The sequence below is a fragment of the Streptomyces parvulus genome (assembly GCF_014648855.1).
Lineage (GTDB): Bacteria > Actinomycetota > Actinomycetes > Streptomycetales > Streptomycetaceae > Streptomyces > Streptomyces parvulus.
In genome coordinates, this window is record NZ_BMRX01000010.1 from 1 (window position 1) to 227249 (window position 227249).

The 227249-nt window shown below is 73.2% G+C and carries 207 protein-coding genes, 7 tRNA genes and 1 riboswitch; of the genes, 67 read left to right on the forward strand and 147 right to left on the reverse strand.

Annotation, left to right across the window (positions count from 1 at the left end; all coding sequences use genetic code 11):
• The first annotated feature begins 509 nt into the window (after nt 1-509).
• The gene (locus IE108_RS20275; RefSeq protein WP_064726819.1) at nt 510-959 is read left to right on the forward strand and encodes a PTS sugar transporter subunit IIA; all 450 of its coding nucleotides are present in this window, start codon (nt 510-512) and stop codon (nt 957-959) included.
• A 77-nt stretch (nt 960-1036) separates the two neighbouring features.
• Complete coding sequence (ptsP, locus tag IE108_RS20280; protein ID WP_064726820.1) at nt 1037-2707, forward strand: phosphoenolpyruvate--protein phosphotransferase; 1671 nt, start codon at nt 1037-1039, stop codon at nt 2705-2707.
• A 69-nt stretch (nt 2708-2776) separates the two neighbouring features.
• Here ptsP and IE108_RS20285 read toward each other — a convergent pair whose 3' ends face one another.
• Complete coding sequence (locus IE108_RS20285) at nt 2777-3667, reverse strand: DUF8829 domain-containing protein (RefSeq protein WP_064726821.1); 891 nt, start codon at nt 3665-3667, stop codon at nt 2777-2779.
• Between the two features lie 121 nt (nt 3668-3788).
• Entirely contained in the window at nt 3789-5765 is a 1977-nt protein-coding gene (locus IE108_RS20290; RefSeq protein ID WP_064726822.1) for an acetoacetate--CoA ligase, read from the reverse strand.
• Between the two features lie 213 nt (nt 5766-5978).
• On the opposite strand from IE108_RS20290, the gene IE108_RS20295 reads away from it, so the two are divergent.
• Nucleotides 5979-8348, forward strand: a complete 2370-nt coding sequence (locus IE108_RS20295) for a glycoside hydrolase family 31 protein (protein ID WP_064726823.1) — start codon at nt 5979-5981, stop codon at nt 8346-8348.
• Here IE108_RS20295 and IE108_RS20300 read toward each other — a convergent pair.
• Nucleotides 8339-8875 (reverse strand): NUDIX domain-containing protein, encoded by a 537-nt coding sequence (locus IE108_RS20300; protein WP_064726824.1) that lies wholly within the window; start codon nt 8873-8875, stop codon nt 8339-8341. The two genes, IE108_RS20295 and IE108_RS20300, sit on opposite strands and share 10 nt — an antisense overlap.
• Before the next feature lie 46 nt (nt 8876-8921).
• Nucleotides 8922-9731, reverse strand: a complete 810-nt coding sequence (locus IE108_RS20305) for a M15 family metallopeptidase (RefSeq protein ID WP_064726825.1) — start codon at nt 9729-9731, stop codon at nt 8922-8924.
• 149 nt (nt 9732-9880) lie between these two features.
• Between IE108_RS20305 and IE108_RS20310 the strand changes: the two genes are divergently transcribed.
• From IE108_RS20310 to glpK, 3 genes are all read left to right on the forward strand, one after another.
• Entirely contained in the window at nt 9881-11506 is a 1626-nt protein-coding gene (locus IE108_RS20310; RefSeq protein WP_064726826.1) for a GGDEF domain-containing protein, read from the forward strand.
• A 318-nt stretch (nt 11507-11824) separates the two neighbouring features.
• Complete coding sequence (locus IE108_RS20315) at nt 11825-12583, forward strand: MIP/aquaporin family protein (RefSeq protein ID WP_064726827.1); 759 nt, start codon at nt 11825-11827, stop codon at nt 12581-12583.
• 52 nt (nt 12584-12635) lie between these two features.
• Nucleotides 12636-14171 carry a glycerol kinase GlpK gene (glpK, locus tag IE108_RS20320; RefSeq protein ID WP_064726828.1) on the forward strand — a complete coding sequence of 512 codons (1536 nt, stop codon included), beginning with the start codon at nt 12636-12638 and terminating at the stop codon, nt 14169-14171.
• Nucleotides 14172-14244: 73 nt separating this feature from the next.
• Here glpK and IE108_RS20325 read toward each other — a convergent pair whose 3' ends face one another.
• The 4 genes from IE108_RS20325 to IE108_RS20340 are packed head-to-tail and all read right to left on the reverse strand — an operon-like array spanning nt 14245 to nt 18439.
• Nucleotides 14245-14850, reverse strand: a complete 606-nt coding sequence (locus tag IE108_RS20325) for a GTP-binding protein (RefSeq protein WP_064726829.1) — start codon at nt 14848-14850, stop codon at nt 14245-14247.
• 46 nt (nt 14851-14896) lie between these two features.
• Nucleotides 14897-15292: a DUF742 domain-containing protein gene (locus IE108_RS20330; protein ID WP_064726830.1), complete on the reverse strand. Its 396-nt coding sequence runs from the start codon at nt 15290-15292 to the stop codon at nt 14897-14899.
• Nucleotides 15293-15302: 10 nt separating this feature from the next.
• Nucleotides 15303-15737, reverse strand: coding sequence for a roadblock/LC7 domain-containing protein (locus tag IE108_RS20335; RefSeq protein WP_064726831.1), 435 nt, complete (start codon nt 15735-15737; stop codon nt 15303-15305).
• Nucleotides 15734-18439: a sensor histidine kinase gene (locus IE108_RS20340; RefSeq protein ID WP_064731665.1), complete on the reverse strand. Its 2706-nt coding sequence runs from the start codon at nt 18437-18439 to the stop codon at nt 15734-15736. The genes IE108_RS20335 and IE108_RS20340 overlap by 4 nt, the downstream gene beginning before the upstream one ends.
• A 427-nt stretch (nt 18440-18866) precedes the next feature.
• Here IE108_RS20340 and IE108_RS20345 point away from each other — a divergent pair, with 427 nt between their 5' ends.
• Nucleotides 18867-19433, forward strand: coding sequence for a hypothetical protein (locus IE108_RS20345; protein WP_064731666.1), 567 nt, complete (start codon nt 18867-18869; stop codon nt 19431-19433).
• 78 nt (nt 19434-19511) lie between these two features.
• Here the strand turns inward: IE108_RS20345 and IE108_RS20350 are convergent, their stop codons facing one another.
• Both IE108_RS20350 and IE108_RS20355 read right to left on the reverse strand, forming a co-directional pair.
• Nucleotides 19512-20717, reverse strand: coding sequence for an NAD(P)/FAD-dependent oxidoreductase (locus IE108_RS20350; RefSeq protein WP_189397716.1), 1206 nt, complete (start codon nt 20715-20717; stop codon nt 19512-19514).
• A complete protein-coding gene (locus tag IE108_RS20355; protein WP_064726832.1) occupies nt 20714-21037 on the reverse strand; it encodes a bifunctional 3-phenylpropionate/cinnamic acid dioxygenase ferredoxin subunit in 324 nt (107 codons plus the stop codon). The genes IE108_RS20350 and IE108_RS20355 overlap by 4 nt, the downstream gene beginning before the upstream one ends.
• 285 nt (nt 21038-21322) lie before the next feature.
• Between IE108_RS20355 and IE108_RS20360 the strand changes: the two genes are divergently transcribed.
• From IE108_RS20360 to IE108_RS20380, 5 genes are all read left to right on the forward strand, one after another.
• Nucleotides 21323-22066: an IclR family transcriptional regulator gene (locus IE108_RS20360; RefSeq protein WP_064731668.1), complete on the forward strand. Its 744-nt coding sequence runs from the start codon at nt 21323-21325 to the stop codon at nt 22064-22066.
• A gap of 241 nt (nt 22067-22307) precedes the next feature.
• Nucleotides 22308-23393: an S-(hydroxymethyl)mycothiol dehydrogenase gene (locus tag IE108_RS20365; RefSeq protein ID WP_064726833.1), complete on the forward strand. Its 1086-nt coding sequence runs from the start codon at nt 22308-22310 to the stop codon at nt 23391-23393.
• Nucleotides 23390-25843 carry a GcvT family protein gene (locus IE108_RS20370; protein ID WP_064726834.1) on the forward strand — a complete coding sequence of 818 codons (2454 nt, stop codon included), beginning with the start codon at nt 23390-23392 and terminating at the stop codon, nt 25841-25843. The genes IE108_RS20365 and IE108_RS20370 overlap by 4 nt, the downstream gene beginning before the upstream one ends.
• A 17-nt stretch (nt 25844-25860) precedes the next feature.
• Entirely contained in the window at nt 25861-27030 is a 1170-nt protein-coding gene (gene solA, locus IE108_RS20375) for an N-methyl-L-tryptophan oxidase (RefSeq protein WP_064726835.1), read from the forward strand.
• Nucleotides 27027-28148, forward strand: a complete 1122-nt coding sequence (locus IE108_RS20380; protein WP_064726836.1) for an aromatic ring-hydroxylating oxygenase subunit alpha — start codon at nt 27027-27029, stop codon at nt 28146-28148. The genes solA and IE108_RS20380 overlap by 4 nt, the downstream gene beginning before the upstream one ends.
• Here IE108_RS20380 and IE108_RS20385 read toward each other — a convergent pair.
• The 4 genes from IE108_RS20385 to IE108_RS20400 form a co-directional block, all read right to left on the reverse strand.
• Nucleotides 28137-32780, reverse strand: coding sequence for a coiled-coil domain-containing protein (locus tag IE108_RS20385; RefSeq protein WP_064726837.1), 4644 nt, complete (start codon nt 32778-32780; stop codon nt 28137-28139). The genes IE108_RS20380 and IE108_RS20385 overlap by 12 nt on opposite strands.
• A 77-nt stretch (nt 32781-32857) precedes the next feature.
• Nucleotides 32858-33739 carry a hypothetical protein gene (locus IE108_RS20390; RefSeq protein WP_064726838.1) on the reverse strand — a complete coding sequence of 294 codons (882 nt, stop codon included), beginning with the start codon at nt 33737-33739 and terminating at the stop codon, nt 32858-32860.
• A 163-nt stretch (nt 33740-33902) separates the two neighbouring features.
• Nucleotides 33903-35429 (reverse strand): hypothetical protein, encoded by a 1527-nt coding sequence (locus tag IE108_RS20395; protein ID WP_189397718.1) that lies wholly within the window; start codon nt 35427-35429, stop codon nt 33903-33905.
• A 114-nt stretch (nt 35430-35543) separates the two neighbouring features.
• Nucleotides 35544-36239 (reverse strand): GntR family transcriptional regulator, encoded by a 696-nt coding sequence (locus IE108_RS20400; protein ID WP_064726840.1) that lies wholly within the window; start codon nt 36237-36239, stop codon nt 35544-35546.
• A 118-nt stretch (nt 36240-36357) separates the two neighbouring features.
• On the opposite strand from IE108_RS20400, the gene IE108_RS20405 reads away from it, so the two are divergent.
• From IE108_RS20405 to IE108_RS20425, 5 genes are read left to right on the forward strand one after another with little or no spacing between them, the layout of a single operon-like run.
• Nucleotides 36358-37677: an MFS transporter gene (locus IE108_RS20405; RefSeq protein ID WP_064726841.1), complete on the forward strand. Its 1320-nt coding sequence runs from the start codon at nt 36358-36360 to the stop codon at nt 37675-37677.
• Complete coding sequence (locus tag IE108_RS20410; protein WP_064726842.1) at nt 37674-38507, forward strand: putative hydro-lyase; 834 nt, start codon at nt 37674-37676, stop codon at nt 38505-38507. The genes IE108_RS20405 and IE108_RS20410 overlap by 4 nt, the downstream gene beginning before the upstream one ends.
• Nucleotides 38508-38552: 45 nt before the next feature.
• Entirely contained in the window at nt 38553-39311 is a 759-nt protein-coding gene (locus tag IE108_RS20415) for a LamB/YcsF family protein (RefSeq protein WP_064726843.1), read from the forward strand.
• Nucleotides 39308-39934 carry a 5-oxoprolinase subunit PxpB gene (gene pxpB, locus IE108_RS20420; RefSeq protein ID WP_064726844.1) on the forward strand — a complete coding sequence of 209 codons (627 nt, stop codon included), beginning with the start codon at nt 39308-39310 and terminating at the stop codon, nt 39932-39934. The genes IE108_RS20415 and pxpB overlap by 4 nt, the downstream gene beginning before the upstream one ends.
• On the forward strand, nt 39931-40800 hold the full coding sequence (locus IE108_RS20425) for a 5-oxoprolinase subunit C family protein (protein WP_064726845.1): 870 nt from the start codon (nt 39931-39933) through the stop codon (nt 40798-40800). Before pxpB ends, IE108_RS20425 begins: the two co-directional genes overlap by 4 nt.
• A gap of 66 nt (nt 40801-40866) precedes the next feature.
• Here the strand turns inward: IE108_RS20425 and IE108_RS20430 are convergent, their stop codons facing one another.
• The 5 genes from IE108_RS20430 to IE108_RS20450 all read right to left on the reverse strand — a co-directional run bounded on the left by IE108_RS20430 (nt 40867) and on the right by IE108_RS20450 (nt 46337).
• Nucleotides 40867-41727: an SGNH/GDSL hydrolase family protein gene (locus IE108_RS20430; RefSeq protein WP_064726846.1), complete on the reverse strand. Its 861-nt coding sequence runs from the start codon at nt 41725-41727 to the stop codon at nt 40867-40869.
• A complete protein-coding gene (locus tag IE108_RS20435; protein ID WP_064726847.1) occupies nt 41724-42881 on the reverse strand; it encodes a glycosyltransferase in 1158 nt (385 codons plus the stop codon). The genes IE108_RS20430 and IE108_RS20435 overlap by 4 nt, the downstream gene beginning before the upstream one ends.
• Nucleotides 42878-44005, reverse strand: a complete 1128-nt coding sequence (locus IE108_RS20440) for a glycosyltransferase family 4 protein (protein WP_064726848.1) — start codon at nt 44003-44005, stop codon at nt 42878-42880. The genes IE108_RS20435 and IE108_RS20440 overlap by 4 nt, the downstream gene beginning before the upstream one ends.
• A gap of 188 nt (nt 44006-44193) precedes the next feature.
• Nucleotides 44194-45612: a hypothetical protein gene (locus IE108_RS20445; RefSeq protein ID WP_064726849.1), complete on the reverse strand. Its 1419-nt coding sequence runs from the start codon at nt 45610-45612 to the stop codon at nt 44194-44196.
• A gap of 332 nt (nt 45613-45944) precedes the next feature.
• Nucleotides 45945-46337 carry an ankyrin repeat domain-containing protein gene (locus tag IE108_RS20450; RefSeq protein ID WP_064726850.1) on the reverse strand — a complete coding sequence of 131 codons (393 nt, stop codon included), beginning with the start codon at nt 46335-46337 and terminating at the stop codon, nt 45945-45947.
• 269 nt (nt 46338-46606) lie between these two features.
• Here IE108_RS20450 and IE108_RS20455 point away from each other — a divergent pair, with 269 nt between their 5' ends.
• The gene (locus IE108_RS20455) at nt 46607-46801 is read left to right on the forward strand and encodes a hypothetical protein (protein ID WP_003977410.1); all 195 of its coding nucleotides are present in this window, start codon (nt 46607-46609) and stop codon (nt 46799-46801) included.
• Nucleotides 46802-46853: 52 nt separating this feature from the next.
• Nucleotides 46854-48668 (forward strand): P-loop NTPase family protein, encoded by a 1815-nt coding sequence (locus IE108_RS20460; protein ID WP_064726851.1) that lies wholly within the window; start codon nt 46854-46856, stop codon nt 48666-48668.
• A gap of 74 nt (nt 48669-48742) precedes the next feature.
• Here the strand turns inward: IE108_RS20460 and IE108_RS20465 are convergent, their stop codons facing one another.
• Nucleotides 48743-50245, reverse strand: a complete 1503-nt coding sequence (locus IE108_RS20465) for an SCO1417 family PLP biosynthesis transcription factor (protein WP_064726852.1) — start codon at nt 50243-50245, stop codon at nt 48743-48745.
• A 98-nt stretch (nt 50246-50343) separates the two neighbouring features.
• Here IE108_RS20465 and yczE point away from each other — a divergent pair, with 98 nt between their 5' ends.
• From yczE to IE108_RS20485, 4 genes are all read left to right on the forward strand, one after another.
• Nucleotides 50344-51015, forward strand: a complete 672-nt coding sequence (gene yczE, locus IE108_RS20470; protein ID WP_064731669.1) for a membrane protein YczE — start codon at nt 50344-50346, stop codon at nt 51013-51015.
• Nucleotides 51012-51788, forward strand: coding sequence for a glycerophosphodiester phosphodiesterase family protein (locus tag IE108_RS20475; protein ID WP_064726853.1), 777 nt, complete (start codon nt 51012-51014; stop codon nt 51786-51788). Before yczE ends, IE108_RS20475 begins: the two co-directional genes overlap by 4 nt.
• Nucleotides 51789-51838: 50 nt before the next feature.
• Complete coding sequence (locus tag IE108_RS20480; RefSeq protein ID WP_064726854.1) at nt 51839-53185, forward strand: MFS transporter; 1347 nt, start codon at nt 51839-51841, stop codon at nt 53183-53185.
• Nucleotides 53186-53461: 276 nt separating this feature from the next.
• Nucleotides 53462-53836: an RNA polymerase-binding protein RbpA gene (locus IE108_RS20485; RefSeq protein ID WP_003977404.1), complete on the forward strand. Its 375-nt coding sequence runs from the start codon at nt 53462-53464 to the stop codon at nt 53834-53836.
• Between the two features lie 121 nt (nt 53837-53957).
• On the opposite strand, the gene fxsA is transcribed toward IE108_RS20485, so the two are convergent.
• The 4 genes from fxsA to IE108_RS20505 form a co-directional block, all read right to left on the reverse strand.
• Nucleotides 53958-54530, reverse strand: a complete 573-nt coding sequence (gene fxsA / locus IE108_RS20490) for an FxsA family membrane protein (protein ID WP_064726855.1) — start codon at nt 54528-54530, stop codon at nt 53958-53960.
• 46 nt (nt 54531-54576) lie between these two features.
• The gene (locus IE108_RS20495) at nt 54577-55434 is read right to left on the reverse strand and encodes a polyprenol monophosphomannose synthase (RefSeq protein ID WP_064731670.1); all 858 of its coding nucleotides are present in this window, start codon (nt 55432-55434) and stop codon (nt 54577-54579) included.
• A 526-nt stretch (nt 55435-55960) separates the two neighbouring features.
• A complete protein-coding gene (locus IE108_RS20500; RefSeq protein WP_064726856.1) occupies nt 55961-57565 on the reverse strand; it encodes an amidohydrolase in 1605 nt (534 codons plus the stop codon).
• Between the two features lie 75 nt (nt 57566-57640).
• Complete coding sequence (locus tag IE108_RS20505; protein ID WP_019325021.1) at nt 57641-58081, reverse strand: Lrp/AsnC family transcriptional regulator; 441 nt, start codon at nt 58079-58081, stop codon at nt 57641-57643.
• Nucleotides 58082-58348: 267 nt separating this feature from the next.
• On the opposite strand from IE108_RS20505, the gene IE108_RS20510 reads away from it, so the two are divergent.
• Together IE108_RS20510 and IE108_RS20515 are read left to right on the forward strand one after the other, a co-directional pair.
• A complete protein-coding gene (locus IE108_RS20510) occupies nt 58349-58783 on the forward strand; it encodes a hypothetical protein (protein ID WP_064726857.1) in 435 nt (144 codons plus the stop codon).
• A 181-nt stretch (nt 58784-58964) separates the two neighbouring features.
• Nucleotides 58965-59282: a hypothetical protein gene (locus tag IE108_RS20515; protein WP_064726858.1), complete on the forward strand. Its 318-nt coding sequence runs from the start codon at nt 58965-58967 to the stop codon at nt 59280-59282.
• Here IE108_RS20515 and IE108_RS20520 read toward each other — a convergent pair.
• The gene (locus tag IE108_RS20520; RefSeq protein WP_064726859.1) at nt 59245-60417 is read right to left on the reverse strand and encodes an acyl-CoA dehydrogenase family protein; all 1173 of its coding nucleotides are present in this window, start codon (nt 60415-60417) and stop codon (nt 59245-59247) included. The two genes, IE108_RS20515 and IE108_RS20520, sit on opposite strands and share 38 nt — an antisense overlap.
• A gap of 358 nt (nt 60418-60775) precedes the next feature.
• On the opposite strand from IE108_RS20520, the gene IE108_RS20525 reads away from it, so the two are divergent.
• Nucleotides 60776-62023 (forward strand): glycoside hydrolase family 18 protein, encoded by a 1248-nt coding sequence (locus IE108_RS20525; RefSeq protein ID WP_064726860.1) that lies wholly within the window; start codon nt 60776-60778, stop codon nt 62021-62023.
• 54 nt (nt 62024-62077) lie between these two features.
• On the opposite strand, the gene IE108_RS20530 is transcribed toward IE108_RS20525, so the two are convergent.
• The 3 genes from IE108_RS20530 to IE108_RS20540 all read right to left on the reverse strand — a co-directional run bounded on the left by IE108_RS20530 (nt 62078) and on the right by IE108_RS20540 (nt 64522).
• A complete protein-coding gene (locus IE108_RS20530) occupies nt 62078-62737 on the reverse strand; it encodes a TetR/AcrR family transcriptional regulator (protein WP_064726861.1) in 660 nt (219 codons plus the stop codon).
• Between the two features lie 82 nt (nt 62738-62819).
• Nucleotides 62820-62966 (reverse strand): SCO1431 family membrane protein, encoded by a 147-nt coding sequence (locus tag IE108_RS20535; RefSeq protein WP_107420086.1) that lies wholly within the window; start codon nt 62964-62966, stop codon nt 62820-62822.
• A gap of 164 nt (nt 62967-63130) precedes the next feature.
• Nucleotides 63131-64522 (reverse strand): C39 family peptidase, encoded by a 1392-nt coding sequence (locus IE108_RS20540; protein WP_064726862.1) that lies wholly within the window; start codon nt 64520-64522, stop codon nt 63131-63133.
• A gap of 187 nt (nt 64523-64709) precedes the next feature.
• Between IE108_RS20540 and IE108_RS20545 the strand changes: the two genes are divergently transcribed.
• Together IE108_RS20545 and IE108_RS20550 are read left to right on the forward strand one after the other, a co-directional pair.
• Nucleotides 64710-65363: a uridine kinase family protein gene (locus IE108_RS20545; RefSeq protein ID WP_373297028.1), complete on the forward strand. Its 654-nt coding sequence runs from the start codon at nt 64710-64712 to the stop codon at nt 65361-65363.
• Nucleotides 65364-65793: 430 nt separating this feature from the next.
• Entirely contained in the window at nt 65794-67650 is a 1857-nt protein-coding gene (locus IE108_RS20550) for an AAA family ATPase (RefSeq protein WP_064726864.1), read from the forward strand.
• Here the strand turns inward: IE108_RS20550 and IE108_RS20555 are convergent.
• The 9 genes from IE108_RS20555 to IE108_RS20595 all read right to left on the reverse strand — a co-directional run bounded on the left by IE108_RS20555 (nt 67568) and on the right by IE108_RS20595 (nt 74962).
• Entirely contained in the window at nt 67568-68683 is a 1116-nt protein-coding gene (locus IE108_RS20555; protein ID WP_064726865.1) for a hemolysin family protein, read from the reverse strand. The genes IE108_RS20550 and IE108_RS20555 overlap by 83 nt on opposite strands.
• Nucleotides 68680-70011, reverse strand: a complete 1332-nt coding sequence (locus tag IE108_RS20560; protein WP_064726866.1) for a hemolysin family protein — start codon at nt 70009-70011, stop codon at nt 68680-68682. The genes IE108_RS20555 and IE108_RS20560 overlap by 4 nt, the downstream gene beginning before the upstream one ends.
• Before the next feature lie 204 nt (nt 70012-70215).
• The gene (locus IE108_RS20565; protein ID WP_064726867.1) at nt 70216-70683 is read right to left on the reverse strand and encodes a PH domain-containing protein; all 468 of its coding nucleotides are present in this window, start codon (nt 70681-70683) and stop codon (nt 70216-70218) included.
• 20 nt (nt 70684-70703) lie between these two features.
• Nucleotides 70704-71561 carry an ATP phosphoribosyltransferase gene (gene hisG, locus IE108_RS20570; RefSeq protein ID WP_064726868.1) on the reverse strand — a complete coding sequence of 286 codons (858 nt, stop codon included), beginning with the start codon at nt 71559-71561 and terminating at the stop codon, nt 70704-70706.
• 45 nt (nt 71562-71606) lie between these two features.
• Complete coding sequence (locus tag IE108_RS20575; RefSeq protein WP_030951748.1) at nt 71607-71879, reverse strand: phosphoribosyl-ATP diphosphatase; 273 nt, start codon at nt 71877-71879, stop codon at nt 71607-71609.
• A gap of 34 nt (nt 71880-71913) precedes the next feature.
• A complete protein-coding gene (gene ribH, locus IE108_RS20580) occupies nt 71914-72399 on the reverse strand; it encodes a 6,7-dimethyl-8-ribityllumazine synthase (RefSeq protein ID WP_064726869.1) in 486 nt (161 codons plus the stop codon).
• Between the two features lie 24 nt (nt 72400-72423).
• Nucleotides 72424-73713, reverse strand: coding sequence for a bifunctional 3,4-dihydroxy-2-butanone-4-phosphate synthase/GTP cyclohydrolase II (locus IE108_RS20585; protein WP_064726870.1), 1290 nt, complete (start codon nt 73711-73713; stop codon nt 72424-72426).
• Nucleotides 73710-74354 carry a nicotinamide mononucleotide transporter family protein gene (locus IE108_RS20590; RefSeq protein ID WP_064726871.1) on the reverse strand — a complete coding sequence of 215 codons (645 nt, stop codon included), beginning with the start codon at nt 74352-74354 and terminating at the stop codon, nt 73710-73712. Before IE108_RS20590 ends, IE108_RS20585 begins: the two co-directional genes overlap by 4 nt.
• Nucleotides 74351-74962 (reverse strand): riboflavin synthase, encoded by a 612-nt coding sequence (locus tag IE108_RS20595; RefSeq protein WP_064726872.1) that lies wholly within the window; start codon nt 74960-74962, stop codon nt 74351-74353. Before IE108_RS20595 ends, IE108_RS20590 begins: the two co-directional genes overlap by 4 nt.
• 149 nt (nt 74963-75111) lie before the next feature.
• A riboswitch (FMN riboswitch) is annotated at nt 75112-75242 on the reverse strand.
• A gap of 215 nt (nt 75243-75457) precedes the next feature.
• Between IE108_RS20595 and IE108_RS20600 the strand changes: the two genes are divergently transcribed.
• The 3 genes from IE108_RS20600 to IE108_RS20610 all read left to right on the forward strand — a co-directional run bounded on the left by IE108_RS20600 (nt 75458) and on the right by IE108_RS20610 (nt 79183).
• Nucleotides 75458-77821: a chitinase C-terminal domain-containing protein gene (locus tag IE108_RS20600; protein ID WP_064726873.1), complete on the forward strand. Its 2364-nt coding sequence runs from the start codon at nt 75458-75460 to the stop codon at nt 77819-77821.
• Nucleotides 77822-77990: 169 nt separating this feature from the next.
• Nucleotides 77991-78752: an SDR family oxidoreductase gene (locus IE108_RS20605; RefSeq protein ID WP_064726874.1), complete on the forward strand. Its 762-nt coding sequence runs from the start codon at nt 77991-77993 to the stop codon at nt 78750-78752.
• Nucleotides 78749-79183, forward strand: a complete 435-nt coding sequence (locus tag IE108_RS20610; RefSeq protein ID WP_226486285.1) for a hypothetical protein — start codon at nt 78749-78751, stop codon at nt 79181-79183. The genes IE108_RS20605 and IE108_RS20610 overlap by 4 nt, the downstream gene beginning before the upstream one ends.
• A 19-nt stretch (nt 79184-79202) precedes the next feature.
• Here the strand turns inward: IE108_RS20610 and IE108_RS20615 are convergent, their stop codons facing one another.
• The gene (locus IE108_RS20615; RefSeq protein ID WP_064726875.1) at nt 79203-80390 is read right to left on the reverse strand and encodes an ROK family transcriptional regulator; all 1188 of its coding nucleotides are present in this window, start codon (nt 80388-80390) and stop codon (nt 79203-79205) included.
• A gap of 112 nt (nt 80391-80502) precedes the next feature.
• On the opposite strand from IE108_RS20615, the gene IE108_RS20620 reads away from it, so the two are divergent.
• Together IE108_RS20620 and IE108_RS20625 are read left to right on the forward strand one after the other, a co-directional pair.
• Nucleotides 80503-81714 (forward strand): MFS transporter, encoded by a 1212-nt coding sequence (locus tag IE108_RS20620; RefSeq protein ID WP_064726876.1) that lies wholly within the window; start codon nt 80503-80505, stop codon nt 81712-81714.
• A 126-nt stretch (nt 81715-81840) separates the two neighbouring features.
• Nucleotides 81841-83247 carry a uracil-xanthine permease family protein gene (locus IE108_RS20625; protein WP_064726877.1) on the forward strand — a complete coding sequence of 469 codons (1407 nt, stop codon included), beginning with the start codon at nt 81841-81843 and terminating at the stop codon, nt 83245-83247.
• 33 nt (nt 83248-83280) lie between these two features.
• Here the strand turns inward: IE108_RS20625 and IE108_RS20630 are convergent, their stop codons facing one another.
• Entirely contained in the window at nt 83281-84399 is a 1119-nt protein-coding gene (locus IE108_RS20630; RefSeq protein WP_064726878.1) for a glycoside hydrolase family 6 protein, read from the reverse strand.
• 171 nt (nt 84400-84570) lie between these two features.
• Between IE108_RS20630 and IE108_RS20635 the strand changes: the two genes are divergently transcribed.
• Nucleotides 84571-85266, forward strand: coding sequence for a DUF5995 family protein (locus tag IE108_RS20635; protein WP_064726879.1), 696 nt, complete (start codon nt 84571-84573; stop codon nt 85264-85266).
• Between the two features lie 103 nt (nt 85267-85369).
• Entirely contained in the window at nt 85370-86299 is a 930-nt protein-coding gene (locus IE108_RS20640) for an LLM class F420-dependent oxidoreductase (protein WP_064726880.1), read from the forward strand.
• Between the two features lie 28 nt (nt 86300-86327).
• On the opposite strand, the gene IE108_RS20645 is transcribed toward IE108_RS20640, so the two are convergent.
• From IE108_RS20645 to fmt, 11 genes are all read right to left on the reverse strand, one after another.
• Nucleotides 86328-88025 carry a flavin monoamine oxidase family protein gene (locus tag IE108_RS20645; protein WP_064726881.1) on the reverse strand — a complete coding sequence of 566 codons (1698 nt, stop codon included), beginning with the start codon at nt 88023-88025 and terminating at the stop codon, nt 86328-86330.
• Between the two features lie 50 nt (nt 88026-88075).
• Nucleotides 88076-88864: a carbon-nitrogen hydrolase family protein gene (locus IE108_RS20650; RefSeq protein ID WP_064726882.1), complete on the reverse strand. Its 789-nt coding sequence runs from the start codon at nt 88862-88864 to the stop codon at nt 88076-88078.
• A 180-nt stretch (nt 88865-89044) separates the two neighbouring features.
• A complete protein-coding gene (locus tag IE108_RS20655; protein ID WP_064726883.1) occupies nt 89045-90289 on the reverse strand; it encodes an MFS transporter in 1245 nt (414 codons plus the stop codon).
• A gap of 139 nt (nt 90290-90428) precedes the next feature.
• Entirely contained in the window at nt 90429-90881 is a 453-nt protein-coding gene (locus tag IE108_RS20660; RefSeq protein ID WP_064726884.1) for an Lrp/AsnC family transcriptional regulator, read from the reverse strand.
• Nucleotides 90882-90896: 15 nt separating this feature from the next.
• On the reverse strand, nt 90897-92387 hold the full coding sequence (locus IE108_RS20665) for an amino acid permease (protein ID WP_064726885.1): 1491 nt from the start codon (nt 92385-92387) through the stop codon (nt 90897-90899).
• Between the two features lie 400 nt (nt 92388-92787).
• Nucleotides 92788-94230 carry a GuaB1 family IMP dehydrogenase-related protein gene (locus IE108_RS20670; protein WP_064731671.1) on the reverse strand — a complete coding sequence of 481 codons (1443 nt, stop codon included), beginning with the start codon at nt 94228-94230 and terminating at the stop codon, nt 92788-92790.
• A 108-nt stretch (nt 94231-94338) separates the two neighbouring features.
• Nucleotides 94339-94692 carry a barstar family protein gene (locus tag IE108_RS20675; protein WP_064726886.1) on the reverse strand — a complete coding sequence of 118 codons (354 nt, stop codon included), beginning with the start codon at nt 94690-94692 and terminating at the stop codon, nt 94339-94341.
• A gap of 64 nt (nt 94693-94756) precedes the next feature.
• Nucleotides 94757-95800, reverse strand: a complete 1044-nt coding sequence (locus IE108_RS20680) for a sugar-binding transcriptional regulator (protein WP_064726887.1) — start codon at nt 95798-95800, stop codon at nt 94757-94759.
• Between the two features lie 77 nt (nt 95801-95877).
• The gene (rpe, locus tag IE108_RS20685; protein WP_064726888.1) at nt 95878-96564 is read right to left on the reverse strand and encodes a ribulose-phosphate 3-epimerase; all 687 of its coding nucleotides are present in this window, start codon (nt 96562-96564) and stop codon (nt 95878-95880) included.
• Nucleotides 96565-96700: 136 nt separating this feature from the next.
• Nucleotides 96701-98128 carry an RsmB/NOP family class I SAM-dependent RNA methyltransferase gene (locus IE108_RS20690; RefSeq protein WP_064726889.1) on the reverse strand — a complete coding sequence of 476 codons (1428 nt, stop codon included), beginning with the start codon at nt 98126-98128 and terminating at the stop codon, nt 96701-96703.
• Between the two features lie 77 nt (nt 98129-98205).
• Nucleotides 98206-99138, reverse strand: a complete 933-nt coding sequence (gene fmt / locus IE108_RS20695; RefSeq protein ID WP_064726890.1) for a methionyl-tRNA formyltransferase — start codon at nt 99136-99138, stop codon at nt 98206-98208.
• A 334-nt stretch (nt 99139-99472) separates the two neighbouring features.
• On the opposite strand from fmt, the gene IE108_RS20700 reads away from it, so the two are divergent.
• Complete coding sequence (locus IE108_RS20700) at nt 99473-100024, forward strand: hypothetical protein (protein ID WP_064726891.1); 552 nt, start codon at nt 99473-99475, stop codon at nt 100022-100024.
• A gap of 84 nt (nt 100025-100108) precedes the next feature.
• Here the strand turns inward: IE108_RS20700 and IE108_RS20705 are convergent, their stop codons facing one another.
• The 14 genes from IE108_RS20705 to pyrR form a co-directional block, all read right to left on the reverse strand.
• Nucleotides 100109-102259, reverse strand: a complete 2151-nt coding sequence (locus IE108_RS20705; RefSeq protein ID WP_064726892.1) for a primosomal protein N' — start codon at nt 102257-102259, stop codon at nt 100109-100111.
• A 173-nt stretch (nt 102260-102432) separates the two neighbouring features.
• Complete coding sequence (gene metK / locus IE108_RS20710) at nt 102433-103641, reverse strand: methionine adenosyltransferase (RefSeq protein ID WP_064726893.1); 1209 nt, start codon at nt 103639-103641, stop codon at nt 102433-102435.
• Nucleotides 103642-103883: 242 nt separating this feature from the next.
• Nucleotides 103884-105086, reverse strand: a complete 1203-nt coding sequence (gene coaBC / locus IE108_RS20715) for a bifunctional phosphopantothenoylcysteine decarboxylase/phosphopantothenate--cysteine ligase CoaBC (RefSeq protein WP_064726894.1) — start codon at nt 105084-105086, stop codon at nt 103884-103886.
• Nucleotides 105087-105209: 123 nt separating this feature from the next.
• Nucleotides 105210-105482 (reverse strand): DNA-directed RNA polymerase subunit omega, encoded by a 273-nt coding sequence (gene rpoZ, locus IE108_RS20720; protein ID WP_003977348.1) that lies wholly within the window; start codon nt 105480-105482, stop codon nt 105210-105212.
• Between the two features lie 51 nt (nt 105483-105533).
• Complete coding sequence (gene gmk / locus IE108_RS20725) at nt 105534-106127, reverse strand: guanylate kinase (protein ID WP_064726895.1); 594 nt, start codon at nt 106125-106127, stop codon at nt 105534-105536.
• 37 nt (nt 106128-106164) lie between these two features.
• Nucleotides 106165-106488 (reverse strand): integration host factor, encoded by a 324-nt coding sequence (locus tag IE108_RS20730; protein WP_003977346.1) that lies wholly within the window; start codon nt 106486-106488, stop codon nt 106165-106167.
• Nucleotides 106489-106721: 233 nt separating this feature from the next.
• Complete coding sequence (gene pyrF / locus IE108_RS20735; RefSeq protein ID WP_064726896.1) at nt 106722-107567, reverse strand: orotidine-5'-phosphate decarboxylase; 846 nt, start codon at nt 107565-107567, stop codon at nt 106722-106724.
• Nucleotides 107564-108670, reverse strand: a complete 1107-nt coding sequence (locus IE108_RS20740; protein ID WP_064726897.1) for a quinone-dependent dihydroorotate dehydrogenase — start codon at nt 108668-108670, stop codon at nt 107564-107566. Before IE108_RS20740 ends, pyrF begins: the two co-directional genes overlap by 4 nt.
• A gap of 51 nt (nt 108671-108721) precedes the next feature.
• Complete coding sequence (carB, locus tag IE108_RS20745; RefSeq protein ID WP_064726898.1) at nt 108722-112030, reverse strand: carbamoyl-phosphate synthase large subunit; 3309 nt, start codon at nt 112028-112030, stop codon at nt 108722-108724.
• Complete coding sequence (gene carA, locus IE108_RS20750) at nt 112023-113165, reverse strand: glutamine-hydrolyzing carbamoyl-phosphate synthase small subunit (RefSeq protein ID WP_064726899.1); 1143 nt, start codon at nt 113163-113165, stop codon at nt 112023-112025. The genes carB and carA overlap by 8 nt, the downstream gene beginning before the upstream one ends.
• Nucleotides 113162-113728 (reverse strand): PH-like domain-containing protein, encoded by a 567-nt coding sequence (locus IE108_RS20755; protein ID WP_064726900.1) that lies wholly within the window; start codon nt 113726-113728, stop codon nt 113162-113164. Before IE108_RS20755 ends, carA begins: the two co-directional genes overlap by 4 nt.
• Nucleotides 113725-115011: a dihydroorotase gene (locus IE108_RS20760; RefSeq protein ID WP_064726901.1), complete on the reverse strand. Its 1287-nt coding sequence runs from the start codon at nt 115009-115011 to the stop codon at nt 113725-113727. The genes IE108_RS20755 and IE108_RS20760 overlap by 4 nt, the downstream gene beginning before the upstream one ends.
• Before the next feature lie 5 nt (nt 115012-115016).
• Nucleotides 115017-115997, reverse strand: a complete 981-nt coding sequence (locus IE108_RS20765; protein WP_064726902.1) for an aspartate carbamoyltransferase catalytic subunit — start codon at nt 115995-115997, stop codon at nt 115017-115019.
• Nucleotides 115998-116111: 114 nt separating this feature from the next.
• Nucleotides 116112-116690 carry a bifunctional pyr operon transcriptional regulator/uracil phosphoribosyltransferase PyrR gene (gene pyrR, locus IE108_RS20770; protein WP_064726903.1) on the reverse strand — a complete coding sequence of 193 codons (579 nt, stop codon included), beginning with the start codon at nt 116688-116690 and terminating at the stop codon, nt 116112-116114.
• Between the two features lie 297 nt (nt 116691-116987).
• On the opposite strand from pyrR, the gene bldD reads away from it, so the two are divergent.
• Nucleotides 116988-117491: a transcriptional regulator BldD gene (bldD, locus tag IE108_RS20775; RefSeq protein WP_189397724.1), complete on the forward strand. Its 504-nt coding sequence runs from the start codon at nt 116988-116990 to the stop codon at nt 117489-117491.
• Between the two features lie 205 nt (nt 117492-117696).
• Here bldD and nusB read toward each other — a convergent pair whose 3' ends face one another.
• The 13 genes from nusB to IE108_RS20840 all read right to left on the reverse strand — a co-directional run bounded on the left by nusB (nt 117697) and on the right by IE108_RS20840 (nt 130770).
• Nucleotides 117697-118140, reverse strand: a complete 444-nt coding sequence (gene nusB, locus IE108_RS20780; protein WP_064726904.1) for a transcription antitermination factor NusB — start codon at nt 118138-118140, stop codon at nt 117697-117699.
• Nucleotides 118141-118142: 2 nt separating this feature from the next.
• Nucleotides 118143-118709, reverse strand: a complete 567-nt coding sequence (gene efp / locus IE108_RS20785) for an elongation factor P (protein ID WP_064726905.1) — start codon at nt 118707-118709, stop codon at nt 118143-118145.
• 63 nt (nt 118710-118772) lie between these two features.
• Nucleotides 118773-119879: an aminopeptidase P family protein gene (locus IE108_RS20790; RefSeq protein WP_064726906.1), complete on the reverse strand. Its 1107-nt coding sequence runs from the start codon at nt 119877-119879 to the stop codon at nt 118773-118775.
• Between the two features lie 170 nt (nt 119880-120049).
• On the reverse strand, nt 120050-120949 hold the full coding sequence (locus IE108_RS20795) for a Pro-rich N-terminal domain-containing protein (protein WP_064726907.1): 900 nt from the start codon (nt 120947-120949) through the stop codon (nt 120050-120052).
• 163 nt (nt 120950-121112) lie between these two features.
• Nucleotides 121113-122204 (reverse strand): 3-dehydroquinate synthase, encoded by a 1092-nt coding sequence (gene aroB / locus IE108_RS20800; RefSeq protein WP_064726908.1) that lies wholly within the window; start codon nt 122202-122204, stop codon nt 121113-121115.
• Nucleotides 122201-122686, reverse strand: coding sequence for a shikimate kinase (locus IE108_RS20805; protein WP_107420382.1), 486 nt, complete (start codon nt 122684-122686; stop codon nt 122201-122203). The genes aroB and IE108_RS20805 overlap by 4 nt, the downstream gene beginning before the upstream one ends.
• Before the next feature lie 32 nt (nt 122687-122718).
• Nucleotides 122719-123903 carry a chorismate synthase gene (gene aroC / locus IE108_RS20810; RefSeq protein WP_064726910.1) on the reverse strand — a complete coding sequence of 395 codons (1185 nt, stop codon included), beginning with the start codon at nt 123901-123903 and terminating at the stop codon, nt 122719-122721.
• 181 nt (nt 123904-124084) lie between these two features.
• On the reverse strand, nt 124085-124924 hold the full coding sequence (locus tag IE108_RS20815) for a shikimate dehydrogenase (protein WP_064726911.1): 840 nt from the start codon (nt 124922-124924) through the stop codon (nt 124085-124087).
• Nucleotides 124905-126656 carry an endolytic transglycosylase MltG gene (gene mltG, locus IE108_RS20820; protein ID WP_064726912.1) on the reverse strand — a complete coding sequence of 584 codons (1752 nt, stop codon included), beginning with the start codon at nt 126654-126656 and terminating at the stop codon, nt 124905-124907. Before mltG ends, IE108_RS20815 begins: the two co-directional genes overlap by 20 nt.
• Nucleotides 126657-126784: 128 nt before the next feature.
• Nucleotides 126785-127249 carry a Holliday junction resolvase RuvX gene (ruvX, locus tag IE108_RS20825; RefSeq protein ID WP_064731672.1) on the reverse strand — a complete coding sequence of 155 codons (465 nt, stop codon included), beginning with the start codon at nt 127247-127249 and terminating at the stop codon, nt 126785-126787.
• Between the two features lie 47 nt (nt 127250-127296).
• Nucleotides 127297-129969 (reverse strand): alanine--tRNA ligase, encoded by a 2673-nt coding sequence (gene alaS / locus IE108_RS20830; protein ID WP_064726913.1) that lies wholly within the window; start codon nt 129967-129969, stop codon nt 127297-127299.
• The gene (locus IE108_RS20835; protein WP_064726914.1) at nt 129969-130313 is read right to left on the reverse strand and encodes a hypothetical protein; all 345 of its coding nucleotides are present in this window, start codon (nt 130311-130313) and stop codon (nt 129969-129971) included. Before IE108_RS20835 ends, alaS begins: the two co-directional genes overlap by 1 nt.
• Nucleotides 130314-130320: 7 nt before the next feature.
• Nucleotides 130321-130770, reverse strand: coding sequence for a DUF948 domain-containing protein (locus IE108_RS20840; RefSeq protein WP_079163446.1), 450 nt, complete (start codon nt 130768-130770; stop codon nt 130321-130323).
• Nucleotides 130771-130943: 173 nt separating this feature from the next.
• Between IE108_RS20840 and IE108_RS20845 the strand changes: the two genes are divergently transcribed.
• Complete coding sequence (locus IE108_RS20845; protein ID WP_064726916.1) at nt 130944-133130, forward strand: ATP-binding protein; 2187 nt, start codon at nt 130944-130946, stop codon at nt 133128-133130.
• Nucleotides 133131-133161: 31 nt separating this feature from the next.
• On the opposite strand, the gene rpsD is transcribed toward IE108_RS20845, so the two are convergent.
• The 5 genes from rpsD to IE108_RS20870 form a co-directional block, all read right to left on the reverse strand.
• A complete protein-coding gene (rpsD, locus tag IE108_RS20850) occupies nt 133162-133776 on the reverse strand; it encodes a 30S ribosomal protein S4 (protein ID WP_007447552.1) in 615 nt (204 codons plus the stop codon).
• 294 nt (nt 133777-134070) lie between these two features.
• The gene (locus tag IE108_RS20855; RefSeq protein WP_064726917.1) at nt 134071-135426 is read right to left on the reverse strand and encodes a replication-associated recombination protein A; all 1356 of its coding nucleotides are present in this window, start codon (nt 135424-135426) and stop codon (nt 134071-134073) included.
• Nucleotides 135427-135482: 56 nt separating this feature from the next.
• Nucleotides 135483-136145 (reverse strand): vitamin K epoxide reductase family protein, encoded by a 663-nt coding sequence (locus IE108_RS20860; protein ID WP_064726918.1) that lies wholly within the window; start codon nt 136143-136145, stop codon nt 135483-135485.
• Between the two features lie 201 nt (nt 136146-136346).
• Nucleotides 136347-137609, reverse strand: a complete 1263-nt coding sequence (hisS, locus tag IE108_RS20865) for a histidine--tRNA ligase (protein ID WP_064726919.1) — start codon at nt 137607-137609, stop codon at nt 136347-136349.
• Between the two features lie 13 nt (nt 137610-137622).
• A complete protein-coding gene (locus IE108_RS20870) occupies nt 137623-138330 on the reverse strand; it encodes an MBL fold metallo-hydrolase (RefSeq protein ID WP_064726920.1) in 708 nt (235 codons plus the stop codon).
• 183 nt (nt 138331-138513) lie between these two features.
• Here IE108_RS20870 and IE108_RS20875 point away from each other — a divergent pair, with 183 nt between their 5' ends.
• Complete coding sequence (locus tag IE108_RS20875; RefSeq protein ID WP_064726921.1) at nt 138514-139338, forward strand: peptidylprolyl isomerase; 825 nt, start codon at nt 138514-138516, stop codon at nt 139336-139338.
• A gap of 135 nt (nt 139339-139473) precedes the next feature.
• Nucleotides 139474-140703 carry a DUF349 domain-containing protein gene (locus tag IE108_RS20880; RefSeq protein ID WP_064726922.1) on the forward strand — a complete coding sequence of 410 codons (1230 nt, stop codon included), beginning with the start codon at nt 139474-139476 and terminating at the stop codon, nt 140701-140703.
• A 76-nt stretch (nt 140704-140779) separates the two neighbouring features.
• On the opposite strand, the gene relA is transcribed toward IE108_RS20880, so the two are convergent.
• The 15 genes from relA to pgsA form a co-directional block, all read right to left on the reverse strand.
• Nucleotides 140780-143320: a GTP pyrophosphokinase gene (relA, locus tag IE108_RS20885; protein ID WP_064726923.1), complete on the reverse strand. Its 2541-nt coding sequence runs from the start codon at nt 143318-143320 to the stop codon at nt 140780-140782.
• A gap of 172 nt (nt 143321-143492) precedes the next feature.
• The gene (locus IE108_RS20890) at nt 143493-144041 is read right to left on the reverse strand and encodes an adenine phosphoribosyltransferase (RefSeq protein ID WP_064726924.1); all 549 of its coding nucleotides are present in this window, start codon (nt 144039-144041) and stop codon (nt 143493-143495) included.
• Nucleotides 144038-145159, reverse strand: coding sequence for a protein translocase subunit SecF (secF, locus tag IE108_RS20895; protein ID WP_064726925.1), 1122 nt, complete (start codon nt 145157-145159; stop codon nt 144038-144040). The genes IE108_RS20890 and secF overlap by 4 nt, the downstream gene beginning before the upstream one ends.
• A 1-nt stretch (nt 145160) precedes the next feature.
• Nucleotides 145161-146951, reverse strand: a complete 1791-nt coding sequence (gene secD, locus IE108_RS20900) for a protein translocase subunit SecD (protein ID WP_064726926.1) — start codon at nt 146949-146951, stop codon at nt 145161-145163.
• Nucleotides 146952-147092: 141 nt separating this feature from the next.
• Entirely contained in the window at nt 147093-147599 is a 507-nt protein-coding gene (yajC, locus tag IE108_RS20905) for a preprotein translocase subunit YajC (RefSeq protein WP_064726927.1), read from the reverse strand.
• 175 nt (nt 147600-147774) lie between these two features.
• Nucleotides 147775-148869, reverse strand: a complete 1095-nt coding sequence (gene ruvB / locus IE108_RS20910) for a Holliday junction branch migration DNA helicase RuvB (protein ID WP_064726928.1) — start codon at nt 148867-148869, stop codon at nt 147775-147777.
• A gap of 28 nt (nt 148870-148897) precedes the next feature.
• On the reverse strand, nt 148898-149503 hold the full coding sequence (gene ruvA, locus IE108_RS20915) for a Holliday junction branch migration protein RuvA (protein WP_064726929.1): 606 nt from the start codon (nt 149501-149503) through the stop codon (nt 148898-148900).
• A complete protein-coding gene (gene ruvC, locus IE108_RS20920; RefSeq protein WP_064726930.1) occupies nt 149500-150075 on the reverse strand; it encodes a crossover junction endodeoxyribonuclease RuvC in 576 nt (191 codons plus the stop codon). Before ruvC ends, ruvA begins: the two co-directional genes overlap by 4 nt.
• A gap of 108 nt (nt 150076-150183) precedes the next feature.
• Complete coding sequence (locus tag IE108_RS20925) at nt 150184-150936, reverse strand: YebC/PmpR family DNA-binding transcriptional regulator (RefSeq protein WP_064726931.1); 753 nt, start codon at nt 150934-150936, stop codon at nt 150184-150186.
• 78 nt (nt 150937-151014) lie between these two features.
• A complete protein-coding gene (gene pdxT / locus IE108_RS20930; protein WP_064726932.1) occupies nt 151015-151620 on the reverse strand; it encodes a pyridoxal 5'-phosphate synthase glutaminase subunit PdxT in 606 nt (201 codons plus the stop codon).
• A gap of 13 nt (nt 151621-151633) precedes the next feature.
• On the reverse strand, nt 151634-152545 hold the full coding sequence (gene pdxS, locus IE108_RS20935) for a pyridoxal 5'-phosphate synthase lyase subunit PdxS (protein ID WP_064726933.1): 912 nt from the start codon (nt 152543-152545) through the stop codon (nt 151634-151636).
• Nucleotides 152546-152679: 134 nt separating this feature from the next.
• Nucleotides 152680-153222: a LemA family protein gene (locus tag IE108_RS20940; protein ID WP_064726934.1), complete on the reverse strand. Its 543-nt coding sequence runs from the start codon at nt 153220-153222 to the stop codon at nt 152680-152682.
• 31 nt (nt 153223-153253) lie between these two features.
• On the reverse strand, nt 153254-154417 hold the full coding sequence (locus tag IE108_RS20945; RefSeq protein ID WP_064726935.1) for a glycosyltransferase family 4 protein: 1164 nt from the start codon (nt 154415-154417) through the stop codon (nt 153254-153256).
• Nucleotides 154414-155346 carry a phosphatidylinositol mannoside acyltransferase gene (locus IE108_RS20950; protein ID WP_064726936.1) on the reverse strand — a complete coding sequence of 311 codons (933 nt, stop codon included), beginning with the start codon at nt 155344-155346 and terminating at the stop codon, nt 154414-154416. Before IE108_RS20950 ends, IE108_RS20945 begins: the two co-directional genes overlap by 4 nt.
• Complete coding sequence (gene pgsA, locus IE108_RS20955; protein ID WP_064726937.1) at nt 155343-156011, reverse strand: phosphatidylinositol phosphate synthase; 669 nt, start codon at nt 156009-156011, stop codon at nt 155343-155345. Before pgsA ends, IE108_RS20950 begins: the two co-directional genes overlap by 4 nt.
• A 262-nt stretch (nt 156012-156273) precedes the next feature.
• On the opposite strand from pgsA, the gene IE108_RS20960 reads away from it, so the two are divergent.
• A complete protein-coding gene (locus IE108_RS20960; protein WP_064731673.1) occupies nt 156274-158472 on the forward strand; it encodes an elongation factor G-like protein EF-G2 in 2199 nt (732 codons plus the stop codon).
• A 220-nt stretch (nt 158473-158692) separates the two neighbouring features.
• Complete coding sequence (locus IE108_RS20965) at nt 158693-160354, forward strand: AbeC-like domain-containing protein (protein WP_064726938.1); 1662 nt, start codon at nt 158693-158695, stop codon at nt 160352-160354.
• Between the two features lie 23 nt (nt 160355-160377).
• Here the strand turns inward: IE108_RS20965 and IE108_RS20970 are convergent, their stop codons facing one another.
• The 4 genes from IE108_RS20970 to IE108_RS20985 all read right to left on the reverse strand — a co-directional run bounded on the left by IE108_RS20970 (nt 160378) and on the right by IE108_RS20985 (nt 164949).
• Nucleotides 160378-160929, reverse strand: coding sequence for an HIT family protein (locus tag IE108_RS20970; RefSeq protein WP_064726939.1), 552 nt, complete (start codon nt 160927-160929; stop codon nt 160378-160380).
• Between the two features lie 77 nt (nt 160930-161006).
• A complete protein-coding gene (gene thrS / locus IE108_RS20975) occupies nt 161007-162983 on the reverse strand; it encodes a threonine--tRNA ligase (RefSeq protein WP_064726940.1) in 1977 nt (658 codons plus the stop codon).
• A 134-nt stretch (nt 162984-163117) separates the two neighbouring features.
• Nucleotides 163118-164386: a hypothetical protein gene (locus tag IE108_RS20980; protein WP_064726941.1), complete on the reverse strand. Its 1269-nt coding sequence runs from the start codon at nt 164384-164386 to the stop codon at nt 163118-163120.
• The gene (locus IE108_RS20985; RefSeq protein WP_064726942.1) at nt 164383-164949 is read right to left on the reverse strand and encodes a DUF4365 domain-containing protein; all 567 of its coding nucleotides are present in this window, start codon (nt 164947-164949) and stop codon (nt 164383-164385) included. The genes IE108_RS20980 and IE108_RS20985 overlap by 4 nt, the downstream gene beginning before the upstream one ends.
• Before the next feature lie 171 nt (nt 164950-165120).
• On the opposite strand from IE108_RS20985, the gene IE108_RS20990 reads away from it, so the two are divergent.
• The gene (locus tag IE108_RS20990) at nt 165121-165846 is read left to right on the forward strand and encodes a 3'-5' exonuclease (RefSeq protein WP_064726943.1); all 726 of its coding nucleotides are present in this window, start codon (nt 165121-165123) and stop codon (nt 165844-165846) included.
• Nucleotides 165847-165933: 87 nt separating this feature from the next.
• On the opposite strand, the gene IE108_RS20995 is transcribed toward IE108_RS20990, so the two are convergent.
• The 4 genes from IE108_RS20995 to IE108_RS21010 form a co-directional block, all read right to left on the reverse strand.
• Nucleotides 165934-166005: transfer RNA gene (locus IE108_RS20995), tRNA-Val, on the reverse strand.
• Between the two features lie 39 nt (nt 166006-166044).
• Nucleotides 166045-166503: an SRPBCC family protein gene (locus tag IE108_RS21000; RefSeq protein WP_064726944.1), complete on the reverse strand. Its 459-nt coding sequence runs from the start codon at nt 166501-166503 to the stop codon at nt 166045-166047.
• 251 nt (nt 166504-166754) lie between these two features.
• Nucleotides 166755-166826, reverse strand: a tRNA-Val gene (locus tag IE108_RS21005).
• Between the two features lie 79 nt (nt 166827-166905).
• A complete protein-coding gene (locus IE108_RS21010; protein WP_064726945.1) occupies nt 166906-167358 on the reverse strand; it encodes a TIGR02611 family protein in 453 nt (150 codons plus the stop codon).
• A gap of 191 nt (nt 167359-167549) precedes the next feature.
• On the opposite strand from IE108_RS21010, the gene IE108_RS21015 reads away from it, so the two are divergent.
• Nucleotides 167550-167963 carry an SsgA family sporulation/cell division regulator gene (locus IE108_RS21015; protein WP_004002642.1) on the forward strand — a complete coding sequence of 138 codons (414 nt, stop codon included), beginning with the start codon at nt 167550-167552 and terminating at the stop codon, nt 167961-167963.
• Nucleotides 167964-168241: 278 nt separating this feature from the next.
• Nucleotides 168242-168802, forward strand: a complete 561-nt coding sequence (locus tag IE108_RS21020; RefSeq protein ID WP_064726946.1) for a CGNR zinc finger domain-containing protein — start codon at nt 168242-168244, stop codon at nt 168800-168802.
• 87 nt (nt 168803-168889) lie between these two features.
• Here IE108_RS21020 and IE108_RS21025 read toward each other — a convergent pair whose 3' ends face one another.
• Together IE108_RS21025 and IE108_RS21030 are read right to left on the reverse strand one after the other, a co-directional pair.
• Nucleotides 168890-169069, reverse strand: coding sequence for a hypothetical protein (locus tag IE108_RS21025; RefSeq protein ID WP_064726947.1), 180 nt, complete (start codon nt 169067-169069; stop codon nt 168890-168892).
• 159 nt (nt 169070-169228) lie between these two features.
• Entirely contained in the window at nt 169229-169678 is a 450-nt protein-coding gene (locus tag IE108_RS21030) for a hypothetical protein (RefSeq protein ID WP_064726948.1), read from the reverse strand.
• A gap of 189 nt (nt 169679-169867) precedes the next feature.
• Here IE108_RS21030 and IE108_RS21035 point away from each other — a divergent pair, with 189 nt between their 5' ends.
• Nucleotides 169868-170392, forward strand: coding sequence for a DsbA family protein (locus tag IE108_RS21035; RefSeq protein ID WP_064726949.1), 525 nt, complete (start codon nt 169868-169870; stop codon nt 170390-170392).
• Nucleotides 170393-170438: 46 nt separating this feature from the next.
• Here the strand turns inward: IE108_RS21035 and IE108_RS21040 are convergent, their stop codons facing one another.
• Genes IE108_RS21040 through IE108_RS21050 form a run of 3 tightly spaced genes read right to left on the reverse strand, consistent with a single transcriptional unit; the run spans nt 170439 to nt 173181 of the window.
• Nucleotides 170439-171263, reverse strand: a complete 825-nt coding sequence (locus IE108_RS21040) for a GNAT family N-acetyltransferase (RefSeq protein ID WP_064726950.1) — start codon at nt 171261-171263, stop codon at nt 170439-170441.
• A gap of 47 nt (nt 171264-171310) precedes the next feature.
• On the reverse strand, nt 171311-172132 hold the full coding sequence (locus IE108_RS21045; RefSeq protein ID WP_064726951.1) for an aminotransferase class IV: 822 nt from the start codon (nt 172130-172132) through the stop codon (nt 171311-171313).
• Nucleotides 172129-173181: a chorismate-binding protein gene (locus IE108_RS21050; protein ID WP_064726952.1), complete on the reverse strand. Its 1053-nt coding sequence runs from the start codon at nt 173179-173181 to the stop codon at nt 172129-172131. The genes IE108_RS21045 and IE108_RS21050 overlap by 4 nt, the downstream gene beginning before the upstream one ends.
• A gap of 177 nt (nt 173182-173358) precedes the next feature.
• Here IE108_RS21050 and IE108_RS21055 point away from each other — a divergent pair.
• From IE108_RS21055 to IE108_RS21075, 5 genes are all read left to right on the forward strand, one after another.
• Nucleotides 173359-173431, forward strand: a tRNA-Gly gene (locus IE108_RS21055).
• A gap of 38 nt (nt 173432-173469) precedes the next feature.
• Nucleotides 173470-173543 (forward strand) — tRNA-Cys (locus tag IE108_RS21060).
• A 1-nt stretch (nt 173544) separates the two neighbouring features.
• Nucleotides 173545-173616 (forward strand) — tRNA-Val (locus IE108_RS21065).
• Between the two features lie 36 nt (nt 173617-173652).
• Nucleotides 173653-173724: transfer RNA gene (locus IE108_RS21070), tRNA-Val, on the forward strand.
• A gap of 21 nt (nt 173725-173745) precedes the next feature.
• Nucleotides 173746-173817, forward strand: a tRNA-Val gene (locus tag IE108_RS21075).
• An 80-nt stretch (nt 173818-173897) separates the two neighbouring features.
• Here the strand turns inward: IE108_RS21075 and IE108_RS21080 are convergent.
• The 3 genes from IE108_RS21080 to IE108_RS21090 form a co-directional block, all read right to left on the reverse strand.
• Complete coding sequence (locus IE108_RS21080; RefSeq protein ID WP_064726953.1) at nt 173898-174191, reverse strand: TFIIB-type zinc ribbon-containing protein; 294 nt, start codon at nt 174189-174191, stop codon at nt 173898-173900.
• Nucleotides 174192-174292: 101 nt separating this feature from the next.
• Nucleotides 174293-175225 carry a phosphotransferase family protein gene (locus tag IE108_RS21085; protein WP_064726954.1) on the reverse strand — a complete coding sequence of 311 codons (933 nt, stop codon included), beginning with the start codon at nt 175223-175225 and terminating at the stop codon, nt 174293-174295.
• 155 nt (nt 175226-175380) lie between these two features.
• Nucleotides 175381-175563 carry a hypothetical protein gene (locus IE108_RS21090; RefSeq protein WP_064726955.1) on the reverse strand — a complete coding sequence of 61 codons (183 nt, stop codon included), beginning with the start codon at nt 175561-175563 and terminating at the stop codon, nt 175381-175383.
• Between the two features lie 589 nt (nt 175564-176152).
• Here IE108_RS21090 and IE108_RS21095 point away from each other — a divergent pair.
• Nucleotides 176153-177550 carry a serine/threonine-protein kinase gene (locus tag IE108_RS21095; protein ID WP_064726956.1) on the forward strand — a complete coding sequence of 466 codons (1398 nt, stop codon included), beginning with the start codon at nt 176153-176155 and terminating at the stop codon, nt 177548-177550.
• Between the two features lie 27 nt (nt 177551-177577).
• Here IE108_RS21095 and IE108_RS21100 read toward each other — a convergent pair whose 3' ends face one another.
• From IE108_RS21100 to IE108_RS21140, 9 genes are all read right to left on the reverse strand, one after another.
• Nucleotides 177578-178396, reverse strand: coding sequence for a TrmH family RNA methyltransferase (locus IE108_RS21100; protein WP_064726957.1), 819 nt, complete (start codon nt 178394-178396; stop codon nt 177578-177580).
• Nucleotide 178397: 1 nt separating this feature from the next.
• Nucleotides 178398-179630, reverse strand: a complete 1233-nt coding sequence (cobA, locus tag IE108_RS21105; protein ID WP_064726958.1) for a uroporphyrinogen-III C-methyltransferase — start codon at nt 179628-179630, stop codon at nt 178398-178400.
• A 190-nt stretch (nt 179631-179820) separates the two neighbouring features.
• Nucleotides 179821-183483: a nicotinate-nucleotide--dimethylbenzimidazole phosphoribosyltransferase gene (cobT, locus tag IE108_RS21110; RefSeq protein WP_064726959.1), complete on the reverse strand. Its 3663-nt coding sequence runs from the start codon at nt 183481-183483 to the stop codon at nt 179821-179823.
• A 347-nt stretch (nt 183484-183830) separates the two neighbouring features.
• Nucleotides 183831-185051: a precorrin-6y C5,15-methyltransferase (decarboxylating) subunit CbiE gene (gene cbiE / locus IE108_RS21115; RefSeq protein WP_064726960.1), complete on the reverse strand. Its 1221-nt coding sequence runs from the start codon at nt 185049-185051 to the stop codon at nt 183831-183833.
• A gap of 118 nt (nt 185052-185169) precedes the next feature.
• Nucleotides 185170-185808 carry a GNAT family N-acetyltransferase gene (locus IE108_RS21120; protein WP_064726961.1) on the reverse strand — a complete coding sequence of 213 codons (639 nt, stop codon included), beginning with the start codon at nt 185806-185808 and terminating at the stop codon, nt 185170-185172.
• 135 nt (nt 185809-185943) lie between these two features.
• Nucleotides 185944-186771, reverse strand: a complete 828-nt coding sequence (locus tag IE108_RS21125; RefSeq protein WP_064726962.1) for a MetQ/NlpA family ABC transporter substrate-binding protein — start codon at nt 186769-186771, stop codon at nt 185944-185946.
• A 68-nt stretch (nt 186772-186839) separates the two neighbouring features.
• Nucleotides 186840-187574, reverse strand: coding sequence for a methionine ABC transporter permease (locus tag IE108_RS21130; protein ID WP_064726963.1), 735 nt, complete (start codon nt 187572-187574; stop codon nt 186840-186842).
• Nucleotides 187571-188617, reverse strand: a complete 1047-nt coding sequence (locus IE108_RS21135) for a methionine ABC transporter ATP-binding protein (protein ID WP_064726964.1) — start codon at nt 188615-188617, stop codon at nt 187571-187573. The genes IE108_RS21130 and IE108_RS21135 overlap by 4 nt, the downstream gene beginning before the upstream one ends.
• A gap of 419 nt (nt 188618-189036) precedes the next feature.
• On the reverse strand, nt 189037-189687 hold the full coding sequence (locus IE108_RS21140; RefSeq protein ID WP_064726965.1) for an HAD family hydrolase: 651 nt from the start codon (nt 189685-189687) through the stop codon (nt 189037-189039).
• 95 nt (nt 189688-189782) lie between these two features.
• On the opposite strand from IE108_RS21140, the gene IE108_RS21145 reads away from it, so the two are divergent.
• Both IE108_RS21145 and IE108_RS21150 read left to right on the forward strand, forming a co-directional pair.
• On the forward strand, nt 189783-190142 hold the full coding sequence (locus tag IE108_RS21145; RefSeq protein WP_064726966.1) for a hypothetical protein: 360 nt from the start codon (nt 189783-189785) through the stop codon (nt 190140-190142).
• Entirely contained in the window at nt 190123-190560 is a 438-nt protein-coding gene (locus IE108_RS21150) for a hypothetical protein (RefSeq protein ID WP_264200787.1), read from the forward strand. The genes IE108_RS21145 and IE108_RS21150 overlap by 20 nt, the downstream gene beginning before the upstream one ends.
• Before the next feature lie 25 nt (nt 190561-190585).
• Here the strand turns inward: IE108_RS21150 and IE108_RS21155 are convergent, their stop codons facing one another.
• The 3 genes from IE108_RS21155 to IE108_RS21165 all read right to left on the reverse strand — a co-directional run bounded on the left by IE108_RS21155 (nt 190586) and on the right by IE108_RS21165 (nt 192885).
• Nucleotides 190586-191083 (reverse strand): GNAT family N-acetyltransferase, encoded by a 498-nt coding sequence (locus IE108_RS21155; protein WP_064726968.1) that lies wholly within the window; start codon nt 191081-191083, stop codon nt 190586-190588.
• 45 nt (nt 191084-191128) lie between these two features.
• Nucleotides 191129-191635 carry a sigma-70 family RNA polymerase sigma factor gene (locus IE108_RS21160; RefSeq protein WP_064726969.1) on the reverse strand — a complete coding sequence of 169 codons (507 nt, stop codon included), beginning with the start codon at nt 191633-191635 and terminating at the stop codon, nt 191129-191131.
• A 74-nt stretch (nt 191636-191709) separates the two neighbouring features.
• Nucleotides 191710-192885, reverse strand: a complete 1176-nt coding sequence (locus IE108_RS21165; RefSeq protein ID WP_064726970.1) for a glycerophosphodiester phosphodiesterase — start codon at nt 192883-192885, stop codon at nt 191710-191712.
• A 506-nt stretch (nt 192886-193391) separates the two neighbouring features.
• Between IE108_RS21165 and IE108_RS21170 the strand changes: the two genes are divergently transcribed.
• Nucleotides 193392-194063, forward strand: coding sequence for a lysophospholipid acyltransferase family protein (locus tag IE108_RS21170; RefSeq protein WP_064726971.1), 672 nt, complete (start codon nt 193392-193394; stop codon nt 194061-194063).
• A 109-nt stretch (nt 194064-194172) separates the two neighbouring features.
• Here the strand turns inward: IE108_RS21170 and IE108_RS21175 are convergent, their stop codons facing one another.
• The 4 genes from IE108_RS21175 to argH form a co-directional block, all read right to left on the reverse strand.
• Complete coding sequence (locus IE108_RS21175; RefSeq protein WP_064726972.1) at nt 194173-195705, reverse strand: MFS transporter; 1533 nt, start codon at nt 195703-195705, stop codon at nt 194173-194175.
• Nucleotides 195702-196253, reverse strand: coding sequence for a TetR/AcrR family transcriptional regulator (locus tag IE108_RS21180; protein WP_189397726.1), 552 nt, complete (start codon nt 196251-196253; stop codon nt 195702-195704). Before IE108_RS21180 ends, IE108_RS21175 begins: the two co-directional genes overlap by 4 nt.
• A 91-nt stretch (nt 196254-196344) precedes the next feature.
• Nucleotides 196345-197316, reverse strand: a complete 972-nt coding sequence (locus tag IE108_RS21185) for an aldo/keto reductase (RefSeq protein WP_064726974.1) — start codon at nt 197314-197316, stop codon at nt 196345-196347.
• 110 nt (nt 197317-197426) lie between these two features.
• A complete protein-coding gene (argH, locus tag IE108_RS21190; RefSeq protein ID WP_064726975.1) occupies nt 197427-198854 on the reverse strand; it encodes an argininosuccinate lyase in 1428 nt (475 codons plus the stop codon).
• A gap of 119 nt (nt 198855-198973) precedes the next feature.
• On the opposite strand from argH, the gene IE108_RS21195 reads away from it, so the two are divergent.
• The 6 genes from IE108_RS21195 (at nt 198974) to IE108_RS21220 (ending at nt 204150) form a co-directional block, all read left to right on the forward strand.
• Nucleotides 198974-199561, forward strand: a complete 588-nt coding sequence (locus tag IE108_RS21195) for a pyridoxamine 5'-phosphate oxidase family protein (protein ID WP_064726976.1) — start codon at nt 198974-198976, stop codon at nt 199559-199561.
• A gap of 3 nt (nt 199562-199564) precedes the next feature.
• Nucleotides 199565-200281 (forward strand): L,D-transpeptidase family protein, encoded by a 717-nt coding sequence (locus tag IE108_RS21200; RefSeq protein ID WP_064726977.1) that lies wholly within the window; start codon nt 199565-199567, stop codon nt 200279-200281.
• An 88-nt stretch (nt 200282-200369) separates the two neighbouring features.
• Nucleotides 200370-201752, forward strand: coding sequence for a ferredoxin reductase family protein (locus IE108_RS21205; protein WP_064726978.1), 1383 nt, complete (start codon nt 200370-200372; stop codon nt 201750-201752).
• A 27-nt stretch (nt 201753-201779) separates the two neighbouring features.
• A complete protein-coding gene (locus tag IE108_RS21210) occupies nt 201780-202601 on the forward strand; it encodes an FMN-binding protein (protein WP_064726979.1) in 822 nt (273 codons plus the stop codon).
• A 55-nt stretch (nt 202602-202656) separates the two neighbouring features.
• Entirely contained in the window at nt 202657-203394 is a 738-nt protein-coding gene (locus IE108_RS21215; protein ID WP_064731674.1) for an FAD:protein FMN transferase, read from the forward strand.
• Nucleotides 203395-203457: 63 nt separating this feature from the next.
• Nucleotides 203458-204150: a haloacid dehalogenase type II gene (locus IE108_RS21220; RefSeq protein WP_064726980.1), complete on the forward strand. Its 693-nt coding sequence runs from the start codon at nt 203458-203460 to the stop codon at nt 204148-204150.
• A 12-nt stretch (nt 204151-204162) separates the two neighbouring features.
• On the opposite strand, the gene IE108_RS21225 is transcribed toward IE108_RS21220, so the two are convergent.
• From IE108_RS21225 to argC, 5 genes are read right to left on the reverse strand one after another with little or no spacing between them, the layout of a single operon-like run.
• Nucleotides 204163-204702 carry an arginine repressor gene (locus IE108_RS21225; RefSeq protein WP_064726981.1) on the reverse strand — a complete coding sequence of 180 codons (540 nt, stop codon included), beginning with the start codon at nt 204700-204702 and terminating at the stop codon, nt 204163-204165.
• Between the two features lie 7 nt (nt 204703-204709).
• The gene (locus tag IE108_RS21230; RefSeq protein WP_079163447.1) at nt 204710-205939 is read right to left on the reverse strand and encodes an acetylornithine transaminase; all 1230 of its coding nucleotides are present in this window, start codon (nt 205937-205939) and stop codon (nt 204710-204712) included.
• Nucleotides 205936-206835: an acetylglutamate kinase gene (gene argB, locus IE108_RS21235; RefSeq protein WP_064726982.1), complete on the reverse strand. Its 900-nt coding sequence runs from the start codon at nt 206833-206835 to the stop codon at nt 205936-205938. Before argB ends, IE108_RS21230 begins: the two co-directional genes overlap by 4 nt.
• On the reverse strand, nt 206832-207983 hold the full coding sequence (gene argJ / locus IE108_RS21240; RefSeq protein WP_064726983.1) for a bifunctional glutamate N-acetyltransferase/amino-acid acetyltransferase ArgJ: 1152 nt from the start codon (nt 207981-207983) through the stop codon (nt 206832-206834). Before argJ ends, argB begins: the two co-directional genes overlap by 4 nt.
• Nucleotides 207980-209020, reverse strand: a complete 1041-nt coding sequence (gene argC, locus IE108_RS21245; protein ID WP_064731675.1) for an N-acetyl-gamma-glutamyl-phosphate reductase — start codon at nt 209018-209020, stop codon at nt 207980-207982. Before argC ends, argJ begins: the two co-directional genes overlap by 4 nt.
• 296 nt (nt 209021-209316) lie before the next feature.
• On the opposite strand from argC, the gene IE108_RS21250 reads away from it, so the two are divergent.
• Nucleotides 209317-209826, forward strand: coding sequence for a DUF6314 family protein (locus tag IE108_RS21250; protein WP_079163805.1), 510 nt, complete (start codon nt 209317-209319; stop codon nt 209824-209826).
• Here the strand turns inward: IE108_RS21250 and IE108_RS21255 are convergent.
• On the reverse strand, nt 209732-210352 hold the full coding sequence (locus IE108_RS21255) for a histidine phosphatase family protein (protein WP_064726985.1): 621 nt from the start codon (nt 210350-210352) through the stop codon (nt 209732-209734). The two genes, IE108_RS21250 and IE108_RS21255, sit on opposite strands and share 95 nt — an antisense overlap.
• A 51-nt stretch (nt 210353-210403) precedes the next feature.
• On the reverse strand, nt 210404-211867 hold the full coding sequence (locus IE108_RS21260) for an aminotransferase-like domain-containing protein (protein ID WP_064726986.1): 1464 nt from the start codon (nt 211865-211867) through the stop codon (nt 210404-210406).
• Here IE108_RS21260 and IE108_RS21265 point away from each other — a divergent pair.
• Both IE108_RS21265 and IE108_RS21270 read left to right on the forward strand, forming a co-directional pair.
• Nucleotides 211866-212792 (forward strand): DMT family transporter, encoded by a 927-nt coding sequence (locus tag IE108_RS21265; protein ID WP_064726987.1) that lies wholly within the window; start codon nt 211866-211868, stop codon nt 212790-212792. The two genes, IE108_RS21260 and IE108_RS21265, sit on opposite strands and share 2 nt — an antisense overlap.
• Before the next feature lie 36 nt (nt 212793-212828).
• The gene (locus IE108_RS21270) at nt 212829-213023 is read left to right on the forward strand and encodes a DUF1918 domain-containing protein (protein ID WP_064726988.1); all 195 of its coding nucleotides are present in this window, start codon (nt 212829-212831) and stop codon (nt 213021-213023) included.
• 35 nt (nt 213024-213058) lie between these two features.
• Here the strand turns inward: IE108_RS21270 and IE108_RS21275 are convergent, their stop codons facing one another.
• Nucleotides 213059-214300, reverse strand: coding sequence for a glycoside hydrolase family 10-like protein (locus IE108_RS21275; protein ID WP_064726989.1), 1242 nt, complete (start codon nt 214298-214300; stop codon nt 213059-213061).
• Between the two features lie 176 nt (nt 214301-214476).
• On the opposite strand from IE108_RS21275, the gene IE108_RS21280 reads away from it, so the two are divergent.
• Nucleotides 214477-215349 (forward strand): 3-hydroxybutyryl-CoA dehydrogenase, encoded by an 873-nt coding sequence (locus IE108_RS21280; protein WP_079163448.1) that lies wholly within the window; start codon nt 214477-214479, stop codon nt 215347-215349.
• A gap of 183 nt (nt 215350-215532) precedes the next feature.
• Complete coding sequence (locus tag IE108_RS21285) at nt 215533-215790, forward strand: hypothetical protein (RefSeq protein WP_064726990.1); 258 nt, start codon at nt 215533-215535, stop codon at nt 215788-215790.
• On the opposite strand, the gene IE108_RS21290 is transcribed toward IE108_RS21285, so the two are convergent.
• From IE108_RS21290 to infC, 9 genes are all read right to left on the reverse strand, one after another.
• Nucleotides 215787-216350, reverse strand: coding sequence for an NUDIX domain-containing protein (locus tag IE108_RS21290; RefSeq protein WP_064726991.1), 564 nt, complete (start codon nt 216348-216350; stop codon nt 215787-215789). The genes IE108_RS21285 and IE108_RS21290 overlap by 4 nt on opposite strands.
• A 120-nt stretch (nt 216351-216470) precedes the next feature.
• Nucleotides 216471-217811: an NsdA family TPR-like regulatory protein gene (locus tag IE108_RS21295; protein WP_064726992.1), complete on the reverse strand. Its 1341-nt coding sequence runs from the start codon at nt 217809-217811 to the stop codon at nt 216471-216473.
• Nucleotides 217812-218266: 455 nt separating this feature from the next.
• Complete coding sequence (gene pheT / locus IE108_RS21300; protein WP_064726993.1) at nt 218267-220789, reverse strand: phenylalanine--tRNA ligase subunit beta; 2523 nt, start codon at nt 220787-220789, stop codon at nt 218267-218269.
• On the reverse strand, nt 220789-221910 hold the full coding sequence (gene pheS, locus IE108_RS21305; RefSeq protein ID WP_079163449.1) for a phenylalanine--tRNA ligase subunit alpha: 1122 nt from the start codon (nt 221908-221910) through the stop codon (nt 220789-220791). The genes pheT and pheS overlap by 1 nt, the downstream gene beginning before the upstream one ends.
• A gap of 150 nt (nt 221911-222060) precedes the next feature.
• Nucleotides 222061-223200 carry a sensor histidine kinase gene (locus IE108_RS21310; RefSeq protein WP_064726995.1) on the reverse strand — a complete coding sequence of 380 codons (1140 nt, stop codon included), beginning with the start codon at nt 223198-223200 and terminating at the stop codon, nt 222061-222063.
• 50 nt (nt 223201-223250) lie between these two features.
• Entirely contained in the window at nt 223251-224099 is an 849-nt protein-coding gene (locus IE108_RS21315; RefSeq protein WP_064726996.1) for a TrmH family RNA methyltransferase, read from the reverse strand.
• Nucleotides 224100-224281: 182 nt separating this feature from the next.
• A complete protein-coding gene (rplT, locus tag IE108_RS21320) occupies nt 224282-224665 on the reverse strand; it encodes a 50S ribosomal protein L20 (RefSeq protein WP_004002577.1) in 384 nt (127 codons plus the stop codon).
• Between the two features lie 99 nt (nt 224666-224764).
• Entirely contained in the window at nt 224765-224959 is a 195-nt protein-coding gene (gene rpmI, locus IE108_RS21325) for a 50S ribosomal protein L35 (RefSeq protein WP_003977225.1), read from the reverse strand.
• A 107-nt stretch (nt 224960-225066) separates the two neighbouring features.
• Complete coding sequence (gene infC, locus IE108_RS21330; RefSeq protein WP_107420387.1) at nt 225067-225723, reverse strand: translation initiation factor IF-3; 657 nt, start codon at nt 225721-225723, stop codon at nt 225067-225069.
• 384 nt (nt 225724-226107) lie between these two features.
• On the opposite strand from infC, the gene IE108_RS21335 reads away from it, so the two are divergent.
• Nucleotides 226108-226464 carry a DUF1844 domain-containing protein gene (locus IE108_RS21335; protein WP_064726998.1) on the forward strand — a complete coding sequence of 119 codons (357 nt, stop codon included), beginning with the start codon at nt 226108-226110 and terminating at the stop codon, nt 226462-226464.
• On the opposite strand, the gene IE108_RS21340 is transcribed toward IE108_RS21335, so the two are convergent.
• Nucleotides 226455-227201 (reverse strand): SseB family protein, encoded by a 747-nt coding sequence (locus IE108_RS21340; RefSeq protein ID WP_064726999.1) that lies wholly within the window; start codon nt 227199-227201, stop codon nt 226455-226457. The two genes, IE108_RS21335 and IE108_RS21340, sit on opposite strands and share 10 nt — an antisense overlap.
• Nucleotides 227202-227249: the final 48 nt, after the last annotated feature.

The window sequence follows — 227249 nt, forward strand, 5'->3', positions numbered from 1 at the left end:
TCCACAGCGTCCTCGCTGTGTGTATTTCAAAGGAACCTCAACCTGAACCGGAAGACCGGTCAGGCCGGAGGTATCAACATATCTGGCGTTGACTTTTGGCACGCTGTTGAGTTCTCAAGGAACGGACGCTTCCTTTGTACTCACCCGAGAATTACTCTCGCGGTTTTCCTCTGGGCGCTTCCCTTCGGTGTTTCCAACACTATCAGGCTTTCCCGGTGCCTCTGACCACCGTCCTGCGAGCACGCAGAAGGCGATCCAGCGATAGGATCTGATGAGTTGGTTGCTGCCGGGCGAGGACATGTTGCTTCGCATCGCTCAACCGCTGGCAGGAGTGACAACCGTACACGGGGCTGCGGAACGGGTGCAAATCCGTGGCGAGTGTGGTCTAGACCTCTATTCGGAAGACTCATGCGGAACCGGTACTTCCTATGACATACGCTGCTGCCACAGTGTGCCGTCCGGGACAGCCAGTGACGGCTCGTACAGATCCCCGCCCTGGGAGGCTTCCCATGACCACCGTCTCGTCCCCGCTCGCAGGACGCGCCATCGGCCTCGCCGCCGTGCCGGACCCCGTCTTCTCCGGGGCCATGGTCGGCCCGGGTACCGCCATCGACCCCGTGCGCGAACCCTCCGAGGCGGTCTCCCCCGTCGACGGCGTCATCGTCTCCCTGCACCCGCACGCCTTCGTGGTCGTCGACGACAGCGGGCACGGGGTGCTGACCCACCTCGGCATCGACACCGTGCAGCTCAACGGCGAGGGCTTCGAGCTGCTGGTGAACAAGGGCGACACCGTGGTCCGCGGTCAGAGCGTGGTGCGCTGGGACCCCGCCGCCGTCGAGGCCGCCGGCAAGTCGCCGATCTGCCCGATCGTGGCTCTGGAGGCGACGGCCGAGGCGCTCACCGAGCTGCGTGAGGACGGCGATGTGAAGGCCGGCGAGAGCCTCTTCCTCTGGAAGTGACGCCGGCGCCGTCCACCGACGGCCGGCAGGACAACCACCGCGGCGGCGGGACCCGCCGCATTGATGGGACGGGTGAGATGGAGACAACGCTGCGAGGCGTCGGGGTGAGCCACGGCGTGGCGATCGGCGAGGTTCGGCACATGGGGACGGCGGTCCTGGAGCCGCCCGCCAAGCAGATCCCGGCCGAGGACGCCGAGCGTGAGCAGGGGCGTGCCCGCAAGGCCGTGGAGGCCGTGGCCGCCGACCTCATGGCGCGCGGCAACCTGGCCGGGGGCGAGGCGCAGGCGGTTCTCGAGGCGCAGGCCATGATGGCGCAGGACCCCGAGCTGATGGCGGACGTGGAGCGGCGGATCACCGTCGGCAGCTCCGCCGAGCGGGCGGTCTACGACGCGTTCGCCGCGTATCGCGCGCTGCTGGCCGGTGCCGGTGAGTACCTGGCCGGGCGGGTGGCCGACCTCGACGACGTGCGCAACCGCATCGTCGCCCGGCTGCTCGGGGTGCCGATGCCGGGTGTCCCGGACAGCGACGAGCCGTACGTCCTCATCGCCCGGGATCTCGCGCCGGCCGACACCGCGCTGCTCGACCCGACGCTGGTCCTCGGTTTCGTCACCGAGGAGGGCGGGCCGACCAGTCACAGCGCGATCCTCGCGCGGGCGCTCGGTGTGCCCGCCGTGGTGGCGCTTCCGGGGGCGGGTGAGATTCCCGAGGGCACGGTCGTGGCTGTCGACGGGAGCACCGGTGAGATCTTCGTGAACCCCGGTGAGGAGAAGAAGGCGCGGCTGACCGCGGAGGCGGCCGAGCGCAAGGCGGCGCTTGCGGCAGCGACCGGTCCGGGGGCGACGTCGGACGGGCACAAGGTGCCGCTGCTCGCGAACATCGGCGGTCCCGCCGACGTACCGGCGGCGGTCGAGGCCGGGGCGGAGGGTGTCGGTCTCTTCCGTACCGAGTTCCTCTTTCTGGACGACAGCAAGAACGCGCCGACGGAGGAGAAGCAGGTCTCCGCCTACCGGCAGGTGCTGGAGGCCTTCCCCGAGGGCCGGGTCGTGGTGCGGGTGCTGGACGCCGGCGCGGACAAGCCGCTGGACTTCCTGACCCCGGGCGACGAGCCGAACCCGGCGCTGGGTGTGCGCGGTCTGCGGACGCTGCTGGACCACCCGGACGTGCTGCGGACGCAGCTGACCGCGCTGGCCAAGGCGGCGGAGGGGCTGCCGGTCTACCTCGAGGTCATGGCGCCGATGGTGGCGGACCGGGCCGACGCCAAGGCGTTCGCGGACGCGTGCCGCGAGGCGGGGCTGCGGGCGAAGTTCGGCGCGATGGTGGAGATCCCCTCGGCCGCGCTGCGTGCGCGCTCAGTGCTCCAGGAGGTCGAGTTCCTGTCGCTGGGGACGAACGACCTCGCGCAGTACACCTTCGCCGCCGACCGTCAGGTGGGTGCGGTGTCCCGGCTGCAGGACCCGTGGCAGCCCGCGCTGCTCGACCTGGTCGCGCTGTCCGCCGAGGCGGCGAAGGCCGAGGGCAAGAGCTGCGGAGTGTGCGGTGAGGCCGCGTCGGATCCGCTGCTGGCGTGTGTGCTGACGGGGCTGGGCGTCACCTCGCTCTCGATGGGTGCCGCGTCGCTGCCGTACGTGCGGGCGACGCTGGCGAAGTTCACGCTGGCGCAGTGCGAGCGGGCGGCCGCGGCCGCCCGGGCGGCGGAGAGCGCCGAGGAGGCGCGCGACGCCGCCCAGGCGGTGCTGTCGGGCGAGTAGGTCCGGCGGAACCGCGGCCGTCGCCGTGGTGCGGGGCGTTCCACCTGCGGGTGGGGCGCCCCGCTGTCGTCAGTGGTGGTGTCCCGGTGGCAGGTCGTCGGCTCCGAGGTCGGGCGGAGCGCAGTAGTCGACGTTGGACTCCGGGGAGATGAGGTCGCCGTTCTCGACGTCGGTGCAGTAGGCGTCGAAGACCTCTCCCGCGGTGAGGGGGTGGAGGCCGTATCCGCGCAGTCGCCAGCCGTGGATGCGGTCGGGGCCGCCCTCCCGGCTGATGCGCATGACGAGTCCGCCGGGGCTGTGGGTGGCCAGGCCGAGGGCGAGGACGCTGGTGAATTCGAGGGCCTCGGCCTCGTCCACGTGCGGGCTGCCGTCGATCTCCTCGTCGGCGTGCAGGACGGAGACGAGGTCCTCCGGGGATCCCGAGACGCTGCACACCAGGTGCCGCTTGCCCGGTGGGGCGGTCCGCAGGACCTGGTACAAGAGGCGCGAGGCGCGGGTGAAGGCGGCTCGGCCGAGGTCCTCTCCGCAGGTGGAGCAACTGCCGAGGCGGGCGAGGAGGGTGGCCGCGTACTCCCAGGTGGCCTGGCGGACGGCTTCGTCGACCAGGGTGGGGAGCAGGTCGGTGAGGGGCTGGCCCTCGTAGGGGACGGTGGGGCCGTTGGTGGCGAGTTCGGCGGTGAAGCGGGTCCGGCTGGCGGGGGCGTCGGGGTCGAGGCCGGCCGCGTCGCAGTACTCGGCGTACTCCTCCGGGTCGAAGAGGGCGATGGTGGTGTGGGTGCCCTCGGCGGCGCGGGCCTTCAGTACGGCCTCGATCTGGCGGAGGTAGGCCGTGTGGTCGTGGAAGGTGAAGGTGCGGTAGCGCCGCATGGCGCGGAAGTCGTGTTCGTCGGTGAGCAGTCCGATGGTGCCCGCGATTTCGCGGCGCAGGACGCGTCGCATGGTCTGGTCGGTGTGCGCCATGTGTCCCCCTGTGCACGGTCGATCAATGCTCACTCACAGTAATCGGCGGCACTGACAACGGCGTGGGGCCGGGCGCGCGGGCCGGCCGCCGTCGGGGGCGGCCGGCCGGTCGAGGGGCTGGTCAGGAGCGTTTGCGGGCCAGTTCCTCGTAGAAGTGGAGCAGGTCGAGGTTGTCGATGGAGCCGGGGTTGACGGCCTTGTCCAGGGGGGTGCCCTGGAGGAGGCGTTTGACCGGGACCTCGATGCGCTTGCCGGTCAGGGTGTGCGGGATGCCGGGCACTTCGATGACCTCGTCGGGGACGTGGCGCGGTGAGAGCTGTTCGCGGATGGTGCGCTTGATGCGGTCGAGCAGGGTGTCGTCGAGCGTGCTGCCGGGGGCGAGGTGCACGAAGAGTGGCATCCAGTAGCCGCCGTCCGGCTGCTCGACTCCGATGACGAGGGACTCCCTGATCTCGGGGAGGCGTTCCACGGCTTCGTAGATGTCGGCGGAGCCCATGCGGACGCCCTGCCGGTTGAGGGTCGAGTCGGAGCGGCCGTGGATGACGACGGAGCCGCGCGAGGTGACGGTGATCCAGTCGCCGTGCCGCCAGACGCCGGGGTAGGTGTCGAAGTAGCTGTCGTGGTAGCGGCTGCCGTCGGGGTCGTTCCAGAAGCGGATCGGCATCGAGGGCATGGGGTTGGTGACGACCAGTTCGCCGACCTCGTCGGTGACGGGGTTGCCGTGGGGGTCCCAGGCCTGGAGGTCGGTGCCGAGGCAGGGGGCCTGGAGTTCGCCGATGTGGACGGGAAGCGTGGGGACGGCGCCGGCGAAGCAGGAGCAGACGTCGGTGCCGCCGCTGACGGAGGCGATCCACAGGTCCGCGCCGCTCTCGGCGAACTCGTCGTGCAGCCAGCGGAAGCCGTCGGGCGGGAGCGGGGAGCCGGTGGTGGCGACGCACTGGACGCGAGAGAGGTCCAGGTCGCGGGCGGGGTGGACGTCGGCCTTGCGGCAGGCCATGACATAGGCGGCGGAGGTGCCGAAGAGGGTGGCGCCGGTGCGTTCGGCGACGCGCCACTGGGCGTCCGTGGCCGGGAAGCCGGGGCTGCCGTCGTAGAGGACGACCGTCGTTCCGGTGAGGAGGCCGGAGACGAGGAAGTTCCACATCATCCAGCCGGTCGACGTGTACCAGAAGAAGCGGTCCTCGGGGCCGAGGTCGCAGTGCAGGCCGAGCTGTTTGAGGTGCTCGACGAGGATGCCGCCCTGGGACTGGACGATGGCCTTGGGCAGGCCGGTGGTGCCGGAGGAGTAGAGCACCCACAGCGGGTGGTCGAAGGGCACCTGCTCGAAGACGGGTTCCGTGTCGGCGGCCGTGAGGGATGACCAGTCCAGCGTGCCCTCGGGTGCCTCCGTGCCCAGGAGCGGGATGTGGACCACGGCGCGCAGGGTGGGCAGTTCCCGGCGGAGTTCGGCGACGGTGTCGCGGCGGTCGTGCTCCTTGCCGCCGTAGCGGTAGCCGTCGACGGTGAACAGCACGACGGGTTCGACCTGCTGGAAGCGGTCCAGGACGCTGCGGGCGCCGAAGTCGGGGGCGCAGGAGGTCCAGACGCCGCCGACGGCCGCGGTGGCGAGGAGGGCGACCACGGCCTGGGGGATGTTCGGGAGGTAGCCGCTGACGCGGTCTCCGGGGCGGACTCCGAGGGCGCGCAGTTCGGCGGCGAGCGAGCCGACCTGGCGGCGCAGCGCCGCCCAGGTGACGGGGACCGTCTCGTGCGTCTCGTCGACGTACAGGAGGGCCGGCTCGTCCGCGCGGGTGTCCGTCGCGCGCAGGGCGTGCTCGGCGTAGTTGAGGGTGGCGCCGGGGAACCACTGGGCGCCGGGCATGGCGCGGTCGCCCAGCACGCGCGCGTAGGGGGTGGAGAAGCGTACGTCGAACCATTCGGTGACGGCTTTCCAGAAGGTGTCCGGCTCGTCCACGGACCAGCGGTGCAGCGCGGGGTAGCCGCCGTCGGCGGGGGCGCCGTGGTGCTCGGCGGCCCAGGACTGGAACCTGGTGATCCGCGCCTGGGCGACGCGCTGCGGGTCGGGCTGCCAGAGCGGCTGGGGGCGGTCGGTCGACATGGGGCGGCTCCCGGACTGTGCGCGTCGTGTGCGTCCTCCGCGCACGGGCTGGGGTGTGCGCGTGACGCGGCTGACACGGACGATGCCATGTGATCGACTTCCGCACCAGGGCGCGCCCCACATAGTCGGCGTCGTGAAGATGTGGTCCCGTCACGGGTGAACGGCAGTTGAACGACACCCCTGGGCGCGTGGGCGGGTGGCAGGGTGAGCAGCATGGACGGTCGTGACCTGGTGCGTTCGATGAAGGCGTTCGGTTCTGCGGGGGCGGCGCAGGGGTTGCGCACCGTGCGGGCGGCGTGGCGCCGGAGGCGGGCCGATGCCGTGGGGCTGCCGGCGCGTGGTGCGGAGCGGGCGCGGGTGCCGGGCGCGATGCGGGAGGTGGAGCCGGGGCCGGGGGGCGGGGTGCTCCGGTTCGAGCGGTCGGAGCTGCGTGTCCTGGTCGCGGTGAACGGGGCGGTGTTCTGGGGCTGGGACGGGGCGGGTCCCGAGCCGTCGTACGCGTTGGCGGGCCGCTGTCCGGAGCCGGACCCGCGGGCGGTGCTGGAGCCGGACAAGGACGGCGGCTGGCGGGTGGTCGCGGAGCGGGCGACGGTGGCCGTGTCCCGGCACGGGGCGGTGGAGGTGCGGACGCCCGGGGGTGTGGTCCTGCGGCGTGAGCTGCCGCCGCGCTGGTGGGAGCCGGAGGGCGGCGGACCGGCGCGGTGGACGCAGCGGTCGGAGGTGGCGGCTGACGCGCGGTTCTTCGGGCTCGGCGGGCGGTCCGCGGGGCCGCGGCTGCGGGAGGGCACCTACCGCCTGTGGAACGAACCGCCCGCGGTGCCGGGCGCGGATGCGTCGTCGGTCGCGATGCCGGTGCAGCTGGTGGTGGCCGATGCCGGGACGCACCTGGTCTTCCACGACAGCACGTGGGACGGCTCGGTGTCGTTGCGGGAGGGCGAGGAGGGGGCGGGCTCCGGGCACGACCGGCCGGGGCGGAGTGTGGTGCGGATGGACGGGGGTCCGCTGCGGTGCTGGGCGATGGTCGGCACGCCCGCGCGGGTGCTGCTCGCCTGGGCCTCGCTCACGGGCGCGCCCGCGCTGCCGCCCGCGTGGGCGCTGGGCCACCAGCACGCGCCGTGGGACGCCGGCGACGAGCAGGAGGTGCGGCGGGTCGTCGCCGGCTGCCAGGAGCGCGACCTGCCGCTCGACGTGGTGCACCTGGACATCGGTCACGCGGACGGGCAGCGGGTGTTCACGGTCGACGAGGAGCGGTTCCCCAAGTTGGCCGTGCTCGCGGAGGAGCTGCGGCAGGACGGGATCCGGCTGGTGTCGGTCGTCGAGCCGGCGGTGTCCGCGGCGCCGGGTGACGCGGTGTACGACGGCGGGCGGCGCGAGGACGTGTTCGTGCGGGAGGCGTCCGGGCCGGTCGTGCGCGGGGCGGGGCGTGCGGGTGAGGTGGTCTTTCCGGACTTCACGCACGCGCGTGCGCGCGCGTGGTGGGGCGGGCTGTACGAGGAGCGGCTCGGGCGGGGTTTCGCCGGTTTCTGGCACGACCTGGACGCGCCGACGTCGTTCGCCGCGTTCGGCGAGCGGACGCTGCCGCGCTCGGCACGCCACTGGCTGGACGGGCGGGGCGGTGACCACCGGGAGGCGCACAACGTCTACGGGCTGTGCATGGCCCGGGCCGCGTACGAGGGGCTGCGGGCCCTGGCTCCCGGGGAGCGGCCGTTCGTCGTCTCCCGCTCCGGGTGGGCGGGGCTTCAGCGGTACGGCGGCTCGTGGTCCGGTGACGTGGAGGCGGGCTGGCCGGGGCTGCGGGCGTCGCTGGCGTCGGTCCTGGGGCTCGGGCTGTGCGGGGTGCCGTACTCGGGACCGGACGTGGGCGGGGGCGCCGGCGGCGTGTCGCCGGAGCTGTATCTGCGGTGGTTCCAGCTGGCCGCGTGGTTCCCGCTGTTCCGCACCCGCGGGTGGACGCGGGCCGGGACAGGGGAGCCGTGGGAGTTCGGTGCCGGGGTGCTGGAGCACGCGCGCGTGGCGCTCGCGGAGCGGCGGCGGCTGCTGCCGTACTTCGTGACGCTGGCGCACCTGGCCCGGCGTACGGGCGCGCCGTACGTGCGTCCACTGTGGTGGTCGACGCCGGAGGAGCGGTCGTTGCGGGACTGCGAGGACGCGTTCCTGCTGGGCGACTGCCTGCTGGTGGCGCCGGTGCTCGCTCCGGGGGCGGACCGGCGTGCGGTGCGGCTGCCGCGGGGGCGGTGGTACGACGTGGTGACGGAGCGGGTGTACGAGGGGCCGGCGCAGGTGCTGGTCGAGGCGCCGTTGGCGCGGATCCCGGTGTTCGCGCGCGCGGGGGCGGTGATTCCGGTGCGCGGGGAGGACGGTGCCGCGGTGCTGGAGGTGTGGGCGCCCGCGCGGGGGCGGACCGGCGGTGGGCTGGTCGTGGAGGACGCGGGCGACGGGTGGGCGGAGCCGGAGATCGAGCGCTACGTGTCGCGCTGGGAGGGCGGGCGGGTGGTCGTGCTGCGCGAGGGCGGGGACGGCGCGGCCGGGCCGTCCCGCCCGGTGCGCGTGCGGGGGCTGGTCGAGCCGTCGGCTCAGAGGTAGCGGCCCTCGAACCAGTGCCGTACGGCCCTGGTGTGGAGCGGGAAGGCGAGGTCGTCCGCGCGCCGCAGGAGGTGCCAGCCCTCGGTCTCGTCGGTGGCGTGGGAGTCGGGCAGGCTGTCGGCCGGCCGCTCGGGCAGGGAGCCGAAGAGCAGCAGGTGGCCGTCGGGCGAGCTCATGGCGTCGGCGAGGCGCACGTCGTGGCCGGCCGCGTCGATGCCGGTCTCCTCCTTCAGCTCGCGGACGACGGCCTGCCGCCAGTCCTCCCGGTCGTCGATGTAGCCGCCGGGCAGGGCGACGCCCCCGCGCGCGGGTGCCACGGTGCGGGTGATGACCACCAGGGCGGTGCCCTGCGTGTCGTACACGGGCTGGAGGGCCACCGCGACCGGCAGTGGGTTGCGGTAGGCCACGGTGCCGCACGCGGGGCAGGTGCGGGGCCAGCCGGAGACGCCCTCTCCGTAGGGCGTGCCGCAGCTCGAACAGTGGGAGTTCGGCGCGGAGTTGGGAACGGAGGCTTGAGTTTCGGACACGCGGCGGACTGTATCCGATCACGGAGCGGGCGGCTCCGGCAGGCCGTCAGCGGCGGCCGGTGAGGGACCTCGCGGAGACCGGGAAGTCGAAATAGGTGTCCGGGTGGGGCTCCGGGCGGTAGGTGAAATGCCACCACTCCTCGGGGAGGTTCACCAGTCCGACGTCCTCCAGGGTGTTCTTGAGCAGCAGCCGGTTGGCGCGCGCGCTGCCCTGGATGCGGGGGTCGAGGGTGTGGGAGCGGGTGTCGAAGCAGTCGTAGCCGGTGCCCATGTCCACGGAACTGTCGGGGAAGCGCTCGCTGCGGGGGGCGAAGCAGGACACCAGGGGCTGTCCGGGCCGGTACGGCGGGGTGGGCCCGGCCGGGAGGCGCACGATCGTCAGGTCCATGGTCGAGCCCCGGCTGTGGCCGGACTTCTCCGCGATGTAGCCGTCGTCGAAGAGGCGGGTCTTGTCGACCTCCGGGTAGAACTCGGCCTTCATCCTCTGGTCGTCGAGGTCTTCGGCCCAGCGGACGAAGTGGTCGACGGCGCGCTGCGGCCGGTAGCAGTCGTACACCTTCAGGGAGTAGCCCTGGCGCAGCAGCCGGATCTGGGCCTTGTGGAGGGCCTTGGCCGCGGGTCGGGTGAGGATGCACAGGGGCTGCCGGTAGCCGTCGACCCGCTCGCCGACGAAGTTGTGGGGGGTGACATAGCGGATCTCCTCGATGATCGTCGGGTCGACGCTCCGGAGGGCCACGAAGTCCTCGGGGGCCCGTGGTTCGGGCCGGGCCTGCGCGCCGGCGGGGACGGCCGTGACGGCGAGCAGGGCAGTGAGGGCGGTGACCAGAGCGCGCAGCGGGGTCGGGAGTCGTGTCATGTTCCCTGCGTCTATCAGGGCCGGCTCGGGCGGGGGAAGGGGGCGGGCCGTCCGCGGGGCACGCGGGTGCGGCGCCGGCCGGTCGGAATCCCTCGTGAACGTCTCATGAACTGGGCCCACGCGGGTGCCGACGGCGCAATCCTGCTCCCGTGCGCTCCTGGACGGACACTCTCCGCTTCGCCTTCCAGCCGGTGGTCAATCTGCTGACCGGCGGGGTCGCGGCGCTGGAGATACTCGCCCGTCCGGAGGGGGGCGACATCCTCGCCGAGGCGCGCCGCGACCCCGAACTCGACGGCCGCCTCGCGGTGTCGGCGCTGCGCGCGGCGGTGCGCCGGGAGACGCTGCTGCCGCTGCACGTCAACGTGTTCGCGGGCACCCTCGCCGACCTGGGCGGACTGCAACCGCTGCACGACGCGGTCCGGGAGGCGAGCCGGATGCCGTGGGAGGTGACGCTGGACGTCTGCCCGCCGTACACGCACGTGCCGCGCAAGGCGCTCCTGGACGCGCTGGCCGGGCTGCGGGGGCAGGGGTTCCGGATCTGCGCGGACGGCGTCGGGGACGGGGACGCGCCGCTGCGGCTGCTGACGGACCTGGCACCGGAGCTGGTCAAGCTCGACGCGTCGCTGCTGGCCAGGCCGGCGGCGGTGCGGGCGATGCGGGTGCTGTGCGACGGGATGGGGGCGCTGCTGTCCGTCGAGGGGGTGGAGACGGAGGGGCAGTGCGCCGTCGCGCGGGCGGCCGGGGCGCAGTTGGCGCAGGGCGAGCTGTTCGCGCCGCCGGCCCGGCTGCCGGCGGCCGACGTGTACGTCCCCTCCGGCTCGCCCGGCGTTCTCCCGGCGCCCCGCTCCGGGCCGCCGGTGCGGCAGTTCGTGCGCCCCGCGGCGCTGCTGCCCGCGACGGCCTCGGCGGGGCAGGTGCGTGCCCTGCTGACCGGGTCGCCCGACGTGTCCGGGGTGCTGCTCGTGGACCGCGCCGGCGTGCCGGTGCGCTCGGTGCACCGCTCGCGCTTCCTGCTGTCCATGTCGGCGCGCTACGGGCACGCCCTGTACGCCGACCGCCCCGCCGCGAAGCTGGGCGACGCGCCGCGGACGGTGGGCGTCGACGCGACGGCCTGGGAGGTGCTGGAGGTGGTGGCCGTCGGCGGCCGGGACCGCACCTCGGACGACGTCGCCGTGGTCGACGCGCACGGGCGGTGCGTGGGCGTGGTACGGCTGGCCGACCTGGTGCGGGCGCTGGCGGAGAGCCGGGTGGAGGAGGCGGCGGGACTCAATCCGCTGACCCGGCTGCCCGGTTCGGACGCAATCACGGTCGAGGTGGACCGGCGGATCGCGGCTGGGCGGCCGTTCGCGCTGAGCTGGCTCGACGTGGACCGCTTCAAGGAGGTGAACGACGGGGCCGGGTTCGCCGCCGGCGACGAGCTGATCCGGTCGGTCGGGCAGGCGCTGCTCCGCTCGGCGCAGGGCACCACGCGCGTGGGGCACATCGGCGGGGACGACTTCCTGGTGCTCACCGAACCGGAGGGGCTGGATCCGCTGGCGGCCGCCGTGCTCGACGTGCCCTGGTCCGCCGGGGGCCTGGCCGTGACGCTCTCCCTGGCGACCGTCCTGTGCGCGCCGGGCACCGTCCCGGACCACCGGTACGCCGCGGCGGGCCTGGCGCCGCTCAAGAAGGCCGCCAAGGCGCTGCGCGGCGCCAGCTGGGTGCTGGGCCGGGCGGGCGCGCCGGGGTACGAGGTGCGGCGCGGCTCGGAGGTCTCGGCGGCGGCCGCGGGCTGAACGGCCCCGTCCCGGGCCGCGGGCGGGGCGGAACGTCGGCCACGCGCGCGGGGTGACGCGTCGTCGCAACGGTTGCCGTCGCCCACCTTGACGCTCCCCGGGCGCCGGTGAACACTTCCGGTGTCGGTCGACATCGCCGTACATCTCGGCGTATTCCGGCGCCGCGTCGCGCGGGCTCCCCACTGTCGGGGGGCCGCTCCCCCGCGGCCGCTACGGCACGCTCGTCACCCACGCCCCCGCGGCGGAACCCGCCATGGGAACGCACCCCGCACGTGAGGACCGGGGCCGACCGTCCCGGGCCAGGCCCCAGGAGCCGCCATGAGCAACGGAGACATCTTCGTCGGCGAGATCATCGGCACGGCGATCCTCATCCTCTTCGGCGCGGGCGTCTGCGCCGCCGTGACCCTGCGCCACAGCAAGGCGCGGGCGTCGGGATGGGTGGTGATCGCGTTCGGCTGGGGGTTCGGTGTGCTGGCGGGCGCGTACACCGCGGCGCCGCTGTCGGGCGGGCACCTCAATCCCGCCGTCACCCTGGGGATCGCCGTCGACACCGGCGAGTGGGGCAAGGTGTGGGTCTACCTGCTCGGGCAGTTCGCCGGGGCGATGCTGGGCGCGGTCCTGTGCTACCTCACGTACTTCGCCCAGTTCCAGGCCAACGTCCGCCGGACCGACGGTACCGACGCCACCGACGCCACCGACGACGGGCCCGTGCCGACGCTCGGTGTCTTCTCCACGATCCCGGAGATCCGGAACCCGGTCGCCAACCTGGTCACCGAGATCATCGCGACCGTGGGGCTCGTGCTGCCGGTCCTGGCCTTCGGACTCACCGAGGGGCTCGGCGAGTCCGGGACACTGGTCCTGATCGTCTCCCTGCTCGTGGTCGGCATCGGACTCTCCCTCGGCGGACCCACCGGATACGCCATCAACCCCGCGCGCGACCTCGGCCCCCGCATCGTGCACACCTTCCTGCCGATCCCCAACAAGGGCACCTCCGACTGGGGTTACGCCTGGATCCCGGTGGCCGGACCGCTGATCGGCGGGGCGTTGGCGGGGCTCGTCTACAACCTGGCCTTCTGAAGCACGGCCCTCAGCACGGCCCTCTGTCCCGGAACCCAGCCAAGGGGTAGCCATGACGGACCACTCCACCAAGTACGTCGCCGCGATCGACCAGGGCACCACCTCCAGCCGCTGCATCGTCTTCGACGCCGACGGCGCGATCGTCGCGGCCGACCAGCGCGAACACCGGCAGATCTTCCCCAAGCCCGGCTGGGTGGAGCACGACGCCACCGAGATCTGGTCCAAGGTGCAGGCGGTGGTCGCCGGGGCGATCGCCCGGGCCGGGCTGCGCGCCGACCAGCTCAGCGCGCTGGGCATCACCAACCAGCGCGAGACGACGGTGCTGTGGGACCGGGCTACCGGCAAGCCGGTGCACAACGCCATCGTCTGGCAGGACACCCGTACGTCGGCACTGTGCCGCCAGCTGGGCGGCACCGACGGGCAGGACCGTTTCCGCGGGACGACCGGGCTGCCGCTGGCCAGCTACTTCTCCGGACCCAAGGCCGCCTGGCTGCTCGACAACGTGCCCGGCCTCAGGGCCCGCGCCGAGCGGGGCGAGATCGCCTTCGGCACCGTCGACTCCTGGCTGATCTGGAACCTCACCGGCGGCACCGAAGGCGGACGGCACGTCACCGACGTCACCAACGCCGGGCGCACCATGCTGATGGACCTGCGGGCCCTCCAGTGGGACCCGGCCATCCTCGCGGCGATGAACATCCCCGAGGCCGTGCTCCCCGAGATCCGTTCCTCGGCCGAGGTGTACGGCACCGCCGTCGGCCCGCTCGCCGGCGTGCCCGTGGCCGCCGCGCTCGGCGACCAGCACGCGGCCGTGTTCGGGCAGGCCTGCTACGACGTGGGCTCGGCCAAGAACACCTACGGCACGGGCAGTTTCCTACTGCTCAACACCGGTGACCGGCCGGTGCCGTCGAAGAGCGGGCTGCTCACCACGATGGGCTACAAGATCGGCGACGAGGCCCCGGTCTACTGCCTGGAGGGCTCGATCGCGGTCACCGGTTCCCTGGTGCAGTGGTTCCGCGACCAGCTGGGCATCATCCGCGACGCGGACGAGATCGAACCCCTGGCGGCGAGCGTGGCGGACAACGGGGGCGCCTACATCGTGCCCGCGTTCTCGGGGCTCTTCGCGCCGTACTGGCGCTCCGACGCCCGCGGTGTCGTCACCGGCCTCACCCGGTACGTCACCAAGGCGCATCTGGCCCGCGCGGTACTGGAGGCGACGAGCTGGCAGACACGGGAGGTCGTGGACGCGATGTACGAGGACTCCGGCGTGCGCATCACGACCCTGAAGGTGGACGGGGGCATGACGGGGAACGGCCTGCTGATGCAGCACCAGGCGGACGTGCTCGGCGTGCCCGTGATCCGGCCCCGCGTCTCCGAGACGACCTGCCTCGGCGCCGCGTACGCGGCCGGCCTGGCCACCGGCGTGTGGAACGGCCTGGACGAGCTGCGGGCGCACTGGCGGCGGGACGCCGAGTGGGCACCCGCGATGGAGCGGGCGGTGCGTGAGCGCGAGTACCGCAACTGGCGCAGGGCGGTGGAGCGGAGCTTCGGGTGGCTGGAGGACGAGGACGGCCGGGGCGCGTCGGGCTGAGAGACGGCCGGGCACGCACGGGGCGCGGGCCGTTTCGGCGCCCGCGGCCCGTGGTCCGCGGCCGGCGCGCCGGTCAGGTCGTGACGGCGCGGCGGCGGTCGGCGGCCTGGGCCATCGCGTGCTGGACCACGCCGACGAGCACCTCCTTGACCGACTCCCGGTCGCGGGCGTCGCACATCACCACGGGCACGTCGGGATCGAGGTCGAGTGCCTGGCGGACGGTCTCGGCGGGGTAGCGGGCCGAGCCCTCGAAGCAGTTGACGCCCACCAGGAAGGGGATGCCGCGGCGTTCGAAGTAGTCGACGGCGGCGAAGCAGTCCTCCAGGCGGCGGGTGTCGGCCAGCACGACCGCCCCGAGCGCCCCTTCGGACAGCTCGTCCCACATGAACCAGAACCGCTCCTGCCCGGGCGTGCCGAACAGGTAGAGGACCAGGTCCTCGCGCAGGGTGATGCGCCCGAAGTCCATGGCCACCGTGGTGGTGTGCTTCTGCTCCACGCCGCTCAGGTCGTCGACGGGCCGCCCCGCCTCGGTGAGCAGTTCCTCGGTGCGCAGCGGCCGGATCTCGCTGACCGCGCCGACCAGGGTGGTCTTGCCCACGCCGAAGCCGCCGGCCACCAGGATCTTGAGCGTGACGGGCTCGACCGGCGGCTTCCCGCGCTGGGAACGCCCGAAGATCATCGGTTTTCTCTCCTCACGATGCCGCCCGGCCCGGAGCCGGGAGGTGTCACAGTGCCCTCAGTCCGCTGATCACGTCGCGCAGGATGTTCTCGTCCGGCAGCTCGGCGGGAGGCACGGGCCGGTTGACGTGGACGAGGTCCTCGTCCACGAGGTCGCCGACCAGGACCCGTACGACCCCGACCGGCAGGTCGAGTTCGGCGGCGAGTTCGGCGACGGACTGCGGGGCCTGCCGGCACAGGCCCACGATGTCCACGTGCTCCGGCGAGAGGCTGACGTCCGCCTCGGGATCGTCCGCGTGGGGCTCCGTCACGACCACCGCGATCAGGTCGAGGCGGTGCTGGGCCGCGCTGGTGGTGCGGCCGCGCGTCATGGCGTACGGACGGACGACGGGGCCGGCCTCGTCGTCGAACCAGTGGTTTCTTCCCTGACCGTCTGCGCTCATGTCATCCCACTTACCCGCCCGAGGGCACATCGGTGCGTGGAGCGGTGGCCAGGTGTGCGCCGACCCGCTTGACGAGGAGGGTCATCTCGTAGGCGACCTGGCCGACGTCCGAGTCCGCGTCGGAGAGCACGGCGAGGCAGCTGCCGTCGCCCGCGGCGGTGACGAACAGGAAGGCGTCGTCGAGTTCGACGACCGTCTGCCGGACGCTGCCCGCCTCGAAGTGGCGTCCCACGCCCTTGGCGAGGCTGTGGAATCCCGACGCCACGGCGGCCAGGTGCTCGCTGTCCTCCCTGGTCAGGTCCTTGGACGCGCCCGTGGCCAGGCCGTCGCCGGACAGCACGACTGCCTTGCGGATGCTCGCGACCCGGTCCACCAGGTCGTCGAGGAGCCAGTTCAGCTCCCCGGACTTGGTCGCGCTGTGGCCGGTCGCCTTCGGTGCGGTCATCGACCGTCCCCCTCTGTCGTTCCTCGTGGTGCTGTTGGTGCGGTGCCGCCGGGGACCTCGTCACCCGCGGCGTTCTCCTCGCGGCCGCGCCGCCAGCCGCGCTGGAGCGAGGCCATCCTGCTGCGGACCTCGTCGGCGTCGCGGTCGGCGGGGTCGGAGCGGTCCTCGGCGGACGGTTCGGGACCCTGCCGGAGCTGGGGCGCGAGGTTGGCCTGCCGTACACGCCGGGGCAGCGCGCCGGACGCGGCGGCGTCGCCGTCCCCGGTACCGCCGGCGGGGGCGGCGCCCGTGTCGCCGGCCGCGGGGTGCGCGCGGCGCCGTCGGGAGGGCAGCGCGGGCGGTTCGTCCCCTCGGGCCCGCGGTGCGGCCGGGGTGTGCGGCCCGTCGGGGCCGGTGTCCGCCGGGCGGCGGTCGGCCGCGCCGTCCCGGGGGTCGCGTGCGGGGACCGGACGGCCGTGCGAGCTGACCAGCTTGGGGGTGCGGCGGCGCGGCAGCGGGAGGGGCGCGTCGTCGTCGGTCCGGTCGTCGTCCCGGTCCGGCCGGGCGTCGTCGGCCGCGGCGAGGGAGCGGCGCGGGCGGAACAGGCCGCCCCCTTCGCCGTCCTCGTCGTCGAGCGGGCCGGGAAGTCCGTCCAGGGCGTCCAGGTCGACGGGTGCCTCCAGTTCGACCGGACCGTCCAGCAGCGCGGCCGGACGCTCCGGCAGCCGCGCGGGTACGTGGGACAGGGCCGAACGGCGGCTCTCGTCCCGCCCCTTGTCCGCGACCTGCCGGGGCCGGTCGAGGCGGAAGCCGACGCCGTTGGTGTCCGGGGCGTCGTCCGAGAGCAGTGCGTCGGGTACGAAGACGACCGCGGTGGTGCCGCCGTACGGCGAGGGCTGGAGGGAGACCCTGACGTTCTGCCGCTGGGCGAGCCGGCTCACGACGAACAGGCCGAGCCGGTCGGTGTCGGACAGCTCGAACTCGGGGGTCTCGGCGAGCCGGAGGTTGGCGTCCAGGAGGGCATCGGCGGCCATGCCGAGGCCGCGGTCGTGGATCTCCAGGGTGAAGCCGTTGGCGACGCGCTCGCCCAGGACCTGGACGGCGGTGTGCGGCGGCGAGAACACCGTGGCGTTCTCCAGGAGTTCGGCCACGAGGTGGGTGAGGTCGGCGACGGCCGGGCCGGTCACGGCCACCCGCGGCAGCCTGCGGACCTCGATGCGCTCGTAGTCCTCGACCTCGGCGACGGCGGCCCGCACCACGTCCATGAGCTGCACGGGCTTGCGCCACTGCCGTGAGGGGGCGGCGCCGGAGAGGATGACCAGGCCCTCGGCGTGCCGGCGCATGCGGGTGGTCAGGTGGTCCAGGCGGAACAGGTCGGCGAGTTCCTCGGTGTCCTCGGTCCTGCGCTCCATGGTGTCCAGCAGGGTGAGCTGCTTGTGCAGCAGCACCTGGCTGCGCCGCGCGAGGTTGACGAAGACCTCCGAGACGCCGGCGCGGAGTTCGGCCTGCTTGACCGCGGCTTCCACGGCGGCCCGCTGCAGCGTGTTGAGGGCCTGGCCGACCTCGCCGATCTCGTTCCTGTCGTACTCCAGGCGCGGCACCTCGGTCTCCACGTCGACCTCCTCGCCGGCGGAGAGGCGCCGCATGACGCTGGGCAGCCGGACGCCGGACGCCTCGTGGGCCTCCAGCCTGAGCTGCTTGAGGTCGCGGATGAGGGAGCGGCCGACGCGCACCGACAGGAACAGGGAGTAGAGGAGGGCGATCAGGCCGAGCGCGCCGGCGACGATCACCTTGGCGATGACGTTCCTCGCGACCGGGTCGACCCGGTCCTGGTAGCGGTCGGCCGCCTGGTCGTCGAGGTCGGCCAGTTCCGCCAGGACCCCGCCGGCGGCGGTGTCCCAGCTCTTGGCGGTGACCCCGCGGGGCGTGCCGGAGCCGGCGGCGAGGGCGGCCTCCTCGGCGGTGCGCAGCGGGGCGGAGGAGGCGTTCTTCCAGAAGCGTTCGTAGCGGCCGCGTTCCGCGGAGGGCAGCAGCGGCAGGTTGACGCCGTACATGACGGTGCGCTGCGCCACCAGGTCGGAGACGTCGCGGACCTCGGCGGCGGTGAGCTTGCCGGTGACCAGGGCGGAGCCCAGCAGGGCGTCCTCGCGGGAGAGGAGTTCGCGGGCGCGGGAGAGGTTGACGAGCGCGCGGTACTGCTTGTCCAGGCCGACGTTGTCGACGACCTCGAGGCTCGCGAGGAGATCGTGACAGGGGTCGATCAGGCGGTTGTAGAGGCCGAGCGCCTGGGCGCGGTCGACGGTGCCGTCCTCGACGCTGCGGCGCAGCGAGCCGATGCCGTCGAAGGCGTCCAGTACGGCGGTGAGGCGCTCCTCCTCGGCCGGGCCGAGATCGTCGCGCACCTCGGCGTCGGCGGCGTTGCGGCGGATCTCGGCGACGGCGTCGTCCGTGGCGGTGCGGCTGCGCTGGAGCGCGGCGAACCCGTCGGAGGCGCGCGGGTCGGCGAGGTGGACGAGGGTCTGGCGGCGTTCCTGCTGGAGGACGCGGACGGTGTCCTCCATCGGGTAGCCGATCTCCTCGACGACCGTGGAGACGCTGAACAACCGTTCCGCCTCGCGTCCCGTGAGCACCGTGGCGAACGCCCAGATCGCGGTCAGGGAGACCAGCGGCACGAGAAGCAGCGCCACGATCTTCCGGCGGATCGACTTCCCGCGAAAGCGCATGGCCTCCCCCAGCTCGACCCCCTGCGGCCGGGGGTACACATGTGCGTCAACAAACGGCGCGAGCCTACTACTGACGCACAGGTAACTCGAAGGCCCGTCCCGTGGCCGAACCTCTGCGCCAGGGCGCCACGATGGTCAGTTGTCCGGTCATTGCGGGAGATTGCGTCCCCGGTTGGGGGCGTGCGGGGAGGGTTCGGTTCCGGCGGGGCCGGGCGGATTGGCCGAAATTCTTCGCCTGCGCGGGCCTTTCGGGAATCTTGAGGATCCTTCGTTCGTCGTTCACTACGGGAAATGGAGGCGGAATCGGCCACAGGAGCCGCATCCTGCCTCTGGGCGGCGTAAAGCAACGCAAGCCGGGCAGCCAGAGGGGAGCCGTGTCGTGTGACGCGGTCGGAGCTGTCTGCTGGCGGTGGGGAGTGACATGTCGATGGGCACGGCGGAGCGGCGCGGGGCGCCCGAGGACGGCGGTGCGGCGCGGGTGACCGCCCGATCGGCCCCCGAGGCACCGGAGCGCGAGATTCCGGCAGCCGTTGCGGGCAGACCGGCGCGGGAGCGGCCGGACCGGCCGGAGGAGCGGGAGGCACGCGAACGGCCCTCGGGCTACCGGCCGTTGTGGCGGGAGGAGCCCGCGCGGCGACGCCGGCTGCCGGATCCGGTGCGGACGGCGGCCGTGCGCGCGGTGATGGTGGTGGCCGTGACGCTGATACTGGCGATGGTGGCGTTCCTGAGCACGATGGCGGAGTCCTGGCTGGCCTTCCCCATGGTGATCGCCAGTGTGGCGGGCACCGTGGTGGCCACCTGGGGCGTGCTGGACGTGTGGGTGACGCGGCAGGTGTGGAACCAGCGGCACGGAGTGGTGTCGATGCCGAGCAGCACGGCGCGTGCCATGCGCCGCGAGCGTCGCCGGGCCCGGCGCCAGGCACGGTCCGCCGAGCGCGGTCAGGGGCGGATAGCCCGGCGGGGCGGGGGCGCGGGGCGGCTTTCGCATTCGTGAGCCCGGGGCCGGGGGGGGGAGGCATGACGCGGGGGTGCGATCCGGATCGCCCTTCCGCGCCCCCGGAAGGACCGCCCCTCAGGTGGCGCCCGGTCTCGGCCCGCCCGCGGTCGCGGGTGTGCCCGTGGTCTGCGCGGCGAGTTCGCGGCGGGCCCGCATGAAGGAGCGGGGCCGGTCCACGGCGAGCACGGCCGTCGTCCGCCCGGCACGCTCGTAACGGGCGAGGAAGCCGCCCCCTTCGGGCACGCCGTCGGCGATCGTGCCCTCCTCGACGCGCACGGTGTCGCCGTCCCGGCGCCGGCCGGCGAACTGTACGCGGGAGCCGTACTGGTCGGACCAGAAGTACGGCACCGACCGCGCGCTCCGCACCGTCCGCCCGGCGAGGAGGTTGCGGACCGCGGCCCGGGGCTGCGAGGTGGCGGAGGTCCAGTGCTCCGCCCGCAGACCGCCGGCGCGGGCCACGTCGCCCACGGCGACCACCTGAGGCAGCGCGCTCACGCAGCCGTCGTCGCACAGGACGCCGTCGTTCAGGAGCAGGGGCGACCCCGCCAGCCAGGCGGTGTTGGGCACGGCGCCGATGCCGACGACCACCACGTCCGCCGGCAGGGTGCGTCCGTCGGTGAGGGCGACGCAGGTCACCGCCGTCGTTCCGCGCAGCCCGGCCACGGACACGCCGGTGAGCAGCCTTACCCCGGCCCGGCGGTGCAGGGTGGCGCACACGACGGCCAGTTCGGCCCCGAGTTGCGGCACGAGCGGCGTCGCGGCGGCCTCGACGACGGTGACGTCGTGGCCGAGCGCGGCGCACGACGAGGCGGTCTCCGCGCCGACGAAGCCCCCACCGACCACGACGACCCGGCAGGGACCGCGGGTGAGTTCGGCGCGCAGCGCGCGGGCGTCGTCCAGGGAACGCAGGGTGTGGACCCCGGCGCGAGGTCCGCCTGCCAGGTGCCGCGCCGCGGCTCCGGTGGCGACGACGACGCCGTCCGTGGACACCGTGCGGCCGTCGTCGAGCAGCACGGTGCGGCCGCGCGCGTCCAAGCCGCGGGCGCGTACCCCGAGCAGCCACCGGGCGTCGAGTCCGGCCAGTTCCCCGGCGTCGGTGAGTGCCAGGTCCGCCTCGTCGGCCCGCCCGGTGAGGAACTCCTTGGACAGGGGCGGCCGGTCGTAGGGCTCGTGGGATTCGTCGCCGACCACCACGAGGCGGCCGTCGAACCCCTGGGCCCGCAGTTCCCGGGCGGCGTACAGGCCGGCGAGGGAGGCGCCGACCACGGTCACGGTCCTCATGCGGCGCTGCCCTCCTCGGCGGCGACGTGGACATGCACGAGGCCGTCCTCGACGCTGACCCGGTGGGTGCGCACCGGCCGGCGGGCCGGGAGACAGGTCGGCAGCCCCGTACGCAGGTCGAACGAGGCCGCGTGCAGGGGGCATTCGATCAGGCAGCCCTCCAGCCAGCCCTCGGAGAGCGAGGCGTCCTGGTGGCTGCACGTGTCGTCGACGGCGTAGAGGCCGCCGTCGTCGGTGTGGAAGACGGCGATCGGCGGATTCGTCGCGACGCGGGCGGACTCGCCCTTGGGGAGGTCTTCGAGACGGCAGACGGGAATCATGGGCTCCCCCTCTCGGTCCGGAACGCGTGGTTCGGAGGGTGCGGAGCGCGTACCCTTCCGGGATCCGGACGCTTCGGTAACATGATGTTTCACATGGCGCACTGGAGAGCGCTATACGCAACAGAATCCGGGCGGGTGCCCGCGGCGTCAAGGGCTTCCCGCAGATGCGGCCCGATCGGGCCGCAAGGTGGTGGGAGTTGAGCCATGACCCGCACACGGCAGCAGCACGAACCCGGTGAGGACCGCGTGGAGAGCAAGCAGTCAGGCAGGGGCGCGGTGAGCGGCGTGCAGTCGGTGGACCGCGCCGTGACCGTGCTGGAGATCCTCGCCCGGCTCGGGGAGGCGGGCGTCACCGAGATCGCGGACGAGCTGGACGTGCACAAGTCCACGGCGTTCCGGCTGCTCGGCGTGTTGGAGAACCGGGGTCTGGTGGCCCAGGAGAAGGAGCGCGGCAAGTACTACCTGGGCGCCGGCGTGCTGCGCCTGGCCGGGGCGGCCGCGGTGCGGCTGGACATCTCGCAGGAGGGCGTGCCGGTCTGCCGCGAACTGGCCGACGAACTCGGCGAGACGTCGAACATCGCGGTGCTCGACGACGACGCGGCCGTCAACGTCATGCAGGCCCGCGGCACCGCCTCGGTGACCGCGCAGAACTGGCTCGGCCGGCGCACCCCGCTGCACGCCACCGCCAGCGGCAAGGTCCTGCTCGCCCACCTGCCGACCACCCTGCGCGAAGGACTCCTGGCCCGTCCGCTGCACCGGTTCACCGAGCACACCGTCACCGGCGCGGCGGTGCTGCGCGGCGAGTTGGAGAAGGTGACCGGGCAGGGATACGCGATCACCCAGGAGGAGCTGGAGATCGGGCTCGCGGCCGTCGCGGCGCCGGTGCGTTCCCACGACGGCAAGGTCATCGCCTCGATCAGCGTCTCGGGCCCGGTGTACCGGCTGACCCCGGACCGGCTGCCGGACCTGGCCCGGCGCGCGCTCGCCGCGGGGGTCGAGCTGTCCCGCCGCATGGGCTACGGCGGCTGACGCCCTCCGCCCCCGCGGATGCGGGGCGCCCCCCGTCTGACGGCGCGGGATCCGGACTCCCCCTTGGGGAGCGGGTCCCGCGCCGTCGTCGTGTGTCCGGGGCGTTTCGCACCCCGCGCTCGCCGCCCCGCCGTTTTGCCAAGGGTTAACCCGCACCTCTTGACGGCCCCTCGACGGCGTTCCCACTATGTTTCTCATCGCGCAACCCATCGTGCAATGCGCAACAGCAGAGGAGCTTCTCGTGTCACACGAGGTCCGTGCCGTAGTCGCTGAGAAGAGGGGCGCACCCGTCGAGGTGCGGACGATCGTCGTGCCGGACCCGGGGCCCGGCGAGGTGCTGGTCGCGGTGCAGGCCTGCGGGGTGTGCCACACGGACCTGCACTACCGCGAGGGCGCGATCACGGACGACTTCCCGTTCCTGCTGGGCCACGAGGCGGCGGGCACGGTCGAGGCGACCGGCGAGGGCGTCACCGGCCTCACGCCCGGCGACTACGTGGTGCTGGCGTGGCGGGCCCCCTGCGGCGGCTGCCGCTCCTGCCGCCGCGGCCGCCCCTGGTACTGCTTCGACTCGCGCAACGCCGCCCGGCCCATGACGCTCCCGGACGGCACCCCGCTGACCACCGCGCTCGGCATCGGCGCCTTCGCCGAGAAGACACTGGTCGCCGCGGGCCAGGCGGTGAAGGTCGACCCGGCCGCCCGGCCCGAGGCCGCCGGTCTCGTCGGCTGCGGCGTGATGGCCGGTTACGGCGCCGCCGTCAACACCGGCGGCGTGGGCCGCGGCGACTCGGTCGCCGTGATCGGCTGCGGCGGCGTCGGCGACGCCGCGATCGCCGGTGCCGCCCTGAACGGCGCCATGAAGATCATCGCGGTGGACGTGGACGGCCGGAAGCTGGACCGGGCCGAACGCTTCGGCGCGACGCACACCGTCGACTCCCGCGGTACGGACCCGGTCGAGGCCGTCCGCGCGCTCACCGACGGCCACGGCGTGGACGTCGCGATCGACGCCGTCGGGCACCCCGAGACGTTCCGCCAGGCCTTCTACATGCGCGACCACGCGGGCGTGCTGGTCCAGGTCGGCGTGCCTGCACCGGAGACGACGGTCGAACTGCCGCTCCTCGACGTGTTCTCGCGCGGCGGCGCTATCAAGTCGTCCTGGTACGGGGACTGCCTGCCGAGCCGCGACTTCCCGTTCCTGATCGACCAGTACCTGTACGGGCTGCTCGACCTGGGCGCCTTCGTGTCGGAGACGACGACCCTGGACGGGGTGGAGGAGGCGTTCGCCAGGATGCGCCGCGGCGAGGTGCTGCGCTCGGTGGTGGTCCTATGAGCGCCCCCGCCCCCCGGACCCCGCCCCGCGTGGTCGTGATCGGCGCGGGCGTCGTCGGCTGCTCCCTCGCCGACGAACTGACCGCGCGCGGCTGGACGGACGTCACCGTCCTCGAACAGGGCCCGCTGCCCGCGCCCGGCGGCTCGACGTCGCACGCACCCGGCCTCGTCTTCCGGACCAGCCCGTCCCGCACCCTCACGGCCTTCGCCCGGTACACCGTCGAGAAGTTCACCGACCTCACCTGGGACGGCGCCCCCTGCTTCCAGCGGGTGGGCGGCCTGGAGCTGGCGACCACGCCGGAGCGCCTCGCCGACCTGCACCGCCGGGCCGGGTACGCGGCCTCCTGGGGCGTGCACGGCGAGATCGTCGACGCCCGCCGCTGCCGGGAACTCTGGCCGCTGCTCGACGAGTCGGTGGTCCTCGGCGGCTTCCACACCCCCGGGGACGGGCTGGCCCGCGCCGTGCCCGCCTGCCGCGCGCAGCTGGACCGCGCCACCGCGCGCGGCGCCCGTGTCCTGGACCGGCACACGGTCACCGGTGTCGAGCGCCGGGACGGCAGGGTCACGGGCGTCGTCACCGACCGCGGCACCTTCCCCGCCGACCACGTAGTGTCCGCAGCCGGCTTCTGGGGTCCGGTGATCGGCCGCATGGCGGGCGTCGACGTGCCCCTGCAGCCGCTGGCCCACCAGTACGCGAGGACCGGTCCGCTGCCCGAGCTGAGCGGCGCCACCGAGGAGGCCTCGAAGCCCATCCTCCGCTTCCAGGACCGCGACCTGTACTTCCGCGAGCACGGCGACCGCCTCGGCATCGGCTCCTACGCCCACCGCCCGCTGCCCGTGGACCCGTTCGCCGTGCCCGGCTACGACGCGTCCCGCGCCCGGAACATGGACATGCCGTCGTCGTACCCCTTCACCCCGCGGGACTGGGCGCCGAGCTGGGAGGACTGCCGGGAGCTGATGCCGGCCCTGCGGGACGCCTCGGTCGAGACGGGCTTCAACGGCGTCTTCTCCTTCACCCCGGACGGCATGCCGGTCCTCGGCGAGTCCCGTCACCTGCGGGGCTTCTGGCTCGCCGAGGCGGTGTGGGTCACCCACTCGGCCGGGGTGGCCAGGGCCGTCGCCGAGTGGATGGTGGACGGGCGGCCGTCGCTCGACGTCCACGAGTGCGACCTCACCCGCTTCGAGGAGGCGCAGCGCTCGCCGGCGTACGTCCGCGAGCGCGGAGCGCAGCAGTTCGCCGAGGTGTACGACGTGATCCACCCGCTCCAGCCGGTGGAACGGCCGCGTCCGCTGCGCGTCAGCCCGTTCCACGTCCGCCAGCGGGAACTGGGCGCGTACTTCCTGGAGGGCGGCGGCTGGGAGCGCCCGCACTGGTACGAGGCCAACGCGGGGCTCGTCGACGACGTCCCCGTGCCCGGCCGCGACGCCTGGTCGGCGCGCCACTGGTCGCCGATCGCGGCGGCGGAGGCGCGCGCCACCCGCGAGCGGGTCGCCCTGTACGACATGACGCCGCTGCGCCGCCTGGAGGTCGCCGGACCGGGCGCCCTCGCCTTCCTGGACCGCATGACCAGCAACAACCTCCGCAAGAAGCCCGGCGCCGTCACCTACACCCTGCTCCTCGACGAGTCCGGCGGCATCCGCTCCGACCTCACCGTCGCCCGCCTCGCCCCCGACCGCTTCCAGGTCGGCGCCAACTCCCCCGCCGACCTGGACCATCTGCTGCGCCACGCGCCCGACGGGGTGCACATCCGGGACATCACGTCCGGCACCTGCGGCGTCGGCGTCTGGGGCCCGCTCGCCCGCGACCTCGTCCAGCCGCTGACGCCGGACGACTTCTCGCACGAGGCGTTCGGCTACTTCCGCGCGCGCCAGACGTACGTCGGCCACGTCCCGGTGACCGCGCTGCGCCTGAGCTACGTCGGAGAACTGGGCTGGGAGCTGTACACCACCGCCGATCTGGGCCTGCGGCTCTGGGACACGCTGTGGGAGGCCGGCCGGGACCTCGGTGCGATCGCCGCCGGACGCTCGGCCTTCAACTCGCTGCGCCTGGAGAAGGGCTACCGGGCCTGGGGCACCGACATGACCGCCGAGGACAACCCGTACGAGGCCGGGGTCGGCTTCGCGGTCCGCATGGACAAGGCGGACTTCGCCGGCCGGGCCGCGCTGGCCCGCGCGGGCGAACCCGGCCGGCGGCTGACCCCGCTGCTCCTCGACGACCCGGCGGCCGTGGTCCTCGGCAAGGAGCCGGTCCACGTCGGCGGCGTGCCCGCCGGGTACGTGACCAGCGCGTCGTACGGCTACACACTCGGCCGCTGTGTCGCCTACGCCTGGCTGCCCGCGGGACTGGCCCCCGGCACCGGCGTGCACGTGGAGTACTTCGGCGAGAAGGTACCCGCCACCGTCGCCGAGGAACCGCTGTTCGACCCCGGGATGACCCGGATCCGCCGCTAGGACGCCAGGAGGCCCTCTTGTCCCCCACCTACGACGTGATCGTCATCGGACTCGGCGGCATGGGCGGCGCCGCCGCCCACCACCTGTCCGCGCGCGGCGCCCGCGTGCTGGGCCTGGAGCGGTTCGGCCCCGTGCACAACCGGGGCTCCAGCCACGGCGGTTCGCGCATCACCCGCCAGTCCTACTTCGAGGACCCGGCGTACGTCCCCCTGCTGCTGCGCGCCTACGAGCTGTACGCGGACCTGGAGCGGGCCTCCGGCCGCGACATCGCCCTGCTGTGCGGGGGCGTGATGGTGGGCCGCCCCGACTCCCGGACCGTATCCGGCTCCCTGCGGTCGGCCCGCGAGTGGGACCTGCCGCACGAGGTGCTGGACGCGCGGGAGATCCGCCGCCGGTTCCCGACGCTCGCCCCGCGCGCCGACGAGGTCGCCCTGTACGAGGCCAAGGCCGGGCTGCTGCGCCCCGAGAACACGGTCGCCGCGCATCTCCAGCTCGCCACCCGGCAGGGCGCCGACCTGCACTTCGAGGAGCCGGTGACGCGCTGGGAGCCGTACCGGGACGGCGTGCGCGTCCACACCGCGGAGGACACCTACACCGCCGGCCGGCTGGTGATCTGCCCCGGCGCCTGGGCGCCCCGGCTGCTCGCCGACCTCGGGGTGCCGTTCACCGTGGAGCGGCAGGTCATGTACTGGTTCCAGCCTCGCGGCGGCGTCGGCCCCTTCCTCCCGGCCCACCACCCGATCTACGTCTGGGAGGACGCGGACGGCGTCCAGGTCTACGGCTTCCCCGCCATCGACGGCCCGGACCACGGCGCCAAGGTCGCCTTCTTCCGCAAGGGGGAGGTGACCACCCCGGACTCCATCGACCGGACCGTGCACGACCACGAGGTCGCGGCCATGGCGGACCACATGTCCGGCCGGCTGCCCGACCTGCCCGGCACCTTCCTCAAGGCGGCCACCTGCATGTACACCACCACGGCCGACGAGCACTTCGTCATCGCCCGCCATCCCGCACACCCCGGATCGGTCACGGTGGCCTGCGGGTTCTCCGGACACGGCTTCAAGTTCGTGCCCGTCGTCGGCGAGATTCTCGCCGACCTGGCCCTGACCGGCTCCACCGCGCATCCCATCGGCCTCTTCGATCCCGCTCGCCTCACCGCCGCGCCCGCCCTAGGAGCCAGCACGTGACGACGACCCCCCTGTCCCCCAGCCTCATCGCGACCCTGCCGGGCCGGTACTACACCGACCCGGAGATCTTCCGCCGGGAGCAGCGGGAGGTCTTCGAATCGCTCTGGTTCTGCGCCGTGCGCTGCGCCGACCTGGAACGGCCGGGTGCCTTCCGCACGGTGCAGGTCGGCGGCGAGAGCGTCGTCGTCACCCGGACCCGGTCGGGGGCGCTGCGGGCCTTCCTCAACATCTGCCGGCACCGCGGGGCCCGGCTGTGCCTCCAGGAGTCGGGCGAGGTGCGCCGCAACCTCCAGTGCCCGTACCACGCGTGGACGTACGACCTGGACGGCCGGCTGGTCGCCGCGCCCGGTCTCACCGGCATGCCGGACGTCGACCGCGTCTCGTACGGACTGCACGAGGTCGCCCTGCGGCAATGGCTCGGCTACGCCTGGGTGTGCCTCGCCGACGAGCCGCCCTCCTTCGAGGAGACGGTGCGCGGCGCCGTCGTCGAACGGCTCGGCGACCCGGCGGCCGTCGAACGCTACGGCACGGAACGGCTGGCGCTCGGCCGGCGCGTGCGGTACGACGTGCGGGCCAACTGGAAGCTGATCGTCGAGAACTTCATGGAGTGCTACCACTGCGCCACCATCCATCCCGAACTCACCGACGTGCTGCCCGAGTTCGCCGAGGGTTACGCCGCGCAGTACTACGTGGGCCACGGCGCCGAGTTCGGCGAGGACGTCAAGGGCTTCACGGTCGACGGCGGCGAGGGCTTCGGCCGGCTGCCCGAGGTCGCGGAGAGCCAGGACCGCCGCTACTACGCCGTCACCGTCCGGCCGACGGTCTTCGTCAACCTCGTGCCGGACCACGTGATCCTGCACCGCATGTTCCCGCTCGCCGAGGACCGCACGGTCGTCGAGTGCGACTGGCTGTACGCCCCCGACGTGGTGGCGTCGGGGGCGGACCTGTCCCGGTCGGTGGAGCTGTTCCACCGGGTCAACACGCAGGACTTCGAGGCGTGCGAGCGGACCCAGCCGGCGATGTCGTCCCGCGCCTACCGCGACGGCGGCGTGCTGGTGCCGACCGAGCACCACATCGGGCTCTTCCACACGTGGCTGCTGGAACGGCTAGGAGGCTGACGGCGCGGGGCGCTTGAACATCCGGGTCGCCGTGATCTCGCTGTGCACCGCCTCCCCCTCCCCCTCGGCGGCCGGGACCGGCTGCGGCAGGCCGGGCCGCAGGTGCTCCTCGACGCTGATGTACTTCAGGCCCGCCCTGAGGTCGGCGTCGTTGCGCAACCTGATGACCAGCGGGAACTCGGCGAGGGCGGTCGTGTCGAACAGCCCGGTGGTGTACAGCAGCTGGACGCCGAGGGCGTCGGACACGGCGCGCTGGAGCTCCAGCAGGTAGGTGGCGTTGGCCCGCCCGATGGGATTGTCGAGGAACAGGGTGCCGGCGTGGCGGTGCCGGTCGCGGCCCCGGTCGTTGCTGCGCAGCGCGGCCATCGTGCAGTACAGGGCGATGGCCGCGGTGAGCAGCTGGCCGCCGGAGAAGACGTCGCCCATCTGCCCGACCGGGACGCGCTCGGCGCGCAGCACGGCGTCGGGCTTGAGGATCTCGACGGCGACGCCCTTGGGCGCCAGGGCGGCGGCGACGCCCCGCAGCAGCAGGGACATGCCGTCGCGGCGCAGGTCGGAGTTCTTCTTCACGGCGGCCCGGGTGGCCTCGTCGACCACCTCTCCGAGCCGTTCGGTGAGGGTGGCCTGGTCGGGTTCCTCGAAGCGGATGCGCAGGAACTCCTGCCCCGACCACTCCCCGAGCCCTTCCGGCAGCCGGGAGAGCCGCTGGGCGGAGCGGAGGGTGGCGAGGGCCGACTCGACCAGGCCGCGCAGCCGGTCCACGATCGAGTCGCGGTTGCGCTCCAGCTGCGCCAGTTCGTCGGTGAGGACGCGCAGCCGGGGCGCGAAGGCGTCGGCCCACTTGGCCGCGTGCTCGGGCAGCGCGGCGGCCGGCAGCTCGCGGATCTGCTGCCGCGCGGGGGTGCGGACCTGCTCGTAGCGGGTGGAGTTGGCGTGCCGGACCAGTACGTCGCTCGCCTCGCGGACCCCGGACTCCGCCGCGGACAGGTCGGCGGCGCAGCCGCGCAGCGAGCGGCGGGCCTCGCCTGCCGAGCGGCGGGCCTCGTCCAGATCTCCCGGGTAGGGCTCGGGCTCCTCCTGCTCCTCGTCGGGGGCGTGCTCGCGCAGCAGGTCGCGGAGCATGGCGGCGGTCTCGTCGAAGCCGCCGGCGGCGTCCTCGGCGGCGCGGTGCGCGTCGAGGAGTTCGGCGTGCGCGTCCCGGGCGCCGGCGAGTGCCTCGCTGTGGGAGGCGAGTTCGCCGGTGGCGGTGCGCAGCAGGGTCTGTGCGTGGTCGGCGTCGCGCGGGAGGAGGTCCCCGGGCAGCTCGGTGTGGGCGTCGCCCTCCTCGGGGGCGTGCCGTTCGGCCTCGCCGCGCAGCCGGCCGAGCTGTTCGCTCGCGTGGGACATGCGGGTCTCCAGGAGCTGGACCAGTTCCTCGGCGCGGGCGGCGGCCGCCTGCCGGGAGGGCCCGTCGGAGCCGTCGGGCGACTCCAGGAGCTGTGCGGCGCGGGTGCGGACCTTGTTGCTGAGCCGGTCCAGCTCGCCGCGCGCTGCGCTCTCGTCGCTCTCGGCGCGGGCCTGTTCGGCCCGCAGGTCGGCGCCGACGCCGACCTTCTCGTACACCTGGGACGCGGCCCGGTAGGCCTCGCGCAGGTCGGGCAGGGACGCCTTGGACGCCTCCGGCCCGTCCTCGGGCACGTCGTCGGGGGCGCCGGCGATCTCGGCGCGTTCGGCGCGCAGCGCGCGGGCGGTGCGGCGGGCGTCGTCGGCGGCGCGCTGGGCGGCGCGGCGGTCCTCGTCGGCGGCGCGGGCCCGATCAAGGTTGGCCTGGGCGCGGGCCTCGGCCTCGGCGCCCTCGTCGGCCAGTTCCCGCAGGCGGACCTGCCAGCCGGCCCGCTCGCGCAGGCGGAAGGCGAGTCCGGCGAGGGCGTCGGCGGCGCGGCGCGCCTTCTGCGCGGCCTCCTGCCGCTCGTCCCGCAGGTGCACGGCCTCCGCGGCGGCCTCGTCCGCCTCGGTGCGCGCGGTGCGCGCCTCGGCCAGCTCGGCCTCGGCCTCCTCGGCGAAGGCGCGCGCCTCCTCGGCCGTCCGCGCCAGCTCGCCGAGGCGGCCCGCGGGGCAGCCGGTGCGCCAGGAGGCGAGGCGGGCGGCCAGCTCGCGGTCCTTGCCGAGCCGCGCGGCGAGGGTGCGGATCTCCTCGTCCCGCCGCGTGGCCCGCGCGCGCAGGGCGTGCCGTTCCTCGTCGGCGGCGTGTTCGTCGTGCATCGCCGGGTTCGGCGGTACGAGGAAGACGTCGCCGGTGTCGGATCCGACGGCCGGGGCGGGGGCGAGCAGGGCGGCGGCGGTGCCGACGGCGACGGCGGAGCGCGGGAGCAGGGCGGCCTCGCCGAGGGCCTCGCGCGCGCGGGTGTGCGAGTCGGGATCGGTGATGATGACGCCGTCGACCAGCTCGGGCCGGGCGGCCAGCACGCGCGCGTGGTCGGCGGGGTCGACGGCCTGTGCGAGGTAGCGCCAGCCGGGCAGGGCGGGGATGCCGTGTTCGCCGAGGAACTCCACGGTGGCCAGCACGTCCGGACCCGGGGGCAGCAGTCCGCCGTCGCCGAGGGCGCCGAGGATGCGGGAGTCGTCGGCGGCGGCGGTGCGCAGGTCGAACAGCTGGCGTTCGGCGGAGGAGACGGTGTCGTCGAGCAGCTCGCGCAGCTCGTCGGCGAAGCGGTCGAGCTCCTGGGCCGTGAGGGTGCCGTCGGCCCGGACGGGCGCGGAGTCGTGGTCCTCGTCCTGGCGGGGCTGCGGAATGCCGGGGCGGGCGTCGGCGGCGAGGCCGAGGAGTTCGGCGAGGCGGTCCTCGGCGGCGAGTGAACCGGCGGTGCGGCGCTCGGCCTCGTGGGCGCGTTCGGCGGCGGTGGCCGCGTCGGCGGCGCGGGCGGCGGTCAGTTCGGCGCGGCTCTCGGCGGACGCCGCCTCGCGCGCGTGCTCGGTGGCCCGGCGTGCCGTCTCCCGGGCGGTGTCCCAGGCGGCGACGGTGCTCTTCTCCGCGTCGCTGGCGGCGAGCGCCGCGCGGGCGGGGTCGGCGTCGGGGGCGCTGTCGTCGAGCCAGCCGGCGCGGACCGCCTCGGCGGTCTCCTGCTCGACCTCGGTGAGGCGCTGGCGCAGGTGCCCGGCCTCGCTGCGGGCGCGCTGCGCCTCGGTGGCGGCGGTGGTGGAGTCGCGGTGGGCCGCCTCGCCGACCTCCTGGAGGGCGGCGGACCGCTCCTCCTCCTCGTTGGCGTGGCCCTCGGCCCGGCCGGCCGCGGCGTGCAGGGCGCGGACGAGGTCGACGGCGGCCTTGGCGCGGGCGGCGAGGGCGGGTGCCGCGTCCCGCTCGGCCTCCTGGATGGCGGCGGAGACCCGGGCGACGCGGTCGGCGGCGGCGCGGTGGCGCAGTACGGCCTCGGCGGCCTGCCAGGCGGAGTGCAGGGTGCGGGCGTCGGCGAGTTCGCGTTTCTGGGCGGCGGCGGACTTCTCGGCGCCGGTCAGGGCCAGGGAGGCGTGCCGGTAGGCGAGTTCGGCGGCGATGAGGGAGCTGCGGTCGCGGGCCGACTCGGCGTGGGTGACGGCGCGGGCGGCGGCGGTGACCCGCTGGGCGAGGTCCGAGGTCCTGACGCGCTCCCGGGCGCCGCGCGCGGTGAGCCGCCGGGCGAGGGTCCGGGTGCGGCGCTCGGCCGCGGTGTGGATGTCGCGCGCGCGGCCGCGGACCTCGGCGGCGTCGACGATCCGGCCGAGGAGGTCGACGGACCCGGCCGTGAAGTCGCGTTCGGCGATCAGCTCGGCGCGCCGGCCCAGCTTGTTGCCGAAGCCGCTCACCAGGTCGGCGAGTCCGTCGGTGTCGCGGGTGTCGGTGACCGCGCGCAGCAGCAGGTCGGTGAAGTCGGCGTCCTTCTTGACGGCGAAGAGGCCGGCGGCCTCGCCCTCGTCGGCGTTCATCTCGCGCTGGTAGCGGAAGAGTTCGGGGTCCAGGCCGAGATCGCCGAGGTGCTCGATCCAGCGGTCGTGGATCTCCTCCCAGTGCACCTCCAGGTGCGGGTAGGCCTTCGCGGACTCGGTGAGCGCGTCCCGGAAGCCCTTCATGGTGCGCCGGCGGCCCTGGGCACCGGAGACGCCCTCCCCGCGCGGGCGTACGGCGGTGGCCTCGGCGACGGGCAGGTTGTCGAGGGTCAGTCCGGGGCCGGGGCGGAAGGAGTACCAGGCCTCGGCGAACTTGCGGGGGTCGTTGGAGACCTGGCGGCCGCGCCACTCGCTGGCCTTGCCGACGACGACGCACTCGCCGCTCTGGACGTGCTGCCACTCCAGCGCGACGTGTCCGCAGTCGTCGGCGAGCAGGAACTTGCGCAGCACGCCGGAGCTGGCGCCGCCCAGGGTGTTGCGGTGGCCCGGCAGCATCACCGAGAAGATCAGTTTGAGCAGGACGGACTTGCCGCCGCCGTTCTCCAGGAAGAGCACGCCCGCGGGTGCGGGCCGACGCGGCGGGCCGACCGGCTCCTCCGCGAAGAACTCCGCCTGCGTGGGCGCGGGGTCGGGCACGGGCTCGCCCACGCCGCGCAGGTCAAGCACGGTGTCGGCGTAGCGGGCACCGGCGGGTCCGATGGAGTAGAGGCGGACCCGGGACAGCTCGTACATGGCGGACTCTCGTAAGTCTTCGGGAAGTCGGGGAGGCGGGCGCGGTGGTGAGCCCGGTGGTGGACGCGGTGCGCGGGTCAGGGCGAGTGGAACGGCAGTCCGGCGTCGGCCACCAGTTCCAGGTCCTCCGTCTCGTCGGCGGGCAGCAGCGTCGCCGTGCCGTCGGTGACCGGGACGACCCCTAGCTCCAGCAGCTCGGCCATCGCGGCGCCGCCCGCCATGTCGCGCACCTGGAGCTGGTAGCGCGCGGTGGTGCGGTAGGTGCCGCCGCCGTCGTCGCCGGTGCGCTGGAGGAAGCCGGACTCGGTGAGGAAGGCGGCGGCCTTGCCGACGATGCCGGTGGTGGAGCCGGGGAGCCTGCGGGCGTCCTTGGTGGCGCCGGTCGCGCTGCGTCTGGCCCAGATCCGCCAGGCGGCCTCCAGACCGGGGGCGTCGGTGGCGGGGTCGGTGTTCTCGCCCTGCTCGTCGGCGCGCTCCTCCAGGCGGCGGCAGGCCTGGCGGACGAAGGCGTCCACTCCGTTGACCGTGACGCGGCCGATGTAGCCGTCGTCGGCGAGGTCCTCGGGGCGCGGGTAGGCCATGGCGGCGACGGCGAGGTGGGCGAGGCCGTGCAGGAAGCGGTCGCCGGAATCGGTGGCGGCGCGGCGCGCGTAGTCGCCCATGCGGACGGCGAAGACCGAGTCCTCTGCGGCGGTGACGGCCATCCCCGCGCGGGGGGACACCTCCAGGACGACCAGTCCGAGTCCGGCCGCGACGGCGTCGGCGAGGCGCGCGAAGGGCGGGTCCTCGCGGTACCGGCGCAGCAGGTCGGCGTACTCCTGGTCGCGGGCGGGCAGCAGCTTGGGCTGGAGGCCGAAGGCGACGAGCCGCGCCGCGTCCGCGGCGTCGGCGGGCGTGACGGCCGCGGTGGCGGGCGCGGCACCCGCCTCCGGTTCGCTCCGGTCGACGTGCTCGGTCACGGTCGGTACTCCTTGCTGTGCGGTCGCCGGGCGCGGTGCGCACGCCCGGCGTGGTCCTGACGCCGGTCGCCGCCGGGGTGCCCCACGTGGTTCTGGCGGCCGCCGCCGTGCGGTCGCCCGGCGTGGCGGTGGCGGTGGCGGTGGCGGTGGCGGTGGGGGACGGTCACGCCGCCTCCGTCCGGGCCGCGGCCATGCCCGCCGCGTCCAGCAGCGCGGTGCCGACGATGAGGTCGGCGCCGCCGAACTCGTGGTCGTCCAGCTCGGTGCCGTCGTCCACGGCGAACAGCAGCTTGGGTTCGCCCTGCCGGTAGGCGGTGCCGACCGGCGGGCTGGCCGCGTGGACGGCCAGCAGGGCGACCAGGTAGGGCAGTTCGGGGTCCTGGGCGCGGGCGTCGGCCAGCAGCCCCGAGAGCCGGCGCGGGGCGTCGTGCGGGAGGTCGAGCAGCTCCGTCGCGGCCGCGAGCTGCTCCTCGCTGAAGCGGCTGTCGTCCGGGGTGGCGATCAGGTCGGGTTCCGGCATCTCGGCGCCCAGGTGCTCCCGCTCCACCGGCGGGGTCAGCAGTAGGTCGACGAGGTCGCCGACCCGGACCGAGACGGGCGTGCGCAGCCCGGTGCCGCGGGCGAAGAAGGCGTCGGTGACGCGCAGCGCCCGCTCCAGGGGCAACGGCAGGACGGGGGCGACCAGATGGCCGTACAGATCGAGGCCGGAGGTGGTCAGGGGGGTGGCGAAGGCCTGCCGGTCCTGCTCGGCGCGGAAGAGGGGGCCGGCCTCCAGGAGGCGGGACTGGAGCTGGGTGTGGCGGCGGATGCAGTCCTTGACGATGTCGACCAGCTCGGCCGCGCGGCGCTTGTGCTCGGGGTCCTCGGTCTCGTCGCGGGCCTTGCGGATGTTGGTGAGGATCGCGTTCTCGTGCCGGTAGCGGTCGGCGACGTGGTCGAGGGCCTCGGCGATCATGTCGGGGACGGCGCTCAGCCAGTCCACCGCCCGGACGTTGCGCCGGGTGGCGTCCAGGGCGCGGCGCAGGGTCTCGGAGTACTGCACGGTCCGGTACCTGGCCTGCTCGGCGGCGAGCTGGGCGTCGGCGAGGCGGCCCCGGCTGATCAGCACCTCCAGCTTGACCTCGGCGGCGATCTGGGCGCTGGTGACATCGGTGTCCAGGGCGCCGACCAGGACGTTGACCGCCTCGTCCGTGGTGCGCAGGTACACGGTGCCGCCGGGGCCGGGGACCTCCTCCAGGAGCTTGAAGTCGTAGTCGCGGCGCACGTAGGTGCCGTCCGGTCCGAACGTGCCGTACACGGCGCGGAACCCGCGGTCGACGCTGCCGACGTTGATCAGGTTCTCCAGGACCCAGCGGGCCACCCGCTCGTGCTCGCCGGCGGGGCGGCGCGGGGCCTGCGCGGCGACGCGCGGGATCAGCCTGGCCACTATCTGGTCGTGGTCGGCGCCGGTGTCGAAGTCCATGTTGAGGGTGACGAGGTCGATGGCGGCGAGGGCGACCTCGGCCATCCCGTACACCGAGTACTCGCCCGCGAGGTTGGCCTTGCGGTTGTCGAGGTCGTGCAGCGGCGCCGTGCAGGCGAGCGCCCGCAGCCGCCGTGCCAGCCCCTCGTCGGCGGCCGGGCCCGGGGCGGGGCGCGGCCCCGCGCTGAGCTGGGGCGGAACGCTGTCCGTCGGTGCAGGCGAAGTCACGGTGCACAGACTAGGTCCTCGGTCTGACATCGACCCAAACGACGCAGATGCGGCCCGTCCCGGCGGGGCCGGAACGACGCAGATGCGCCCCGTCCCGGCGGGGCCGGCACCGGCCTATCCGTCGTCGCCCACCCGGCGCAGATAGACCTCGACGACGCGCTCGAGCGAGTCGTCGAGGTAGGCGGCGAGCAGTCGCTCCGCCGTCTCCCGCCCGCCGTCCTCCAGGGCGGCCAGGATCTCCGCGTTCCGCGCGATGTACGGCTCGTGCAGGCGCCGCGGGTCGTCCACCACGTGGAAGGCGAGACGCAGTTCGGCGAAGACGCTGCGCATCAGCTCGTCGGTGCGCTCGCTGCCGGCGAGGGCGACCAGCTCCCGGTGGAAGTGGATGTTGGCCGTACCCACGCCTTTCCAGTCACCTTCGCGGGCCGACCGGCGCCCGTCCTCGACGGCCTCGGCGAGGCCGTCGAGGGCGTACGGGGGCTCGCCGAGGCCGCGTACGACCGCGCACTCGACGAGGGAGCGGGTGCGGTAGATGTCCTCGACGTCCTCGACGGTCAGGACCCGGACGAAGACGCCCCGGTTCAGTTCGTGGACGAGCAGGCGCTCGTGCGTGAGCAGCCGGAACGACTCGCGCAGGGTGTTGCGGGAGACGCCGAGGGCGCCGCCGATGCTGTCCTCCGACAGCCGGGTCCCGGGCGGGAAGTACCCCTCGGCGATCCGGCTCCTGAGGATGTCCGAGACCCGCTCGGCGGTGCTGGTCCGGCCCAGGAGGGCGCGGTCGTCGGCCAGTCCCGTCAACTGCTCTGCCATGCCCGGAATTCAATCGCAGATACCAGAACGAAACAACAGGGGTATTGAGGGATCGTTGAACGATCCCTACGGTGTCAGGAAGTGCACGCACCCTCCGTCCTCCCCCTGCGAGGTGCCCATGAGCACAACCCCTCCCCCGCGGATCCTGCCCACCGGCACGCAGCCCGGCGCGGGCGAACCCACCGCGGAAGAAGGCCCGTTCGGCTGGCTGCGCGCCCTCGGCCCCAGGGGCCGGCGCGCCTTCGGCGGCGCGTTCGGCGGGTACGCCCTCGACTCGTACGACTACTTCACGCTGCCGCTCACCATGGTGGCGCTGGCCGCGTACTTCGGCCTGGACAGCGGCCAGACCGGGCTGCTCACCACGGTCACCCTCGTCGTCTCGGCGATCGGCGGCGCCCTCGCGGGCGTGCTGGCCGACCGCGTCGGGCGCGTCAAGGCGCTGCTGCTCACCGTGATCACCTACGCCGTCTTCACGGTGGCCTGCGGCTTCGCCCCCAACTACGAGACGCTGCTGGTCTTCCGCGCCCTCCAGGGGCTCGGCTTCGGCGGCGAGTGGGCGGTCGGCGCGATCCTGGTGGCCGAGTACGCGAGCGCCCGGCACCGGGGCCGCACCCTCGGCGCGATCCAGAGTTCCTGGGCCGTGGGCTGGGCGCTGGCGGTGGTCGTGTACACCCTGGTGTTCTCACTCGCGGGCGACGACCTGGCCTGGCGTGTCATGTTCTGGACCGGCGCGCTGCCCGCCCTGCTCGTGGTCTGGATCCGGCGCAGCGTCCACGACGCGCCGAGGGCCGCCGAGGCCCGTGCGAAGGACGCCGGCCGGGGCTCCTTCGCGGCGATCTTCAAGCCCGGCACGGCCGGGGCCCCCGGTCTGCTGCGCGTCACGCTCTTCGCGAGCCTGCTCTCCACCGGCGTCCAGGGCGGCTACTACACCCTGGCCACCTGGGTGCCGACCTATCTCAAGGACGAGCGGGACCTGTCCGTCGTCGGCACCGGCGGCTATCTGACCTTCCTGATCTCCGGCGCCTTCATCGGCTACCTGACCGGCGGTTACCTCACCGACGTACTGGGCCGCAAACGCAACATCTGGCTCTTCGCCCTGCTGTCCGCCGTCTGCATCCTGGCGTACGCCAACATCCCCGACGGCGCCAACACCCTGCTCCTGGTGCTCGGTTTCCCGCTCGGCTTCTGCATGTCGGCCATCTTCAGCGGCTTCGGCTCCTACCTGAGCGAGCTGTATCCGACGGCGGTGCGGGGCGCGGGCCAGGGCTTCACGTACAACACCGGACGCGCGGTGGGCGCCGTCTTCCCGACCACGGTCGGCTTCCTGGCCGACAGCTGGGGCGTGGGCGGCGCGCTGGTCTTCGGCGCCATCGGCTACGGCATCGCGGCCCTCGCCCTGCTGGGGCTGCCGGAGACGCGCGGAAGGGAACTGGCATGACGCACTCCCGACCGGTGGCCGAGGACCGGCCGCTCGCCCTCGTGGAGCGGCACGCGCCCGCGTGGAGCCCGAGAACCGCCCGCGCCCGCTTCCGGAAAGGGCTGACCGGCCCCACGGCGGGCGTCGCGGCCGGCCACACCCAGGCCAACCTGATCTCGGTGCCCGCCGACTGGGCGTACGACATGCTGCTGTTCTGCACCCGCAACCCGCAGCCCTGCCCGGTGCTCGACGTCACCGACGCCGGTTCCTGGACCACCGTGCTCGCCGACGGCGCGGACCTGCGCACCGATCTGCCCCGCTACCGGGTGTGGCGGGACGGCGAGCTGGTGGAGGAGCCGACCGACGTGCGGGCGCACTGGCGGGACGACCTGGTGACGTTCCTGATCGGGTGCAGCTTCACCTTCGAGTGGGCCCTGTCCTCGGCCGGCGTCCCGATCCGGCACGTGGAGCAGGGGCGCAACGTCCCGATGTACGTCACCACGCGCCAGTGCCGTCCGGCGGGCCGGCTGCACGGTCCGATGGTGGTGTCGATGCGGCCCGTGCCGCCCGCGCACCTGTCGGCGGCGATCCACGAGACCAGCCTGCTGCCGGCCGTGCACGGCGGCCCCGTGCACTGCGGCGACCCGTCGGCGCTCGGTGTGGCGGACCTGGACCGGCCGGACTTCGGCGACCCGGTGGACGCCGGGCCGGACGACATCCCGGTGTTCTGGGCCTGCGGGGTCACTCCGCAGGCGGCCGTGATGGCCTCGCGCCCGCCCTTCGCCCTGACCCACGCGCCGGGCCAGATGTTCCTCACCGACGCGCGCGACGAGCAGTACCGCGTCGTCTGACGCCGGGCGCCCCCGCGGGCGCCCGAGACCGGAGACACTGGAGTCATGACCTCGATCGACCTCAACGCCGACCTCGGCGAGGGCTTCGGCCGCTGGCGGCTCACCGACGACGAGGGCCTGCTCTCGATCGTCACCAGCGCCAACGTCGCGTGCGGCTTCCACGCCGGGGACCCGCCGACCATGCGGCGGGTGTGCGAGCTGGCGGCCGAGCGGGGCGTGACGGTCGGCGCCCAGGTCTCCTACCGGGACCTCGCCGGCTTCGGCCGGCGGGCCATGGACGTGCCGCCCGCCGAGCTGGCGGCGGAGGTGGCCTACCAGATCGGCGCCCTGGAGGTCTTCGCCCGCGCGGCGGGCACGCGCGTGGCCTACGTCAAACCGCACGGTGCCCTGTACAACCGGGTGGTCCGGGACGAGGAGCAGGCCGCGGCGGTCGTCGACGGCGTGCTGCTGGCGGGCGGCGCGCTGCCCGTGCTGGGACTTCCCGGCTCGCGCGTCCTGGAGCGCGCGGCGGGCGCCGGGCTCCCGGTGGTGCCGGAGGCGTTCGCCGACCGGGCGTACACGGACCGGGGCACGCTGGTGCCGCGCGGGCAGGAGGGCGCGGTGGTCGCCGAGCCGGAGTCCGTCGTCGCCCGTTCCGTGGAGCTGGCCCGCTCCGGCACGGTCACCGCCCTGTCGGGCGCCGTCGTCGAGGTCCGCGCGCGCTCCCTGTGCGTGCACGGCGACACGCCGGGCGCGGTGGACCTGGCCCGCCGGGTGCGGGAGCGGCTGGAGGCGTCGGGGGTCCGGGTGGAGGCGTTCGCGTGAACGTCCTGCCGGTCGGCGACGACGCCCTGCTGGTCGAGGTCGCCTCGGGCGAGGAGGCCGAGGCACTGCACGCGGAGCTGCTGCGGCGCCGCACCGAGGGAGCGCTCGCCGCCCGGGAGATCGTCCCGGCGGCGCGCACCGTCCTGCTCGACGGCCTCGCCGACCGGGCCCGCGTCGCGGCGGAACTGGCCGCCGCCGAGGTGCCTCCGGCTCCCCCGCGCGCGGGGCGGATCCTCGAGATCCCGGTCCGCTACGACGGCCCGGACCTGGCCGACGTGGCCGCGCACTGGGGCGTGGCGCCGCGGGAGGTGGTCCGGGTCCACACGGACACCGAGTTCCTGGTCGCCTTCTGCGGGTTCGCGCCCGGCTTCGGCTACCTGACCGGGCTTCCCGCCCGCTACGACGTGCCGCGCCGGGACACACCGCGCACGGCCGTGCCGGCCGGCTCGGTGGCGCTGGCGGGCCCCTACACGGGCGTGTACCCGCGGTCGTCGCCGGGCGGCTGGCAGTTGATCGGCACCACCGACGCCGTGCTGTGGGACCACACGCGCGTGCCCGCGGCGCTGCTGTCGCCCGGCACGCGCGTGCGGTTCGTCTCCCGGGGGCACCGGGGGGACGGATGACGGACCGTGCGCTCGCCGTCGTGCGGGCCGGTGCCCTGACCACCGTGCAGGACCGGGGCCGCCCGGGTCACGCGCACCTCGGCGTCCCCCGGTCCGGGGCGCTCGACGCGCCCGCGGCCGCGCTGGTCAACCGCCTGGTCGGCAACCTGCCGGGGGCGGCCGTCCTGGAGACCACGCTCACCGGGTGCGCGCTGCGCCCGCGGTGCGCGGTGACCGTGGCGGTCGCCGGCGCGCCCTGCCCGGTGACCGTCGACGGGCGGCCGGTGTCCTGGGGCGCCCCGGTCGGCGTGCCGGCGGGCGCGCTGCTCGACGTCGGCCCGGCCGGTTCCGGCGTCCGCTCCTACGTGGCCGTCTCCGGTGGCGTCCTCGTCGAGCAGGTCCTCGGCAGCCGCTCCACCGACCTGCTGTCCGGCCTGGGACCGCCGCCCCTCTGCGACGGCGCGGTGCTCGCCCTCGGCCGGCCCGGCGGGCGGCGCGCCCGGGTGGACGTCGCGCCGCAGCCGGCGCCCCCGGCCGAGCTGGTCCTGCGGGTGGCGCCGGGCCCGCGCGCCGACTGGTTCACGCCCGGGGCGGTACGGACGTTCACCTCGCGCGCGTACCGGGTGTCGCCGGCGAGCAACCGCATCGGACTGCGGATGGAGGGACCCTCCCTGGAGCGGGCCCGGCCGGGCGAACTCCCCAGCGAGGGCATGGTGCTGGGCGCGGTCCAGGTGCCGCCGGACGGCCGCCCGGTGGTGTTCCTGGCCGACCATCCGACGACCGGCGGCTACCCGGTGATCGGCGTCGTGCGCCCGGCCGACCTGCCGGCGGCGGCCCAGGCGGTGCCGGGGACGCCGGTGCGATTCGTGGCGGTGGGCGCGCGCTGACGCGGGCCGCGGTGGTCGAGAGCCCGGCGGCGGACCGGCCTCCGAGGGCCCGCCGGTGACGGCCCGTCAGGCGGCCTCCGCCTCGGCCTCCGGGTGGACGTTCGGAGACAGGGCCGCGAGGGCGGCGGCGACCGCGGCGGTGGCGTGCAGGTCCAGCCGGGCGCTCGTCCCGCGCGCGTGGTGGCGCAGTTCGCTCGCCGCCAGGGCCAGCAGCTGGGGCAGCAGGTCGGTGCAGCGACGGGCCACCCAGCCGGTGCCCGCGGTGGCGAACCACCACAGGCTCGCGGCCCTACCGGGGGCGTCGAACTCGCTGTCGGGCGAGGGCGCGGGGCCGGTGGCGGCGCCCCGCTCGGCGAGGAGGGCGTGGAAGCGCAGGGCCAGCTGGCGGTGGCCCCGCTCGCCGGGGTGCAGCCGGTCCGCGCTCCACATCGAGCGGTCCGTCGTCCACTCCCCCTCGCACGCGTGCAGGTGCACGGCCCCGTAGCGGTCGGACAGGGCGTGCACCACGTCGTTGACCGCCCGCTGCCGCCGGGCCAGCGGACGGGCGAGCGGGCCCGGCAGCCCCAGCATCTCCCCCGGGTCGGGCAGACACGCGGTGAGCAGCAGCGCGCCGTGCCCGGTGCAGGCGGCGTACACCGTGTCCAGGCGGGCGGCGACGGCGCCGAGGTCGAAGGTGCGGCGCAGGGTGTCGTTGACGCCGACGACGACGGACACGAGGTCGGGCCGGAGGGCGAGCCCGGCCGGCAGCTGCCGCTCGGCCACGTCACCGGTCTGCGCCCCGCTGCGGGCGAGGTTGGTGAAGTGGACGGGCTGCTCGGCGAGCCCGGCGGCGAGGAGCGCGGCCCAGCCCCGCCGGCCGCGCCCCACCGGATCGCCCACCCCCTCGGTCAGCGAGTCGCCGAGGGCCACGAAGCGGACCGGTCTCATGACACCGTCTCCGGCAGTGCGGGCAGCGTCGGCACGGCCGCGTCGTGCGCGGCGAGGAACGCCTCGACCGCCGTGCCCCAGCCGAAGCACTCCGCACGCGCGCGTGCCCTCGCGCGGCGGTCCGTTTCCCGGCGGGCCAGCAGTGCCTCCACGGCGTCCGCGAAGGCTTCCCCGCGGTCGGCGGCGACGGCACCGGCTGAGCCGATCACCTCGGGCAGTGCGGACGACGCGCTGGCGACCACGGGCGTGCCGCAGGCCATCGCCTCCAGCGCGGCCAGTCCGAAGGTCTCGGCCGGTCCGGGGGCCAGGCACACGTCGGCGGAGGCCTGGAGTGCGCCGAGCAGGCCCGGGTCGGCGACGTGGCCGAGGAAGACCACCGGCAGCGCCCGCTCCCGCGCGCGTTGTTCGAGCCGGCCCCGCAGCGGCCCGTCCCCGGCCACCACCAGCACCGCCCGGACGCCTCGCCGGCGCAGCGCGTCGAGGGCGTCGAGGGCGGTGCCGGGCCGCTTCTCCACGGACAGCCGGGAGCACGTCGCGAGAAGGATCTCGTCCCCGCGCGCGAAGCGTGCCCGCAGACCGGGGTCGCGCAGCGACGGGTGCCGTCCGGCGAGGTCGACGCCCAGCGGGGCCCGTACGACGTTGCGGGCCCCGACGCGGACGAACTCCCGCTCGGCGAACTCGGTCGTGCACACCACGCGCGCGTACGTGTGCGCCGTGCGGATGTTGAGCGCGTCGGCGGCGCGCCGCGCGGCGGGTTCGGGCAGGCCCCAGGTGCGCAGGACGCCGTCGGTGGTCTCGTGGGAGACCATCACGGCGGGGACCCGCGCCCTCCGGGCCCACCGGCCGGTCCAGCGCAGCGTGGTGCGGTCGGACACCTCCAGCCGGTCGGGGGCGAGGTCCTCCAGGAGCGTGCTCACCCGCCGCTTGTCGGTGAGGACGCGGTAGCCGCCGGTGCCGGGCAGCAGCGGGCCGGGCAGGGTGATCACCCGGCCCTGCGCGGTCTCCCGGTCGTCGGCGTGCTCGCCGGGAACGACGAGGACGGGGTCGTGTCCTGCCGCCCGGTATCCCCTGCCCAGCTCGCGCAGCGCGGTGCGCAGGCCGCCCGAGGCGGGGGCGACGAAGTTGGCGAGCCGGACGATCCGCAGTGCGTTCATGCCGCCAGCACCGCCTTCCGCGACGCGAGCACGTCTCCGTAGTGGCCGATCAGCCGGTCGCCGACCGCCGCCCAGGTGCGGCCCTCGACCTTCGCCCGGCCCGCCGTCCCGTAGGCCGCCCGCAGCACGGGGTCCGCGGCCAGCGACCACACCGCGTCCCGTACGGCGGCCGCGTCGCGCGGCGGTACCAGCAGGCCGGTGCGGCCGTGGTCCACCAGGTCGAGCGGTCCGCCCGCCGCGGGGGCGACGACGGGCACGCCGGCGGCCATGGCCTCCTGCACGGTCTGGCAGAAGGTCTCGAAGGGACCGGTGTGCGCGAAGACGTCCAGGGAGGCGAAGATCCGGGCCAGTTCCCCGCCGGTGCGGCGGCCCAGGAAGACGGCGCCGGGCAGCGCCTGCTCCAGACCGGGGCGGCTGGGCCCGTCCCCGACGACCACCACGCGCACGCCCTCCAGGGCGCAGGCGCCGGCGAGCAGTTCGACCTGCTTCTCGGGGGCGAGCCGGCCGACGTAGCCGACGATCAGCTCACCGTTCGGGGCGAGCCGGCGACGCAGCTCCTCGTCCCGCAGGCCCGGCCGGAAGCGGTCGGTGTCCACCCCGCGCGGCCACAGGCTGACCCGGGGCACGCCGTGGGCCCGGAGGTCGTGCAGGGCGGCGGTGGAGGGGGCGAGGGTGAGGTCGGCGGCGGCGTGCACGGAGCGGATGCGGCGCCAGGCGGCCGCCTCGCCCGCTCCCATGTAGGTGCGGGCGTATCCGCCGAGGTCGGTCTGGTAGACGGCCACGGCGGGCACGCCGAGCCGGGCGGCGGCGGCCATGCCGCGGACGCCGAGGACGAAGGGGCTGGCCAGGTGGACGACGTCCGCGCGGTGTTCGGCGATGGCCGCGGCGACGCGCCGGCTGGGGAGGGCGACGCGCACCTGGGGGTAGCCGGGGAGCGGAAGGGAGGGGACCTTGACGACCGGGCACGGCGCGGACGTGTCCGCCGGCCCGCCGGGCGCGGTGGCCGGGGCGACGACGACGCACGAGTGGCCGCGGTCGACGAGGTGCCGGGCGGTCTGGAGCGCGCAGTGGGCGACGCCGTTCACATCGGGGGGAAAGGATTCGGTCACGATGACGACACGCATACCGGTGTTGTCGCCGGACTGGACGTGCTCGCGTCAACGTCGATCTTTCCGGCCGGGGAACGTCCCATGAGCGTTGCCCCGTACGGCCTGGGCGGTCGGCCGTCGGCCATGTGCGTCGGGCCCGCGGGTCATCCGTCGTTCACGCGGGAGGGTGGCGCCGCCCCGTGCGCCACCCTTCTCCGGGCGTCTCACACGGCGGGCGCGTCCGGTCCGAAGCGGCTGCGTACGGCCGTCTGGACCTCGTCCTCCTCGGCCGGATCGGCGGCCAGCCTGCGCAGCCGTTCGACGACGCGGTTGTCACCGGTCTCGGCGTGGCGTGCGGCGACCTCGCGGGTGGTCTCCTCGCAGTCCCACAGGCACTCGATGGCGAAGCCGGCGGCGAAGGACGGGTCGGTGGCGGCCAGGGCGCGGGCGGCCCGGCCCCGCAGGTGGGAGGAGGCGGTCTCGCGGTAGATGTGGCGCAGGACGGGGGCGGCACAGGCGATGCCGAGGCGTCCGGTGCCGTCGACGAGCGTCCACAGGGTCGGCGCGTCGGGACCCTCGCCCCGTACGGCCTCCCGCAGAGCGGCGAGGACGAGGTCGCGGTCCTGGGCGGCGCCCCGGCAGGCGAGCACACGGCCGGCGGCGGCGCCGAGGGCGTCGGGGCGGTGCGCCCAACCGCGGGCCCGGTCGACGGCGGCGAGGCTGCGCATGCGCTCGTAGGCGGCGACGGCGGCCTCCACGACCGGCGTCGGACCGGTCGCCGCGGCGCCCTCGATCAGGTCGAGCGCCTCGGGGTCGTGGGCGTCGGCGAGATAGTGCAGGGCGGTGCAGCGGGCGCCCTCGGTGCCGGACCGGGCGGCCTCGACGATCTCGGACCGGTCCTCGGGGCCGGCGACGGCGGTGAGGCAGCGGGCGGCCGGCACATGGAGCGCGGTGCCCCGCTCGACGCCCTGCTCGGCCCATTCGAAGACGGCCCGCACGCTCCAGCCCGGACGCGGGCCGGTGCTGTTCATCTGCCGCTGCCAGCGGTCGAAGCTGCCCGTCTCGTGGGCGGCACGCACCCGCGTGGCGATCGATTCGCGCGGGTCGTCGGCCCACAGCCGCCAGGGCCGGGGCTCGAAGGCGTCCCGCACGGCGACGGCCAGCTCGGCGTCGCCCTCGGGATCGCGCGGGAAGCGCGCCAGCACGGGCGCGGCGAGGGCGCGCAGCCCGGCGTCGTCGTCGCGCAGCGCCAGCTCGTCCAGGGCCCACGCCCAGTTGACGCCGTGCGCGGCGTAGCGGCGCAGCAGTTCGAGCGCGTCGGTCCTGCCGTAGGACGCGAGATGGCCGAGGACCGCGAGGGCCAGCCCGGTGCGCGACTCGTCGGCGTTCAGGACGTCCTCGGGGTCGAAGAGGTGGGCCTCGACGGCGTCCAGGCCGCCGGCCAGGTCGAGGTAGAGGCGGGCGTAGTAGAGGGAGCGGTTCTCGACCTGCCAGTCGTGGCGGGGGTCGTGGAGTACGCAGTGGTTCAGCGCCGCCAGCGCCTCGGGGCGCGGGGCGGTGAGCGCGTGCAGCGTGCCGTCGCCGCGACCCCGCTGCAGCAGGCCGAGCAGCGTACCGCTGGGCGCTATGACCGGATCGAACATGGGAAACAGCCTCACATCAAGCGTCGACGCAACCGGGGAACACGCGTTACCTGGCCGTGCGCCAACACGTCGGAGCGCCCGCCGTCTCTTGCTTGCTGAAGACCATGTTCCTGCCTCTCGTCGGTGGCCCTTGCGAGCCGTGTCACGGCCCGCGCGGTGCGGCAACACCTGCCCAGCCATCACGTCCGTGAACCACGTCGTCATGATGGCCCGGCGGTCACATCTGCCGCGACCGAAATTTCGGCGGCCTTGTACCGCCTCCCCCGTTTTCAGTGTTTTGCCTGGTCAGAACGGACGGACCGGATCCGCTTGGGTTCCGGTCCGGCGTCCGCTCACTGCGCGCCGAACAGCTCCAGCAGGTCCGTACGGCCGAACATCCGCGCCGTGTCGACGGCCGACGGGGTACCGGCGGCCGGGTCCGCGCCGGCCTCCAGGAGCGCCTTCGTCACGTCCGTCTCGCCCTTGAATACCGCTCCGGCGAGCGGGGTCTGCCCCCGGTCGTTGACCCGGTCCGCGTCGGCGCCGCGGTCCAGCAGGGCGCGTACCGCCTCGGCGTGGCCGTGGTAGGCGGCGAGCATGACGAGACAGTCCCCGCGGTCGTTGGTGAGATCGGCCGGCACGCCGGCGTCCACGTAGGCCACCAGCTCCTCGGTCCGCCCCTGCCGGGCCAGATCGAAGATCTTGGTCGCCAGCTCCACGACCTCGGGGTCGGGGGCTTCACTCATCGGCCGGACCGCCTCTCACTGCGAACGTTGGGGACTGCGGGGACTGACTGGGTACTCCCGGGTACTGCCACGTACGGCGGCGAGCGGTGCCGCCGTGCGGGTGAATCGCCAGGGTACTGGCTCGCGTGCCACTCGTCCGGCCCAGCAAACACGCCGCCAATCGTGGGATTTCTGCCGAATTTCCCCCATTTGCACCTTTTATCGTATGGATACATGCTGTGAGCCTGGAAGTACTCATGGTGACTGTCCCCGTGAACCAGGAGAACTCAATGATCCTCTCGATCTCAGGCGTGGTCCTGCTCGGCATCGTCGTCTTCATCTTCTTCCGCAAGGACGGCCTCAAGGCCTCGCACGCGCTCGTCGCGGTCCTGTTCGGGTTCTATCTCGCGAGCACGGCCATCGCCCCGAGCATCAAGGCGGGCGGCGAGAGCCTGGCGGGGCTGCTCGGCGGAATCAAGTTCTGACGCCCCCTCACCCACCCGACCCCCCTCACGTACGCACTTCCAGGAGGCAGCAGTGGCCCGGCGGCCCCTCCCCCGCATTCTGAGCAACGGCGGCGCACAGCTCGCCCGGAGCCGGGAGCTGGCCCGGACGGCGGCCGACAGCGCCACCGACGTCCTCCAGCCGCTGATCACGATCGGCCGCGGCCTGCGCAGGCTGGCCGCAGCCGGGCGGCGCAAATGGACCGAGACCCCCAAGGACCGCCGCGGTGCGCTGCTGTTCCTGGCGGCCTCGGTGGTCCTGGTCGTGGCGCTCGTGCCGTACGGCCCGCTGCTCGCCGTCATCGCCCTGATGGCGGCGGCAGCCTGGCAGGGCAGGGACCGCACCCCGCCCGAGCCCGAGGGCCCCGACGACTCCCAGACCCAGCGCCTCCAGTCCCTCTACGAGGCCCTGGTCCCGTACTTCTCGCTGGCTGAGGACCCCGACCCCCTCTACGCCCACGGCGGCGCGTGGGAGAAGGCGTTCCCGGCCTACGAGTTCGACGACGGCGGCCGCTTCACCCACCTGGTGATCCGCTACCCCGCCTACTTCACCGACGGTGAGGCCGGCGCCCGGTCCCGCATCGAGCACCTGCTCACCGCGAAGTCCGGCCGGGGCCGCGAGTACCACTTCACGTGGGACGAGGAGGCCAACCACCTCTCCGTCGACGTGCTCCCGGCGCTCCCCACCGACATCGCCGCCCAGCGATTCGTCACCGCGCCCGGCGAGACCGTCCTCGGCTTCACCGACCCGACCCGGGTCCAGCGCACGCTCCCGCTCACCCACGGCGAGGAGCGGCGCGACGTCCCGCCGGTCGTCTGGCGCACCGGCGTCCGCTCGACCGAACCCCACCTGCTGGTCCTGGGCCAGCCCGGCACCGGCACCTCCACCCTGCTGCGCTCGATCGCCCTCCAGGCGCTGCACCACGGCGACCTGCTGATCGTCGACGGCGGCGGCACCGGCGAGTACGCCTGCCTGGTCGGCCGGGACGGCGTCCTGGCCGTCGAGTCCGGCCTCACCGGAGCGCTCACCAGCCTGGAGTGGGCCGCCGCCGAGACCGAGCGCCGGCTGATCTCGGTCAACCGGGCACGCCAGGAGGGGCAGGCTCCGCCGGACGACACCCGGCGGCCCCTGTGGGTCTTCCTGGACCGCCCGAGCGCCTTCAGCCACCTCGCCACCGCCGAGGGCCGCAGGGACCCGCAGTCCCTGCTCCAGGTCCCGCTGCGGCACGGCCGCGCCGCACACGTGACCGTGGTCGTCGCGGACCAGCTGGACGCCCTGGAGGGCCTAGGCGACGGCGTACGGCAGCACACCCGCGCCCGGGTCGTGCTCGGCCCGGCCACGGCGGACGAACTGACCGCCGCGCTGGGCGCTCCCCCGCACACCACGCCCGTCGACCAGGTTCCCCCCGGCCGGGGGTACGCGCGCCTGGGCAACGGACCGGTGCACCGCCTCCAGGTCCCGGCCACCCCCGACCCCTACGACGACGCCACGAGCGACGCCCACCGGCAGGCGGTGCTCGACCTCCTCCCCCCGCGCACCACACCGGCGGACGGTGAGCGGGCGCCGGTCCCTCCGGAGGCGGAGGCCGCCGGGGAGGCGGCGGAGCCCGAGCCGGTGTCGATGGCGAAGCAGGACCCGCCGGCCCGGAGCGGGGCCGAGCAGGACCCGCCGGACGACAGCGGACCGGCGGCCCACGCGCCGGAGCCCCCGGCCGGGGAGACGACGCGGGGTACGGGGACACCGGAGTTCACGGCGGTGCCGGGCGCACCGGGCGTGCCGGAGGCGGCGGGCGACCCGGCTCCCGTGGAGCCGGTCCCCGTCAAGGCCGCCGCGGCGGAGGGTTCCTGAGGCGCCGGCCGGGGCGGAGCGACCCATCGCCGCGCCCCGGCCGCCCGCCGCACCCCATCCGTGGCCGCCTCCCGCTACGCCACGAAAGTCCGCGGAGGCTCGCCGCCGCTCCCGGCCCCGCCGCTCTCCACCAGCCGCGCCGCCGCGGCCAGCCGGACCGCCGCCTCCTCGGCCACCGCGCCGCCGACGGTGAACGGCAGCCGGACGTACCCCTCGAAGGCACCGTCGACGCCGAAGCGCGGACCGGACGGGACCCGCACGCCCACCCGCTCCCCCGCCTCCGCGAGCCGGGAGCCGGACAGGCCGCCGGTGCGCACCCACAGGGTGAGGCCGCCCCGCGGCACCTCGAACTCCCAGTCCGGCAGCGCGCCCCGTACGGCCGCCACCAGCTCGTCCCGGTTCTGCCTGGCCTGCTCCCGGCGCACCGTGACGGCCTGCTCCCAGCCGCCGGTGCTGAACAGCCAGTTCACGGCCAGCTGCTCCAGTACGGGCGTGCCCAGGTCGGCGTAGGCGCGCGCGGCGACCAGGCTGCGGATGACGTCCGGCGCGGCGCGGACCCAGCCGATGCGCATCCCGGCCCAGAAGGCCTTACTGGCCGAACCGACCGTGACGACGGTGGACCCGGCCGGGTCGAAGGCGCACACCGGACGCGGCATCTCGACGTCGTCGTCCAGCCACAGCTCGCTCATCGTCTCGTCGGCCACGAGCACGGTGCCGGCCGACCGGGCCGCGTCCACGAGCCGGCGCCGCTGGTCGTCGTCGGCGAGGGCTCCGGTGGGGTTGTGGAAGTCGGCGACGACGTAGGCGACGCGCGGGGCGGCATCGCGCAGCACCTGGCGCCAGCGGTCGACGTCCCATCCGGTCAGCCCCTCGGCCATCGCGACGGGCACGAGCCGGGCGCCCGCCTCGCGCATCAGCTGGAGGATGTTGGCGTAGGAGGGGGACTCCACGGCGATGCGCTCCCCGCGGCCGCCGAAGAGGTGGCAGATGGCGTCGATCGCGCCCATCGCCCCCGTGGTCACCATGATCTGCTCGGGCATGGTGGGGATGCCCCGCGCGGTGTACCGCTCGGCGATCATGGCGCGCAGGGCGGGCAGTCCGGCCGGATAGTCGCCGTGCGTGTGCGCGTACGGCGGCAGCTCCTCCAGGGCACCCTGCACGGCGCGGGTCAGCCAGGGCTCGGGCGCGGGGAGCGCCGCGCAGCCCAGGTCGATCATCGAACCGAGGGCCTCGGGCGGCAGCGGCTCCAGTCCGCGGGCCGGGAGCGGGTTCCCGGCCGGCACGGCGGTCCAGCTGCCCGCGCCGCGCCGCGACTCCAGGAAGCCCTCCGCGCGCAGCGCCTCGTAGGCGGCGGCGACGGTGGTGCGGCTGACCGTCAGGGCGAGGGCCAGCTCGCGTTCGGCGGGCAGCCGCGCGGCGACCGGTACCCGGCCCTCCAGGACCAGCAGCCGGATGCCGTCGGCGAGCGCGCGGTAGGCGGGCGGGCGGCGGGTGCCGGGCCCGGCGGGGCGGTCCTGCTGGGAGCCGAGCAGCCGGGCGAGCTGACCGGCCCCCACGGCTGAAGTCCACTGCGTCATGGAAATCAGTCCACCTTCCCGGAATTGGCCATAGTTGCCTCTGCTTCTCAAGCCACAGGGTGTCATGCAGCAGGCCACTACCACCACTTAGGGGGCAGATCGTGTCCAGGCAGGCCGGGATCCGGCACCGGCACCTCACCCGTCGGTTGACCCAGCTCTACGGCGGACTCGTGCTCTACGGCGCGAGTTCGGCCCTGCTGGTCCGCTCCGGCCTCGGCCTGGAGCCGTGGAACGTGCTGCACCAGGGAGTGGCGGAACGCACGGGCCTGTCGATGGGCGTGGTGCTGACGGTGCTGGGCGCCGCCGTGCTGCTCCTGTGGATCCCGCTGCGCCAGCGGCCGGGCCTGGGCACGGTGTCCAACGTGCTGGTGATCGGCGCCGCGATGGACGCGACGCTGGCCGTGCTGCCGGACGCCGAGGGCCTCCCCCTGCGCATCGCCGCGATGGTGGCGGCGATCGTCCTGAACGGGGCGGCGACCGGGCTGTACATCGCCGCGCGGTTCGGTCCGGGCCCGCGCGACGGTCTGATGACCGGCCTGAACCGGCGCACGGGGCTGTCGGTGCGCCTGGTGCGTACGGCCGTCGAGATCACCGTCGTGGCCACCGGCTTCGCCCTCGGCGGCACGGTCGGCGTCGGCACGCTGCTGTACGCGCTGTCGATCGGCCCGCTCGCCCAGGTGTTCCTGCGCGTCTTCGCCGTCCACCCGGCATCTTCCGGCAGCACGGTGGTTGCCGCCGGTGAACCCCGGCGCGCGATACTGCGTCGGTGACCACCCCGATACCCCGCCCCCGCCACCCCTATCTGGACCACCCGGGCCCGATCCCCTTCGCCCACCGGGGCGGATCGGCGGACGGCCTGGAGAACACGCTGCGGCAGTTCCGGCGCGCCGTCGAGGCGGGCTACCGGTACATCGAGACCGACGTCCACGCCACGCGGGACGGCAGGCTCGTCGCCTTCCACGACGCGACCCTGGACCGGGTGACCGACGGCGCGGGACGGATCGCCGACCTCCCCTGGAATCGGGTGCGGCAAGCGCGCGTGGCGGGCGAGGAACCGGTGCCCCTCTTCGAGGAGCTGCTGGAGGCCTTCCCCGAGGTGCGCTGGAACGTCGACGTCAAGGCGGAGCCCGCGCTGGCGCCCCTCCTGGAGCTGATCGGGCGGACGAACGCCTGGGACCGGGTCTGCGTCGGCTCGTTCTCGGAGGCACGCGTGGTGCGCGCCCAGCGGCTGGCCGGCCCCCGCCTGGCCACCTCGTACGGCGTCCGCGGCGTCCTCGGGCTGCGGTTGCGCTCCTGGGGCGTCCCGGCCGGCCCGCGCCGCTCGCCGGTGGCGGCCCAGGTCCCGGAGACCCAGTCGGGCGTCCGGGTGGTCGACCGCCGATTCCTCGCCGCCGCCCACGCGCGCGGCCTCCAGGTGCACGTCTGGACGGTGAACGATCCGGACCGCATGCACCGGCTCCTGGACCTGGGAGTGGATGGCATCATGACCGATCACATCGACACACTGCGCAAGGTCATGGAGGAGCGCGGCGTCTGGGTCTGAGTCCCGGCCGGCCGCCCGGGGACGGTGCGCTACGGGGAGGCGAGGCACGGGTGGGCACCGACACCCTGCGGACGGACGCGGCCGACGGAGCCGCCGGCCGACGGCGCGAGCAGCGCGGCTGGTACTTCTACGACTGGGCGTGCTCGGTCTACTCGACGAGCGTGCTCACCGTGTTCCTGGGGCCGTACCTGACGTCGGTCGCCGAGTCCGCCGCGGACGGTGACGGCTACGTCCACCCGCTCGGGATACCGGTGCGCGCGGGGTCCTTCTTCGCGTACTCGGTCTCCCTCTCGGTGATCGTGGCGGTCGTGGTGATGCCCCTGGTAGGGGCCGCCGCCGACCGCTCGGGCCGCAAGAAGCCCCTGCTGGCCGCCGCCGCGTACACCGGCGCGGCGGCCACCACCGCCATGTTCTTCCTGGACGGCGACCGCTACCTGCTGGGCGGCCTGCTGCTGGTCGTCGCCAACGCGGCGCAGTCCGTGGCGATGATGCTCTACAACTCCTACCTGCCGCAGATCGCGCCGCCCGAGGAGCGCGACGCGGTCTCCTCGCGCGGGTGGGCCTTCGGATACGCGGCCGGGGCCCTGGTCCTGATCGCGAACCTGGTCCTCTACACCGCCCACGACTCCTTCGGGCTCAGTGAGAGCGCCGCGGTCCGGATCTGCCTGGCGTCGGCGGGACTGTGGTGGGGCGCCTTCGCCCTGATCCCCCTGCGCAGGCTCCGCGACCGCGGGGCTCCCGCGCACCGGTCGGCGGCGACCGGCTGGAAGCAGCTCGCGGCGACGGTCCGCGACATGCGGCGCCACCCGCTGACACTCGCCTTCCTGCTGGCGTACCTCGTCTACAACGACGGCATCCAGACCGTGATCACCCAGGCGTCGGTGTACGGCTCCGAGGAGCTGGGCCTCGGGCAGTCGACCCTGATCGTGGCGGTGCTGCTGGTGCAGGTGCTCGCGGTGGCGGGGGCGCTGGCGCTGGGGCGGCTGGCCAGGACCTACGGGGCCAAGCGGACGATCCTCGGGTCGCTGGTGGCCTGGACCCTGACCCTGGCCGCCGGGTACTTCCTGCCGGCCGGCGCGCCCGTGTGGTTCTTCGTGCTGGCCGCGGGGATCGGGCTGGTCCTCGGCGGCAGCCAGGCGCTGTCCCGCTCGCTCTTCTCCCACCTGGTACCGCCCGGCAAGGAGGCCGAGTACTTCTCGGCGTACGAGCTGAGCGACCGCGGGATGAGCTGGCTCGGGCCGCTGCTCTTCGGCCTCACCTACCAGCTGACCGGGAGCTACCGGGACGCCATCATCTCGCTGGTGGCCTTCTTCGTGATCGGATTCGTCCTGCTCGCGCGGGTACCGGTACGGCGTGCGATCGGCGACGCGGGCAACCCGGTACCCGAAAGGATTTAGCACTCGGCGCGAAAGCGCTGTAGTGTACGCGTTTGGCCTGCCAGGCGGACCGTTACTGCGCGTCAAAGGTGCCGAAACGCTATGTCACATCTGTTGCCAGAGGTGACAAACCGGACGTCGGCGGGTACTGCACTGGTTGCAAGGCTGCGGCTGCGACGGCGACGCAGGCCCGGATCGCAAGTCGGGACGGGAATCTTTACCGCCGCCCGGACGTTGACCGGATGACGACGACAGCGACACCTGTCCTGTGGGCGACAAGCCCGGGAGGCACGATTCATGAGTGAGCGAGCTCTTCGCGGCACGCGCCTCGTGGTGACCAGCTACGAGACGGACCGCGGCATCGACCTGGCCCCGCGCCAGGCCGTGGAGTACGCATGCGAGAAGGGGCACCGGTTCGAGATGCCCTTCTCGGTCGAGGCGGAGATTCCGCCGGAGTGGGAGTGCAAGGTCTGCGGGGCCCAGGCACTCCTGGTGGACGGCGACGGCCCTGAGGAGAAGAAGGCCAAGCCCGCGCGTACGCACTGGGACATGCTGATGGAACGGCGCACTCGCGAGGAACTCGAAGAGGTCCTCGAAGAGCGGCTGGCCGTGCTGCGCTCCGGCGCGATGAACATCGCGGTACATCCGCGAGACAGCCGCAAGAGTGCCTAACGGCAATCCGTAGGCGACACAACCGAACACCGCGGGTGCCGCACGTGGACTCCACGTGCGGCACCCGCGGTTTTGGTGCGCCCGGACGCGGGACCGGCCCGGCCCCGCGTCCCCGGTGTGCTCAGTGGGTCAGCGGCGGGCGGGGGTCCTGCGGCGCGTCACCCGGCTCGTCGCGGATGACCTCGCCCTGGACCACCTTGCCGTCCGGACGGTGCATCCGGGCCTGACGGAAGGCGTCACCCAGGGTGCCGGGGCCGGCGTCGCGCATCCTGCGCTCCACCGTGCGCTGCGCGGAGCGGCTGACCACCTTCTGCACCGGCGGCAGCAGCATCAGCAGGCCGAGCGCGTCCGAGATCAGACCGGGCAGGATCAGGAGCAGCCCGCCCAGCATCATCAGCCCGTTGCCCTCGCTGTTCGCGCGGGGCCGCGGCGGCGCGCCGGACTGCTGCTGCTGAAGCGTCTCCGTGAGGTTCCGGAAGGCCCGGCGGCCCGCCGCCTTGATGACCACGGAGCCGAGGACGACGCCCGCGACCAGCAGCAGAAAGACCACGAAGCCGCTGGACGCCCCGGCCACCACGGTCAGCAGCCAGATCTCCAGGACGAGCCAGGCGGCGACGGCGAGCGGCAGGAAGGTGCGCAGCCGGGAGCGCGGAGGCCGGGCGGGGGACCTGGGGGTCTGGGCGCCAGTCGTCATACCCCCAGTGTGCCTGGCCCCGGCTCAGTGCGGCGTAAGGGGACGATCAGGCGTTCCTGTCCGACGCCTGTGTCGACTTGTCGGCCTTCGCGGCCGACCGGTCCGGCACACCGGGCTGCCGGTCGCGTCCCAGGACCTTGCCGACCCTCTCCCCCACGCCCCAGGTGGTGACCCGCCACAGCGCTTCGACGAGGATGTCGCGGCTCATCTTGGAGTCGCCGTGCTCTCGCTCGACGAACGTGATCGGCACCTCGACGACGTGGTACCCGGCCTTGATCGCCCGACGGGCGAGGTCGACCTGGAAGCAGTAGCCCTGGGAGGCGACCTCCTCCAGGCCGAGCCCCTCCAGGGTCTCGGCGCGGAAGGCGCGGTAGCCGCCGGTGATGTCGCGCAGCGGCAGATCCAGCGCCAGCCGCGAGTACATGCTGCCGCCGCGGGAGATGATCTCGCGGGACCTGGGCCAGTTCACCACCCGGCCGCCGGGCACCCAGCGGGAGCCGAGCACCAGGTCAGCCCCCTTGAGGGCGGTCAGCAGGCGGGGCAGCTCCTCGGGCTGGTGGGAGCCGTCGGCGTCCATCTCGACCAGCACGCCGTAGCCGTGCTCCAGGCCCCAGCGGAAGCCCGCGAGGTAGGCGGCGCCCAGCCCCTCCTTGCCCTTGCGGTGCAGGACCTGGACGTGGTCGTCGGCCGCCGCCAGCTCGTCGGCGAGCTTGCCGGTGCCGTCGGGGCTGTTGTCGTCGGCCACGAGCACGTGGGCCTCGGGGACCGCCTCGCGCACGCGCGCGACGATCGCCTTGATGTTCTCCGCCTCGTTGTAGGTCGGGATGATCACCAGGACCGTGCCCAGGGGGCCGAACCGCCTCCCCTGCCCCGCTTCCGCGGGCGTCCCGTCGCCGTCGTTCACCACTGCCCCTTCGTGTCCGTACGCAGAGCACCACCTTAATCGCCGTCGCCTGCGCCGACGTGACAGGACGTGCGTACGGTGGTGTCGCTTTCCCGGGAGCGGGGTAGGGATGGTCGATTCGGGCCGTTTGCGCGGCGGATGGGGGCCCGGCGCCCTTCGGGCCGACCTGGGGCCCGCTGGCTGCGGGTCGACCTAGAGCCGTTGTCTACTGAGCGCCCGGGCCCCACCCGGGGTCACACCTCCCGAGCGGCCGGAACGTTCCCTCGTCGTGGCGCGAGCGCTGAGCCTGGCTGCCAGTGGCGGTGGACCGGAGCGGCACACCGTCCCTGACTCAGCGGCGCCTCGACGGTGTGCGGAAGGTTCCCCCGTCGGGCGTCCGGTGGTGGACCCGGCCGAACCTACCGGCCCACGGCCGCAGCCTGTCAACAGTCGTTCGACCTGCGTCTTTCGCGTCAAAGCCCAGGTCAGCGCCGAGGATGCGCAGGTCGCACCCGGGAGAAGATCATCGCCCCGTCGGCCGTGGAGATCACTCGCCCGGCCCTACGAACACGGTGCGGCCGCCGACCACGGTGCGCAGGCAGACCGGCAGGTCCCGGCCCGGGGTCAGGTCGGGCAGGCCCGGGGTGCCGGAGCGCGGGTCGGTGGACCAGCGGGCGACCCGGTCGTCCGGGGCCTGGACCACGAGTTCGCCGGTGCGCCAGACGGCGTAGTCGGCGGGTGCGCCCGGCACCAGCACGCCCGCGTCGTCCCGGCCGACCGCCCGCCAGCCTCCGCGCGTGTGCGCGGTGAACGCCGCGCGCACGGAGACCCGGTGCTCCGGCGTGCGGTGGAAGGCGGCGGCCCGGACGGTGCCCCACGGGTCCAGCGGGGTGACCGGGCTGTCGGAGCCGAAGGCGAGCGGGACGCCCGCGCGCAGCAGGGCCGAGAAGGGGTTGAGCGTGCGGGCCCGGTCCGCTCCCAGCCGCCGCGCGTACATGCCGTCCTCGCCCCCCCATAGCGCGTCGAAGGCCGGCTGGACGGAGGCGGTCAGCCCCAGTTCGGCGAAGGCCGCGACGGTCTCCGGGGTGAGCATCTCGGCGTGTTCGACGCGGTGGCGGGCGGCGCGCAGCCGGGCGAGGCCGGCCTTGTCGGCGGCGGCGCGGACGCCCTCGACGACGGTGGCCACGGCGGCGTCGCCGATGGCGTGGAAGCCCGCCTGGAGCCCGGCCTCGGTGCAGGCGACGACGTGCGCGGCGACCGCGGCGGCGTCCAGGTGGGCGGTGCCGGTGTGGGCGGCGTCGGCGTACGGCTGGTGCAGGCAGGCGGTGTGCGAGCCGAGGGAGCCGTCGACGAAGAGGTCGCCGGCCGCACCGACCGCGCCCAGGTCCCGCGCCTTGTCGACGTCCTGCTCGGCCCAGTAGCCGATCACCCGCGGGCCGGGCTCCTCGGCCGACAGGCGCAGCAGACCGGTGAGGTCGTCCTCCGAGGAGATGTCCGGCCCTGCGCATTCGTGAACGGTTCCGATGCCGAGGGAGGCGGCGTGCGCCAGGGCCGCGCGCTGGGCCGCGGTGCGCTGGGCCGGGGTGACGGCGCCGAGCGCGGCGGCGCGTACCGCGTGGTGGTCGTCGCCGGTGAGCGGACCGTCCACGCGGGCGGCCGAGCCCGGGGTCAGGTCGAGCAGGGCGGTGGTGACGACGGCCGAGTGGACGTCGATGCGGCTGAGATAGAGGGGCCTGCCGCCGGTGGCGCGGTCGAGTTCGGCGCGGGTGGGCGCGGTGCCGTCGGGCCAGCGGGAGGCGTCCCAGCCGTGGCCGAGGAGGACCCGGTCGTCCGGGCGGGCGGCGGCGAAGTCCCGCACCAGGGCGAGGGCGGCCTCGCGGCTGGGGGCCGCGGAGAGGTCCAGGCCGGTGAGGGCGAGGCCGGTCGCGGTGGTGTGCACGTGTGCGTCGGTGAACGCGGGGGTGACGAGTGCGCCGTCCAGGTCGACCACCTCGTCGACGCCGTCCGCGAAGGCGTCCGCGGCGCCCTCGGAGCCGACCCAGGCGACCTGGCCGTGCTCGACGACCATGGCGGTGGCGAAGGGGTCGGCGGGACTGTGGACCTCGCCGCGGCGCAGCAGGACGGTCGAGGGCGGGGCGGTGGACTCACTCATGGGCACCAGTCTCGCCCCTCGCGGGCGCCGACCGGCACGCGGGGCGGCCACCCGGGCGGGCGCGCGGCCCGGGGATCAGACGCGCGGCGGGCGGGCCTCGTACGGCGTGGAGAGCACCACCGTGGTCCGGGTCGACACACCCGCGAGCGAGCGCACCCGGGCGAGCAGTTCCTCCAGCTCGTGCGGGGTGGAGACGCGGACCTTGAGGATGTAGTTCTCGTCGCCCGCCACGCTGTGGCACGCCTCGATCTCGGGGACGCCGGCCAGGCGGTCGGCGATGTCGTCGGGGGCGCTGGGGTCGAAGGGTTTCACGGAGATGAAGGCGGTCATCGGCAGCCCGACGGCCTCGGGGTCGACGACCGCGGCGTATCCGCGGATCACGCCGCGCTGTTCCAGCCGCCGCACCCGCTGGTGCACGGCCGACGTGGACAGGCCCGTGGCCTTGCCCAGGTCGGTGTAGCTCATCCGCCCGTCCTTGACGAGCAGCTGCACGATCTGTCGGTCCAGCTCCTCCATGGCGCAAGAACCTACAGGGCGGTTGATCTCCCCGGATACCCGAGCGGTCCGGGGCATGTCCGGTGGGTGACGTGACGGGGCGCGGGCCGCGCTCCGGGCCGGGACAAAACCGCCGCACGGGACACCTGGGACAGGGATGTGACGAAGACCACACCGCCTGGGCGGTCTCCGTGATGTTCGCGTGGTTACCGCCGAAGGGCGGCGGGAAGTGCTTGCTGTGGTCGAGGCCGCAGTGCCGTCCCGGCCCAGCCCGAGGGGGAGAATCCCATGCAGAGTCTTAAGCGCCCTGGTCGTACCGCGTCCAAGCGGCAGCAGCCGGTCGTCGAGCCCGTATCGGAGGGCGTCGAACCCGACGCCTACGACGAGGACCTCGACGCCTACGACACCTTCGAGATGTACCGGGTGATCTGCCCGGACTGCGCGCAGCCCATCGCGCTGTTGGCGGACGAGCGGGAACTGCCGGAGCACGCGCTCTGCGCCTCGCCGTGGAACCCGTTCGGGCTCACGGTCTGCGCCGGCACCGGCCGCCGGGCCACGGACGCGCGCCCCGCGGACGAGTCCTCCCGGCCCCACGAGCAGGACACCGCCCTGCTGCTGACGCTTCCCCTGGGCCTCGACTGGCGGACCCAGCCCTTCTCCCACGTCGGCGGCCCGGGCTCGCGCCCGATGCGGATGCCGGCGATGCGGGACCAGGCGGCCTGAGGCCGCCGGGCACCCCGTTCGGGGGACGCCGCCCGGTCCGTTCACCACCACCCGTGCCCCGTCCCCCCAGGGCGCCGCGGCGCGGGTCGGCGGGCTCGCGTCCGGGCCACCGGACAGCCGTGAACGCACGCTCGATTGCGTTCGGCGGTGACCTGTCCGCACTGCGCCGCGTTGCCCTGGTATGACCCACACGTACACGGCGACCGGGAGTCGGCGCCGCGTGTTCGTCCCGGTGCCCGCCGGATCGCTGCCACCGGCCCCGCAGATCCCCGACCCGCCCATCTACCGCGAGCTGATGCGGACCTGGGCGGACGGCGGCCGCACTCTGCCGGGGCGGCACGACCCGGAGTGGATCAGGCTCGCCGAACCCCCGCGCGGACTCGGGGACTTCTTCGCCGCCGCCGACACCCGCGCCTCCGGCGACTCGCGCGTCACCGGAGGCTTCACCGTCACGGGTGACTTCAGCGTCCCTCGGGACCCGCGAGGTGACGGGCGATGACCATGCGCTGGATCTGGTTGGTGCCCTCGACGATCTGCAGCACCTTCGCCTCGCGCATGAGCCGCTCGGCCGGGAAGTCCGCGGTGTAGCCGTACCCGCCGAGGACCTGCACGGCGTCGGTGGTGACCGCCATCGCTGCGTCGGTGCAGAAGAGCTTGGCCATGGCCGCCTGCTTGGCGAACGGGCGCCCGGCGTCCCGCAGTCGCGCCGCCGCCAGGTAGAGCGCGCGCCCGGCCTCGATCCGGGTCGCCATGTCGGCCAGCATGAAGCGCAGCCCCTGGAAGTCGGAGATCGGCTTGCCGAACTGCCGCCGCTGCGCCGCGTAGGCCACCGCCTCGTCCAGTGCCGCCTGGGCGACGCCGATGGCGCAGGCGGCGATGCCGAGCCGGCCCGAGTCGAGCGCGGACAGCGCGATCGCGAAGCCCTGCCCCTCGTCGCCGAGCCGGCGGTCGTCCGGGACCCGCACGCCGTCGAAGTGGATCTGCGCGGTGGGTGAGCCCTTGAGCCCCATCTTCTTCTCCGGCACCGCGGCGCTGAGCCCCTCGGCGTCGGCGGGCACCAGGAAGGCCGTGATGCCGCGCGGGCCGTCCTCGCCGGTCCGGGCCATGACGGTGTAGAAGTCCGCCACGCCGCCGTGGGTGATCCAGGCCTTGGTGCCGTCGATCACCCAGTCGTCGCCCTCGCGCACGGCCTTGGTGCGCAGCGAGGCGGCGTCCGAACCCGAGGCGGGCTCGGAGAGGCAGTAGGCGCCGAGCAGACCGCCGCCGAGCATGGCGGGCAGGTGGTCGGCCTGCTGCTCCTTGGTGCCGTAGGCGGCCAGCGCGTAGCAGGCGAGGGTGTGGACGCTGACGCCGAGGCCGACGGTGAGCCGGGCGGCGGCGAACTCCTCCAGGACCTGGAGGTAGACCTCGTACGGCTGCTCGCCGCCGCCCGACTGGGCGTCGTAGGGCAGGCCGAGCAGGCCGGATTCGGAGAGCAGGGCGAAGACTTCGCGCGGAAAGCGTCCGGCGTCCTCCTCCTCGGCCGCGCTCGGGGCGATCTCACGCTGCGCGATGTCGCGGACGAGTGAGATCAGATCCCGTGCCTCGTCCGTGGGCAGTTGCCGGTCCACCGGCTGCGGGGCGCGGTCGGGCATGGCGACGCTCTCCTCCCTGTCGGGCGCAACGGCGGGTGCGCGCCTTGGGTGGAGGCGGGTCCGCCGGGTCGTTCGGGCCTGGCCGATGCTTGCACTCCCGGGTCGCGGAAGCGGCTGACCAGCGGCTGTGCGCTGTGAGTATGCCCGATCGGACGCATCGAGTCACCAGTTAACGACCGCTTACTTCAAGAAATGCCGCGGGCGGCCGCGAAGGGCCGGAAACCGCCGTCCGGAGCCGAAAATGGTCCGCACCATTGACCCAACTGGTCTAGTCCTTCTACCGTGACGGCCCGAACGCGTTACCGCGTTCATGCCAATCGGCGCGCGTTTCCCTCTTCCCCCCACGAGGAGACACCCGATGCACGTCCCCCACCTCCCGCGCGCCCGCTCGCTGCGGGCGCTCTTCTCCGCCCTGTGTTCCGTCGCCCTCGGCGCGGGACTGCTGGCCGGCGCCGGCACGGCCACGGCGACCACCGCGCAGGCGCCCGCCACGCAGGCCGCGGCCGGCTCCAAGGTCGTCGGCTACTTCACCGAATGGGGCACCTACGACCGGAAGTACTACGTCAAGAACGTCGAGACCTCCGGTTCCGCCGCCGAACTGACGCACATCAACTACGCGTTCGGCAACGTCACCGGCGGCAAGTGCGCGATGGGCGACGCCTACGCGGCGACCGACCGGGCGTACACCGCGGCCGAGTCCGTCGACGGGACCGCCGACACCTGGGACCAGCCGCTGCGGGGCAACTTCAACCAGCTGCTGAAGCTGAAGCAGAAGCACCCCGACCTCAAGATCCTCTGGTCCTTCGGCGGCTGGACCTGGTCCGGCGGCTTCACCGAGGCCGCCAAGGACCCCGCCGCCTTCGCCCAGTCCTGCTACGACCTGGTCGAGAACTCCAAGTGGGCCGACGTCTTCGACGGCATCGACATCGACTGGGAGTACCCCAACTCCTGCGGCCTGAGCTGCGACGAGAGCGGCCGCGACGCGTTCCCGAAGCTGATGGGCGCGCTGCGCGCCAAGTTCGGCCAGGACTACCTGGTGACCGCGGCCATCACGGCCGACGCGACGGCCGGCGGCAAGATCGACGCGGCCGACTACGCGGGCGCCGCCCAGTACGTCGACTGGTACAACCCGATGACGTACGACTTCTTCGGCGCCTGGGACACCACGGGCCCGACCGCGCCCCACTCGCCGCTGACCTCGTACTCCGGCATCCCCAAGGCGGACTATCACTCCTCGGCGACCATCGCGAAGCTCAAGGGCCTCGGCGTCCCGGCCTCGAAGCTGCTGCTCGGCATCGGCTTCTACGGCCGCGGCTGGACCGGCGTCACCCAGTCGGAGCCCGGCGGCACCGCGACCGGCCCGGCCAAGGGCACGTACGAGAACGGCATCGAGGACTACAAGGTGCTGAAGCAGAGCTGCCCGGCGACCGGCACGGTGGCCGGCACCGCGTACGCCAAGTGCGGCAGCGACTGGTGGAGTTACGACACCCCGCAGACCATCGCGACCAAGATGTCGTACAAGAACGAGCAGGGTCTGGGCGGGACGTTCTTCTGGGAGCTGAGCGGTGACACCGGCGACGGCGAGCTGATCAAGGCGATCGACTGAACCACCCGGCGCACGGGGGCGGGGGCGGAGGCCGGCTCGGGCCTCCGCCCCTCGTCACGCGTCGCGGCGGGCGGGCGCCGGGGCCGGGTAGGCGGGGTCCAGTTCCTCGATGGCGCGCAGGGTGCCGCCGAGCGACTTGACCAGCAGCTCGCGCATGGTGTCCCGGGGCAGTCCGGGCCGGCCGATCCAGTCCAGGGTGGCGCCCTCGACGCTGCACACCCAGGCGAGCAGGCCCATGCGGGCCAGCGGCCCGATGTCGGAGCGGCCGTACGCGCCCTCCGCGATGGTCGCGACGATGGCCTCGCGCACGCCGTCCCGGATGGCGTGCACCTCCGCGTCGAAGCCGACCCCGCCGCTGACGATGGTGCGGTAGGCGGCCTGATTGTGCTCGGCGTAGCGGAGGTAACCGTCCATGGTGCGCTGCACGCGGCCCACCTGCGGCAGTTCGGTGCCCCGCGCCGCGGTGTCGACCAGGTCGGCGACGGAGTCCTGGATGATCGCCAGGTAGTAGCCCCGCTTGGACTGGAAGTAGTAGTAGATCAGCCCCTTGGCGACATGCGCCTGGCGGGCGATGTCGTCCATCGAGAGCGCGTCGTAGGAGGTGTCCGCGAACAACCTCCGCCCGATGGCGATGAGTTCGGCGCGGCGGGCCAGCGAGCGCTCGGTGCCGCGGGCCCGGGGACGGGCTGCGGCACGCTGTTGACTGATATTCAATTTCGACCCTGGTTTCCTACGGGCGGCGGGACATCCGCAGTATGGCAGGTCGGTTCGTGGGGCAGGTCACACGCCGGTCACGTCACAGCAGCCCCAACTGGACCACCAGCATCGCGATCACCACGACGAGGGTCCAGCCCATGACGTGCTCGAGGATCTTCGGACCGTCGTCCTGGGGACCGCCGGTACGGGCACGGGCGGCGGTGGCGGTGGCGGTGTGTGAGGTCATGGCTTCTCGCTGATCTCGGGCCTTCGGTGGACTCCCCGGCTCCCCGGCTCGCTCCCCGCCCCGGCAGCCCTGTCCACCTTGCCACCGGTGGCGGCTTTCGCGGCCGAGAGCTTGGTCACAGCGAGGGGCCCCGGCGGATCACCGCCGGGGCCCCTCGCCGGGCGTCAGCGCACGCCCACCGCCGCGAGCGCCTGGCGCTGCCGGGCGCTCGGGTGGGCCGGGAAGTACAGGTAGCAGACGCCGCCGGTGCCGGAGACGACCTTGCCGTCGGCGTTGTACCGCTTGGTCCGCAGCCAGATGTTCTCCCACTCGCGCCGCTTGTAGACGCGCCGCACCGCCTCGTTGTCGTCGGAGGCGGGGTCGTTGGCGATCACGTCCCCGTCGGCGGTGAAGCCGATCACGGTCATCAGGTGGCCCGAGGTGCCGTACCCCGCCCCGGTCAGCTCCTTCTCCAGGAACGACTGGGACGTTATGGCCGGGATGCCGGCCGCGATCAGCCGCTCCAGGTCGGCGAGGGAGCCGAGGCGGGTGACCACGCCCTGCAGGCCCTTGAAGGTGGCCGCGTAGGCGGCGTTGAAGGGCCAGTTGCCGCAGCCGGAGTACTGGTTGTCGTAGGTGTACCGGGCGGCGTGGCAGACCTGCGGGTCGGCGTAGGAGGGGTCGACCCAGGAGAGCTGGTCCTCGGTGAGCCGGCCGCCCCAGTACTCGATGATCATCTGCGAGGAGGTGGGGCTGCACCAGGCCTCGCCCCCGTTGTCGTACTCGGGGTACTGCCCCTTGTGGATCTCCTGCGAGTAGCGCGGGACGCGCAGTTCCCGGGCGAGGCCCGGGGTGGAGGCCGGGACGGTGAATCGGTCGGGGATGTCGGAGCCCATCGCGCCGAGCCGCCAGACGGTGGGCGCGCTCCGGGTGCCGGGGCGCCGGTACAGGGTGAGCCGGAGCCGGTAGGAGGCGAGCCGCAGGCCCGAGGCGGCGTCGTCGACTGCGAGGGTGTCCGTCCAGACGCTGCTCCTGCCGTCCCCCTGGTCGTCGACCGAGGTCCGGCGGATGTCCTGGTCGCCGTCGCCCGCCGTCCAGCGGCCCAGCACGTACCAGGGGGTGTCGGTGCCGTCGGAGTAGGTGCCCCGCAGCTCGACCTGGATCCAGGTGCCGGCCGGGGTGTGCGCGTTCCAGGACGCGATGGCCTCCGTCGAGGGCACGGCGAGGCGGTGGACCGGGGAGGTCCAGGTGGCGTACTCCCAGGCGGCGGTGGTGCCGGTGTGCGGGTCGGTGTAGTCGGCGGTGCCGGCCGGGGTGCCGATCGTGACGCCGGGCCGGGAACCGGCGACGACCCGGGCGCCCCGGGCGGTGCCGCGCCGCCAGTCGTCGTGCGTGGTCCAGGCGCGGTAGTCGACCCGGCGGGCGGGGGCGCGGCCGCCGTCGCCGGCATCGCCTCCCGCGTCCGGGCCGGGCGCGGCGGCCTCGGCCGCGGCGGGGAGGGCGCCGCCTGCCACGGCGGCCGCGGCGACCGCCGCGGCCAGGACGGCTCGGCGGGACGGCTGTTCGGCTCTGCTCATGGGCGGAAGACCCCCAGGTGTCCGAGTCGGGCGGGTCCGTTGCACGGTCGTGCGCCAACTATGACCGCAGCCGCCCGCTCCTGCCAGCACTTCCGCGCACGCCACGCCATGAACATTGGTGTCGACCACTGGCGGGAACGTCGAGGTGGGGGCGGGTCGGGCGCGCGGTTAGAGTGCGGGACGAACCCTGCCCGCACCCTCGCACCGCACTGGATCCGCCATCCACGACCTCGCCGCCCGGCTCCGCCGGCTACCCCCCTCCTGCGGGCCCGTGCGCCTGATCGGCGTCGACGGCCACGCCGGGTCCGGGAAGTCCACGTTCGCCGGGCGGCTGGCGGCGGAGCTGGGCGGCGCCCCGGTCCTGCGCCTCGACGACGTCGCCAGCCACGACGAGCTGTTCGGCTGGACCGGGCGACTGCTCGACCAGGTGGTCGGGCCGCTGCGGCGGGGCGACACCGCGCACTACGCCCCCTACGACTGGCGGTCCCGGCGCTTCGGGCCGCCGCGTCCCCTGCCGGCGGCTCCGGTGGTGCTGGTCGAGGGGGTCGGCGCGGGCCGCCGGGCGGTGCGCCCGCACCTGGCGCTGCTGTTCTGGATGGACCTGCCCGCCGAGGAGGCGTGGGCCCGCGGCCGGGCGCGCGACGGAGCGGAGCAGCGGGAGTTCTGGGACGGCTGGATCCCGGCGGAGCGCCGCCATCTCGCGGACGACCCCTCGCGCCCCTTCGCGCATCTTCTGGTACGGCAGAGGGAGGCGGGGTACGAGGTGCTGCCGGGGCCGGCGGGGACGTCTTGCGAACCCCACTTTTTCACTCAGGGTGACGGACCGTCGGCAATGTGCTGAACTCGTGAAGATCACTTCCCGGCAACGCGCGCGTGCGCCCCAACTCCGCTTGACCCAGGGGCCGTACAGGTCTTACGTTCTGAACGCGCGGTAGTTCTAAGCCGCCGACAGACGCGAAGCCCCCGGTTGTTCCCCCGTGATCGGGGGCTTCGTTCTGCCCTGAGCCCGCTTTCCGGGTGCTCCGCGGCGCCATACGCTCACCCTCGGTCACCGTCCGGCCGACCGTTCCGGCCACCGCCGGCTCGCGTGACGACCGCTCCCCGCACCCTTCGGAGGACCCCCGCCCGCGGGTACGATGCCCTCGGTGCGACCTACGGGCGTTTGCCGCGCGCACCTGCAACTCCGGTCCTCGGTGCAGCCGTTGACCGAGGCGGCCGGCGGGCGACGGCCCGGCGGCATACCGACGGGGGCACGGTACGTGGGGGACGGGATGGACTTCGGCGCGCGGGGCCCGCAGGCCCCGGCCGACCTCGCCTGGCTGCGCGGCGTGGACGCCTACACCATGGGGGCCTACCCGCAGGCGGAGGAGGAGTTCCGGACCGCCGTACGCATCGACCCCGCCATGGCCGACGGCTGGCTGGGGCTGCACGCCCTGCGCGTCGACACCACCAACGCCCTGCTGCGGATGTTCCGCAACCGGGACCGCTTCGGCGAGCAGCGCGCCCGGCACCGACGGACGCTCAACTCCTGGTACTGGCTGGGCTGGTGGGTGCAGCCGGTGCTGGAGAATCCGCGCGACCTGCTGCTCGCCCACGCCTCCCACTGGCTGGACGGCCGCCACGTCCCGGAGCTGGACCGTGCCCTGGCGGGGCTGCCGCCGGTCGACACCGACCCGCAGGTCCGCTTCCTGCACGCCTGCCGCGCCTACCTCGTCAAGGACTGGGAACAGCTGGTCCGGCACACCGACCCCCTGCTCGGCGATCACCTGCTGGGCATCGAGGCCGGTCTGTTCAGCGGGATGGCCCGGGTGCGGCTGGAGATGTTCGGCCAGGCGGAGCCGCTGCTGTCGGCCGCCCTGATGCGGTGCCGCAGCGAGCAGCCGCAGCGCAAGGAGCTGCGGTACTGGCTGGCGCGGGCCCACGAGGGCACGGGCCGCAGCGCCGCGGCGCTCCCCCTGTACCGGGCGGTGCACCGTGTGGACCCGGCGTTCATGGACACCTCGGCCCGGCTGGCGGCGATCGACGAGAGCGACGGCTACGACGACGACACCGACCTCGCGGGCCTCACCGGGACGGGTCTCGGCGTGGAGGGGCTGGACGGCCTCGACCCGCTCTTCGGCACCGAGGAGCGCGACCTCAAGGTCTCCGCGCCCGGGTCCCCGCCCACCGCGCCGCTGACCACGCTGAGCGGGCCGCCGGTGCGCGCGAAGGCCGACGGCGCGGACCCGGCGCTGCCCACCGGGCCGACCGACCCCGCGCTGCTGGAGGAGGCGCTCGCCGAACTGGAGCGCATGGTGGGGCTCGAACCGGTGAAGCGTCAGGTCAAGGCGCTGTCCGCGCAGCTCAACATGGCGCGGCTGCGGGCCGGGCAGGGCCTGCCGGTCCAGCCGCCCAAGCGGCACTTCGTCTTCTCCGGGCCCTCCGGCACCGGCAAGACCACCGTGGCCCGCATCCTGGGCCGCGTCTTCTACGCCCTCGGCCTGCTCGGCGGCGACCACCTGGTGGAGGCGCAGCGGGCCGACCTGGTGGGCGAGTACCTCGGCCAGACCGCGGTGAAGGCGAACGAGCTGATCGACTCGGCCCTCGGCGGCGTCCTCTTCGTCGACGAGGCCTACTCGCTCTCCAACTCCGGCTACGGCAAGGGCGACGCGTACGGCGACGAGGCGCTCCAGGTGCTGCTCAAGCGGGCCGAGGACAATCGCGACCACCTGGTGGTGATCCTGGCCGGCTACCCGGAGGGCATGGACCGGCTGCTCGCCGCCAACCCGGGCCTGTCCTCCCGCTTCACCTCCCGGGTCGACTTCCCCTCGTACCGCCCGCTGGAGCTGACCTCGATCGGCGAGGTGCTCGCGGGCGAGAACGGCGACGTGTGGGACGAGGAGGCCCTGGACGAGCTGCGGTCGATCGCCGGGCACGTGGTCGACCAGGGGTGGATCGACGAGCTGGGCAACGGACGGTTCCTGCGGACGCTGTACGAGAAGAGCTGCGCCTACCGGGACCTGCGGCTGTCGGTGTACCCCGGGGCGCTGACCCGGGACGACCTGGCTACGTTGCGGTTGCCGGACTTGATGCAGGCGTACGGGGAGGTGCTGTCGGGGCGGGGGCCGCAGGATCCGCCGGCCGGGTGAGGGGCGGGGCCGCCATCCGGTGGGCCGGGTCCCTGACCTCCCCGACCAGCAGCTCCAGTACGTCCTCCAGCGCGACCAGGCCCAGCACCCGGCCGGACGCGTCCGTCACCTGGGCCAGGTGGGTGGCCGCGCGCCGCATCACCGTGAGGGCGTCGTCCAGGGGCAGTTCGGGGCGCAGCGTGGTCATCGGACGCCAGAGCTGCTGAGGGACGGCCCGTTCCGACTCCTCCAGGTCGAGGACGTCCTTGACGTGCAGGTATCCCATGAAGGCGCCCTGTCCCGCGGCGACCGGGAAGCGGGAGTACCCGGTGCGGGCGGTCAGCGCGACGATCTCGGCCGGGGTGGCCGAGGGGCTGACCGTGACCAGCGACTCGCGCCGCAGCAGGACGTCGGTGACCGGGCGGGAGCCCAGCTCCAGCGCGTCCTCCAGGCCGGCCTGCTCCTCCGGGTCGAGGAGCCCGGCCTGACCGGCGTCCTCCACCAGGCGGTTGAGCTGCTCGCTGGTGAAGACGGCCTCGACCTCGTCCTTGGGCTCCACCCGGAACAGCCGCAGGACGCCCCGCGCGCAGGCGCCGAGCGCCGCGGTGACCGGCCCGCACAGGCGGGCGAAGGCGACCAGGCCCGGGCTGAGCCACAGCGCGGCCTTCTCCGGGGCGGCCATCGCGAGGTTCTTCGGGACCATCTCGCCGATGACCAGGTGGCAGAAGACCACGACGGCCAGCGCGATGACGTAGCCGAGCGGGTGGATCATGCCGTGCGGCAGGTGGATCCACTCGAAGACGGGCTCCAGCAGGTGCGCGACCGTCGGTTCGGCGACGGCGCCGAGCGTCAGCGAGCAGACGGTGATGCCGAACTGGGCGGCGGCCATCATCCGGGGCAGCCGCTCCAGCCCGTACAGCACCTGGCGGGCGCGGGCGGTGCCGAGCGGTTCGATCTGGCTGCGGCGGACCGAGACCAGGGCGAACTCGGCGCCGACGAAGAAGCCGTTGGCGAGCACGAGCAGCGCGGCGAAGAGGAGTTGCAGGACGCTCATCGGGCGGCCTCCGGTACGGAGACGGGGGAGGTGCGCACCAGCCGTATCCGCTCGGCGCGGTAGTGGCCGACCTGGCGGACCGAGAGCCGCCAGCCGGGCAGCTCCGCCCGGTCGCCGACGGCGGGGATGCGGCCGAGCAGGTCGGCGACGAGCCCGGCGACGGTCTCGTAGGGGCCCTCGGGAGCTTCGAGGCCGACGCGGCGCAGGGCGTCGACGCGGCAGCTGCCGTCGACGTCCCAGGCGGGGCGGCCGTCCTCGGGCGGGGCCGGGGCCAGTTCGGGCGCGTCCAGGCCGTCGTGCTCGTCGCGGACCTCGCCGACGATCTCCTCGACGATGTCCTCCAGGGTGACGACGCCCGCGGTGCCGCCGTACTCGTCGACGACGACGGCGATGGGCTGCTCGCTGCGCAGCCGGGCGAGGAGCGGCCGGACGGGCAGGGTCTCGGGCACGAGCAGCGCCGGGCGGGCGATCCGGCCGGTCAGCACGCGCAGCCGGTCGTGCGCGGGGACCGCGAGGGCGTCCTTGAGGTGGGCCATGCCGACGATCTCGTCGATCCGCTCCCGGTAGACGGGGAAGCGGGACAGGCCGGTGGCCCGGGTCAGGTTGACCACGTCCTGGGCGGTGGCCGAGGAGTGCAGGGCGCTGACCCTGACCCGCGGGGTCATGACGTGCTGGGCGGTCAGGTCGCCCAGCGAGAGGGTGCGCACGAACAGGTCGGCGGTGTCCTGCTCCAGCGCGCCCGCGCGGGCGGAGTGCCGGGCCAGGGAGACCAGTTCGCCGGGGGTGCGGGCGGAGGCCAGCTCCTCGGCGGGCTCGATGCCGAGGGCGCGGACCAGGCGGTTGGCCACCGAGTTCAGCGCGGCGATCACCGGGTGGAAGAGCCGGGCGAAGGCGTGCTGGGGGCCGGCGACGAAGCGCGCGACCTGGAGGGGCCTGGAGACCGCCCAGTTCTTGGGCACCAGTTCGCCGATGACCATCTGCACCGCCGAGGCCAGCAGCATGCCGACGACGACCGACACGCCGGGGACGGCGCCGTCGGGGACGCCGATCGCGGTGAAGGGGCCGTCGAGCAGCCGGGCCAGCGCCGGTTCGGCGAGCATGCCGACGACGAGGGAGGTGAGGGTGATGCCGAGCTGGGTGCCGGAGAGCTGGAAGGACAGCTCCTTGAGGGATTCGACGACCCGGTGGGCCCGCCGGTCGCCGTCGGCGGCGGCCTGCTCGGCCTCCGGCCGTTCGACGGTGACCAGGCCGAACTCGGCGGCGACGAAGAAGCCGTTGGCGAGGATCAGCAGGAACGCGGCTGCCAGGAGCAGCAGGGGGGTGGTCATGATGCCGCCGCCTGCGGAAGGTCACGACAGGGGGCGGCGCAGGTACTGAAGGACGGTCCGTCCATCGCCGGAGGGAGTCACTCCTCGGGTAGCAGGAACCCCCGCGCACCGGGTGGAGCGGCAGGGGCGAAGACGCGGCGGGTGCGTCGTCGTTCCCAGATTAATCAGGAAAAGGGCGCCCGCGGCAGGGTCGGCGGCGCGGTGTCAGTCACGCGTCGGCTCGGGCTGGGCGCCGGAGCGGTCCTCCACCAGGGCGCGCAGGGCGCGGGCGTCGTCGATGGCACGCTGCCTGGCGATGCCCGGCTGGATGCCGAGCACGGGCAGGCTGGTGCCGTCGCTGAGGTCGAGGAAGACCCAGGGGTCGCCGTGGCGGAGGTTGACCCGGAGGATCTCGGCCCAGGCCAGGCGCCGCCTGGTGGTGAGGTTGACGACCGTGACGCCCTCCGGGTCGACGTCGACCCGGGGGCGGGCCATCAGGAGCAGTCCGCCGGCCAGCAGGAGGGCGGTCAGCACGAAGCTGAGGCGCTCCCCCGCTCCGAGGCCGCCGAGCAGCGACCCGACCGCCGTGATGGTCGCGAAGGTGGCGACGGCGAGGGCGATCAGGACCGCGCGGGTGCGGCCCGGCCGGAAGGTGACGGGCAGGGCGGGCAGGTCCGGTGTGGTGTCGGGCATGGCGTCGCTCCGGGGCGGGCTCAGAGCCGGCAGGCGTGGATGGCCGTGGTCAGGATGGCCCGGGCGCCGATCTCGTAGAGGTCGTCCATGATCCGCTGGGCCTCCTTGGCGGGGACCATCGCGCGGACGGCGACCCAGCCCTCGTTGTGCAGCGGGGAGACGGTCGGGGACTCCAGGCCGGGGGTGAGGGCGACGGCCTTCTCCAGCTGCTCGACGCGGCAGTCGTAGTCCATCATCACGTACGTCCGGGCCACCAGGACGCCCTGGAGGCGGCGCAGGAACTGCTGGACCTTGGGCTCGGTGGTCTCGTCGGGTTCGGCGCCCGAGCGGCGGATCACGACGGCCTCGGACTTCATGATGGGCTCGCCGAAGACCTCCAGGCCCGCGTTGCGCAGGGAGGTGCCGGTCTCCACGACGTCGGCGATGACCTCGGCCACGCCGAGTTCGATCGCGGTCTCGACGGCGCCGTCGAGGTGGACGACGGAGGCGTCGACGCCCCGGTCGGCCAGGTGGGCGGCGACGATGCCCTCGTAGGAGGTGGCGACGGTGCGGCCCTTGAGGTCGTCGATGCCGTTCGCGGTGCCCGGCTTTCCGGCGAAGCGGAAGGTGGAGCGGGCGAAGCCGAGCGGCAGGATCTCCTCGGCGTCCGCGCCGGAGTCGATCAGCAGGTCGCGGCCGGTGATGCCGATGTCGAGCTTGCCGGAGGAGACGTAGATCGCGATGTCGCGGGGCCGGAGGTAGAAGAACTCGACCTCGTTGGTCGGGTCGACGACCCGCAGTTCCTTGGACTCGCGGCGCTGCTGGTAGCCGGCCTCATGCAGCATGTCCGCCGCAGGGCCGGAGAGGGAACCCTTATTGGGGACGGCGATGCGCAGCATGAGGTCGGCTTCCTTTGCGTGGGGTGGGGCGGGGACGGGCGGGGTTTACAGGTGGGCGTAGACGTCGTCCAGGGAGATGCCGCGGGCGACCATCATCACCTGGACGTGGTACAGCAGCTGGGAGATCTCCTCGGCGGCCGCTTCCTTGCCCTCGTACTCGGCGGCCATCCACACCTCGGCGGCCTCCTCGACGACCTTCTTGCCGATGGCATGGACCCCCTTGTCCACCAGCTCGGCGGTGCGGGAGGTGGCGGGGTCGCCGTTGGCGGCCTTGTGCTGGAGCTCGGTGAAGAGCTCCTCGAAAGTCTTCTTGGACATGGTGGCGCCCACTTTACGCGTAGTGCCGGCGGGGCTAGCGCCACGGTTCGGATACTGAGCGGAGCGTGGCCGCCGTGGCGACGGCCGCGGTCACCGCCTCGTGCCCCTTGTCCTCGCTGGACCCCTCGAGTCCGGCCCGGTCGAGCGCCTGCTCCTCGGTGTCGCAGGTGAGGACGCCGAAGCCGACGGGGACGCCGGTCTCGACGGAGACCTGCACCAGGCCCTGGGTGACGCCCTGGCACACGTAGTCGAAGTGCGGGGTGCCGCCGCGGATCACGACGCCGAGGGCGACGACCGCGTCGTAGCCGCGGCCCGCGAGGACCTTGGCGACCACGGGGAGTTCGAAGCTGCCGGGGACCCTGAGCAGGGTCGGCTCGTCGATGCCGAGGTCGTGCAGGGCGCGCAGGGCGCCGTCCACCAGTCCGTCCATCACCTTGTCGTGCCACTGTGCCGCGACGACGGCGACCCGCAGGTCTCCCACGTTGCGTACGGACAGTTCCGGTGCACCCTTGCCGCTCACGGCTCTCCTCGCGTTGCTGCTTGCTTACTGGTTGCCGCAGGTGGACACGGGCTTCGCGTCCAGCCAGGGCAGGTCGTGGCCCATCCGGTCCCGCTTGGTGCGCAGGTAGCGGAGGTTGTGCTCGCCGGCCTGGACGGGCATCGGCTCGCGGCCGGTGACGTCGATGCCGTGCCGGACGAGGGCGTCGCTCTTGTCCGGGTTGTTGGTCATCAGGCGGACGGAGCGGACGCCGAGGTCCGCCAGGATCTGGGCGCCGGCGCCGTAGTCGCGGGCGTCGGCGGGCAGGCCCAGTTCCAGGTTGGCGTCGAGGGTGTCGCGGCCGCGCTCCTGGAGCTCGTAGGCGCGCAGCTTCGACATCAGGCCGATGCCGCGTCCCTCGTGGCCGCGCAGGTAGACGACCACTCCCCTGCCCTCGGCCTGGATGCGGTCCAGGGAGGCGTCGAGCTGGGGGCCGCAGTCGCAGCGCTGGGAGCCGAAGACGTCGCCGGTCAGGCACTCGGAGTGGATGCGGACCAGGACGTCGGTGCCGGCGCCGACGTCGCCGTGCACGAGGGCGACGTGCTCGACGCCGTCGACGGTGGAGCGGTAGCCGTACGCCGTGAACTCGCCGTGCCGGGTGGGGAGGTGGACCTCGGCCTCGCGGCGGACGGTGGGTTCGGCGCTGCGGCGGTAGGCGATGAGGTCCTCGATGGAGATGATCGTCAGCCCGTGCTTGCGGGCGAACGGGATCAGCTCGGGCAGCCGCAGCATGCGGCCGTCCTCGCCGGCGATCTCGACGATGGCGCCGGCCGGGCGCAGTCCCGCGAGGCGGGCCAGGTCGACGGCGGCCTCGGTGTGGCCGTCGCGGACGAGGACGCCGCCGGAGCGGGCGCGCAGCGGGAAGATGTGGCCGGGCCGGACCAGGTCGGTGGGTGCGGCGGTGCCGCTCGCCAGGAGCCGGAGGGTGGTGGCGCGGTCGGAGGCGGAGATGCCGGTGCTCACGCCGTGGGCGGCGGTGGCGTCCACGGAGACGGTGAAGGCGGTCTTCATCGACTCGGTGTTGTCGTCGACCATCTGCGGGAGCCGGAGCCGGTCCAGTTCGTCGCCCTCCATGGGGGCGCAGATCAGGCCGCGGCACTCGCTCATCATGAAGGCGACGATCTCCTCGGTCGCCTTCTCGGCGGCGATGACGAGGTCGCCCTCGTTCTCGCGGCTCTCGTCGTCCACGACGACGACCGGGCGTCCGGCGGCGATGTCGGCGACGGCCCGCTCGACCGGGTCGAGGGAGAGGTCGTCCACGCCTTCGGGGCTGTAGAGGATCGGTGCGGTGCTCATGCGGGCGCTCCTTCCGGGATGGGCCGCGTCGCCTCACGGGAGCGCAGCCACCAGTCGCGCAGGCCCCACAGGACGAGCGCGCCGTAGAGGACGTAGACGAAGCCGGAGAAGGCGAAGCCGTTGGCGAAGTTCAGCGGGACGCCGACCAGGTCGACCAGCAGCCAGGCGAACCAGAACTCGACCATGCCTCGGGCCTGGGCGTACATCGCGACGACGGTGCCGACGAAGATGTAGGCGTCCGGCCAGGGGTCCCAGGACAGGGTGGGGAAGGCGGTGAACAGGCCGCCCACCGCGAGGGTGCCGGCGGCGGCCGCGGCGGCCAGGACGCCGCGCTCGCGCCAGGTGGCGAACCGGACGGCGATGGAGCCGTCCTGGCTGCGCTGCCGGCCGCGGTTCCACTGCCAGAAGCCCCAGGCGGCGACCACCATGACGACGATCTGCTTGCCGGCGCTGCCGGAGAGGTGGGCGGTGGCGAAGGCCGCGAAGAGGACGAGTCCGGAGACGAACTGCACGGGCCAGGTCCAGATGGAGCGCCGCCAGCCGAGCGCGAGACCGAGCAGGCCGATCACGTTGCCGATCATGTCGGACCACTTGATGTGCTGGCCGAAGAGCGTGAACGCCTCGGAGTTGAGCCAGTTCACCGGGCGTCTCCCTGTGCGACGCGCCCGCCCAGCAGCCGCTCGACGTACTTGGCGATGACGTCCACCTCGAGGTTGACCGGGTCGCCGGGCTGCTTGAGGCCGAGCGTGGTCAGGGCGAGGGTGGTGGGGATGAGGCTGACGGTGAAGAAGTCGGGTCCGGCGTCGACGACGGTGAGGCTGATGCCGTCGACGGTGATGGAGCCCTTCTCCACGACGTAGCGGGCGAGGTCCGCGGGCAGGGAGATCTTCACGAGCTCCCAGTGCTCGGAGGGCTTGCGCTCCAGGATCTCGCCGGTGCCGTCGACGTGGCCCTGCACGATGTGGCCGCCGAGGCGGGCGCCGACGGCGGTCGGGCGCTCCAGGTTGACGCGGGAGCCGGTGGTGAGGACGCCCAGGCTGGAGCGGTTCAGGGTCTCGGCCATCACGTCGGCCGTGAACTCGTCGCCCTCGTGGTCGACGACGGTGAGGCAGACGCCGTTGACGGCGATGGAGTCTCCGTGCCGGGCCCCCTCGGTGACCGCGGGGCCGCGCAGCCGGAAGCGACAGGCGTCGTCGAGCGTCTCGACGGCGGTGATCTCGCCCAGCTCTTCGACGATTCCGGTGAACACTTCCCGGGTCCTCCTGCCTCTTCGGGCACGGACTCCGGGGCTGTCGAGAACGACAGAGACCGCGAGCGAGGACACCTGGGGCGACGCCGGACGGGCCCACCCGTGACGGGCGAGCCCAGAGATCGGCGGCGCGCACGAATGCCCGCCCGCCGCGCACTGCCTCCCATCCGGACTTTAACCGTCGGTCCAGGAATTTCACCTGGTCAACCGGTCGCTGGAGGCGACCGGGTCGCGGACTGTAACCGCCGGTTCGGACTTTCACCGACCCCGGAGTGCGCTGCTTCTGGTACACGGCCAGTGTGCCACGCCTGATCGCCGTCCATGCGGACGGAGTGTGTGGGGTGGCTCACAGAGCGCTTCTCGACCAGGACCCGACCGGGCCGTGCCCACCCAACTGACCTGGCCGCACAGGTCTTTTCAATTGGTCCATACCTATTGACGCTCTGGTCTAGTCCTCTCTACTGTCTGCGCAACTTCCGTGGAGAGGAACCGACTGTGCCTTCCCCCTCACGCTCCAGAACCGGCCGCCGGGCGAGACCCGCGCTCTTCGCCGCGGCCGCCGCCGTCGCCGGACTGTTCCTGGCCGGCCTGCCCGCGACCGCCTCGCAGGCCGCCGACCAGGAGTCCTGTCGCCCGGACGGCCTCTACGAGACGCCCGGCACCGACGTCCCGTACTGCTCGGTCTACGACTCGGCGGGCCGGGAGAAGATGGGCGCGGACCACCCGCGCCGGGTGATCGGCTACTTCACGAGCTGGCGCACCGGCAAGGACGGCAAGCCCGCGTACCTCGCCTCGGACATCCCGTGGGACAAGATCACCCACATCAACTACGCCTTCGCTCACGTCGACGGCGGCAACAGGCTCTCCGTCGGCGCGGACGGCGCCGCCAACCCCGCGACCGGGATGACCTGGCCCGGGGTCCAGGGCGCCGAGATGGACCCGGGCCTGCCGTACAAGGGCCACTTCAACCTGCTGACCAAGTTCAAGAAGCAGCACCCCGACGTGAAGACGATGATCTCGGTGGGCGGCTGGGCCGAGACGGGCGGCTACTTCAAGGGCGACGGCACGCGGGTGGACTCCGGCGGCTTCTACTCGATGGCCACCAACGCGGACGGCTCGGTCAACCAGGCCGGCATCGACACCTTCGCGGACTCGGCCGTCGACTTCGTACGTACGTACGGCTTTAACGGCGTCGACATCGACTACGAGTACCCGACCACGATGAAGGACGCGGGCAATCCGCTCGACTGGTCCTTCGCGAACGGCCGCCGGGCCGGGCTGGTCAAGGGCTACGCGGCGCTGATGAAGACGCTGCGCGAGCGGCTCGACCGCGCGGGCGCCGCGGACGGCCGGCACTACCTCCTCTCCGTCGCCGCTCCGTCGTCCGGGTACCTGCTGCGCGGCATGGAGACCTTCCAGGTCCAGAAGTACCTGGACTACGTCAACATCATGTCGTACGACCTGCACGGCGCCTGGAACGAGTACGTCGGGCCGAACGCCTCGCTGTTCGACGACGGCAGGGACGCCGAACTCGCCTCCGCCGGCGTCTACACCACCTCCCAGTACGGCGGCATCGGGTACCTGAACACCGACTGGGCCTACCACTACTTCCGCGGCTCGATGCCGGCCGGCCGGATCAACATCGGGCTGCCGTACTACACGCGCGGCTTCAAGAACGTCACCGGCGGCACCGACGGGCTCTGGGGCCGGGCCCCCTCCACGGACTGCCCGGCCGGCTCGGGGCTGACCAAGTGCGGTGACGGCGCGGTCGGCATCGACAACCTCTGGCACGACCTGGACACGAAGGGCGCGGAGTCACCCGCCGGTTCCAACCCGATGTGGCACGCCAAGAACCTGGAGAAGGGCATCGTCGGCGACTACGTCACCGACTACGGCTTCCCCGCCGGCACCCGCCTGACCGGGACCTACGCCCGCAAGTACGACGCCACGCTGGTGGCGCCGTGGCTGTGGAACGCGGAGAAGAAGGTCTTCCTGTCCACCGAGGACGAGCAGTCCGTGCGGGCGAAGGCCGACTACGTGGCCGACCGCGGCATCGGCGGGGCGATGATCTGGGAGCTGGCCGGCGACTACGCCTGGGACGCGGGCAAGGGCCAGTACGTGCCGGGATCGACGCTCACCGACACGATGTACGACACCTTCAAGGCGGCCGGTCCCTACGGCGCCCGCCGCGCCACCACGGAGATGCCCTCCGAGGCGCTGGACGTCGGCGTGGAGTTCGAGCAGTTCCCGCTCGGCGACTCCAACTATCCGATCAGCCCCAAGTTGAAGATCACCAACAACTCGGGCACGACCCTGCCCGGCGGCACGGAGTTCCGCTTCGACTACGGCACCTCGGCGCCCGGCAACGCCAAGGACCAGTCCGGCTGGGGCACTTCCGTGATCAGCAGCGACCACACGGGGTCCAACGTGGGCGGGCTCAAGGGCGACCACCACCGCGTCTCGCTGAAGCTGCCGGCCTGGCAGTCGCTGGCGCCGGGGGCCTCCACGACGGTGGACCTCGTGTACTACCTGCCGGTGTCGACGCCGTCGAACTGGACGGTGACCTTCGGCGGCAAGTCGTACGCCCTGACGGGTGACCTCGCCCGCGGCACCACCGGGGCGGGCCCCGGCACCCCCACCCCGACTCCGACTCCGACCCCGACCCCGACGCCCACGGGCTCCGGATCGCCGGATCCGGTGGAGTGCGCGGCCCCGGCCTGGAACACGGCCACGGCGTACGGAGGCGGGAGCACGGTCTCCCACGAGGGGCACACGTGGAAGTCCAAGTGGTGGACGAAGGGCGAGGAGCCCGGCACCACCGGTGAATGGGGCGTCTGGCAGGACCTCGGGGCCTGCTGACCCCGGCCAGAACCGGCCCGGCGGCGGTGACGACGGCCCTTGCCCGCCGCCGGGTCTCCCAGTCCACGAGCCGCCGGCGAGCTGCGGAGCGGGACCTGCCTGGACACACTGGACGTGCCGAGGGGCGCTCCGTCCGGGAGCCCCGCGCGTCCGACAGGGGCTGAGCAGCATGACCGACATCCTCGTGACCGGCGGCACCGGCACCCTCGGCCGGCTCGTCACCGAGCGGCTGCGCGCGGACGGGCACGACGTGCGGGTGCTGAGCCGGCACAGCCGGCCGTACGCCGTCGACCTGCGGGAGGACGGCGGCGGGCTGGACGCCGCGCTGGGCGGCGTGGAGACGGTGGTGCACTGCGCGACCTCGCCGCGCGGTGACGAGCGGGCCGCCTCGAACCTCGTCGCGGCGGCGCGGCGGGCCGGGGTGGCGCACCTGGTCCACATCTCGATCGTCGGCGTCGACCGGGTGCCGCTCGGCTACTACCGGAGCAAGCTCGCGGCCGAGCGGGTGATCGAGGAGTCGGGGCTCGGGTGGACCCTGCTGCGGGCGACGCAGTTCCACGACCTGGTGGCACGGATGCTCCGGTCCCTGGCCAAGGCGCCTGTCCTGCCGCTGCCGGCCGGGGTCGGCGACCAGCCCGTGGAGGTGGCGGAGGTGGCCGGCCGGCTCGCCGGGCTGGCGGCCGGCGCGCCCGCCGGACGGGTGGCCGACCTGGGCGGCCCCGAGGTGCGGACCCTCGATTCGCTGGCCCGCGCCTACCTGCGCGCCACGGGACGCCGCCGGGCCGTGGTGAACGTGCCGCTGGCGGGGAAGACTTACCGCGCGTTCCGGGCCGGCGGGCACCTCGCGCCCGAACGGGCGGTCGGCACGGGGACGTTCGAGCAGTTCCTGACGGCGCGGTACGGCGGCGGGGAGGACGGGCGGCGCGGATGAGCGGACGCGCGGTACTGCGGGCGGGCCTCGGGCTGCTCGCCGGTACGCAGGTGGTGCTGGGACTGGCGGTGGTGCTGCTGCCCGCCCTGTTCTGGAAGTGGCCCTGGGTGTCGCACCTGCCGCCCTACAACGAGCATCTGCTCCAGGACTTCGGCGGTGCCAGTCTCGCGCTCGCCGTGGTGCTGTGCGCGGCGGTGGCGGCGATGGACCGGCGGCTGGTGCTGACGGCGCTGGTGGCCTATCTGGTGAACGCGGTCGTCCATCTCGTGTTCCACGCGCGGCATCTGGAGTCCCTGTCGGCCGCGAGCGCCGCCGGGTTCATGGCGCTGCTGGGGGCGGCGGTCCTGCTGCCCGCGGTCCTGCTGTGGCTGGCGGCGGACGGGACGGCCTTCCACGAGCCGCGAGCGAAGGCGCACGGGCCGGCCACCTGACCCCCCGGGGCGCGAGGTGCTACCGCTCGGGCGGGGCGAACAGCTCGTCCTGGGCCCGGTCGCGGGCCGTGAGCAGCGCACCGCGCAGGACGGCCCCGCCGCCCAGGGTGCTGGCGCGCACCTCGGTGGCGAGCGGTGACATCCGGGTCAGGCGCCGCTGGACCCGGGCGGCGAGGGCGTCGCCGCCCGCCCTGCCGATCTCGCCGGCCAGCACCAGGCAGCCGGGGTCGAGGACGGAGACCACGGCGGCGGCGCCGAGGACGATCCGGTCGGCCAGCGCGTCCAGGAACCGCTCGGCCTCCGGGCCCGCGCCGGCCACCGCCTCCCGCACCAGCGCGGCGGCGTGCGGTCCGGGCCCCGCGGGGGAGGCGGTCAGGCCGTGCTCCGCGGCGAGGGCGCTCACCGCCGCCGCCCCGGCGACGGAGTGGAAGCCGCCGTCGCAGTCGGTGGCCGAGGGCAGTCCCGTGGTCCCCGGCACCGGCATGAAGCCGATCTCACCCGCGCCGCCGGACACGCCCCGGCGCAGCGTCCCGTCGAGGACGACGGCGGCGCCGATCCCGAGCCCGAGCCACAGGAGCACGAAGGTGTCCCGGTCCCGGGCGGCTCCGTCGCGCTGCTCCGCCAGGGCGGCGAGGTTGGTCTCGTTCTCGACGCCGACCCGCGCCTCGGGGAACTTCTCCTGGAGCGCGGCCGTCAGCCGGCGGTGCCAGGCGGGCAGGCCGCCGGCGTCGCGGAGTTCCCCGCTGGCCGGGTCGATCAGGCCGGGCGCGCCGATGCCGACGGTGTGCAGCCGGTCGGCGCCGGCCTCCTTCGCCGCGCGCTCGACCAGGCCCACCGCCTGCTCCACCGCGGGCCCGGTGCCCGAGTCGTCGTCGATCGGCGCGGACGCCTCGGCGAGCACCCGGCCGAGCAGGTCGGAGACCAGCACGGTGACGCCCTCGGTGCGGACGTCCAGGGCGGCGAGGTGGGCCCGGTCGGCGACGATGCCGTAGAGCCTGGCGTTCGGCCCGCGGCGCTGCTCGCCCGACTCCCCCGCCACCTCGATCAGCCCGGCGGCGGCGAGGCGGTCGACGAGGTCGGCCACGGTGGGCCGGGACAGGCCGGTCAGCTGCTTCAACTGCCCTGCCGTCAACGGGCCCTGGCGCTGGAGCAGGTCGAGGGCGAGCCGGTCGTTGATGGCCCGGGCGGTGCTCGGGGATGCGGGCATGCCGGGATCCTTCCAGATCGGCGCGGCGGGAGTGCGCGCCGGTAATCCACTATCTATCAGGCAGGGTCCCTGATAGTTTACGCGGCGCAGTGACGCGACGGAGGGGTGGAGCATGAGCACAGTGGGCTACGGGCAACGCGAGGTGGCGCGGGCCCGGTACGCCGTGGCGGCCGTGTTCGCCGTGCACGGCGCCGTGACCGGGTCCTTCGCGACCCGCGTGCCGTGGATCCAGGACCACGCCGGGGTGAGCGCGGGCCAGCTGGGGCTGGCGCTCGCCTTCCCGGCGCTCGGCGCGTCCGTGGCGATGCCGCTGGCCGGCAGCGTCAGCCACCGCTTCGGCGCCCGCGCCGCCCTGCGCGGTCTGCTGGCCCTGTGGACGCTGGCGCTGGTGCTCCCCTCCCTGGCCCCTAACCTGCTCACGCTCTGCCTCGCCCTGTTCGTGTACGGCGCCACCGCGGGCATGTCGGACGTCGCGATGAACGCCCTCGGGGTGGAGATCGAGAACCGCCTCGACCGGTCGATCATGTCCGGCCTGCACGGCATGTGGAGCGCGGGTGCCCTCATCGGTTCCGCGGCCGGCACGATCGCCGCGCACCTGGGCGCCGACGCCCGGCTGCATCACGTGCTGGCCGCCGCCGTGCTGACCGTGGCGGGCCTGGTCGCCTGCTCCTGGGTGCTGGACCTCCAGCCCGCCGAGGACGAGGACCCGCCGCCGCGCTTCGCGCTGCCGCCCAGGTCGGCGCTGCTGATCGGCGCGGTCGGATTCTGCGCGGTCTTCGCGGAGGGGGCGAGCCTGGACTGGTCGGCGGTCTACCTGCGGGACGAGCTGGAGACGTCGGCGGGTCTGGCGGCGGCCTGCACGACCGGCTTCACGCTCACCATGGCGCTGGCCCGGCTGGCCGGCGACCGGGTCGTGGACCGCTTCGGCGCGGTCCGGGTGGTGCGGGTGAGCGGCGTACTGGCCACTCTCGGCGGTCTGCTCGTCGTGGTGGGCGGCCATCCGGCGGTGGCGATGGCCGGCTTCGCCCTGATGGGTCTCGGCATCGCCGTGGTCGTGCCGCTGTGCTTCGCCGCGGCGGGGCGCGCCGGCTCCAACCCGAGCCTGGCCATCGCGGGCGTCGCCACCATCACGTACACCTCGGGCCTGGTCGCGCCGAGCGCGATCGGCGGGCTGGCCCAGGCGACCAGCCTGGTGGTGTCGTTCGGCCTGGTGACCGTCCTGGCCTGCTGCCTGGTGGTGTTCGCCAAGGTGCTGCGGGTCGGCGACCGCGGCCGCCCGAAGATCGGTCCGACGAAGGCGGGCGTGCCCGACCGGCGGGCCTGAGGCGCGGCCAGGACCACGGCACACCGGGAAGGCGCTGGTCAGCGGGGGGCGCGGGACGTGAGCGGGTCCGGTACCCGTGACAATGGTCCGGACAGACCTCACGTACAGAGAAAGCGAAACCTCACCATGGACCTCGGCGTGCGCTGGAAGCTGCACGGGGACGGGAAGACCCCCGCCCCCGGAGCGGTGGTCCGCCCGGACGAACGGCTCTCCTGGCCCCGCACGGCCGGGCTCGGCGCCCAGCACGTGGTGGCCATGTTCGGGGCGTCCTTCGTGGCCCCGGTCCTGATGGGCCTGGACCCGAACCTGGCGATCATGATGTCGGGCGTGGCGACCGTCATCTTCCTGCTCGCCACCCGCGGCCGGGTCCCCAGCTACCTCGGCTGCTCGCTCTCCTTCGTCGGCGTCGCCGCGGTGATCCGGGCGCAGGGCGGCACCAGCGCCACCGTGACCGGCGCGGTCCTGGTGGTCGGCGCCGCGCTCTTCCTGGTGGGCCTCGCCGTGCAGCGGTTCGGGGCGCGGATCATCCACATCGCCATGCCGCCGGTCGTCACCGGAGCGGTCGTGATGCTGATCGGGTTCAACCTGGCACCGGTCACCGCGTCCACCTACTGGCCGCAGGACCAGTGGACGGCGCTGCTGGTGATGCTGTTCACCGGTCTGGCCGTGGTCTGCCTGCGGGGTTTCTGGTCCCGGATCGCGATCTTCCTCGGGCTGGTCTTCGGCTACGTCCTGTCGTGGGTGCTCGACCTGATCTTCGGGAAGATCCACTCGGTGGACGGCAGCGGCAAGGTCACCGACCACTGGCGGCTGGACCTGTCCGCCGTGGGGCACGCCGACTGGGTCGGCCTGCCGTCCTTCCACGGGCCGAGCTTCGAGTGGTCGGCGATCCTGGTGGCCCTGCCGGTGGTGATCGCGCTGGTCGCGGAGAACGCCGGGCACGTCAAGGCGGTCGGCGAGATGACCGGGGAGACGCTCGACGACAAGCTGGGCACCGCGATCTCCGCGGACGGCATCGGCTCGATGTTGTCCACCGCGGTGGGCGGCCCGCCCAACACCACCTACTCCGAGAACATCGGCGTGATGGCCGCGACCCGGGTCTACTCGACGGCCGCGTACTGGGCCGCCGCCGGGTTCGCGCTCCTGTTCGGCCTCTGTCCCAAGTTCGGCGCGGTCGTGGCCGCCATCCCGGGCGGTGTCCTCGGCGGCATCACGGTCATCCTCTACGGCATGATCGGCCTGCTCGGCGCCCAGATCTGGGTGAACGCGAAGGTCGACCTGCGCAATCCGCTGAACCTGGTACCGGCCGCCGCGGGCATCATCATCGGCGTCGGCAACGTCAGCATGGAGTTCACCGACACCTTCTCGCTCAGCGGCATCGCGCTCGGCACCCTGGTCGTCATCACCGGCTACCACGCGCTGCGGGCCTTCGCCCCGGCCCACCTCAAGACGCAGCAGCCGCTGCTGGACGAGGGCACGTCCTCGTACGACGCGAAGGGCGACGGCGACAGGGGTCCGCGGGCCGGCGCCTAGGCGTTCCCGTCGCGTGGCGGTCCGTGCGCGGTCTCAGCGCGCCAGTTCGTAGGCGTACGACGGCGTGAAGGTGCCCGGCCTCCCCCGGCAGCCGTCGGACTCTCCGGGCAGTTTGACCCACAGGTAGGCGTCCACGCGTGCGGCACCGGTGTCCAGGGTCGGCGCGCGCCCGAGCTTGCGGCCGGCCGGGTCGCACCACTCGCCGTCGGGCGGGGCGCCGTTGCCGTTGCGGCTGGTGTCGATGACGGCGCCTAGGTCCGCCGGGCCGCCGAGGGCGTCGAGGACGGCGCGGTCGTGGGCGATCTCGTCGGCGGTGGCGTGGAAGTTGGAGACGTTGCTGAAGACGCCGTCCGAGGAGTCGGGCGAGGCGGCGCCGGCCCGCTTCAGCCAGGCCGCCTGCCGGGCGGGCGCGTGCCATCCGGAGTGGCCCGCGTCGAAGTAGACCCGCGCGGCGGGATCGGCGTCCTTCAGCACCCGGCCGGCCCGGGCCAGGGAGGCGAAGCGGTCGGCCCGCTCCGCCGGGGACAGGCAGTCGGCCTGCGCGACGGAGTCGGGCTCCAGGATCACGATGACCTCCCCGGAGCCGAGCCCCGCCGCGAACCGGTCGATCCAGGCGTCGTAGGCGTCCAGGTCCGGCGCGCCGCCCTGGGAGTGGCCGCCGCAGTCGCGGGCGGGTATCGCGTACGGCACGAGGACCGGCACCCGGCCCCGCGCGGCGCCCTCGGAGGTGACGGCGCGGACCCGGGCGGTGATCGTGGCGGGCGTGTGGTCGGCGAACCAGACGGCGGCCGGACGGCCGGCGACGCGGGACGCGATGACGTCCCGGCGCGGATCGCCGGGGTGGGTCCGAACCCAGTCGAGGACCTGGGACTCGGGATGCCGGTAGAGGCGGCCGGCGGGTTCGGCGGGACGGGACGGCTCCGTGCGGGCCGGTGCGGGCGTGCCGCTCGCCGCGCGCACCGGGGGCGCTGCCGAGGTCCGGGCCGGAGCGGGCGCCGGCGTGGACGGCTCGGCGGGCGGCGGCTGCGGCCGGGGCGTGCGCGTCACGGCCGGGCGGGCCTCGTCGGCGGAACCGCCCCCGTCGTCGCCGAACGAGGTCAGCATGCCGGTCGCGGCCCCCACGGCGACGACGACGGACGCGGCCGCCGCCATCACGCCCCGGGCGGCGCGTCCGCGCCCGGCCCGGCGGGCGGTCCGGCGCCGGGCACGGTGGCCTGACACGTACGGTTCCCCCTCCCCCGCGCGGCGGGCGCGTTCCCCCGTTCTGGGGAAGCGCCTGGCCCGCCGGCACTGCCGTCACCCTAAAGCTGGGACGCTGCCGCCATGGCCCACTGCGAGCAAGTACCGACCGCCGTCCGGACGGTGGACTCGGTGCTGACCCGGATGCGCGCCCTCGACGCGGCCCTGCCCCACCGGGACGGGGTGGCGGTCTTCAACCGCGTCTACCTCGCCGTCACCGAGGCGGTCGACCGGCACATCGAGGACGGCCGGTTCGCGGACCCCCGCGCGGCGATCGCGCTGGACGTGCGGTTCGCGGAGCGCTTCCTGGACGCCGTGGACGCGGCGGACCGGGACCGCCGTCCGCCCGCGTGCTGGCGGCCCGTGTTCCAGTTCCGCCGCCATCCCGGCGTACGTCCGCTGCAGTTCGCGCTGGCGGGCATCAACGCGCACATCGGCCACGACCTCGCGCTGGCGGTGGTGGACACCTGCCGTACGCTCGGCTGCGAACCCGTCGACCTGGAGGACGAGTTCGACCGCGTGGGCGATCTCCTCGTCTCGCTGGAGGAGCGCGTCCGCGACGAGCTGATGCCGGGTCCCGACCTCCTCCAGATCGCCGACCCGCTGACCCACCTGCTGGGCTCCTGGAGCCTGGACCGCGCCCGCGAGGCCACCTGGACGGCGGCCCGCGCCCTGTGGGCGCTGCGCCGGCTGCCGGACGTCGCCGGGGAGTTCACCGAACGGCTGGACGCGGCGGTCGGCTTCGCCGGGCGCATGCTGCTCACCCCGCTGCCCGACTGACCCGGCCGCCGGGCCGGGTGCGCACGGGGGCAACCCCAGGGCGTTCGTTGTACGTTGCAAGCATGCGCGGCATCGCACTCCGACTGCGAAGGAGCACCCCGGCATGACGATCCGGCTCGGACTCGGCCTCCCCCAGATGCGCCAGTACGACATCGGCAAGGACGTCCCCGACGTCGCCCGCGCCGCGGAGCGGATGGGCTACGACAGTCTCTGGGTCTTCGAACGGGCCCTGTTCCCCGAACCCGCCACCCAGGGGCTGTACGGCATCGAGGGCCTGCCCTGGCCGGACGGCTACCGCTCCGTCGCCGAACCGCTGGTCACCCTGACGCTCGCCGCCGCGGCCACCGAGCGGGCGGAACTGGGCTCCAGCGTCCTGGTGGCCCCGCTGCACGTGCCGTTCCAGCTGGCCAGGACGCTGGCCACGCTCGACGCGGCCAGCGGCGGCCGGGTGGTCGCGGGCTTCGGCACGGGCTGGTCCCACGACGAGTACGCGGCGGCCTCCGTGCGGCCGTTCGCCGAGCGCGGCGCCGCCCTGGACGAGCTGATCGGGGTGTGCCGGGCCGTCTGGGGCCCGGATCCGGTGGTCTACGACGGCCACGTCACCCGGATCGCGTCGGCCGTGGTCGGTCCCAAGCCCGCCCGCCCGATCCCCATCCTGCTGGCCGCCGGCAGCGGCAGGGCCCGGCGCCGCCTGGTCGACCACGCCGACGGCTGGCTGCCCACCGGCGTCGGCGCCGACGCGGTGGCATCGCAGTGGCGGCAGCTGCGCGAACTGGCCGACGAGCGCGGACGCACCGCGCCGATCCGGACCTCGCTGCGGGTCAACGCCCGCTGCACCCCGGCGACCGACGAGAGCGCCCGGCGCCGCCCGTTCCACGGCAGCGTCGACCAGATCGTGGCGGACCTCGCCGAGTACACCGGCCTCGGCCTCGACGAGATCCTGCTCGACCTCCAGAGCACCCTGCGGGACGCCGAGGAGCTGAAGGACGTCGCCGCCCAGGTGTACGAGAAGGCCAGGGCGGCCGGCGTCTGAACGGACCCGGCCGGGACCGCCCGGTGGATCAGTCCTCGGGCAGCTCCACCGGCGCGATCTCGTCGTACACGTCGCCCGGGCCGGGGTTGGTGGCGTCGGTCTCCCCGCCGAAGTGGTGCATGACGCCCCACACGGCGTTCAGCGCCGTCTGGACCGCGCCCTCGGCCCAGCCCGCCGTCCAGGAGATGTCGTCGCCGGCGAGGAAGATGCCGCGCTTGTCCTCGGGCAGCTCCTCCTGCATGAAGTGCGTGAACAGGCGGCGCTGGTAGCGGTAGTGGCCCGGGAGGTTGGCCTTGAACGCGCCCATGAAGTAGGGCTCGTTCTCCCAGGAGACCGTCGCCGGATTGCCGATGACGTGCTTGCGGATGTCGACCTTCGGATAGATCTCGCCGAGCGACTTCAGCATGACCTCCATCCGCTCGTTCGCGGACAGCGGCAGCCACTTCAGGCTGTCGTCGCACCAGGTGTAGGAGAGGCAGATGACGGCGGGCTTGTCCGGGCCGTCGTCCAGGAGGTAGGTGCCGCGGGTCATGCGGTCGGTGAGCGTCATCGACATGACGTCCCGGCCGGTCTCCTCGTCCTTGTCCAGCCAGAAGGGGCGGTCGACGGGAATGAAGAGCTTGGACGACTCCATGTAGTGGGTCCGCTCGATCGCGGTCCAGTGGTCGATCGGGAAGAGCGAGTCGTCGCAGGCGATCTTGGAGAGCAGCATCCAGGACTGGGCGGTGAAGATCGCCGCCCGGTACGTGCGGATGTCGCCGTCGGCGTCCGTCACCGTGATCCGGTTGCCCGCGGTGCGGTTCAGCCGGGTCACCGCCGGGCGCGGCTCGCCGCCCGCGTGCAGGGACGCGAGCGAGGTGCCCTGCGGCCAGTGGACGATCTTCTCCGGCTCGCGCTCCCACAGCCGCGTGGGCAGCTGCTGGGAACCGCCGACGATGCCGCGGTGGTGGTCGTCGGCCTCGGTGTAGACGACCCGAAGGATCTCCAGGATGGAGTTCGGGAAATCGGTGTCCCAGCCGCCGGTGCCGAAGCCGACCTGGCCGAAGATCTCGCGGTGCCGGAAGGACTTGAAGGCGTCCGAGTCGCAGAGGAAGCCGTAGAAGGTCTGGTTGTCGAACTTCTCGACGAGCTTCGACCAGATCTCGCGGATGCGCGGGACGTCGCGCTCGCGCAGGGCGCGGTTCATGTCGGAGAAGTCGGCGCCCTCTTCGAGGCACTTCGCCCAGGCGTCGGCCACGTCCCGGTAGACCTGCGGGAGGTCGTCGAGCGTCTCGGCGTAGTGCGACTCGCCCTTGAGGTCGACGACGGTGGAGGGCGTCGCCTCGGCGAGCGGGTTGGGGAAGGGGGTGGTCCGCAGCCCGACCAGGTCGATGTAGTGCTGGAGAGCGGTGGAGGACGGCGGGAAGCGCATCGCGCCCATCTCGGCGGTCAGCGACTCGTCGCAGCCGTCGAAGCCCACGGTCCGCAGCCGGCCGCCTATCTTGTCGGCCTCGTAGACGACGGGCTTGAGGCCCATCTTCATCAGCTCGTAGGCCGCGACGATGCCGGACAGTCCGCCGCCGACGACCGCGACCTCGGCGCCGTGCTCGGTGGCCGGGACCTGGCCGAGCCCCGCGGGGTGGGCGAGGAAGTCGTCGTACGCGTACGGGAAGTCCGGCCCGAACATGGTGATCGGCGGCTGCTGCTCGTCTGCGTGCTCGACGGCGTTGGGCACGGTGGACGTCATGGGGTACGGACTCCTTGCGGGGGTGGAACGGAGGGGATGGCCGCGGGGGTTCAGACGAGGGACCCGTAGAGACCGGGGCGGCGGTCGCGCAGGTACGGGTTGTGCTCGCGGGACGCGGCGAGGAGGGCCGGGTCGACATCGCCGAGGACCAGTTCCTCGGCGCGGCCGGCCCGCGCGCGGGCGGTGCCGTCGGGCCCGGCGAGGGTGGAGAGGCCGACGAACTCGAACTCCCCCTCCCGGCCGACGCGGTTGACGTACGCCACGTACATCTGGTTCTCGAAGGCCCGCACCGGGACGACCGACTCGGCGACGAACTGGAAGGGGTGCATCTGCGCGGTCGGCACCAGCAGCAGGTCGGTGCCGGCCAGGGCATGGGCGCGGACGTTCTCCGGGAACTCCACGTCGTAGCAGATCATCAGGCCGACGGTGACGCCGTCGAGCCGGGCCTGTACGACCGGCCGCTCGCCCGGCGTGAAGTGGTCGCGCTCGAAGCAGCCGAAGAGGTGGGTCTTGCGGTAGTTGGCGAGGCGGGTGCCGTCGGCGGAGATCAGCTGGACGGAGTTGAAGACCCGCTCACCGTCCCGCTCCGGGTAGCCGTAGGCGACGGCGAGGCCGTGGCGTCCGGCGATCTCCGCGACGGCGTCGGCCGAGTCGCCGTCGGCGGGCTCGGCCAGGACGCCGACGTCGTCGCCGATGGCGTACCCGGTGAGGAACAGCTCGGAGGTGACCAGCAGCCCCGCGCCCGCGGCGGCGGCCCGGCCGGCGGCCTCGTCGAGGACCTTGAGGTTCTCGGCGGTGGATCCGGGCCGGCCGGAGCTCTGGAGCAGGGCGGTGCGCATGCGTGTTCCTCACCGGTGGGAGGGGGGTCGGGGGGCCAGATAGACGGTACGGTCGGCGGACTCGGCCGGACAAGACGGACCTGTTGCGCACCGGCGAGCGGTTCGTTGCGTCCGTCGGGCGCGACGCGGAGATTCGTTGTGCGCACCACGCACCGGCGGCTTCGCACCGGCCCCCGGCCCTCACCGGCCCCGCTCCTCCAGGGCTTCGGGTGCCTCCGGACGGCGTGCCGCCCGCCGCGGCCTGGCCCGGGCAGCGCCGGACAGGACCAGCGCCGTCAGCAGGTACGGCACCGCGGCCACGGCGAAGGCGGTGCCGTACCCCGTCGCCGTGGCCACCGTGGCGACCGCGCCGTAGGTGGCGAGGGTGCCCAGCTCGCTGCCCAGACCCGCGACGGAGGTGAGCGTGGCCCGCCCGGTGTCGTCGATGCGCCGCTGGAGCCGCGCGTCGGCCAGCACGGTCGCCAGCTGGAATCCCCCGAAGGCGAGCGCGACCAGGACCAGGGCGCCCGGCGTCCCCATGGCGGCGCCCACCGCCAGGGCCAGCGCGGAACCGGCGAGCAGGGCGGCGAACCCGGTGCTGGTCAGGCGCTCGGCGGCACCGGCCAGCAGGCTGCCGGCGGTGGCGCCGGCCCAGATCACCAGCAGCAGCCAGGGGACCGTCTCCTCCGCGACGCCGGTGTCCAGCGCCAGCAGCGGCGTGTACTCGTCGAGCGCGCCCCACACGGCGGTCACGGCCGGCACCAGCAGCAACGCGCCGCGCACGGAGCGGTCGGCGCGTGCCCCGGCGAGGCCGGCGCGCAGGGTGGCCGTCCAGCCCGCCGAGCCGGCGGACGGTTCGCGGTGCTCGGGGAAGCGTGTCGCCACGGCGGCGCCGACGAGGCAGATCAGCACGCTCGCCGCGCCCACCGCGTCGTAGCCGCCCCAGGCGAACACCGGACCGGCCAGGCCCATCGCGGCCATCGTCGCGGCGATGCCGATGGCCCGCGCCCGGCCCATGACCCCGGCGTACCGGCCGGCCGCGCCGGCCCGGTCCAGTTCGTCGTAGACCAGCGCCTCCTGCGCGCCGGAGCCGAGGGCGCCGCCGGCACCCCACAGCACGAAGCCGAGCGCGAAGGCGCCGTAGGAGGGCACGAGCACCCACAGGGCGAACCCGGCGGCGGTGAACAGCGGGCCGAGGACCAGGAGCAGCCGCCGGGAGACGGCGTCGGCCCAGGCGCCGGAGGGCACCTCCAGCAGGACACCGGTCAGCGACCACAGGGCGAACAGTGAGGAGATCTGCCAGACCGACAGACCGGTGTCGCTGAACAGCAGCGCGTACACCGGGTACAGCAGGACGAACTCGTCGCAGAACGCCGAGGCGTACAGCGTGCGCGTCAGCCGCCGGGTGCCGGCGGGGGCGTGGGCACGCCCGGGTGAGAGAGTCATGAGGCCTTCCCGAGGGGGCGGATCGGACACCGGGGGTACGGCGTCCGGGGCGGCCCTCGGGGGGAGGCGCTGCGGGAGAATCAATGTCGCCAGGTCATGCCACCGATGCTAGACGGCGGCCGCCGTCCTGCCCACCGGGTTACGCGGGCGAGCCCGACGAGAAGCGGCGCAGCAGCGGGGAGAGCACCAGCACGGACTTGGTCCGCTCCACGAAGGGCTCGCCCGCGATCCGCTCCAGGACCCGCTCGAAGTGCCGCATGTCGGAGGCGAAGACCTGGGCGACCGCGTCCGCGTCCCCGGTGACGGTGGACGCGGCCACGACCTCCTGGTAGCGCTCCAGGCCCCGCTGGATGGTCTCCGGCGAGGTGTTGCGGCGGCAGAAGATCTCGACGAACCCCTCGGTCTCCCAGCCGAGCGCGGCGGGGTCGACCCGCACGGTGAAGCCGGTGATGGCACCGGTGGCGCGCAGCCGGTCCACGCGCCGCTTCACGGCGGGCGCGGACAGACCGACCGACTGCCCGATGTCCGCGTAGGAGCGGCGGGCGTCCTCGGCGAGGGCGTGCACGATGCGTTCGTCGAGTTCGTTCAGCACTGCGGGTGGTTCACTTCACTTCTGGTGCGTCCGGGCCCCGGAGGTGTCCGGCGTGGCGAGTCGGGAGCGGCGTTGGCCGTACACGAAGTAGAACACGAGCCCCGCCGCCATCCAGACACCGAAGACCACCCAGGTGACGGTGGACAGGCTGCCCATCATCCAGACGCAGAAGCCGAAGCCCAGGGCGGGCAGGACCGGCGACAGCGGGACCCGGAAGGTGCGCCGCATGTCCGGGCGGGTCCGGCGCAGCACCACGACGGCGACGTTGACCAGGGCGAAGGCGAAGAGGGTGCCGATGCTGGTGGCGTCGGCGAGCTGCCCGAGCGGGATGGCGGCGGCCAGGACGCCGCAGAACAGGGAGACGATCACGGTGTTGGCGCGGGGCGCGCCGGTCTTCGGGTGGACGCGGGAGAAGACCTTGGGCACGAGTCCGTCGCGGGACATGGCGAACAGGACGCGGGTCTGGCCGTAGAGCACGGTCAGCACGACGCTGGCGATGGCGACGACCGCGCAGAAGGCCAGCAGGGTGCCCCAGAAGCTCTGCCCGGTGACGTCGGTCATGATCTGGGCGAGGGAGGCCTCGGAGTCGGTGAAGTTCCGCCAGGGCTTCGCGCCGACGGCGACGGCCGCGACGAGGACGTACAGCACCGTGACGATGATCAGGGAGAGCATGATCGCGCGGGGCAGGTCGCGCTGGGCGTTCTTCGCCTCCTCGCCGGCGGTGGAGGCGGCGTCGAAGCCGATGTAGGAGAAGAAGAGGGTCGCGCCGGCCGCGCTGACGCCGGCCATGCCGAGCGGCATGAAGTGCTCGTAGTTGCCGGAGCGGAAGCCCATGACGCCGATCGCGCAGAACAGCACCAGGGCCGCGATCTTGACGACGACCATGATCGTGTTGGCCCGCGCGGACTCCCGGGCGCCGCCCAGCAGGAAGGTCATGGCGAGCAGGACGACGATCAGCGCGGGCAGGTTGAAGATGCCGCCGTCGCCGGGGGGCGCGGACAGCGCGGCGGGGAGGGTGACGCCGATGGTGCCGTCGAGCAGCTCGTTCAGGTACTCGCCCCAGCCGACGGCGACGGCGGCCACCGACACGCCGTACTCCAGGATCAGGCACCAGCCGCAGATCCAGGCGACCAGCTCGCCCAGGGTGGCGTAGGCGTACGAGTAGGAGGAGCCGGCGACCGGGATGGTGCCGGCCAGTTCGGCGTAGGAGAGGGCCGAGAAGAGCGCCGTGAGGCCGGCGATGACGAAGGACAGCGTGACGGCCGGGCCGGCCTTGGGGACGGCCTCGCCGAGGACGACGAAGATGCCGGTGCCGAGGGTGGCGCCGATGCTGATCATCGTGAGCTGCCAGAGGCCGAGGGAGCGGCGGAGGCTGCCTCCCTCACCCTGGCCGCCCTCGGCGACGAGCCGTTCGACGGGCTTGCGGCGCACGAGGCGCGCGGCCAGGCCCGGGGACGTGGGGGCGGCCGTTGCGTCGTGGTGCGGGGGTGCGCCTTGGTCGAGCACGCGTTGACTCCTTTGTCGCTTCCGGTCGGCGCCGCCGCGGTGAGCGGACGGGCTCGGGGCGGGGCCTGGGAGCGGCGGGGACCGGCGGGCGCGCTCGTGCCGAACGAACGGGAACCCACCGAGCGGGGTCCCCGCCACGCCACGTACAGCGCAGAACACTACGAGCGGGGCGCTGCCCGGGTAATGCAGCAACCTTGCGCGTCGGAGCACGATCGTTGCGTTCGCCGGGGCAGGGCGCGTGTTCGTTGCGCGGAGGCCGCGGGGCGTTGCGCGGAAGGTCCGGCGGAGGGTGGATCGGCGCTGGTCGGCGGGCATGCGGAGCGCCGCGGGGAGGCGCCGCGGACGACGCGGCCCCGGCGTCCTCGCGAGGGGACGGCCGGGGCCGTGGGGGCGGGGGCGATCAGCTCCAGCTGGCGTGCAGGGGCTTGCCCTCGGCGTAGCCGGCGGCGCTCTGGATGCCGACGATGGCCTTCTCGGCGAACTCCTCGAGGGAGTTGGCGCCCGCGTAGGTGCAGGAGGAGCGGACGCCCGCGATGATCGAGTCGATCAGGTCCTCGACGCCGGGGCGGGCCGGGTCCAGGAACATGCGGGAGGTGGAGATGCCCTCCTCGAACAGCCCCTTGCGGGCCCGGTCGTAGGCGGACTCCTCGGAGGTGCGGTTGCGCACCGCGCGGGCGGAGGCCATGCCGAACGACTCCTTGTAGGCGCGCCCGTTGGCGTCGTGCTGGAGGTCGCCCGGGGACTCGTAGGTGCCCGCGAACCAGGAGCCGACCATCACGTTGGAGGCGCCGGCCGCAAGGGCCATGGCGACGTCGCGCGGGTGGCGGATGCCGCCGTCGGCCCACACGTGCTTGCCGTACTTCTTCGCCTCGGCGGCGCACTCCAGGACGGCGGAGAACTGCGGCCGGCCGACGCCGGTCATCATGCGGGTGGTGCACATCGCGCCGGGGCCCACGCCGACCTTGACGATGTCCGCGCCGGCCTCGATCAGGTCGCGCACGCCCTCGGCGGAGACGATGTTGCCCGCGACGACCGGGACCTGCGGGTCGAGGGCGCGGACCACCTTGACCGCGCTGATCATCGACTCCTGGTGCCCGTGGGCGGTGTCGATGACGAGCGTGTCCACGCCGGCGTCGAGGAGCTGCTTGGCCTTGCCGGCGACGTCGCCGTTGATGCCGACGGCGGCGGCGATGCGGAGCCTGCCCCGGTCGTCGGTCGCCGGGGTGTAGAGCGTGGCGCGCAGGGCGCCCCTGCGGGTGAGGATGCCGGCGAGGCGGCCGTCCTTGTCGACAGCGGGCGCGTAGCGCCGGTTGGCCGCGTCGAGGGTGTTGAAGGCCTCACGGGGGTCGAGGTCGGCGTCGATGAGGATCAGGTCCTTGGACATGACCTCCTCGAGCTGGGTGAAGCGGTCCACACCGGTCAGGTCGGCGTCGGTCACCACGCCGACCGGCTTGCCGTCCTCGTCGACGACGACGCCCGCGTTGTGCGCGCGCTTGGGCAGCAGGGCCAGCGCGTCGGCGACGGTCTGGTGCGGGGCCAGCACGATCGGGGTGTCCAGCACGTGGTGGCGGCTCTTCACCCAGGTGACGACGTCGGTGACGACCTCGATCGGGATGTCCTGCGGGATGACCACGAGGCCGCCGCGCCGGGCCACCGTCTCGGCCATCCGGCGGCCGGCGATGGCGGTCATGTTGGCGACGACCAGCGGGATGGTGGTGCCCGTGCCGTCCGGGGAACCGAGGTCCACGCCCTGCCGGGAGCCGACGGCGCTGCGGCTCGGCACCATGAAAACGTCGTCGTACGTCAGGTCGTACGAGGGCTGGATGTCATTCAGGAAACGCACGTGCTGCACATCCCAGTCGATCAGAGGTGGCCCCCGGACAGGTCAGCCAGGGGGAAAGAGCACGTACTTCATTCTCCCACGGCACGGCGCCCGCAACCCCCGGGCAGATCATCCAGGCTGGTCAGGGGCTTCCTTGGAGGAAGCTCCAGGGCCGAGCGTGACGAAGAGGCCCGGCCCCCGGTCGGTGGCCTCGGCGAAGACCTCCTCGGCCACGCTCCACTCGTCCGGCCGCGCCTCGGCGTACGCCCGCCAGCCCCGCACCAGGAGCACCAGCCCCCGGTCCCGGGCCTCGTCCGGCCAGACGGAGGGGTCGGAGAGGGAGTCGGCGAGCGCGTCCCAGTTGCGGCCGAACCAGTCGGGCAGCGCCAGGTCACGGGCGCAGCGGTCCATCAGGCCCGCCTTGTCCGTGACCCCGTCGAGGTCCAGCGTGACCACGAGCCGCCCCGCGGGGTCCTCGGTCATCTCGCGCTCCCCTTCGTCCTGCTTCGCCCTGGTCGCCCGGTCGCCCTGGTCGCCTGATCGCCCGTCAGACCCCGTCCGGGTCCGTCCGGTTGAGCGTCGACTTGGGCGCCGAACCCGCCGTCATCAGGTAGTCGGCGGCCGACGTGTCCGTCACCAGGCTGGTGACCAGACCCGAACGCAGCACCGCGTCGATGGCCGCGGCCTTGCGCTGCCCGCCCGCGATCGCCACCACCTCGGGGATGCGGCGGAGCTGGTCGGCCTTGACCGTGATGCACCGCTCCCCCAGGTCCCGCCCGACCCGGCGCCCCTCGGCGTCGAAGAGGTGCGCGGACATCTCGGCGGCGACCCCGAGCGAGGCGTAGTGCGCGCGCTCCTCGTCGCTGAGCATGTCGTGCACCGTCGAGATGCCGGGCTCCCAGGAGCCGATGGAGACGCAGGCGACCGTGACCTTGTCGAAGTACTCGAAGGCACGCGCGATCCCGGTCTGGTGGCGCAGCGCCTGTGCGGTGGCCGCGTCCGGCAGGAGCATCGGCGCGTAGATGGGGTGGGCGTCGCCGCCGGACACCTGGGCGGCGCGCCGCACGGCCTCGACCGATCCGCGCTCCGCGGTCCCGGCGTCGTACACGCCCGTCAGCTGCACCACGGTGCACGGCGGCAGCCGGTCGAGCGCCGCCGCCATGTGGATGGTGGAGCGGCCCCAGGCCAGGCCCAGCACGTCGCCCTCGGTGACCAGCTCGCCGAGCAGGTCGGCGGCCACCTCGCCCAGGTTCTCCGGGTCGGGCGTCTCCTCGGCGTCGGCCGGGGACTCCACCACGACGGCGTGCCTGAGCCCGTAGCGGGCCCGGAGGGCGTCCGAGCGCTCGGCGTCGAGCTCGGCGGGCACCCGGATCTCGATGCGGACCAGGTCCCGCTCCAGGGCGGTCTCCAGGACCCTGGCCACCTTGAAGCGGCTGACGCCGAACTCCTCCGCGATCTGGATCTTGGATTTGCCCTCAAGGTAGAAGCGGCGGGCCATGGCCGCCGCCTGGACCAGCTCAGCGGGTCCCATCCGCATGGCTGAACGGCCCGCCGACATACCCGACACGGCGATCTCCTCACTGCTGTTCACACTCTGGACTCGCCGTTCATCCTTGCAGATTCGGCGCGCATGATCTGCCCTGATGGGAGCCGTTCACGTTCTGTTCCTCAGTGGTCGCAGGACCAGGACGCCCCGGCGGTCGCCGCCTCGGCCTGCGTGCGCAGTGCACGTACCGCCTCGGCCGGGTCCGACGCCCCGTAGACGGCGGATCCCGCGACGAAGACGTCCGCGCCGGCGTCGGCGCACCGCTCGATGGTCGACGCCGACACCCCGCCGTCGACCTGGAGCCACAGCTCCAGACCGTGCTTCCTGATCAGCTCACGGGTGCGGCGGATCTTCGGAAGCATGATGTCGAGGAACGCCTGCCCGCCGAAGCCCGGTTCAACCGTCATGATCAGCAGCATGTCGAGTTCGGGGAGCAGGTCCTCGTACGGCTCGATCGGCGTGGCGGGCTTGAGCGCCATGGACGCGCGGGCCCCCTTGGCGCGGATCTCCCGGGCGAGCCGCACCGGCGCGGCCGCCGCCTCGACGTGGAAGGTGACGGAACCGGCCCCGGCCTCCACGTACTGCGGCGCCCAGCGGTCGGGGGCGTCGATCATCAGGTGGCAGTCCAGCGGGGTGTCGGTCGCCCGGGCCAGCGACTCCACGACCGGCACGCCGAGCGTGAGGTTCGGGACGAAGTGGTTGTCCATGACGTCGACGTGGAGCCAGTCGGCTCCGGCGACCGCCTCGGCCTCGTCCGCGAGGCGGGCGAAGTCGGCGGAGAGGATGCTGGGATTGATCTGCGCGGCCATGTCCTAAGCCTGCCATGCCCTCCGGGGGTGGGGCCGGATGGGTCCCGGGGGACGCGGGCTGCTCGCCGGGTGCCGGGGGGGGACGGGGTTGCTCGCGCGGTTCCCCGCGCCTCTGACGGGGCGCGTCGGAATCGTCCTACGCGGTCCTGCGGATCAGGGCCAGGTACATCGCGTCCGTGCCGTGCAGGTGGGGCCAGAGCTGGACGTCGGGGCCCTCGCCCAGGGCGGGGACGCCCGGGAGGAGGGGGCGGGCGTCGAGGAGGTCGGCGCCGGGGTGCTGCTTGAGCGCGTCGGCGACGACCGCGCGGGTCTCGGCGAGGTGGGGCGAGCAGGTGGCGTACGCGACGACCCCGCCGACGCGTACGGCGTCCAGGGCACCCCTCAGCAGGCCGCGCTGGAGCGGGGCGAAGCCCTCCAGGTCCTCGGGGCGGCGCCGCCAGCGCGCCTCGGGGCGGCGGCGCAGGGCGCCCAGGCCGGTGCAGGGCACGTCGACCAGGACGCGGTCGAAGCTGCCGGGGCGCCACGCCGGGCGGGTCCCGTCGGCGGTGATCACCTGGTAGGGCCCCGGGTTCCCGTCGAGCGCCTTCGCCACCAGGCCGGCCCGGTGCGGCTGCTTCTCCGAGGCGAGCAGGAACGCGCCCCGCTCCGCGGCCAGGGCGCCGAGCAGCGCCGCCTTGCCGCCCGGTCCGGCGCAGCCGTCCAGCCAGCGCCGGTCCGGCCCGTCCAGGGGCGCGTTGGCGAGGGCGAGCGCGACGAGCTGGCTGCCCTCGTCCTGCACACCGGCCCGGTTCTCCCGCACGGCCTCGACGGCGCCGGGCTCGCCGCCCTCGCTGAGCCGCACCGCGTACGGCGACCAGCGGCCCGGCACCGCGGCCTCCTCGCGGAGCAGCTCGTCGGTCGTGGCGCGGCCGGGGCGGGCGACGAGGGTGACCTCGGGCCGCTCGTTGTCGGCGGCCAGCAGGTCCTCGATGCCGGCCCGGCCGCCGCCGAGGGAGTCCCACAGCGCGGAGACGACCCAACGGGGGTGCGAGTGCACGACCGCGAGGTGGTCCTCGGGGTCCTCGTCGTAGGGCGGGGCGACCCGCTCCAGCCAGCCGTCGAGATCGTCCCGCGCCACCTTGCGCAGCACGGCGTTGACGAACTTGGCCCGCCCGTCGCCGAGCACGACCCGGGCCAGCTCCACGGAGGCGGACACGGCGGCGTGGCTCGGGATCCGGGTGCCCAGGAGCTGGTGCACGCCGAGGCTCAGCACGTCCAGGACGGGCGGGTCGACCTCACGCAGGGGCCGGTCCACGCAGTCGGCGATGATCGCGTCGTACGTCCCCTGCCTGCGCAGCGTCCCGTAGACCAGCTCGGTGGCGAGGGCGGCGTCGCGGGCGTCGAACTTCTCGGCGCCCTCCTTCTCCCTCGCCCTGCGCAGCAGCGGCGGCAGTACCAGGTTGGCGTACGCGTCCCGTTCGTCCACCGCCCTGAGCGCCTCGAAGGCGAGCAGGCGGACGGGGTCCTTCTGCGGCCTGCGGTAGGGCTTGCCGGGCTTGCGGGGACGACGAGGCTGCTCGCTCACGAAAAGGTGCTCCGGGTGTGGGTCGAAGTGCGCTCCCCAACCCTACGTCGGGCCGGGGAACGGTCGTGCGACGGTGGTCAGGCGCCTAGCAGCTCGCCCTCGGCGATCCGCACGCCGCGGGCCCAGTCCGCGGCCCGCATCGGCTTCTTGCCCTGCGCCTGCACCCACAGCAGCTCGACGGCGTACGAGCCGGTGCCGACGTACACGTTGTTCTTGCCGGGGGCCAGGTGCCCGGGGGCGAGGCCGTCGCGGTCGGGCAGGGGGACGGCCTGCACGACCTTGAGCCGCTCGCCGCGGAAGGTGGTCCAGGCGCCGGGCGCCGGGGTGCAGCCGCGCACCACGCGGTCCACGCGCAGCGCGGGGGCGGTCCAGTCGATCCGGGCGTCCTCGACGGTGATCTTCGGCGCGAGGCTGACGCCGTCGGCGGGCTGGGGCACGGCGTCGAGGGTGCCGTCCTCGATGCCGTCCATGGTGGCGGCGAGCAGCCCGGAGCCGGCGAACGCGAGCCGGGTCAGCAGGTCGCCGCTGGTGTCCGTGGGCCGGACGGTCTCGGTGACCGTCCCGTAGACGGGACCGGAGTCGAGGCCCTCCTCGATCAGGAAGGTGGAGGCGCCGGTGATCTCGTCGCCCGCCATCAGCGCGTGCTGCACGGGCGCGGCGCCGCGCCAGGCGGGCAGCAGCGAGAAGTGCAGGTTGACCCAGCCGCGGGCGGGCACGTCGAGGGCGACCTTGGGCAGCAGGGCGCCGTAGGCGACGACGGGGCAGCAGTCGGGGGCGATGGCCCGCAGCCGGTCCAGGAAGTCGGGGTCGCGCGGCTTCGCGGGCTTGAGCACCTCGATGCCCGCCTCCTCGGCCCGCTCGGCCACGGGCGAGGCGACCAGCCGCCGCCCCCGCCCGGCCGGAGCGTCGGGCCGCGTGACGACGGCGGCCACCTCGTGGCGCCCGGAGGCGATCAGGGCGTCCAGGGCGGGAACGGCGACCTCGGGGGTACCGGCGAAGACGAGCTTCATGGGTGGGACGGGCCTCTCGGGCGGGGGCGTTGACCGGGCAGCACACCAGTCTACGAGCCCGCGCGGAACCCGAGGCCGCCGACGGCGGACCACCACGACGGCAGAGCTCCACCTCTCGACTCGACCGACTGGAAACGGGTGGTGCGCGGGTGGGTCATCGATTCCGATGGCCGAAGGCCGAGGCGCGAACCCACCCCCGACGGCGCACGCATATGCCCCCACGCCCCCACCCCGTGACCCGCGGAGCGCCCACGCGTTGGTCAAGGAAGAGTTGACCACAGCGGACCGCCCGCGCGGCCCGATTCCTTTCAACGCCGGTTCGAGAGGCTTGTTCATGGCCGACCACGCAACCCACGACGCCCAGGCTCGGGCCAGCCTGCACTTGCTGGTGCGGGACATCGAGCGGGTCCGCCGGCAGGTGGACGCACTGCGCACCCTCACCGCCCAGCTGGGCAACGTCTACCGTCCGCGCCGCTCCGGCCCCTCCACGGGCTTCGTCGTCTACGGACGCGCCCCCGCGCCGACGGTGCGCCTCGCCCAGGAGCTGCGGGACAGCGTCGAGACGCTGGTCACGGCCGCCGTGGACTTCGACCGCTCGCTCGGCTTCTCGTGGGACGCGGTGGGCTCCGCGCTCGGCGTCACCAAGCAGGCGGTGCACCGCCGCTACGGCTCCCGTCGCGCCGCCGCCCAGCCGGTGGCCGCCGCCGAGACCCCCGAGCACGCCCCGGAGCCGACGGCGGGCCGGCCGGTCAACGTGGGCACCGGTCTCCCCGGCGTGCCCACGGTCCCGGCCGCCCGCTCGATGCCGACCCAGCCGACCTCGGGCAGTCCGGTGCTGCGCGAGGAGGTCAGGCCGACGGCCTTCCCCGGCCCGCGCAACGGCTGACGACACCCCCGACCGCCCTCCCGGCCCCGCCGGGGTGGGCGGTCGGTCGTTTGCCCCGCTCGCTTCCCCTCCTCCGGTCGCCCGTCACCCGATGTCCGGTGGATCGATGCGCACCCACACGCCCGCTTCGCTCCCCCGCGCCGTCCGGGCCGCCTGCGCCGTCTTCAGCGCGCCGGCCAGCGCCGCGCCCCGCCCCGGAGGCACCCGGATCAGCGCCCGCTCCCAGTGCTCCCCCGGCGGTGGCGCCCCGGCCCGCCGCGGACGCCCGGGCGCGGTGACCGGCAGGGGCACCGGTCCCAGCAGCTCGGCCTCCGGCGGCAGCTCGACGGCGTCCAGGAAGCCGGCCACCGCCTCGGGCGGCCCCGACACCGCCGCCATCCTGGACACCGGCGGAAAGCCCAGCTCGGCCCGCTCGGCCAGCTCCCGCACCGCGTGCCCCACCGGATCCCAGCGCACCAGCGCCTGCACCGGCCGCAGCGTCGGCTCGGCCACCGCGACGACGGTGCCCCCGGCGCTCTGCGGTCGCACCAGCGCGGCGGCGGCCAGCCAGCGCCGCAGCGCGTCCTCGCCGGCGCGCAGGTCGGGGCGTCCGAGCATCGCCCAGCCGTCGAGCAGCAAGGCCGCCGCGTAGCCGCCCTCGGCGACGGGTTCGGCGCCCGGGGTGCTGACGACCAGCGCCGGTGCCCGCGCCACCGTGTCCAGCACGTGCTCGCGCCCGGAGGTGCGCACGGGCACGGCGGGAAAGGCGCGGCCCAGCTCCTCGGCGGTGCGCCGCGCTCCCACCACCTGCGCGCGCAGCCGGTGCGCCCCGCACTCGGGGCAGTGCCAGCCGCCCTCCTCGCGACCGCACCAGCCGCAGCGCAGCGCGGACCCGGACTCCTGCCCCTCCAGCGGCCCCGAGCAGTGCCGGCACCGGGCGGGCGTCCGGCAGGCGGCGCACGCCATCCGCGGCACGTAGCCCCGCCTCGGCACCTGCACCAGCACCGGTCCGTGCCGCAGGCCTTCCCGGACGGCCTGCCAGGCGAGGGTCGGCAGCCGCGCGGCGCGGGCGGCCTCGTCCCGGGCCAGGTCACCGTCGCCCACGGTCCGCACCAGCGGAGCGGCCGCCCGGACCTGCTCCCGCGCGGCGACCAGAGGGCGGGCCCAGCCGGTCTCCACGAGCTGGGCGGCCTCCACGGTGCAGCTCCAGCCGCCCAGCAGGAAGGCGCACCGGTCCTGGGCGGCGCGCAGCAGCAGCACCTCGCGCGCGTGCGGCTGCGGGGCGTGCGGCTCGCTGTGGCTGTCGTCGCCGTCGTCCCAGAGGGCGACCAGGCCCAGGTCCCGGACCGGCGCGAACATGGCCGCCCGGGTGCCGACGACGGCCCGGACCGCCCCCCGGCGCACCGCGAGCCACTGCGCGTACCGCTTCTCGGGTCCGGCGTCGGCGGTGAGCACCGCGTGCCGCCCCTCGCCCAGCAGCTCGGTCAGGGCGGCGTCGACCCGGGCGACCGCCCGCCCGTCCGGCAGCACGACGAGCGCCCCCCGGCCGGACGCCAGCGTCGCCGCCACGGCCCGGGCCAGCTCCTCGCTCCACCCGGGGCCCGGCAGCGCGTTCCACACGGCGCGCGGCGCGCTCCCCGAGGCGAGCGCCGCGACGAACGCCTCCCCCGCCTCGTACCGCGCCCAGGACCCCGCCTCCGGCACCGGCGGCGGGGGCAGCGGGTCGGGCGAGGGCCGCTTCTCGGCGCGCGCGTTGCGCGGGGGTACGGCGAGCTGCAGCACGTCGGCGAGGCTGCCCGCGTACCGGTCGGCGACCGCGCGGGCCAGGCCCAGCAGTTCCTCGTCGAGGATCCGCTCGGGCGAGACGACCTGGGCGAGCGCCGCGAGGGGGCCCGCGTAGTCGGACTCGGCGCGCCGCTCGATCAGGAAGCCGTCGATGAGCCCGCCGCCCTCGCGCCGCCCGTCGCGCACCCGGTGCCGCCCCGCCCCGAAGCGCACCCGCACCCGCACACCGGGCTGGGCCTCGGCGTCCAGTTCCTCCGGCACCGCGTAGTCGAAGTAGCGGTCGAGGTGGAGCACGCCCTTGTCGACGAGGACCCGGGCGACCGGCAGCTCACCGGCGAGCGCGGCCCCGCGCCAGGTCCGCGGCTTGGCGCGCGGTGTCTTCGTGCGGCGGACGGTCTCCCGGATGAGCGCGAGCTGCTCGGGCGGCGCGTCCTGCGCGCCGCCCTCGGCCGGTCCGTTGTCGCTGCTCACCGTTGCATTCTCGCAAAGGCCACTGACAACCGCGGACGCCCGCGGCCGGCCGTCCCGGCCACACCCGGCGGCGTCCCCGGAACGCACCGGGGCCCGGCGCCCCCGTCAGGGGACACCGGGCCTCGTGAGGTGCGGCGGACGCGTCTCGCGGCGCGGACCGCGGGCGGCGCGGTCTAGAGCCCGGCCGCCTTGCGCAGCGCGTCCACGCGGTCGGTGCGCTCCCAGGTGAAGTCGGCCAGCTCGCGGCCGAAGTGACCGTAGGCCGCGGTCTGGGCGTAGATCGGGCGGAGCAGGTCGAGGTCGCGGATGATCGCGGCGGGACGGAGGTCGAAGACCTCGTCGATCGCCTTCTCGATCTTCTCGGGGTCGATCTTGGCGGTGCCGAAGGTCTCCACGAAGAGGCCGACCGGCTCGGCCTTGCCGATGGCGTAGGCCACCTGGACCTCGCAGCGGGCGGCGAGGCCCGCGGCGACGACGTTCTTCGCGACCCAGCGCATCGCGTAGGCGGCGGAACGGTCGACCTTGGACGGGTCCTTGCCGGAGAAGGCGCCGCCGCCGTGGCGGGCCATGCCGCCGTACGTGTCGATGATGATCTTGCGTCCGGTCAGGCCGGCGTCGCCCATCGGGCCGCCGATCTCGAAGCGGCCGGTCGGGTTGACCAGGAGGCGGTAGTTCTCCGTGTCGAGCTTGATGCCGTCGTCGAGGAGCGCCTTCAGCTCGGGCTCGACGACGAATTCCTTGATGTCGGGAGCGAGCAGCGACTCCAGGTCGATGTCGCTGGCGTGCTGCGAGGAGACGACGACCGTGTCGAGGCGGACGGCCTTGTCGCCGTCGTACTCGATGGTGACCTGGGTCTTGCCGTCGGGGCGCAGGTACGGGATGGTCCCGTTCTTGCGGACCTCGGAGAGGCGCTTGGAGAGGCGGTGCGCCAGGAAGACGGGCAGCGGCATGAGGGTCGGCGTCTCGTCGGACGCGTAGCCGAACATCAGGCCCTGGTCGCCGGCGCCCTGCCGGTCCAGCTCGTCCTCGTCGCCCTCGACCCGGTTCTCGTAGGCCGTGTCGACGCCCTGCGCGATGTCCGGGGACTGGGCGCCGATCGAGACCGAGACGCCGCAGGACGCGCCGTCGAAGCCCTTCTTCGAGGAGTCGTAGCCGATCTCCAGGATCTTGCCGCGGACGAGGGTGGCGATGTCCGCGTAGGCCTTGGTGGTGACCTCACCGGCCACGTGCACCAGACCGGTGGTGATCAGGGTTTCGACGGCGACCCGAGAGGTCGGGTCCTCGCGCAGAAGCGCGTCGAGAATCGTGTCGCTGATCTGGTCAGCGATCTTGTCGGGGTGACCTTCGGTCACGGACTCCGAAGTGAACAGGCGACGGGACACAACGCTCCCTGGGGTTGCAGCGGCTGCTGGCTGATCATTGGCGGACGGCACGGGGAGCTGCACCCGGCGACGTCCGAGGAACAGTTTATCGGTCACGCTCGGCCGCGGACCCACCCGTCTCAGCTCTCGGAAGGGCTGTGACCTGCGGCACGCGCATTCTGCCCAGAACGAGGCGGCCTTGGCCAGGGCCGCCACGCTCGAATGCGCGGGGTTCGCGCGGACCGCCCGGCCGAATGGCTCATTCAGGCGAGTCGCGCGGCCACGAGGTCCCACACCGTTTCGGCCAGGTCCTCCTTCGGACCGTACGGCACGGGGGTCTCGCTGCCGTCGGCGGCCAGGACGACGGCCTCGTTCTCCTCGGCGCCGAAGGTCTTGCGTTCTCCCACCTCATTGACCACGAGGAGGTCGCACCCCTTGCGCTTCAGCTTCGCCCGGCCGTTGGCCAGGACGTCGTCGGTCTCGGCCGCGAAACCGACGACCACCTGCTCCGGGCGGCTCCGGTTGCCGGAGATCTCGGCGAGGATGTCCGGATTGCGTACCAGGGCGATCGGGGCCGGTTCCTGGCCGTCCTTCTTCTTGATCTTTCCGGTGGCGTAGGCGGCCGGGCGGAAGTCGGCGACCGCGGCGGCCATGACGACGGCGTCGGCGTCGGCGGCCGCCCGCAGCACGGCCTCGCGCAGCTCGACGGCGGTGCCGACCCGGACCACGTCCACGCCGGCCGGGTCCGGGAGCGACGGGTTCGCCGAGAGCAGGGTGACGCGGGCACCGCGGGCGGCGGCGGTGCGGGCGAGGGCGTACCCCTGCTTGCCGGAGGAGCGGTTGCCCAGGAAGCGGACGGGATCGAGGGGCTCACGGGTGCCGCCGGCGCTGACCACGACGTGGCGTCCGGCGAGGTCCGGCTCCCGCACGCCCCGGGCGAGGACCCGGCGGCAGACCTCGAAGATCTCGCCGGGGTCGGGCAGCCGGCCCTTGCCGGTGTCGACGCCGGTGAGGCGGCCGACGGCCGGTTCGACGACGACGGCACCGCGCCGGCGCAGCGTCGCCACGTTCTCCTGGGTGGCCGGGTGCTCCCACATCTCGGTGTGCATGGCGGGGGCGAAGACGACCGGGCAGCGGGCCGTCAGGAGCGTGTTGGTGAGGAGGTCGTCGGCGAGGCCGTGGGCCGCCTTGGCGAGCATGTCGGCGGTGGCGGGCGCGACGACGACCAGGTCGGCGTGCTGGCCGATGCGCACGTGCGGGACCTCGTGGACGTCGTCCCACACCTCGGTCGACACCGGGTTCCCGGACAGGGCGGACCAGGTGGCCGCACCCACGAAGTGCAGCGCGGAGGCGGTGGGGACGACCCGGACCTCGTGCCCCGACTCCGTGAACCTGCGCAGCAGCTCACAGGCCTTGTAGGCGGCGATGCCGCCGCTGACCCCCAGAACGACCTTGGGCTTGTCCACCGTCTCTCCCCGACTCGGATAACGCTTACGACCCATGACACACCACAGGCCCGACAGTCGGACTGCCGGGCCTGTGGATAAGTCAGCTTCGAGCTGAAAATACTACCGCCGATGACGTCGGTACTACTGAGCCGGACCCTCGATGGCCTCGGAGGTCAGCAGTCCCGCGTTGATCTCGCGCAGGGCGATCGAGAGCGGCTTCTCGTGCACGTGGGTGTCGACGAGCGGACCGACGTATTCGAGGAGGCCCTCGCCGAGCTGCGAGTAGTACGCGTTGATCTGGCGGGCCCGCTTGGCCGCGTAGATCACGAGGCTGTACTTCGAGTCCGTGGCCTCGAGGAGCTCGTCGATCGGCGGGTTGATGATGCCCTCGGGCGCGGAGATGGAAGAGGACACGCTCTACCTTCCGATGGATGGGAAAGATTCAGTGAGGGTGACCAGTAACGATCACACCACGTTCGTCAAGGCTAGCAGCTCGCGGGCCACGTCCTCGACGGAGGTGTTGACCAGCGTCTGGTCGAACTCCGGCTCGGCCGCCAGCTCGACCTTGGCCGCGTCCAGCCGGCGCTCGATGACGTCCGGCGGCTCGGTGCCCCGCCCGGTGAGGCGGCGCACCAGCTCCTCCCAGGAGGGCGGGGCCAGGAACACCAGCTGGGCCTCCGGCATGGACTCGCGGACCTGCCGCGCGCCCTGCAGGTCGATCTCCAGGAGCACCGGCTCGCCGGCCTCCAGGCGCTCCAGCACGGCCGTGCGGGGCGTGCCGTAGCGGTTGCCGGCGAACTCGGCCCACTCCAGCAGCTCGCCGTTGGCGATCAGCTTGTCCATCTCCTCGTCGGAGACGAAGAAGTAGTGGACGCCGTGCTGCTCGCCCGGGCGCGGCCGGCGGGTCGTCGCCGAGACCGACAGCCATACCTCGGGGTGTTCCTTGCGCATATGGGCGACGACCGTGCTCTTGCCGACCCCCGAGGGGCCGGAGAGCACGGTCAGCCGCGGACGTGCGTCCGGGGGGACGGGGGACGTCCCCCGGGTTGTTGCAGCCATGCAGCGATTATTCCAGCAATCCCGGAGTGGTCCGGACTCAGCTGCCGGTGCTGCCGAACTCACGCTCCAGGGACGCGATCTGGTTGGACCCGAGCCCGCGCACGCGGCGGCTCTCGGAGATGCCCAGCCGCTCCATGATCTGCTTGGCGCGGACCTTGCCCACGCCCGGCAGGGACTCCAGGAGGGCGGAGACCTTCATCTTGCCGATGACGTCGTTCTCCTGACCCTGCTTGATGACCTCGTGGAGGGAGGCGCCGGAGTGCTTGAGTCGATTCTTGACCTCGGCCCGCTCCCGGCGAGCCGCGGCGGCCTTTTCGAGCGCGGCTGCGCGCTGTTCAGGGGTAAGGGGCGGAAGAGCCACGCCTACGTCACCTCGGATGTCGAACTGTCGGATACGGACCGGTGAGGAACCTAGTCGCCCCACACCTGGGGAGCCACGAGCAACACGCTTGCCCGCCGACTCTCGACGGAGACTAGCGGTCAAGTCCGCCAGAGTCAGCGAGAACAGCGGAAAAGTCCTGGTCAGCCTCTGTGAGGCCGGACATTAGGGACATAATGCCTCGGATTTGAGGATGTATCCAAGGTCCCGGCCTCCTAGGACGCCGCCAGAGCGGCCCTGACCTCGTCGGCGAAGCGGTCCGCGGCCGTGCGCAGCGCGGTTGCGTCCGGACCGTGACGAAGCACACCCCTGCTGACATTCGGCACCACGTTGCCCACCGCCGCACCGAACACCCGCGGCAGGTCCGCGGGCGTCGCCCCCTGGGCCCCGATGCCGGGCGCCAGGAGCGGGCCGTTGACCTCCAGGTCGTACGACGACAGGTCGCCGAGGGTGGCGCCGACCACCGCGCCGAAGGAGCCGAGCGGCTCCTCCCCCGCGTTCTCGGCGGCCAGGTGCGCCAGCATCGTCGCCCCCACGCTCCGCCCGTCCGACCGCACCGCGTGCTGGACCTCGCCGCCCTCCGGGTTGGAGGTCAGCGCCAGCACGAAGAGGCCCGCGCCGCTCTCGCGCGCCAGGTCGACGGCCGGCTTCAGGGATCCGTAGCCGAGGTAGGGCGAGACCGTGAGCGCGTCCGAGAACAGCGGCGCGTCCTTGTGCAGGAACGACTCCGCGTAGGCCGCCATGGTCGAGCCGATGTCGCCGCGCTTGGCGTCCATGACGACCAGCGCGCCGGCCGCCCGCGCCTCGGCCACCGACTTCTCCAGGACGGCGACGCCGCGCGAGCCGAAGCGCTCGAAGAAGGCGCTCTGCGGCTTGAGCACGGCCACCCGGTCGGCCACCGCCTCGACGACGGTGCGGCTGAACCGCTCCAGGCCGCTCACGTCGTCGGCGAGTCCCCACTCGGCGAGGAGCGAGGCGTGCGGGTCGATGCCGACGCACAGCGGGCCGCGCTCGTCCATCGCGCGGCGCAGCCGGGCGCCGAAGGGCTCGAGTACCGTCATGCGTGCGTCCTCACGTCGGCGCCGACGGCGTCGGCGAGGGTGGCGTAGGGGCTCTGCCGCAGCCGGGCGGCGAGGCCCTTGTGGATGGCTCGGCCCCAGAAGGGGCCCTCGTAGATGAACGCGCTGTAGCCCTGGACCAGCGTGGCCCCGGCCAGGATGCGCTGCCAGGCGTCCTCGGCGTTCTCCACGCCGCCGACGCCCACCAGGGTGATCCGGTCGCCCACGCGCGCGTACAGGCGGCGCAGGACCTCCAGGGAGCGCTCCTTGAGGGGCGCGCCGGACAGGCCGCCGGTCTCCCGCACGAGGACGGGCGAGGACGTGAGGCCCAGGCCCTCGCGCGCGATGGTGGTGTTGGTCGCGATGATCCCGTCCAGGCCCAGCTCCACGGCCAGGTCGGCGACCGCGTCGACGTCCTCGTCGGCGAGGTCCGGCGCGATCTTGACCAGGAGGGGGACGCGCCGGGCGGTGACCGCGCGGTCGGCCGCCTCGCGGACCGCCGTCAGGAGCGGCCGCAGCGCCTCGGTTGCCTGGAGGTTGCGCAGGCCGGGCGTGTTCGGGGAGGAGACGTTGACGACGAGGTAGTCGGCGTGCGGGGCGAGCCGCTCGGCGGACTTCACGTAGTCGCCGACCGCCTCCTCCTCCGGGACGGCCTTGGTCTTGCCGATGTTGACGCCCACGACGGTCCGGAAGACGGGCGTGCGGGAGGCCAGGCGGGCGGCCACGGCCAGCGAGCCGTCGTTGTTGAAGCCCATGCGGTTGATCAGCGCCCGGTCGTCCACCAGCCGGAACAGCCGCTTTCTGGGGTTTCCGGGCTGGGGCTCGCCGGTGACCGTGCCGATCTCGACGTGGTCGAAGCCGAGCATCGCCATGCCGTCGACGGCGACGGCGTTCTTGTCGAAGCCGGCCGCGAGCCCGAAGGGCCCGTGCATGCGCAGGCCCAGGGCCTCGGTGCGCAGCTCCTTGTGGCGCGGCGCCAGCACGGCCGCCGCGAAGGTGCGCAGGACGGGCACGCGCACGGCCAGGCGGATCCAGCGGAAGGCCAGGTGGTGCGCCCCCTCCGGGTCCATCCGCTTGAAGACGAGGGAGAAGAAGGTCTTGTACATGGTGTCCTCGTGAAGAGGGGGACACCGTTTCCGGTGTCCCCCTCGGGGCTGCTAGTCGCGGGCGGCGGTCAGGAATTCCGCGTGTTCCTGGAGCGAGCGCACTCCCACGTCGCCGTGGTTGAGGGCGTCGATGCCCTGGACCGCGGCCGCCAGTGCCTGGACGGTGGTCAGGCAGGGCACGGAGCGGGCCACGGCCGCCGTGCGGATGTCGTAGCCGTCGAGGCGGCCACCGGTGCCGTACGGGGTGTTGACGATGAGGTCGACCCCGCCGTCGTGGATGAGCTGGACGATGGTCTTCTCGCCGTTGGGGCCGGGGCCCTCGGACTGCTTGCGGACCACGGTGGCGTTGATGCCGTTGCGCTTGAGGACCTCGGCGGTGCCGGAGGTGGCCATCAGCTCGAAGCCGTGGGCGACCAGCTCGCGGGCCGGGAAGATCATCGAGCGCTTGTCGCGGTTGGCGACCGAGATGAACGCGCGGCCCTTGGTGGGCAGCGGGCCGTAGGCGCCGGCCTGCGACTTGGCGTAGGCGGTGCCGAAGACCGAGTCGATGCCCATGACCTCGCCGGTGGAGCGCATCTCCGGGCCGAGCACCGTGTCGACGCCGCGGCCGTGGATGTCCCGGAAGCGGGACCACGGCATCACGGCCTCCTTGACGGAGATCGGCGCGTCCAGCGGCAGCTCGCCGCCGTCGCCGGTGGCCGGGAGCAGCCCCTCGGCGCGCAGCTCGGCGATGGTCGCGCCCAGCGAGATGCGGGCGGCGGCCTTGGCCAGCGGCACCGCCGTCGCCTTCGAGGTGAAGGGCACGGTGCGGGACGCGCGCGGGTTGGCCTCCAGGACGTACAGGATGTCCCCGGCCAGCGCGAACTGGATGTTGATCAGGCCGCGCACGCCGACGCCCTTGGCGATGCCCTCCGTGGAGGCGCGCAGCCGCTTGATGTCGAAGCCGCCGAGCGTGATCGGGGGCAGGGCGCACGCCGAGTCGCCGGAGTGGATGCCGGCCTCCTCGATGTGCTCCATGACGCCGCCGAGGTACAGCTCCTCGCCGTCGTACAGCGCGTCGACGTCGATCTCGATCGCGTCGTCCAGGAAGCGGTCGACCAGGACCGGCCGGGAGGGGCTGATCTCGGTCGACTCGGCGATGTACGCCTCCAGGCGGGTCTCGTCGTAGACGATCTCCATGCCGCGTCCGCCGAGGACGTAGGAGGGCCGCACCAGGACCGGGTAGCCGATCTCGTCGGCGATGCCCTTGGCCTCGGCGAAGGTGGTGGCGGTGCCGTGCTTGGGGGCGGGCAGGCCGGCCTCGGCCAGGACCCGGCCGAAGGCGCCGCGGTCCTCGGCGGCGTGGATGGCCTCGGGCGAGGTGCCGACGACCGGCACGCCGTTGTCCTTGAGCGCCTGGGACAGGCCCAGCGGGGTCTGGCCGCCGAGCTGGACGACGACACCGGCGACCGGGCCGGCCTGCTGCTCCGCGTGGACGATCTCCAGGACGTCCTCCAGGGTGAGCGGCTCGAAGTACAGCCGGTCGGAGGTGTCGTAGTCGGTGGAGACGGTCTCCGGGTTGCAGTTGACCATCACGGTCTCGTACCCGGCGTCGCTGAGGGCGAAGGAGGCGTGGACGCAGGAGTAGTCGAACTCGATGCCCTGGCCGATGCGGTTCGGACCCGAGCCCAGGATGATGACGGCCGGCTTCTCGCGGGGCGCGACCTCGGTCTCCTCGTCGTAGGAGGAGTAGAAGTACGGCGTCCTCGCGGCGAACTCGGCGGCGCAGGTGTCGACCGTCTTGTAGACCGGGCGGATGCCGAGCGCGTGCCGCACCTCGCGGACGACGTCCTCGCGCAGACCGCGGATCTCGCCGACCTGCTGGTCGGAGAAACCGTGCCGCTTGGCCTCGGCGAGCAGGTCGGCGGTCAGCTCGGGCGCCGCGGCCAGTTCGTCGGCGATTTCTTTGATCAGGAAGAGCTGGTCGACGAACCAGGGGTCGATCTTCGTGTACGCGAAGACCTCCTCGGGCGTGGCGCCCGCCCGGATGGCCTGCATGACCAGGTTGATGCGGCCGTCGGTGGGCCGGACGGCCTCGCGCAGCAGCTCGGCCTTGTCGCCCGGCTCGCCGACGAAGGTGAACTGGCTGCCCTTCTTCTCCAGCGAGCGCAGCGCCTTCTGGAAGGCCTCGGTGAAGTTGCGGCCGATGGCCATGGCCTCGCCGACCGACTTCATGGTGGTGGTGAGGGTGGAGTCGGCCTGCGGGAACTTCTCGAAGGCGAAGCGCGGGGCCTTGACGACCACGTAGTCGAGGGTCGGCTCGAAGGAGGCCGGGGTCTCCTGCGTGATGTCGTTCGGGATCTCGTCCAGCGTGTAGCCGACGGCCAGCTTGGCGGCGATCTTGGCGATCGGGAAGCCGGTCGCCTTGGAGGCGAGCGCCGAGGAGCGCGACACGCGCGGGTTCATCTCGATGACGATCACGCGACCGTCCTCGGGGTTCACCGCGAACTGGATGTTGCAGCCGCCGGTGTCCACGCCGACCTCGCGGATGATCGCGATGCCGACGTCGCGCAGCACCTGGTACTCGCGGTCGGTCAGCGTCATCGCGGGGGCGACGGTGATGGAGTCGCCGGTGTGCACGCCCATGGGGTCGAAGTTCTCGATGGAGCAGACCACCACGACGTTGTCGTGCTTGTCGCGCATCAGCTCCAGCTCGTACTCCTTCCAGCCGAGGATGGACTCCTCCAGGAGCACCTCTGTGGTCGGCGAGAGGGTGAGGCCCTGTCCGGCGATGCGGCGCAGCTCCTCCTCGTCGTGGGCGAAGCCGGAGCCGGCGCCGCCCATGGTGAAGGAGGGGCGGACGACGACCGGGTAGCCGCCGAGCGCGTCGACGCCCTTGAGGACGTCGTCCATGGAGTGGCAGATGTAGGAGCGGGCGGACTCGCCGTGCCCGATCTTCTTGCGGACCTCCTCGACGACGCCCTTGAAGAGGTCGCGGTCCTCGCCCTTGTTGATCGCCTCGACGTTGGCGCCGATCAGCTCGACGCCGTACTTCTCCAGCACGCCCTGGTCGTGCATGGAGATCGCGGTGTTGAGGGCGGTCTGGCCGCCGAGCGTCGGCAGGAGCGCGTCGGGGCGCTCCTTGGCGATGATCTTCTCGACGAACTCGGGGGTGATCGGCTCGACGTAGGTCGCGTCGGCGATCTCCGGGTCGGTCATGATCGTCGCGGGGTTGGAGTTCACCAGGATGACGCGCAGGCCCTCGGCCTTGAGCACGCGGCACGCCTGGGTGCCGGAGTAGTCGAACTCGGCGGCCTGGCCGATGACGATCGGGCCGGAGCCGATGACCAGGACGGACTGGATATCGGTGCGCTTAGGCACGCTGGCCCTCCATGAGCTTCACGAAGCGGTCGAACAGGTAGGCGGCGTCGTGCGGGCCGGCTGCCGCTTCGGGGTGGTACTGGACGCTGAAGGCCGGCCGGTCGAGGAGCTGGAGTCCCTCCACCACGTTGTCGTTGAGGCAGACGTGGGAGACCTCGGCGCGGCCGTAGGGGGTGTCGGAGACCCGCTCGAGCGGGGCGTCCACGGCGAAGCCGTGGTTGTGGGCGGTGACCTCGACCTTGCCGGTCGTGCGGTCCTGCACCGGCTGGTTGATGCCGCGGTGGCCGTACTTCAGCTTGAAGGTGCCGAAGCCGAGCGCGCGGCCCAGGATCTGGTTGCCGAAGCAGATGCCGAAGAGCGGCGTGCCGCGCTCCAGGACGCCCCGCATCACGGCGACCGGGTGGTCGGCGGTGGACGGGTCGCCCGGGCCGTTGGAGAAGAACACGCCGTCCGGCTCGACGGCGTAGACGTCCTCGACGGTGGCCGTGGCGGGCAGCACGTGCACCTCGATGCCGCGCTCGGCCATGCGGTGCGGGGTCATGCCCTTGATGCCGAGGTCGACGGCGGCGACGGTGTACTTCTTCTCGCCGATCGCCGGGACGACGTACGTCTCGGTGGTGGCGACCTCCGCGGAGAGGTCGGCGCCGCTCATCTCGGGGGCCTGGCGGACCTCGGCGAGCATGGTGCCCTCGTCGGGCAGCGCGTGGCCGGAGAAGATGCCGACCCGCATGGCGCCGCGTTCGCGCAGGTGGCGGGTGAGGGCGCGGGTGTCGATGCCGGAGATGCCGACGACGCCCTGGGCGGCCAGCTCGTCGTCGAGGGAGCGGGTGGAGCGCCAGTTCGACGGCACGCGCGCGGGGTCGCGGACGACGTAGCCGGAGACCCAGATCTTCTTCGACTCCATGTCCTCGTCGTTGACCCCGGTGTTCCCGACGTGCGGGGCGGTCATGACGACGACCTGGCGGTGGTACGACGGGTCGGTGAGGGTCTCCTGGTAGCCGGTCATGCCGGTGGAGAACACGGCTTCGCCGAAGGTGGCCCCCACGGCCCCGTAGGCGCGGCCGCGGAAGGTGCGGCCGTCCTCCAGGACGAGTACTGCGGGAGTCCTGTCGACTCCCCTGGTGGAGGTCGTCATCGTGCGCCTTCCGTTTCCGTCTTGTTGATCATGTCGTTCAGGGTCGCGACCCACTCGTTGTGCTCGGCCGCGTGGTCGGAGCGGAAGCCCGAGTCGATCAGCTTGTCGCCGTGGGCCCAGGTGACGACGAGCAGGCCGCCCTCGGTGAGGACCTTGCCGGCGATGCCCTTGTCGAGGCGGGCCTCGCGCAGTGCGGCGACGGGGACGAAGAAGTCGGCCGCGCCGGGGCGTACGACGTCCAGTCCCGCGTCCGTCAGGGTGAGCTCGACCCGGCTGCGGGTGCCCAGGCCGTGGGCCACGATGCGGTCCAGCCACTGCCCGGCGGTGGTGGAGCCGTGGTAGCGGCCGCTCAGGACCAGTCTCGCCGGACCGGGGTCGTCGGGCGCGCTGGGCAGCTCGGGCAGGTCGCCCTGGAGGGTGCCGCGCCACTTCCAGCCCTCGCGCATCAGCCAGTAGACGAGCGCGACGAACAGTCCGAGGCCGACGACCCAGCCGATCCGGGCGGCCCAGTCGGTCACTTCCGCCGATTCCTTACCGGCGGCCAGCAGGATTACAGGTGTCACGTGAGCTTCCCGTCGACGAGCGTGGCCTTGCCCCGCAGCCACGTGTGCGTCACACGGCCCGGCAGCTCGCGCCCCTCGTAGGGGGTGTTGCGGCTGCGCGAGGCGAAGCCCGCGGGGTCCACCCGGCCACGGTATTCCGTGTCGACGAGGGTGAGGTTGGCGGGCTCACCAGCCGAGACGGGACGGCCGTGTCCGGTGGCCTGTCCGATCCGCGCGGGCTTGACGGACATCCGGTCGGCGACGCCGGCCCAGTCCAGCAGGCCCGTTTCCACCATGGTCTCCTGGACCACCGACAGCGCGGTCTCCAGGCCCACCATGCCCATGGCGGCCGCGGCCCACTCGCAGTCCTTGTCCTCGTGCGGGTGCGGGGCGTGGTCGGTGGCGACGATGTCGATGGTGCCGTCCGCGAGCGCCTCGCGCAGCGCCAGGACGTCACGCTCGGTGCGCAGCGGCGGGTTGACCTTGTAGACCGGGTTGTACGACCGGACCAGCTCGTCGGTGAGGAGCAGGTGGTGCGGGGTGACCTCGGCGGTGACGTCGATGCCGCGGGACTTGGCCCAGCGGACGATCTCGACGGACCCGGCGGTCGACAGGTGGCAGATGTGGACGCGGGAGCCGACGTGCTCGGCGAGCAGCACGTCCCGAGCGATGACCGACTCCTCGGCGACCGCGGGCCAGCCGCCGAGGCCCAGCTCGGCGGAGACGACGCCCTCGTTCATCTGGGCGCCCTCGGTGAGCCGGGGCTCCTGGGCGTGCTGGGCGACGACGCCGTCGAAGGCCTTCACGTACTCCAGGGCGCGGCGCATGATCACGGCGTCGTGGACGCACTTGCCGTCGTCGGAGAAGACGGTGACGCCGGCCGCGGACTCGTGCATGGCGCCCAGCTCGGCGAGCTTGGCGCCCTCCAGGCCGACGGTGACGGCGCCGATGGGCTGCACGTCGCAGTAGCCGGACTCGCGGCCGAGGCGCCAGACCTGCTCGACGACGCCGGCCGTGTCGGCGACGGGGAAGGTGTTGGCCATGGCGAAGACGTTGGTGTAGCCGCCGCTCGCCGCCGCGCGGGTGCCGGTGAGGACGGTCTCGGAGTCCTCGCGGCCGGGTTCGCGCAGGTGGGTGTGGAGGTCGACCAGGCCCGGCAGCAGCACCTTGCCGCCCGCCTCGACGACCTCGGCGCCGTCGGCGGACAGGCCGGTACCGACCTCGGCGATCGTCGCGCCGTCGATCAGCACGTCCTGCGGCTCGCCGCCGAGCACCTTCGCACCGCGGATCAGGATCTTGCTCATGCTTCTTACTTCTCCTCGCTGGTGCGGGCGTGGGTCACGGCGGGCTCGTTGCCGCCGAGGAGCAGGTACAGGACGGCCATCCGGATGGAGACGCCGTTGGTGACCTGCTCGACGGCGGTGCAGCGGTCGGAGTCGGCGACCTCGGCGGTGATCTCCATGCCGCGGACCATCGGGCCTGGGTGCATCACGATGGCGTGGTCGGGCATCTTCGCCATGCGCTCGCCGTCGAGGCCGTAGCGGCGGGAGTACTCGCGCTCGGTCGGGAAGAAGGCGGCGTTCATGCGCTCGCGCTGCACGCGCAGCAGCATCACGGCGTCGGACTTGGGGAGCGTCGAGTCGAGGTCGTAGGAGACCTCGCAGGGCCAGGTCTCGACGCCGACCGGCAGCAGGGTCGGCGGGGCGACGAGGGTGACCTCGGCGCCGAGGGTGTGCAGCAGGTCGACGTTGGAGCGGGCGACCCTGCTGTGCAGGATGTCGCCGACCAGGGTGATCCGGCGTCCGTCCAGGTCCTTGCCGAGCCCGGCGTCGCGGCCGACCAGTCGGCGGCGCATCGTGAAGGCGTCGAGGAGGGCCTGGGTGGGGTGCTGGTGGGTGCCGTCGCCGGCGTTGACCACGGCGGCGTCGATCCAGCCGGAGGTGGCCAGCCGGTAGGGGGCGCCGGAGGCGCCGTGCCGGATGACGACCGCGTCGACGCCCATGGCCTCCAGGGTCTGCGCGGTGTCCTTGAGGGACTCGCCCTTGGAGACGCTGGAGCCCTTGGCGGTGAAGTTGATGACGTCCGCGGACAGGCGCTTCTCGGCGGCCTCGAAGGAGATCCGGGTCCGGGTGGAGTCCTCGAAGAAGAGGTTGACGACGGTCCGGCCGCGCAGGGTGGGCAGTTTCTTGATCGGCCGGTCCGCGACCCGGGCCATCTCCTCGGCGGTGTCGAGGATCAGGACGGCGTCGTCGCGGGTGAGGTCGGCGGCCGAGATGAGATGACGCTGCATCTGTCAGGCTCCGTAGGGCGAGTCAAGCGGAAGAGCGGGATAATTCGGGCGGCCCGGCACGCGCGGGGGCGCGCCTGAGGGGCGTACGGCACGGGTGGGCGCGTACGCGCGGCGCTAGGGGTGGGCGCCCGGTGCGGCCGGCTTGGCACCGAGCAGCACGGTGTCGCGACCGTCCTCCTCGGCGAGCTGGACCTTGACCGTCTCCCGCAGCGACGTCGGGAGGTTCTTGCCGACGTAGTCGGCGCGGATGGGCAGTTCGCGGTGCCCCCGGTCGACGAGGACCGCGAGCTGCACCGCGCGCGGGCGGCCGATGTCGCCCAGCGCGTCGAGGGCGGCCCGGATGGTGCGGCCGGAGAAGAGCACGTCGTCGACCAGGACGACGAGGCGGCCGTCGATGCCGTCACCGGGGATCTCGGTGCGGGCCAGGGCGCGCGGCGGGTGCATGCGCAGGTCGTCGCGGTACATGGTGATGTCGAGCGAGCCGACCGGCATCTTGCGTTCGGTGATCTGCTCCAGCTTGTCGGCGAGCCGCCGGGCGAGGAAGACGCCTCTGGTCGGGATGCCGAGGAGCACCACGTCGTCGGCGCCCTTGGCGCGCTCGACGATCTCGTGGGCGATGCGGGTCAGGACCCGGGCGATGTCGGGTCCCTCCAGGACGGGTCGTGCGTCCTGGCGAGTGTCCTGCTTGTCCATGGGAAACGGACCCCCTTCTCCGCCTCACGGGACGGATCTTAAAGGACGTCGGATATGCGCCACCTACCGTAGCAGGCACAGGGGACGGCGCCGACGGCACCCCCGGAGCCCCCTGTCACCCTTCTGCCGCACCCGCGTCACCCGCTCGGAGCAGTGGAAGGCGGATACCACGGAAGCGTCGGTGCGGCCCATTCGGCTTGACGCAGGAGAGTAACGCTGCGTAACCTCACAGTGAGTTACCAGCCGCGCGGCCGACATTCAGAGCCTGCCGCGTCGACACCTTGTCCGGGGAGCCATATGTCCAGCGAATACGCCAAACAGCTCGGGGCCAAGCTCCGGGCCATCCGCACCCAGCAGGGCCTTTCCCTCCACGGTGTCGAGGAGAAGTCCCAGGGCCGCTGGAAGGCCGTCGTGGTCGGTTCGTACGAGCGCGGCGACCGCCCCGTGACCGTGCAGCGCCTCGCCGAGCTGGCGGACTTCTACGGCGTCCCCGTGCAGGAGCTGCTGCCGGGCACCACCCCGGGCGGTGCCGCCGAGCCGCCGCCGAAGCTGGTCCTGGACCTGGAGCGGCTGGCCACCGTGCCGGCCGAGAAGGCGGGCCCGCTGCAGCGGTACGCGGCCACGATCCAGTCGCAGCGCGGCGACTACAACGGCAAGGTGCTCTCGATCCGCCAGGACGACCTGCGCACACTCGCCGTCATCTACGACCAGTCGCCCTCGGTCCTGACCGAGCAGCTCATCAGCTGGGGCGTCCTGGACGCGGACGCGCGTCGCGCGGTGGCGTCCCACGACGAGCTCTGAGCCGCCAGGGCCTCAGCAGAAACGTGCCGCCGGGGTGGCCGGAACCATGTGGTTCCGGCCACCCCGGCGGCTTTGTCACATCCGGAAGGTCAGCACGCCCGGGGGCGCGGGGCGGTGTCGACCCTGCGGCTGCCGCCGCGTGGGCGCGGCCGGCCACGGACCACCCGCGGCCGCCCCTCCCGGCGCACCCCTGCGGCGCCGCGTCCTACGCGCCACCTGCGGAGTCACGACGCAGCGAGGGCTTCAGGTCCTTCAGCCGGCCGAGCAGGCCGTTGACGAACGCGGGCGAGTCGTCCGTGGAGAACTCCTTCGCCAGCTGCACCATCTCGTCCAGGACGACCGCGTCCGGGGTCGCGTCGACCCAGACCAGCTCGTACGCGCCCAGACGCAGGATGTTGCGGTCGACGACCGGCATCCGGTCGAGCGTCCAGTCGACCGCGTACTGCGCGATCAGCTCGTCGATGCGCGTGGCGTGGGCGGCGTAGCCCTCCACCAGCTCCATCGTGTACTCGCTCACCGGCGGCTGCCGGGTGTCGGACCGGGAGTGCCGGACCCAGTCGGCGAGCACCGTCAGGACGTCGGCACCGCGCTGATCGCCCTCGAAGAGGATCTGGAACGCGCGCTTGCGGGCCGTGTTGCGGGCAGCCACGGTTAGCTGTTCACCCGGCCGAGGTAGTCGCTGGAACGGGTGTCGACCTTGATCTTCTCACCGGTGGTGATGAAGAGCGGGACGTTGATCTGGTGACCGGTCTCCAGGATGGCCGGCTTGGTGCCGCCGGTGGAGCGGTCGCCCTGGACGCCCGGCTCGGTCTCCTGGATGGTCAGCTCGACGGCGGCGGGCAGCTCGACGAAGAGCACCTCGCCCTCGTGCTGCGCGACGGTGGCGGTGAAGCCCTCCACCAGGAAGTTGGCGGCGTCGCCGACGGCCTTGCGGTCGACGTGCAGCTGGTCGTAGGTCTCCATGTCCATGAAGACGAAGTACTCGCCGTCCATGTACGAGAACTGCATGTCACGCTTGTCGACAGTGGCCGTCTCGACCTTGACGCCGGCGTTGAAGGTCTTGTCGACCACCTTGCCGGAAAGCACGTTCTTGAGCTTGGTGCGCACGAAGGCCGGGCCCTTGCCGGGCTTGACGTGCTGGAACTCGACGACGGACCAGAGCTGGCCGCCTTCGAGCTTGAGCACCATGCCGTTCTTGAGGTCGTTCGTGGAAGCCACGGTTGCGGAATCTCCTGGACTGGACTGACGTGGACGACCCGGGAGCGTACGCACAGCGCGAGGCTAGAGCGCGAGCAGCTCCTTGGTCGTGATGGTGAGTAGCTCGGGTCCGCCGTCCGCCTCGGGGCGCACGACGAGCGTGTCATCGATCCGGACCCCGCCCCGGCCCGGGAGGTGGACCCCCGGTTCGACGGTGACCGGCACACAAGCGTCCAGTTTACCCATGGCCGTCGGGGCCAACTGCGGGTCCTCGTCGATTTCGAGTCCGACACCGTGGCCGGTGAGTGCCGGAAGGTGCTCGGCGTACCCCGCGCAGTCCAGTGCCTGACGGGCCGCGCGGTCCACATCGCGGCAGGCGGCGCCGGGTGCGAGGGCCTCCCTGCCGGACCGCTGGGCGGAGAAGACGAGGTCGTACAGGTCGATCTGCCAGTCGGCCGGCGAGGTTCCGATGACGAACGTGCGCCCGATCTCGCAGCGGTAGCCGCGGTAGGTCGCGCCGAGGCAGACCGAGAGGAAGTCGCCCTCCTCCACGCGCCGGTCGGTGGGCCGGTGCCCGCGGCGCCCGGAGTTCGGGCCGGTGCCCACGGAGGTGGGGAAGGCGGGCCCGTCGGCGCCGTGGTCGACCAGGCGGCGCTCCAGCTCCAGGGCGAGGTGCCGTTCGGTGCGGCCCACCAGGATGGACTCCAGGAGCTCGCCGAGGGCCTGGTCGGCGATCTCCGCGCCGATCCGCAGGCAGGAGATCTCCTCCTCGTCCTTGACCACCCGCAGCTGCTCGACGGCCTGCCCCAGGTCGGTCAGGCGCAGGCCCGGGGCGACGGAGCGCATGGCGCGATGGCGGACGACGGTGAGGTGGTGGTCCTCGGTGGCCAGGGACTCGGCGCCCTGGGTCGCGGCGAAGCCGGCCGCGGCGGCGGCGGGGTCGCCGCCCGGGCCGGGCAGCGCACGCACCGGCAGCGACTCGTCGGGCCTGCCCTGGGCCGGCCGGTCGTCCGGCGGTCCGGAGCAGACCAGCAGGTCCTCGGTCTTGCCGAGGAGCAGCACGGCGCCCTGCGGGGCGGCGCCCGCGAGATAGCGCACGTTGGCGGGCCGGGAGACGAGCGCCGCCGCGCTGCCGCCCGCGTTGCAGCGTTCCCGTAGGCGCGTCCGGCGGGCCTCGTACACCTCTGACATGAGCCGAGCGTATGGGCTCCGCTGCGGGGGCGCCGCCTGGGAGAGGCCGAGTGGGGAGGTGCGGGGGCGCGCCCTTGGTGCGCTTACCGGGGCGGGCGTGCCGTCGTGGGGCGGCCGCGGGCCGGTGGGGCTTCTCGCGCGGTTCCCCGCGCCTCTTCGGGACGCGGCGGCTACCAGGTGGGCGGGCTCGCTATCGAGCGGGACAGGACCTCGTTCAGGAGCTGGGCGGTCTCCGGGACGTCCAGCTGGGAGTTGTCGATGATGGGGAGGCCCGAGCCGTACCAGCCGGCCATGCGGCCGTGGATGCGGGCGACCTCCTCGTCGGTGAGGCGCCTGTTGCCGCTGCGTTCGGCGTTGCGCTCCAGGACGACGTCCAGGCCGGGCAGCAGGACGACCGGGAGGAGGCCCGGTCCGACGTGCCGCTTCCAGCCGCCGAGGCCGACGACGGGCCGGTCCGGGAAGACCGCGTCGTCGAGGATGCAGGAGATGCCGTTGGCGAGGAAGTTGCGCGCGGAGAATCCGCAGGTGCGCCGGGCCAGGCGGTACTGCGCCTCGGAGTGCTCGTTCCACCCGGTCTGGGGGTCGGCGAAGCCGGAGCGGACCCACTCGCGCACGTCGTCGAGGCTGATGTGGGCGGTGGGGACCCGGCGGTGGTCGGCCCAGTACTTGGCGACGCTGGTCTTGCCGGCGCCGGCCGGGCCGATGAGCAGCACCGCCAGCGTGGTCGTGGTGGCGTCGGGCGCGGCGGCCATGGCGGGCGGCACGCTGGGCACCGCCACGGGAGCGCCGGGCGGCAGCCGTACGTGACCGGTGGTGTCCGGCACGTGCGGGGCGGGGGGCGGCTGGTGCGCGCCCGGTGCCGGGCCGGGCGCCGGCTGGGGTGGCGCGGCCCGGGGCGGGGCCGGCGGGACTGGAGCCCGCGTCGGGTAGTCGGGCGCCGGGTGAGGCGGCAGGGGGGCGGCGGGACCCTGCTGCGGGCCCGGGTGGTGTGCGGCCGGGGACCAGCCGGCGGCCGGTCCGTGCCCCGGCTGGTGGGGCGGCGGCAGCGGAGAACCCACGGGGTGCTGCATCCGGTGCCACTCCGTCTCGTACAGGTGATGAGCGCTGACGGCGGGACGGGGGCCCCGCGTGCTACCGAACGGTACCGCCCCCGGCCGTCCTTTGGTGAACGACCGGGGGCGGCACCAAGTGCCCGTCGCGCGAGGCGAATCGGGCGGAAGGTGCACGGCGGTACTACTCGCCCACCTCGCCGTAGGCGGCGAGGAGGACGGCGGGGTCCGGACCCTCCAGCACGGTGGGCTTGGCCAGGCCGTCCAGGACGATGAAGCGCAGCAGGTCGCCGCGGGACTTCTTGTCGACCTTCATGTTCTCGACGAGCTTGGGCCACTGGTCGTGGCGGTAGTGCAGGGGCAGGCCGACCGCTTCCAGGATGGTGCGGTGCCGGTCGGCGGTGGCGTCGTCCAGGCGGCCCGCGAGGCGGCCCAGTTCGGCGGCGAAGTGCATGCCGACGGAGACGGCGGCGCCGTGCCGCCACTTGTAGCGCTCGTTCTTCTCGATGGCGTGGCCGAGGGTGTGGCCGTAGTTGAGGATCTCGCGGAGCCCGGCCTCCTTCAGGTCGGAGGAGACGACCTCCGCCTTGACCTTGATGGACCGCACGATCAGCTCCGCGGTGTGCGGTCCGGCCGGGGTGCGCGCGGCCTGCGGGTCGGACTCGATCAGGTCCAGGATGACCGGGTCGGAGATGAAACCGGCCTTGATGACCTCGGCAAGACCGGAGACGTAGTCGTTGACCGGCAGCGAGTCCAGGGCGGCCAGGTCGCACAGGACGCCGGCCGGCGGGTGGAAGGAGCCGACGAGGTTCTTGCCCTCGGCGGTGTTGATGCCGGTCTTGCCTCCGACGGCCGCGTCCACCATGGCCAGCACGGTGGTGGGGACGGCGATCCAGCGCACCCCGCGCAGCCAGGTCGCGGCCACGAACCCGGCGAGGTCGGTGCTGGCGCCCCCGCCGACGCCGATGATGACGTCGGTGCGGGTGAAGCCGGACTGGCCGAGCGCCTTCCAGCAGTAGGCTGCGACCTCGGCGGTCTTGGCCTCCTCGGCGTTGGGCACCTGGATGGCGATCGCCTCGTAGCCCTGGTCGGCGAGGTCGGCGCGCAGGGCGTCACCGGTCTCGGTGAGCGCCTCGGGGTGGATCACCGCGACCCGCTTGGCGCGGTCGCCGATCAGGCCGCCCAGCTCGCCGAGGAGCTGACGTCCCACCAGCACCTCGTAGGGGTCCGACCCGGCGGTGCCCTCGATCCGGATCCGGGTGACTGCCTCGGTCATGCTTCCTTCAACTCCAGTGCGTCCAGAGCGGCTTGGGTGACTTCTTCGGGCGTGCGGCCGTCGGTGGCCACGACGACCGTGGCCGCCTCCTCGTACAGGTGCCGGCGGGCCTCCATCAGTTCGCGCCACTGCTTGCGCGGGTTGACCGCCAGCAGCGGGCGCGCCGCGTTCAGACCGGTGCGCCTGACGGCCTCCTCGACGTCCATCGAGAGGTAGACGACCCGCTGCCCGGCGGCGAGCAGCGCGCGCGTGCCGGCGTCCAGGACCGCGCCGCCGCCGAGTGCGAGGACTCCCTCGTGCCCGGAGAGCGCCGCGCGCACGGCGTTCTTCTCCAGCTCCCGGAAGGCGGACTCGCCCTCGTCCACGAAGATCTCGGCGATGGTCCGCCCCTCGGCCGCGACGATGTCCTCGTCCGTGTCCCGGTAGCCCACGCCGAGCCGCTCGGCCAGCAGCCGTCCGACGCTGGACTTGCCCACGCCCATCGGGCCCACGAGGACGACCAGCGGGGCCCCGCTCACCGGATGGCCAGGGCGTCGAGGTACGAGGTCACGTTGCGGCGGGTCTCGGCGACCGAGTCGCCGCCGAACTTCTCCGCGACGGCGTCGGCGAGCACGAGGGCCACCATGGCCTCGGCGACGATACCGGCGGCCGGCACGGCGGAGACGTCGGAGCGCTGGTGGTGGGCCTGCGTGGCCTCGCCGGTGGTCACGTCCACGGTCTGCAGGGCGCGCGGCACGGTCGCGATGGGCTTCATGGCGGCGCGCACCCGCAGCAGCTCGCCGGTGGTGAGCCCGCCCTCGGTGCCGCCGGAGCGGCCGGAGACGCGGCGGATGCCCTCGGGCGTGTTCACGATCTCGTCGTGGGCCTGGGAGCCGGGCACCCGGGCCAGCTCGAAGCCGTCCCCGATCTCGACGCCCTTGATCGCCTGGATGCCCATGAGCGCGCCCGCGAGGCGGGCGTCGAGCTTGCGGTCCCAGTGGACGTGTGAGCCGAGGCCGACCGGGACGCCGTAGGCGAGGATCTCGACGACGCCGCCGAGGGTGTCGCCGTCCTTGTGGGCCTGGTCGATCTCGGCGACCATCGCCTTCGAGGCGTCCGCGTCGAGGCAGCGCACCGGGTCGGCGTCCAGCTTCTCGACGTCGGCCGGCGTCGGGTGGACTCCGTGCGGCGCCTTCGCCCCGGCCAGTTCCACGACGTGGCTGACGATCTCGATGCCGGTCGTCTCCTTGAGGTAGGAGCGTGCGACCGCGCCCAGGGCCACCCGGGCGGCCGTCTCCCGCGCGGAGGCGCGCTCCAGGATCGGGCGGGCCTCGTCGAAGCCGTACTTCTGCATGCCGGCGAGGTCGGCGTGGCCGGGGCGGGGGCGGGTCAGCGGGGCGTTGCGCGCCAGGCCGGCCAGCACCTCCGGGTCCACCGGGTCGGCGGCCATGACCTGCTCCCACTTGGGCCACTCGGTGTTGCCCACCATCACGGCGACCGGGGATCCCATGGTCAGGCCGTGCCGGACGCCACCGAGGAAGGTGACCTCGTCGCGTTCGAACTTCATCCGGGCACCGCGACCGTAGCCGAGCCGCCGCCGCGCCAGGTGGTCCGCCACCATGTCGGTGGTGATCGGCACGCCGGCGGGCAGTCCCTCCAGCGTCGCGACGAGTGCGGGACCGTGGGACTCCCCCGCGGTCAGCCAGCGCAACCTGCTCAACGGTGCTCCTCAGTGCTCGCGCCCCGGTATGCCTGCGTACGCGCCTTCCGCGTACGGCGACGGCCCGACCGGGTGCGCGGCCCCGGTCCGCCACCTTCGATCCTCCCACGTCCGGCGCCCGGTCCGGCCCGCCGGTCCAGGGAGCGGACGCCGGGCGGGACCGCGCCGGCCGGAGCGACTCCTACCGGTTCGCGAGCGCGCGCTCCCCCGCCTGCCGCATGGCGGCCAGGGGTGCGGGGGCGCGGCCCGTCATGAGTTCCACCTGGAGGACCGCCTGGTGGACGAGCAGGTCGAGGCCGCCGACGACCGCGCCGCCGCCCGCCGACCAGCGGGCGGCCAGGGCGGTGGGCCAGGGGTCGTAGAGCACGTCGAAGAGGGTGGCCGGCATCTCGGGGACGGCCGCGGCGAGGGCGTCGGTGGTGCCGGCCGGGGTGGTGGCCACGACCAGCGGGGCGCGCAGCGCCTCCTCGGCATCCGCCCAGTCCGCGATGCGCACGGCGACGCCGAGCCGCTCCGCCCAGCCCCGCATCTCGTCGGCGCGGGCCGCGCTGCGGACGTAGACGGCGATCTCGCCGGTGCAGATCCGGGCCAGGGCGGCGAGCGCGGAGGACGCGGTGGCGCCGGCGCCGAGCACCGCTGCGGTCTCGGTCTTCTCGATGCCGTGCTCGCGCAGGGCGGCGATCATGCCGGGGATGTCGGTGTTGTCGCCGGTCCGGCGGCCGTCCTCGGTGAACACCACGGTGTTGACCGCGTCCACCGCGGCCGCGGTCTCGCCGATGCCGTCGAGCAGCGGGATCACCGCCCGCTTGAGCGGCATCGTCAGCGACAGCCCCGCCCACTCGGCGCCCAGCCGGTCGAGGAAGCCGGGCAGCGCCGCCTCGCCGACGTCGAAGCCGTCGTACGTCCAGTCCGCCAGCCCCAGCTCGGCGTAGGCGGCGCGGTGCAGTACCGGGGAGAGCGAGTGGGCGATCGGGGAGCCGAGAACGGCGGCCCGGCGACGGTCAGTTGCCGGAGCTGGCATCGAACTTTTCCTTCAGCTTCAAGAACTCGTCGTGCGTCTTGGCGAACTCGGTCTTGCTCAGACCGTCCGTGGCCACGAAGTAGATCCAGCCGTCCTTCGTGGGGTTCAGGGCGGCCTGCAGCGCCTCTTCGCCGGGGTTGCCGATGGGACCGGGCGGCAGCCCCCTGTTGGTGTAGGTGTTGTACGGGTCCGTGTTGCTGTTGATCTCGGACTCGCTGATGTTGATGTTGCTCTGGCCCTTGAGGTAGTTGAACGACGAGTCGAACTGCAGCTTCTGGTTCGTCTCGGTGTTGGTGGGCTTGAGCCGGTTGTAGATGACCTCGGACATCTTGCGGAAGTCGTCGTGGGTCTTGCCCTCGGCCTGGACCAGGCTGGCGACCGTGAGCAGTTCCCACGGATTCTTGAGCCCGAGGCCCTGCGCCTTCTCCTCCAGGCCGATCCGCTCGTACTGCTCGTTGGCCCGGGACACCATCTGCTTGAGCACGTCCTCGGGCTTCTGACCCTTGCCCGCCGAGTAGCTGGACGGGAAGAGGAAGCCCTCCAGGGGGTCCTTCACGTTGTCGTGGCCGAGCGCCCAGTCGGGCAGGCCGAGGCTGTCCGACTCGGTCTTGGCGACCTCGGCGGTGGTGCCCTGCTTCACTCCGAGGCGCTTGTCGATGAGCTTGTAGACGTCGACGTTGCGCTTGCCCTCGGCGATGATCAGGTTGCTGCGGCTGCCCGGGCTGAGCAGGAGTTCGACCGCGCTCTCGGCCGACATCTCCTTCTGCAGCGTGTACACGCCGTCCTGGATGCTCTTGCCGCGGGGGTTGCTCTGCTGGGCGGAGATGAAGGCGTCGACGCTCTTCACCACGCCCTGCCGCTTCAGCTCCTGGCCGATCGTGGAGCCGCCGGCGCCCTTGGGGATGGTGACGGTGACCTCTTCGCCGTTGCCGTCGCCCGCGTAGTTCGGGGCCGCGCCGAAACGGTCCTGGTAGAACTGGTAGCCGAAATAGCCGACGCCCGCGACGCCGCCGCCCAGCACCAGGCAGACCACCAGGCAGGCACATCCGCTGCGACGTTTCTTCGGCTTGCCGCCGCGGGGCCGGCGCTCGTCGCGGCCGCCGTCCGGGGGACCGTCCTCGTCGGTGCCGTCCCGGCCGGCGAAGAACGCGTGTTCGCCCTCGTCGGGGCCGGGGTCCCAGTCGGTGCGCCGCGGCTCGGGCTCGCGCCGACGGCCGGGGGGTTCCGGTGGCGGGTAGGCGTCCGGGGTGCCGTAGTAGTCCGGCTGTTCGGCGGGGTAGCCCTGGGGCTGCCGGCCGTAGGGGTCGGACGGGTCGGCCGGGTACTGCGCGTGGGGATGCGCGCCGGTGTCCCAGTCGCCGTTGCCGTACCCCTGCTGCGGGTGCGGCTGGGGCGCGTACTCCTGGTCGTACCGCTGCTGGCCGTACTGGTTCTGGTCGTACTGGTTCTGGTCGTACTGCGGCTGACCGTACTGGTCGTACTGCGGCTCGGGGTGCTGGTGCCCGTACTGGTCGTACTGCGGCTGCGGGCCGTACGCCGACTGGCCGGCGCCGTCGCTCCAGTCGCCGTACTGCTGCTGGGCGTGCTGCTGCTCCGGATACTGCTGCGGCTGGCCGCCGTAGGGGGACTGCCGGTCCGCGTGGGCCTGCTGTCCTCCCCATCCGCCGTCCCCGTACAACGGGTCCTCCGGATGCCACGGTTCGGAGCCTGGGCCCCGGCCATAGTCAGTCATCGATCCCCTAGAGCCGCGAGGGGACGGTGGGCGGGGCCCGTCGTGGAGGGCCTGCTTCCGTTCCGCCTCTTGCTGTGCGGTGGCTGTTCGAATGCCTCCGCATCGCGCGGAACGTTACCGTATCGCGATCAGATGACCACTTCGACGCCCTCGCCGGGCGGCCTGCCTGACACCCGTTCGGATTCCAGTGCCTGCTGAAGGATGATCACAGCGGCGACCTGGTCGATGACGGACCGGCCCTTCTTGGACTTCACGCCCGAGGCGCGCAGTCCTTGGCTCGCCGTCACCGTGGTCATGCGCTCGTCGACGAGGCGGACCGGCACGGGCGCGATGCCCCGGGCCAGCTCCTGTGCGAAGCCTCTCACCTTGGCCGCGGCCGGGCCCTCGCCCCCCTTGAGGGAGCGCGGCAGCCCGACGACGACCTCGATCGGCTCGTACTCCCCCACCAGCAGCCGGAGTCTTCGGTGCGCGGCGGGGACGTCGCGCCCGGGGACGGTCTCCACCGGGGTCGCGAGGATCCCGTCGGGGTCGCAGGAGGCGACCCCGATGCGGGCGTCCCCGACGTCGACGGCCAGACGGCGGCCGCGGCGCATGGCCGGGCCGCCCGCCTCGTCCCCCGCCGGGGGGATGCCGGGACCGTTCACTTGGCGGTGTCCGCCACGAGTCGCTCGACGGCGTCCACCGCGTCGCCGATGGCGGCCGGGTTCTGGCCGCCGCCCTGGGCGACGTCCGGCTTGCCGCCACCGCCGCCGCCGAGGGTCTTGGCCGCGGTGCGCACCAGGTCGCCGGCCTTGAGGCCGCGCTCGCGGGCGGCGTCGTTGGTGGCGATGACGGTGAGGGGCTTGCCGTTGACGGTGGTGAACAGGGCCACGACCGCCGCCCGGCCGCCCTGGATGCGGCCGCGCACGTCGAGGACCAGCTTGCGCAGGTCGTCGGCGGTGGTGCCGTCCGGGACCTGCCCGGTGACCAGGGCCACGCCGCGCACGTCCTTGGCGGACTCGGCGAGTCCGGCGGCGGCCTGGAGGACCTTCTCCGCGCGGAACTTCTCGATCTCCTTCTCGGCGTCCTTGAGCTTGCCGAGCATCGCGGAGACCTTCTCCGGCAGCTCCTCCGGACGGCCCTTGATCAGCTCCTGGAGCTGGGCGACGACCGTGTGCTCACGGGCGAGGAAGTTGTACGCGTCCACGCCGACCAGGGCCTCGATGCGGCGCACGCCCGAGCCGATGGAGGACTCGCCGAGCAGCTTGACCAGGCCGAGCTGGGCGGTGTTGTGCACGTGGGTGCCGCCGCACAGCTCCTTGGAGAAGTCGCCGATGGTGACGACGCGCACCCGCTCGCCGTACTTCTCGCCGAACTCGGCGATGGCGCCCTGCTTCTTGGCCTCGTCGATGCCCATGACCTCGGCCTGGACGTCGAGGTCGCGGGCGAGCACCTCGTTGATCTTCTGCTCGACGTCCGTCATCACGGCCGTCGGGACGGCGGAGGGCGAGCCGAAGTCGAAGCGGAAGCGGCCGGGCTGGTTCTCGGAACCGGCCTGGGCGGCCGTGGGGCCGAGGGCGTCGCGCAGGGCCTGGTGGGTCAGGTGGGTGGCCGAGTGGGCGCGGGCGATGGCGTGGCGGCGCCGGTCGTCGATGGAGGCGTGGGCCTTGGCACCGACGGTGACCTCGCCGACCTGGACAACGCCCTTGTGGACGTACACGCCCGGGACCGGCTTCTGGCAGTCCCGGATCTCGATCACGGCGCCGGTGTCGACGCGGATCCGTCCGGTGTCGCCGATCTGGCCGCCGCCCTCGGCGTAGAACGGGGTGCGGTCCAGGACGATCTCGACCTCGTCGCCCTCGGTGGCGGCCGGGGAGGAGGCGCCGTCGACGAGGATGCCGACGATCGTGGACTCGCTCTCGGTGTGGCTGTAGCCGACGAAGTCGGTGGCCCCGGCCTGGTCGGCGATGGCCCGGTAGGCGCCGGCGCCGGCGTGCCCGGTCTTCTTCGCCTGGGCGTCGGCCTTGGCGCGCTCCCGCTGCTCCTTCATCAGGCGGCGGAACCCGTCCTCGTCCACGGAGAGGCCCTGTTCGGCGGCCATCTCCAGGGTGAGGTCGATCGGGAAGCCCCAGGTGTCGTGGAGCAGGAAGGCCTTGTCGCCGGCGAGCACCGTGCCGCCGCCGGCCTTGGTGTCGCTGACGGCGGTGTCGAGGATGTTGGTGCCGGCCTTCAGCGTCTTGAGGAAGGCGTTCTCCTCGGCGAGCGCGACCTTCTCGATCCGCTCCCGGTCGGTGATCAGCTCGGGGTACTGCTGCCCCATCATGCCGATCACGACGTCGATCAGGTCCTTGACCACCGGGCCGGTCGCGCCGAGCAGCCGCATGTTGCGGATGGCGCGGCGCATGATGCGGCGCAGCACGTAGCCGCGGCCCTCGTTGCCGGGGGTGACGCCGTCGCCGATGAGCATCACGGAGGTGCGCATGTGGTCGGTGACCACGCGCAGGGAGACGTCCGAGGCGTGGGCGTCGCCGTAGGCCACGCCGGTCAGTTCGGTGGCCTTGTCGATGACCGCCATGGAGGTGTCGATCTCGTACATGTTCTGCACGCCCTGCAGAATCATGGCGAGCCGCTCCAGGCCGAGGCCCGTGTCGATGTTCTTGCTCGGCAGCTCGCCGAGGATCTCGAACTCCTCCTTGCCGATGCCCTCGCCCCGCTCGTACTGCATGAAGACGAGGTTCCAGATCTCCACGTACCGCTCGTCGTTGACGGCGGGACCGCCCTCGGCGCCGAACTCGGGGCCACGGTCGTAGTTGATCTCGGAGCAGGGGCCGCAGGGGCCGGGGACGCCCATGGACCAGTAGTTGTCCTTCTTGCCGAGGCGCTGGATGCGCTCGGTGGGCACGCCCACGACGTCGTGCCAGATGCGCTCGGCCTCGTCGTCGTCCTGGTACACGGTGATCCACAGGCGCTCGGGGTCGAGGCCGTAACCGCCCTTGTCCTGGGCGCTGGTGAGCAGCTCCCAGGCGTACTTGATGGCGCCTTCCTTGAAGTAGTCGCCGAACGAGAAGTTGCCGCACATCTGGAAGAACGTGCCGTGGCGGGTGGTCTTGCCGACCTCTTCGATGTCCGGCGTGCGCACGCACTTCTGCACGCTCGTGGCGCGGTCGAAGGGCGGCTTGACCTCACCCAGGAAGTAGGGCTTGAACGGCACCATGCCGGCCGGGACCAGCAGCAGAGTCGGGTCGTCCGCGATGAGCGACGCCGAAGGGACGACGGTGTGACCGCGCTCCTCGAAGAAGCTCAACCAGCGGCGACGAATCTCGGCCGACTCCATCAGTGGTCCTCATTCCGGTTGTACGAGTACGTCGTCCTGTCGACGTACGTCGGGTTGCTCTCGATGGCGTTGTGGCGCCGGGGTGCGGGGAGTTCGCGGTCGACGGGGGCGTTCAGCCCGAGCGCGTCGTCCAGTTCGGCCTCCCGCTGGGCCATGTTGTCGCGGACGTCGTGGGCGAAGCCGACCGCGCGGTCCCGGAGCCGGGTGCCCGCGTCGAGCGCCTTGTTGGCGGCGGCCGCGGCGAGGCTGTCGGGGGTCAGCTGCTTGAGCTTCCGGTTGACCTTGGTGGTGGCCCAGACACCGGCGGCCATGCCGGTGCCGAACCAGAAGGTACGGCGGAACATCGCTGGATCAGTCCTTCTTCCGCTTCGTTCGCCGCGCGGACGGGACCGTGCGGCCCACGATCACGGTGCGCCGCTCCCCGGCCGGCCCGGCGGGCAGGTCGTCCTTGCGACCGCCGAGTGCCCGGCGCACGCCGTACCCGAACGCGGCGACCTTGACCAGCGGGCCGCCGAAGGTGGAGGCCACGGTGGTGGACAGCGCGGACGCGTTCGAGGTGACCTCCTGGACGTCGGAGGCGATCGCGTCGACCCGGTCGATCTGGGTCTGCGCCGAGCGCACCGCCGACGAGGCGTCGGACAGCAGCGGGACGGCCTGGTCGGTCACGTCCGCCACCAGCTTGGTGGTCGCCCTGAGCGTCTGGGCCAGCCTCGCCAGAGCGACGGCGAGGAAGGAGACCAGGATCGCCCAGAAGACCGCCACCAGGATCCCGGCCACCTCGCCACCGGACACTGTGTGCACCCGCTCCCTGAAAGACGTGCCTGAACATCGGGAAAGTCGTGCACCGAGCCTATCGCGCCGCACGCGGGGCTCCGTACCGGATTCCGTGCGCGCGCCGCGCGATCCGGTCGAGCCGGTCGAGTTGGACGAAGCGATTGTACGGAGTGAATACGTTTCAGTACGCTCCGTGTCTTATGCGAGACCATCGGCGCGACGGCGTCCCGCACGGCAATCTCCCGCTGGAACTCGACAGTTTCGTGGGGAGGGGGACCGAACTGGCCGAGCTGGACCGGGCGCTGGACGCCGGCCGGCTGGTGACCGTCACCGGCACGGGCGGCGTGGGCAAGTCACGGCTCGCCGCGCGGGCCGGCGCGCTGCGTGCGCCCCGGGACGGGGTGTGGCGGGTGGAGCTGGCCCCGGTGCGGGACGCGGAGTTCGTCGACTACGCGGTGGTGGAGGCCCTGGGCCTGACCGACCACACCACCCGGCTGCCGCGCGAGACCCTGTTCCAGCACCTCGCCGAGCGGGAGCTGCTGCTCCTCCTGGACGGCGTGGAGCACCTGGTCGACGCCTGTGCAGCACTGGTGACCGACCTGCTGGGCCGCGCCCCTGGCCTGACGGTGCTCGCGGTGGGGCGCCGGCCGCTGGGCGTGGCCGGGGAACTCCTGGTACCGCTGGCACCGCTCGGCCCCGAGGAGGCGGTGGAGCTGCTGACGGTCCGGGCGGGGCAGCGGAAGACGCCGCGCCGGGCCGAGGACGGCGCCCCGGCGGACCCGGTCGAGGTGCGCGAGCTGTGCCGGCGCCTGGACGGGATCCCGCTGGCGATCGAGCTGGCGGCCGGACGGCTCGGCGCGCTGTCGCCGGGGCAGGTGCTGCAACGGCTGGACGACCGCTTCCGGCTGCTGACCGGCGGGGACCGCAGCGCGCTGCCCCGGCACCGGACGCTGCGCACGGCGATCGGCTGGAGCCACGAGCTGTGCACGCCCCAGGAACGCCTGCTGTGGGCGCGGCTGTCGGTGTTCGCCGGGCCGTTCGACCTGGAGGCCGCGGAGTACGTGTGCAGCGGCGACGGGCTGCCCGCCGGGGACGTCCTGGACGTGCTCTCGGCGCTGCTCGCGCAGTCGGTGCTGGCCCGCGAGGAGACCCCGGCGGGCGTGCGCTACCGGATGCTGGACACGGTCCGGGCGTACGGCACCGGGTGGCTGGAGGCGACGGGCGACGCGGCGCGGCTGCGGCGGCGGCACCGGGACTGGTACGTGGGCCTGGCGACCTGGTGCGAGCTGGAGTGGTTCTCGCCGCGCCAGGGCGAGGTCGCGGCACGCGTGGACGCGGAGCTGCCGAATCTGCGCAGCGCCCTGGAGCACTGCCTGACCGAGCCGGACGCGGCGCACCTGGGCCAGTACCTGGCCGGTGCCCTGTGGTTCCACTGGGTGGGCTGCGGGCGCCTCTCGGAGGGGCGGCGCTGGCTGGAGCAGGCGGTGCGCCTGGACGCGGAGCCGACGGCGGGCGAGCAGTCCCGGCTCAAGGCGCTGTGGGTGCTGGCCTACGTGGCGATCCTGCAGGGCGACACGGTGCCCGCGCTGGCCGCGCTCCAGGAGTGCCGCGAGGAGGCCGAGCGGTCGGCGAACCCCACGGCGGTGGCGTACGCGGAGCACCGCACCGGCTGTCTGGCGCTGGTGACGGACGACATGCCGCGCGCGGAACGGCTGCTGCGGTCGGCGCTGGAGCGCTACCGGGAGATCGGCGAACTCAACAGCAACGTCCTGATGGGCCAGGTGGAGCTGGCGATGACCCGGGCGTTCCAGGGCGACCTGGCCGACGCGGTGCGGCTGTGCGAGGACGTGCGCCGGGTGTGCGAGGACCACGGCGAGCGCTGGGCCAGGGGCTACGCGCTGTACGTGCTCGCGTACGCGGCCTGGAGCGAGGGGGACCCGGTGCGGGCCCGCGCGCTGCTGGCCGACTGCCTGAGCGGCGCCCACGGTTTCCGGGACCAGCTGGGCTCGGTGCTGGCGGTGGAGCTGCTGGCCCTGGTGACCGTCGCGGAGGGGAATCCGGCGGAGGCCGCGGTGCTCCAGGGCGCCGCGGGCCGGATGTGGCCGTCGGTGGGGCTGCCGCTGTTCGGCTCGGCGCACTACAACGCGCCGCACGAGCTGTGCGAGCGGGCCGCCCGGGAGCAGCTGGGCGACGAGCGGTACGAGGAGTGCGTACGGCACGGGGCGCGGCTCGGCCGGCCGGAGGCGGTGTCGCGGGCGCTGCGGCGGCCCGGGGTGCCCGTCTCGCTGCCGGCACCGCGCGGGGCGGCTCCGCGGGCCGTGCCGGGTGCGCCCACGGCGAAGCCCGCCGCCCCGCCCACCCGCAGGGGTGGGGAGACGGCGGGCTGAGTACCGCTGGTGGTACCGCGCCGGGCTGGGATCAGCGGGCGTAGTACTCGACGACGAGCTGCTCGTCGCAGATCACCGGGATCTCCTTGCGGTTCGGCTCACGGTCCAGGCGGAACGCCAGGGCCTTGAGGTTCACCTGGAGGTAGCGCGGGGTCTCGCCGTCGGGGGCGAAGCCACCCTCGCGGGCGATGGTGAAGAGCGTCTTCTCCTTGGAGCGGTCGCGCACCTGCACGACGTCGTCCGGACGGACGCGGAAGGACGGCTTGTCGACCTTCTGGCCGTTGACCTGGATGTGGCCGTGGACGACCATCTGGCGGGCCTGGTAGATCGTGCGGGCGATGCCCGAACGCAGGACCAGCGCGTCGAGACGGCGCTCGAGCTCGATGACCAGGGCCTCGCCGGTCTTCATGTTGGTCTTGGAGGCGCGCTCGTAGGCGCGGACGAGCTGGCGCTCGCTGAGGTCGTACTGCGCGCGCAGACGCTGCTTCTCGAGCAGACGGACCTTGTAGTCCGAGTTCTGCTTGCGGCCGCGGCCGTGCTCGCCCGGCGGGTAGGGGCGGGCCTCGAAGTACTTGACGGCCTTCGGGGTCAGCGCGATGCCGAGGGCACGCGACTTCTTGACCTTGGGGCGGGACTGGTTCGCCACTGTCTGTGTCTCTTTCCTGGTTCCGGCTTGTCAGGGTTGAGGGAGGTCGCAATCCGCAGCCGGGGAAACCCGCCGGGTCCGCTGGGGACCTGCCGGGCAGCCGCTCCCTGGTCTGGGCACATACGTGCAGCACGCGAGTGGCCCACCGGCCGCTCCCGGGACTCCGGGTGGTGGTGGGCTGCCCGCGACACCTATCGACGGTGCGCGACGCTCCTGGAACCCGCTGGGGGTTCCGGCCGGTTGTCCCGTTCTGACTGCACGGGACTCGGCGCTCCGGGGGATTCTACAGGCTGCTCAGGACCGCTTGCGACCGAGGTGCCCGCGGGTCCACTCCACGGCGTCCGCGTATCTGGCCTCGGCGCCGTGCCGGGTCGGGGTGTAGTACGTCCGGTCCCTCAGCTCGTCCGGGGCGTACTGCTGGGCGGCGATGCCCTCCGGCAGGTCGTGCGGGTACACGTACCCCTGGCCGTGGCCCAGCTTGCCGGCGCCCTTGTAGTGGCTGTCCCGCAGGTGGGCCGGGACGGGGCCGGCGTGCCCCTTGCGCACGTCCTCCAGGGCGGCGCCGATGGCGGTGGTCGCGGCGTTGGACTTGGGGGCGAGAGCGAGGGCGATGGTGGCGTGGCTGAGGGTGAGGGCGGCCTCGGGGAAGCCGATCATGGCGACGGCCTGGGCGGCGGCCACCGCGACCGGCAGCGCGTTGGGGTCGGCGAGGCCGATGTCCTCGCTGGCGGAGATCATCAGGCGCCGGGCGATGAAGCGGGGGTCCTCGCCGGCCTCGATCATCCGGGCCAGGTAGTGCAGGGCTGCGTCCACGTCGGAGCCGCGGATGGACTTGATCAGGGCGCTGGCGACGTCGTAGTGCTGGTCGCCGTCGCGGTCGTACTTGACGGCGGCCCGGTCGACGGTCTCCTCCAGCGTCTCCAGGGTGACCTCGGCCTCGCCCTTGTCGAGCGCGGCCCCGGCGGCGGCCTCCAGGGCGGTGAGCGCGCGGCGGGCGTCGCCGCCGGCGATGCGCAGCAGGTGCGCCTCGGTGTCCTCGGGGAGGGTCACGGCGTCCCCGAGGCCCCGCTCGTCGCTCAGGGCCCGGCGGAGCAGGCCGCGGACGTCGTCGTCGGTGAGCGGTTCGAGGGTGAGCAGCAGGGAGCGGGAGAGCAGCGGGGAGATCACCGAGAAGTACGGGTTCTCGGTGGTGGCGGCGATCAGGGTGACCCAGCGGTTCTCGACGGCCGGGAGCAGGGAGTCCTGCTGGGCCTTGCTGAAGCGGTGGATCTCGTCGAGGAAGAGGACGGTCTCCTTGCCGTACCCGCCGACGGCGCGGCGGGCGCCGTCGATGACCGCGCGGACCTCCTTGACGCCCGCGGTGATCGCGGACAGCTCCACGAAGCGCTTGTTGGTGGCCTTGGAGACGACGTACGCCAGGGTGGTCTTCCCGGTGCCCGGCGGGCCCCAGAGGATGACGGAGGAGGGACCGGCGGGGCCCGTGCCGCCCTCGCCGACCAGGCGGCGCAGGGGGGATCCGGGCTTGAGCAGGTGCTGCTGGCCGACGACCTCGTCGAGGGTGCGCGGGCGCATCCGCACGGCGAGGGGGCTGCCGGTCGGGTCCTTCTCCTGGCGTTCTTCTGCTGCGGCGGTGAACAGGTCGGGCTCCACGCTCTGAACCCTAAATCACCGCACCGACATCGCGACGGGCCGGTGGAGCCGGCCGGTCAGCTGGTCCAGAAGTCCCACCAGCGGGTGAGGATCATCATGCCGATGATGCCGATGTGCAGCACCGGCAGGACCCAGGTGAACTCCCCGAAGAAGCCGCGCATCCACTTCGGCGCGGGCAGGAAGCCCTTGCGGACGTTGAAGGACGTCACGTACCAGAACATCAGGATCGTGGCGACCCACGCGAGGCAGCACCACAGGCACAGCGCGTTGATCCGGTACAGGGACTGGAACTGGAGCCAGGTGCAGAATCCGACGCCGAAGAGGGTGCCCGCGTTGAAGGTGAGCCAGTACCAGCGCGGGAAGCGGGCCCCGGCGAGCAGGCTCACGCCCACGGCGACGACGATGCCGTAGGTCACCAGGCCCAGCATCGGGTTGGGGAAGCCGAAGACGGCCGCCTGGTCGCTCTCCATGACGCTGCCGCAGGAGACGACGGGGTTGAGGCTGCACCCGGGGGTGAACGTCGTCCCGGCGACCTTGGCCTCGAGCAGCTTGAACTTGTCCAGCGTGATGACCCACGCGGCGAGCACCCCGGCCGCGCCGGTGAGCACCAGCAGCAGGGCGAGGGCGCGGCTGCCGCCCTCGGCGCGCGGTGTGCCGGTCGCGGGGTCCGGCGCGGGCTCCGCCACGGTGGAGACGTCCTTCACTGTCGTCTTGCTCATCACGCCGATTCCGTCACTGGGGGGTCGGACCTGCTTCGGGCAGGGCCATTGTGCCGCACCACCCTGTATGGCCACCGTTCGATGAACATATGAACGGACCGGCGATCACTCCCAGGAGGCTCGTTCCGGCCAACACCCGTTCCCCTCGGGGACGCGCGGACGAACACGCGCACGCCCCCGGGGAGACCCGGCGTACCGGCGCTAGCCGAGCCTGGACTCCAGCTCGGCCACGATCTCGTTGACGCCGATCGCGGTCTGCTCGCCGGACTCCATGTCCTTGAGCTGGACGACGCCGTCGGCCAGGTCGCGCTCGCCGAGGACGAGGGCGTAGCGGGCGCCGGAGCGGTTGGCCGCCTTCATCGCGGCCTTGAGGCCCTTGCCGCCGTACGAGAAGTCGGCGGCGACGCCGTTCTTGCGCAACTCGGTGACCTTGGCGAAGAGGATCCGCCGGGCCTCCTCGCCGAGCGGGACCGCGAAGACGGAGGTGGCCGAGGGAATGTCCAGTTCGATGCCCTCCGCCTCCAGGGCGAGGACGGTCCGGTCGACGCCGAGGGCCCAGCCGACCGACGGCAGGGACGGGCCGCCGATCATCTCGGAGAGCCCGTCGTAGCGGCCGCCGCCGCCCACCGCGGACTGGGAGCCCAGGCCGTCGTGGACGAACTCGAAGGTGGTGCGCGTGTAGTAGTCCAAACCGCGCACCAGCTTCGGGTCGTCCTCGAAGACGACGCCCGCCGCCGTGATCAGGTCGCGCACCTCCTCGTGGTACGCCTTGCAGGCGTCGCACAGGTAGTCGCGCAGCAGCGGGGCACCGGTGAGCTGCTTCTGCACCTCCGGGCGCTTGTCGTCCAGGACGCGCAGCGGGTTGATCTCGGCGCGGCGCAGCGTCTCCTCGTCCAGGTCGAGGCCGCGCAGGAAGTCCTGGAGCGCGGTCCGGTAGACGGGGCGGCACTCCTGGTCGCCCAGGCTGTTGAGCAGGATGCGGAAGTTCCGCAGGCCGAGCGCGCGGTACGACTGGTCGGCCAGGATGATCAGTTCGGCGTCCAGGGCCGGGTCCTCGGCGCCGATCGCCTCGGCACCGACCTGGGAGAAGTGGCGGTAACGGCCCTTCTGGGGGCGCTCGTAGCGGTATTGCGAGCCCGAGTACCAGACCTTGACCGGGAGGTTGCCGGCTTTGTGCAGGTTGGCCTCCAGGACCGCGCGCAGCACGGGCGCGGTCGTCTCCGGGCGCAGGGCGAGCCGGTCGCCGCCCTTGGTCTCGAAGACGTACATCTCCTTGGTCACGATGTCGGTGGACTCGCCGACCCCGCGCGCGAACAGCTCGACGTTCTCGAAGCCGGGCGTCTCGATGTAGCCGTAGCCGGAGTTGCGCAGCGGGGCCGCGATCGCCTCGCGGACCGCCAGGAACTTCGCGGAGTCGGGCGGCAGCAGGTCGTACGTGCCCTTGGGGGCCTTGAAGGTGCTCACGGGAGGTATCTCGTCACATTCCTCGTCGGGGCGCGCCGGGCGCGCTGTGGCCGGCCGCCACCTGCCGCAGATACGGGTTGGTGGCGCGCTCCTGGCCGATGGTCGTGTAGTCGTTGTGACCGGGCAGCACCACGGTGGCGTCGTCGAGCGGCAGGACCACGCGGGCCAGGGACTCGAGCATGTCGTCCATGGAGCCACCGGGGAAGTCGGTGCGTCCGATGGAGCCGGCGAACAGCAGGTCGCCCGAGAACATGACCGGCGGGATGTCCGCCGACTCGGGCAGCCCGAAGGTCACCGACCCCTTCGTATGGCCCGGCGCGTGCGCGACGGTCAGCTCCAGGCCCGCCAGGGCCAGCTTCGCGCCGTCGGCCAGCTCCTTGACGTCGTCCGGCTCCCCGACGGTCAGCTCGCCCATGAGCGGCATGCCGATGGTGCGGCCGATGGCCTTCTCGGGGTCGCTCATCATGTACCGGTCCTCGGGGTGGATCCAGGCGGGCACGTCGTGCGCGCCGCAGACCGGGACGACCGAGGCCACATGGTCGATGTGGCCGTGGGTGAGGACGACGGCGACGGGCTTGAGCCGATGCTTCCTGATCGCTTCCTCGACTCCGGGGGCCGCCTGGTGGCCCGGGTCGATGATCACGCACTCCTCACCGGCGGCGGGGGCGACGAGATAACAGTTCGTCCCCCAGGCCCCGGCGGGGAACCCGGCAATGAGCACGATCGTCCTTCGTTTGTGTCGGTACGGGTGGGCTTGCGAACGGGCCGCGCCCATGGTCAGAGCCTACCGGCGGTGCCGTTTCCCCAGCGAACCCATATACGGTACGGGGCTACACGCCCACGGTCGGCTCATCGCACCCACGCGTACCGGTCGGCACACGAAGACGCATGAGGAGAGAAACCGGTGGTCAGCCAGGAGCAGCGGCGGCGTCAGCTCGCCCGGGAGAAGTTCTTGCGGCAGCAGCAGCGACGTACCTCCGCGCGACGCAAGGCGCGCACCCGCAACGCGGCGATCGCGTCGGTGCTCGGCGTGATTCTGATCGGCAGCGTCGCGCTGTACACGACCGGCGTGGTCCTCAAGGACGACGACGACAAGACGAACGCCAACGCGGAGGTGACGCCGAGCCCTTCGGCCAGCAAGAAGGCCGAGGACCCGTGCGACAAGCCCGCCGAGGGCAAGGTCAAGACGCAGACCTGGAAGAAGGAACCTGCGATGACCATCGACAAGTCGGCGAAGTACGCGATGAAGCTGTCGACGACCTGCGGCGACATAGGGATCGACCTGAAGACGTCGGCGGCGCCGCACACCGTCAACTCGTTCAACTTCCTCGCGGGCAAGGGGTTCTTCGACCACACCCCGTGCCACCGCCTCACCACCAACGGGATCTTCGTGCTGCAGTGCGGCGACCCGACGGGGCAGGGCAACGGCGGTCCGGGCTACAACATCCCGGACGAGAACCTGAAGGACAAGAGCCTCAAGAAGAACACCTACCCGGCGGGCACCATCGCGATGGCGAACACCGGGCAGCCGAACTCCGGCGGCAGCCAGTTCTTCCTCGTCTACCAGGACAGCCCGCTGCCGCCCAGCTACACGCCGTTCGGCACCATCTCCGAGGACGGCATGGCCGTGCTGAAGAAGATCGCCGCCGCGGGCGAGAGCACCGGCGCGGGTGACGGAGCGCCCAACGCGACCGTCGTGATCGACAAGGCGACCGTCACCGAATCCTGACCCTCATCAGCGAAAGTTCGGTCGCGCGGGATGCGGACAGGCCACCCGCCGGTCGCCTATGTTGGCCGTGACGAAACTGTGGACGATGCCCGGGGGAAGCGAATCCCTCCGTCGGCATCATGTGGAGGAGGCGCTGTGAGCAGCGACCCGTGGGGCCGCGTCGACGAGACGGGCACCGTGTACGTGCGTACGGCCGACGGCGAGCAGGTCGTCGGATCCTGGCAGGCGGGCTCCCCCGAGGAGGCGCTGGCCTATTTCGAACGCAAGTACGAAGGCCTGGTTGTCGAGATCGGCCTCCTCGAAAAGCGGGTGAAGACCACCGACCTGTCGGCGAAGGACGCCCAGACCGCCGTCGACCACCTGCGCGAGCAGGTGGACGCGCACCACGCGGTCGGCGACCTGGACGCGCTGCGGGCCCGGCTGGACAAGCTCGTGGAGCTGGTGGACAAGCGCCGCGAGGAGCGGAAGGTCCAGCGGGCCAAGCAGTCCGACGAGGCGCGCGGCGCCAAGGAGGCGCTGGTCGCCGAGGCGGAGGAGCTGGCCCGCTCCGACCAGTGGCGGGTGGCCGGTGAGCGGCTGCGCTCCCTGGTGGACACCTGGAAGGGCCTGCCGCGCCTGGACCGCAAGTCCGACGACGAGTTGTGGCACCGCTTCTCGCACGCGCGCTCGGCGTTCTCCAAGCGCCGCAAGCAGCACTTCGCGCAGCTGGACGCGCAGCGCGAGGAGGCCCGTAAGACCAAGGAGCGGCTGGTCTCCGAGGCCGAGGCGCTGTCCAACTCGACGGACTGGGGACCGACGGCCGCGCGCTACCGCGACCTGATGTCCGAGTGGAAGGCCGCCGGCCGCGCCCAGCGCGAGCACGAGGACGACCTGTGGAACCGCTTCCGCGGCGCCCAGGACGTGTTCTTCGCCGCGCGCGGCTCGGTCTTCGCCGAGCGGGACGCGGAGCAGGCGGAGAACCTGAAGCTCAAGGAGGAGCTGGTCGAGGAGGCCGAGAAGCTCGTCCCGGTCTCCGACCTGAAGTCGGCCCGTGCCGCGTTCCGCTCGGTCAACGAGCGGTGGGAGGCGATCGGCCACGTCCCGCGCGACGCCCGGCCGAAGGTCGAGGGGCGGATGCACGCGGTCGAGCGGGCTCTCCAGGAGGCCGAGGAGACCGAGTGGCGCCGGACCAACCCGGAGGCACGCGCGCGTGCCGAGGGTCTGACCGGGCAGCTCCAGGCCGCCGTCGACAAGCTGCGCGCCCAGATCGACCAGGCGCGCGCCCAGGGCAACAACGCCAAGGCCGACAAGCTGGAGCGCGAGCTGGAGGGCCGCCAGGCCCTGCTGGACCAGGCCCTGAAGGGGCTGCACGAGTTCGGCGGCTGACGCCCGGAGGGCACGGACACGAGAGGGGCTCCCGTACGCGCCGTACGGGAGCCCCTCTCGTCTGTCGTGCGGGCCGCTACGACGGCCTGCGCGCCGAAGTCACCCGGTACACGTCGTAGACGCCCTCCACGCCGCGTACGGCCTTCAGGACGTGGCCCAGGTGCTTCGGGTCGCCCATCTCGAAGGTGAAGCGGGAGGTGGCCACCCGGTCGCGGGAGGTCTGGACGGCCGCCGAGAGGATGTTGACGTGCTGGTCGGACAGCACCCGGGTGACGTCCGAGAGCAGCCGGGAGCGGTCCAGGGCCTCGACCTGGATGGCGACCAGGAAGACGGAGGACTGGGTGGGCGCCCACTCGACCTCGAGGATGCGCTCGGGCTCCCGGGAGAGGGAGTCCACGTTCACGCAGTCGCTGCGGTGGACCGAGACGCCGCTGCCGCGGGTGACGAAACCGATGATGGGGTCGCCGGGCACGGGCGTGCAGCAGCGGGCCAGCTTGACCCACACGTCGTCCACGCCCTTGACGACCACGCCCGGGTCGGCGTTGCTCCGGCGCTTGCGGCGGCCGCGGGCCGGCGGGACGGACTCGTCGATCTCCTCGGTGGCGGCCTCCTCGCCGCCAAGGGCCTGCACGAGCTTCTGCACGATGTTCTGGGCGGAGACGTGGCCCTCGCCGATCGCCGCGTACAGCGCGGAGATGTCCGAGTAGCGCATCTCGTGGGCGAGCGTGACCAGCGAGTCGCCCGTCAGGATGCGCTGGATCGGCAGGTTCTGCTTGCGCATGGCCCGGACGATGGCGTCCTTGCCCTGCTCGATCGCCTCGTCGCGGCGCTCCTTGGAGAACCAGGCGCGGATCTTGTTGCGGGCGCGCGGGGACTTGACGAAGCCGAGCCAGTCGCGGGAGGGGCCCGCGCCGGCCGCCTTGGAGGTGAAGACCTCCACCAGGTCGCCGTTGTCCAGGGTGGACTCCAGCGGGACGAGCCGGCCGTTGACCCGTGCTCCTATGGTGCGGTGGCCGACCTCGGTGTGGACGGCGTACGCGAAGTCGACGGGGGTGGCGCTCGCCGGGAGCGCTATGACGTCGCCCTTGGGGGTGAAGACGAAGACCTCGTTGCGGGAGAGGTCGAAGCGCAGGGACTCCAGGAACTCGCCGGGGTCCTCGGTCTCCTTCTGCCAGTCCAGGAGCTGGCGCAGCCACGCCATGTCGTTGAGGTGGTCGTCCTTGCCCTTGCCCGCGGACTTGGGGGCGTCGGTGCGCACCTTGGAGGCGCCGGCGACGGCCTCCTGCTTGTACTTCCAGTGCGCGGCGATGCCGTACTCCGCGCGGCGGTGCATGTCGAAGGTGCGGATCTGCAGCTCGACCGGCTTGCCGCCGGGCCCGATGACCGTCGTGTGCAGCGACTGGTACATGTTGAACTTGGGCATCGCGATGTAGTCCTTGAACCGCCCCGGAACCGGGTTCCAGCGGGCGTGGACCGTGCCCAGCGCCGCGTAGCAGTCGCGGACGGTGTCCACCAGGACGCGGATGCCCACCAGGTCGTAGATCTCCGCGAAGTCGCGGCCGCGGACGATCATCTTCTGGTAGACGCTGTAGTAGTGCTTGGGGCGGCCGGTGACGGTCGCCTTGATGCGGGCGGCGCGCAGGTCCTGCTGCACCTCGTCGGTGACGACGGCCAGGTACTCGTCGCGCTTGGGGGCGCGCTCGGCCACCAGGCGGACGATCTCGTCGTACATCTTGGGGTAGAGGATCGCGAAGGCGAGGTCCTCCAGCTCCCACTTGATGGTGTTCATGCCCAGCCGGTGGGCGAGCGGCGCGTAGATCTCCAGGGTCTCGCGCGCCTTCTTCTCCTGCTTCTCGCGCTTGAGGTAGCGCATGGTGCGCATGTTGTGCAGGCGGTCGGCGAGCTTGATGACCAGGACGCGCGGGTCCTTGGCCATGGCGACGACCATCTTGCGCACGGTCTCGGCCTGCGCGGCCTCGCCGAACTTGACCTTGTCCAGCTTGGTGACGCCGTCGACGAGCAGGGTGACCACGTCGCCGAAGTCGCGGCGCAGGTCCTCCAGGCCGTACTCGGTGTCCTCGACGGTGTCGTGCAGCAGGCCCGCCATCAGCGTCGCCGGGTCCATGCCCAGCTCGGCGAGGATGGTGGTGACGGCGAGCGGGTGCGTGATGTACGGGTCGCCGCTCTTGCGCTTCTGCCCGCGGTGCCAGCGTTCGGCGACCTGGTAGGCGCGCTCGATCTGGCGCAGGGTGGCCGTCTCGATCTTGGGGTCGTTGCTGCGCACTATCCGCAGCAGCGGCTCCAGGACCGGGTTGTACGGGTTGGCGCGCTGCACGCCGAGGCGGGCCAGGCGGGCGCGGACGCGGTTGGAGGAGCCGGAGCGGGCGGACTGGCCCGCCGGGTTGCGGACCACCGGCGCGTTCTGCGGGCGCTCGGCGGGCAGCGGCTTGGGGCGCGGCTGCTGCTCGGCGGGCTTGTCGACCGGCGCGGACGGGGCGTGCCGGATCGGCCCACGCGTGTCGTTCTTCGCCTGGGGCGTGTTCGGCGCGGGCTTCGCCGCGGGCGCCGAGGCGGACTCGGGCTTTGCGGCGGTCAGTGGCTGGGCCTCGTCTGGCAAGAGGACTCCTCGTGCGCGATCCGGGTCCCCCGGTCAGGCTCCGGAGATCCCATGGTAGCGATCCTGCCCCCGGGGATCGCCTTCAGGCCAAAGTGGGGGCCTTCAGCAGGGGAAACACCCGGGGCGGGCGCCGGATTCCTCCGGGCCCGCCCCAGGTGCGCGACGTGACCGGTCAGACCGTGAGCAGCGCCTTCAGCGGCGCCCCGGCCAGGGCCGGCTCCAGGCGGGCCCGGCCGCCGAGGAAGCCCAGCTCCATCAGGACGGCGAGCCCGGCGACCCGGGCGCCGGCCCGGCGGATCAGCTGCAGGGACGCCTCGGCGGTACCGCCGGTGGCGAGGACGTCGTCCACGACCAGGACGCGGTCGTCCGCGTCCAGGTCCTCGGCGTGCACTTCGATCTCCGCGGAGCCGTACTCCAGGTCGTACGCCTGGCCGAGGGTGGCTCCGGGGAGCTTGCCGGCCTTGCGTACGGGGATGAAGCCGAGGCCCGCCCGCAGCGCCACCGGGGCGCCCAGGATGAAGCCGCGCGCCTCCAGGCCGACGACCTTGGTGGCGCCGGTCTCCGCGGCGACCCCGGCGAGCGCGTCGGTGAGGGCGGCGAAGGCGGCCGGGTCGGCCAGGAGCGGGGTGATGTCCTTGAACACCACACCCGGCTCCGGGTAGTCCGCCACGTCACGGATGCGGCTGAGCAGCAGCTCCGTGATGCCGGTGGTGCCGGTCATCGGCGCTTCCCCGAGGGACGGCCGCGGCCCCGGCCCCGGGAGGCGGGCTGGTTGCGGGGGCCGACGACCGCGGGGGCCGCGTCGTCGGGCTCGTCGTCCGCGTAGGGCTCCGCCTCGTCCGCGGACTCCACCGGCTCGCCCTTGGCCGCGGCCTGGGCGCGCTTGGCCAGGACGCGCTTCTTGAGGGCCTTCATCTGCGGCTCCGCCTCCTTGAGGTCGGCGACGAGCGGCGTGGCGATGAAGATCGACGAGTAGGCGCCCGCGGCGAGACCGACGAACAGCGACAGCGAGATGTCGTTCAGCATGCCGGCGCCGAGGACACCGCCGCCGATGAACAGCAGGCCGCCGACCGGCAGCAGCGCGACCACCGTGGTGTTGATAGAGCGGACCAGGGTGCTGTTGATCGAGCGGTTGGCGATCTCGGCGTACGTCCAGCGGGTCTGTTTGGTGATGTCTCTCGTCTGTTCCTTGAGACTGTCGAAGACCACGACCGTGTCGTAGAGCGAGTAGCCGAGGATCGTCAGCAGACCGATCACCGTGCCCGGTGTGACCTCGAAGCCGACGAGGGCGTAGATGCCGACGGTGATGGTGATGTCGTGGATCAGCGCGACGAACGCGGCGAGTGCCATGCGCCACTCGAACGCGATCGCCAGGTAGATCACCACCAGGACCATGAAGATCCCGAGGCCCTGCCAGGCCTTGTCGGCGATCTGGTCACCCCAGCTGGGGCCGACCAGGTCGGCGTTGATCTTCTCGGCGGGGGTGTCCAGGTCCTTGGCGAGCTGCTGCTTGATCTGGTCCGACGCCCCGGTGTCGGTGCCCGCGATCTGGATGCGGAGGCTGCCGTCGCCGAGCTTCTGGACGATGGCGTCGTGCCCGGAGGCGTCCTCCGCGTAGGTCTCCGCCTGGGAGACCGAGGCGCTCATGTTCTTCGGGGTGGTGAAGACCGCGCCGCCCTGGAACTCGATGCCCATGTGCAGGCCGCGCACCGCCAGGCCGACGATGGCCGTGATGGTGATGAGGATCGAGATGCCGTACCAGAGCTTGCGGTTCTTGACGAAGTCGTAACCGACCTCGCCGTGGTGCAGTCGGGCGCCGAGGTTGCCGAGCTTTCCCATCTCACGCCTCCTTCGGGTCGACGGGGCCGGCGGGACGGGACGTGCGGCGGCTGCGGCGCAGCGGCGGCTTGGCGCCCAGGCTCTTCGGGTCGAGGCCGGACCACTTGTGGCCACTGGCGAAGAACTTGCGGCGGGCCATCAGCGTCAGCAGCGGCTTGGTGAAGAGGAACACCACGACCACATCGAGCAGGGTGGTCAGACCCAGCGTGAACGCGAAGCCCTGGACCTTGCCGACGGTGACGATGAAGAGCACGGCGGCGGCGAGGAACGACACGAAGTCGGAGACCAGGATGGTGCGCCGGGCGCGCGGCCAGGCCCGCTCGACGGCGGGACGCAGCGTGCGGCCCTCCCTGATCTCGTCGCGGACCCGTTCGAAGTAGACGATGAACGAGTCCGCCGTGATGCCGATGGCGACGATGGCTCCGCAGACGGCGGGCAGGTTCAGCGCGAAGCCGATGGTCGGGCCGAGCAGCGACATGATCACGTACGTCAGGCCCGCGGAGACCAGCAGCGAGGTGACGGCGATGAACGACAGGCCGCGGTAGTAGATCAGCAGGTAGAGGACGACCAGGACGAGGCCGATGGCGCCCGCGATCAGACCTGCCTTGAGCTGCTCACCGCCGAGCGCGGCGGTGACGGTGGTGACGCTGTCCTCCTTGAAGGTCAGCGGCAGGGCGCCGTAGGACAGCATGTTGGCGAGGCCCTGGGCCTCTTCCTGGTCGAAGTTGCCCGAGATCTCCGCGCTGCCGCCGGTGAGCGCCTGGCTGACGTACGGGTCGGAGACGACCTCGTTGTCCAGGACGATGGCGAACTGGTTCTGCGGGGACTGGTTCTTGGCCAGCTTGCCGGTGATGTCCGCGAACTTCTTGCCGCCGTTGTCCGTGAACTTCATCGTCACGGTCCAGCCGGCGCCGGTCTGGGTGTTGAGGACGGCCTCGGACTTGTCGATGTCCGTGCCGTCGACCGAGGCGGGGCCGAGGACGTACTTCTGCCACTGGCCCTGCGAGTTCTGGCCGCAGGCCACCATCGAGTCGCCGGGCTTGGAGCCGTCGCCGGCCTTGGCGCGGTCGGCCGCCTTGGTGCAGTCCAGCGCCGCGTACTGCTGCTGGAGCTTGGCGTCGCCGGCGGCGCTGCCGCTCGGGGACGGGGAGGCGCCGTCGGAGGGCTTGGCGGACGGGCTCGGGTCGGCCTTCAGGGCGTCGGAGGCGGCACGGCCCTGGCCGGTGGCGCTCGCGGAGGCGGAGTCGGAGGGCGTGGAGCTCGCGCCGCCCTCGTCGGTCGCCTTGTCCTGGCCGTCGGTGGCCTTGTCCGTGGCCTTGTCGGTGGCCTTGTCCGAGGGGTTGCCGGTGGCGCTCGGAGACGGGCTGCCGGTCGCGTTCGCACCGGAGAGCTCGGTGGCTACGACCGGGCGGAAGTACAGCTTGGCGGTGGTGCCGACCTGCTGGCGGGCTTCCTCGGAATTCGTCCCCTTGGGGATGTTGACGATGATGTTCCGGTCGCCCTGGGTCTGTACCTCGGCCTCGGAGACACCCAGACCGTTGACACGGCGCTCCATGATGTCGACCGCGGTGTCCATGTTGGTCTTGTTGATCGCGGACTCCTGGCCCGCTTCCGGGACCGCCCGGAGGGTGATGCTGGTGCCGCCGGCCAGGTCGATGCCGAGACGCGGAGTCGTGTGTCCGGAGGCGAACATGCCGCCGGTGAGCGCCACGATGGCGATCAGGATCAGGGCCAGCGAGCGTCCGGGCCTGCTCGGAGCGCTCGCGTTCTTTCCCTTTTTAGGTGCTACCACCTTTGGGTACTCCCTCTCGGGCCGCTGCGCGCCGGGGAGGCGTCGCCGGCGGCCATCACATGGTGTCCGGATCCGTGCGAGCCAGGCGTCACACGGGGTGCGCGGGGACGTCGTCGACGTCCCCGCGCACCCCGGGACGGCTTACTTCGCCTCGGAACCGCCGTCGGACTTCTTCGCCTGCTCGTCGGCCTTGGCCTCGGCGGGCGCGGCATCGGCCGTCGGCTCGACGGCCGGCTCGTCGGCCGCGTCCTTCTTGCCGAGGTCGACGTGCTTGTCGTCGGCGGCGGCATCGGCGGCGGCGTCGGACTCCGTGAGGGAGGAGGCGTCGTCCGGGACGACGTCGGCGTCCGACTTCAGGTCGTGCTCGATGCCGTGGACGATGCGGTTGTACTCGTCGTCGGTCAGGACGGCACCGATGCTGTTCTTGGCGAAGAGCAGGTCGACGCCCGGCCCGGCATCGAGGAGGACCGTGTCGTCGCTGACCTCCTTGACCGTGGCGTACATGCCCCCGATGGTGCGGACACCGGAACCGGGCTGCATCTGGTTCCGCATGTCGGCGGCCTGCTGCTGCTTCTTCTTCGCCGACCGGGTCATCAGGAACATGGCCCCGATGAGCACGATGAACGGGAGGAGGGTCACGAGACTCACGGGTCGGTACTTCCTTCACACGACCGCGATGGTGAGCGGCCTGATGGTTGGGGGTGTGTACGCCGCCGACAAGGGCGGCATCGGCGGAGTCTAAGCGAGTCCGCGCGCAGGGAACAACGCTCAGCATGGCACTGGGGTTCCTGCTCGGGCGAATGTCCTCGTCGTGACGGGGATGTCACGTCCCGAACAAGTCCGGTTGTCCGTTTCCGGTGTTGCGCGCGCCGGGCGGGGTGAGCCCGAGGTGCGCCCAGGCCGCCGGTGTCGCGACCCGCCCGCGGGGGGTACGGGCCAGGAGGCCTTCCCTCACCAGGAAGGGTTCGGCGACCTCTTCCACTGTCTCACGCTCCTCCCCCACCGCGACGGCGAGCGTGGACAGGCCCACGGGGCCGCCGCCGAATAGCTTGAGCAGCGCCTCCAGGACACCGCGGTCGAGCCGGTCCAGGCCCCGGTCGTCCACCTCGTAGACCGCCAGGGCGGCGGCGGCGACCTCGCGGGTGACCAGGCCGTCGGCCTTGACCTGGGCGTAGTCGCGCACCCGGCGCAGCAGGCGGTTGGCGATGCGCGGAGTGCCCCGGGAACGGCCGGCGATCTCCGCCGCGCCGGCGGTGTCGATCCCGACGTCGAGCAGGCCGGCCGAGCGGTGGAGCACGCGCTCCAGCTCGGCCGGTCCGTAGAACTCCATGTGGGCGGTGAAGCCGAAGCGGTCGCGCAGCGGCGGCGGCAGCAGTCCCGCGCGCGTGGTGGCGCCGACCAGGGTGAACGGGGGCAGCTCCAGCGGGATGGCGGTGGCGCCGGGGCCCTTGCCGACGATCACGTCGACGCGGAAGTCCTCCATCGCCATGTAGAGCATCTCCTCGGCGGGCCGCGACATGCGGTGGATCTCGTCGAGGAAGAGGACCTCGCCCTCCTGGAGGGAGGAGAGGATCGCCGCGAGGTCGCCGGCGTGCTGGATGGCGGGGCCGGAGGTGATGCGGATGGGGGCGCCCATCTCGGCCGCGATGATCATCGAGAGGGTGGTCTTGCCGAGGCCCGGGGCGCCGGAGAGCAGCACGTGGTCGGCGGTGGCCCCGCGCGCGCGGGCGGCCCGCAGCACGAGGTCGAGCTGCTCGCGGACCTTCTCCTGGCCGATGAACTCGCCGAGGTCCTTAGGGCGCAGGGCGGCCTCCACCGCCTGGTCCTCGCCGTCGGCGACCGAGCCCACCAGCCGGTCCTCGGCGGCGCCGAGTCCTTCGGGGGCGTCGGACGGGTCGGTGGTGTCGTCCCAGTTCATGTGGTGTGCCTCGGGGGTCGGTGGTGGGTCAGCGGGCGCGGTTCAGGGTCTGGAGAGCGGCCTTGAGCAGCTGCCCCACCTGGGGGGTGCCGCCGGCGGCCTCGGCCTGGGGGGCGACCGCGGTCACGGCCTCGTCGGCCTCGCGGGTCGCGTACCCGAGGCCGATCAGGGCGGCGTGCAGCTGGTCGCGCCAGCCGGTGCTGACCGGGGCGCCGACGGCGGGGGCGCCGATGGGCTCGCCGAGGCGGTCCCTCAGCTCCAGGAGCAGCTTCTGCGCGCCCTTCTTCCCGATGCCGGGGACGGCGGTGAGCGCCTTCTCGTCGCCGGTGGAGACGGCCCGGCGCAGGGCGTCGGGGCTGTGCACGGCGAGCATCGCCTGGGCCAGCCGGGGGCCGACGCCGCTGGCGGTCTGGAGCAGCTCGAAGACCTGGCGCTCGTCGTCGTCGGCGAAGCCGTACAGCGTGAGCGAGTCCTCGCGGACGACGAGGGACGTGGCGAGCTTGGCGGGCTTGCCGAGCCGGAGCGTGGAGAGGGTGTTCGGCGTGCACTGGACGGCCATGCCGACCCCGCCGACCTCCACCACCGCGGCGTCGGGGGCGAGGGCGGCGACGGTGCCGCTGACGAAGGCGATCATGCCGTACGGCCTTTCGACGGGTGAGGGGTGTGCGGGCCGGCGGGGCCGGACGCGCCCCGGGAGGTGTGCAGGGCGACGGCCTGCTGGAGCCTGTTCTGCGCGGGGGCGCGCCAGATGTGGCAGATGGCGAGCGCGAGGGCGTCGGCGGCGTCGGCCGGCTTGGGCGGCGCGGCGAGCCGCAGCAGCCGGGTGACCATGGCGCCGACCTGCGCCTTGTCCGCCCGTCCGCTGCCGGTGACGGCGGCCTTGACCTCGCTCGGGGTGTGCAGGGCGACGGGGATGCCGCGGCGGGACGCGCACAGGATGGCGACGGCGCTGGCCTGGGCGGTGCCCATCACCGTGCGGACGTTGTGCTGGCTGAAGACGCGCTCGACGGCGACGCGGTCCGGCCGGTGCTCGTCGAGCCACTGCTCGATGCCCTGCTCGACGGCGACCAGGCGGCGGCCCAGTTCGTCGTCCGCGCGGGTGCGGACGACGCCGACGCCGATCATGGTGAGCGGTCTGCCCGCGACGCCCTCGACGACGCCGACGCCGCAGCGGGTCAGTCCCGGGTCCACCCCCAGTACGCGCACGCCCGCCCCCCTCTCCTCGATCACCTGTTTGTGCAGGCTATCGGGTGCCACCGACAAAGCGGCGGGCCGGCGGGGTGTGTCCCCGCCGGCCCGCTGAGCTGGGGCGCGTTACGCGTCCACCTTCTCCATGACCTCGTCGCTGACGTCGAAGTTGGCGAAGACGTTCTGCACGTCGTCGCTGTCCTCCAGGGCGTCGATGAGGCGGAAGATCTTGCGGGCGCCGTCCTCGTCCAGCTCGACCTGCATGGTCGGGACGAAGTTGGCGTCGGCGGACTCGTAGTCGATGCCGGCGTCCTGGAGGGCGGTGCGGACCGCGACCAGGTCGGTGGCCTCGCTGAGCACCTCGAAGGACTCGCCGAGGTCGTTGACCTCCTCGGCGCCCGCGTCCAGGACGGCGCCCAGGACGTCGTCCTCGCTCAGCTCGCCCTTGGGGACGATCACGACGCCCTTGCGGTTGAACAGGTACGACACGGACCCCGGGTCGGCCATCGAGCCGCCGTTGCGGGTCATCGCGACGCGAACGTCGGAGGCGGCGCGGTTGCGGTTGTCGGTGAGGCACTCGATGAGCACCGCGACGCCGTTCGGCCCGTAGCCCTCGTACATGATCGTCTCGTAGTCGGCGCCGCCGGCCTCCAGGCCGCCGCCGCGCTTGACCGCGGAGTCGATGTTCTTGTTGGGCACCGACTGCTTCTTGGCCTTCTGGATGGCGTCGTACAGCGTCGGGTTGCCCTCGATGTCGACGCCGCCCATGCGCGCCGCGACCTCGATGTTCTTGATCAGCTTCGCGAAGAGCTTGCCGCGCTTGGCATCGATCACGGCCTTCTTGTGCTTCGTCGTAGCCCATTTAGAGTGGCCGGACATCTGCCTGTCTCCTTCGCGTAACCCGTCTTTGTACGAACTCCCCCAGCGACCGGGCCTGGGAGGTACCCGGGAATCCTACTAGGACTCCGTCTCCCGGTTCGCGCGCACCATGTCGGCGAAGAGGCGGTGCACGCGGTGGTCGCCGGTCAGCTCCGGGTGGAAGGACGTCGCCAGCGCGTTGCCCTGGCGGACGGCGACGATGTGGCCCTCGTGCTCGGCGAGCACCTCGGCCGCGGCGCCGACGGACTCCACCCAGGGGGCGCGGATGAAGACGCCCTCGACGGGTTCGCCGGGGACGCCCGCGAGGTCGACGGCCGCCTCGAAGGACTCGTTCTGGCGGCCGAAGGCGTTGCGGCGCACGATCATGTCGATGCCGCCGACCGTCTCCTGCCCGGAGCGCGGGTCGAGGATCTTGTCGGCCAGCATGATCATGCCGGCGCAGGTGCCGTAGACGGGCAGGCCGTCCCGCACGCGCGCGCGGAGGGGCTCCATCACTCCGAAGAGGACGGCCAGTTTCGAGATGGTGGTGGACTCGCCGCCCGGTATGACCAGGCCGTCCACCTCGTCGAGCTCCTCGGGGCGCCTGACCGGCCTGGCCACGGCGTCCGCCGCGGCCAGGGCCACCAGGTGCTCCCGTACGTCGCCCTGGAGGGCCAGGACGCCGATGACGGGGGTGTCGGTCATGGGATCGGGCGCCTTACCAGCCGCGGTTGGCGTAGCGCTCGGTCTCGGGGAGGGTGTCGCAGTTGATGCCGACCATGGCCTCGCCGAGGTTGCGGGAGGCGTCCGCGATGATCTTCGGGTCGTCGTAGAAGGTGGTGGCCTTCACGATGGCGGCGGCGCGCTTGGCCGGGTCGCCGGACTTGAAGATGCCGGAGCCGACGAAGACGCCCTCGGCGCCGAGCTGGCGCATCAGCGCGGCGTCGGCCGGGGTGGCGACGCCGCCCGCGGAGAAGAGCACCACGGGGAGGCGGCCCAGCTCGGACACCTCCTTGACCAGCTCGTAGGGGGCGCGCAGGTCCTTGGCGGCGGCGTACAGCTCGTTGTTGTCGAAGCCGCGCAGGCGGGCGATCTCGTTCTTGATCTGGCGCAGGTGGCGGACGGCCTCGACGACGTTGCCGGTGCCGGCCTCGCCCTTGGAGCGGATCATCGCGGCGCCCTCGGCGATGCGGCGCAGGGCCTCACCGAGGTTGGTGGCGCCGCAGACGAAGGGGGTGGTGAAGGCGAACTTGTCGCTGTGGTTGACCTCGTCGGCCGGGGTGAGGACCTCGGACTCGTCGATGTAGTCGACGCCGAGGGACTGGAGGACCTGGGCCTCGACGAAGTGGCCGATGCGGGACTTCGCCATCACCGGGATGGAGACCGCGCCGATGATGCCCTCGATCATGTCCGGGTCGGACATCCGGGCCACGCCGCCGTCCTTGCGGATGTCGGCGGGAACCCGCTCCAGGGCCATGACGGCGACGGCGCCCGCGTCCTCGGCGATCTTCGCCTGCTCCGGCGTGACGACGTCCATGATCACGCCGCCCTTGAGCTGCTCGGCCATGCCGCGCTTCACGCGGGCGGTGCCGGTCTCGGGGGCCTGGTTTTCGGAGAGCGTGCTGGACACGGGTACCTCGCTGAGGGGAAGGGGTTTGTGCAGCAACGAGGAAACGCGAGGGCACCAGGCCACAGCAAGGGCCAATGGGAAGCCGGTGGATCGTTTTGGCCTCGCGGCAGCGAGGCGCCCGGGGCACGGACGGTTCAGGCGGCCCGCTCCACCAGCGCCGCCGGCGGCTCGGCGTCCATTTCGAAGGCCAACGGGAAGGGGGCGTGCCCGGCGAGCCGGAACCAGCGGACCTTGCGGTGCTGGCGCAGCCGGCGCGCGGCGCCCACCGCGTCGTTGTGGAACCGCCGGGCCATCGGGACCCGCCGCACGGCCTCGGCCAGCTCGTGGGCCGCCGCCTCTCCCCCGGGCGCCTCGCGCAGCGCGTCGACCTGCTGGGCGTCGGCGAAGACGGCTCGCAGAGCCTGGCTCAGCTCGCTCTCGGCCACCTCCCGCGACTCCTCCTCGGCCTGCCGGGCGGCGTGCGCGGCCTCGTACAGGACGATGGAGGCCGCCGGGTCGAGCACGCCCGAGGTGGCCAGTTCCTGGGCCACGGAGGCCCGGCGCAGCAGCTGCGCGTCGAGGGCGGCACGGGCGGCGTCGATCCGGGCGTGCAGCCGGTCCAGCCGTCCGGCCGTCCAGCTGAGATACAGGCCGACGGCGACGAGGACGACCAGGATCCAGATCAGGGTTGCGGTCACGGGCCGCAACCCTATCGGTGGCGCCGGCCGGTCAGTCCCGGGCCAGCCCGAAGCGGGCCCGGAGCCCGGTCGCCCGGTCGTCCGTGGCCACCGCCGCCGCGCCCGCCGTCACCGTCTCGTAGACGGAGAGGATGTCGGCGCCGACCGTGGACCAGTCGAAGCGCCGTACGTGGGCGCTGCCGCGCTCCCGCAGCGCGGCGCGGCGCTCCGGGTCCGCGAGCAGCCGCAGGGCGGCGTCGGCCAGGGCGTCGGCGTCCTCGTTGGGGAACAGTTCGCCCGCGGCGCCCTGGTCGAGGACCTGGGCGAAGGCGTCCAGGTCGGAGGCGAGGACGGGAGCGCCCGCCGACATGGCCTCGACGAGGATGATCCCGAAGCTCTCGCCGCCGGTGTTGGGCGCCACGTACAGGTCGACGCTGCGCAGGAAGCGGGCCTTGTCCTCGTCGCTGACCATGCCGAGGAACTCCACCCGGGAGCGCAGTTCCCTCGGCAGGCTCTCGACCGCCTCCTCCTCGTCGCCGCGGCCGGCGACCAGCAGCCGGGTCTGCGGGCGGGCGGCGAGGATCTTCGGCAGGGCCCGCATCAGCACCGGCAGCCCCTTGCGGGGTTCGTCGATGCGGCCCATGAAGCCGATCGTGTCCCCCTGCCACTCGGACTTGGGCTCGGCGCCGGCGAAGAAGCCGACGTCGACGCCGTTGGGGATGACGACCGCGTCGCCGCCCAGGTGCTCGACGAGGGTGCGGCGGGCGTACTCGCTCACCGCGATCCGGGCGCTGATCTTCTCCAGGGCGGCCTGGAGGATCGAGTACGCGGCGATCATCGCGCGGGAGCGCGGGTTGGAGGTGTGGAAGGTGGCCACGATCGGACCCTGCGCCGCCCAGCAGGTGAGCAGGCCGAGCGAGGGCGAGGTCGGTTCGTGGATGTGGATGACGTCGAAGGCGCCGTCGTGCAGCCAGCGCCGCACCCGGGCCGCGGAGAGGAAGCCGAAGTTGAGCCGGGCCACCGAGCCGTTGTACGGCACCGGCACGGCGCGGCCGGCGGAGACGACGTACGGGGGCAGCGGCGTGTCGTCGTCCGCGGGGGCGAGGACGGACACCTCGTGGCCCAGCCGGACGAAGTACTCGGCGAGGTCCCGGATGTGGAACTGGACGCCGCCGGGCACGTCCCAGGAGTACGGGCAGACGATGCCGATCCTCACGAGGCGCTCCGCCCGTCGGCCGCCGCGGGTGCCTTGGCGGGGTCGAGGTCCTTCAGCCACAGGCGCTGGAGCATGTGCCAGTCCTCCGGGTGCGCGGCGATGCCGGTGGCGAAGGCGTCGGCCAGCGCCTGCGTCATGACGGTCGTCCTCTCGGCCCGCGTGCCCGACTCCGGGACCTCGACGGGCGGATGCACGCGGCCGCGCATCACGGGTGAGTCGTCGTACCAGAGCGTGACCGGCAGGAGCCGCGCCCCGGTCTGCTGGGCCAGCAGGGCGGGACCGGCCGGCATGCGGGCCGTCTCGCCGAAGAAGTCGACCTCGACGCCGGAGGCGGACAGGTCGCGGTCGGCGACCAGGCAGACCAGGCCGCCGTCGCGCAGCCGCCGGGCCAGCGTGCCGAAGGCCGTGCCGCCGCTGTGCGGCAGGACCTCCATGCCGAGGGACTCGCGGTAGGCGACGAAGCGGTCGTAGAGGGTCTCCGGCCTGAGGCGTTCGGCGACCGTGGTGAAGGGGATGCCGAGCCTGGTGGTGACCCAGGCGCCCGCGAGGTCCCAGTTGGCCAGGTGCGGCAGGGCGAGGACCACGCCCTTGCCGGCGTCCATGCCCTCGGTCAGGTGGTGCAGGTCCTCGGGGGTGAAGCCGGTCTCGATCCGTTCGCGGCTCCACGCCGGGAGCCGGAAGGACTCCATCCAGTAACGCAGGTACGAGCGCATGCCCGCGCGCGAGAGGGCGGCCAGCCGCTCCGGGTCCGCGCCGGGCACCACGCGCGCGTAGTTGCCCTCCAGGCGCCGCACCCCGGTGCCGCGCTGCTTCCAGGCGAGGTCCGCGACGGTGCGGCCGAGCCGGACGGCGGCCGGTTCGGGCAGCTTCTTGACGGTGCTCCAGCCGGCGCCGTACAGGGCGTCGGTCAGCCGGTCGCGTGCGCTCACTTGGCCGCCTCGGTGCCCTGGCTCTCCTGCGCGGCGGCGTCGGCCTCGGCGGCCTCCCGGCGGACCGTGACGACGCGCTGGACGAGCGTCACCAGGCTGCCGACGGCCACGAGCCACAGGGCGATCGGCAGCAGGTACTGGATGCCGGGGACGCCGAACTTGTGCAGGCCCGCGAATCCGGCCGCGACCAGGGAGACGACCAGCCGCTCGGCGCGCTCGACCAGGCCGTTGACGGCGACCGGCAGGCCGATCGACTCGCCGCGCGCCTTGGTGTACGACACCACCTGGCCGCTGGCGAGGCAGAAGATCGACACCGCGCACAGGACGGTGTCGTCGCCGCCGCCCGCGTACCAGAGGGCGAACCCGCCGAAGATCGCGCCGTCGGCGACCCGGTCCAGGGTGGAGTCCAGGAACGCGCCCCAGCGGCTGGAGCGGCCGAGCTGACGCGCCATGTTGCCGTCGACGAGGTCCGAGAAGACGAAGAGCGTGATCACCACCGTGCCCCAGAAGAACTCACCCATGGGGTAGAAGACCAGCGCACCGGCGACCACACCGGCGGTGCCGAGGAGCGTGACCGTGTCCGGGCTGACGCCCCGGCGGATGAGAAACGCGGCGAACGGTGTGAGGACACGCGTGAAGAATGCACGCGCGTACTTGTTCAGCATGGCCTTCCCGACGGTCGGTGTGGCCGCGGCCCCTGCTGGCCACCGGCTGGCCCATCGTAGTCACGCGCGCGCGTGGGCGGTGGACGGGCACCCGCGGCCCCCGCCCCGGCGGCCGGTGGACGCCGGGATCGGGTCCTTCGTATGGACGCGGCGTGAAGGGAGTGGAAAGCTCGAAGGACCGCGGGCGTCGCCGGAGCCGCCAGTGCACGCGGTCCCGCGTGTCCGCGCCCACAGGGACCTCACCGTGCACGGGAGGCAGGACATGGGCGACAAGGCTCACACCCATCCCGGAGCCGCCGGAAGGGCATCGGCGGCCGACCACCCCACGTCCGTACGGAACGTGGTGCTGGTCGGCCACTCCGGATCGGGCAAGACGACTCTGGTGGAGGCTCTCGCGCTGACCGCGGGAGCGGTGAACCGGGCGGGCCGCGTGGAGGACGGCGGCTGCGTCTCGGACTACGACGAGATGGAGCACCGGCAGCAGCGCTCCGTACAGCTCTCCCTGGTGCCGGTCGAATGGGACGGCATCAAGATCAACCTCTTGGACACTCCCGGGTACGCCGACTTCGTCGGTGAGCTGAGGGCCGGTCTGCGCGCGGCGGACGCGGCCCTCTTCGTCGTCTCGGCCTCGGACGGGGTGGACGGCTCGACCCGCATGGTGTGGGAGGAGTGCGCGGCCGTCGGCATGCCGCGCGCCATCGTCGTCACGCACCTGGAGGCCGCCCGCGCGGACTTCGAGGAGATGACGCGGATCTGCGCGGAGGCCTTCGGCGGGGACGACCCGGACGCCGTGCTGCCGCTGTACCTGCCGCTGCGCGGGGCCCCGGCGCCCGACGGGCACGCGCCGGTGACCGGGCTCATCGGACTGCTGTCGCGCAAGCTCTTCGACTACGCGTCGGGCGAGCGGGTGGAGTCCGAGCCGGACGGGGAGCGGCTGCCGCTGATCGACGAGGCCCGCTCGCTGCTGATCGAGGGGATCATCTCGGAGAGCGAGGACGAGACGCTCATGGAGCGCTACCTCGGCGGCGAGCAGGTCGACGTCAAGACGCTGATCGAGGACCTGGAGCGGGCGGTCGCGCGCGGCGTGTTCTTCCCCGTCCTGGCGGCGGCCCCGGCGGCCGACGGTGCCCGGCAGGGGCTGGGCACGGTCGAGCTGCTGGACCTGGTCACCCGCGGCTTCCCGACGCCCCTGGAGCGTGCGGCACCCCGGGTGACGACGCCCGAGGGCGCGGCGCGCGAGCTGCGGATGTGCGATCCCGGGGAGTCGCTGGTCGCGGAGGTCGTCAAGACCTCGTCCGACCCGTACGTCGGCCGGATCTCGATGGTCCGGGTCTTCTCCGGCACCCTGCGCGCCGACCAGACGGTGCACGTCTCCGGGCACGGGCTGGCCGACCGCGGCCACGAGGACCACGACGTCGACGAGCGGATCGGTGCCCTGTCGACGCCGTTCGGCAAGCAGCAGCGGCCCGTCTCGCACGTGATCGCGGGTGACCTGGCGTGTGTGGCCAGGCTGACCCGCGCGGAGACCGGGGACACGCTCTCCGCCAAGGAGGACCCGCTGCTCATGGCGCCCTGGCGGATGCCCGACCCGCTGCTGCCGCTCGCCATCGAGGCGCACAGCAAGCCCGACGAGGACAAGCTCTCGCAGGGGCTCGCGCGGCTGGTCGCCGAGGACCCGACGATGCGCCTGGAGCACAACCGGGACACCCACCAGGTGGTCCTGTGGTGCCTGGGCGAGGCCCACGCCGACGTGGCCCTGGAGCGGCTGCGCGGCCGCTACGGCGTCCAGGTCGACGTCGTACCCCACCGGGTGTCCCTGCGCGAGACGTTCGGGGGTCCCGCGGCCGGGCGGGGGCGGCACGTGAAGCAGTCCGGCGGGCACGGGCAGTACGCCATCTGCGAGATCGAGGTGGAGCCGCTGCCGAACGGCTCGGGCGTCGAGTTCGTGGACAAGGTGGTCGGCGGCGCCGTGCCCCGGCAGTTCATCCCGTCCGTCGAGAAGGGCGTGCGCGCGCAGGCGGCGAGGGGCGTCGCGGCGGGGCATCCGCTGATCGACGTCCGGGTCACGCTGCTGGACGGCAAGGCGCACTCGGTGGACTCCTCCGACGCCGCGTTCCAGACGGCCGGCGCGCTGGCGCTGCGGGAGGCGGCGGCACAGGCCAGGATCCATCTGCTGGAGCCGGTGGCGGAGGTGAGCGTCCTGGTCGGCGACGACTACGTGGGCGCGGTGATGAGCGACCTGTCGGGGCGACGCGGCAAGGTGCTGGGCACCGAGCAGACGAGCGGCGGGCGGACCCTGATCCGGGCCGAGGTGCCCGAGATCGAGATCGGCCGGTACGCGGTCGACCTGCGTTCCCTCTCGCACGGCACCGCCCGCTTCGACCGCCGCTACGCCCGTCACGAACCGATGCCGCAGCAGGTCGCCGACCGGTTGCCCGAGGAGGTGCGCGCGGCGTCGTAGCGGCGCCCCGCCGTCCGGCGCGAGCCCTCGCGCCGGGCTGCTCTCCGCCCCGCGCACGACGGCGCGCGTCCGCACCCCGCGAGCGCGCGCGGGGCGCCTTCGGGCGTCCGGTGACGCGTGCCACCGGCTGCGGATACGCTGATGACCAGATCAACAGGTGTGCGGGGCAGGGAAGTCGGGAAGGCCGCAGGAGCGACAGTGGTGGCGATCGGGGGCGGGAATGGCCGTTGACGGCGGTTACGCGGACTTCTTCGGGCCGCAGGTGCCGCGCACGGACGACGGTGGCCAGACGGCCACCTTCGCGCTGGCGTCGGCCGCCTACCGGGACAGCGAGTTGGCGGACATCAAGAAGGCCGACAACGAGTGGCACCAGACGACCCTCAACGCGGGCCGCTCCTGGGCCACGATCTTCCGGCCCAATCTCGGCGAGGCCTTCTCCCGCGCGGTCGCCGACCGCATGCTGGGCAGCGGCCGCAAGCCCCTCATCCAGTCCTTCGGGGCCGAGCCGCAGGTGGTCGTCGAGCACTGCCTGGCGGCCAACGGCATCCGCAAGGCGCGCGACGCCCGGCTGGCCGCGGTCATCGTGCTGTGCGGCCTGTTGTTCCTGCCGGGCATGCTGATCTGGCTGCTCGGCTTCCAGATCCGCACCACCGTCGCCAAGTCGGAGAACAAGCAGGCCGGTGCGCTCGGCACCGCCGTGCTCCTGGCGATCGCCGCGCTGGCCGTGCTGTTCCTCCTGAAGATGCCCTTCAGCGGCTTCTGGGCCTGGTACGCCCGCGCGGCGGTCGTGCTGCCGGTCGTGGGCTGGTTCTGGGCCAAGCGGATCTGCGAGGCCACCGCCCGGGACCTCCGGGAGCGTTGGGACGGTCTGCTCTCGGGCAGCGGTGTCGGCGCCAAGGTGCCCGAGGCGGTCCCCAGCAACCCGAACGAGACCTCGGCCGAGCAGCTGCGCCAGTCCCTGGCCAAGCTCGGCGCGGAGCAGCAGTCCAACTCCGTCTTCTACGCCGGCCCCAAGGGCATACTCGGCATGGGCACGCGCTGGGGCAGCTGGCAGCTCGCCGAGAACCTGACGCCGGCCGACCCGTCGCGCGAGATCCACCCCTTCCGCAGCTGGGACGTCGTGAAGTCCATCCACGACCAGCTGCGCATGCTGGAGCGCGGCCCGCTGAACACCGGCGGTTTCACCAAGCCGTCCATACGGCACTGGGTCGTCACGCCGGTCGGGGAGAACGCGAAGGCGGTGTCCCGTCCGGAGGGCACGGACGTCGAGGCGTACCAGGTCAAGACGCACGCGATACAGGAAATCTGCAACAAGCAGCAGTTCGGGGCCGGTGACCGGCACTACCTGGGCGTGCAGTGGACGCTGTGGGACGGCCAGCTGGTCATCACCATGCTGATCACGGTGACCGTGCTGCACGAGACGCTGCGCATCGAGGTCACCGGCCACGCGCTCGGCCCGGTGAACCCGCTGTTCACCAGCAAGCCCGAGGCGCCCTCGAAGGAGGTCGCCAAGTCGTTCAAGCCGTGGGAGACGCGCAAGGTGATGCTCCCGCTGGTCACCGCGAGCGAGGTGGTCCGCCTCGCGGTCCGCGCCCCGCTCACCTGGTATCCGCCGCTGCTGAACTGGCTCGGCGGCACCATCGGGCTCCCCGAGCCGTTCGGCCTGCGGCACGCCTGGGCGGACCAGCCCTGGCGGCACCGGTTCATGGCGGACGACGCGCTGCGGGCGGCGGCGCCGGTGCTGCGGGTGGTGCACGCGGCGTCGATCAAGGTGCTGGAGGAGAACGGCGTGGACACCGAGAAGTTCGGTTCACGGTCGGCGTTCCTCAGCACGGCGGTCCAGGACCCGACGCCGGGGAAGGCCGACCTGTACAACGCGTAGGCCTCCGGCGTGGGCCCCGGGGGCTAAGCGGCCGAGGGCCATGCCTCCGCGAGCATCTTCCGGGTGTCGCCCAGCAGCTGCGGCAGCACCTTCGTGTGGCCGACGACCGGCATGAAGTTCGTGTCGCCGCCCCAGCGGGGCACGATGTGCTGGTGCAGGTGGGCGGCGATGCCGGCGCCGGCCACCGTGCCCTGGTTCATGCCGATGTTGAAGCCGTGGGCGCCGGACGCCGTGCGCAGCGCGGTCATCGCCTGCTTGGTCAGCTCGGCCAGCTCCGCGGTCTCCACGCCGGTCAGGTCGGTGTAGTCGGCGACGTGGCGGTAGGGCACGGTCATCAGGTGACCGCCGTTGTACGGGTACAGGTTGAGCACCGCGTACACATGCTCACCGCGGCGGACGACCAGCCCGTCCTCGTCGGATTTGGCCGGGATCGAGCAGAAGGGGCAGCCGTCGTCGGCGCCCGGGCCGCTCGGCTTGTTCTCGCCCTGGATGTAGGCCATCCGGTGGGGCGTCCACAGACGCTGGAACGCGTCCTGCGTCCCCACTCCCAGCTGCTGCTCCGGCTCACTCGTCATGCGTGCAGCATATGGCGTCGGGTACGGGGGCAGGGAAAGGCCCCCGGGGGATCCCGGGGGCCTTCGGAACGCCGTAATCAGACCTGCGTCCGCTCCTCGACCACCTTCGCGATCTTCGCGATGGCCTCGTCGACGGGGATGCCGTTCTCCTGGGAGCCGTCGCGGTAGCGGAAGGAGACCGCGCCGTTCGCCATGTCCTCGTCGCCCGCGATGACCATGAAGGGCACCTTCTGCTTCTGGGCGTTGCGGATCTTCTTCTGCATCCGGTCGGACGAGGTGTCGACCTCGACGCGCAGCCCCTGCCTGCGGGCCGCGGCGGCGAACTTCTCCAGGTGCTCGACGTGCGCGTCGCCGATCGGGATGCCGACCGCCTGGACCGGGGCCAGCCAGGCCGGGAAGGCGCCCGCGTAGTGCTCCAGGAGCACCGCGAAGAACCGCTCGATGGAGCCGAACAGCGCGCGGTGGATCATGACCGGGCGGGTCTTGGTGCCGTCCGCGGCCGTGTACTCCAGGTCGAAGCGCTCCGGCAGGTTGAAGTCGAGCTGGATGGTCGACATCTGCCAGGTGCGCCCGATGGCGTCCTTGGTCTGGACGGAGATCTTCGGGCCGTAGAAGGCGGCGCCGCCCGGGTCCGGGACGAGGGGCAGCCCCTGCTTCTCGGCGACCTGCCGCAGCGTCTCGGTGGCCTCCTCCCACGCCTCGTCGGAGCCGACGAACTTCTCCGGGTCCTTGGTGGACAGCTCCAGGTAGAAGTCGGTCAGGCCGTAGTCGCGCAGCAGGCCGAGCACGAAGGTGAGCGTCTTGTCGAGCTCCTCCGACATCTGCTCGCGCGTGCAGTAGATGTGCGCGTCGTCCTGGGTGAAGCCGCGGGCCCGGGTGAGGCCGTGCACGACGCCCGACTTCTCGTACCGGTACACGGTGCCGAACTCGAACAGGCGCAGCGGCAGCTCCCGGTAGGAGCGCCCGCGCGCGTCGAAGATCAGGTTGTGCATCGGGCAGTTCATGGGCTTGAGGTAGTAGTCCACGCCCTCGTCGAGCTGCATGGGCGGGTACATGCCGTCGGCGTACCAGTCCAGGTGGCCCGAGGTCTCGAAGAGCTTCCCCTTGGTCGCGTGGGGGGTGTAGACGAACTCGTAGCCCTCCTCCTCGTGGCGGCGGCGCGAGTAGTCCTCCATGACCCGGCGGATGATGCCGCCCTTGGGGTGGAAGACGGCGAGGCCGGAGCCGATCTGCTCCGGGATGGAGAAGAGGTCCAGCTCGCTGCCGAGCTTGCGGTGGTCGCGCTTCTCGGCCTCGGCGAGGAACTCCAGGTGCGCCTTCAGCTCGTCCTTGGTCGGCCAGGCGGTGCCGTAGATGCGCTGGAGCATCGGGTTCTTCTCGCTGCCGCGCCAGTAGGCGGCGGCGTTGCGCATGAGCTTGAACGCCGGGATGTTGCGGGTGGTGGGCAGGTGGGGACCCCGGCAGAGGTCCTTCCAGCACAGCTCACCGGTCTTGGCGTCCAGGTTGTCGTAGATCGTCAGCTCGCCGGCGCCGACCTCCACGTCCGCGCCGTCGTCGTGCGAGGCGGCGCCCTTGAGGCCGATCAGCTCCAGCTTGTACGGCTCGTCGGCGAGCTCCTCGCGGGCCTCGTCGTCGGTGACCACGCGGCGCGAGAAGCGCTGGCCGCGCTTCTGGATCTCCTGCATCTTCTTCTCGATGGCCTTGAGGTCATCGGGGTGGAAGGGCTTCTCCACGTCGAAGTCGTAGTAGAACCCGTCCTTGACCGGCGGGCCGATGCCCAGCTTGGCCTCGGGGAACAGCTCCTGCACGGCCTGCGCCATGACGTGCGCGGTGGAGTGCCGCAGGATGTCCAGGCCGTCCTCGGAGGAGATCTCGACGCCCTCGACGGTCTCGCCGTCGCGGACCTCGTAGGCGAGGTCCTTGAGCTCACCGGCCACGCGCGCCGCGATGATCGAGCGCTGGCCGGCGAAGAGCTCGGCGGCCGTAGTGCCCGTCGTCACCACGCGTTCTTCCTGCTCCGAATCGCGTTGGATGATCACACGGACGTCTGACACCGGTCTCTCCTGACTGAAGTGGGGCCGCGGCGCCATACCGGAGCGCACGCATGAGGGCGATCGTACCGACCCGGGCCGGTCCACCGCGAAACCGTTTCCGGCTGCGGCCCTCAGCCCGCGTCGCGCTCGCCGCCCTAGTCGCCGTCTTCGCCGTCCTCGCCGTCGCAGTCCCCGCCGCAGGTCTCCTCGAAGAAGGCCGCCACCTCCACGTGCTCCTGGACCGCCTTGAGCAGCCGGTCCCGCTCCGCGTCGTCGACCTGCACCGGGGCGATCTCACAGGCTCCGGTGAGCCGGCGGAAGCCGCCCCGGCTCTCCAGCCGCCCGAGCACCCGCACCGGCAGTCCGACGAGGTGGGCGTGGCCCGCGATCCGGTAGGCCTCCTCGTCCAGTGTGATCCGCACGTGCGGCACGTCGGCGCCGGCCAGCACCCGCAGGCGGACGGTGCCGGTGCCGCGCGGCCCGGAGCGGCGCATGCGCACGACGGTGCCGGTGAGCCGCACGGGCACCGAAGGCTCCGCGCGCAGGTAGCGGGCGGCGGCCTCGCGCAGGGCCGGGAGGTCGCCGGGCGAGAACTCGACGGCCTCGGCGAGGGCGCCGCAGCCTTCGGGTACGCCGGCCCCGGGCGCCCAGTCGACGGCTATCCGGGCGCCCTGCGTGCCCCGGACCAGGGCGACGAGCGCCTCGGTCAGCTCGTGGCTGACGCCGGCGCCGACGGCGGCGTCGAAGGCGTCCATGCCGCCGGTGGCCCGCCGGTAGTCGACCGCCTCACGGGCGGCGTACAGCGCCTGGTGGAGGCGTACGGACAGGGGGCGGCCGGTGCCGGCCGGCACGAACGCGGTCAGCCGGCGGCCGCCCGGGGCCGTGCCCACCAGGACGTTCTCCAGGGCGGCGGCGGCGGCGCGCCGGTGCCGGGCGCCGAAGTAGCCCGCACGCGCGCGCGTGGCGAGCGCTCCGGCGAGCAGCATCCGGCGGGCGGCGGCGCGCAGTTGCTCCTCCGCGGTCCAGGAGGCGGCGCCGCCGGGCCCGGCCGGCACGTCGCGCGTCCAGCGGATCTCGTCGCTGGGCACGGCGAGCGAGACGAGGATCTCCCGGGCGGCGGGGGTGCCGCTGCGGGACAGGGCGAGCAGCGCCTCGCCGAGCAGGTCCTCACTGTCGGGGAAGACGCGGCTGACGGGCACCAGCAGGCTGGTTGCGCCGGCCGCCGGGCCGGGCGGCGTCCAGCGGCCGTACCGGCCGGGGGCGCCGCCGCGCCGTTGCCAGCCGTGCCGGTGGAGCAGCGCGGTCAGTACGGCCGGGTCGACGGCGGCGGACTCGGGCGGGCGGCCGTCGTCCCAGGCGGTGTCCTCGCCGCCGGGGTGCGGGCGTACGGCGCGCGGGGGTTCGCCGGCCGGGCGGTGCGTCATGGTTTCCCTCCCGTCCCGACCCGCGTCATGATCTCGCACAGCGCCCGGTCGTCGAAGACCCGCGCGGTCGGTATCCGCACGGTGGTGCGCCGCCGGCCCGTGACCGGGTGTCCGGCGAGGTTGGTCCAGTAGCAGCAGTGCCTGAGGTCGAGCCGGTCGTGGCCGGCCCGCAGCCACTGGTCCCTGGACCGGGGGACGATCATCACGACCAGGATCTTGTGCACGGAGACCGGGGTGCGGGCGAGCTTCGCCAGGTGGTCGTTGTCGAGCGTGAACGAGAAGAAGCGTCCGGGCGGCTGGGGCGGGACCTGGTAGGTCGCCTTGAGCTGCACCTTGATGGTGACCTCGTCGTCGACCGTGTGCCCGGGGGCGCTGTGGCTGACGTGCCAGTCGATGCCGGTGTCCGGGAAGGGCTGGGAGAGCGAGCAGCCCGCCGCGGCGGCGACCGCGTGGAGGTAGCCCACCTGCAGGGTCTCCATGCAGGCGGTGGTGGCGAGGGAGCCGCGGGTGGGCGCGGTGCGCTCCGGCAGCAGCCCGCCCCGTTCGGGCTGCGCAATGGCCATGACCAACAGCCTTCCAGAACTGGTGAGTCCATGTCGCGGGCCGCTGAACTGCGAGGACCCGTAATCCTGTTGTGTCCTTCCGGCGTACGTCGCAAACAGCCCGGGTATCACCGAACCGGGACAGAGGACGGCGCGTCAGCCGGTGCGCGCGGACGAGGAGTTGAGTGCCCTATGACGAGCTGGTTCGAGGGGCCGATGGCGGCCTTCGACACGGAGACGACGGGTGTGGACGTCGAGACCGACCGGATCGTGTCGGCGGCGCTCGTCGTCCAGGACGCGCCGGGGCTCCGGCCGCGCGTCACCCGGTGGCTGGTGAACCCGGGCGTTCCGGTGCCGGCGTCGGCGACGGCGGTGCACGGGCTGACGGAGGAGCATCTGCAGCGCCACGGCCGCTGGCCGGCGCCGGTGATGTACGAGATGGCGGAGGCGCTGGCGGAGCAGGCCCGCGCGGGTCGGCCGCTGGTGGTGATGAACGCGCCGTTCGATCTCACGCTGCTGGACCGGGAGTTGCGCCGCCATCGCGCCTCGTCCCTGGCCCGCTGGCTGGAGCGCACGTCGCTGCACGTGCTGGACCCGCGGGTGCTCGACAAGCACCTGGACCGCTACCGCAAGGGCCGCCGCACCCTCACCGACCTGTGCGCGCACTACGGCGTCGAGTTGGCGGAGGCGCACGACGCGGCCGCCGACGCGCAGGCCTCGCTCGAGGTGGTCCGGGCGGTGGGGCGGCGCTTCCCGGGCCGGCTGGAGCGCCTGTCCCCCGCCGAACTCCACACGCTCCAGGCGGTGTGGCACGCCGGGCAGGCGAGGGGTCTTCAGGCGTGGTTCGCGCTCAACGGCACAGAGGAGCCGGTGGATCCGGCCTGGCCGCTGCGGCCCGACCTGCCCGCGGCGGCGTGAGCGCGCGGGCCCGGCACCTGCGACGGCCGGGCCCCTCCGGCACACGAAGAAGCCGGTCCGTCGAGTGACGGACCGGCTCTTCCCGGGTGGGCGATACTGGGTTCGAACCAGTGACCTCTTCGGTGTGAACGAAGCGCTCTCCCACTGAGCTAATCGCCCGGGAACGCACCGAACAATACAGGGCCCGGCGCGCTTCCATCAAACCGCTTGCCCGCCGCCCTCCAGGTACGCGGCGAGGCCGCGCCGTCCCGCCCGCATCATCAGCCGGTGGTTGGCACGGAACAGGGGCCGCCCCGGCACGGCGAGCCGGCGCAGCAGCGGCTTGCGCACCTCGACCTCCTGGTCGTAGCGGGCGAGGGTGCCGGCGCCGCGCGGGGCGACCGTCCAGCGCGCCCACCCCTCCATGTCGCCGCGCATCGCGACCTCCAGGACCCCCGCGGCCGGGTCCCGGCGCCCCTCGTACAGCGTCGCCGTGAGGTCGTACGGGAGGAAGGAGCGGAAGCGGAGGCGGCCGCTGATGTCGTCGAGCCGGGTGACCTCGCGCACCTGGGGCCACCAGAGCGGGTAGTCCTCGATCCGTCCGAGCACGCGGTAGACCTCGGAGGCGGGCGCGGGCAGGGCCCACAGGCTGCGGAATCGGTACTGGTTCCAGTCCACCCGGGGAGTGTGCCCGCTGGAGGCCGGCATTCCCCGCCCCGTATTCGCGCGGCATCCGCATAATCGAAGACACGCCTCCGGATTCCCCCCGGGAAAAGGCGTGTTGAACCATTTCCAAAAGGGGGTGGACGGATGAAAGACCGCCCGTCCGCGAGCGGCGCCGACGCAGGTAACGGATCGTCACCGAATCGCCCCCGCATACGACGAAGCGGCCCGGCTCATGAGATGAGCCGGGCCGCTTGCGGATCCGGTGGGCGATACTGGGTTCGAACCAGTGACCTCTTCGGTGTGAACGAAGCGCTCTCCCACTGAGCTAATCGCCCGGACGCAGGAAGAACATTACCCCATGTCAGAGGCGCCCGTGACCAGCCCCCGCCGGGACGCCGCGGCCCCGGCGGACGCTCACTGGTCCTTGATCTTCCAGGGCATCTGGAGACCGAACTTCCACAGGTAGATCCCGGCGAGCACCGCGATGATCACCAATCCCACCGAGGTCAGGATGATGTTCCTGCGGCGCACCTTGGGATCGAGGGCGCGCTGGGCCGCCTCGGTGACCTTGCGCTTGGTCCAGCGCAGCACCAGCTGGGCCCAGACGAACTCGGTCGCCCAGATCGCCATGCCGCCGAAGATCACGACCCAGCCCGGTCCGGGCAGCGGCAACATGATGATGCCGGCCACCACCACGGCCAGGCCGACGATGAAGACGCCGACCTGCCAGCTCAGGTGCAGCGCCCGGCGCGCCTTGATGAATTCCGGCGCACGCGAGCCGAGGGCGCGCTCGCCCGTGACCTCGTCCGTCCCCGTACGGTCCTCCGCCACGGCCGCCTCGCCGGGCTTGTTACTCCCCGTGTTCATACGGCCAAACACTACCGGAGCGAAAGCTGTCACCGGAATGGGCGCAGGACTCGAACGATCACTCGGCCAGAAGAGTTACGTAAACACACGCAAAACACTCAGAGGGGTTTACAACGGCACCGTAGGTGGCATGTCGATTTCGCCGACGTGCGAATCCCCGAGCGCACACTGAGCGAAAGGCCCTGGCGCTTATGAACACCACGGTCAGCTGCGAGCTGCACCTGCGCCTCGTTGTGTCGAGCGAGTCCTCCCTGCCTGTCCCCGCAGGCCTGCGGTACGACACGGCCGACCCCTACGCCGTGCACGCCACCTTCCACACCGGAGCCGAGGAGACCGTCGAGTGGGTGTTCGCCCGCGACCTCCTCGCCGAAGGCCTCCACCGCCCCACCGGAACCGGCGACGTCCGTGTCTGGCCGTCGCGCAGTCACGGCCAGGGCGTCGTCTGCATCGCTCTCAGCTCCCCGGAGGGCGAGGCACTGCTCGAGGCCCCCGCGAGGGCCCTGGAGTCCTTCCTGAAGCGCACAGACGCCGCCGTGCCGCCCGGCACGGAGCACCGGCACTTCGACCTCGATCAGGAGCTCTCGCACATCCTGGCGGAAAGCTAGGGCGGGCCTCCGCGTGAAGCCGCCCGTCGCCGTCGACTCGGGGTGACGGCACGGGCCAGGACAACGGCATACGGCACACACACCGGCGTCGTCGCCGCGACTACTCGCGGTGACGGCGCCGGTGCGTGCGTGCTCCGGGGAACCGGGGACGGCCGCGCCGCGTTCCAGGGGTCACAGGCGGCGGGGACGCCCTCGCGGCCGGTCCGCCCGCCGCCGTTGGCACTACCATCGGCCAGCATCGGCGGGCGCCCGCCCGACCCCAGGCCAGGGAGCTAAGTGTGCTGATCACCCACGACACCCGGTGCGCCCTAGACACCGTGGTCGATCTGGTGAACTCCGTACCGGAGGACGACACGGCCCCGGACGGGCTGCCGGACGTCGCCGCCCTCCAGGAATTCGTGGGAACGCACGAGATCAGCGACGTCGGCGTGCTCGGCGAGCCGGACCTCGCGGCGGTCCTGAGGATCCGCGGGAGGTTCGCCGCGGTCTTCGCGGCTCCCGACGCCCGAGCGGCGGCCCAGCTGATCAACGACCTGGTGGCGGCCGCGGGCACCACGCCGCGCCTGACCGACCACGACGGCTACGACTGGCACATCCACTACTTCGCCCCCGGCGCCTCCGTGGCGGACCACCTGGCCGCCGACTGCGGAATGGCCCTGGCCTTCTTCGTGGTGGCCGGGGAGCAGGAGCGGCTGCGGCGCTGCGAGGCCCCGGACTGCCGGCGCGCCTTCGTCGACCTGTCCCGCAACCGGTCGCGGCGGTACTGCGACAGCCGGACCTGCGGAAACCGCTTGCACGTGGCGGCTTACCGGGCGCGGCGCAAGGAGGCCGCGGGCTGAGCCGCGGATACGGACGGGCACCAGTCGATCCGGCATCGGTTGGTGTCGCGGCCCCCGGCGGGTGGCGCCGGGGAGCGCGGGTACGGATCACAGCAGCAGCAGGTCGTGCAACGCGGCCATGAGCAGCAGAAACCCGATCACCGCGAGGAAGATCATGAGCGGTGGCTGGGATAGGGCGAAGAGGCAGCCGCGTGGTTCACTCCGTGTCCGCGCGGTTTCGCTCTGTCTCGTGTCCAGCTGGGGATCCAGCTGAGTGGTGTCCTGCATCTCGCCGCGATGATGACGCAGCGGAGCGGGCCTCCGCGATCAACACGCCCGTAACGACCGGGGGTTGGTTGAATGTCGCAAGGAACGGTCGCATCGTGATCGTTCCGGAGCACGCGCTGTCGGCCTGGGACCGCTGTGGTGTTGCGGCCCGGGGAGCGGTCAGATCCCGTGCTTCTTCAGGATGGCCTCGATGTCGCTGAAGTCGTCCTCGCCGCGGGACGCCTTCGCCGGCCCCGGAGCGGGTGTGGCGGCCGGGCCCGCACCCGCGCCCAGCGAGGGCGCCGAGGCTCCCGGGGCCACCGCGTCGCGCTGTGCCGCGGCCCTGGCCTGCCTGCGCTCCTTGCGGGTGCCGCCGCGGCGGCGCTCGACGGTACGCGTGATCATGAAGAGAGCCCAGGACAGGCCCAGGACGCCGAAGCCTGCCCAGGCCACCGGGCTGAAGGCGGTGTCGGCCAGCCACTCCACGACCCCGGTCATCACCAGGCCGATGGGGACCAGCGCGTAGGCGGCGACGCGGACGGCGGTGAGGAAACGCCTGCGGTACGCGGTGACCGCCGCGATGCCCAGGCCCGCCGCGGACACCGCGGAGCAGACGGTCTCGGCAATCATCCGGTCCTCCAGAGCTGGGCCAGGTCGGGCTTGAGTACTTCGTCCCTTCCATCCTGCACCGACCGCGTGCCGCGGGGCCATGCCGTGGTCCGAGATCAGGGAGATCTCCGGGTCGGCTCCTCCCCAGGTGCCGGTGCCGGAGCGGGGCCGCGGTCGGGGCGCCGCCCCGTGGCCTGGGAGGATGGGGGCATGAGCGACTCCTCCTCCGCCCGGCCGGGCGCACCCGTACTCGACGTCTGGTGCGAGCTCCAGTGCCCGGACTGCCACGCCGCCCTGGACGACCTGCGTGCCCTGCGCGCCCGCTACGGCGACCGGCTGGAGCTGCGGCTGCGGCACTTCCCGCTGGAGAAGCACAAGCACGCCTTCGCCGCCGCCCAGGCCGCCGAGGAGGCCTTCGCCCAGGGCCGGGGATGGCCGTACGCCGAGGCCGTGCTGGGCCGGGTGGCCGAGCTGGACCGCAAGGGGGAGGCCCTGCTCGTCGAGGTGGCCCGTGACCTCGGGCTGGACGCGGAGGAGTTCGACACCGCCCTCGTCGACGGGCGGCACATCCTGATCGTCGACGCCGACCAGGCCGAGGGCAAGGCGATCGGCGTGACCGGCACCCCGACCTATGTGATCGGGGGCGAACGCCTGGACGGCGGCAAGAGCCAGGAGGGGCTGCGCGGGCGGATCGAGGAGATCGCGGACCGGCTGCTCGCCGGGCGGGAGGGCTGAGCCGCCCGCCGGAGTCCCGCCCGGCGGGCACCGGTCCGCGCCGCGCTCACAGCAGGGACTTGTGGAAGACGGACCGCGTCGTCCGGTAGCCGAGCGACTCGTAGAGGCGCTCGGCCGCGGTGTTGCCGGCGAAGACGTTGAGGCCGATCAGCGGCCGGCCGGCGCCGATCGCCTCGGCCTCGGCCAGCAGCATCAGGGCCCGGCCGTGCCCTTGGCCCCGGTGCGCCGGGTCGGCCTCGACGTCGAAGACGAAGGCCCGGTCCTCCTGCAGCGCCAGCCACAGGATCCCGACCCGGGTCCCCTCGTGCTCCAGCACGCTGAACCGCATGTGCTCCGTGGCCGCTCCCCGCGGCAGCAGCGTCTCGTGGTCCCGGCGGGACTTGGCGCGGGCCCCGGCCTCCGGCAGGCCGCGCTCCATCCAGGTCCGGGCGTACCGCTCGGACTCGTGGGCCCGCCAGGCGTCGAACTCGTCCGGTGTCATGGGGCGGGCGCGGCTGCCCTCCGGCAGGGCGGGCGGGGTGCCGCCCAGCGGCTTGGTCATGCCGCGGTTGCGCAGGGTGTACCCGAGGGCCTGTACGAGCCGTGCGCCGGCCTCCTCGTCGGCGGCGACGCCCACCTCGATCTGTCCGCAGCCCCAGCCGCGCGCGATCTCCTCGGCGGCGAGCGCGGCCACCGTGCCCCGGCCCCGCCCGCGGTCCGGTTCGTCGATGCGCAGCCGGTGGATCACGGCCACCGAGTCGCCGAGGGAGGGCGAGGTGCCGAGGTGTATGTCGCCGACGGGACGGCTGTTCACGCACACCCGGTAGCGGCGTGAGCGCGTCCCGTCGGCGGCGCGCTGGAGCGGCTCGGTCGGCCGCAGGGTCGTGGTCATCACGGCAGTTCTACCCACCGGGGCGCCCTACGGCAGCCGAATATCGCTCAGGGATCGAGGTCGTCCCCGGAGCGCTCCTCGAAGACCCGCATGGCCTTGGCGGTCACCGGGCCGGGGGCACCGGGCAGTTCGCGGCCGTCGACCCGGTGCACGGCCTGCACGTCGCGCAGGGTGGAGGTCAGGAAGACCTCGTCGGCGCGGTCCAGGACGTCCAGCGGCAGGTCGCTCTCGCGGGCGCCGCTCCACTCGACGGCCAGGGCACGGGTGATGCCGGCCAGGCAGCCGGAGGCGACCGGCGGGGTGTGGATCTCGCCGTCGAGGACGACGAAGACGTTGGAGCCGGTGCCCTCGCAGAGCTGCCCGACCGTGTTGGCGAACAGCGCCTCCGAGGCGCCCTGTTCGCGGGCACGGGCCAGGGCGACGACGTTCTCCGCGTAGGAGGTGGTCTTCAGACCGGCCAGCGCGCCGCGCTCGTTGCGGGTCCACGGCACCGTGATGACGGCCGTGGAGTCGGGGCGGCGGGCGGTCTCGCCGAGGGCGACGACGAGGGTCGGGCCGTGCTCGCCGCGGTCGGAGCCGAGCGGGCCGTGGCCGCCGGTGTAGGTGATGCGGAGCCGGCCCAGCGGTACGGGGTCGGCCGCCAGGACGGCGGCACAGGCGCGGCGGACCTCGTCGAGGTCGGGGTCGGGCAGGCCCAGACCGCGGGCCGAGCGGGTCAGCCGGTCCAGGTGGCGGGTCAGGGCGAACGGCCGGCCGGCCACCGCCTTCACCGTCTCGAAGATGCCGTCGCCCACGGTCAGCCCGTGGTCGAGGACGGAGACACGGGCGGATTCGATGTCCTTGAGCCCGCCGTCGAGCCAGATCTTCACGTCGGTAGCGCCTCTCCACTTCCGGTGACCTCGTACTCCCCCGACGCTACCGCGAGCAGCCGGGACGCCTTGAGTTCGGTCTCCCGCCACTCGCCCTCGGGGTCGGACCCCCAGGTGATACCGGCCCCGGTGCCGAAGCGCAGCAGCCCCTCGGCCCGGTCGGCCCAGAACGTGCGGATGCCCACGGCCAGCTCCCCGGTGCCCCGGTCCGCGTCGACCCAGCCGACTCCCCCGCAGTACGGGCCGCGGGGGGCGGTCTCCAGCGCGTCGATGATCCGCAGGGCGCTCGACTTGGGCGCGCCGGTGACCGAGCCGGGCGGGAAGGCGGCGTCGAACAGCTCCGGCCAGCCGCATCCGGGGCGCAGCTGTCCGCGCACCGTCGACACGAGGTGGACGAGGCCGGGGTGCTTCTCGACGGCGCACAGGTCAGGGACGGTGACGGTACCCGTGGCGCAGACCCGCCCGACGTCGTTGCGGACCAGGTCCACGATCATGACGTTCTCGGCGTAGTCCTTCTCCAGCAGGTCGGCCTCGGTCCGCCCGGTCCCCTTGATCGGCCCGGACTCCACGGTCCGGCCGTCCCGGCGCAGGAACAGCTCGGGCGAGGCGGTGGCGATCTCGACGCCGTGCCGGGGCAGCCGTACCGTGCCGGCGTACGGCGCCGGGTTGCCCCGTGCCAGCAGGGCGGTGAGGGCGTCCAGGTCCGCGTCCGGGGCGAGGGGCGCCGAGAGGACCCGGCAGAGGTTGGCCTGGTAGACCTCGCCCGCCGCTATGTGCTCGCGGATGCGCCGGACCGCCGCCGTGTACGCGGCGCGGTCCAGGGAGGACGTCCAGTCGCCGACCGCGGGACCGCGCCACCGCCCGGGGGCGGGCGCGGGCACCGGCTCCGTACGTACCTCGGCGAAGCGTGCGCAGGTCGTACGGCCCTCGAAGTCCGCGCAGACGGCCCAGAAACCCTCGGACTCCAGGGCGGCGGGATCGCTCGTGACGTCGAGGAGACCGGTGGCTACGCGGTCGCCGAAGCGGGCGAGAGGAGGGAGGTCGTGCACGTGCCCGAGTCTAGGCGGGTGTGCCGCAGGGCACTCGAACGTGTCCTTCCGGGTGGCCTGACCAGGTCCGCGACCGGACGCACCGCAGCACGCTGCACAAACGCGTTTTTGTACTGGCCCCGGAATCCGCTAGAGTTCATCACGTCGCCGGGCCGCGCAAGCGGACCGAACCGACAGGCGGACGTAGCTCAGTTGGTAGAGCGCAACCTTGCCAAGGTTGAGGTCGCGAGTTCGAGCCTCGTCGTCCGCTCGCAGGAACAGAGGGCCTCCCGGGCCTTCTGCACTCCTGGTGGAGTGGCCGAGAGGCGAGGCAACGGCCTGCAAAGCCGTCTACACGGGTTCAAATCCCGTCTCCACCTCCAAGGACGATTAGCTCAGCGGGAGAGCGCTTCCCTGACACGGAAGAGGTCACTGGTTCAATCCCAGTATCGTCCACTGATCCGCAAGGATCACCGATCCGTATGGATCCCCGCGCGATTAGCTCAGCGGGAGAGCGCTTCCCTGACACGGAAGAGGTCACTGGTTCAATCCCAGTATCGCGCACGCAGCATCCGCGGTACCCCCGGACGATTAGCTCAGCGGGAGAGCGCTTCCCTGACACGGAAGAGGTCACTGGTTCAATCCCAGTATCGTCCACACCGATCGAAGCCCCAGCCGTCTCACACGGCCGGGGCTTCGTCGCATCCGGCCGCGTGAGACGGCCGGATCAGCCGGGGTCAGCTGGAGAAGAGCATGCGGCCGAAGCCCTTCTGGCGGTGGTGACCGTAGTGGCCGTGACCGTGGCCGCCGTGCGGGGCGCCCCAGGCGGGCTGCTGCGCGGCCGGGTACCCCTGCGGGGCGGCGGGCGGGGCCGGCGGCGGGGCGGACTGGGACCACTGGGCCTCCAGGCGGGTCAGCGACTCCAGCTCGCCGTAGTCCAGGAAGATCCCGCGGCAGCCGCTGCACTGCTCGATCTGAACGCCGTTGCGGTTGTAGGTGTGCATCGGTGCGTGGCACTTGGGGCACTGCATGGACGGCTCAACTCCTCGCCGGTCGGTCCTGCTTCGCGTATCGCCAGGACAGACTCTGTCCGGCCGCGGGTCGGTTGCACCCTACTTCTCGGAAATTCGGCTCATCCGCCAGGGGCCGACGGTCGCATCGCGGCCATGCGGGCGCAGGCGTCGACCAGGGGCAGCTCCGCCTCGTCCAGCGGCCGGTCCGCCGCGGCGGCCTTGGTGACGGCGCGGGCCGCGGTCTGGACCGTGAGGGCGCGGGCGGGGACGTCCAGCGCGGGCCAGGGGTCGCCGTCGGCGGGGACGGCGGGGCCGCCGGCGGCGCGGTAGGCGGTGAGGAAGCGCTGCCACTCCTCGGGCGGGAGCAGGCCGCAGGCGTACCAGGCCGCCGGGCGGGCCAGGTCCCAGGCCGGGTCGCCGGTGCCGAGGTCGTCGACGTCTATCAGCAGCCAGGGCCCCGCGGGCGCGGGATGGCGCACGAGTTGGCCGAGGTGCAGGTCGCCGTGGCACAGCGCGGTCGCCGCGGGCGGGCCGGTCTCGGCGCGGGCCCAGGAGGGCAGTCCGGCCCAGGCGCCGAGCACCGGCCCGGCGGCCGGGTGGTGCGGGGCGCCGGTCCGCAGGCGGGCGACGGCCCGGGCCGCCTTCGCGGGCCCGCTCATCGCGGGCACACCCTCCTCGGGCACCGGGGCGCGGTGCAGGCGGGCGAGGAGTCCGGCGGCCGCCTCCCACGGCGCCGCGTCCGGGTCCTCGGGGTCCACGGGCGTGCCGTAGGGCCAGAAGGTGACGGGCCTGCCGTGCAGGGTGACCGGGGTTGGGGCGAGCGGCGGCAGGAACACGCCGGGCAGCCCGGCGGCGACCGCGACGCGGCGGGCCAGGGCGGCGGGGTCGGTGTCGGGCGCGTGGGCCTTGGCCACGGTGCCGGCGTGGCGGACGACGCTGGCGTCCGGGCGGTCGGCGAGGGTGGCCGCGCCGCAGGGGCAGGCCCGGGCGCCCGCGTGGGCCGTCGCCCTGACGCGGGCCGCGAGGGCGGGAAGGAGGGCGTCCGTGGTCACCGGGTGAGGGTACGCACCCTCCTCGCGGACACGGCAATGCCGGCGCAGCTCCCCAGCTGCGCCGGCATTCTTGCCGTCCGCCGCACCCCCGTCCCCACGGGGTTTCATGGGTGGATGTCCCCGCCCGGACCGCTCTTCCGGGCCCGGGGCGCCGCTCAGCGCCCCAGCACCACACCCACGGACGACGCCTGTGTGGCCACTGTCTCCCACCCGTCGAAGACGAGGAGGAGCAGGACCGCCAGGGGAAGGGCCATGAGCGTCGCCACCGCGGGGTGACGGCGGCCCTGACGGCGGGTCTCCCGCGTGCGGACCAGCGTCCGCGGCAGCGTCTGGGCCATGGTCCTCTCCTGACCGATTCCGTTGTCCTTGGCAAGCGGCGGGTGTCCGACCTCGGGGGACGAGTACCGCACCCGCCGCTTGACCTCAAATCTAGGCGTCCGGGGATCTCCGGACGTCATGCCCTCGTACCGAATGCCGGGCCTCCCGGAGGATGACCCGTGAGGAGTGGACTACTCCCCTGGGTGGAGACACGGTCCCGGGTCTCGGGGTCTTCCCGGACGGGGTGCCCGCCCCGCCCCGCTTTCGCCGGGATGTCCGGTGACTTCGCTCACTTCCGAGACCGGCCGGTACGCCCCCGTACCCGCCCGGCGTGCCGCGCCGGACGGCTCGGCACGGCGTGCGCGGGGGGCGTGACCCGGGCCCGCCGACCCCGTCGCACGACCGGCCCTCCGGGACCCAATACCCCGTCGGCCACGGCCGGTTGGGATCAGCGGCCGCCGCACATCGCACCGCGCGCGGATTGGCTGACCGCCCCTCAACTGTCGCACCCGGCACTGACAATCCGTCGTCGCGAGAGGGCGCGGCCTCTGCGCGCGGGCGGCCGTGGAAACGTAAGCTGTGGCTCGTCACAGGGACCGGGCAGCGGGGATGAACATGGCGATGATGCGCCTGAGGCGCGAGGACCCGCGCGTCGTCGGCTCGTTCAGGCTTCACAGGCGGCTCGGCGCGGGTGGGATGGGCGTGGTCTACCTGGGCTCCGACAAGAAGGGGCAGCGGGTCGCGCTGAAGGTCATCCGGCCGGACCTGGCCGAGGACCAGGAGTTCCGGTCGCGCTTCGCGCGCGAGGTCTCCGCGGCGCGGCGGATCCGGGGCGGCTGCACCGCCCGGCTGGTCGCCGCCGACCTGGACGCGGACCGCCCCTGGTTCGCCACGCAATACGTGCCCGGCCCCTCCCTGCACGACAAGGTCGTCGACGGGGGCCCGCTCGGCGCGGCGGACGTCGCCGCGGTGGGCGCCGCGCTCTCCGAGGGCCTGGTCGCGGTGCACGAGGCCGGGGTGGTGCACCGGGACCTGAAGCCGTCCAACATCCTGCTGTCCCCCAAGGGGCCTCGGATCATCGACTTCGGCATCGCCTGGGCGACGGGCGCCTCCACGCTCACGCACGTCGGCACCGCGGTCGGCTCCCCCGGTTTCCTCGCGCCCGAGCAGGTGCGCGGGGCCGCGGTCACGCCGGCCACGGACGTGTTCTCGCTGGGTGCCACGCTGGCGTACGCGTCGATGGGCGACTCGCCCTTCGGGCACGGCAGTTCCGAGGTGATGCTGTACCGCGTGGTGCACGAGGAGGCCCAGCTGCACGGTGTCCCCGACGCGCTGGCCCCGCTGGTGCGGGCGTGCCTGGCCAAGGACCCCGAGGAGCGCCCCAGCACGCTGCAACTGTCGCTGCGGCTGAAGGAGATCGCCGCCCGCGAGGCCCAGGGTCTGGCCGACGCCCGGCCGCCCGCTCCGCGCAGCGCGGAGGCCGACCTCCCGACGGGCCGGCTCGCCGACACCTACCCGGAGCGCGCGCCCCGGCGCCCGCAGGGCACTCCGGCGCCGCGGAGCACGTCGGGTTCCCGTGGACCTGCGCCCCGGCGTACGACTCCCCCGCGCGGCGGCGTGCCCTCGCGCGGGGGTACGCCGTCGCGCACCGGCGGTTCGGGCGCGCGGCCCGCGTCCAGGTCCACTCCCGCCCCCCGGGACGCCGCCGGCCGCGGCACCGGGCGCAACGACGGCGGCCGTCCCGGGCCGCGCAGTGGGGCGGGGCGCACCGGCCCGAGGACCACCGGGACCGGGCGGCGCCGGCCCGCGAACCCGCGGCTGCTGCGGCAGCGCCTGTTCGTGTTCGTCGTGGTGACGCTGCTGGTGGCGCTGGGGATCGCCGTCGCGCAGGGCTGCCAGGGCCCCTCGCAGGGCCTCGGCGACGGGCGCGGTGAAGTGCGGGCGGCGCAGGGGCCGGTGGAGACGGCCGGCGTGTCCTTGCCGGGGCAGGGCGGGACCGCGCTGTAGCGGAGGGCTCCGCACCGCCCGGCTGGGCTACGCCGAGGGGCGTCCCACCGTGACCGCGTAGAAGGCGACCGCGGCGGCCGCGCCGACGTTCAGGGAGTCGACGCCGTGGGACATCGGGATGCGGACCCAGGTGTCGGCGGCGGCCAGTGCCCGCCGGGAGAGCCCGTCGCCCTCGGCGCCCAGCATCAGGGCCACCCGTTCCATGCGGTGCGGGGCGACCTCGTCGAGGGGCTCGGCGCGGGCGTCCGGGGTGAGGGCGAGGAGCGAGAAGCCCGCCTCGCGGACCGTTGCCAGACCGGCCGGCCAGCCCTCCAGGCGGGCGTAGGGCACCGAGAAGACCGCGCCCATCGAGACCTTCACGCTGCGCCGGTACAGGGGATCGGCGCAGTCCGGGGAGAGCAGGACCGCGTCCATGCCGAGAGCGGCGGCGGAGCGGAAGATCGCGCCGATGTTGGTGTGGTCGTTCACCGACTCCATGACCACGACGCGCCGGGCGGAGCGCAGCAGCGCGGCCGCCGTCGGCAGGGCGGTGCGGCCCATGGAGGCGAGGGCGCCGCGGTGCACGTGGTAGCCGGTGACGCGCTCGGCGAGCCGGGGGTCCACGACGTACACCGGGGCCGGGGCCTCGTCGATCACGTCGCGCATGGCGTCGACCCACTTGGCGGACAGCAGCATCGAGCGCATCGCGTAGCCGGCCTCGCCGGCCCGGCGGATGACCTTCTCGCCCTCGGCGATGAACAGGCCTTCGGCGGGTTCGCGGCGACGGCGCAGTTCGACGTCGGTGAGGTTCGTGTAGTCGTGCAGGCGCGGGTCGCCGGGGTCGTCGATCGTGACGAGTTCGCCCATGTCACACCGTCCCGTGCGGGCCGACGCCGACGACCGCGCCGACGACGATGACGGCGGGCGGCCTGACGCCCTCGGCGACGACCGTCTCGGCGACGGTGGCGAGGGTCGCGTCCACCCGGCGCTGGGCGGCGGTCGTGCCCTCCTGGACCAGGGCGACGGGGGTGTCGGGGGACCTGCCGTGCGCGACGAGGGTCTCGGCGATCCGGCCGATCTTGTCGACGCCCATCAGGATCACCAGCGTGCCGGTGAGCTTCGCGAGGGACGCCCAGTCGACCAGGGAGCGCTCGTCGTCGGGGGCGACGTGGCCGCTGACCACGGTGAACTCGTGGGCCACGCCGCGGTGGGTGACCGGGATGCCGGCGGCGCCGGGGACCGAGACGGAGCTGGAGATCCCGGGGACGACGGTGCAGGGGATGCCGGCCTCGGCGAGCGCCTGCGCCTCCTCCATGCCCCGGCCGAAGACGAAGGGGTCCCCGCCCTTGAGCCGGACCACTGCCTTGCCCTGCTTGGCGTGCTCGATCAGCGCGTTGTTGATGGCCTCCTGGGCCATGAAGCGGCCGTACGGGATCTTCGCCGCGTCGATGACCTCGACGTGCGGCGGCAGCTCCGCGAGCAGGTCGCGCGGGCCGAGCCGGTCGGCGATGACGACGTCGGCCTCGGCGAGCAGGCGGCGTCCGCGGACGGTGATCAGGTCCGGGTCGCCGGGCCCGCCGCCGACGAGGGCGACTCCGGTGGCGCGGGTGCGCTGGTGCGGGGCGACGAGCGTCCCGTCGCGCAGGCCCTCCACGACCGCGTCGCGGATGGCGGCGGTGTGGCGCGGGTCCCGGTCGCGCGCGTCGGTGGTGAGCACGGCGACGGTCACGCCCGCGCTGTGCCCGGAGGCCGGGGTCCAGGCGGTGGCCTCGTCGGCGTCGTCGGCGCGTACGCACCAGACGCGGCGGCGCTCGCCCTCCGCGGAGGCGGCGGCGTTGGCCTCGGTGTCGCTGGTGGCGATCAGGGCGTACCAGGCGCCGGTGAGGTCGCCGTCCGCGTACCGGCGGCGCTCCCAGGTGAGTTCACCCGCATCCGCCATGGCCTCGACCGACGCGGTCGCCGAGGGGGAGACGAGGAGGACGTCGGCGCCGGCCGCGACGAGCGCGGGCAGGCGGCGCTGGGCGACCTGGCCGCCGCCGAGGACGACCACGCGACGGCCGGTGAGGCGGAGGCCTACGGGGTAGGCGGGGTGTTCGGCCATCAGGGTGGGCTCCTCGTCCTGACGTGCGGTGGGCGCTGCGGCGGTGGAGCGGCCCTGACGTGGGGATACGTGCGGATTGTAGGAGACGTGCACGGGCGGCACGAGGTCGGTCCAGGGTACGGCGGGGGCGGGGCGGTGGCGACGGACGTCCCGCCGCACCGCGTCCCGCCCCCGTGAGGCCGTCGTGGAGCTACTTCTCGGTGACTCCGGCCGAGTCGAAGGTCGCCACCTCGTGCATCGCCCGCGCGGTGCTCTGCACCATCGGCAGGGCCAGCAGCGCGCCGGTGCCCTCGCCGAGGCGGAGGTCCAGGTCGACGAGCGGGCGCAGGCCGAGCTTGCCCAGCGCGGCGACGTGTCCCGGCTCGGCGCTGCGGTGGCCCGCGATGCAGGCCGCGAGGACCTCGGGGGCGATCGCCCGGGCCACCAGGGCGGCGGCGCCGGCACTGACACCGTCCAGGATCACCGGTGTGCGCAGGGAGGCACCGCCGAGGAGCAGGCCGACCATGGCGGCGTGCTCGAACCCTCCGACCGCGGCGAGGACGCCGAGGGGGTCGGCCGGGTCCGGCTGGTGGAGTTCCAGGGCGCGGCGGACGACCTCGGTCTTGCGGGCCAGCGTCTCGTCGTTGATGCCGGTGCCGCGGCCGGTGACCTCGGCGGGGTCGGCGCCGGTGTAGACGGAGATCAGCGCGGCGGACGCCGTGGTGTTGGCGATGCCCATCTCGCCGGTGAGCAGCGCCTTGTTGCCGGCGGCGACCAGGTCGCGGGCGGTCTCGATGCCGACCTCGACGGCCTGCTTGGCCTCCTCGCGGGTCATCGCGGGGCCGGTGGTCATGTCGGACGTGCCGGCCCGGATCTTGCGGGGCAGCAGGCCGGGCGTCGCGGGCAGGTCGGTGGCGACGCCGACGTCCACGACGCAGACCTCGGCGCCGACCTGGCCGGCGAAGGCGTTGCAGACCGCTCCCCCGCCCAGGAAGTTGGCCACCATCTGGGCGGTGACCTCCTGCGGCCAGGGGGTGACGCCCTGGGCGTGCACCCCGTGGTCGCCGGCGAAGACCGCGACGGCGGCGGGCTCGGGGATGGGCGGCGGGCACTGCCGGGACAGTCCGCACAGCTGGGCGGAGATGATCTCCAGCATGCCGAGCGCGCCGGCCGGCTTGGTCATCCGCTTCTGCCGCTCCCAGGCCTCGCCGAGCGCCTTGGCGTCCAGCGGGCGGATCTGCGCGACGGTCTCGGCGAGCAGGTCGTGCGGTGCCTCGCCGGGCAGGGCGCGGCGGCCGTACGTCTCCTCGTGCACGACCCAGGAGAGCGGGCGGCGCTTGGACCAGCCCGCCTGCATCAGCTCGGGCTCGTCCGGGAACTCGTCGACGTACCCGACGCACAGGTAGGCGACGACGTCCAGGTGCTCGGGCAGGCCGAGCGCGCGGACCATCTCGCGCTCGTCGAAGAAGCTGACCCAGCCGACGCCGAGGCCCTCGGCGCGGGCGGCGAGCCACAGGTTCTCGACGGCGAGCGCGGAGGAGTAGGGCGCCATCTGCGGCTGGGTGTGCCGGCCCAGGGTGTGCCGGCCGCCGCGCGTCGGATCGGCGGTGACGACGATGTTGACCGGGGTGTCGAGGATGGCCTCGATCTTCAGTTCCTTGAACTGCTTGGCCCGGCCCTTGGGGAGGGACTTCGCGTAGGCCTCGCGCTGGCGCATCGCCAGTTCGTGCATGGCGCGGCGGGTGTCGGCGGAGCGGATGACGACGAAGTCCCACGGCTGCGAGTGGCCGACGGAGGGCGCGGTGTGGGCGGCCTCCAGGACGCGGAGCAGCACCTCGTGGGGGATGGGGTCGCCGCGGAAGCCGTTGCGGATGTCGCGGCGTTCGCGCATGACCTTCAGTACGGCCTCGCGCTCGGCGTCGTCGTAGCCGGGGGCGGCGGGTCCGGCGGAGCGTCGGCCGTCCTGGGGCGGCTGCTGCGCGTCGGACACGGCGGCCTCCACGAGGTCGTCCTGGTCGGCCGCGTGGGTGTCCAGGTCCTCGGGGCTCTGGGCGCCGGGGTGGCCGGGGTCGGCCTCGCGCGGGGCGGGGACCTCGGGCCCGGCGTGCACGGCCAGGGTCTCGGCACCGGCCTCCGCCGCCGGGGCCTCCGGCGGGAGGAGGACGGCCTCGGGCGGCGTCGGGGCGAGGTGCGGGGTGGTGGGCACGGCGGCGCCGTCCACCGGCAGGAACCCGCCGTCGCTCGCGTCGGGGTGGGGCTCCTGGGCGCCGGGCTCCTGCTCGGGCAGGGGCTGCTGGGGCAGGGACTGCTCGGCGGGGATGGCGGCCCCGTCGGTCACGGCGGACTCGCCGACGATGCCGGGAGCCGCCGCTTCCGCGTCCTGCGGGGGCTCGCCCCACCGGACATCCGGCGCCGGGGGGCCGGCGTGGACGCCGGCGTGCGGTGGCATCGGGTCCTGGGCGGCCGGGAACTGCTCCTGCACCGGCGCTTCCTCCGGCGCCGGGGCCGGCTGCTCGGCGAGCGCGGGGGCCTCCGCGGTGGGGACGGGGGCCTCCCCGGGGGAGACAGGGGCCTCCGCGGTGGAGACAGGGGCCTCCGTGGTGGGGGCCGGGGTCGGCTCGGGCTCGACGGCCTCGGCGGAGGCCTGTGCGGCCGCGAGGGCTTCCAGTGCCCCGGGGGCGAGGGGCGCGCGCTCCGGCAGGTCCTCGGACGGGCTCTCCGGCACCTGGGCGTCGCCGGGCGCCGGGATCTCGGCCGGCAGGGCGTCCTGGGGTGCCTGCGCCTCGGCGGGCAGGGCGTCGTTCTGCGGGGTCAGGGGCTCGGTGGCCTGCGGGGCCTCGGCGTGCGGGGGCTCCTGCGGTGCGGGGGCCTCGGCCGCCCAGGCTTCTTCCGGCGCCTCCGGCTCAGCGGCGGCGGGCGGCTCGGAGGTCAGGCCGGACTGCGCGGTGCCGTCGGCCTGCGCCGCCTCGGGGGCGTACGGGGCTTCCAGGGCGTCCGCAACACCCGAGACGCCGCCGACCTCTTGGGGCTCGCCGACGGCTTCGGGGCCGGGTGCGGCGGCGGCCGCCTCGGCGGGGGGCTCCATCTCGACCGGCTCGGGGGCGGGCTCCTCGGCGACCGGTTCCGGCACGGCCTCCGCGACAACCGGTTCCTGCGCGGGAGCGGCGGGGTCCGGCACGGGTGCCCCGGCCTGCTCGGCCCCGGGGTTGACCGGTCCGCCCGTCGCCGCGACGGCCTCCGTGGCGACGCGGGACACCAGGGCCTGGGCCGCGCCCACCGTCTCAACTGCCTGTTCCGGTACCGGAATAACCGTTTCCGCATGCCCCGCCGCATGGCTCACCGGCGCCTGGACGGCCTGCGGTTCGCCCTGGGCGCCCCAGGGTGCCGCGGCCTGCGGAGAGGTCGCGGCAGTCTGCTGGGCCTCCGCGTACTCCGGCCCGACGGCCGGCTGGCCCACGGGCCGCACCGGGGCGTGGGCCGGACCGCGGTCGGCGAGGGAACGGACCGGGCTGGCGGAGGTGTCGGGAATCGGCGGACCGAGGTGCAGGGGCCTGCGCGGCGGGACCGGCGCGGCCGCGGCGTCCTGCGCGGGGTCGGGCAGGCGGACACCGCTGAGGTCGACCGAGCCGCTGTCACGGCCGGACAACTCGTGCGGGCCCGGCTGGTGCACGGTCTCGACGACCGGCTCCGGCGCCGGGGGCGCGACCTCGTTGCCCCACGCTCCCTGGGCTCCCGGCAGCAACAACAGGTCCTCGTCCTCGGCGTCGGCCTCGGAGAGGTAGGTGTACGCGCCGGGTGCGGGGACGCCCGGCTGCTCCACCGTGCCTGCGTCCTCCGGCAGCCCCTCGCCCGGGATCTGGCCGGTGTCGGTCATGCGTAACCCCTCGCCCATCGGTTAGTGCTTCTACGACCAGCTCGCCCGGGACGGCGCACCGCCCGCCCCACAGTGAAGAACGAGCGTGCGTGCCCGGCGGCACGAACGACCCGCGGGAAAAGACGACAAAGCCATTGAGTGGCATTGTCGCGGTCGTTCCCCCGCCAGGACAGCTCGATCCGCGACGGCCCGCTGTGGACTGCGCCACGTTGCGCGTCCTCCGGTCCTGCCGTACCACACCCGGCCCGGAAGGTGCGGGTTTTTGTGGACATCGGCCGACGAAGTGCCGGGTGTCCGAGTGCGGTACAACAATCCGCCAGCCTACCCCGCGCAGTATGAACAACCGATCACGGGGCGCGGTCCGGCAGGACCCCGCTGAGCAGGAACGCGACGCTCCGCTCGCTCTCCGTCCAGGCCCGGGTGTCCAGTCCGACGGACTGGAGCAGGGCGCACTCGACCCGGTAGCCGTGCTCCGTCAGGTCCCTGCCGACGAGTTCGGCCGCGTCGCGGGTCGCGGCGTGCGCGACGATCCGCTCGGGGCGCCGGTCGGCGACCGCGGAGACCACGGCCGCTCCCCCGCCGCCGACGCGGACCACGTCGGGTTCGGGGAGGTTCTCCAGCACGTGCGGAGCGGTGCCGTGCACGACCTGGAGCTGGACGCCGAAGTGGCGTGCGGTGGCCTCGGTGCGGGCGCAGGCCTCGGGGTCGCGGTCGACCGCGATGACGGCGGCGCCGCCGCGTGCCGCCTCGGTGGCGAAGGCTCCCCCGGCGCAGCCGATGTCCCACACCAGGTCGCCGGGGCGGGGCCCCAGCCTGGCGAGTTGGGCCGTGCGCAGCAGGTCGGTCTCGCCCTCGCCCAGCGGGCCGGCGTACGCCTCGGCGGGCAGGCACCAGCCGCGCGCTCCGGCGGCGGGGTCGCGGCCGGCGATCCACCCCCCGCCGTCGGGCGTCGAGCCGGGCCCGACGCTGCCGCCGGCCACGATGACCACGTTCGGGTCGCGCCAGGTGTGGTCGGCGGCCTTGTCGGAGGTGACGACGGTGACCCGTTCGCTCGTGGTGCCGAGTTCCTCGCAGATGACGAAGGTGCGGTGCACGCCCTCCATCAGCAGGCCGAGTTCGGCGGGCCCGGCGCCCGGGGAGGTGAGGACGGCGACCTTGGGGTGGGCCCGGCAGATGTTCACCGCGCGTCGCAGGGTGCGGGGGTGGGCGACGACCACCTGGGCGTCGTCCCAGGGCATCCCGGCGCGGGCGAAGGCGGCGGCCACCGAGGAGACGGCGGGGACGACCTCCACCTCCAGGCCGAACTCGGGGGCCCGCAGGGTGCGTACGACGCCGAAGAAGCCGGGGTCGCCGTCGGCGAGGACGACGGTCGTGCCGCGGTGGGCGGCGACGCGGCGGGCGGCGAGGGCGACGCTGCCGAGGCGGATGCGCTCCGCGGTGGGCGGTACCTCGGGAAGCGCCAAGTGGTGGGCGGCGCCGGCCACCAGTGTGGCGGCTCCCAGCGCGGAGCGTGCCGCGGCGGTCAGCGGCGAACCGTCCCAGCCGATCACCGTGACCCGGTCGGCCATCGTCGTCAGTCTCCAGGAATTTCGCAGGTCGTGGTCGCGAAACCATGCGCGGGCGCGCCCCGTGAGGGTACCCGGTGCGCTCCGGGAGCGGGACGGCGGCGCCGTCGGTCCCCGGCGGTCAGTTCCAGTCGGTGAAGGTGGTGAAGTCGCCGCTGTCGGTGAGCTGCCCGGATCCTCCCTCCAGGTCCTCCGGCAGCAGGCTCCACACGATGAAGTCGGTGCGTACGTCCGTCCAGACGCCGTCCTCGGTCCGCACGCGCGCTATGCAGGCGTTGCGCAGGACGCCCTCGCTGATGCAGCCGATCTTCTGCGCGACCTGCTGGGAGGCGGTGTTGTCGGCGGCGGTGCGCAGTTCGAGGCGCTCGAACTTCTGGTCGCCGAACAGCCACTGGGCGGTGGCCAGGGCCGCCTCGGAGGCGTATCCCTCGCCCCGGGCCCAGGGGGCGACGATGTACGACAGCTCGGTGGACCGGACGTGCCAGTTGGTCTTGGCCAGCTGGATGACGCCGACCAGTCGCTGGGTGAGGAACTCGGTGACGGCCAGGTCGAGGCCCCGGCCCGCGGTGCGCTCGGCGGGGGCGTGGTCGCCGATCCAGTCGCGGGCGCCGTCCTCGGTGAAGGGCTGGGGGACGTGGGTCCAGGCGGCGACCTGCTCGTCGTTCATCATGGCGGCGAGCGCGGGGACGTCGTCCTCGTCGAGGGGGCGCAGCACCAACCGCTCCGTGCTGATGGAGATGTTGGGGAAGGTGCTCGTCATGCGCCGCTCCGTAACCTGTGTAACCGTCAGGGCCTGCTCGAACTGCCCAGCATGCAGCATGAAAGCACCCCACCGCACCACCGGGTCCGCTCCGCGCGCACGGAGCGGACCCGGTGCGGTCACGCGCCGTGCGGATCAGAAGGAGGGGAGCACGGACCCGGCGAAGTTGTCCTCGATGTACTTCTTCACCTCGGGCGAGGTGAGGAGCTTCGCGAGCTTCTTGACCCGCGGGTCGTTCTCCTGGCCCTCCTTGACGACGAGGAGGTTGACGTTCGGGTTGTCCTTGGCGGACTCCAGGACGAGGGCGTCCTTGGCCGGCTTGAGGTCGGCCTCCAGAGCGTAGTTGCCGTTGATGACCGCGGCGTCGACGTCGTTCAGGGAACGCGGGGTCTGGGCCGCCTCCAGCTCCTTGAACTGGAGGTTCTTCGGGTTCTTGGTGATGTCGGCGGTGGTGGCCGAGTTGCCCGCGCCGTCCTTGAGGGTGATCAGGCCCTCGGAGGCGAGCAGCTGGAGCGCGCGGGCCTCGGTGACGGTGTCGTTGGGCAGGGCGATGGTCGCGCCGTTCTTCAGGTCGCCGGTCTTGTCGGCCTTCTTGGAGTAGAGGCCGAGCGGCTCCAGGTGCACCGAGGCGACGGACTTCAGGTGGGTGCCGTTCTTCTTGTTGAAGTCCGCGAGGTACGGCTCGGTCTGGAAGTAGTTGGCGCCCACCGAGCCGTCCTCCGTCGCCGTGTTCGGCGTGACGTAGTCGGTGAACTCCTTGACCTCCAGGTCGAGGCCCTCCTTCTGCGCCAGGTTGTCCTTGACGTAGTTGAGGATCTCGGCGTGCGGGACGGGCGTCGCGGCGACGACCAGCGGGCCGGAGGTGTCGGAGGCGGAGTCCTTGTCCGAGCCGCAGGCGGAGAGGCCGAGGGTGAGGGCTCCGGCGGCGAGGACGGCGGTGGTGATCTTGGCGGTGTTACGCACGAAAAGTGCCTTTCCTGAGGTGGTGCGACCCCGTCACGGGTACAACGGGGAGTCTTTGGAGGGGAGGGTCAGGCGACCTTGCCGATGTCGGCGGCGGCCGGCTCCTTCGCCTTCAGCAGCCGGAGCGCGGGGGCGGCGCCGCCGCGCCCGCGGCGGTGCAGGGTGCGGGCCGCGAGGTCGCCGGCGAACTGGATGAGGGAGATGACGACCGCGAGAAAGGCGACGGTGATCCACATCAGCCCGGTGTCGAAGCGCTGGTAGCCGTAGCGGACGGCGAGGTCGCCGAGGCCGCCGCCGCCGACGGTGCCGGCCATGGCCGAGTAGCCGATGAGCGCGATGACCGTGGTGGTGGTGCTGGCGATCAGGGACGGGAGCGCCTCGGGGACCAAGACCTTGCGGACGATGGTCCAGGTGCTGCCGCCCATGGACTGGACGGCCTCGACGAGCCCTCCGTCGACCTCGCGCACGGCGGTCTCGACGAGCCGCGCGAAGAACGGGATGCCGCCGATGGCGAGCGGCACGATCGCCGCCTCGCTGCCGATGGTGGTGCCGGTGACCCAGCGGGTGAAGCTCATCAGCGCGACCATCAGGATGATGAACGGCATAGAGCGGCCCACGTTCACGACCTGGCCGACGACCTTGTTGACCACGACGTTCTGGAGCAGCCCGCCCCGGTCGCTGAGGACGAGCAGGACGCCGAGCGGGAGTCCGGCGACGACGGCGATCAGGGTGGACCAGCCGACCATGATCAGGGTTTCCCAGGACGCCTGCTCCAGCAGGGGCTGCATCTCGGACCAGGTCACTTGGCACCTTCCTTCACCAGCGCGGACGGCGCCTCGCTCGTGGCGTTCACGACGTCGATCTGGAGGCCCTGCTCGCGCAGGAAGCCGACGGGCACGACGTTGTCCTCGTAGCGGCCGGGCAGCTCGATGCGCATCCGGCCGACCTGGAGGCCGCCGACGGTGTCGATGGCCGCGCCGAGGATCGATATGTCGATGTTGTAGGTGCGGGAGAGCTGCGAGACGACGGGCTTGGTGGCCGCCTCGCCGTGGAAGGTGATGTCCAGGACCGTGCGGTCGTCGGCGGAGGCCTCGCCGCCGACGGGGAAGAGCGCGGCGGCGAGTTCGGAGCCCGGAGTGGCGAGGAGTTCGCCGACGGTCCCGGACTCGACGATGCGGCCGTGTTCCATCAGCGCGGCCGAGTCGCAGACGCTCTTGACGACGTCCATCTCGTGGGTGATGAGCAGGACGGTGAGACCCAGCTCGCGGTTCAGGTCGCGCAGCAGCTGGAGGATGGAGCGGGTGGTCTCCGGGTCCAGGGCGCTGGTGGCCTCGTCGGAGAGCAGCACCTTGGGGTCGCCGGCCAGGGCGCGGGCGATGCCGACGCGCTGCTTCTGGCCGCCGGAGAGCTGGGCGGGGTAGGCGCCCGCCTTGTCGGCGAGGCCGACGAGGTCGAGCAGTTCCAGCGCCTTGCGGGAACGTTCCTTCCCCGACTTGCCGAGGATTTCCAGCGGTAGTTCGACGTTGTCCCGCACGGTCCGCGCGGAGAGCAGGTTGAAGTGCTGGAAGACCATGCCGATGCGGGTGCGCGCCTGCCGCAGTTCGCGGCTCGCGCGCGGGCCGCGGCCGGCCAGCGCGGTGAGGTCCTGGCCGGCGACGGTGACCGTGCCGGCGGTGGGCCGCTCCAGGAGGTTGACGCAGCGGATGAGCGAGGACTTGCCGGCGCCGGACTGGCCGATGACGCCGTACACCTCGCCCTCGCGTACGTGCAGGTCGACGCCGTCCAGGGCGGTGACCTCGCGGCCGCGTGAGCGATAGACCTTCGTGAGGCCCGATGTGGTGATCACGTGGGTTTCCGTCACTGTCGAGTGCGCGGCGCGGTGGTGGGCGCCGGGCACGGGGCGTTGTTCTTCGGGGTCTTGGGTCCTTCGGAACGCGGCACGTTCTCGCGGTGGCGGTGCGACCGGGAACCCCCGAGGGGGGAGAAACGTGTGCGCGGGGCGTGGCTCAGCCGCGGCGCGGGGCGCGGTGGCGGGCATGAGCGGCGCTCGCTTCGGGGCGCGAGGCTCAGGTGGTGCGGGGGCCCTCTAGAAGGCGCACATTCGACACATACAACGAGCACCGGGCGTCATCGTCGCCTCGGTCGCAGGGGTGCGGTCGCTCGTCGTGCTCATGCGATCAGTAAAGCAGACCGGTGCTCGTGACCCGACGGCGCTGTCCGGATGGTGGACAGTGGTGGACGGCATGCGGGCACCGGCGGGCGGGCTCAGCCCCGGACGTCGATCTCGATCCCGGCGTCGGTGACCAGTGGGGACAAGGCCGACAGGTCGGTGACCACCAGGTCGGCGTCGAGTTCGGCGGGGGCGTGGGTTGTGGCCAACGCCACGGTCCGCATCCCGGCGGCGCGGCCGGCCCGGAGACCGGCCGGAGCGTCCTCGAAGACCACGCAGTCGGCCGGGTCCACGCCGAGGATCCGGGCGCCCAGCAGATAGGGCTCCGGGTCGGGCTTGCCGCGCGTGACGTCGTCGGCGGCGACGAGGTTCTTGGGCAGGACGCCGACCGCGTCGAGGCGGGCCTCGGCGAGCCGGCGGGTGGCGGAGGTGACCACGGCCCAGCGGTCGGCGGGCAGCGCGCCGAGGAAGTCCCGGGTGCCGGGCAGCAGCCGCACCCCGCCGTTCGGGACGTCCTCCACCTCCAGCTGCTCGATCCGCGCGACGGCGCGGGGCACCAGGTCGGCCGGGAGGAGGTCGGCGGCTATCTCCGCGGCGGTGCGGCCGTGCAGCTCGACCCCCGCGAACCGCTCCGCGGTGATCCCGTACTCCTCGGCCCACCGCGTCCAGCAGCGGCCCACGGATTCGAGGGAGGAGACGAGGGTTCCGTCGTTGTCGAAGAGCAGGGCGCGTGCGTGGATCCTCATGCCCCCGACCCTACGGGTCCGCCGCGGGCCCGTGCCGGGTGGCGGGGGCGGGGCCGGGGACGGCGGGCCTTTTGGGCCGTAATAGGCTCGCTGCCATGCTCGACGCCCTGACGCTGGTGACCGCCGTCGCCGCGCTGCTGCTCGCCGCCTGGTGCGGCTGGGCGGCCTACCGCGACCAGCCCACGAAGGACTGGCACTTCATCGGCATGGCCGTGGTCTCGGTGCTGGCGCTGATCCAGCTCGTGGTCGGGATCGTGCAGCTGGCGCGGGGCGAGGAACCGGACCAGGGCACGACGATCTTCGTGGCGTATCTGCTGGGCGCCTTCGCCTGCGTCCCGGCGGCCGGGTTCATGTCGCTGGCCGAGCGCACCCGCTGGGGCTCGGCGACGGTGGCGGCGGGCGGCGTCGTCCTCGCCGTCCTGGAGGTGCGGCTCTATGACATCTGGGGAGGCTGACGTGGTGGCCACGGAGGACAGGCCGGCCCGTACGCGGCTCATCGGCGGACCCGGGATCCTGCTGGTGTGGCTGTACGGCGTGATGGTCGTCGGCGCCGTGTCGCGGTCCGCGTTCCAGATCGCCACCGAGTTCGACCGGGCGCCGCTGCCGTACACGCTGTCCGCGTTCGCGGGTGTCGTCTACGGGTTCATCACCTACACGCTGGTGCGCGGCGGCGAGACGGCCCGCCGGGCGGCCGTGGTGTGCTGCGCCGCCGAGCTGGTGGGCGTGCTGACGGTGGGCACCTGGACGCTGGTGGAGCCGTCCGCCTTCCCCGACGCGACCGTGTGGTCCGACTTCGGGATGGGGTACCTCTTCATCCCCGTGCTGCTGCCGCTGTCGGCCCTGTACTGGCTGCGCCGGGCCCGCACCGCGTAGGCCGCCGTACGGTCCCGGCGCCGGGTCAGGCCGTGGTGGCGTACGCCTCGGCAGGCTTCTCCAGGACGATCATGGGGACGCCGTCCGCGCCCTCGGCCGTGCCGACCGTCCGGTAGCCGACCCGCCGGTACAGCCGCAGGCCGCTCTCGCTGCGGTGCCCCGTGTGCAGGCGGAAGCGCTTGGCGCCCCGCTCGTCGGCGAGCGCCGCCTCGGCGGCCCGCAGCAGACGGGCGCCGATGCCGTGGCCCTGGAGCCGGGGATGGACGCACAGCTTGCCGATGGCCGCGGCGCCGTCCTCGCTCACCCGGCCGCGCACCGAGCCGACGACCTCGTCACCGAGCCGCGCCACGAAGACGCAGTCGCCGGCGACCTCGTCGCGCACGGAGTCCAGGGTCTGGACGAGCGGGTCGATGCGGTAGTTGCCGTACAGCGCCGCCTCGCTCTGGAAGCAGAGGTACTGCAACCGGAAGATCTGCTCGGCATCCCTCGCGGACGCCGCCGAGATGGTCACGCTCATGCCCATGTGCGCATGCCTCCCGCTCACCTGATCACCTGTGGTCCCCCACTCCTATCCCCGTCCCCGGCGGGCCGCAACCTCCGGCGTCAACAATCGGCGCAGACAACCCAGACATCGGGAACGTTCCGGGCCAAGGCTGCCCTGTGAGATACCCAACTCCCTCGCGATCTCCCGGTATGTGAGGTCTCTCGGCGACAGCAGCGCCCCGATCAGCCGGGGGCAGCGGCCGGGCAGCCGGCGTACCGCGTCGCGCAGGGCGCGGTGCCGGGCGGCGGCGAGGACGAGCTGTGCGGGGTCGTGTTCGGCGGCGCCCGCGGGTTCGCTCCCGTACGGGCGCTCGCGGCGGGCCGTACGGCGGGCGCGGCGGGCCTCGGTGCGGACGGCGCGGCGCAGCCAGCGGTGCGGGTCGGAGGGCGGTCCCTCGGTCCGCAGCCGCTCCAGCAGGCGCAGCCAGACGGCCTGTTCGAGGTCGCCGGGCTCGGCGCCGGACGCCTGCGCCTCGGCGGCGGCCTCGGCGGTGAGCAGGGGGCCCAGGGAGTCGACCAGGTCGTGCGTCATACGCACGTCGACGCGGCCGCCCGGGCGGCGGGTTGCCCGGGCGGCCGAAGCTCACCCCAACCGGGGTCGGGTGCTCAGCCGTTGACGAAGTCCTCGCGGGCCAGCACGCCGGTGTCCGGGTTGTCGGTGAAGATGCCGTCGATGCCGGTGGCGAAGTAGGTGCGGAAGGCGCCGAAGGCGTCGCCGTAGGCGTCGGGGTCGGTGCCCTTGCGGAACTCGGCGGGCAGGAAGGGGTTCTCGTTGCGCATGGTGTAGGGGTGCAGGACGAGGCCCGCGCGGTGGGCGTCGCGGACCAGGGTCGTCGGCTCGGTGAGCCGGCCCGCCGAGTCCCTGGGGATGATCAGGTCGAGCGTGGGCCCGATGCCCTGCGCGTAGGAGGCGATCTCCCGCAGGCCCTTCGGCGTGACGAGGTCGGCCGTGGTGCGCGGGTCGCCGGTCTCGACGAAGTCCCAGGGCCGGGTGTTCGCCCCGGACAGCAGGACGGCCAGGGGGTTGCCGACGAGCCGGTTCATCCGCTGAATGCTGGTGGGTTCGAAGGACTGGACGATGACGGGCGAGTTCCCGCGGTCCTTGCCGTACTTGCGCAGCAGGCGCGCGAGACGCTCCTCCGTGCCCAGGCCCAGCTTGCGGAAGTAGGTGGGGTGCTTCAGCTCGGGGTAGATCCACACCTGCCTGCCGCGCCTGCGGGTCTGCTCGTTCTGCCAGCGGAGCACCTCTTCGAAGGTGGGGATCTCCCACCGGCCGTCGTAGAGGGAGTTGTGCGGGCGGTTGGCCGGGATGCGCTCGGTGGCGCGGAGGGTCTTCAGCTCGGCGAGGGTGAAGTCCTCGGTGAACCAGCCGGTGGTGGAGACGCCGTCCAGCAGCTTGGTGCGCTTGCGGTCGGCGAACTCGGGGTGGCCGGCGACGTCGGTGGTGCCGCCGATCTCGGGCTCGTGGCGGCAGACGAGGTGACCGTCCCGGGTGGGGACGAGGTCGCCGGCCTCGACGATGTCGGCGCCCATGTCGAGGGCCAGTTCGTAGGAGCCGAAGGTGTGCTCGGGGCGGTATCCGCTGGCGCCGCGGTGGCCGATGACCGTCGGCACGGGCAGGCCCCCCACGCCGCCGCCGTGTCCCCCGCCGTGCCCGGTGCCGGCGGCTCTCGCCGTGCCGGACAGGCCCAGGACGGCTCCGCCCGCGCCGAGCACCGCCGCTCCGAGGAGCGCACGCCGTCCGGTGCCGCCCGCCTGCTCGTCCGACTCCTGCGTTCCCATCAGGGCCTCCTGCCGTCGACGTCGGTGCGCGCCGATCGTAGGGGCGCGTACATGACGAGTGGGAGACCGTGGCCGGAACACGCGGGTGCGGGGTGATGTCGTATGGGCGCGGTGGCCGGGATACGGGTGGGGCGCCGGCGGCCTCGTGGGGTTGGTGGGGCCGGATGGCTGACGGGTCGTCGGCTTGGGTCCGCCGTGCCGGGGTACGCGATGTCACACGGGTCGGCGGCGCGGCTCCGGCGGCGCGCCTCGTACGGCGCGGGCGGCGCCCGTGCTTCGATCCGGGCCGGGTACGCACCCCCGGGGCCGGCCGGCACGGTCCTCCGGGCGCGACCTGCCTCACACCGGCGTGAGGACGTTACCGCCGCGCAACACGACGGCACCGCAGGTGAACACGCGTCAACACCGCGTAAGACCCGGGTGACCCGAGGTGCGTGACCCCCGGGGCCGCGAGTAATGTCCTCACCTGCACATACTCATACACATCCCCGACACCGGAGGACCCGTTGTCCCGCTTCGCGCTCATCAAGGCAGTGCTCGGCCCGATCATGCGCCTGATGTTCCGCCCACGGGTGGAGGGCGTGGAGCACATTCCGGGCGACGGTCCGGTGATCCTGGCCGGCAATCACCTCACCTTCATCGACTCGATGATCCTGCCGCTGGTCTGCGACCGGCAGGTCGTCTTCATCGGCAAGGACGAGTACGTCACCGGCAAGGGCTTCAAGGGCCGCCTCATGGCCTGGTTCTTCACCGGCGTCGGCATGATCCCGGTCGACCGCGACGGCGGCCGGGGCGGTGTCGCGGCGCTGATGACCGGGCGCCGGGTGCTGGACGAGGGCCGGGTCTTCGGCATCTACCCGGAGGGCACCCGCTCCCCCGACGGCCGCCTCTACCGCGGCCGCACCGGCATCGCGCGGCTGACGCTGATGACCGGCGCGCCCGTGGTCCCGTTCGCCATGATCGGCACCGACAAGCTCCAGCCGGGCGGCGCGGGGCTGCCCCGGCCGGGCAAGGTCACGGTCCGCTTCGGCGAGGCGATGGAGTTCTCCCGCTACGAGGGCATGGACCGCGACCGCTACGTCCTGCGCGCCGTGACCGACTCCGTGATGACCGAGGTCATGCGGCTGTCCGGCCAGGAGTACGTGGACATGTACGCCAGCAAGGCGAAGGCGGCGTAGGCCTCCGGCGGGGAGGGCCACCGGTCCCCCGCACCGGCTTTCGCGAGCGCATGGGACGGCGGACCGCACCCGAGGGTGCGGTCCGCCGTCCCGTGTTCGCGCGCGGGGGCTACGGGTGCTCCACGCCGTCCTCCAGGCGCTGGCCCCGCAGCAGGAACCAGGAGGCCACCGCAGCGGCCAGCAGGACCGCGGCGCCGACGCCGGCCGCGAGGGTCAGACCGTCGACGAAGGCCTGGCGGGCCGAGTCCAGCAGCGCCCCGGCCGTGTCCGCGGGGAGCGCGGCGGCCGCCTCCACCGCGCCGCCCAGCGACTCGTGTGCCGCCGCCGGAGTGCCCGCCGGACCGGTGAAGTCGCGGTAGACGCCGGTCACGATGGAGCCGAGCACCGCGATGCCGAGCGCGGCGCCGAGTTCGTACGCCGTCTCGGACACGGCGGAGGCCGCGCCCGCCTGCTCCTTGGGCACGCTGGAGAGGATCACGTCGGCGGTGACGGTGAACGAGAACCCGGCGCCGACGCCGACGACCAGCAGGGCCGCGCCGAGCAGCGGGTAGCCGGTGTCCTGCCCGATGACGGTCAGCGCGGCGAGCGCGAGACCGACGGCGGCGAGCCCGCCGGCGACGACGGCGCGCACCGAGAAGCGGCGGGCCGCGCGGCCGGCGATCAGACCGGCGACCACCGCGCCGACGGCGGCCGGCAGTTCGGCCAGGCCCGCCTCGAAGGGGCGCCGGCCCTGGACGAGTTGCAGGTACTGGGAGAGGAAGAACACCAGCCCCGACAGGCCCAGGATGGTGAGCAGGTCGGCGAGGACGGCGCCGCTGAAGCCCCGGCTGCGGAAGAGCCGCATGTCGAGCAGCGGCTTCGGCATCGTCAGCTGGCGGCGCACGAAGCCGTAGAGCGCGGCGGCGCCCAGCAGGCCGGCGGCGAGCGTGGCCCACGCGAACCCGTGGGCTGCGGCCTCCTTGACGGCGTAGACCACGCCGACCATGCCGACCAGGGACAGGACGACGCTCAGCATGTCCCAGGGGCCCGGGTTCGGGTTGCGGGACTCGGGCAGCAGCTTGGCGCCGACGACGACCAGGACGGCCATCACGGGCAGGTTGATCAGGAAGACCGAGCCCCACCAGAAGTGCTCCAGCAGGAACCCGCCGACGATCGGGCCGACCGCGGTGCCGGCGGAAGCGGTGGCGCCCCAGATGCCGACGGCGAGGCTGCGCTCGCGCGGGTCGTGGAAGAGGTTGCGGATCAGGGCGAGGGTGGCCGGCATCAGGGTGGCGCCCGCGACGCCGAGCAGGGCCCGGGCGAAGATCATCACCTCGGGGGTGTGCGCGTAGGCGTTGAGCACGGATATCGCGCCGAAGGCGGTGGCGCCCACCAGCAGGATCCGCTTGCGGCCGATGCGGTCGCCGAGGCTGCCCATGGAGACCAGCAGACCGGCGATGACGAAGGAGTAGACGTCGCCGATCCAGAGCAGCTGGGTGCCGGAGGGGGCGAGGTCCTCACTGATGTAGGGGGTCGCGAGACCGAGCACGGTCGCGTCGACGGCCACCAGCAGCACGGCCAGCACGAGGACGGACAGCGCCAGCCAGCGGCCGGGGCGCTTCACCGCCTCGGTCGTGTGCGCCGACTGCAGGGTGCGGGTCATGGTTCCTCTCTCCGTACTGCGCCGCCGAGCAGCAGCTCGACGATCATGTGGGTGAAGTCGTTGCGGGCCACGCGGCCCTCGGTGACGGCCCAGGCGCCGGCGCCGATCAGGCCGTACAGGGCCTCGGTGAGCCAGGCCGGGGTGAGATCGATGCGGAACTCGCCGCTCTCCTGGCCCCGGCGGAAGAGTTCGGCCAGGGCGGCGTCGATGCGGGCCCAGCCCTCGTTCTGCTCCTCGCCCTCGAACAGCTGGTTCTCGGTGTAGAGGAAGGCGATCAGACCGGCCGCGGGCTCGATCTCGCGGACGAGCCGGCGGACCGCGTCCGTCGCGGCCCCGTCGTCGAGGCGCGCGGCGTTCAGGGCCGCCTCGCACTCGGCGATGCCGAGCGCCTCCAGCGCCAGGACCAGCGCGTCGCGTCCCGCGAAGTGCCGGTGCAGCGTGGCCCGGCTGATCCCGGCCGCCCGCGCCACCTCGTCCATCGTCGCGGTGGCTTTTCGGGTCAGCAGGGACGCGGCGTCGCGCAGTACCTGGTCTCGATCAACAGCCATGAGACTACGATAACCCATGTGAGACATTCCTGTCTCACACTGGGCATGCGTGACTCACCTCTCGGAGATGAGACACGGGCAGGCGAAGGGCTCAGTGCCAGGGCAGCTGCCCGCGGCGCTCCCAGTACGCGGCCGGTTCCTCGACGAGGGCGCCGAGGCGTGCCACCTGGTCCTCGTCGAAGTCGACGACGGCGGCGTGCAGGTTCGAGCCGAGCTGGTTCACGGTCGCGGCCCCGGAGAGGACCACGCCCGCCCAGGGCTGCCGCAGGATCAGCGCGAGCGCGACCGCGTCGCAGCCCAGCGCCGTCTCCTCCGCGACGGCCTTGAGGGCGCCGGGCGCGTGGGGTTCGGCGAGCCGGCCGTTGGCCATGCCCTCCTTGACGATCACGGTGAGCCCGGCCTCGTGCGCCTCGGCCAGCGCGGGCCCGGCGGAGGTCTCCAGCACGTTGTACGTCGACTGGACGGTGCGGAAGAGCGGCTCCCCGTCCACGGTCACCGCGAGCGCCGCACGGACGGCCTCGGCCTGGGCGGGGCCGCTGGTGGAGAAGCCCACGGTGACCCCGCCCGCGGCGGCCTCGGCCAGCTTGGCGTGGAGTTCCTTGTCCGTGAGGGCCGGGCTGTCGGGGGTCAGCGAGTGGATCTGGTAGAGGTCGAGCCGGTCGCCGAGCAGGGCGTCGGTCTCGCCGCGCTGGCGTTCGTAGGTCGCCGCGCCGTGGTCCTTGACCTCGTGCCGCTCGGCCTCGGTGGACCAGTCGGCGGTGTAGGTGTAGCCCCACTTGCTGCCGACGATCACGTCGTCGGCGTCCGGGCGCTCCCGGAGCCAGTCGGCCAGGAACTCCTCCGAGCGCCCGTAGGAGCGGGCCGCGTCGAAGTAGCGCACGCCCTGCGCGTAGGCGGCGTCGAGGAGGTCGTGGGTCCGCTCGCGCAGCGCCTGTACCGTACGGTCGGCCGGCAGGTCGTGGTCGCGACCGAGGTTGATGTAGCCGGGTCGGCCGACGGCGGCGAGACCCAGACCGATGTGGCAGGTGGGGGTGGTCGCCGCTGCCAGGCGGGCGAAGGGCATCGCGGGCTCCGTTCGGTCGGCTGCTGAAGCTGCTGAGCTTGCCGTAGCTGCTGTAGCTGCTGTAGCTCGCTGACCAACGTAACCGCGATGCCCCTCCGGTACACCGGGTGCTACTTCTTGGCGTTCGCCCACGCGTGCTGGCCGGACACGTCCGCCTTCACCTCGGCGAGCTGGACGGCGACCGCCTCGGGCGCGGTGCCGCCGCGGCCGTTGCGGGAGGCCAGGGCGCCGGGGACGTCGAGCACCGAGCGGACCTCGGGGGTGAGGTGGGCGGAGATCTTCGCGAACTGCTCGTCGGTCAGCTCGTCCAGCTCCTTGCCCTCGGCCTCGGCGGCCTTCACGCACTCGCCGGCCACCTCGTGCGCCACGCGGAACGGGACGCCCTGCCGGACCAGCCACTCGGCGATGTCGGTGGCCAGCGAGAAGCCGGCCGGGGCCAGCTCCTCCATGCGCTCGCGGTGCACGGTGAGGGTGGCCATCATGCCGGTGAAGGCGGGGAGCAGGACCTCCAGCTGGTCGATGGAGTCGAAGACCGGCTCCTTGTCCTCCTGGAGGTCGCGGTTGTACGCGAGCGGCAGGGCCTTCAGGGTCGCCATCAGGCCGGTCAGGTTGCCGATGAGGCGGCCGGACTTGCCCCGGGCCAGCTCGGCGATGTCGGGGTTCTTCTTCTGCGGCATGATCGACGAGCCGGTGGAGAAGGCGTCGTGCAGCGTGACGAAGGAGAACTCCTTCGTGTTCCAGATGATGATCTCCTCGGCGATCCGGGAGACGTTCACGCCGATCATCGCGGTGACGAAGGCGAACTCGGCGGCGAAGTCGCGGGAGGCGGTGCCGTCGATGGAGTTGCCGGCGCTGCCGCGCTCGAAGCCGAGGTCGCGGGCGACCGCCTCGGGGTCCAGGCCGAGGCTGCTGCCCGCCAGCGCGCCCGACCCGTACGGGGACACGGCGGTGCGCTCGTCCCACTGCCGCAGCCGCTCCGCGTCCCGGCCGAGCGCCTGGGCGTGGGCGAGGACGTGGTGCGCGAAGAGCACCGGCTGGGCGTGCTGGAGGTGGGTGCGGCCGGGCATCGCCACGTCCGGGTGGGCCTCGGCGAGGCCGATCAGCGCGTCCTGGAGGTCGGCGATCAGGCCGCCGAGGGTCCGGGCGTGGTCGCGCAGGTACATGCGGAAGAGGGTGGCCACCTGGTCGTTGCGCGACCGGCCGGCGCGCAGCTTGCCGCCGAGGTCGGCACCGAGCCGCTCCAGCAGGCCGCGCTCCAGGGCGGTGTGCACGTCCTCGTCGGCGACGGTGCCGGTGAACGAGCCGTCGGCGACGTCCGCCTCCAGCCGGTCGAGCCCTTCGGTCATCCGGGTCAGCTCGTCCTCGGTGAGCAGGCCCGCCTTGTGCAGCACGCGCGCGTGGGCACGCGACCCGGCGATGTCGTAGGGCGCGAGCCGCCAGTCGAAGTGCACCGACGCGGACAGCTTCGCCAGGGCCTCGGCGGGACCGTCGGCGAAACGTCCGCCCCAGAGCCGGACGTCACCGCTGTTGCTGCTCACCTGGGTCGCTCCTCACCGCACGATCACTGTTCTGCATGAGTATGCAGAAGTCTGCATGATTCGTCAATCCGGCGGGAGGGCGGTGACGACCGCCGCCCCCGCCCGGATAATCCGTGGACATGGGAAAGACATACGAGCGCATCGACGGCAGGCTCCGCACCTTCATCGAGGCGCAGCCCGTCTTCTTCACCGCCACCGCTCCGCTGGCCGGCGACGGCACGGTGAACCTGTCCCCGAAGGGCCTGGCGGGCAGCTTCGCGGTCCTGGACGAACACACCGTCGCCTATCTGGACTTCGCGGGCTCCAACGCCGAGACCATCGCCCACCTGCGGGAGAACGGGCGGATCACCCTGATGTGGTGCGCGTTCGAGGGGCCGCCGAACATCGTGCGGGTGCACGGCCGCGGTGAGCCCGTCTTCCGCGACGACCCTCGCTTCCCCGGTCTCCTCGGCCACTTCCCCGACATCGACACCAGCGCGCACGGACTGCGCGCGATCATCGTCGTGACCGCCGGACTCGTCCGCGACACCTGCGGCTACGCCGTCCCCTTCATGGCGTACGAGGAGGACCGGGACCTGCACGGCAAGCGGTTCGCCCGGGAGGACGACGCCTCGCTCAGCGCCTATTTCACCAAGAAGGACCACGTCGCGACGAGCCTGGACGGCCTTCCCGGGCTGCCGTTGCCGCTGCCCCCCTCTACCGTCTGAGCCATGCGCCCCGGTGTCGTAGCCGTCCTCGTCTCCGCGTCCCTCCTCACGCTGGGTGCCGCGCCGCCCGGCGCCTCCTCCTCCCCGCCGCTGCCCGCGCGGATGGCGGACACCGGCGGCGGCACCCAGCTGATCACCGCGGTCGCGCCGGGCACCGGCTCGACGACGGGCACGGTCACCTGGTGGGACCGCCGGGGCGCCGGGGACGGCCGGTGGGTGCGGGCCGGTTCCGCGCCCGCCCGTTTCGGGGCCGGGGGGCTGACCGACGGCGCGACGCGCGTGCAGGGCACGAACACCACCCCGACCGGGCTGTACGACCTGCCGTACGCCTTCGGCATCCGGGCGGCGCCGCGCGGCACGGCGTACCCGTACCGCCCGGTCCGCAAGGACTCCTGGTGGTGCCAGGACAACGCCTCGCGCGCCTACAACCGCTGGACCGAGCCGCGCCCCGCCGACTGCCGCGCCGCCGAGGCCGAGCACCTGGTCACCTACACGGCGCAGTACGCCCACGCCCTGGTCGTCGGCTTCAACTACCACCGCCCGGTGCGCGGCCGGGGCGCGGGCATCTTCCTGCACGTCGACGGGCGCGGGGCGACGGCCGGCTGCGTGTCGGTCCCGTCCGAGGCGATGCGGCGCATCCTGCGGTGGGCGAAGCCCGACGAGCGGCCGCACCTCGCGATCGGGACCGAGGGCGGCCGGACCGCCATCACCCGCTACTGACCGGCGACGGGCGGAGCGGACCGGGCTGAACGCTCGGGCGGCGCGGCGCGTATCTGTGGGCCAAGGGTCAAGTCCCCACGGAGGAACCGTGACCACCACGCTCGCCGGCGGCCGTGCCGCCCGCCGTCAGACGATGCGGCGCATCCGTCCGCGCCGCTCCCCCGCCGTCCCCCTGCTGCTCGCCGTGTGGGCGGGCGCGGCGGGCGTGTTGTGGCTGTGGTGGCGCAACACGCCCGCCATCTCCGACCAGACCGGCATGATCCTCAACGCGGGCCGGATCACCGGCCTGCTCGCCGGGTACCTGATGGCGCTGGTCGTACTCCAGATGGCGCGGGTTCCCGCGCTGGAGCGGCGGGTGGGCTCGGACCGGGTCGCCCGCTGGCACGCCATGAGCGGCCGGTACACGCTCTGTCTGGTCGTCGCCCACGTCCTCCTCATCATGTGGGGCTACGCCGCCCAGGCCGGCAAGGGCCTCGGCGACATCGTCGGCCAGACGGTCGACTCGGTGAACCAGCTGCCCGACATGGGCAAGGCCGCCATCGGCACCGGCCTGCTGGTCGTCATCGGCCTGCTCTCCATCGGCCCGGTCCGCCGGCGCATCCCGTACGACCTCTGGTACCACGTGCACCTGCTGACGTACGCGGCCGTGTTCCTGACCTTCTGGCACCAGTTGAGCACCGGCAACGACTTCGCCGTCGAGCCGGTCGCCAAGACCGTCTGGTACGTCCTGTACGGGTCGGTGACCGCGCTCGTGCTCTGGTACCGCGTGCTGACACCGCTGCGCCTCAACCTGCGGCACCGGCTGCGGGTGGAGGCGGTGATCGAGGAGACGCCCGGCATCGTGTCGGTGCTGATCGGCGGGCGCCGGCTGCACCGGATGGGCGCGGAGGCCGGGCAGTTCTTCCGCTGGCGGTTCCTGGCGCCGGGGATGCGGTTCAGCTCGCACCCGTACTCGCTGTCGGCGGCGCCGCGCCCGGACATGCTGCGGATCACCGTGAAGGCGATCGGCGACCACAGCGCCCGGCTTCGGGAGCTGGAGCCCGGCACCCGGGTGTGGGCGGAGGGCCCGTACGGCGCCCTCACCGCCCAGCGCCGCAGCCGCGGCAAGGTGCTGCTGGTGGCGGGCGGGGTCGGGATCACGCCGATGCGGGCGCTGTTCGAGACGCTGCCCGGCGCGTCGGGTGACATCACGCTGCTCTACCGGGCCAACAGCACGCAGGAGCTGGCGCTGTGGGACGAGCTGGCCGGGATCGCCGAGGAGCGCGGGGCCCGGCTGATGTACGCCGTCAACAGCCCCGACGGGGCGCGGCCGGACATCTCCGCGGAGACCCTGAGCCGCAAGATCCCGGAGGTCGAGCGCCACGACGTCTTCCTGTGCGGGCCGCCCGGCTTCGCGCAGTCGGTGTACGAGGCACTGCGCGGCGCGGGGGTTCCCGCCCGCCGTATCCACCACGAGTCGTTCGAGATGTGAGCGACGGACATCAGGAGTCCAGGACAGATGAGGAAAAGTCACCCCGTTCGGCGTGCCGTGCTCGCCGGCGCCGCGACCGTGTCCGGGATCGTACTGCTGCTGTCGCTCAAACCGGCCTCGGACCCGGGAGCCGCCTCGGCGGCGGGCGGTGCCCCGCCGGCGGCCGCGCAGTCGCCGCAGGGCGGCCGGGGCGCCGGCTCGGGCACGGTCACCGGGGACGCCGCCGCGACCCAGTACGGACCGGTGCAGGTCCGCCTCACCGTGAGCGGCGGGAAGATCACCGGGGCGGAGGCCGTGCGGGCCCCCAAGGGCGGGCAGAGCGACCAGGTCACCGCCGACGCCGTGCCCAAGCTCAACCGGGCCGCCGTCGCCGCGGGCACCGCCGACATCGACGCCGTCTCCGGCGCCACCTACACCAGCGCCGGGTACCGGAAGTCCCTCCAGTCGGCGCTGGACAAGGTCGCGGCCGCCTCCGCGGGACAGGACTCCGGCGAGGGTGCGGGGCAGGGCGCGGGCGGCGGTTCGGAGCAGGGCGCCGGGGACGGCGGGGCGGGACAGGCCGGGGCCGGGCAGGGCACGCAGGTGCTCACCGGAGACGTCGCTCGGACCCAGTACGGGGCCGTCCAGGTGCGCGTCACCGTACGCGGCGGGAAGATCACCGGCGCCGAGACCCTCCAGGCGCCCAGGGGCGGGCAGAGCGACCGGGTCACCGCCGACGCCGTGCCCAAGCTCAACCGGGCCGCCGTCGCCGCGGGCACCGCCGACATCGACGCCGTCTCCGGCGCCACCTACACGAGCGCCGGATACAAGCAGTCCCTGCAATCGGCACTGGACCGGGCCGGTGGCTGACGCCGCGGCCGGGTCCGCACAGGCTCCCGCCGCGGTGCGTCGCGTGGAGGAGACGATGGGGACCGTCTTCTCCTTCGACGTCCGCGGCGGGGAACCCGCGGCCGTGCGGACGGCGCTGGACGAGGCGGTCGCCCAACTGCGCCGGGCCGACGAGGTGTTCAGCACGTACCGCGAGGACAGCCAGGTCTCGCGGCTGGCGCGCGACGAGGTGGCCGTCGGGGAGTGCGCGCCCGAGGTGGCCGAGGTGCTGGGGCTGGCGGCCGAGGCGGAGCGGGTGAGCGAGGGCTGGTTCAGCACGCGGTACCGGGGACGGCTCGACCCGACCGGGATCGTCAAGGGCTGGGCCGTGGAGTGTGCCGCCCGGCGGCTGGCCTCGGCGGGTGCGACGGGCGTCAGTCTCAACGGCGGCGGGGACGTGCAGTTGCTCGGGACCCCGGGGTCGGGGCGGCCCTGGCGGGTGGGTGTGTCGGACCCGCTGCGGCCCGGCGGGCTCGCGGCCGTGGTCTCCGCGGCGGGCGCGGCCGAGCTGGCGGTGGCGACGTCCGGCAGCGCCGAGCGCGGTGCGCACGTCGTCGACCCGCGCACCGGGCGTTCGGCGGTCACCGACCTGCTGTCCGTGACCGTGGTGGCGCCCCGGCTGACCTGGGCGGACTGCTGGGCGACCGCGGCGTTCGCGATGGGTTCGCGGGAGGGGCTGCGGTGGCTGGAGTCGCTGCCCGGCGTCGAGGGGCTGCTGATCACGGCCGGGGACGAGGTGCGGTGTACTGGAGGACTGGCGGCCTGGCTGGGCTGAACCCGGCCGACGGGTGACCGGCACGCCGCCGGGCAGGTGTCCGCACGCGCGGGAGGAGACCGCATGGCAGGGGCGAGCGAGGTCGAGGCCGTCGTGTTCGACGTGCTCGGCACGATGGTCGACGAACCGGGGGGACTGCGCGCGGCCTTGCGCGAGGCGGTGCCCGAGGCAGACGCGGCCTCCGTCGGCCATCTGCTCACGGTGTGGCAGGAGCACGTCGAGCACGAGATCGGGCGTATCGGGGCGAAGGAGCGCCCGTACGCCGACTCCGGGGTACTGGACCGCGAGGCGGCGGAGCGGGTCGCCGAGCACGCCGGGCTCACCGACGCGGACGCCGTCGCGCGGCTGGCCACCGCCGGGCGGCGCCTGCCGCCGTGGGACGACTCCGTCGCGGGTCTCGCGCGCTTGGCCGAACGCTTCCCGGTGCTGGGGCTCTCCCACGCGAGCCGCGCCTCGCTGCTCCGGCTCAACGCGTACGCGGGGCTGCGCTGGCACCAGGCCCTGTCGGCCGAGGACGCGGGGGCGTACAAACCCGCGCCGGAGGTCTACCGGCTCGCCCTCGGCGCCGCCGGCTGCCCGCCGGAGCGGGTGCTGATGGTCGCCGCCCACGCCTGGGACCTGCGGGGTGCCCGGGCCGTGGGCATGCGCACCGCCTACGTCCGGCGGCCGGTGGGTGACCCGCCGCGCGGCTCGGACACCTTCGACTGGGCGGTGGACGGTCTGGCCGAGCTGGTCGCGGTGCTGGCCCCGGAGTAGCCCCGCTCCCCCTCAGTGACCGTTCTGCGCCAGCCGCAGCAGGTGGTCGGCGAGCGCCTGCCCGCCCGTCGGCTCCCGGCTGATCAGCATCAGCGTGTCGTCGCCCGCGATGGTGCCGAGGATGTCGTGCAGTTCGGCCTGGTCGATGGCCGAGGCGAGGAACTGCGCGGCACCCGGCGGGGTGCGCAGGACGACGAGGTTCGCCGAGGCCTCCGCGGAGATCAGCAGCTCCGCGGAGAGCCGCCGCATCCGCTCCTCCTTCGCCGACTCGCCGAGCGGCGCCCGCGGGGTGCGGAAGCCGCCCTCGCTGGGCACCGCGTAGATGAGGTCGCCGTCGGTGTTGCGGATCTTCACCGCGTTCAGCTCGTCCAGATCGCGGGAGAGCGTCGCCTGGGTGACGGTCAGCCCGTCGTCGGCGAGCAGCTTCGCGAGCTGGCTCTGCGAGCGCACCGCCTGCCGGTTGAGGATGTCCACGATCCGCCGGTGGCGTGCGGTGCGGGTCTGCGGCAGGGCGGGCCCGGCCGTCTGATCGTGCTCCTGCGCCTGGCTCATCGTCGTCTCATTCTCCGGATCGTCCGTCCCCGTGGGCCGCGTGCGCGGCCTGGTCAAGGATGCCGGGCAGGGCCCCCAGGAAGGCGTCCACCGCGTCGTCGCCGAGGTTCAGCGCGGGCATCAGCCGTACGACATCGGGGGCGGGCGCGTTCACCAGGATTCCGGCGTCCTGAGCCGCCTGCTGCACCTGGGGCGCGAGCGGCTCGGTGAGCACGATACCCAGGAGGAGGCCGGCGCCCCGGACGTGGCCGGTCAACGGGTGCCCGAGGGCCTCGACTCCGGCGCGGATCCGCTCGCCCTGCCGCTTCACGTTGTCCAGCAGGCCCTCGTCCGCGATGGTGTCGAGGACCGCGAGTCCGGCGGCGCAGGCGACCGGGTTGCCGCCGAAGGTCGTGCCGTGCTGGCCGGGCAGGAGCAGGTCGGCGGCGCGCCCGAAGGCGACCGTCGCGCCCAGCGGCAGTCCGCCGCCGAGGCCCTTGGCGAGGGTCACGATGTCGGGCAGGACGCCCTCGTGCGCCTGGTACTCGAACCAGTGCCCGGTGCGGCCCACGCCGGTCTGCACCTCGTCCAGGACGAGGAGCGCGCCGGTGGCCGCGGTGATGGCCCGTGCGGCCTTGAGGTAGCCGGGGGGCGGGACGACGACGCCGTTCTCGCCCTGGATCGGCTCGATGACGACCAGGGCCGTCTCCTCGGTGACCGCGGCCGCGAGCGCCTGGGGGTCGCCGTAGGGCACGTGGGTGACGTCACCGGGCAGCGGCCGGAACGGCTCCTGCTTGCCGGGCTGGCCGGTGAGCGCGAGGGCGCCCATGGTGCGGCCGTGGAAGCCGCCCTCGGTGGCGACCATGTGCGGCCGCCCGGTGAGCCGGCCGATCTTGAAGGCGCCCTCGTTGGCCTCGGCACCGGAGTTGCAGAAGTAGACCCTGCCGTCCCGGCCAAAGCGCTGCAACAGCCGTTCGGCGAGCGCGACCGGCGGTTCGGCGATGAACAGGTTGGAGACGTGGCCCAGGGAGGCGATCTGCCGGCTCACGGCCTCCACCACGGCCGGGTGCGCGTGGCCGAGCGCGTTGACCGCGATGCCGCCGACGAAGTCCAGGTACTCCTTGCCGTCGGCGTCCCAGAGCCGGGCGCCCTCGCCGCGCACGAGGGGCAGGCGGGGCGTGCCGTAGTTGTTCATGAGCGTGCCCTGCCAGCGCTCGGTCAGCTCCGCGTTGCCCGCGGTGTCCCCGGTGTTGCTCACGACTCCCCCTGTTCGTCCGGCACGACCATCGTGCCGATGCCCTCGTCGGTGAAGATCTCCAGCAGGATCGAGTGCTGGACCCGGCCGTCGATGACCCGGGCGGTGGTGACGCCGTTGCGGACGGCGTGCAGGCAGCCCTCCATCTTCGGCACCATGCCGGAGGAGAGGTCGGGCAGCAGTTTCTCCAGCTGGGTCGCGGTGAGGCGGCTGATCACCTCGTCGGAGTCCGGCCAGTCCTCGTAGAGGCCCTCGACGTCGGTGAGGACCATGAGAGTCTCGGCGCCGAGCGCCGCAGCGAGTGCCGCAGCCGCCGTATCAGCATTGACGTTGTAGACATGGTGGTCGTCCTCGGAGCGGGCGATCGAGGAGACGACCGGGATGCGGCCGTCGGCGAGCAGTGCCTCGATGGCGCCGGTGTCGATCTCGGTGATCTGTCCGACCCGCCCGATGTCGACGAGCTCGCCCTCGATCCGGGGCTGGTGCTTGGTGGCGGTGATGGTGTGGGCGTCCTCGCCGGTGAGGCCGACGGCGAGCGGTCCGTGCTGGTTGAGCAGCCCGACCAGTTCGCGCTGGACCTGTCCGGCCAGCACCATCCGGACGACGTCCATGGCGTCCTCGGTGGTCACCCGCAGACCGGCCTTGAACTCGCTGACGATGCCGTGCCGGTCGAGGGCGGCGCTGATCTGCGGGCCGCCGCCGTGCACGACGACGGGCTTGAGGCCGGCGTGGCGCAGGAAGACGACGTCCTGGGCGAAGGCGGCCTTCAGGTCCTCGTCGACCATGGCGTTGCCGCCGAACTTGATGACGACCGTCTTGCCGTGGTGCCGGGTCAGCCAGGGCAGCGCCTCGATGAGGGTCTGGGCCTTGGGCAGCGCGGTGTGCTTGCGGGTGCTCATGAGGAGTAGGCGCTGTTCTCGTGGACGTAGTCGGCGGTGAGGTCGTTGGTCCAGATCGTGGCCGTGGCGTCGCCGGCGGCGAGGTCGGCGACGACGTGGACCTCGCGGTAGCGCATGTCGACGAGTTCGCGGTCCTCTCCGACGCCGCCGTTCTTGCAGACCCAGACGCCGTTGATGGCGACGTTCAGCCGGTCCGGCTCGAAGGCGGCGGAGGTGGTGCCGATGGCGGAGAGCACGCGGCCCCAGTTGGGGTCCTCGCCGTGGATGGCGCACTTGAGGAGGTTGTTGCGGGCGATGGTGCGGCCGACCAGGACGGCGTCGTCCTCGGTCGCGGCGTTCACGACCTCGACCTTGATGTCCTTGCTCGCGCCCTCGGCGTCCCGGATCAGCTGCTGCCCGAGGTCGTCGCAGACCGCCCGGACGGCCTCGGCGAAGTCGTCCTGGTCGGGGGTGACGCCGGAGGCGCCGGAGGCGAGCAGCAGCACGGTGTCGTTGGTGGACATGCAGCCGTCGGAGTCGACCCGGTCGAAGGTGACGCGGGTGGCGGCGCGCAGCGCGGTGTCGAGCGCGCCGGCGTCCAGGTCGGCGTCGGTGGTGAGGACCACGAGCATGGTGGCGAGGCCGGGTGCGAGCATGCCGGCGCCCTTGGCCATGCCGCCGACGGTCCAGCCGTCCCTGGACACCACGGACGTCTTGTGCACGGTGTCGGTGGTCTTGATGGCGATGGCGGCCTTCTCGCCGCCGTGCTCGGACAGCTGACCGGCGGCCGCCTCGACCCCCGGGAGCAGCTTGTCCATCGGCAGCAGGACGCCGATGAGTCCCGTCGAGCAGACGGCGATCTCGCCGGCGCCCGTCCCGAGCACCTCGGCCGTCTTCTCGGCGGTGGCGTGGGTGTCCTGGAAGCCCTTCGGTCCGGTACAGGCGTTGGCGCCGCCGGAGTTGAGCACCACGGCGGACACCCGACCGCTCTTGAGCACCTGCTCGGACCACAGGACCGGTGCGGCCTTGACGCGGTTGGAGGTGAAGACGCCCGCGGCGGCGCGGCGGGGCCCGGTGTTGACCACGAGGGCCAGGTCGGGGTTGCCGCTCTCCTTGATCCCGGCGGCGACACCGGCCGCCGTGAACCCCTTTGCTGCCGTCACACTCACGGCGCGACTCCGATCGTCGTCAGTCCGGTGGTCTCGTCGAGACCCAGGGCGATGTTCATGCTCTGGACGGCACCGCCGGCGGTGCCCTTGGCCAGGTTGTCGATGGCGCCGATGGCGATGATGCGGCCCGCGGCGGCGTCGTACGCGACCTGGACCTGAACGGCGTTGGAACCGTAGACGGACGCGGTGGCGGGCCACTGGCCCTCGGGCAGCAGGTGCACGAAGGGCTCGTCGGCGAAGGCCTTCTCGTAGGCGGCGCGGACGGACTCGGCGGTGACGCCGGGCTTCGCCTTCGCGGTGCAGGTGGCGAGGATGCCGCGGGGCATCGGCGCGAGGGTCGGGGTGAAGGAGACGGTGACCGGCTCGCCGGCGACCGCGCCGAGGTTCTGGATCATCTCGGGGGTGTGGCGGTGCAGGCCCCCGACGCCGTACGGCGACATGGACCCCATGACCTCGCTGCCCAGCAGGTGCGGCTTGGCCGCCTTGCCCGCGCCGGAGGTGCCGGACGCGGCGACGATCACGGCCTCGGGCTCGGCGAGGCCCGCGGCGTAGGCCGGGAAGAGGGACAGGGTCACGGCGGTCGGGTAGCAACCGGGCACCGCGACGCGCTTGGACCCCTCCAGCGCGGCACGGGCACCCGGCAGTTCAGGGAGGCCGTAGGGCCAGGTGCCGGCGTGCGGGGAGCCGTAGAACCTCTCCCAGTCGCCGGCGTCCTTCAGCCGGAAGTCCGCGCCCATGTCCACGACGAGCACGTCGGGTCCGAGCCGCTCGGCGACGGCGGCGGACTGGCCGTGCGGCAGGGCGAGGAACACGACGTCATGCCGACGGCCCTGCCCGGCGAGCACCTCCGGCGTGGTCGGCTCCAGGATCCGGTCGGCCAGCGGCAGCAGCTGCGGCTGCAGGGCGCCGAGCCGCTGCCCGGCGTTGGAGTTGCCGGTCAGGGCGCCGATCTCGACACCGGGGTGCCCGAGCAGCAGCCGCAGCAGCTCACCGCCCGCATACCCGCTCGCACCGGCCACCGCCGCACGTACCGCCATGTCGTCCTCCATCCTTGATGGCATGACTATACGTTTCGCTGCACGTTTATGCAATGCAGTCCCGGGCGGCGGGCACCCGTCCCGCACCGACGGGTAGGCTGCCCAGCCGATCACCGCAGCACACCGGAGGACCCCGTTGACCCTCGACATCCCCGGCCCCGCCGTCCCGCACCCCGGGACGGCGGCCCGCCCAGGTACCGGTGGACCGGGCGCCGTCGGGGCCGGTTCGGAGTTCGACCGCCGGGTGACCACGAGGGGCTCGCGCGGCGGTACGGGCTGCCGGACCGGGGGTGCGCATGAGTGAGCCGTGGCCGGTACCGGACGTGCTCGTGTTCCTCGCCGGGCGGTGGCGGACCGTGCGGACCGTGCGGGACCTGGCGAGTGGTCTGACGGGGCGGTTCGAGGGGGACACCGCGTTCGACGCGCTCGAGGAGGGCGGGCTGCTGAGCCATGAGTCCGGGGCGTTCACCTGGCAGGGGGTGACCCGGCCGGCCGAGCGGACGCTGCGCTATCTGCCGGGGAGCGTGCCGGGCACCGCCGACGTGCGCTTCGCCGACGGCCGCCCGTTCCACGGCCTCGACCTGTCCTCCGGGCGCCACGTGGCCGACCATCCGTGCGCCGCCGACCTCTACCGCGGCGAGTTCACCGTCGGGGGGCCGGACCGCTGGCGCACCGTGTGGCGGGTGGGCGGCCCGGCCAAGGACCTGCTGCTCACAACGGATTACCTTCGTGAAACGCCGGATGCGCGGCCCACTGCGGAGGCGTCCCCTCGAAGCGCAGGCTCCAGCGGCCCGGCCGGCCCGTGACCGTCGTCACCGACAGGGGCCGCACGTCCAGGTTCCAGTACGTCGCCGGCGGTGACCGCAGCGCGTAGACCAGCGCGGCCCGTATGACGGAGGGCTCCGCCACGGCGACGATGCGGTCGCCGTCCTCACCCGGGCGGGTGTCGAGCCAGCCGCCGACCCGGCTGATGAAGGCCAGCAGCGACTCCCCGCCGTACGGTGCCGACCATGGGTCGGCGAGCCAGGCGTCGACGACCGTGGGTTCGCGGGCCGTCACCTCGGCCGGGGTCATGCCGCGCCAGCGGCCCATGTCGCATTCCCGCAGGGCGAGTTGGACCAGCGGCGTCAGGCCGAGGGCGTCTCCGGTGGCGCGGCTGCGGGGGGTGGGCGAGCAGTAGCGCAGCTCGGCCGCGGCGAGCGGGAGCAGACTGCCCGCGGCCCTCAGCACCTCGTCCCATCCGGCCTGGTCCAGCGGGCGGTCGTCGTCGAAGCGCTCGGCGGGCAGCGGTGACCCGCGTGCGGAGGCGACGAACGTGACCCGAAGCGCCATGCCGTGATGGTGGAGCGCCGGGGTGACCAGGTCAAGGGGTGTTACCCGGAGCTACCGAGCTTTCACGCCATCCGGGGCCGGCCCCCACACCTCGGTGCAGGCGGCGCGCAGCCGTCGCACCCCCTCGGTGATCTCCCCCGCGCCCGCCACCGCCGCGAAGCTCAGCCGGAGGTGGGGGGCGGGGGGCTCGGCGCTGAAGTAGGGGCGGCCCGGGGTGATCGCGACGCCCGCGCGCAGGGCGGCCGCGGTGAGCGCGACCTCGTCCGTGCCGTCGGGCAGGCGGAGCCAGAGGTGGTACCCGCCGGAGGGGACGTGCGGCAGCGACACCTCGGGCAGGTCGAGCCGCAGCGCGGACGTCATCGCGTTGCGGCGGTCCCTCAACTCGGCGGCGATGGCGCGCAGATGGCGCGGCCAGGCGGGCGACCCGACGAGTTCCAGCGCGGCCTCCTGGAGGGGCCGGGGCACGAAGAAGGTGTCGACGACCTGGATGGCCCGCAGCCGCTCCAGGACCGGCCCGCGCGCGGCCAGGGCGCTGACCCGGAAGCTGGGCGAGGTCGCCTTGGTCAGCGAGCAGACGTGGACGACGACGCCGTCCGGGTCGTCGGCGGCGAGCGGCGCGGGCAGCGGTCCCGCGTCCTCGTGCACGAGCCGCCGCACGAAGTCGTCCTCCACGACGAAGGCGCCGGCCGCCCGCGCGATGCGCAGCACCTCACCGCGCCGCTCCGGGGCGAGCACGGCGCCGGTCGGGTTCTGGAACAGGGGCTGGCAGACCAGGACGCGGGCTCCGGTGGCCCGGAAGGCGTCGGCGAGCAGGGAGGGGCGGACCCCGTCGGCGTCCACGGGCACGGGCACCGGGCGCAGTCCGGCCGCCCGCGCGATGGCCAGCATGCCGGGGTACGTCGGGGACTCGACCAGCACGGGCGTGCCGGGCGGGGTGAGGGCGCGCAGCGCGGTGGTCAGCGCGGACTGTCCGCCCGCCGTGATCAGCACCTCCGCCGCCGTGGTCGCCCCGCCGATCCCCCGCGCGAACCACTCCCGCAGCTCCGGCAGTCCCTCCATCGGCGGCCTGCCCCACGCGCCCGGCCGGCGTCCGGCCCGCGCCAGGGCGGCGGCCATCGCGCGCTCGGGCTGGAGCGAGGGGTGCAGGTAGCCGCCGTTGAACTCCACCACTCCGGGCGCCGGGGCGGCCAGCGAGACCAGCACGCCGGAGGCGTCCACCGAGCGCGGCACGAGGTCGGCGGCGCCGTCGGCGCTGAGGGCGACCTCCTGCCATGAGGTGTCCCCGGCGGGCGCGGGGGCGGGCCGCGGGCCGGCACGGAAGGCACCGGCGCCGGGCCGGGTGACGACCAGACCCTCTGCGGCCAGCTGCGCCAGGGCCCGGGAGACGGTCACCGGGCTCACCCGGAACCGGTCGACGAGCGTCCGGCTCGACGGGAGCTTTCCTCCCGGTGAGTAGCGGTCGAGCTCCTTCCGTAGCTCTCCCACCAGTTCAGCGACACTGCTACGCTCATGCATGAGAGCACAGAGTAGCGCTACCGCACCGTCCGGGATAGCGGTCGGCGGTCAGGACACCGGCGGCCACGGTCGGTCCTCCGGCACCCTCCAGGCCGCGCTCGGCGTCGTCGCCTTCTCCCTGACCTTCCCGGCCACCGCGTGGGGCCTGGAGGGTTTCGGCCCCTGGTCGCTGATCGCCGTGCGCAGCATCCTGGCCGCGGTGATCGCCGGGGGCTGTCTGCTGGCGCTGCGGGTGCCGCTTCCCGAGCGGCGGCACCGGGCCGGCCTCGCGGTGGTCGGCGCGGGGGTGGTCCTGGGCTTCCCGCTCCTGACCACGCTGGCCCTCCAGACCTCGACGACCGCCCACGCCGCCGTCGTGGTCGGTCTGCTGCCGCTGACCACCGCGCTCTTCTCCGCCCTGCGCGTCGGCACCCGCCCCTCGCGCACCTTCTGGCTCGCCGCCCTCGCGGGTGCGGCGGCCGTCATCGCGTTCACGGTGCAGCAGAGCGGCGGCGCGCTGACCTCGGCCGACGCGTACCTCTTCGCGGCGCTGCTGGTGTGTGCGGCCGGCTACACGGAGGGCGGCCGGCTGGCCCGGGTGATGCCGGGCTGGCACGTGATCGGCTGGGCGCTGGTGCTGTGCCTGCCGCTGACGGTGCCGATGGCCGCGGTGGCCCTGTCCTTCGAGCCGGTGCACCTGACGGCGCACGGGGTGGCCGGCCTGCTCTGGGTGGCGGTGGGCTCCCAGTTCCTCGGCCTGGTCGTCTGGTACCGGGGCATGGCGGCCATCGGCATCCCGAAGGCCAGCCAGTTGCAGCTGGCACAGCCGCTGCTCACACTGGTGTGGTCGGTACTTCTCCTGGGCGAGCACCTGACGGTGGCCGCTCCGCTGACGGCCGCGGCCGTCCTGGTGTGCATCGCGGTCACCCAGCGGGCCCGGGGGTAGGGCCTGCCCGGCGGACACAGGTGAGGAGGCCCGCAGATGCACGCGACCAAGGGCGACCAGCTGGTGCAGCACGGCCGGGTGGTCGGTGAACACGACAAGATCGGCGAGATCGTCGAGGTCCTGGGCGAGCGGGGCTCTCCCCCGTACCGGGTCCGGTTCGAGGACGGGCACGAGGGCGTGTGCTCGCCCGGACCCGACACGGAGATCCGGCACCGGGAGATCCAGCTGTAGAGCCCGCCTCGACGCTCCGGGCGACGAGTCCGGTGTCAGCGCGGCGCGGCGGCCGGCAGCGCGTAGTGGTCGGCCGTCACCCGCGCCATCGCGCCGCCCCGGTCCTCCGCCACGTCCTTGGCGGAGAAGTAGACGTGCCCGCGCACCTGAGGGTGGCGCGCGGCCAGTGCCAGGTGCCGGGAGATTTCGGCCGGATCCTGCCAGCCGGCGGACTGCGCCGCGTCCCCGGCCTTGTACAGCGCCTCGCCGATGTACAGCTGCGTGCGGCTGCCCTCGGCGACCTCGGCCCACCAGGGCAGCAGCTTCGCGTAGTCCGCGCCGTTCTGCCCGATGCTCCAGTACAGCTGCGGCACGATGTAGTCGATCCAGCCCTCGCGCACCCACTTGCGGGTGTCCGCGTACAGGTCGTCGTACGTCTGCACGCCCGCCCGGGTGTCCGAGCCGCGCCCGTCGGTGGCCGCGTTGCGCCAGACGCCGAACGGGCTGATCCCGAAGCGGGCGGCCGGGCGGACCTCGCGGACGCGGCGCGCGGTCTCGCGCACCAGCCGGTCGATGTTGTCCCGCCGCCAGTCGGCCAGGCTGCCGAAGCCGGCGCCGAAGGTGCTGTAGGTGCGGCCGTCGTCGAAGCTCTCGCCCGCCACCGGATAGGGGTAGAAGTAGTCGTCGAAGTGGACGCCGTCCACCGCGTACTTCTCCACCGCGTCGAGCATCGCTTCCTGGACGAAGGCCCGGACCTCGGGCAGCCCGGGGTTGTAGTAGAGCTTCCCGCCGTACGGCACCACCCACTCGGGGTGCCTGCGCGCGGGGTGGGCGGGGATCAGGTGGCCCGGGTCGTCGTGCAGGGCGACGCGGTACGGGTTGAACCAGGCGTGCAGCTCCAGGCCGCGGGCGTGGGCCTCCTCGACCGCGGTGCCCAGCGGGTCCCAGCCCGGGTCGCGGCCCTGGCTGCCGGACAGGTACTCGGACCACGGCTCGTGGGGCGAGGGCCACAGCGCGTCGGCGGTGGGCCGTACCTGGAGGAAGACCGTGTTCAGCCGGTGCCGGACCGCGTTGTCCAGGTGCTCCAGCAGCTCCGCCCGCTGCTCCGGGGCGCGCAGCCCCGCCCGGCTGGGCCAGTCGCGGCCGGCCACCGTGGCCAGCCACATCCCCCGCATCCCGGCGGCGGCACGGCGGGCCGGCGGCTCGGCCGCGGAGACCGGCGCCGCCGACGCCGCGGGCGCCAGGGTGAACGCCGACAACGCCGCCACCGCGAAGGCACGACGCGAGACACCGCCCATGGGGAGACCTCCTGAACGCTGGGGATCCGCGCGTTCACGGATCGTGTACGGGGCCTCAGCATGCCCGACCCGGGAGACGGATCCGTGACCATTCGGGGGTAACGTGCTCGATCGGAGCAGGCGCCGGGGACCCCGGTGCGTCTGCTGCCAGCCTTGGAGTCAGCGAAAGGGACGATGTGACCGGCATCTCGGGAGATATCGCACGCGTGGGCGTGGTGGGCTGCGGCCAGATGGGGGCGGGCATCGCCGAGGTGTGCGCGCGCTCCGGTCTGGAGGTGATGGTCGCCGAGACCACGGGCGAGGCTCTGGAGATCGGCCGCACCCGGCTGTACAACTCGCTGGCCAAGGCCGCCGAGCGCGGCAAGATCACCGAGGAGGAGCGGGACGCGACGCAGGCGCGGCTGAGCTTCACCACCGACCTCGGCGAGTTCGCCGACCGCGACCTGGTGATCGAGGCCGTCGTCGAGAACGAGCAGGTCAAGACCGAGATCTTCCAGGTGCTCGACCAGGTCGTGACCCGGCCCGACGCGATCCTGGCCTCCAACACCTCCTCGATCCCGCTGGTGAAGCTGGCGGTCGCCACCTCGCGGCCCGACCACGTCATCGGCATCCACTTCTTCAATCCGGCCCCGGTGCAGCAGCTCGTCGAGCTGATCCCGGCGCTCACCACCTCCGAGGGCACGCTGAGCCGGGCCCAGCTGTTCACCGAGAAGGTGCTCGGCAAGCACGCCATCCGCGCCCAGGACCGCTCGGGCTTCGTGGTGAACGCGCTGCTGATCCCGTATCTGCTCTCCGCGATCCGGATGTTCGAGTCGGGCATCGCGAGCCGCGAGGACATCGACAACGGCATGGAGATGGGCTGCGCCCACCCGATGGGCCCGCTGAAGCTCGCCGACCTGATCGGCCTGGACACGGTCGCCTCGGTCGCGTACTCGATGTACGAGGAGTACAAGGAGCCGCTGTACGCCGCTCCCCCGCTGCTCCAGCGCATGGTCGACGCCGGCCGCCTCGGCCGCAAGAGCGGCTCGGGCTTCTACTCCTACGCCTGATTACGCGCAGCTACGCCCTGCGGGCCCGGCACCATGGATGGTGCCGGGCCCGCGGCATTCACACGGCGTGTGCGCCCCGGGCACGCATATGCCGTCCGCACACTCTCCCCACGCGTCCACCAGGCGAGTTGACTCGACATGCACATGCAAGGGATGTGAGACGCATACGGAAAGGAGCGGTCCGTGACCGCCGATCCCGAGCACCCCGTCGTCCAGGGAGAACTCGCAGAGTTACGACGCCGGCTGGACGTGGCCTACGCCCGAGTCGAGGGCGGACACGCCCTGCTCTCCCACCGCACCGAGGAGACCGCCAAGGAGCTGGCGGACCTCAGTACCCGGCTGACCGCGCTGGAGCACGCCCGCTGGCCCCTCCCCTCGGTCGCGGTCCTCACGGCCCTGGGCGCGCTGGTCGTGGCGGTCTGGCAGGCCCTCGGTCACTAGGCCCCGGCGCCAAGGCCGGGCGGGGTGTCCTGCCCGAGCCTGAGGTGGTGCAGGAGGAGTAACGCGGCCGCCATGTTGGCGGCCGGGACCTCCCCGCGGGCGACCAGGTCGGGCACGAGCTTGAGCGGGATCCACTCCCGGCGGTCCGACTCGAAGTCGTCCACGGGGTGTCCGACGTAGGCGCCCTCGTCGGCCCAGTAGACGTGGTGCCTGGCGTCGGTGAGCCCGTTGGACGGCTCCACGCTCATCAGGTGCCGCAGCGGTCCCGGCCGCCAGCCGGTCTCCTCCTCCAGCTCCCTGGCGGCCGCCGCCGCGACGTCCTCGCCGTCCTCGACGACGCCGGCCGCCAGCTCCCAGCCCCAGCTGTCGGTGATGAAGCGGTGCCGCCACAGCAGGAGGACCTCGTTCGCCTCGTTCACGACCGTGGCCACGGCCACCGGGCGCATGCGTATGAGGAAGTGGTCGAGATGCCGGCCGTCCGGTAGTTCCACATCGGCGAGATTGACGCTGAACCAGCGATTTGCGTACACATTTTGTTCGCTCTGTTTCGTCCACTGCACGGTTCTGCCACCTTTCTTGGAGTAGGTGGCAATATCGCAGCAGCAGCGTCCCGGCAGCAGGCGCACGGCGGCCGCTCACGGCGCAGTGGTGGGCGCAGTGGGCCCCGGGGCGGGGGACGATCACAGCGGTACGCGCAGCGCCCCGTCGATGAGTTCGGCGGCCTCGGCCGTGCCCGCGCAGCCGCTGCGCGCCAGGTGCTCGCGCACCGCGCGGAGTCTGTCGCGCAGGCGCTGGGACTCCATGCCCCGGGCCTGTTCGGCCATCTGCACGGCGGTGGCCACCGCCTTGTCGGCGTTGCCCTTGCGCAGTTCGATCGTGCTGAGCATGGCGAGCCGGTGCACCCGGCCGCGGTCGTGGGCCGGGTTGTCGACGGCCGCGGCGGCGTGCTCCCCGGCCGCGGCCAGCTCCCCGAGGCTCAACAGCGCCTCGGCCACCTGGACGTTGACCAGCCCGGGCTGCACATAGCCGGTCTCGTCCGGCTCGTGGCCGCGCCGGATGCGTTCGGCGGCCTGCTCGGCCCGGCGGATGCAGGACAGCGCGCCGCTGCCGTCGCCGAGGTGCGCGTACGCCTTCGCCTGCATCGCGTACAGGTCGGAGGCGAGCGCGGGGGTGATGTGCCGGCCCGCGGCGCGCAGCGCGGCCTCCGCGAAGGCCACCGCCTGGCGGTGCTCCCGCATGAACAGCGCCTGGTTGACCAGCAGCGCGATGACGTAGGCGCCGAGTCCCCGGTCGCCGCTGGCCTTGGCGAGCCGCAGGGCCTGGTGGAAGTAGCGCTGCGCGAGCCCGTGCGCGTCCGAGTCGTACGCGCAGATGCCGGCGACGGCCACCAGACCGCCGGTGGCGCGGTGCAGTTGGCGTCCGGTGGCGTCGGTGTAGCCGCCGCGCAGCAGCGGCGCCGCCTCGGAGTTGAGGAAGCCGACGATGCGGGCGCGGGTCGCCATGCCGCCGGCCTTGCGGTACATCTGCTCGTAGTGGGCCCGCGCGCAGCGCAGCATCTCCAGGTCGGCGGCGGTCACCCGGTGCCGTCCGCCGCGGGAGACGTCCACGTCCTCGGGCGGGTTCTCCCACTCCCAGACCGGCATCACGGCGGGCGTGCCGGTGAGCGCCGGGGCGCCGAGGATGTGCGGGCGCCGCTGCTGGTCGGAGCGCCACAGGGCGGTGGCCCGCTCCACGAACCCGGAGAGCGAACCGGTGTGCGGCGCGGCCGGTTCGCCGGGGACGCCTAGACCGATGTCGTCGAGGGTGACCGGGCGGTGCAGCCGGGCGGCGAGGACCTCGCAGATCAGGTCGGGGACCTGGCCGCGCGGGCGCTGGCCCTTCAACCACCTTGCCACGGCGGTGTGTTCGTATCTGAGCGCGAGTCCTCGGGCCCGGCCCGCCTGGTTGACGTGCGCGGCCAGTCCCGCGTGCGAGATCCCGGCCTCGTCCAGGATCGCGTCGAGCAGGGTGTTGGGCTGCATGGGTGCCCTCCGGTGCCGCGGTGACTCGGTGCCCGACAGCGTAGTGTGCCGGGCTTCACACGGGGTGTGAACGGAGTACGCGCATCCGCAGCGTGTGCGCGCTGTCGCGGAGAGTTCCGGAGGGCTTGACTGGGGGACCTCGAAAGAGGCCGGCCGGGCCGCCGGCTCCCCCTCGTACAGTGCGGCGGCCCGTTTCCACGCCGTCCGCCCGGCTGCCTGCCCGACACTCCGTGGCGGGGCGGACGGCTCCGCCGGCCGTGCGGGGCGACTCAACGCCGTTCAGGGTGCGGGTGCGTTGTCGGCCGCGGGTGCGCTGTGGCTGGTCGCGCAGTTCCCCGCGCCCCTTCAGGGACGTCACCTGAACGCCGCCAAGGGGCGCGGGGAACTGCGCGAGCGACCACGACGTACCCGCGGCCGCCAACCGGCAGAAGCCCCCCGCCCCTTGGGCGCACCGTCTAACCGCGCAGGACCGCCCCGACCCGCTCGCCCGCGAGGGCGACCGCCGCGTCCCGCGCGGCCGACGCCTCGTCGACCGTCAGCGTCCGGTCCCCCGCGCGGAAGCGCAACGCGTACGCGAGGGACTTGCGCCCCTCACCGAGCTGCTCCGCGTTGTCGTAGACGTCGAACAGCCGGATGGACTCCAGCAGTTCACCGGCGCCGTCGCGCAGCGCGGACTCGACCTCGGCGGCCGGGACGAACTCGTCGACGACCAGGGCGACATCCTGCGTCGCCACCGGGAACGTGGAGATGCCCGGCGCCTGCGGGGTGTCGTTGCCCGCGCGTGCCACGGCGTCGAGGTCCAGCTCCATCGCGCAGGTCCGCGCCGGCAGGCCGAGCGTCTTGAGCACCCGCGGGTGCAGCTCGCCCGCGTGCCCGACGACCCGCTCGGCGCCGTCGACGGTGACGATCAGCTCGGCGCACCGCCCGGGGTGCCACGGCCCGTACTGCCCCTTGCGCGGCGCCAGTTCGGCCCCGGCCTCCCGTGCCACCAGGCGGGCCGCCTCGACGGCGTCGGCCCAGTCGGCCGGTCGGCCCTTGCCCCACCAGCCGGCCCGCTCGTACGCACCGGTCAGGACCACCGCGACGTGCCGCGGCTGGTCGGGCAGCGCGGCGTCCAGCGCGGCGAGGTCGTCCGCGCCGGGACGCCGGTCGACCGGCAGGTTCGCGGCGACGCGCCGCTCGTCGCGGGGGTGGAAGACCAGGCCGGTCTCGAACAGGGCGAGGTCGTGCGAGCCCCGGCCGTCGTTGCGGCGCAGCGCGCCGAGCAGGCCGGGCAGCAGCGTGGTCCGCAGCGCGGGCTCCTCGTCGCTGAGCGGGTTGACCAGCTTGACGACGCGGCGGGCCGGGTCGTCGGCCTCCAGGCCGAGCTGGTCGAAGACCTGCTCGGCGACGAAGGGGTAGTTCAGCGCCTCGACGTACCCGGCGCCGGCCAGCGCCCGGCCCACCCGGCGGTGCAGCCGCTGCCGGGAGGTGAGGCCGCGGCCCGCGGAGGGCCGGGGCAGGGTGGAGGGCAGGTTCTCGTAGCCCTCCAGCCGGATGACCTCTTCGGCGAGGTCGTTCGGGTCGGTGAGGTCGGGCCGCCAGGACGGCACGGTGACGATCAGCTCGTCCTGCCCGTAGACGTCGCAGCCCACCTGCTGGAGTCGGCGCACGACGGTCTCGCGGCCGTAGGTCACGCCCGCGACCCGGTCGGGGTGATCGGCCGGGACGCTGATGGTGTGCGGCGCGGTCGGGGCGCTGATCTCCGTGACGCCGGCCTCGGCGGTGCCGCCCGCGAGCAGCACCAGCAGGTCGACGGTGCGCTGCGCGGCGGCAGCGGCGGCCTGCGGGTCCACGCCGCGCTCGAAGCGGCGGGAGGCCTCGGAGGACAGCTTGTGCCGGCGGGCGGTGCGGGCGATGGAGACCTGGTCGAAGTGGGCGGCCTCGACGACCACGTCACTGGTGGCGTTCCCACCGTTCTCGGCGGCACCGTGGTCGGCGATCTCCGTGTTGGCGCCGCCCATGACGCCGGCGAGGCCGATGGGGCCCCGGTCGTCGGTGATGACCAGATCCTCGGCGTGCAGCTTCCGTTCGACGCCGTCGAGGGTGACGATCTTCTCGCCCTCCGCGGCCCGGCGCACCCCGATGGTGCCCTGGACGAGGGCACGGTCGTAGGTGTGCAGGGGCTGGCCCAGCTCCATCATCACGTAGTTGGCGACGTCGACGGCCAGCGAGATCGGGCGCATGCCGACCTTCTGGAGGCGCCGCTGGAGCCAGATCGGGGAGCGCGCCTCGGCGCTGAGGCCGGTCACCGTGCGGGCGGTGAAGCGGTCGCAGCCGGTGGGGTCGGCGATCTCGACGGGGTAGCCGTAGGCGTTGGGGCCCGGCACGTCGATGAGCGCCGGGTCGCGCAGCGGCAGGCCGTAGGCGATGGCGGCCTCGCGGGCGACGCCGCGGATGGACAGGCAGTCGCCGCGGTTGGCGGTGACGGCGATGTCCAGCACCTCGTCGACCAGTTCCAGCAGCTCGATGGCGTCCCTGCCGACCTCGGTCTCCGGCGGCAGCACGATGATGCCGTGGCTGCCGTCGTCGCCCATGCCCAGCTCGTCGCCGGAGCAGATCATTCCGTGGGACGTCTTGCCGTACGTCTTGCGGGCGGAGATCGAGAAGCCGCCGGGCAGGGTGGCGCCGGGCAGGACGACGACGACCTTGTCGCCGACGCCGAAGTTCCGGGCGCCGCAGACGATCTCCTGCGGCTCACCGGTGCCGTTGGCCTGTCCGACGTCGACGGTGCAGAAGCGGATCGGCTTCTTGAAGCCCTCCAGCTCCTCGATGGTCAGCACTTGGCCGACCACGAGCGGGCCCTTGAGGTCGGCGCCCAGGTGCTCGACGGTCTCGACCTCCAGACCGGCCGAAATCAGCTTGGCCTGCACGTCGCGGCCGGTCTCGGTGGCCGGCAGGTCGACGTACTCCCGCAGCCAGGAAAGCGGGACCCGCATCAGATCTCCATCCCGAACGGCCGGGTGAACCGGACGTCACCCTCGACCATGTCTCGCATGTCCTCGACGTTGTGGCGGAACATCAGCATCCGCTCGATGCCGAACCCGAAGGCGAAGCCGCTGTACTTCTCGGGGTCGATGCCGCAAGCGGTGAGCACCCGCGGGTTGACCATGCCGCAGCCGCCCAGCTCGATCCAGCCCTCGCTGGAGCAGGTGCGGCAGGGCCGGTCGGGGTTGCCGACGGACGCGCCCTTGCAGACGTAGCAGAGCATGTCCATCTCGGCGGACGGCTCGGTGAAGGGGAAGAAGTTCGGCCGCAGCCGGGTCTTCATCTCCGCGCCGAACAGCGACTGGACCATGTGGTCCAGGGTGCCCTTGAGGTCCGCCATGGTCAGGCCCTCGTCGATGGCGAGCAGCTCGACCTGGTGGAAGACGGGGGTGTGCGTGGCGTCCAACTCGTCGGTGCGGTACACGCGGCCGGGGCAGATCACGTAGACCGGCAGCTCGCGGTCGAGCGCGGAGCGGATCTGCACGGGCGAGGTGTGGGTGCGCAGCACGACGCCGGACTCGGTGCCGCCGTCGGGGCCCTGCACGAAGAAGGTGTCGGCCTCGCCGCGGGCCGGGTGGTCCGGGCCGATGTTGAGGGCGTCGAAGTTGAACCACTCGGCCTCGGCCTCGGGGCCCTCGGCGACCTCGTAGCCCATGGCCACGAAGACGTCCTCGATGCGCTCGGAGAGCGTGGTGAGCGGGTGGCGGGCGCCGGCCGGCACGCGGTCGTGGGGCAGCGTGACGTCCACGGCCTCCTCGACCAGCACGCGCGCGTCGCGCTCGGCCTCCAGCTCCGCCTGGCGGGCGGCCAGCGCCTTGTTCACCGCGCCGCGGGCCATGCCGACGCGCTTGCCGGCGTCGGCCTTGGCCTGCGGGGGCAGGGCGCCGATCTCGCGGTTGGCGAGCGCCAGCGGGGAGGTGCCGCCGGTGTGGGCGACCTTGGCCTCCTGGAGCGCGTCGAGGGAGCCCGCGGCGGCGAAGGCGGCGAGCGCCTCGTTCCGCATGCGCTCGATCTCTTCCGGTTTCAACGCCTCGACCTCGACAGGGTCGTACGACTTATTCGGTGCCGACATCTCTTCCCGTGCTTCCGATTGGCTGGCTGGAACGCCCCGTCTACGGTCCGCGGACGGGGCGGGGGACGCTTCGTCTGCGGATCTGGACGCAAAGGTGCCAAAGACCGAGTCTAACGGGGCGGTGGAACGCGAATGCGCCCGTGGGGCCGCTCAGGCCAGGTAGGCCGGTGCCGCCACGGGCAAGGTAAATCGGAACTCCGCGCCGCCACCGGGGGCGCGGCCGACCGTGATGGTGCCGCCGTGGGCCTCGACGATGCCCTTGACGATGTACAGCCCGAGGCCGGTGCCACCGCGCTTGCTGCCCCGCCAGAAGCGGGTGAAGACGCGGTTCATGGACTCCTCCGGGATGCCCGCCCCCTCGTCGCTCACCGTGACCGACGTGCCGGTTTCCTCCCCTTCGCGGGGGGACGCCGTGGGCGTGATGTCAATGGTGACGGTTCCCTCACCGTGCCGCACCGCATTTTCCAGCAGGTTGCTCAGCACCTGGTCGACCTTGTCGGGGTCGGCCCACAGGTCCGGCAGCGGCCGGCCGAGGCGGAGCAGGAAGCGGTCGGCCTCCTGGCCCGCGGCGACGTAGGCCTGGATGTGCCGGCCGACGGCGGCGCCGATGTCGACGGGCTGGCGGCGGACCTCCAGCCGGCCCGAGTCGATCCGCGAGATGTCCAGCAGTTCGGCGATGAGCCGGGTGACCCGGTCGGCGTCGGCGTCGACGGTCTCCAGCATCAGCCGCTTCTGATCGTCCGTGAACCGCTCCCACTTGGCCAGCAGGGTCGCCGTGAAGCCCTTCACGGAGGTGAGCGGGGAGCGCAGTTCGTGGGCGACGGTGGCGATCAGCTCGGCGTGGCTGCGTTCGGTGCGGCGCCGGGCCTCGGTGTCGCGCAGGGTGACGACGACGCGGCGGACGGGGCCGAGGCGTTCGCCGCGGACGTAGCGGGCGGAGACCAGGACCTCGCGGCCGCCGGGGAGCAGCAGATTGCGCTCGGGCTGGCCGGCGCGGATGGCGAGGCCGCCGTAGGGGTCGGTGAGCTGCCACCAGCGGCGGCCCTCCAGGTCCTCCAGCGGCAGCGCCCGGTCCAGCCGCCGGCCGAGGGCCTCGGCGGCGGGGACGGCGGTGATGCGGGCGGCGGCGGCGTTGAAGCAGACGACCCGTGCGTCCTCGTCCGCGACGACCAGGCCGTCGGGCAGCTCGTCCGGGTCCAGTCCGAGGCCGGCGAGGTCACCCGCGGTGCGGGGCGCGGGCGGACGCGGCGCCCCCCGGGCTCCCGGCGCGCTGCTCGTGCCGACACTCATCCCCGTATCCCACCTCTCAGCCGCGCGGGGGCCCTGGGCAGGTCACCCTACTAGGCGTTGGTGACGGAGCGGCACCCTCCGGCGGCGCGCTGTGCACGCGCCGACGCGTAGAGACATACGGCGGCGGCGGTCGCCAGGTTCAGACTCTCGGCCTTCCCGTGGATCGGGACGCGCAGTACGGCGTCGGCGAGGCCGCGGGTCTCCTCGGGGAGCCCCCAGGCCTCGTTGCCGAAGACCCAGGCGGTGGGGCCGCCCATGGTGCCGGCGTCCAGTTCGGCGTCGAGGTCGTGCTCACCCGCCCCGTCGGCGGCGAGCACCCGGACCCCGGCGTCGCGCAGGCCGGCCACGGCCCGCTCGACGGGGACGCCGACGGCGACCGGCAGGTGGAAGAGGGAGCCGACGGAGGCGCGTACCGCCTTGGGGTTGTACAGGTCGACGGAGGCGTCGGTGAGGACGACGGCCTCGGCGCCGGCCGCGTCGGCGCAGCGCAGCACGGTGCCGGCGTTGCCGGGGTCGCGGACGTGCGCGAGGACGGCGACGAGCCTGGGGCGGGCGGCGAGGATCTCGTCGAAGGGGGTGTCGACGAACCGGCAGACGCCGACCAGGCCCTGCGGGGTGACGGTGGTCGAGATGTCCTCGATGACCTGCTCGGCGGCGAGGTGCACACGCACCCCGGCCTCGCGCGCGGCCCCGATGATGTCGGCGTACCGCTCGGCGGCCTCGACGGTGGCGAACAGCTCGGCGAGCGTGTCCCCGTACCCGGCCGCCTCCCGCACGGCCTGCGGCCCCTCGGCCAGGAACAGCCGCTCCTTCCCCCGAAAGTTCCGCTTCCCCAGCCGCCGCGCGGCGGCGACCCGGGGGGAACGGGGGGAGATCAGCTCGGGGCTGACAGGACGCACTCTTGTCTCACCTTCACATCTGGATCGCCGTGGACTGCAACGCGCCCCCGAAGGGGCGCGGGGAACTGCGCGACCAGCCACGACGCACCCGCGGCGGAAAACGAACCGGACGACCGCAATCGAAGGGACCCGCAGGCCGAAGCCTGCGGGTCCCTTCGACTACGGCTCAAGCCAGCGCAGCGTCACGCAGCCTTGGGCGCGTTCACATCGCTCGGCAGCGCCTTCTGCGCGACCTCGACCAGCGCGGCGAAGGCACCGGCGTCGTTGACGGCCAGCTCGGCGAGGATCTTGCGGTCGACCTCGACGTTGGCGGCCTTCAGGCCCTGGATGAAGCGGTTGTACGTGATGCCGTTGGCGCGGGCAGCGGCGTTGATGCGCTGGATCCACAGCTGACGGAAGTCGCCCTTGCGCTTCTTGCGGTCGTTGTAGTTGTAGACCAGCGAGTGGGTGACCTGCTCCTTGGCCTTGCGGTACAGGCGCGAACGCTGACCGCGGTAGCCGGAGGCCTGCTCGAGGATCGCCCGGCGCTTCTTGTGGGCGTTGACTGCCCGCTTGACGCGTGCCACTTGTTAACTCCTTGTAGCGGGGCCGCGGTGAGTCCTCACGCGACCCGGTATCGATGGGGTCCCGGTCGTGTCCGTACGGCGCTCAGTGGCGCCCGTACGTCACTTGCCGAGAAGCTTCTTGATCTTCGCGGCGTCGCCCGGGGCCATCTCGGCGTTGCCGGTCAGGCGGCGCGTGACGCGGGACGACTTGTGCTCGAGCAGGTGGCGCTTGCCGGCGCGCTCGCGGAGCACCTTGCCGGAGCCGGTGATCTTGAAGCGCTTGCTGGCACCGCTGTGCGACTTGTTCTTCGGCATAGCGCCGTTCTCTCCTCGTCGGTGGCACTCCGGTGCCCGGTCGTGAAACCGGGCACGGTGGAGCGTCGCTTGTTTCGGTTGGTCCTGGGGACTCGCGTCCCCCGGGGTCACGCCTCGGCGGGTTCCTGCGCGGGAGCCTCGGCATCCTCGACGTCGTCGGCCTCCGCCGCGTTCTGCGACTTGCCGGGGTTGGCCTTCGCGTCCGCCTTGCGCGCTTCCTGCGCCTGGCGGGCCTCGGCCATCGCCTCGGTCTTCTTCTTGTGCGGACCGAGAACCATGATCATGTTTCGGCCGTCCTGCTTCGGGTTCGACTCGACGAAACCGAGGTCCTGGACGTCCTCCGCGAGACGCTGCAGCAGTCGGTAGCCCAGCTCGGGGCGGGACTGCTCGCGGCCGCGGAACATGATCGTGATCTTGACCTTGTCGCCCTGCTTGAGGAACCGGACGACGTGACCCTTCTTGGTGTCATAGTCGTGCGGGTCGATCTTCGGCCGGAGCTTCATCTCCTTGATGACCGTGTGCGCCTGGTTCTTGCGCGCCTCACGGGCCTTCATGGCCGACTCGTACTTGAACTTCCCGTAGTCCATGAGCTTGCAGACCGGCGGACGGGCGTTCGCCGCGACCTCGACGAGGTCGAGGTCGTACTCCTGCGCAAGCTCCAGGGCCTTGGCAAGCGGAACAATTCCGACCTGCTCGCCGCTGGGACCGACAAGTCGCACCTCGGGAACGCGAATCCGGTCGTTGATGCGGGGCTCGGCGCTGATGGATCCTCCTCGGTAGCACCACGCGACGGTCTGGCAAACGGCCGCGTAACGTCTGTGTTCGATAGACCTAACCGCGCCGGCGCACAAAAAATGCCCCGGACGATCACAGGCGGGGCTCCTCGAACTGCTACCGGAGCACCGTCGCGATGACCGCGGGGCGCGATTTCGGGCCGGTCACCGCCGCTGGGACGGGACCGCCTGACCGGTGACCCGCCGTCCTGAGGACGGCCAGGTGGGAGATCGGAGCCTCCACTTGTGGGCCGGACCCGCTGCCGTGGGCGTGCGTGTCCGACCGGTCGTTACACAAGGTTAGCAGCTCGGCCGGGGAAGGGCTAACCGAGACCGAGTGGGGCGGGGCCGTCCGCTGCGCCTATCGTGTGCGGCATGAGTGAGACCCCGCCTGAGACGCCCGACTTCGACGCCATGACCCGCGACATCGCGGAGGTCCCCGCGGTCGAGGTGATCGTGACGGTCGCCGTCAACCTGATGAGCGCCGCCGCCGTGAAGCTGGGGCTGACCGAGGAGGGCGAGTCGCACAAGGACCTCGACGAGGCGCGCAAGCTCGTGCACGCGCTCGCGGGTCTGCTGGACGCCACGGCGACCGAGATCAGCTCCTTCCACGCCGCGCCCCTGCGGGACGGGCTGAAGTCGCTCCAGCTGGCCTTCCGCGAGGCCTCGCTGGTCCCGGACGAGCCGGGCCAGGGGCCGGGCGAGAAGTACACGGGCGCCGTCTACGGCTGACCCTCCTCCCGCACGTACAAGGGCTCGCCCGGAGGCGCCGCCCCGGCCGGCAGCAGTGCCAGGTCGAGGCCGCGCACCAGGCGGGCCCTCAGTGTCTCGTCGGCGGCCAGCCGCCCGGCGACGGCCCGGGCCGCCCCGGCGGGGTCCTCCAGGGCGGGGTCCAGGACCAGCGCCAGCGTGCCGTCGGCCCGGCCCGGCCCGAGGTGCGCCCGCAGCACGGCCGGCTGCGCCGCGAGGACGGCGCGTACGGCGCCGGTGACGGCCGGGTCGGTGAGCGGGTCGGTACTCGTCCGGCCCTCGGCCAGGGCCAGCAGCACCGCTCCGGTCAGTTCGAAGGGCACCGGTCCGGCGAGGTCCAGGACGACCGTGTCCGCCTTCTCGTGCGCGGCGGCCCGCAGCGCCTGGTGCACGGGTACGGCGACGGGGCGGGCCGCGGGATCCCACCGCGCGAGCGACGCGGTGGAGGTGAAGGCGGGCAGCGCGGTACGGCCCCCGGCCTTCAGGGTGGGCACCGCCATGTCGCTGGTCTTCTCGCGGCGCAGCCCGTTCTCGTCTTTCCCCACCTCACCGAGGACGGCCACGACGGGCACCAGCAGCCGGGCGCCCTTGAGCGCCTCCAGTACCGGCGCGAGGGCGGTACGGTCCTCTGCCCAGGCGGCGAGCGCGGCGTCGAGCCGGGGGTCGGCGGAGCCGTCGTCGTCGGAGTACCCGGACTCGGGGATGTTCTTGTTCACCACGGTCCCCGACCCTAGTTCAGGGTGCGGGCGGCACACGGCGGACCCCCG

Bases quoted from the DNA above. Each gene is read 5' to 3' on its own strand.
- ruvA (WP_064726929.1), bottom strand. From the start codon at position 149,503: ATGATCGCCTTCGTCAGCGGCACCGTCGCCGCCCTCGCCCCCGACGCC.
- IE108_RS20345 (WP_064731666.1), top strand. From the start codon at position 18,867: ATGGGCACGGCGGAGCGGCGCGGGGCGCCCGAGGACGGCGGTGCGGCG.
- alaS (WP_064726913.1), bottom strand. From the start codon at position 129,969: ATGGAGTCGGCCGAGATTCGTCGCCGCTGGTTGAGCTTCTTCGAGGAG.
- IE108_RS21080 (WP_064726953.1), bottom strand. From the start codon at position 174,191: ATGCAGTGCCCCAAGTGCCACGCACCGATGCACACCTACAACCGCAAC.
- IE108_RS20635 (WP_064726879.1), top strand. From the start codon at position 84,571: ATGGCCCACTGCGAGCAAGTACCGACCGCCGTCCGGACGGTGGACTCG.
- pdxT (WP_064726932.1), bottom strand. From the start codon at position 151,620: ATGACCGACACCCCCGTCATCGGCGTCCTGGCCCTCCAGGGCGACGTA.
- IE108_RS20465 (WP_064726852.1), bottom strand. From the start codon at position 50,245: ATGACGCAGTGGACTTCAGCCGTGGGGGCCGGTCAGCTCGCCCGGCTG.
- IE108_RS20565 (WP_064726867.1), bottom strand. From the start codon at position 70,683: ATGCCCGACACCACACCGGACCTGCCCGCCCTGCCCGTCACCTTCCGG.
- IE108_RS20990 (WP_064726943.1), top strand. From the start codon at position 165,121: ATGACGAGCTGGTTCGAGGGGCCGATGGCGGCCTTCGACACGGAGACG.
- IE108_RS20630 (WP_064726878.1), bottom strand. From the start codon at position 84,399: ATGGCGGCGGCCGCGTCCGTCGTCGTCGCCGTGGGGGCCGCGACCGGC.
- IE108_RS20620 (WP_064726876.1), top strand. From the start codon at position 80,503: ATGAGCACAGTGGGCTACGGGCAACGCGAGGTGGCGCGGGCCCGGTAC.
- IE108_RS20505 (WP_019325021.1), bottom strand. From the start codon at position 58,081: ATGGAGGAGCTGGACCGACAGATCGTGCAGCTGCTCGTCAAGGACGGG.
- IE108_RS21200 (WP_064726977.1), top strand. From the start codon at position 199,565: ATGCGCCCCGGTGTCGTAGCCGTCCTCGTCTCCGCGTCCCTCCTCACG.
- IE108_RS20555 (WP_064726865.1), bottom strand. From the start codon at position 68,683: ATGAGCGTCCTGCAACTCCTCTTCGCCGCGCTGCTCGTGCTCGCCAAC.
- IE108_RS21185 (WP_064726974.1), bottom strand. From the start codon at position 197,316: ATGCCCTTCGCCCGCCTGGCAGCGGCGACCACCCCCACCTGCCACATC.
- IE108_RS21035 (WP_064726949.1), top strand. From the start codon at position 169,868: ATGAGCGACTCCTCCTCCGCCCGGCCGGGCGCACCCGTACTCGACGTC.
- IE108_RS20980 (WP_064726941.1), bottom strand. From the start codon at position 164,386: ATGACGCACCGCCCGGCCGGCGAACCCCCGCGCGCCGTACGCCCGCAC.
- IE108_RS21145 (WP_064726966.1), top strand. From the start codon at position 189,783: ATGCTCGACGCCCTGACGCTGGTGACCGCCGTCGCCGCGCTGCTGCTC.
- gmk (WP_064726895.1), bottom strand. From the start codon at position 106,127: ATGGCTGCAACAACCCGGGGGACGTCCCCCGTCCCCCCGGACGCACGT.
- IE108_RS20400 (WP_064726840.1), bottom strand. From the start codon at position 36,239: ATGGCAGAGCAGTTGACGGGACTGGCCGACGACCGCGCCCTCCTGGGC.
- argC (WP_064731675.1), bottom strand. From the start codon at position 209,020: ATGGCGGTACGTGCGGCGGTGGCCGGTGCGAGCGGGTATGCGGGCGGT.
- secF (WP_064726925.1), bottom strand. From the start codon at position 145,159: ATGGGAAAGCTCGGCAACCTCGGCGCCCGACTGCACCACGGCGAGGTC.
- IE108_RS20765 (WP_064726902.1), bottom strand. From the start codon at position 115,997: ATGCAGCGTCATCTCATCTCGGCCGCCGACCTCACCCGCGACGACGCC.
- IE108_RS21030 (WP_064726948.1), bottom strand. From the start codon at position 169,678: ATGATTGCCGAGACCGTCTGCTCCGCGGTGTCCGCGGCGGGCCTGGGC.
- IE108_RS21275 (WP_064726989.1), bottom strand. From the start codon at position 214,300: ATGGGCGGTGTCTCGCGTCGTGCCTTCGCGGTGGCGGCGTTGTCGGCG.
- IE108_RS20445 (WP_064726849.1), bottom strand. From the start codon at position 45,612: ATGTTCGATCCGGTCATAGCGCCCAGCGGTACGCTGCTCGGCCTGCTG.
- IE108_RS20700 (WP_064726891.1), top strand. From the start codon at position 99,473: ATGGCCGACCACGCAACCCACGACGCCCAGGCTCGGGCCAGCCTGCAC.
- IE108_RS20430 (WP_064726846.1), bottom strand. From the start codon at position 41,727: ATGAGACCGGTCCGCTTCGTGGCCCTCGGCGACTCGCTGACCGAGGGG.
- IE108_RS20760 (WP_064726901.1), bottom strand. From the start codon at position 115,011: ATGAGCAAGATCCTGATCCGCGGTGCGAAGGTGCTCGGCGGCGAGCCG.
- IE108_RS20550 (WP_064726864.1), top strand. From the start codon at position 65,794: ATGGACTTCGGCGCGCGGGGCCCGCAGGCCCCGGCCGACCTCGCCTGG.
- IE108_RS20575 (WP_030951748.1), bottom strand. From the start codon at position 71,879: ATGTCCAAGAAGACTTTCGAGGAGCTCTTCACCGAGCTCCAGCACAAG.
- cbiE (WP_064726960.1), bottom strand. From the start codon at position 185,051: ATGGCCGACCGGGTCACGGTGATCGGCTGGGACGGTTCGCCGCTGACC.
- IE108_RS20410 (WP_064726842.1), top strand. From the start codon at position 37,674: ATGACGCACTCCCGACCGGTGGCCGAGGACCGGCCGCTCGCCCTCGTG.
- IE108_RS20500 (WP_064726856.1), bottom strand. From the start codon at position 57,565: ATGAGTGAGTCCACCGCCCCGCCCTCGACCGTCCTGCTGCGCCGCGGC.
- IE108_RS21210 (WP_064726979.1), top strand. From the start codon at position 201,780: ATGAGGAAAAGTCACCCCGTTCGGCGTGCCGTGCTCGCCGGCGCCGCG.
- IE108_RS21265 (WP_064726987.1), top strand. From the start codon at position 211,866: ATGAGAGCACAGAGTAGCGCTACCGCACCGTCCGGGATAGCGGTCGGC.
- IE108_RS21175 (WP_064726972.1), bottom strand. From the start codon at position 195,705: ATGACCCGCACCCTGCAGTCGGCGCACACGACCGAGGCGGTGAAGCGC.
- IE108_RS21025 (WP_064726947.1), bottom strand. From the start codon at position 169,069: ATGCAGGACACCACTCAGCTGGATCCCCAGCTGGACACGAGACAGAGC.
- IE108_RS21295 (WP_064726992.1), bottom strand. From the start codon at position 217,811: ATGCAGCCCAACACCCTGCTCGACGCGATCCTGGACGAGGCCGGGATC.
- IE108_RS21090 (WP_064726955.1), bottom strand. From the start codon at position 175,563: ATGGCCCAGACGCTGCCGCGGACGCTGGTCCGCACGCGGGAGACCCGC.
- aroB (WP_064726908.1), bottom strand. From the start codon at position 122,204: ATGACCGAGGCAGTCACCCGGATCCGGATCGAGGGCACCGCCGGGTCG.
- IE108_RS20610 (WP_226486285.1), top strand. From the start codon at position 78,749: ATGAGCGGACGCGCGGTACTGCGGGCGGGCCTCGGGCTGCTCGCCGGT.
- IE108_RS20435 (WP_064726847.1), bottom strand. From the start codon at position 42,881: ATGAACGCACTGCGGATCGTCCGGCTCGCCAACTTCGTCGCCCCCGCC.
- IE108_RS20450 (WP_064726850.1), bottom strand. From the start codon at position 46,337: ATGAGTGAAGCCCCCGACCCCGAGGTCGTGGAGCTGGCGACCAAGATC.
- fmt (WP_064726890.1), bottom strand. From the start codon at position 99,138: ATGAAGCTCGTCTTCGCCGGTACCCCCGAGGTCGCCGTTCCCGCCCTG.
- IE108_RS21260 (WP_064726986.1), bottom strand. From the start codon at position 211,867: ATGCATGAGCGTAGCAGTGTCGCTGAACTGGTGGGAGAGCTACGGAAG.
- IE108_RS20740 (WP_064726897.1), bottom strand. From the start codon at position 108,670: ATGTACAAGACCTTCTTCTCCCTCGTCTTCAAGCGGATGGACCCGGAG.
- pgsA (WP_064726937.1), bottom strand. From the start codon at position 156,011: ATGCTGAACAAGTACGCGCGTGCATTCTTCACGCGTGTCCTCACACCG.
- IE108_RS20325 (WP_064726829.1), bottom strand. From the start codon at position 14,850: ATGATCTTCGGGCGTTCCCAGCGCGGGAAGCCGCCGGTCGAGCCCGTC.
- IE108_RS20455 (WP_003977410.1), top strand. From the start codon at position 46,607: ATGATCCTCTCGATCTCAGGCGTGGTCCTGCTCGGCATCGTCGTCTTC.
- IE108_RS20285 (WP_064726821.1), bottom strand. From the start codon at position 3,667: ATGGCGCACACCGACCAGACCATGCGACGCGTCCTGCGCCGCGAAATC.
- IE108_RS20650 (WP_064726882.1), bottom strand. From the start codon at position 88,864: ATGCGCACCGCCCTGCTCCAGAGCTCCGGCCGGCCCGGATCCACCGCC.
- IE108_RS20985 (WP_064726942.1), bottom strand. From the start codon at position 164,949: ATGGCCATTGCGCAGCCCGAACGGGGCGGGCTGCTGCCGGAGCGCACC.
- IE108_RS21040 (WP_064726950.1), bottom strand. From the start codon at position 171,263: ATGACCACGACCCTGCGGCCGACCGAGCCGCTCCAGCGCGCCGCCGAC.
- fxsA (WP_064726855.1), bottom strand. From the start codon at position 54,530: ATGACGACTGGCGCCCAGACCCCCAGGTCCCCCGCCCGGCCTCCGCGC.
- IE108_RS20290 (WP_064726822.1), bottom strand. From the start codon at position 5,765: ATGTCGACCGACCGCCCCCAGCCGCTCTGGCAGCCCGACCCGCAGCGC.
- IE108_RS21195 (WP_064726976.1), top strand. From the start codon at position 198,974: ATGGGAAAGACATACGAGCGCATCGACGGCAGGCTCCGCACCTTCATC.
- IE108_RS20335 (WP_064726831.1), bottom strand. From the start codon at position 15,737: ATGACCGCACCGAAGGCGACCGGCCACAGCGCGACCAAGTCCGGGGAG.
- IE108_RS21095 (WP_064726956.1), top strand. From the start codon at position 176,153: ATGAACATGGCGATGATGCGCCTGAGGCGCGAGGACCCGCGCGTCGTC.
- IE108_RS20315 (WP_064726827.1), top strand. From the start codon at position 11,825: ATGAGCAACGGAGACATCTTCGTCGGCGAGATCATCGGCACGGCGATC.
- rpe (WP_064726888.1), bottom strand. From the start codon at position 96,564: ATGGCCGCGCAGATCAATCCCAGCATCCTCTCCGCCGACTTCGCCCGC.
- IE108_RS21155 (WP_064726968.1), bottom strand. From the start codon at position 191,083: ATGGGCATGAGCGTGACCATCTCGGCGGCGTCCGCGAGGGATGCCGAG.
- IE108_RS21255 (WP_064726985.1), bottom strand. From the start codon at position 210,352: ATGGCGCTTCGGGTCACGTTCGTCGCCTCCGCACGCGGGTCACCGCTG.
- IE108_RS20605 (WP_064726874.1), top strand. From the start codon at position 77,991: ATGACCGACATCCTCGTGACCGGCGGCACCGGCACCCTCGGCCGGCTC.
- IE108_RS20415 (WP_064726843.1), top strand. From the start codon at position 38,553: ATGACCTCGATCGACCTCAACGCCGACCTCGGCGAGGGCTTCGGCCGC.
- IE108_RS20385 (WP_064726837.1), bottom strand. From the start codon at position 32,780: ATGTACGAGCTGTCCCGGGTCCGCCTCTACTCCATCGGACCCGCCGGT.
- bldD (WP_189397724.1), top strand. From the start codon at position 116,988: ATGTCCAGCGAATACGCCAAACAGCTCGGGGCCAAGCTCCGGGCCATC.
- carA (WP_064726899.1), bottom strand. From the start codon at position 113,165: ATGACGACCTCCACCAGGGGAGTCGACAGGACTCCCGCAGTACTCGTC.
- IE108_RS20860 (WP_064726918.1), bottom strand. From the start codon at position 136,145: ATGAGCAAGACGACAGTGAAGGACGTCTCCACCGTGGCGGAGCCCGCG.
- IE108_RS21220 (WP_064726980.1), top strand. From the start codon at position 203,458: ATGGCAGGGGCGAGCGAGGTCGAGGCCGTCGTGTTCGACGTGCTCGGC.
- IE108_RS20355 (WP_064726832.1), bottom strand. From the start codon at position 21,037: ATGATTCCCGTCTGCCGTCTCGAAGACCTCCCCAAGGGCGAGTCCGCC.
- hisG (WP_064726868.1), bottom strand. From the start codon at position 71,561: ATGCTGCGCATCGCCGTCCCCAATAAGGGTTCCCTCTCCGGCCCTGCG.
- ruvX (WP_064731672.1), bottom strand. From the start codon at position 127,249: ATGCGCCGCGGCCGCCGTCTGGCCGTCGACGTCGGGGACGCCCGCATC.
- argB (WP_064726982.1), bottom strand. From the start codon at position 206,835: ATGAGCACCCGCAAGCACACCGCGCTGCCCAAGGCCCAGACCCTCATC.
- IE108_RS20615 (WP_064726875.1), bottom strand. From the start codon at position 80,390: ATGCCCGCATCCCCGAGCACCGCCCGGGCCATCAACGACCGGCTCGCC.
- IE108_RS20275 (WP_064726819.1), top strand. From the start codon at position 510: ATGACCACCGTCTCGTCCCCGCTCGCAGGACGCGCCATCGGCCTCGCC.
- IE108_RS20890 (WP_064726924.1), bottom strand. From the start codon at position 144,041: ATGACCGGCACCACCGGCATCACGGAGCTGCTGCTCAGCCGCATCCGT.
- IE108_RS20350 (WP_189397716.1), bottom strand. From the start codon at position 20,717: ATGAGGACCGTGACCGTGGTCGGCGCCTCCCTCGCCGGCCTGTACGCC.
- IE108_RS20535 (WP_107420086.1), bottom strand. From the start codon at position 62,966: ATGACCTCACACACCGCCACCGCCACCGCCGCCCGTGCCCGTACCGGC.
- IE108_RS20790 (WP_064726906.1), bottom strand. From the start codon at position 119,879: ATGTCAGAGGTGTACGAGGCCCGCCGGACGCGCCTACGGGAACGCTGC.
- IE108_RS20440 (WP_064726848.1), bottom strand. From the start codon at position 44,005: ATGCGTGTCGTCATCGTGACCGAATCCTTTCCCCCCGATGTGAACGGC.
- IE108_RS20520 (WP_064726859.1), bottom strand. From the start codon at position 60,417: ATGCCCGACCGCGCCCCGCAGCCGGTGGACCGGCAACTGCCCACGGAC.
- IE108_RS21250 (WP_079163805.1), top strand. From the start codon at position 209,317: ATGAGTGAGCCGTGGCCGGTACCGGACGTGCTCGTGTTCCTCGCCGGG.
- IE108_RS21140 (WP_064726965.1), bottom strand. From the start codon at position 189,687: ATGAGGATCCACGCACGCGCCCTGCTCTTCGACAACGACGGAACCCTC.
- IE108_RS20525 (WP_064726860.1), top strand. From the start codon at position 60,776: ATGCACGTCCCCCACCTCCCGCGCGCCCGCTCGCTGCGGGCGCTCTTC.
- IE108_RS21215 (WP_064731674.1), top strand. From the start codon at position 202,657: ATGGGGACCGTCTTCTCCTTCGACGTCCGCGGCGGGGAACCCGCGGCC.
- IE108_RS20330 (WP_064726830.1), bottom strand. From the start codon at position 15,292: ATGAGCGCAGACGGTCAGGGAAGAAACCACTGGTTCGACGACGAGGCC.
- IE108_RS21165 (WP_064726970.1), bottom strand. From the start codon at position 192,885: ATGGGAACGCAGGAGTCGGACGAGCAGGCGGGCGGCACCGGACGGCGT.
- IE108_RS20295 (WP_064726823.1), top strand. From the start codon at position 5,979: ATGGACGGTCGTGACCTGGTGCGTTCGATGAAGGCGTTCGGTTCTGCG.
- mltG (WP_064726912.1), bottom strand. From the start codon at position 126,656: ATGACTGACTATGGCCGGGGCCCAGGCTCCGAACCGTGGCATCCGGAG.
- IE108_RS21180 (WP_189397726.1), bottom strand. From the start codon at position 196,253: ATGGCTGTTGATCGAGACCAGGTACTGCGCGACGCCGCGTCCCTGCTG.
- IE108_RS20540 (WP_064726862.1), bottom strand. From the start codon at position 64,522: ATGAGCAGAGCCGAACAGCCGTCCCGCCGAGCCGTCCTGGCCGCGGCG.
- IE108_RS20925 (WP_064726931.1), bottom strand. From the start codon at position 150,936: ATGTCCGGCCACTCTAAATGGGCTACGACGAAGCACAAGAAGGCCGTG.
- IE108_RS20370 (WP_064726834.1), top strand. From the start codon at position 23,390: ATGAGCGCCCCCGCCCCCCGGACCCCGCCCCGCGTGGTCGTGATCGGC.
- IE108_RS21270 (WP_064726988.1), top strand. From the start codon at position 212,829: ATGCACGCGACCAAGGGCGACCAGCTGGTGCAGCACGGCCGGGTGGTC.
- IE108_RS21335 (WP_064726998.1), top strand. From the start codon at position 226,108: ATGAGTGAGACCCCGCCTGAGACGCCCGACTTCGACGCCATGACCCGC.
- IE108_RS20515 (WP_064726858.1), top strand. From the start codon at position 58,965: ATGACCCACACGTACACGGCGACCGGGAGTCGGCGCCGCGTGTTCGTC.
- cobT (WP_064726959.1), bottom strand. From the start codon at position 183,483: ATGACCGACACCGGCCAGATCCCGGGCGAGGGGCTGCCGGAGGACGCA.
- glpK (WP_064726828.1), top strand. From the start codon at position 12,636: ATGACGGACCACTCCACCAAGTACGTCGCCGCGATCGACCAGGGCACC.
- IE108_RS21015 (WP_004002642.1), top strand. From the start codon at position 167,550: ATGAACACCACGGTCAGCTGCGAGCTGCACCTGCGCCTCGTTGTGTCG.
- IE108_RS20560 (WP_064726866.1), bottom strand. From the start codon at position 70,011: ATGACCACCCCCCTGCTGCTCCTGGCAGCCGCGTTCCTGCTGATCCTC.
- IE108_RS20625 (WP_064726877.1), top strand. From the start codon at position 81,841: ATGGACCTCGGCGTGCGCTGGAAGCTGCACGGGGACGGGAAGACCCCC.
- IE108_RS20965 (WP_064726938.1), top strand. From the start codon at position 158,693: ATGGCCGTTGACGGCGGTTACGCGGACTTCTTCGGGCCGCAGGTGCCG.
- IE108_RS21010 (WP_064726945.1), bottom strand. From the start codon at position 167,358: ATGAACACGGGGAGTAACAAGCCCGGCGAGGCGGCCGTGGCGGAGGAC.
- rpmI (WP_003977225.1), bottom strand. From the start codon at position 224,959: ATGCCGAAGAACAAGTCGCACAGCGGTGCCAGCAAGCGCTTCAAGATC.
- ruvB (WP_064726928.1), bottom strand. From the start codon at position 148,869: ATGAACTGGGACGACACCACCGACCCGTCCGACGCCCCCGAAGGACTC.
- IE108_RS21310 (WP_064726995.1), bottom strand. From the start codon at position 223,200: ATGAGTGTCGGCACGAGCAGCGCGCCGGGAGCCCGGGGGGCGCCGCGT.
- IE108_RS20815 (WP_064726911.1), bottom strand. From the start codon at position 124,924: ATGCCAGCTCCGGCAACTGACCGTCGCCGGGCCGCCGTTCTCGGCTCC.
- IE108_RS21160 (WP_064726969.1), bottom strand. From the start codon at position 191,635: ATGACGCACGACCTGGTCGACTCCCTGGGCCCCCTGCTCACCGCCGAG.
- pyrF (WP_064726896.1), bottom strand. From the start codon at position 107,567: ATGACGGTACTCGAGCCCTTCGGCGCCCGGCTGCGCCGCGCGATGGAC.
- IE108_RS20645 (WP_064726881.1), bottom strand. From the start codon at position 88,025: ATGACGTCCACCGTGCCCAACGCCGTCGAGCACGCAGACGAGCAGCAG.
- pheS (WP_079163449.1), bottom strand. From the start codon at position 221,910: ATGTCGGCACCGAATAAGTCGTACGACCCTGTCGAGGTCGAGGCGTTG.
- IE108_RS20960 (WP_064731673.1), top strand. From the start codon at position 156,274: ATGGGCGACAAGGCTCACACCCATCCCGGAGCCGCCGGAAGGGCATCG.
- IE108_RS20405 (WP_064726841.1), top strand. From the start codon at position 36,358: ATGAGCACAACCCCTCCCCCGCGGATCCTGCCCACCGGCACGCAGCCC.
- IE108_RS20425 (WP_064726845.1), top strand. From the start codon at position 39,931: ATGACGGACCGTGCGCTCGCCGTCGTGCGGGCCGGTGCCCTGACCACC.
- IE108_RS20510 (WP_064726857.1), top strand. From the start codon at position 58,349: ATGCAGAGTCTTAAGCGCCCTGGTCGTACCGCGTCCAAGCGGCAGCAG.
- IE108_RS20340 (WP_064731665.1), bottom strand. From the start codon at position 18,439: ATGCGCTTTCGCGGGAAGTCGATCCGCCGGAAGATCGTGGCGCTGCTT.
- IE108_RS20485 (WP_003977404.1), top strand. From the start codon at position 53,462: ATGAGTGAGCGAGCTCTTCGCGGCACGCGCCTCGTGGTGACCAGCTAC.
- cobA (WP_064726958.1), bottom strand. From the start codon at position 179,630: ATGGCCGAACACCCCGCCTACCCCGTAGGCCTCCGCCTCACCGGCCGT.
- IE108_RS21225 (WP_064726981.1), bottom strand. From the start codon at position 204,702: ATGAGCCAGGCGCAGGAGCACGATCAGACGGCCGGGCCCGCCCTGCCG.
- IE108_RS20585 (WP_064726870.1), bottom strand. From the start codon at position 73,713: ATGAGCACCGCACCGATCCTCTACAGCCCCGAAGGCGTGGACGACCTC.
- pyrR (WP_064726903.1), bottom strand. From the start codon at position 116,690: ATGGACAAGCAGGACACTCGCCAGGACGCACGACCCGTCCTGGAGGGA.
- IE108_RS20970 (WP_064726939.1), bottom strand. From the start codon at position 160,929: ATGACGAGTGAGCCGGAGCAGCAGCTGGGAGTGGGGACGCAGGACGCG.
- IE108_RS20305 (WP_064726825.1), bottom strand. From the start codon at position 9,731: ATGACACGACTCCCGACCCCGCTGCGCGCTCTGGTCACCGCCCTCACT.
- IE108_RS21150 (WP_264200787.1), top strand. From the start codon at position 190,123: ATGACATCTGGGGAGGCTGACGTGGTGGCCACGGAGGACAGGCCGGCC.
- IE108_RS20675 (WP_064726886.1), bottom strand. From the start codon at position 94,692: ATGACCGAGGACCCCGCGGGGCGGCTCGTGGTCACGCTGGACCTCGAC.
- IE108_RS21100 (WP_064726957.1), bottom strand. From the start codon at position 178,396: ATGGGCGAACTCGTCACGATCGACGACCCCGGCGACCCGCGCCTGCAC.
- IE108_RS21120 (WP_064726961.1), bottom strand. From the start codon at position 185,808: ATGACGAGCACCTTCCCCAACATCTCCATCAGCACGGAGCGGTTGGTG.
- IE108_RS20795 (WP_064726907.1), bottom strand. From the start codon at position 120,949: ATGCAGCACCCCGTGGGTTCTCCGCTGCCGCCGCCCCACCAGCCGGGG.
- IE108_RS20805 (WP_107420382.1), bottom strand. From the start codon at position 122,686: ATGGGCGTGGGCAAGTCCAGCGTCGGACGGCTGCTGGCCGAGCGGCTC.
- IE108_RS20655 (WP_064726883.1), bottom strand. From the start codon at position 90,289: ATGACTCTCTCACCCGGGCGTGCCCACGCCCCCGCCGGCACCCGGCGG.
- IE108_RS20640 (WP_064726880.1), top strand. From the start codon at position 85,370: ATGACGATCCGGCTCGGACTCGGCCTCCCCCAGATGCGCCAGTACGAC.
- IE108_RS20845 (WP_064726916.1), top strand. From the start codon at position 130,944: ATGCGAGACCATCGGCGCGACGGCGTCCCGCACGGCAATCTCCCGCTG.
- pheT (WP_064726993.1), bottom strand. From the start codon at position 220,789: ATGCGGGTCCCGCTTTCCTGGCTGCGGGAGTACGTCGACCTGCCGGCC.
- IE108_RS20835 (WP_064726914.1), bottom strand. From the start codon at position 130,313: ATGTTCCGCCGTACCTTCTGGTTCGGCACCGGCATGGCCGCCGGTGTC.
- ptsP (WP_064726820.1), top strand. From the start codon at position 1,037: ATGGAGACAACGCTGCGAGGCGTCGGGGTGAGCCACGGCGTGGCGATC.